This is a genomic window from Beggiatoa alba B18LD (assembly GCF_000245015.1).
Lineage (GTDB): Bacteria > Pseudomonadota > Gammaproteobacteria > Beggiatoales > Beggiatoaceae > Beggiatoa > Beggiatoa alba.
The window spans coordinates 3,488,355-3,719,040 of record NZ_JH600070.1 but is presented as its reverse complement, the minus strand read 5'-3'; the positions used below and the strand labels follow the sequence as shown (position 1 = coordinate 3,719,040).

201 protein-coding genes (2 of these 201 only partly in view) are annotated in these 230,686 nt (G+C 40.9%); 110 read left to right on the top strand and 91 right to left on the bottom strand.

Annotation, left to right across the window (positions count from 1 at the left end):
• Both BEGALDRAFT_RS18500 and BEGALDRAFT_RS15285 read right to left on the bottom strand, forming a co-directional pair.
• Window positions 1-509, bottom strand: partial view of a tetratricopeptide repeat protein gene (locus BEGALDRAFT_RS18500; RefSeq protein ID WP_002691529.1) — the 5' portion only. Its footprint begins 1,492 nt before the window's first position; only the first 509 of its 2,001 coding nucleotides appear in the window; it begins with the start codon at window positions 507-509; the stop codon falls past the left edge of the window.
• A gap of 282 nt (window positions 510-791) precedes the next feature.
• The gene (locus BEGALDRAFT_RS15285) at window positions 792-1,706 is read right to left on the bottom strand and encodes a selenium metabolism-associated LysR family transcriptional regulator (protein WP_002691528.1); all 915 of its coding nucleotides are present in this window, start codon (window positions 1,704-1,706) and stop codon (window positions 792-794) included.
• Between the two features lie 97 nt (window positions 1,707-1,803).
• Here BEGALDRAFT_RS15285 and lspA point away from each other — a divergent pair, with 97 nt between their 5' ends.
• Genes lspA through BEGALDRAFT_RS15270 form a run of 3 tightly spaced genes read left to right on the top strand, consistent with a single transcriptional unit; the run spans window position 1,804 to window position 4,929 of the window.
• On the top strand, window positions 1,804-2,325 hold the full coding sequence (lspA, locus tag BEGALDRAFT_RS15280; RefSeq protein WP_002691526.1) for a signal peptidase II: 522 nt from the start codon (window positions 1,804-1,806) through the stop codon (window positions 2,323-2,325).
• A gap of 10 nt (window positions 2,326-2,335) precedes the next feature.
• On the top strand, window positions 2,336-3,268 hold the full coding sequence (gspK, locus tag BEGALDRAFT_RS15275; RefSeq protein ID WP_002691524.1) for a type II secretion system minor pseudopilin GspK: 933 nt from the start codon (window positions 2,336-2,338) through the stop codon (window positions 3,266-3,268).
• 29 nt (window positions 3,269-3,297) lie between these two features.
• The gene (locus tag BEGALDRAFT_RS15270; protein WP_002691522.1) at window positions 3,298-4,929 is read left to right on the top strand and encodes an alpha-D-glucose phosphate-specific phosphoglucomutase; all 1,632 of its coding nucleotides are present in this window, start codon (window positions 3,298-3,300) and stop codon (window positions 4,927-4,929) included.
• 283 nt (window positions 4,930-5,212) lie between these two features.
• On the opposite strand, the gene BEGALDRAFT_RS15265 is transcribed toward BEGALDRAFT_RS15270, so the two are convergent.
• Complete coding sequence (locus tag BEGALDRAFT_RS15265) at window positions 5,213-9,100, bottom strand: DUF3683 domain-containing protein (protein ID WP_002691519.1); 3,888 nt, start codon at window positions 9,098-9,100, stop codon at window positions 5,213-5,215.
• Window positions 9,101-9,329: 229 nt separating this feature from the next.
• Here BEGALDRAFT_RS15265 and BEGALDRAFT_RS15260 point away from each other — a divergent pair, with 229 nt between their 5' ends.
• Window positions 9,330-9,542, top strand: coding sequence for a hypothetical protein (locus BEGALDRAFT_RS15260; protein WP_002691517.1), 213 nt, complete (start codon window positions 9,330-9,332; stop codon window positions 9,540-9,542).
• Window positions 9,543-9,562: 20 nt separating this feature from the next.
• The gene (locus BEGALDRAFT_RS15255) at window positions 9,563-9,907 is read left to right on the top strand and encodes a hypothetical protein (protein ID WP_002691515.1); all 345 of its coding nucleotides are present in this window, start codon (window positions 9,563-9,565) and stop codon (window positions 9,905-9,907) included.
• Between the two features lie 68 nt (window positions 9,908-9,975).
• Here the strand turns inward: BEGALDRAFT_RS15255 and BEGALDRAFT_RS15250 are convergent, their stop codons facing one another.
• From BEGALDRAFT_RS15250 to nifB, 10 genes are all read right to left on the bottom strand, one after another.
• Entirely contained in the window at window positions 9,976-10,845 is an 870-nt protein-coding gene (locus tag BEGALDRAFT_RS15250; protein WP_002691513.1) for an SIR2 family protein, read from the bottom strand.
• A gap of 67 nt (window positions 10,846-10,912) precedes the next feature.
• A complete protein-coding gene (locus BEGALDRAFT_RS15245) occupies window positions 10,913-11,509 on the bottom strand; it encodes a nitrogen fixation protein NifQ (RefSeq protein WP_002691511.1) in 597 nt (198 codons plus the stop codon).
• Window positions 11,510-11,587: 78 nt separating this feature from the next.
• Window positions 11,588-11,935 carry a 2Fe-2S iron-sulfur cluster-binding protein gene (locus tag BEGALDRAFT_RS15240; protein WP_002691509.1) on the bottom strand — a complete coding sequence of 116 codons (348 nt, stop codon included), beginning with the start codon at window positions 11,933-11,935 and terminating at the stop codon, window positions 11,588-11,590.
• Between the two features lie 33 nt (window positions 11,936-11,968).
• The gene (locus tag BEGALDRAFT_RS15235) at window positions 11,969-12,256 is read right to left on the bottom strand and encodes a 2Fe-2S iron-sulfur cluster-binding protein (protein ID WP_002691507.1); all 288 of its coding nucleotides are present in this window, start codon (window positions 12,254-12,256) and stop codon (window positions 11,969-11,971) included.
• Between the two features lie 66 nt (window positions 12,257-12,322).
• On the bottom strand, window positions 12,323-12,604 hold the full coding sequence (locus BEGALDRAFT_RS15230; RefSeq protein ID WP_002691505.1) for a 2Fe-2S iron-sulfur cluster-binding protein: 282 nt from the start codon (window positions 12,602-12,604) through the stop codon (window positions 12,323-12,325).
• Window positions 12,605-12,616: 12 nt separating this feature from the next.
• Window positions 12,617-13,912: an FprA family A-type flavoprotein gene (locus tag BEGALDRAFT_RS15225; RefSeq protein WP_002691503.1), complete on the bottom strand. Its 1,296-nt coding sequence runs from the start codon at window positions 13,910-13,912 to the stop codon at window positions 12,617-12,619.
• 100 nt (window positions 13,913-14,012) lie between these two features.
• Window positions 14,013-14,444 carry an ArsC/Spx/MgsR family protein gene (locus BEGALDRAFT_RS15220; RefSeq protein ID WP_002691501.1) on the bottom strand — a complete coding sequence of 144 codons (432 nt, stop codon included), beginning with the start codon at window positions 14,442-14,444 and terminating at the stop codon, window positions 14,013-14,015.
• A 5-nt stretch (window positions 14,445-14,449) separates the two neighbouring features.
• Entirely contained in the window at window positions 14,450-14,728 is a 279-nt protein-coding gene (locus BEGALDRAFT_RS15215; protein ID WP_002691498.1) for a 4Fe-4S binding protein, read from the bottom strand.
• 63 nt (window positions 14,729-14,791) lie between these two features.
• Complete coding sequence (locus tag BEGALDRAFT_RS15210) at window positions 14,792-15,295, bottom strand: NifB/NifX family molybdenum-iron cluster-binding protein (RefSeq protein WP_002691496.1); 504 nt, start codon at window positions 15,293-15,295, stop codon at window positions 14,792-14,794.
• 70 nt (window positions 15,296-15,365) lie between these two features.
• Window positions 15,366-16,874: a nitrogenase cofactor biosynthesis protein NifB gene (gene nifB / locus BEGALDRAFT_RS15205; RefSeq protein ID WP_002691494.1), complete on the bottom strand. Its 1,509-nt coding sequence runs from the start codon at window positions 16,872-16,874 to the stop codon at window positions 15,366-15,368.
• A 322-nt stretch (window positions 16,875-17,196) separates the two neighbouring features.
• Here nifB and BEGALDRAFT_RS15200 point away from each other — a divergent pair, with 322 nt between their 5' ends.
• The 6 genes from BEGALDRAFT_RS15200 to cas1 are packed head-to-tail and all read left to right on the top strand — an operon-like array spanning window position 17,197 to window position 20,141.
• A complete protein-coding gene (locus BEGALDRAFT_RS15200) occupies window positions 17,197-18,192 on the top strand; it encodes a hypothetical protein (RefSeq protein WP_002691493.1) in 996 nt (331 codons plus the stop codon).
• 25 nt (window positions 18,193-18,217) lie between these two features.
• A complete protein-coding gene (locus BEGALDRAFT_RS15195) occupies window positions 18,218-18,616 on the top strand; it encodes a reverse transcriptase family protein (protein WP_040294999.1) in 399 nt (132 codons plus the stop codon).
• On the top strand, window positions 18,617-18,871 hold the full coding sequence (locus BEGALDRAFT_RS15190; RefSeq protein WP_040294998.1) for a reverse transcriptase domain-containing protein: 255 nt from the start codon (window positions 18,617-18,619) through the stop codon (window positions 18,869-18,871).
• Complete coding sequence (locus tag BEGALDRAFT_RS19690; protein ID WP_157237609.1) at window positions 18,858-18,959, top strand: hypothetical protein; 102 nt, start codon at window positions 18,858-18,860, stop codon at window positions 18,957-18,959. Before BEGALDRAFT_RS15190 ends, BEGALDRAFT_RS19690 begins: the two co-directional genes overlap by 14 nt.
• A 30-nt stretch (window positions 18,960-18,989) precedes the next feature.
• A complete protein-coding gene (locus BEGALDRAFT_RS19265; RefSeq protein ID WP_157237608.1) occupies window positions 18,990-19,163 on the top strand; it encodes a hypothetical protein in 174 nt (57 codons plus the stop codon).
• Between the two features lie 27 nt (window positions 19,164-19,190).
• Window positions 19,191-20,141: a CRISPR-associated endonuclease Cas1 gene (gene cas1, locus BEGALDRAFT_RS18495; protein ID WP_002691489.1), complete on the top strand. Its 951-nt coding sequence runs from the start codon at window positions 19,191-19,193 to the stop codon at window positions 20,139-20,141.
• A 756-nt stretch (window positions 20,142-20,897) separates the two neighbouring features.
• Here the strand turns inward: cas1 and BEGALDRAFT_RS15180 are convergent.
• Window positions 20,898-22,952 carry a TIGR03986 family type III CRISPR-associated RAMP protein gene (locus BEGALDRAFT_RS15180; RefSeq protein WP_002691487.1) on the bottom strand — a complete coding sequence of 685 codons (2,055 nt, stop codon included), beginning with the start codon at window positions 22,950-22,952 and terminating at the stop codon, window positions 20,898-20,900.
• Between the two features lie 75 nt (window positions 22,953-23,027).
• On the opposite strand from BEGALDRAFT_RS15180, the gene BEGALDRAFT_RS15175 reads away from it, so the two are divergent.
• The 11 genes from BEGALDRAFT_RS15175 (at window position 23,028) to BEGALDRAFT_RS15125 (ending at window position 41,450) form a co-directional block, all read left to right on the top strand.
• The gene (locus BEGALDRAFT_RS15175; RefSeq protein WP_002691485.1) at window positions 23,028-25,511 is read left to right on the top strand and encodes a hypothetical protein; all 2,484 of its coding nucleotides are present in this window, start codon (window positions 23,028-23,030) and stop codon (window positions 25,509-25,511) included.
• Window positions 25,512-25,552: 41 nt separating this feature from the next.
• Window positions 25,553-26,983, top strand: coding sequence for a Cas10/Cmr2 second palm domain-containing protein (locus BEGALDRAFT_RS15170; protein ID WP_157237606.1), 1,431 nt, complete (start codon window positions 25,553-25,555; stop codon window positions 26,981-26,983).
• 63 nt (window positions 26,984-27,046) lie between these two features.
• The gene (locus tag BEGALDRAFT_RS15165) at window positions 27,047-28,816 is read left to right on the top strand and encodes an RAMP superfamily CRISPR-associated protein (protein WP_002691481.1); all 1,770 of its coding nucleotides are present in this window, start codon (window positions 27,047-27,049) and stop codon (window positions 28,814-28,816) included.
• Window positions 28,768-30,252: an RAMP superfamily CRISPR-associated protein gene (locus BEGALDRAFT_RS15160; RefSeq protein ID WP_157237605.1), complete on the top strand. Its 1,485-nt coding sequence runs from the start codon at window positions 28,768-28,770 to the stop codon at window positions 30,250-30,252. Before BEGALDRAFT_RS15165 ends, BEGALDRAFT_RS15160 begins: the two co-directional genes overlap by 49 nt.
• 383 nt (window positions 30,253-30,635) lie before the next feature.
• Window positions 30,636-31,184: a GspH/FimT family pseudopilin gene (locus BEGALDRAFT_RS15155; protein ID WP_002691477.1), complete on the top strand. Its 549-nt coding sequence runs from the start codon at window positions 30,636-30,638 to the stop codon at window positions 31,182-31,184.
• 4 nt (window positions 31,185-31,188) lie between these two features.
• On the top strand, window positions 31,189-31,674 hold the full coding sequence (gene pilV / locus BEGALDRAFT_RS15150; protein WP_002691475.1) for a type IV pilus modification protein PilV: 486 nt from the start codon (window positions 31,189-31,191) through the stop codon (window positions 31,672-31,674).
• The gene (locus BEGALDRAFT_RS15145; RefSeq protein WP_002691473.1) at window positions 31,656-32,801 is read left to right on the top strand and encodes a PilW family protein; all 1,146 of its coding nucleotides are present in this window, start codon (window positions 31,656-31,658) and stop codon (window positions 32,799-32,801) included. Before pilV ends, BEGALDRAFT_RS15145 begins: the two co-directional genes overlap by 19 nt.
• 13 nt (window positions 32,802-32,814) lie before the next feature.
• Window positions 32,815-33,456 (top strand): PilX N-terminal domain-containing pilus assembly protein, encoded by a 642-nt coding sequence (locus BEGALDRAFT_RS18490; RefSeq protein ID WP_002691472.1) that lies wholly within the window; start codon window positions 32,815-32,817, stop codon window positions 33,454-33,456.
• Between the two features lie 101 nt (window positions 33,457-33,557).
• Window positions 33,558-39,725 carry a LamG-like jellyroll fold domain-containing protein gene (locus BEGALDRAFT_RS15135; RefSeq protein WP_002691470.1) on the top strand — a complete coding sequence of 2,056 codons (6,168 nt, stop codon included), beginning with the start codon at window positions 33,558-33,560 and terminating at the stop codon, window positions 39,723-39,725.
• Window positions 39,726-39,808: 83 nt separating this feature from the next.
• Complete coding sequence (locus BEGALDRAFT_RS15130; RefSeq protein WP_002691468.1) at window positions 39,809-40,273, top strand: type IV pilin protein; 465 nt, start codon at window positions 39,809-39,811, stop codon at window positions 40,271-40,273.
• A 73-nt stretch (window positions 40,274-40,346) separates the two neighbouring features.
• Window positions 40,347-41,450 carry an anhydro-N-acetylmuramic acid kinase gene (locus BEGALDRAFT_RS15125; RefSeq protein ID WP_002691466.1) on the top strand — a complete coding sequence of 368 codons (1,104 nt, stop codon included), beginning with the start codon at window positions 40,347-40,349 and terminating at the stop codon, window positions 41,448-41,450.
• Window positions 41,451-41,743: 293 nt separating this feature from the next.
• Here BEGALDRAFT_RS15125 and BEGALDRAFT_RS15115 read toward each other — a convergent pair whose 3' ends face one another.
• From BEGALDRAFT_RS15115 to BEGALDRAFT_RS18480, 5 genes are all read right to left on the bottom strand, one after another.
• Window positions 41,744-42,238 (bottom strand): J domain-containing protein, encoded by a 495-nt coding sequence (locus BEGALDRAFT_RS15115; protein ID WP_002691464.1) that lies wholly within the window; start codon window positions 42,236-42,238, stop codon window positions 41,744-41,746.
• A gap of 68 nt (window positions 42,239-42,306) precedes the next feature.
• Complete coding sequence (locus BEGALDRAFT_RS18485) at window positions 42,307-46,359, bottom strand: glycosyltransferase (RefSeq protein ID WP_002691462.1); 4,053 nt, start codon at window positions 46,357-46,359, stop codon at window positions 42,307-42,309.
• Window positions 46,360-46,427: 68 nt separating this feature from the next.
• On the bottom strand, window positions 46,428-47,636 hold the full coding sequence (locus BEGALDRAFT_RS15105; RefSeq protein WP_002691460.1) for an ATP-binding response regulator: 1,209 nt from the start codon (window positions 47,634-47,636) through the stop codon (window positions 46,428-46,430).
• Between the two features lie 42 nt (window positions 47,637-47,678).
• Window positions 47,679-48,137: a dUTP diphosphatase gene (gene dut, locus BEGALDRAFT_RS15100; RefSeq protein WP_002691457.1), complete on the bottom strand. Its 459-nt coding sequence runs from the start codon at window positions 48,135-48,137 to the stop codon at window positions 47,679-47,681.
• Between the two features lie 57 nt (window positions 48,138-48,194).
• Window positions 48,195-48,986: a pathogenesis-related family 1 protein gene (locus BEGALDRAFT_RS18480; protein ID WP_002691455.1), complete on the bottom strand. Its 792-nt coding sequence runs from the start codon at window positions 48,984-48,986 to the stop codon at window positions 48,195-48,197.
• A 237-nt stretch (window positions 48,987-49,223) separates the two neighbouring features.
• Here BEGALDRAFT_RS18480 and BEGALDRAFT_RS15090 point away from each other — a divergent pair, with 237 nt between their 5' ends.
• A complete protein-coding gene (locus tag BEGALDRAFT_RS15090) occupies window positions 49,224-49,712 on the top strand; it encodes a MarR family winged helix-turn-helix transcriptional regulator (RefSeq protein ID WP_002691453.1) in 489 nt (162 codons plus the stop codon).
• A gap of 103 nt (window positions 49,713-49,815) precedes the next feature.
• Here the strand turns inward: BEGALDRAFT_RS15090 and BEGALDRAFT_RS15085 are convergent, their stop codons facing one another.
• Window positions 49,816-50,223, bottom strand: a complete 408-nt coding sequence (locus BEGALDRAFT_RS15085; protein WP_002691451.1) for a sulfur globule family protein — start codon at window positions 50,221-50,223, stop codon at window positions 49,816-49,818.
• A 316-nt stretch (window positions 50,224-50,539) separates the two neighbouring features.
• Between BEGALDRAFT_RS15085 and BEGALDRAFT_RS18475 the strand changes: the two genes are divergently transcribed.
• Window positions 50,540-50,872: a hypothetical protein gene (locus BEGALDRAFT_RS18475; RefSeq protein ID WP_002691449.1), complete on the top strand. Its 333-nt coding sequence runs from the start codon at window positions 50,540-50,542 to the stop codon at window positions 50,870-50,872.
• 556 nt (window positions 50,873-51,428) lie between these two features.
• Here BEGALDRAFT_RS18475 and ileS read toward each other — a convergent pair.
• A complete protein-coding gene (ileS, locus tag BEGALDRAFT_RS15075; protein WP_002691448.1) occupies window positions 51,429-54,260 on the bottom strand; it encodes an isoleucine--tRNA ligase in 2,832 nt (943 codons plus the stop codon).
• A 392-nt stretch (window positions 54,261-54,652) separates the two neighbouring features.
• Between ileS and BEGALDRAFT_RS15070 the strand changes: the two genes are divergently transcribed.
• Entirely contained in the window at window positions 54,653-55,270 is a 618-nt protein-coding gene (locus tag BEGALDRAFT_RS15070; protein WP_002691442.1) for a hypothetical protein, read from the top strand.
• A 258-nt stretch (window positions 55,271-55,528) separates the two neighbouring features.
• On the opposite strand, the gene BEGALDRAFT_RS15065 is transcribed toward BEGALDRAFT_RS15070, so the two are convergent.
• Entirely contained in the window at window positions 55,529-56,722 is a 1,194-nt protein-coding gene (locus BEGALDRAFT_RS15065; RefSeq protein WP_002691440.1) for a hypothetical protein, read from the bottom strand.
• A gap of 659 nt (window positions 56,723-57,381) precedes the next feature.
• Here BEGALDRAFT_RS15065 and soxA point away from each other — a divergent pair.
• Entirely contained in the window at window positions 57,382-58,620 is a 1,239-nt protein-coding gene (soxA, locus tag BEGALDRAFT_RS15060) for a sulfur oxidation c-type cytochrome SoxA (protein ID WP_002691438.1), read from the top strand.
• Between the two features lie 115 nt (window positions 58,621-58,735).
• Here soxA and BEGALDRAFT_RS15055 read toward each other — a convergent pair whose 3' ends face one another.
• The 4 genes from BEGALDRAFT_RS15055 to BEGALDRAFT_RS15040 form a co-directional block, all read right to left on the bottom strand.
• The gene (locus tag BEGALDRAFT_RS15055; RefSeq protein ID WP_002691436.1) at window positions 58,736-59,779 is read right to left on the bottom strand and encodes a hypothetical protein; all 1,044 of its coding nucleotides are present in this window, start codon (window positions 59,777-59,779) and stop codon (window positions 58,736-58,738) included.
• A 234-nt stretch (window positions 59,780-60,013) separates the two neighbouring features.
• A complete protein-coding gene (gene nifS / locus BEGALDRAFT_RS15050) occupies window positions 60,014-61,225 on the bottom strand; it encodes a cysteine desulfurase NifS (RefSeq protein ID WP_002691434.1) in 1,212 nt (403 codons plus the stop codon).
• 13 nt (window positions 61,226-61,238) lie between these two features.
• Entirely contained in the window at window positions 61,239-62,132 is an 894-nt protein-coding gene (gene nifU / locus BEGALDRAFT_RS15045) for a Fe-S cluster assembly protein NifU (RefSeq protein WP_002691432.1), read from the bottom strand.
• A gap of 181 nt (window positions 62,133-62,313) precedes the next feature.
• A complete protein-coding gene (locus BEGALDRAFT_RS15040) occupies window positions 62,314-62,646 on the bottom strand; it encodes a HesB/IscA family protein (RefSeq protein ID WP_002691429.1) in 333 nt (110 codons plus the stop codon).
• 270 nt (window positions 62,647-62,916) lie between these two features.
• Between BEGALDRAFT_RS15040 and BEGALDRAFT_RS15035 the strand changes: the two genes are divergently transcribed.
• The 4 genes from BEGALDRAFT_RS15035 (at window position 62,917) to BEGALDRAFT_RS15020 (ending at window position 65,147) form a co-directional block, all read left to right on the top strand.
• Window positions 62,917-63,183, top strand: a complete 267-nt coding sequence (locus tag BEGALDRAFT_RS15035; protein WP_002691426.1) for a nitrogen fixation protein NifZ — start codon at window positions 62,917-62,919, stop codon at window positions 63,181-63,183.
• A 16-nt stretch (window positions 63,184-63,199) separates the two neighbouring features.
• Complete coding sequence (locus BEGALDRAFT_RS15030; protein ID WP_002691424.1) at window positions 63,200-63,451, top strand: hypothetical protein; 252 nt, start codon at window positions 63,200-63,202, stop codon at window positions 63,449-63,451.
• Between the two features lie 89 nt (window positions 63,452-63,540).
• The gene (locus tag BEGALDRAFT_RS15025) at window positions 63,541-64,758 is read left to right on the top strand and encodes an MFS transporter (protein WP_002691422.1); all 1,218 of its coding nucleotides are present in this window, start codon (window positions 63,541-63,543) and stop codon (window positions 64,756-64,758) included.
• Window positions 64,749-65,147, top strand: a complete 399-nt coding sequence (locus tag BEGALDRAFT_RS15020) for a hemerythrin domain-containing protein (protein ID WP_002691420.1) — start codon at window positions 64,749-64,751, stop codon at window positions 65,145-65,147. Before BEGALDRAFT_RS15025 ends, BEGALDRAFT_RS15020 begins: the two co-directional genes overlap by 10 nt.
• Window positions 65,148-65,216: 69 nt before the next feature.
• Here the strand turns inward: BEGALDRAFT_RS15020 and BEGALDRAFT_RS15015 are convergent, their stop codons facing one another.
• From BEGALDRAFT_RS15015 to BEGALDRAFT_RS14950, 14 genes are all read right to left on the bottom strand, one after another.
• Window positions 65,217-65,855, bottom strand: coding sequence for a Uma2 family endonuclease (locus tag BEGALDRAFT_RS15015; RefSeq protein ID WP_002691418.1), 639 nt, complete (start codon window positions 65,853-65,855; stop codon window positions 65,217-65,219).
• Window positions 65,856-65,877: 22 nt separating this feature from the next.
• On the bottom strand, window positions 65,878-67,773 hold the full coding sequence (locus tag BEGALDRAFT_RS15010; RefSeq protein ID WP_002691416.1) for an ATP-binding cassette domain-containing protein: 1,896 nt from the start codon (window positions 67,771-67,773) through the stop codon (window positions 65,878-65,880).
• 85 nt (window positions 67,774-67,858) lie between these two features.
• Window positions 67,859-68,131 (bottom strand): HPr-rel-A system PqqD family peptide chaperone, encoded by a 273-nt coding sequence (locus BEGALDRAFT_RS15005; protein ID WP_002691414.1) that lies wholly within the window; start codon window positions 68,129-68,131, stop codon window positions 67,859-67,861.
• Window positions 68,079-69,197 carry a hypothetical protein gene (locus BEGALDRAFT_RS15000; RefSeq protein ID WP_002691413.1) on the bottom strand — a complete coding sequence of 373 codons (1,119 nt, stop codon included), beginning with the start codon at window positions 69,195-69,197 and terminating at the stop codon, window positions 68,079-68,081. Before BEGALDRAFT_RS15000 ends, BEGALDRAFT_RS15005 begins: the two co-directional genes overlap by 53 nt.
• A 28-nt stretch (window positions 69,198-69,225) precedes the next feature.
• Window positions 69,226-69,660 (bottom strand): arsenic resistance N-acetyltransferase ArsN2, encoded by a 435-nt coding sequence (arsN2, locus tag BEGALDRAFT_RS14995; RefSeq protein WP_002691411.1) that lies wholly within the window; start codon window positions 69,658-69,660, stop codon window positions 69,226-69,228.
• A 40-nt stretch (window positions 69,661-69,700) separates the two neighbouring features.
• Window positions 69,701-70,675, bottom strand: coding sequence for an NAD-dependent epimerase/dehydratase family protein (locus tag BEGALDRAFT_RS14990; protein WP_002691410.1), 975 nt, complete (start codon window positions 70,673-70,675; stop codon window positions 69,701-69,703).
• Window positions 70,676-70,679: 4 nt separating this feature from the next.
• Complete coding sequence (locus BEGALDRAFT_RS14985; protein ID WP_002691407.1) at window positions 70,680-71,870, bottom strand: glycosyltransferase family 4 protein; 1,191 nt, start codon at window positions 71,868-71,870, stop codon at window positions 70,680-70,682.
• Window positions 71,871-71,901: 31 nt separating this feature from the next.
• Window positions 71,902-72,573, bottom strand: coding sequence for a class I SAM-dependent methyltransferase (locus BEGALDRAFT_RS14980; protein ID WP_002691405.1), 672 nt, complete (start codon window positions 72,571-72,573; stop codon window positions 71,902-71,904).
• Between the two features lie 91 nt (window positions 72,574-72,664).
• Complete coding sequence (locus BEGALDRAFT_RS14975; RefSeq protein ID WP_232282004.1) at window positions 72,665-74,059, bottom strand: carbamoyltransferase family protein; 1,395 nt, start codon at window positions 74,057-74,059, stop codon at window positions 72,665-72,667.
• Window positions 74,060-74,077: 18 nt separating this feature from the next.
• Window positions 74,078-74,599 (bottom strand): transposase, encoded by a 522-nt coding sequence (locus tag BEGALDRAFT_RS14970; RefSeq protein WP_198284588.1) that lies wholly within the window; start codon window positions 74,597-74,599, stop codon window positions 74,078-74,080.
• A 20-nt stretch (window positions 74,600-74,619) separates the two neighbouring features.
• Complete coding sequence (locus BEGALDRAFT_RS14965) at window positions 74,620-74,949, bottom strand: transposase (RefSeq protein WP_040294833.1); 330 nt, start codon at window positions 74,947-74,949, stop codon at window positions 74,620-74,622.
• Between the two features lie 22 nt (window positions 74,950-74,971).
• A complete protein-coding gene (locus BEGALDRAFT_RS14960; protein ID WP_040294995.1) occupies window positions 74,972-75,352 on the bottom strand; it encodes a carbamoyltransferase N-terminal domain-containing protein in 381 nt (126 codons plus the stop codon).
• Window positions 75,353-75,356: 4 nt separating this feature from the next.
• A complete protein-coding gene (locus BEGALDRAFT_RS14955; protein WP_002691403.1) occupies window positions 75,357-76,265 on the bottom strand; it encodes a glycosyltransferase family 2 protein in 909 nt (302 codons plus the stop codon).
• 9 nt (window positions 76,266-76,274) lie between these two features.
• Window positions 76,275-76,688, bottom strand: coding sequence for a VanZ family protein (locus BEGALDRAFT_RS14950; RefSeq protein ID WP_002691401.1), 414 nt, complete (start codon window positions 76,686-76,688; stop codon window positions 76,275-76,277).
• A gap of 174 nt (window positions 76,689-76,862) precedes the next feature.
• Between BEGALDRAFT_RS14950 and BEGALDRAFT_RS14945 the strand changes: the two genes are divergently transcribed.
• The 3 genes from BEGALDRAFT_RS14945 (at window position 76,863) to BEGALDRAFT_RS14935 (ending at window position 82,920) form a co-directional block, all read left to right on the top strand.
• Window positions 76,863-78,047 carry a FecR family protein gene (locus BEGALDRAFT_RS14945; RefSeq protein WP_002691399.1) on the top strand — a complete coding sequence of 395 codons (1,185 nt, stop codon included), beginning with the start codon at window positions 76,863-76,865 and terminating at the stop codon, window positions 78,045-78,047.
• A 51-nt stretch (window positions 78,048-78,098) separates the two neighbouring features.
• On the top strand, window positions 78,099-79,322 hold the full coding sequence (locus tag BEGALDRAFT_RS14940; RefSeq protein WP_002691397.1) for a hypothetical protein: 1,224 nt from the start codon (window positions 78,099-78,101) through the stop codon (window positions 79,320-79,322).
• A 76-nt stretch (window positions 79,323-79,398) separates the two neighbouring features.
• Entirely contained in the window at window positions 79,399-82,920 is a 3,522-nt protein-coding gene (locus BEGALDRAFT_RS14935; protein ID WP_002691396.1) for a choice-of-anchor D domain-containing protein, read from the top strand.
• 361 nt (window positions 82,921-83,281) lie between these two features.
• Here the strand turns inward: BEGALDRAFT_RS14935 and nagZ are convergent, their stop codons facing one another.
• Window positions 83,282-84,343, bottom strand: a complete 1,062-nt coding sequence (nagZ, locus tag BEGALDRAFT_RS14930; protein WP_002691394.1) for a beta-N-acetylhexosaminidase — start codon at window positions 84,341-84,343, stop codon at window positions 83,282-83,284.
• 106 nt (window positions 84,344-84,449) lie between these two features.
• On the opposite strand from nagZ, the gene purU reads away from it, so the two are divergent.
• The 9 genes from purU to BEGALDRAFT_RS14885 all read left to right on the top strand — a co-directional run bounded on the left by purU (window position 84,450) and on the right by BEGALDRAFT_RS14885 (window position 93,316).
• On the top strand, window positions 84,450-85,286 hold the full coding sequence (gene purU, locus BEGALDRAFT_RS14925) for a formyltetrahydrofolate deformylase (RefSeq protein ID WP_002691393.1): 837 nt from the start codon (window positions 84,450-84,452) through the stop codon (window positions 85,284-85,286).
• A gap of 61 nt (window positions 85,287-85,347) precedes the next feature.
• Window positions 85,348-86,115, top strand: coding sequence for a (Fe-S)-binding protein (locus tag BEGALDRAFT_RS14920; RefSeq protein ID WP_002691390.1), 768 nt, complete (start codon window positions 85,348-85,350; stop codon window positions 86,113-86,115).
• Window positions 86,116-86,132: 17 nt separating this feature from the next.
• A complete protein-coding gene (locus tag BEGALDRAFT_RS14915) occupies window positions 86,133-87,815 on the top strand; it encodes a glycoside hydrolase family 57 protein (RefSeq protein WP_198284649.1) in 1,683 nt (560 codons plus the stop codon).
• Window positions 87,812-89,293: a 4-alpha-glucanotransferase gene (gene malQ, locus BEGALDRAFT_RS14910; RefSeq protein ID WP_002691386.1), complete on the top strand. Its 1,482-nt coding sequence runs from the start codon at window positions 87,812-87,814 to the stop codon at window positions 89,291-89,293. Before BEGALDRAFT_RS14915 ends, malQ begins: the two co-directional genes overlap by 4 nt.
• 145 nt (window positions 89,294-89,438) lie before the next feature.
• Window positions 89,439-89,834: a MerR family transcriptional regulator gene (locus tag BEGALDRAFT_RS14905; protein ID WP_002691384.1), complete on the top strand. Its 396-nt coding sequence runs from the start codon at window positions 89,439-89,441 to the stop codon at window positions 89,832-89,834.
• Window positions 89,835-89,848: 14 nt separating this feature from the next.
• On the top strand, window positions 89,849-90,157 hold the full coding sequence (gene ftsB, locus BEGALDRAFT_RS14900; protein WP_002691382.1) for a cell division protein FtsB: 309 nt from the start codon (window positions 89,849-89,851) through the stop codon (window positions 90,155-90,157).
• Complete coding sequence (gene ispD, locus BEGALDRAFT_RS14895; RefSeq protein ID WP_002691379.1) at window positions 90,147-90,845, top strand: 2-C-methyl-D-erythritol 4-phosphate cytidylyltransferase; 699 nt, start codon at window positions 90,147-90,149, stop codon at window positions 90,843-90,845. The genes ftsB and ispD overlap by 11 nt, the downstream gene beginning before the upstream one ends.
• A gap of 21 nt (window positions 90,846-90,866) precedes the next feature.
• Window positions 90,867-91,619: a metallophosphoesterase gene (locus BEGALDRAFT_RS14890; protein WP_002691377.1), complete on the top strand. Its 753-nt coding sequence runs from the start codon at window positions 90,867-90,869 to the stop codon at window positions 91,617-91,619.
• Window positions 91,620-91,684: 65 nt separating this feature from the next.
• Window positions 91,685-93,316, top strand: coding sequence for an electron transfer flavoprotein-ubiquinone oxidoreductase (locus BEGALDRAFT_RS14885; RefSeq protein ID WP_002691375.1), 1,632 nt, complete (start codon window positions 91,685-91,687; stop codon window positions 93,314-93,316).
• 109 nt (window positions 93,317-93,425) lie between these two features.
• Here the strand turns inward: BEGALDRAFT_RS14885 and BEGALDRAFT_RS14880 are convergent, their stop codons facing one another.
• Complete coding sequence (locus BEGALDRAFT_RS14880; protein WP_002691373.1) at window positions 93,426-94,016, bottom strand: sortase domain-containing protein; 591 nt, start codon at window positions 94,014-94,016, stop codon at window positions 93,426-93,428.
• A 96-nt stretch (window positions 94,017-94,112) separates the two neighbouring features.
• A complete protein-coding gene (locus BEGALDRAFT_RS19260; protein WP_002691371.1) occupies window positions 94,113-94,253 on the bottom strand; it encodes a hypothetical protein in 141 nt (46 codons plus the stop codon).
• 350 nt (window positions 94,254-94,603) lie between these two features.
• Between BEGALDRAFT_RS19260 and pdsR the strand changes: the two genes are divergently transcribed.
• From pdsR to BEGALDRAFT_RS14860, 4 genes are all read left to right on the top strand, one after another.
• Window positions 94,604-95,314, top strand: coding sequence for a proteobacterial dedicated sortase system response regulator (gene pdsR / locus BEGALDRAFT_RS14875; RefSeq protein WP_002691369.1), 711 nt, complete (start codon window positions 94,604-94,606; stop codon window positions 95,312-95,314).
• 400 nt (window positions 95,315-95,714) lie between these two features.
• Window positions 95,715-96,704, top strand: a complete 990-nt coding sequence (locus tag BEGALDRAFT_RS14870) for a TRAP transporter substrate-binding protein (protein ID WP_002691367.1) — start codon at window positions 95,715-95,717, stop codon at window positions 96,702-96,704.
• Window positions 96,705-96,813: 109 nt separating this feature from the next.
• The gene (locus BEGALDRAFT_RS14865) at window positions 96,814-97,401 is read left to right on the top strand and encodes a TRAP transporter small permease (protein ID WP_002691365.1); all 588 of its coding nucleotides are present in this window, start codon (window positions 96,814-96,816) and stop codon (window positions 97,399-97,401) included.
• 2 nt (window positions 97,402-97,403) lie between these two features.
• Entirely contained in the window at window positions 97,404-98,687 is a 1,284-nt protein-coding gene (locus BEGALDRAFT_RS14860) for a TRAP transporter large permease (protein WP_002691363.1), read from the top strand.
• Window positions 98,688-98,804: 117 nt separating this feature from the next.
• On the opposite strand, the gene BEGALDRAFT_RS18470 is transcribed toward BEGALDRAFT_RS14860, so the two are convergent.
• The 3 genes from BEGALDRAFT_RS18470 to BEGALDRAFT_RS14845 form a co-directional block, all read right to left on the bottom strand.
• A complete protein-coding gene (locus tag BEGALDRAFT_RS18470) occupies window positions 98,805-99,818 on the bottom strand; it encodes a hypothetical protein (protein WP_002691361.1) in 1,014 nt (337 codons plus the stop codon).
• Window positions 99,819-99,892: 74 nt separating this feature from the next.
• The gene (locus BEGALDRAFT_RS14850; protein ID WP_040294991.1) at window positions 99,893-100,483 is read right to left on the bottom strand and encodes an LON peptidase substrate-binding domain-containing protein; all 591 of its coding nucleotides are present in this window, start codon (window positions 100,481-100,483) and stop codon (window positions 99,893-99,895) included.
• Between the two features lie 122 nt (window positions 100,484-100,605).
• The gene (locus tag BEGALDRAFT_RS14845; protein WP_002691358.1) at window positions 100,606-101,238 is read right to left on the bottom strand and encodes a UbiX family flavin prenyltransferase; all 633 of its coding nucleotides are present in this window, start codon (window positions 101,236-101,238) and stop codon (window positions 100,606-100,608) included.
• 116 nt (window positions 101,239-101,354) lie between these two features.
• On the opposite strand from BEGALDRAFT_RS14845, the gene BEGALDRAFT_RS14840 reads away from it, so the two are divergent.
• Together BEGALDRAFT_RS14840 and aroE are read left to right on the top strand one after the other, a co-directional pair.
• Window positions 101,355-102,107 (top strand): hypothetical protein, encoded by a 753-nt coding sequence (locus tag BEGALDRAFT_RS14840; protein ID WP_002691357.1) that lies wholly within the window; start codon window positions 101,355-101,357, stop codon window positions 102,105-102,107.
• 98 nt (window positions 102,108-102,205) lie between these two features.
• Window positions 102,206-103,165 (top strand): shikimate dehydrogenase, encoded by a 960-nt coding sequence (aroE, locus tag BEGALDRAFT_RS14835; RefSeq protein WP_002691356.1) that lies wholly within the window; start codon window positions 102,206-102,208, stop codon window positions 103,163-103,165.
• A gap of 308 nt (window positions 103,166-103,473) precedes the next feature.
• On the opposite strand, the gene BEGALDRAFT_RS14830 is transcribed toward aroE, so the two are convergent.
• The 4 genes from BEGALDRAFT_RS14830 to BEGALDRAFT_RS14825 form a co-directional block, all read right to left on the bottom strand.
• A complete protein-coding gene (locus BEGALDRAFT_RS14830; RefSeq protein ID WP_002691354.1) occupies window positions 103,474-103,779 on the bottom strand; it encodes a helix-turn-helix domain-containing protein in 306 nt (101 codons plus the stop codon).
• Complete coding sequence (locus tag BEGALDRAFT_RS19255; protein WP_198284648.1) at window positions 103,772-103,909, bottom strand: type II toxin-antitoxin system RelE/ParE family toxin; 138 nt, start codon at window positions 103,907-103,909, stop codon at window positions 103,772-103,774. Before BEGALDRAFT_RS19255 ends, BEGALDRAFT_RS14830 begins: the two co-directional genes overlap by 8 nt.
• Complete coding sequence (locus tag BEGALDRAFT_RS19685; protein WP_408610395.1) at window positions 103,872-103,961, bottom strand: type II toxin-antitoxin system RelE/ParE family toxin; 90 nt, start codon at window positions 103,959-103,961, stop codon at window positions 103,872-103,874. The genes BEGALDRAFT_RS19255 and BEGALDRAFT_RS19685 overlap by 38 nt, the downstream gene beginning before the upstream one ends.
• Window positions 103,962-104,123: 162 nt before the next feature.
• Entirely contained in the window at window positions 104,124-105,506 is a 1,383-nt protein-coding gene (locus BEGALDRAFT_RS14825) for a glutamine synthetase family protein (RefSeq protein WP_002691353.1), read from the bottom strand.
• Window positions 105,507-105,845: 339 nt separating this feature from the next.
• Here BEGALDRAFT_RS14825 and BEGALDRAFT_RS14820 point away from each other — a divergent pair, with 339 nt between their 5' ends.
• From BEGALDRAFT_RS14820 to BEGALDRAFT_RS14810, 3 genes are read left to right on the top strand one after another with little or no spacing between them, the layout of a single operon-like run.
• Complete coding sequence (locus tag BEGALDRAFT_RS14820) at window positions 105,846-106,205, top strand: hypothetical protein (protein ID WP_002691351.1); 360 nt, start codon at window positions 105,846-105,848, stop codon at window positions 106,203-106,205.
• Between the two features lie 13 nt (window positions 106,206-106,218).
• A complete protein-coding gene (locus BEGALDRAFT_RS14815) occupies window positions 106,219-107,304 on the top strand; it encodes an AI-2E family transporter (protein ID WP_002691349.1) in 1,086 nt (361 codons plus the stop codon).
• Between the two features lie 31 nt (window positions 107,305-107,335).
• Window positions 107,336-108,106: an ABC transporter substrate-binding protein gene (locus BEGALDRAFT_RS14810; RefSeq protein ID WP_002691347.1), complete on the top strand. Its 771-nt coding sequence runs from the start codon at window positions 107,336-107,338 to the stop codon at window positions 108,104-108,106.
• A 413-nt stretch (window positions 108,107-108,519) separates the two neighbouring features.
• Here BEGALDRAFT_RS14810 and BEGALDRAFT_RS14805 read toward each other — a convergent pair whose 3' ends face one another.
• Entirely contained in the window at window positions 108,520-109,134 is a 615-nt protein-coding gene (locus BEGALDRAFT_RS14805) for a hypothetical protein (RefSeq protein ID WP_002691345.1), read from the bottom strand.
• 247 nt (window positions 109,135-109,381) lie between these two features.
• On the opposite strand from BEGALDRAFT_RS14805, the gene BEGALDRAFT_RS14800 reads away from it, so the two are divergent.
• Window positions 109,382-109,849 carry a hypothetical protein gene (locus BEGALDRAFT_RS14800; RefSeq protein WP_002691344.1) on the top strand — a complete coding sequence of 156 codons (468 nt, stop codon included), beginning with the start codon at window positions 109,382-109,384 and terminating at the stop codon, window positions 109,847-109,849.
• Window positions 109,850-109,925: 76 nt separating this feature from the next.
• Here the strand turns inward: BEGALDRAFT_RS14800 and BEGALDRAFT_RS14795 are convergent, their stop codons facing one another.
• From BEGALDRAFT_RS14795 to hemN, 4 genes are all read right to left on the bottom strand, one after another.
• Window positions 109,926-110,879, bottom strand: a complete 954-nt coding sequence (locus tag BEGALDRAFT_RS14795; protein WP_002691342.1) for a DnaJ C-terminal domain-containing protein — start codon at window positions 110,877-110,879, stop codon at window positions 109,926-109,928.
• Window positions 110,880-110,965: 86 nt separating this feature from the next.
• Window positions 110,966-111,409, bottom strand: coding sequence for an Hsp20/alpha crystallin family protein (locus BEGALDRAFT_RS14790; protein WP_002691340.1), 444 nt, complete (start codon window positions 111,407-111,409; stop codon window positions 110,966-110,968).
• A 239-nt stretch (window positions 111,410-111,648) separates the two neighbouring features.
• Complete coding sequence (locus tag BEGALDRAFT_RS14785) at window positions 111,649-112,335, bottom strand: HesA/MoeB/ThiF family protein (protein ID WP_002691338.1); 687 nt, start codon at window positions 112,333-112,335, stop codon at window positions 111,649-111,651.
• Window positions 112,336-113,715 (bottom strand): oxygen-independent coproporphyrinogen III oxidase, encoded by a 1,380-nt coding sequence (gene hemN, locus BEGALDRAFT_RS14780; protein WP_002691336.1) that lies wholly within the window; start codon window positions 113,713-113,715, stop codon window positions 112,336-112,338. It abuts the gene before it with no gap.
• A gap of 216 nt (window positions 113,716-113,931) precedes the next feature.
• Between hemN and waaA the strand changes: the two genes are divergently transcribed.
• The 5 genes from waaA (at window position 113,932) to BEGALDRAFT_RS14755 (ending at window position 118,949) form a co-directional block, all read left to right on the top strand.
• Window positions 113,932-115,212 (top strand): lipid IV(A) 3-deoxy-D-manno-octulosonic acid transferase, encoded by a 1,281-nt coding sequence (gene waaA / locus BEGALDRAFT_RS14775; protein WP_002691334.1) that lies wholly within the window; start codon window positions 113,932-113,934, stop codon window positions 115,210-115,212.
• A 358-nt stretch (window positions 115,213-115,570) separates the two neighbouring features.
• Window positions 115,571-116,749 carry an acetyl-CoA C-acetyltransferase gene (locus BEGALDRAFT_RS14770; RefSeq protein ID WP_002691332.1) on the top strand — a complete coding sequence of 393 codons (1,179 nt, stop codon included), beginning with the start codon at window positions 115,571-115,573 and terminating at the stop codon, window positions 116,747-116,749.
• Window positions 116,750-116,942: 193 nt separating this feature from the next.
• Entirely contained in the window at window positions 116,943-117,467 is a 525-nt protein-coding gene (gene phaR / locus BEGALDRAFT_RS14765; RefSeq protein WP_157237603.1) for a polyhydroxyalkanoate synthesis repressor PhaR, read from the top strand.
• 142 nt (window positions 117,468-117,609) lie between these two features.
• Window positions 117,610-118,356 carry an acetoacetyl-CoA reductase gene (gene phbB / locus BEGALDRAFT_RS14760; protein ID WP_002691328.1) on the top strand — a complete coding sequence of 249 codons (747 nt, stop codon included), beginning with the start codon at window positions 117,610-117,612 and terminating at the stop codon, window positions 118,354-118,356.
• A 233-nt stretch (window positions 118,357-118,589) separates the two neighbouring features.
• Complete coding sequence (locus BEGALDRAFT_RS14755; protein ID WP_002691325.1) at window positions 118,590-118,949, top strand: phasin family protein; 360 nt, start codon at window positions 118,590-118,592, stop codon at window positions 118,947-118,949.
• A gap of 300 nt (window positions 118,950-119,249) precedes the next feature.
• On the opposite strand, the gene BEGALDRAFT_RS14750 is transcribed toward BEGALDRAFT_RS14755, so the two are convergent.
• Together BEGALDRAFT_RS14750 and BEGALDRAFT_RS14745 are read right to left on the bottom strand one after the other, a co-directional pair.
• Window positions 119,250-119,759, bottom strand: a complete 510-nt coding sequence (locus BEGALDRAFT_RS14750) for a hypothetical protein (protein WP_002691323.1) — start codon at window positions 119,757-119,759, stop codon at window positions 119,250-119,252.
• Window positions 119,760-119,783: 24 nt separating this feature from the next.
• Window positions 119,784-120,485 (bottom strand): glycine zipper 2TM domain-containing protein, encoded by a 702-nt coding sequence (locus BEGALDRAFT_RS14745; protein WP_002691321.1) that lies wholly within the window; start codon window positions 120,483-120,485, stop codon window positions 119,784-119,786.
• A 368-nt stretch (window positions 120,486-120,853) separates the two neighbouring features.
• Between BEGALDRAFT_RS14745 and BEGALDRAFT_RS14740 the strand changes: the two genes are divergently transcribed.
• The 20 genes from BEGALDRAFT_RS14740 to BEGALDRAFT_RS14645 all read left to right on the top strand — a co-directional run bounded on the left by BEGALDRAFT_RS14740 (window position 120,854) and on the right by BEGALDRAFT_RS14645 (window position 148,824).
• The gene (locus BEGALDRAFT_RS14740) at window positions 120,854-121,774 is read left to right on the top strand and encodes an AEC family transporter (protein ID WP_002691320.1); all 921 of its coding nucleotides are present in this window, start codon (window positions 120,854-120,856) and stop codon (window positions 121,772-121,774) included.
• 327 nt (window positions 121,775-122,101) lie between these two features.
• On the top strand, window positions 122,102-123,586 hold the full coding sequence (trpE, locus tag BEGALDRAFT_RS14735) for an anthranilate synthase component I (RefSeq protein WP_002691318.1): 1,485 nt from the start codon (window positions 122,102-122,104) through the stop codon (window positions 123,584-123,586).
• Window positions 123,587-123,605: 19 nt separating this feature from the next.
• Window positions 123,606-124,190, top strand: a complete 585-nt coding sequence (locus BEGALDRAFT_RS14730; protein WP_002691317.1) for an aminodeoxychorismate/anthranilate synthase component II — start codon at window positions 123,606-123,608, stop codon at window positions 124,188-124,190.
• A 320-nt stretch (window positions 124,191-124,510) separates the two neighbouring features.
• Complete coding sequence (pilB, locus tag BEGALDRAFT_RS14725; protein WP_002691314.1) at window positions 124,511-126,238, top strand: type IV-A pilus assembly ATPase PilB; 1,728 nt, start codon at window positions 124,511-124,513, stop codon at window positions 126,236-126,238.
• A 6-nt stretch (window positions 126,239-126,244) separates the two neighbouring features.
• A complete protein-coding gene (locus BEGALDRAFT_RS14720; RefSeq protein WP_002691312.1) occupies window positions 126,245-127,504 on the top strand; it encodes a type II secretion system F family protein in 1,260 nt (419 codons plus the stop codon).
• A gap of 4 nt (window positions 127,505-127,508) precedes the next feature.
• On the top strand, window positions 127,509-128,411 hold the full coding sequence (locus BEGALDRAFT_RS14715) for a prepilin peptidase (RefSeq protein ID WP_002691310.1): 903 nt from the start codon (window positions 127,509-127,511) through the stop codon (window positions 128,409-128,411).
• Window positions 128,408-129,028 carry a dephospho-CoA kinase gene (gene coaE / locus BEGALDRAFT_RS14710; protein ID WP_040294989.1) on the top strand — a complete coding sequence of 207 codons (621 nt, stop codon included), beginning with the start codon at window positions 128,408-128,410 and terminating at the stop codon, window positions 129,026-129,028. The genes BEGALDRAFT_RS14715 and coaE overlap by 4 nt, the downstream gene beginning before the upstream one ends.
• A gap of 29 nt (window positions 129,029-129,057) precedes the next feature.
• Window positions 129,058-129,840 (top strand): cell division protein ZapD, encoded by a 783-nt coding sequence (gene zapD, locus BEGALDRAFT_RS14705; RefSeq protein ID WP_002691304.1) that lies wholly within the window; start codon window positions 129,058-129,060, stop codon window positions 129,838-129,840.
• A gap of 111 nt (window positions 129,841-129,951) precedes the next feature.
• Window positions 129,952-130,770 carry a response regulator gene (locus BEGALDRAFT_RS18465; protein WP_002691302.1) on the top strand — a complete coding sequence of 273 codons (819 nt, stop codon included), beginning with the start codon at window positions 129,952-129,954 and terminating at the stop codon, window positions 130,768-130,770.
• 150 nt (window positions 130,771-130,920) lie between these two features.
• Entirely contained in the window at window positions 130,921-131,286 is a 366-nt protein-coding gene (locus tag BEGALDRAFT_RS14695) for a response regulator (protein WP_002691300.1), read from the top strand.
• A gap of 320 nt (window positions 131,287-131,606) precedes the next feature.
• Window positions 131,607-132,722 (top strand): ABC transporter substrate-binding protein, encoded by a 1,116-nt coding sequence (locus BEGALDRAFT_RS14690; protein ID WP_002691299.1) that lies wholly within the window; start codon window positions 131,607-131,609, stop codon window positions 132,720-132,722.
• Between the two features lie 12 nt (window positions 132,723-132,734).
• Window positions 132,735-133,262: a chemotaxis protein CheW gene (locus BEGALDRAFT_RS14685; RefSeq protein ID WP_002691297.1), complete on the top strand. Its 528-nt coding sequence runs from the start codon at window positions 132,735-132,737 to the stop codon at window positions 133,260-133,262.
• Between the two features lie 78 nt (window positions 133,263-133,340).
• Window positions 133,341-135,893: a methyl-accepting chemotaxis protein gene (locus BEGALDRAFT_RS18460; RefSeq protein ID WP_002691295.1), complete on the top strand. Its 2,553-nt coding sequence runs from the start codon at window positions 133,341-133,343 to the stop codon at window positions 135,891-135,893.
• 138 nt (window positions 135,894-136,031) lie between these two features.
• The gene (locus BEGALDRAFT_RS14675; RefSeq protein WP_002691293.1) at window positions 136,032-144,752 is read left to right on the top strand and encodes a response regulator; all 8,721 of its coding nucleotides are present in this window, start codon (window positions 136,032-136,034) and stop codon (window positions 144,750-144,752) included.
• Entirely contained in the window at window positions 144,752-145,303 is a 552-nt protein-coding gene (locus BEGALDRAFT_RS14670; RefSeq protein ID WP_002691292.1) for a hypothetical protein, read from the top strand. The genes BEGALDRAFT_RS14675 and BEGALDRAFT_RS14670 overlap by 1 nt, the downstream gene beginning before the upstream one ends.
• Before the next feature lie 22 nt (window positions 145,304-145,325).
• Window positions 145,326-146,408, top strand: a complete 1,083-nt coding sequence (locus tag BEGALDRAFT_RS18455) for an AAA family ATPase (RefSeq protein ID WP_002691290.1) — start codon at window positions 145,326-145,328, stop codon at window positions 146,406-146,408.
• A gap of 39 nt (window positions 146,409-146,447) precedes the next feature.
• Window positions 146,448-147,170 carry a DUF3226 domain-containing protein gene (locus BEGALDRAFT_RS14660; protein ID WP_002691287.1) on the top strand — a complete coding sequence of 241 codons (723 nt, stop codon included), beginning with the start codon at window positions 146,448-146,450 and terminating at the stop codon, window positions 147,168-147,170.
• Window positions 147,171-147,216: 46 nt separating this feature from the next.
• Window positions 147,217-147,717: a chemotaxis protein CheW gene (locus BEGALDRAFT_RS14655; protein ID WP_002691285.1), complete on the top strand. Its 501-nt coding sequence runs from the start codon at window positions 147,217-147,219 to the stop codon at window positions 147,715-147,717.
• 124 nt (window positions 147,718-147,841) lie between these two features.
• Window positions 147,842-148,162: a (2Fe-2S) ferredoxin domain-containing protein gene (locus BEGALDRAFT_RS14650; RefSeq protein ID WP_002691283.1), complete on the top strand. Its 321-nt coding sequence runs from the start codon at window positions 147,842-147,844 to the stop codon at window positions 148,160-148,162.
• Window positions 148,159-148,824: an alpha/beta hydrolase gene (locus BEGALDRAFT_RS14645; RefSeq protein ID WP_002691279.1), complete on the top strand. Its 666-nt coding sequence runs from the start codon at window positions 148,159-148,161 to the stop codon at window positions 148,822-148,824. Before BEGALDRAFT_RS14650 ends, BEGALDRAFT_RS14645 begins: the two co-directional genes overlap by 4 nt.
• 283 nt (window positions 148,825-149,107) lie before the next feature.
• Here BEGALDRAFT_RS14645 and BEGALDRAFT_RS14640 read toward each other — a convergent pair whose 3' ends face one another.
• The 7 genes from BEGALDRAFT_RS14640 to BEGALDRAFT_RS14610 form a co-directional block, all read right to left on the bottom strand.
• Entirely contained in the window at window positions 149,108-150,142 is a 1,035-nt protein-coding gene (locus BEGALDRAFT_RS14640) for a CobW family GTP-binding protein (RefSeq protein ID WP_002691277.1), read from the bottom strand.
• 14 nt (window positions 150,143-150,156) lie between these two features.
• Complete coding sequence (urtE, locus tag BEGALDRAFT_RS14635; protein ID WP_002691276.1) at window positions 150,157-150,852, bottom strand: urea ABC transporter ATP-binding subunit UrtE; 696 nt, start codon at window positions 150,850-150,852, stop codon at window positions 150,157-150,159.
• Between the two features lie 89 nt (window positions 150,853-150,941).
• On the bottom strand, window positions 150,942-151,391 hold the full coding sequence (locus tag BEGALDRAFT_RS14630; protein ID WP_002691275.1) for a DsrE family protein: 450 nt from the start codon (window positions 151,389-151,391) through the stop codon (window positions 150,942-150,944).
• 347 nt (window positions 151,392-151,738) lie between these two features.
• Complete coding sequence (locus tag BEGALDRAFT_RS14625; RefSeq protein ID WP_002691273.1) at window positions 151,739-151,960, bottom strand: hypothetical protein; 222 nt, start codon at window positions 151,958-151,960, stop codon at window positions 151,739-151,741.
• A gap of 59 nt (window positions 151,961-152,019) precedes the next feature.
• Window positions 152,020-152,340: a tetratricopeptide repeat protein gene (locus tag BEGALDRAFT_RS14620; protein WP_002691271.1), complete on the bottom strand. Its 321-nt coding sequence runs from the start codon at window positions 152,338-152,340 to the stop codon at window positions 152,020-152,022.
• A gap of 3 nt (window positions 152,341-152,343) precedes the next feature.
• Window positions 152,344-152,832, bottom strand: coding sequence for a L,D-transpeptidase (locus tag BEGALDRAFT_RS14615; RefSeq protein ID WP_002691269.1), 489 nt, complete (start codon window positions 152,830-152,832; stop codon window positions 152,344-152,346).
• Window positions 152,833-152,835: 3 nt separating this feature from the next.
• Window positions 152,836-153,471 (bottom strand): histidine phosphatase family protein, encoded by a 636-nt coding sequence (locus BEGALDRAFT_RS14610; RefSeq protein ID WP_002691267.1) that lies wholly within the window; start codon window positions 153,469-153,471, stop codon window positions 152,836-152,838.
• Window positions 153,472-153,638: 167 nt separating this feature from the next.
• Here BEGALDRAFT_RS14610 and BEGALDRAFT_RS14605 point away from each other — a divergent pair, with 167 nt between their 5' ends.
• The 3 genes from BEGALDRAFT_RS14605 (at window position 153,639) to BEGALDRAFT_RS18450 (ending at window position 154,630) form a co-directional block, all read left to right on the top strand.
• Window positions 153,639-153,851: a hypothetical protein gene (locus BEGALDRAFT_RS14605; RefSeq protein ID WP_040294988.1), complete on the top strand. Its 213-nt coding sequence runs from the start codon at window positions 153,639-153,641 to the stop codon at window positions 153,849-153,851.
• Between the two features lie 78 nt (window positions 153,852-153,929).
• A complete protein-coding gene (locus BEGALDRAFT_RS19245; RefSeq protein ID WP_002691265.1) occupies window positions 153,930-154,097 on the top strand; it encodes a hypothetical protein in 168 nt (55 codons plus the stop codon).
• A gap of 161 nt (window positions 154,098-154,258) precedes the next feature.
• Window positions 154,259-154,630: a hypothetical protein gene (locus BEGALDRAFT_RS18450; protein ID WP_050978450.1), complete on the top strand. Its 372-nt coding sequence runs from the start codon at window positions 154,259-154,261 to the stop codon at window positions 154,628-154,630.
• Window positions 154,631-154,643: 13 nt separating this feature from the next.
• Here the strand turns inward: BEGALDRAFT_RS18450 and rep are convergent, their stop codons facing one another.
• Together rep and gshB are read right to left on the bottom strand one after the other, a co-directional pair.
• Window positions 154,644-156,683 carry a DNA helicase Rep gene (gene rep / locus BEGALDRAFT_RS14595; RefSeq protein WP_002691260.1) on the bottom strand — a complete coding sequence of 680 codons (2,040 nt, stop codon included), beginning with the start codon at window positions 156,681-156,683 and terminating at the stop codon, window positions 154,644-154,646.
• Window positions 156,684-156,862: 179 nt separating this feature from the next.
• The gene (gene gshB, locus BEGALDRAFT_RS14590) at window positions 156,863-157,813 is read right to left on the bottom strand and encodes a glutathione synthase (protein ID WP_002691258.1); all 951 of its coding nucleotides are present in this window, start codon (window positions 157,811-157,813) and stop codon (window positions 156,863-156,865) included.
• Between the two features lie 153 nt (window positions 157,814-157,966).
• On the opposite strand from gshB, the gene BEGALDRAFT_RS14585 reads away from it, so the two are divergent.
• The 3 genes from BEGALDRAFT_RS14585 (at window position 157,967) to rfbD (ending at window position 161,491) form a co-directional block, all read left to right on the top strand.
• A complete protein-coding gene (locus BEGALDRAFT_RS14585; RefSeq protein ID WP_002691256.1) occupies window positions 157,967-159,280 on the top strand; it encodes an aspartate aminotransferase family protein in 1,314 nt (437 codons plus the stop codon).
• A gap of 138 nt (window positions 159,281-159,418) precedes the next feature.
• Window positions 159,419-160,516 (top strand): AmmeMemoRadiSam system radical SAM enzyme, encoded by a 1,098-nt coding sequence (amrS, locus tag BEGALDRAFT_RS14580; RefSeq protein WP_002691254.1) that lies wholly within the window; start codon window positions 159,419-159,421, stop codon window positions 160,514-160,516.
• Between the two features lie 75 nt (window positions 160,517-160,591).
• Window positions 160,592-161,491 (top strand): dTDP-4-dehydrorhamnose reductase, encoded by a 900-nt coding sequence (gene rfbD / locus BEGALDRAFT_RS14575; protein ID WP_002691252.1) that lies wholly within the window; start codon window positions 160,592-160,594, stop codon window positions 161,489-161,491.
• Between the two features lie 68 nt (window positions 161,492-161,559).
• Here rfbD and BEGALDRAFT_RS14570 read toward each other — a convergent pair whose 3' ends face one another.
• Complete coding sequence (locus BEGALDRAFT_RS14570; protein ID WP_198284647.1) at window positions 161,560-162,423, bottom strand: DMT family transporter; 864 nt, start codon at window positions 162,421-162,423, stop codon at window positions 161,560-161,562.
• A 130-nt stretch (window positions 162,424-162,553) separates the two neighbouring features.
• On the opposite strand from BEGALDRAFT_RS14570, the gene pspB reads away from it, so the two are divergent.
• The 4 genes from pspB (at window position 162,554) to BEGALDRAFT_RS14550 (ending at window position 166,240) form a co-directional block, all read left to right on the top strand.
• The gene (gene pspB / locus BEGALDRAFT_RS14565; protein ID WP_002691248.1) at window positions 162,554-162,778 is read left to right on the top strand and encodes an envelope stress response membrane protein PspB; all 225 of its coding nucleotides are present in this window, start codon (window positions 162,554-162,556) and stop codon (window positions 162,776-162,778) included.
• Window positions 162,775-163,140, top strand: coding sequence for a PspC domain-containing protein (locus tag BEGALDRAFT_RS14560; protein WP_002691246.1), 366 nt, complete (start codon window positions 162,775-162,777; stop codon window positions 163,138-163,140). Before pspB ends, BEGALDRAFT_RS14560 begins: the two co-directional genes overlap by 4 nt.
• On the top strand, window positions 163,137-164,627 hold the full coding sequence (locus BEGALDRAFT_RS14555) for a M17 family metallopeptidase (protein ID WP_002691244.1): 1,491 nt from the start codon (window positions 163,137-163,139) through the stop codon (window positions 164,625-164,627). The genes BEGALDRAFT_RS14560 and BEGALDRAFT_RS14555 overlap by 4 nt, the downstream gene beginning before the upstream one ends.
• Window positions 164,628-164,782: 155 nt before the next feature.
• Entirely contained in the window at window positions 164,783-166,240 is a 1,458-nt protein-coding gene (locus tag BEGALDRAFT_RS14550; protein ID WP_040294987.1) for a serpin family protein, read from the top strand.
• Window positions 166,241-166,463: 223 nt separating this feature from the next.
• On the opposite strand, the gene BEGALDRAFT_RS14545 is transcribed toward BEGALDRAFT_RS14550, so the two are convergent.
• Window positions 166,464-167,306 (bottom strand): Npun_R2479 family HD domain-containing metalloprotein, encoded by an 843-nt coding sequence (locus tag BEGALDRAFT_RS14545; RefSeq protein ID WP_002691240.1) that lies wholly within the window; start codon window positions 167,304-167,306, stop codon window positions 166,464-166,466.
• 112 nt (window positions 167,307-167,418) lie between these two features.
• Window positions 167,419-168,273, bottom strand: a complete 855-nt coding sequence (locus tag BEGALDRAFT_RS14540; RefSeq protein ID WP_002691238.1) for a pentapeptide repeat-containing protein — start codon at window positions 168,271-168,273, stop codon at window positions 167,419-167,421.
• A 131-nt stretch (window positions 168,274-168,404) separates the two neighbouring features.
• Here BEGALDRAFT_RS14540 and cyaY point away from each other — a divergent pair, with 131 nt between their 5' ends.
• The 3 genes from cyaY to BEGALDRAFT_RS14525 are packed head-to-tail and all read left to right on the top strand — an operon-like array spanning window position 168,405 to window position 170,320.
• Complete coding sequence (gene cyaY / locus BEGALDRAFT_RS14535) at window positions 168,405-168,728, top strand: iron donor protein CyaY (RefSeq protein WP_002691237.1); 324 nt, start codon at window positions 168,405-168,407, stop codon at window positions 168,726-168,728.
• A gap of 1 nt (window position 168,729) precedes the next feature.
• Complete coding sequence (locus tag BEGALDRAFT_RS14530) at window positions 168,730-169,509, top strand: glycosyltransferase family 2 protein (RefSeq protein ID WP_002691236.1); 780 nt, start codon at window positions 168,730-168,732, stop codon at window positions 169,507-169,509.
• A complete protein-coding gene (locus BEGALDRAFT_RS14525) occupies window positions 169,469-170,320 on the top strand; it encodes a glycosyltransferase family 2 protein (RefSeq protein ID WP_002691235.1) in 852 nt (283 codons plus the stop codon). The genes BEGALDRAFT_RS14530 and BEGALDRAFT_RS14525 overlap by 41 nt, the downstream gene beginning before the upstream one ends.
• Here BEGALDRAFT_RS14525 and BEGALDRAFT_RS14520 read toward each other — a convergent pair.
• Entirely contained in the window at window positions 170,253-171,272 is a 1,020-nt protein-coding gene (locus BEGALDRAFT_RS14520; protein WP_002691234.1) for a hypothetical protein, read from the bottom strand. The genes BEGALDRAFT_RS14525 and BEGALDRAFT_RS14520 overlap by 68 nt on opposite strands.
• A gap of 297 nt (window positions 171,273-171,569) precedes the next feature.
• On the opposite strand from BEGALDRAFT_RS14520, the gene dapE reads away from it, so the two are divergent.
• Together dapE and yaeI are read left to right on the top strand one after the other, a co-directional pair.
• Window positions 171,570-172,697: a succinyl-diaminopimelate desuccinylase gene (gene dapE, locus BEGALDRAFT_RS14515; RefSeq protein WP_002691233.1), complete on the top strand. Its 1,128-nt coding sequence runs from the start codon at window positions 171,570-171,572 to the stop codon at window positions 172,695-172,697.
• 12 nt (window positions 172,698-172,709) lie between these two features.
• Window positions 172,710-173,555: a phosphodiesterase YaeI gene (gene yaeI, locus BEGALDRAFT_RS14510; protein WP_002691232.1), complete on the top strand. Its 846-nt coding sequence runs from the start codon at window positions 172,710-172,712 to the stop codon at window positions 173,553-173,555.
• 215 nt (window positions 173,556-173,770) lie between these two features.
• Here the strand turns inward: yaeI and BEGALDRAFT_RS14505 are convergent, their stop codons facing one another.
• Together BEGALDRAFT_RS14505 and BEGALDRAFT_RS14500 are read right to left on the bottom strand one after the other, a co-directional pair.
• A complete protein-coding gene (locus tag BEGALDRAFT_RS14505; protein WP_002691229.1) occupies window positions 173,771-176,449 on the bottom strand; it encodes a bifunctional acetate--CoA ligase family protein/GNAT family N-acetyltransferase in 2,679 nt (892 codons plus the stop codon).
• Between the two features lie 834 nt (window positions 176,450-177,283).
• Window positions 177,284-178,279 carry a PQQ-dependent catabolism-associated beta-propeller protein gene (locus BEGALDRAFT_RS14500; RefSeq protein WP_002691228.1) on the bottom strand — a complete coding sequence of 332 codons (996 nt, stop codon included), beginning with the start codon at window positions 178,277-178,279 and terminating at the stop codon, window positions 177,284-177,286.
• 382 nt (window positions 178,280-178,661) lie between these two features.
• Between BEGALDRAFT_RS14500 and BEGALDRAFT_RS18445 the strand changes: the two genes are divergently transcribed.
• The 3 genes from BEGALDRAFT_RS18445 to BEGALDRAFT_RS14485 all read left to right on the top strand — a co-directional run bounded on the left by BEGALDRAFT_RS18445 (window position 178,662) and on the right by BEGALDRAFT_RS14485 (window position 181,937).
• Entirely contained in the window at window positions 178,662-180,560 is a 1,899-nt protein-coding gene (locus BEGALDRAFT_RS18445; protein ID WP_081484191.1) for a CHASE domain-containing protein, read from the top strand.
• Between the two features lie 221 nt (window positions 180,561-180,781).
• Complete coding sequence (locus BEGALDRAFT_RS14490; protein ID WP_002691224.1) at window positions 180,782-181,336, top strand: DJ-1 family glyoxalase III; 555 nt, start codon at window positions 180,782-180,784, stop codon at window positions 181,334-181,336.
• A 1-nt stretch (window position 181,337) separates the two neighbouring features.
• Window positions 181,338-181,937 carry a class II aldolase/adducin family protein gene (locus BEGALDRAFT_RS14485; protein ID WP_002691223.1) on the top strand — a complete coding sequence of 200 codons (600 nt, stop codon included), beginning with the start codon at window positions 181,338-181,340 and terminating at the stop codon, window positions 181,935-181,937.
• A 66-nt stretch (window positions 181,938-182,003) separates the two neighbouring features.
• Here BEGALDRAFT_RS14485 and BEGALDRAFT_RS14480 read toward each other — a convergent pair whose 3' ends face one another.
• On the bottom strand, window positions 182,004-183,365 hold the full coding sequence (locus tag BEGALDRAFT_RS14480) for an adenosylmethionine--8-amino-7-oxononanoate transaminase (RefSeq protein ID WP_002691221.1): 1,362 nt from the start codon (window positions 183,363-183,365) through the stop codon (window positions 182,004-182,006).
• 496 nt (window positions 183,366-183,861) lie between these two features.
• On the opposite strand from BEGALDRAFT_RS14480, the gene BEGALDRAFT_RS14475 reads away from it, so the two are divergent.
• The 7 genes from BEGALDRAFT_RS14475 to BEGALDRAFT_RS18440 all read left to right on the top strand — a co-directional run bounded on the left by BEGALDRAFT_RS14475 (window position 183,862) and on the right by BEGALDRAFT_RS18440 (window position 193,615).
• Complete coding sequence (locus tag BEGALDRAFT_RS14475; RefSeq protein ID WP_002691219.1) at window positions 183,862-184,266, top strand: response regulator; 405 nt, start codon at window positions 183,862-183,864, stop codon at window positions 184,264-184,266.
• Window positions 184,267-184,307: 41 nt separating this feature from the next.
• On the top strand, window positions 184,308-184,670 hold the full coding sequence (locus BEGALDRAFT_RS14470; protein WP_002691215.1) for a response regulator: 363 nt from the start codon (window positions 184,308-184,310) through the stop codon (window positions 184,668-184,670).
• A gap of 139 nt (window positions 184,671-184,809) precedes the next feature.
• Window positions 184,810-185,358 carry a chemotaxis protein CheW gene (locus BEGALDRAFT_RS14465; RefSeq protein WP_002691213.1) on the top strand — a complete coding sequence of 183 codons (549 nt, stop codon included), beginning with the start codon at window positions 184,810-184,812 and terminating at the stop codon, window positions 185,356-185,358.
• 124 nt (window positions 185,359-185,482) lie between these two features.
• On the top strand, window positions 185,483-187,564 hold the full coding sequence (locus BEGALDRAFT_RS19570; protein ID WP_002691211.1) for a methyl-accepting chemotaxis protein: 2,082 nt from the start codon (window positions 185,483-185,485) through the stop codon (window positions 187,562-187,564).
• Between the two features lie 66 nt (window positions 187,565-187,630).
• Window positions 187,631-189,310 carry a hypothetical protein gene (locus tag BEGALDRAFT_RS14455; RefSeq protein WP_002691208.1) on the top strand — a complete coding sequence of 560 codons (1,680 nt, stop codon included), beginning with the start codon at window positions 187,631-187,633 and terminating at the stop codon, window positions 189,308-189,310.
• A gap of 86 nt (window positions 189,311-189,396) precedes the next feature.
• A complete protein-coding gene (locus BEGALDRAFT_RS14450; RefSeq protein WP_002691206.1) occupies window positions 189,397-193,107 on the top strand; it encodes a hybrid sensor histidine kinase/response regulator in 3,711 nt (1,236 codons plus the stop codon).
• Window positions 193,108-193,129: 22 nt separating this feature from the next.
• Window positions 193,130-193,615 (top strand): chemotaxis protein CheW, encoded by a 486-nt coding sequence (locus BEGALDRAFT_RS18440; protein WP_002691204.1) that lies wholly within the window; start codon window positions 193,130-193,132, stop codon window positions 193,613-193,615.
• A 15-nt stretch (window positions 193,616-193,630) separates the two neighbouring features.
• On the opposite strand, the gene BEGALDRAFT_RS14440 is transcribed toward BEGALDRAFT_RS18440, so the two are convergent.
• A complete protein-coding gene (locus BEGALDRAFT_RS14440; protein WP_002691202.1) occupies window positions 193,631-193,942 on the bottom strand; it encodes a hypothetical protein in 312 nt (103 codons plus the stop codon).
• Between the two features lie 57 nt (window positions 193,943-193,999).
• Here BEGALDRAFT_RS14440 and BEGALDRAFT_RS14435 point away from each other — a divergent pair, with 57 nt between their 5' ends.
• Complete coding sequence (locus BEGALDRAFT_RS14435) at window positions 194,000-194,572, top strand: nucleotidyltransferase family protein (RefSeq protein ID WP_002691200.1); 573 nt, start codon at window positions 194,000-194,002, stop codon at window positions 194,570-194,572.
• Here the strand turns inward: BEGALDRAFT_RS14435 and mutL are convergent.
• A complete protein-coding gene (gene mutL, locus BEGALDRAFT_RS14430) occupies window positions 194,558-196,390 on the bottom strand; it encodes a DNA mismatch repair endonuclease MutL (protein ID WP_002691198.1) in 1,833 nt (610 codons plus the stop codon). The two genes, BEGALDRAFT_RS14435 and mutL, sit on opposite strands and share 15 nt — an antisense overlap.
• 108 nt (window positions 196,391-196,498) lie before the next feature.
• Between mutL and mlaD the strand changes: the two genes are divergently transcribed.
• Window positions 196,499-196,981 carry an outer membrane lipid asymmetry maintenance protein MlaD gene (gene mlaD / locus BEGALDRAFT_RS14425; protein ID WP_002691196.1) on the top strand — a complete coding sequence of 161 codons (483 nt, stop codon included), beginning with the start codon at window positions 196,499-196,501 and terminating at the stop codon, window positions 196,979-196,981.
• A 35-nt stretch (window positions 196,982-197,016) separates the two neighbouring features.
• Entirely contained in the window at window positions 197,017-198,162 is a 1,146-nt protein-coding gene (locus BEGALDRAFT_RS14420) for a glycosyltransferase family 4 protein (protein WP_002691194.1), read from the top strand.
• A gap of 48 nt (window positions 198,163-198,210) precedes the next feature.
• On the opposite strand, the gene BEGALDRAFT_RS14415 is transcribed toward BEGALDRAFT_RS14420, so the two are convergent.
• From BEGALDRAFT_RS14415 to BEGALDRAFT_RS14405, 3 genes are all read right to left on the bottom strand, one after another.
• On the bottom strand, window positions 198,211-198,660 hold the full coding sequence (locus BEGALDRAFT_RS14415; protein WP_002691192.1) for a hypothetical protein: 450 nt from the start codon (window positions 198,658-198,660) through the stop codon (window positions 198,211-198,213).
• 198 nt (window positions 198,661-198,858) lie between these two features.
• Window positions 198,859-200,082, bottom strand: coding sequence for an OmpA family protein (locus BEGALDRAFT_RS14410; protein WP_081484190.1), 1,224 nt, complete (start codon window positions 200,080-200,082; stop codon window positions 198,859-198,861).
• 12 nt (window positions 200,083-200,094) lie between these two features.
• Window positions 200,095-201,591 (bottom strand): J domain-containing protein, encoded by a 1,497-nt coding sequence (locus tag BEGALDRAFT_RS14405; protein WP_002691188.1) that lies wholly within the window; start codon window positions 201,589-201,591, stop codon window positions 200,095-200,097.
• A 259-nt stretch (window positions 201,592-201,850) separates the two neighbouring features.
• On the opposite strand from BEGALDRAFT_RS14405, the gene BEGALDRAFT_RS14400 reads away from it, so the two are divergent.
• On the top strand, window positions 201,851-202,321 hold the full coding sequence (locus tag BEGALDRAFT_RS14400) for a prepilin-type N-terminal cleavage/methylation domain-containing protein (protein ID WP_002691187.1): 471 nt from the start codon (window positions 201,851-201,853) through the stop codon (window positions 202,319-202,321).
• A gap of 267 nt (window positions 202,322-202,588) precedes the next feature.
• Here the strand turns inward: BEGALDRAFT_RS14400 and argJ are convergent, their stop codons facing one another.
• Entirely contained in the window at window positions 202,589-203,809 is a 1,221-nt protein-coding gene (gene argJ, locus BEGALDRAFT_RS14395; protein ID WP_002691185.1) for a bifunctional glutamate N-acetyltransferase/amino-acid acetyltransferase ArgJ, read from the bottom strand.
• A 173-nt stretch (window positions 203,810-203,982) separates the two neighbouring features.
• Window positions 203,983-206,766 carry a preprotein translocase subunit SecA gene (gene secA / locus BEGALDRAFT_RS14390; RefSeq protein WP_002691184.1) on the bottom strand — a complete coding sequence of 928 codons (2,784 nt, stop codon included), beginning with the start codon at window positions 206,764-206,766 and terminating at the stop codon, window positions 203,983-203,985.
• 300 nt (window positions 206,767-207,066) lie between these two features.
• On the opposite strand from secA, the gene BEGALDRAFT_RS14385 reads away from it, so the two are divergent.
• The gene (locus BEGALDRAFT_RS14385) at window positions 207,067-207,525 is read left to right on the top strand and encodes a DciA family protein (RefSeq protein ID WP_002691183.1); all 459 of its coding nucleotides are present in this window, start codon (window positions 207,067-207,069) and stop codon (window positions 207,523-207,525) included.
• Here the strand turns inward: BEGALDRAFT_RS14385 and lpxC are convergent.
• The 8 genes from lpxC to murG all read right to left on the bottom strand — a co-directional run bounded on the left by lpxC (window position 207,507) and on the right by murG (window position 217,157).
• Entirely contained in the window at window positions 207,507-208,421 is a 915-nt protein-coding gene (gene lpxC, locus BEGALDRAFT_RS14380; protein WP_002691181.1) for a UDP-3-O-acyl-N-acetylglucosamine deacetylase, read from the bottom strand. The two genes, BEGALDRAFT_RS14385 and lpxC, sit on opposite strands and share 19 nt — an antisense overlap.
• A gap of 438 nt (window positions 208,422-208,859) precedes the next feature.
• Window positions 208,860-210,107 (bottom strand): cell division protein FtsZ, encoded by a 1,248-nt coding sequence (gene ftsZ / locus BEGALDRAFT_RS14375; protein WP_002691180.1) that lies wholly within the window; start codon window positions 210,105-210,107, stop codon window positions 208,860-208,862.
• A gap of 237 nt (window positions 210,108-210,344) precedes the next feature.
• The gene (ftsA, locus tag BEGALDRAFT_RS14370) at window positions 210,345-211,580 is read right to left on the bottom strand and encodes a cell division protein FtsA (protein ID WP_002691178.1); all 1,236 of its coding nucleotides are present in this window, start codon (window positions 211,578-211,580) and stop codon (window positions 210,345-210,347) included.
• Between the two features lie 13 nt (window positions 211,581-211,593).
• Window positions 211,594-212,556, bottom strand: coding sequence for a cell division protein FtsQ/DivIB (locus BEGALDRAFT_RS14365; protein WP_002691176.1), 963 nt, complete (start codon window positions 212,554-212,556; stop codon window positions 211,594-211,596).
• Window positions 212,553-213,473, bottom strand: coding sequence for a D-alanine--D-alanine ligase (locus tag BEGALDRAFT_RS14360; protein WP_002691175.1), 921 nt, complete (start codon window positions 213,471-213,473; stop codon window positions 212,553-212,555). The genes BEGALDRAFT_RS14365 and BEGALDRAFT_RS14360 overlap by 4 nt, the downstream gene beginning before the upstream one ends.
• Window positions 213,474-213,589: 116 nt before the next feature.
• Window positions 213,590-214,543 (bottom strand): UDP-N-acetylmuramate dehydrogenase, encoded by a 954-nt coding sequence (murB, locus tag BEGALDRAFT_RS14355; protein ID WP_002691173.1) that lies wholly within the window; start codon window positions 214,541-214,543, stop codon window positions 213,590-213,592.
• Between the two features lie 56 nt (window positions 214,544-214,599).
• Window positions 214,600-216,033: a UDP-N-acetylmuramate--L-alanine ligase gene (murC, locus tag BEGALDRAFT_RS14350; protein WP_002691170.1), complete on the bottom strand. Its 1,434-nt coding sequence runs from the start codon at window positions 216,031-216,033 to the stop codon at window positions 214,600-214,602.
• Window positions 216,030-217,157, bottom strand: coding sequence for an undecaprenyldiphospho-muramoylpentapeptide beta-N-acetylglucosaminyltransferase (gene murG, locus BEGALDRAFT_RS14345; protein ID WP_002691169.1), 1,128 nt, complete (start codon window positions 217,155-217,157; stop codon window positions 216,030-216,032). Before murG ends, murC begins: the two co-directional genes overlap by 4 nt.
• 1,274 nt (window positions 217,158-218,431) lie before the next feature.
• Here murG and BEGALDRAFT_RS14340 point away from each other — a divergent pair.
• Window positions 218,432-220,786 carry an Rne/Rng family ribonuclease gene (locus BEGALDRAFT_RS14340; protein ID WP_002691167.1) on the top strand — a complete coding sequence of 785 codons (2,355 nt, stop codon included), beginning with the start codon at window positions 218,432-218,434 and terminating at the stop codon, window positions 220,784-220,786.
• Window positions 220,787-221,020: 234 nt separating this feature from the next.
• Here BEGALDRAFT_RS14340 and BEGALDRAFT_RS14335 read toward each other — a convergent pair whose 3' ends face one another.
• A complete protein-coding gene (locus BEGALDRAFT_RS14335) occupies window positions 221,021-221,890 on the bottom strand; it encodes an IS982 family transposase (protein ID WP_002691165.1) in 870 nt (289 codons plus the stop codon).
• Between the two features lie 406 nt (window positions 221,891-222,296).
• On the opposite strand from BEGALDRAFT_RS14335, the gene BEGALDRAFT_RS14325 reads away from it, so the two are divergent.
• Both BEGALDRAFT_RS14325 and BEGALDRAFT_RS14320 read left to right on the top strand, forming a co-directional pair.
• Complete coding sequence (locus BEGALDRAFT_RS14325; protein ID WP_002691163.1) at window positions 222,297-223,526, top strand: tetratricopeptide repeat protein; 1,230 nt, start codon at window positions 222,297-222,299, stop codon at window positions 223,524-223,526.
• Window positions 223,527-223,545: 19 nt separating this feature from the next.
• Window positions 223,546-224,574, top strand: a complete 1,029-nt coding sequence (locus BEGALDRAFT_RS14320) for an SUMF1/EgtB/PvdO family nonheme iron enzyme (protein WP_002691161.1) — start codon at window positions 223,546-223,548, stop codon at window positions 224,572-224,574.
• Window positions 224,575-224,671: 97 nt separating this feature from the next.
• On the opposite strand, the gene rpoC is transcribed toward BEGALDRAFT_RS14320, so the two are convergent.
• Both rpoC and rpoB read right to left on the bottom strand, forming a co-directional pair.
• Window positions 224,672-228,907 carry a DNA-directed RNA polymerase subunit beta' gene (gene rpoC, locus BEGALDRAFT_RS14315; RefSeq protein ID WP_050978449.1) on the bottom strand — a complete coding sequence of 1,412 codons (4,236 nt, stop codon included), beginning with the start codon at window positions 228,905-228,907 and terminating at the stop codon, window positions 224,672-224,674.
• 114 nt (window positions 228,908-229,021) lie between these two features.
• A protein-coding gene (gene rpoB / locus BEGALDRAFT_RS14310; RefSeq protein WP_002691158.1) for a DNA-directed RNA polymerase subunit beta crosses the window boundary here: on the bottom strand, window positions 229,022-230,686 show its 3' portion. Its footprint extends 2,433 nt past the window's final position; the window shows 1,665 of its 4,098 coding nt (coding positions 2,434-4,098); its start codon lies beyond the right edge, outside the window; the stop codon is at window positions 229,022-229,024.

Sequence of the window (230,686 nt, the reverse complement as noted above, 5' to 3'; positions counted from 1 at the left end):
AACAATTCATCAGCCCAGACTAATCTTGTCTCTTTATTGTCTATTTCTCCGTTTGGTTCAAGCTCTAAAACTTCATCATCGACTAATTTTAATGCATCATCCCAGACTAAAGCTGTTTCTACGGAAGTATCAGAAACGTCTTGTAGGGAAGTAGATGATGACGTTGTAGAATCATCAATCAAGATTAATTCGTCTTCACTTACGGTCATTGTAGCCGTCGTTTCACAGATTAAATCGGCATCCCATCGTAAAATATCATTATCTTGTTCATTACTCACATTTTCTGCTGTTGGTGAATTGGGCAAATCCAGATGATTCACTTTAATCACGAGTGCTTCTGCGCTTGGAATTAATGCAGGATTCCAATCTAACACATGCACATCATCCGCTAACACGGGCGTTTGTATCGCTACATTCTCATCACCTATGACAGAATCATCCTTTTTATCCATAGGCTTATGCTGTTTGCTAAACTCTGCTTGGTGCAACGCATCCATTAATAAGCTCATGAATAAACTTTCCTCTTAAAAAAACGTATTACAGTAATAAGCTAGGGATTTTTAGGCGGGATACAAGCACATAGATAAATACTGACCCAATCTTGCAAAATCTGAATTTATTCAGAAAAACTTTGCATTATCGTAGTTTATGTTAAGCAGATAAAGAATAAAAATAAGCCAAATTCTGTATAAACATCACAAGTTTCATTAAAAATAACCACAGTTCGGCGAATTTTCCAAAATAAAACATAAACCTACTAGGTTTTAAAAACCTAGCAGGTCTGTTGGATTTTACGCCACACTTTGCAATGGGCGCGTACTACAGTAATGGCTCGCAAATTTTAAAAGTTCTTCCATTGCCCGAAAACGGAATTTTTGTTTTTGATGTACGAATGAAAATGGTCTTTCTAAACGGGGCATTAATTGCACTTGCTTTAAGGTTCTAAGCTGTAACTCTTTTTGAATTGCTGCCCGCGATAAAATAGAAATGCCCATGCCTGATGTTACTGCGCCCTTAATTGACTCAGAACTGCCTAATTCCATCACGACATTTAAATCATACAAAGACAACCCTGCACGGGTTAAATACTCCATCACAACTTCCCGCGTGCCCGACCCTTCTTCACGGAAAATAAATGGATAAGTCGCTAACTCTTGCGGTGTTACGGCTGTTTTTCGGGTTAAAGGATGATTCATCGGTACAATCGCCACTAATTCATCCATTCGACACAATTCCACCGCTAAACTTTTATTACCGACAGGGGCTTCTACCACGCCTAAATCAATCATATTGTCTTCAACCATGGAAACAATTTCTTCTGTATTTGAGACTTTTAAACGGATACCGACATCAGGATATTTATTTTTAAAATCGCCTAACAGCGCGGGTAACATATATTCGGCAATGGTTGTACTTGCACCGATTAATAAAAATCCGCTCATATTGCCTGTCATTTCCCGCACATCATTTTCCATCAGTGCATATTGCTCAAAGACTTTCTCAGCATGAAAAAATACCCGTTTTCCAACTTCGGTTAAGGCAATTCGATTGTGTGTGCGGTCAAATAAACGGGTATTAAAATGCTCTTCTAACTGCCGAACTTGGAAAGTAACCGCAGGTTGTGTCATGTGTAATGCTTCCGCTGCTTTGGTAAAACTCAATAAACGCGCAACGGTATAAAACACTTGTAAACGCCGATCAGCCATGAGAAATCTGCTCCATCACTAAAAATACTTTTCTATAGTCTATGATAAAATATCAAAAAAAAACTGTTAATATCGCAATATAAGGAACTTCTTAAGTATGGCATATTCCCCAATCGCAAACGCACCGCGTTATCGTGCGTTATGGTGGTTAAGTTTATCGCTCTTAGTCCTCATCATTGACCAACTCACCAAACTTTGGGCAAACAGTGCATTGGTTTACCACGAACCGTATCCCATTCTGCCTTTTTTAAACTTTACCCTTGTTTACAATACGGGGGCTGCTTTTAGTTTTCTGGCGGAAGCAGGAGGCTGGCAACGTTATTTTTTAACAGGACTCGCTATTGTTATCAGTCTCGTGATGATTATCTGGTTGAGCCGTTTATCTAGCCAACAAAAATGGTTAGCCGCAACGTTAGCTTTAATTCTGGGGGGGGCAATCGGTAATCTTATCGACCGCGTGCTGTACGGTTATGTTATCGACTTTATTGATGTTTATTATCAAACGTGGCATTTCCCCGCGTTTAACATAGCAGACAGTGCGATTACAGTGGGGGCTATCATGTTACTGATTGATGCGCTTTGGTTGAGCCATTCCCAACACGCGCCATACTCTTCTTAATATGTTCTAAATGCTCAAGTATCAACAACGCGGTGTCGCGCTGATTACAGCCATTCTTATCGTCGCACTGGCAACTGTGATTGCCGTCGCCATGACTGCCCGCCAACAATTGGATATTCGTCGCACCGCAAATCTACTCAACAACGACCAAGCCTATCTTTACGCACTCGGTGGCGAAACATGGGCGGGTCAAATCTTGCAACAAGACCGTAAAAACAGCCAATACGATGCATTAAGCGAGTTATGGGCAGTACAACTCCCGCCTTTCCCCATTGATGGCGGTACGTTACAAGGACAACTGAGCGATTTACAAGCAAAGTTTAATCTGAATAATTTGGTTGACAGTGAGGGAAAAGTCGTTCCTTTACAATTACAACGCTTTCAACGCCTACTGACTTATTTAGAAATCTCACCCGACCTTGCCCAAGCCGTCGTCGATTGGATAGACCCTGATAACGACCCCCAATTACCCAACGGTGCAGAAGAAACCACGTATTTAATCAATAAACCCGCTTACCGCGCCGCCAATACCAAAATGCGCAGCCCCACTGAATTACGTCTGGTTGCAGGCTTTAAAGCCGAGATTTATAACAAAATAATTCCCTATGTCACCGCATTGCCTGAAATCACAGAGATTAATGTCAACACCGCACCGTTAGCCGTTCTCATGACCTTAGCGGATGACTTAACCCCCGAACAAGTAGAAACCCTGATTAAAGGTCGTGAATCTATCCCATTTAAAAACTTACAAACATTTCTCGCACATGAAGCCCTAGCAGGTCTTAAAGTCGATAAAGAAGGCTTAGGCGTTTCTAGCCATTACTTTCGTTATCAAGCCGATGTTTTTATCGACCGCGCCCGTTCTCGATTAACCAGCTTATTACAACGCACGGATAGTGGCGTTATTACCCTAACCCGTAGCCAAGAACCCAGCACTTTTTAACCTCGCCCCTGATTCATCATCACATCACTATGCAAATAAAAACCGTATCAACCCAAGCCTATAGCGGACAAAAAGCAGGCACATCAGGCTTACGTAAAAAAGTCACTGTTTTCCAACAACCTCACTATTTAGAAAACTTCGTACAAGCCCTGTTTAACGTCTTAGGCGATGTACAAGGCAAAACCCTCGTGCTGGGTGGCGATGGTCGCTATTACAACACCATTGCCATTCAAACCATTGCTAAAATGGCGGCTGCCAATGGCTTTGCACGGATTTTATTAGGACAAAACGGACTCCTTTCCACCCCCGCCGCTTCAGCCGTGATTCGCAAATACCAAGCCTTTGGCGGAATAATTCTCTCTGCCAGCCACAACCCCGCAGGAAAAGATGGCGATTTCGGCATTAAATACAACGTCAGTAGCGGTAGTCCCGCCCCTGAAAAACTCACCGAAGCCGTTTATGCAGAAACTCAAACGATTAAAAATTATCGTATTTTAGACGTGCCCGATATTGCCCTAAACCAATTAGGCAATCAACAAATCGGCAGTTTAAGCGTAGAAGTTATTGACCCTGTTGAAGATTACGCTCAACTCATGGCAAATCTGTTCGACTTCGACAAAATTCGTCAACTCTTTCAATCAGGTTTTGCCATGCGTTTCGATGCCATGCACGCCATTACAGGCATTTACGCCCATCATCTGCTAGAACAAACACTCGGCGCACCCACTGGTACAGTCATGAATGGCACACCCTTAGAAGACTTCGGCGGTGGACATCCTGACCCAAACTTGACCTATGCCGAGGATTTAGTCAAACAACTCTACAGCGACAACGCCCCCCATTTTGGCGCAGCGTCTGATGGCGATGGCGACCGCAACATGATTTTAGGTCGACACTGCTTTGTCACCCCCTCTGATAGCCTTGCGATTCTCGTCGCCAATGCCCACCACGTCAAAGGCTACCAAAATGGCTTAACAGGCGTTGCCCGTTCCATGCCTACCAGCATGGCAGTTGACCGCGTCGCCCAAGCCCTCAATATTCCCTGCTATGAAACCCCGACGGGCTGGAAATTCTTTGGCAACCTATTAGATGCGAACAAAGCGACCTTATGCGGTGAGGAAAGTTTCGGCACAGGCTCCAATCATGTGCGCGAAAAAGACGGCTTATGGGCGGTTTTATTCTGGCTCAATATTCTTGCAGTTCGCCAACAATCCGTTGCAGAAATTTTGCACGAACACTGGCAACAATACGGGCGCAATGTTTACAGCCGTCATGATTATGAAGGCATAGACAGCCAAATTGCTAAACAGTTAATGACTGATTTACAATCAAAATTCCCCACTTTATTACAACAAACGTTTAAAGGCTATCAAATCGCTTTCTGCGACGACTTCAGCTATACCGACCCTGTTGACCACAGCATTAGCACAGGACAAGGCTTAAGAATAGGCTTTACCGACGGCTCACGCATTGTTTTCCGCCTTTCAGGGACAGGCACAGAAGGTGCGACTTTGCGCGTATATTTAGAATCCTACTGCACTGAACCAAGCCTACAAACTCAAGATGCACAAACGCTACTCGCCGATTTAATCCAAGTTGCTGACCAATTAGCAGGCATCAAAACACGCACAGGACGCGAACAGCCGACAGTGATTACTTAAAATTAACCTAACCTGAGTTCGGCGAGATTCTGTTAATAAAGATAAACATTTGTCTGAATCAGGATTTTCAGAATTAACAGGATTTAAACCCTAAAACCAAGAAATTAATGCGAATCACGCTTTTCAATCCTGCTAATCCTGATTCAGACAAGCTGTTGTCTTTTTTTAAAAAACTCGCAAAACTCAGGTTAAAACAATATGATTCACTCTTAGGGCATAAAAATTAATGTTTGATATTGAGATGGATAAGGAAAACATAATCTCACCCATCCAATAATATAAATTAAAGTACTACCCGTTCAATCCCGCCTTGTTTCACTTTTTCCAGAAAACGCCGTTGCCAGTCTGTGCCTAAATTTTTAGTCGCGAGTTCAACAACAATGTAATCGGTTTCAATGCCGACTTCGTCACGATAGCGGGATAGTCCTTGCACACATGCAGGGCAAGATGTCAACATTTTGACCGTGCCTTGTTCGTTTGTTTCTGAACCACTGAGTTTTTTAACGCCTTTCTGTAACTCTTCCTGCTTGCGGAAACGCACTTGCGTTGCAATGTCAGGACGCGCAACGGCAAATGTGCCCGCTTCACCACAACACCGCTCCGATAGTAGTACCGATTGCCCCATTAAGGTCGAGGCGACTTTGGTCGGGTTATAGGTTTTCATCGGCGAATGGCAAGGGTCATGGTACATATAGCGTGTTCCACTTACGCCATCTAAAGTAATGCCTTTTTCCATCAGATATTCATGAATATCTAATAAGCGACTGTTGGGGAAAATTTGCTCGAATTGGTATTTTAAAAGTTGATCCATGCAAGTCCCACAAGAGACAATGACCGTTTTAATATCCAAATAGTTCAGGTTATTAGCAACTCGATGGAATAAGACTTGATTGCCTGTGGTGATGTTTTGTCCTTTGGCTTCGTCGCCGTTGGCAATTTGCGGATAGCCACAGCATAGATAACCCGGTGGGAGGACAGTTTGTGTGCCAACTTCGTAGAGCATGGCGAGGGTTGCAAGACCGACTTGGCTAAATAGGCGTTCAGAACCGCAACCTGGGAAGTAAAACACGGCTTCGCTGTCGTCGGTGACTTTGGCGGGGTCGCGTAAAATTGGAATCGTGTTTCTATCTTCCAATTCTAATAAACCGCGCATTGTCTTAGTGGGTAAACTGGCGGGTAAGGGTTTTTTAACAAAGTTAATAATTTGGGCTTTTAAAGGCATTTTCCCTGTGGTGGCAGGTGGAATGGTCTTTTTACCCGCTAAACCGAGTTTTTTCGCAATTTGATAGCCTAAATTTTGTGCTTTAAAGCCCCAGCCGAGCATGGTTGTGCGTAGAAATTTGATAAAAAGCGGGTCAGTAGCGTTCAGGTAGCGCATGGCTGCCCATGTGCCTAAACTAACGCGCCGTTGTCCTTGTTTCTTTAAAATCGTACGCATTTTGATGGTAACATCGCCAAAGTCGATGTTGACAGGGCAGGGATTTTCGCATTTATGGCAAACGGTGCAGTGGTCAGCAACATCGTTCATTTCGTCAAAATGGCGTAAGGAAATCCCGCGCCGTGTTTGTTCTTCATATAAAAAGGCTTCAATAATTAAGCCTGTGGCAAGGATTTTATTGCGTGGTGAGTAGAGCAGATTAGCGCGGGGAACATGGGTATTGCAGACGGGTTTGCACTTGCCACAGCGTAAACAGTCTTTAATCATGACGTTTAATTCACCCAATTCGCTGGCTTCTAGTAATAAGGCTTCTTGTTCTAGTAGTCGTAAAGAAGGGGTGTAGGCGTTTTGCAATCCGCCGTTTGGGAGCAGTTTTCCACGATTAAAATGCCCTTTGGGGTCTATCTTTTCTTTATATTGAATAAAGGCTTGTTGATATTCAGGGCTTAAAAATTGTAGTTTGGTGATACCGATACCATGTTCGCCAGAAATTACCCCGCCGAGTTTTTCGGCGAATGCCATCACCCGCGCAACAATGCGGTCAGCTTCGTGTAGCATTTCGTAATCGTTGGAATTAACGGGGATGTTGGTGTGGACGTTGCCGTCCCCTGCGTGCATGTGGGTTGCGACAAATAGCCGTCCTGTGCGTTTTTTCCGATGAATTTCGCGGATTTTTTGTTGTACATCCGCCAAATTTAAGCCGATAAAAATGTCGTCTAGGGTTTTTTGTACGGTTAGACGGTAAGAAATGCGTAAATCTCGGCGTTGTAGCAGAGTAAAAATAGTTTCTGCGGGGTCTGCGTCGAGTTGGCTAAAAGGGTAGTTTTCTTTAAAGGTTAATAAACTCGCGTCCGCTAAAGTTTTTAAAGTCTGCGCGGACTGGTCTAAATTTGCCATTAGGTATGTCCATAATTGTTTAATTTTCTGGAGATACGCAATAGCCGCTGTTTTTTTCGTGGCTAAAATTTCGCCTGATTCTTGGCAATGTCCAAAATCGCCACTCTGTTTTGTGCTGAAACTGTTGGGTAATTCGTGTTCTAAGTAGTGCAGAATTTCATCGACAATTTGTAATTTATTTTGCGTGGATTGTTCGATATTAATCCGTTCAATTTCATCGTTGTACTCGGCTAAACGGTCAAGCGGAATCACAACGTCTTCATTGACTTTAAACGCATTTGTATGTGCGGCAATCGCGGCAGTGCGTGAGCGGTCTTTCCAAAATAGTTGCCGAGCTTCGGGGGTAATGGCAACAAAGCCCTCTGCTTCACGGGCATTGGCTAAACGGACGATATGTGAAGCGGCTTGTGCAATGGCATTTTCATCTTCTCCCGCAACATCAATGAGTAAGACCATTTTCGGCAGTTCTTGGCGTGGGGCTTTGGTGCTGTATTTCACAGCGCGAACATAGCGTTCGTCTAAATGCTCCATGCCTGCCAGTAACACATCAGGCACGCTGGCTAAATAGTCTTTTACTTCCACAATAGCGGGCACCGCTTTGCGTAAATCTGCGCCGAAAAATTCTAAGCAGACCGTGCGGGTAAAACTTGGCTGTTTGTGCAAAATGAATACGGCAGAAGTAATTAAGCCATCACAACCTTCTTTTTGGACACCTGGTAAACCGCCAAGGAATTTATTGGTTACGTCTTTGCCTAGCCCGCGTTTACGGATTTCATGAGCGGGAATCCGTAAAATGTTTGGTTCGCCTTTTTGCGTTTTACCATCTATTTCATAACGAGTTACACGGAATTCTGCAAAGGGAATTTCATGAATTTTGCCTAAATTGTGATTTAAGCGTTCAATTTCTATCCAATCTGCATCAGGCGTGACCATTTTCCATGAAACCAGATTATCGAGGGTTGTGCCCCATAAAACAGCTTTTTTTCCGCCTGCATTCATGGAGATATTGCCACCAATGGTCGAGGCTTCATGTGAGGTCGGGTCAACGGCAAAAATACATTTATGTTCGGCTGCACGGTCTGCAACACGCTTTGTCACAACTCCCGCCTCAACCCAAATGGTAGAAACAGGGTGGTTGACATTTGGTAACGTGCGTTGTGTGACATCGCTCATGGCATCTAACTTTTCCATGTTAATCACAGCACTTTCTTGGACTAAAGGCACAGCACCGCCCGTGTAGCCTGTACCGCCACCGCGAGGAATTAAGGTTAATCCTAATTCGATGCAAGCTTTTACTAAACCCGCTGTTTCTTTTTCAGTATCAGGGCATAACACGACAAACGGATATTCAACGCGCCAATCAGTCGCATCCGTTACGTGGGAAACACGGGCTAATCCGTCAAAACGAATATTATCTTTATGCGTGACTTGGCTTAAGCGACGGCGCACTTTACGGCGTAAGGCATGCTGACTGTCTAACCATGTATGAAATTGTTGCACGGTTTGCCGCGCACTTTTAATTAACTCATTGGCAAGTGGATTATTATCGGCACGGGTTTCGATTTGGTTTAAACGATGGGTTAAGGAGTGAATCAGAGATTCAAGCCGTTTATGGTTATCGAGTAAGTCATCTTGAATAAAGGGATTACGTTGGATAACCCAAATATCTCCCAGTACTTCCAGCAACATACGGGCGGAACGTCCTGTTTTCCGTTGTGTACGTAATTCGTTGAAAGTTTGCCAAGCGTTTTCGCCCATGAGACGGAGGAAAACTTCTCGGTCAGAAAAAGACGTGTAGTTGTAAGGGATTTCACGAATACGGGTTTGTGTCGTCATGAGTGTAACAACCGATGGTAATGAAAGTCTAAGGAGGTCGAAGTTTAGCAGAAAAAGGCAGGTAACGACATGAAAAACTTATATTTTTCAGGGGAATTATTTAATAAATGAATGTTTTAAGCGTGTTTTTATGCTGCATGATGGGGATAAAACAGGGAAAAGTGAATAGATAAGTTTAGTTTTGTGTTACATTGCTTATTTAAACGCTTATTGTTGGAATAAATAGATAATGTTTAAAGATGTGGCTGAGGCGTTAGCCGTTTTAAAAGAAGGGGGAAGTGATAATTATCGGTGGATTGCCGCGATTGATTATTTATTGAATGATGCCCCTGAAGAAAATCGTCAGCAAATGGCTGATAAGTTAGCAACCATGCCCGCAACACATCGTGATGCTATTGATGAGATGTTGAAGATTTTTAGACGGGTTAAGATATTAGCTTAACTTAAATGTTTAAATAGACTATGAAAACTGTAATTTGTTATAGACCAACAGGGGCGGAAGAATTTACGTTGATAAAAGCCTCGGGGTTTAAAAAATGGTCACCGCGTTTACCTGAACAACCTATTTTTTATCCTGTCACTAATGAACTTTATGCTGTTGAAATTGCAAAACAGTGGAATGTTCCTGCTTATGGAGTCGGATATGTCATGATGTTTAGGGTCAATCAGAATTTTATGAGTCGTTATAAAATTCATAAGGTTGGGGGCGCACACCATACAGAATGGTGGATTCCTGCGAAAGATTTGGAAATGCTTAATATGAATATTGTGGGATTGATTGAGGTAATTGGTGAGTATCACGCATAAAAAAACCCGATACTGCTCATACGATGAGTATCAGGTTTTTTATTCTGAATATCAGAATATTAATGATATTACACAGCAACACCTAACGCAGGATTTTTAATCGAAGGGGCTTCAATGCCGACTTCGGCTAATAAATCTTTAACTTCGGCATTAATCACTTCAATCCCCATTTTTTTACAGAAACGAATTTCTTTATCAGAGGGGTCGGGAATCACGGCCCAGCCTGCGGGTTGTGCTGCGTCATAAATCATGTCGGATAGTATCATCCGTTCTGTGTCGCGGGTTAGGGGCAAGCCTAGGAATAGGTATTGTTTGCCACGGCGATATTGTTTTGAGAAGGCAGGCATCCCAAAACCCCCCATTAATTCAGTAATGTAGTCGACATAGTCAGCATCAGAGGCGATAAAATCCGCTTGGGGGCGCGGTGTTCCTAAGGGTTTGAAAATAATAGGTAGGCTGGTGTCTGCCACTTCGACGGTGGTTTCTTGGTATGCTGTGCCGTCAAAGTGGTATAAACGAAAACGGTAGTCTGTACCGCCAACCCGTGCTAAACCCACAATGAGGAGATGAGCGCGGTTAGTGTAGGCATCTTGTAGGTGGGTGTCGCGGTTGGTGTCAATTAGGTAGGGTAGGTTTAAGCTGGCTAACCATGTGTGTAATGGTGCGGGTGTCCATTGGGTTTCGCCATAGAGTTTGGTTAAAAATTTGTTGACGAATGAACGCCCTTTTTTTAACTCTTGGTTCATGGCTGCACGGGGGAATTCGTACATTAATTTGGGGGCCATGGGTTGTCCGTTATTCATGGCAAGAATGAGGCTGTTGCTGTCGGCGGGAATAGGTTCGCCTGTTAATTTATTGGTAGAGCCAACAAGGGCATACGCGCCGAGATAGGGGATAATCGAGCCGTTTTGTAAGCCTGCGATAATGTCTTGAAACATGGATACGCTCCTAAAAATATTTATATTTGCTCATGAGTTTAAAGCTGTTGTGTCTCGTGAGCGGGGGTTATTCTTCACTACCGAAACAGTTTTGATAGTCGGCACAAACTTCACAGGAGGGGGCGCGACAAACATAAATCTCTTCTTGTAAACAGAGTTGTTTGTAGAAAAATTTTTTCCATTTCATGTCGCGGTTGTTTTTTGCCGCCAGTTTTGGAAAATTGTTGTTGATGAGTGCGGTTAAATCTTTGCGCGACCAGAGTCCTAAATCTTGCCAAAGGTGGTCATTGCCCATGCAGCCAGCAATGAGAATGTCAGCAAAGCATTGTTTATCTTGGGTTAGGTTGTCGCAGTGTGTGTAAAAAAGAGTACGGAGTTCATCAACTTCGGGTAATCGGGAGATGTCCACAGTGTGAGAGGGGAGATGACGCGCGGGAAGTTTGTAATTAGGAAAATATTGTTGTAACAGCTTATTCCATGCGTTGTCGTTTAATCCTAAACGGGTCGGCATGTTGCCTTGTCCAACAAGCCAGCTTGTAATCATGCAGGCAAGAATATGGGTATTTTCCGTATTCTTTTGCGCGTGTGCCATGAGTTGGCTGTAGTAAACATCACGGGAAGTGCTAGACGTTGTCAGCCTTGGGTGTATCACTTCGGTTTGCATGATGTATCCTCTCATTTTGTATTGCAATTCTCGTTTCTACCTCGGGACAATATTTGGTAGAAACGAGAGACAACGGGCTTAGTATTCGACGAGAATATCTTCATCCCGCACAATAAATTGGCAAGCTAATCGCCATTGTGGGGGAATATCAGAAACTTCCGCTTTTTCTATGTCTTCAGCCGTTAATTTACCGACTTGTTTTAAAACAACTTTTTCTTTATCTGTTAAGAAACTGCTCATGCGTCCTTTTTCGTCAAGGCTGCTAACTTTAATGACGCAAGTACCGCATTCGCCATCACCACAGTTGAATTCTATGGGAATCTTGTATTCACGGGCGATAGAAAGAATGGTTTCTGTGTGGCTACCTGCGACAGCGTAAACAGTTTTGTCCCGATAGTTGGGGTTGCTAAATGTAATATTAGCCATATTTCTTAACTCCTGACTTCTAAATCAACACTATTAAGCGGGTTTAACGGTGACAGAACCACCCAAAATCTGGGCTTGGCAGGCTAAACGGCTGTGTCTGCCTACGTTATTTTCACGCAGAATACGTTCTTCTAATACCGTTGGTTGAGATAAGTTTTCCCAGCCATCAATGACTACCATAAGACAGGTACCACAATCACCTTCACGGCAACCGTAAACTAAACCTGCACCAACTTTTTCAGATACTTCAATCACACGTGTACCTGCTGCAACAGTGACAGTTTTACCGATGTCTGCAAAGGTGAGTTCTGCTTTTGCCATAAAATCCTCTTTTTACAAGTGTTGTTAATAAAAATCCAACCTAACGTAATCTAATCCGATTACCCGTTAGGTTGGTGCTACTGTGACATCGCCTAAAATTTGCGCTTGGCAAGCCAAACGGAAATTTTTTCCAGCCATGTTTTCCTTCAAGACTTTATCTTCTAGCATGGAGGGTGCAGACAGGTTTTCCATGCCTTTTATGACGTGCATTAAACAGGTGCCACAATCACCTTCACGACAGCCGTACATAATGCCTGAGCCAACGCGCTCAGAGATGTCAATCACCCGCACGCCAGCGGGGACATTGACAGTAATTCCAATATCTTCAAAGGTTAATTTTGCTTTCATCGTACATACCCGTTAGAGTAAATCTGCCATATCAATTTCTTTTGGTTGGTATTTACCGACCATCACTTCTGCGATGTTTTGCCCCAGTTGGCGACAATATTCCAGTTCTTCTGTGGTTGGGCGGAGTTTAACCCGTAACCCTTTGATAGGCACACGGAGTTTTAGCCCTCTAATGCGGTCTTCTAGCATAGTCACCGCTTCTCCTGACCAACCGTAAGAACCAAACACTGCCCCAATTTTCCCTTGTAGGTTGATAACTGTTAGGGAAGAAAGTAAATCCCACATGGGTTTTGTGGCATCACCGTTGATAGTGGGTGAACCGAGTATGATGCCATCGGCTTCTTCAATCAGGTCAACAAAGGGTTCTACTTCGCCCCCTTCTAGGTCGAAAATAGAGACTCTCACCCCTTCTACCGCACTCGCACCACTATAAACCGCCTCTGCCATTTTAGCGGTATTGCCGTAGGAACTGATATAAAAAACTAGTAGGGTTTTATCTTTGGTGTCTTTTTGTAAGCGCGGATTAGCCAGTTCACGAAACCGTTTAACATAATTTTGCGGATTGTCGCGTAAGACTGGACCATGAGTGGGCGCGATAATTTTGAGGGGTAACGGTTCTATGAGGGCAAGTGCATTTAAAACATGCACTTTAAAGGGGCGCATGATGTGGGCGTAATAGTATTCGAAGGAAAATCGAAAATCGCCAACAAGGTCATTAAATAAGCGGGGGTCGCAAAAGTGACAGCCAAAGGCATCGCCTGAGAATAGAATTTGCTCTTCTTCTAGGTAGGTGCATTGAGTATCTGGCCAATGTAAATAAGGGGTATGTAAAAAACGCAGGGTTAAATCGCCTAAACTGGCGGTATGATTGGTATTAACGGGGGTAAAACAGAGTTCATCATCACCTTTTAACACGGCTTTGAGCATGGTTTGTGCTTTAAAAGAGATGTATAAACGGGCTTGTGGGGCACGTTTTAATAACTCAGGTAACGCGCCACTATGGTCTGGCTCTAAGTGATTTAAAACAATAACTTTAATTTCGTCATAGCGTGCAACGGATTCTAAACGGGCAAAAAATTCATCCGCATAGTTTTCTTTGACAGTATCAATGATGGCAACGCCTTCACTGCCTCGGATGAGGTAGGCGTTGTAAGTTGTACCATTTGCTGTTTTAAGAATAATATCAAAGGTTCTTAGCGTAGGGTCTAATGCCCCTATCCAAAAAACCCGCTCTGATAGCGGATAAGCGACACGGGTTTGCGCGACATTGACGCTACTATTGGGCAAAGTAGTTGCTAACACATTCATAATCTAAACTCATGTCGAGCGCGATTGGGCGCGACGCTGTCGCACCCAAGAGAGTTGGCAATTTAACAGGCTGAATAACAAGTAGAAAATAACGAATTACCTACCGTACTTCAGTATCTGCACAGGGATTATGCGTGTGTTGGCGGGGACAGGATTCTAGGTCTGTTCCAGTCTCTACAGGCGTTAATCCAATCCATTGGGCAACTGTTTCAGGGTCAAACCCAATACGTCGTTCTTCTCCCACTTGCATGAGCGGACGACGTAAGAGTAAGGGTTCTGCCAATATCAATTGCAATGCCTCTTCTGCACTCACCGTTTCAGGGTTGACTTCTCCCGATTTAACACGGGGTGCGGCACGATTGAACCAGTCGGGCACAGGATAAGGGCTTAGAAAAGCTAATAGCTTTTCAATCGTCCATGCCTCTGTCAACAAATTTTTAGCAATCACGGTATGCCCTGCGTCTGCTAACAGATTCTTTTGCCTTGTATTGTTGCCACAACCAGATTTTTCGTAAAAAACGACATCGACCATAGGATTTAGTGCGCCCGTAATTCAGCCATTGCCGCTTGCATTTTTTCAGGGGGAATGCCTGTCAATGAGCCTGCTGGATTACAGGGTACGCCTGCGCTGGTTAAAATTGCTCCTTCAATAGGACAGATGCTGGCACATTGCGGGTCGGTATAGTCACCATCGCATTCTGTGCATTTTTTTGCGTCGATAAGAAAGTGCGGTTTTGCTTCAAAAATTGCCTTGCTAGGACAGAGGGGTTCACAGGCCCAGCAATTGACGCATGAATCAATGATTTTTAGTGCCATGATTAGCGTTCCTTCTCAATAAGATATCTTAGTCAATAGTCAGTTTATGCAGACATATTTTGTTTAGAAAGCAAGAGAGGGCTTTTTACCCAATTTTCCTGTTGCTAACATGCTCTGATAAACGGCTCGTAAAGCGTCTTCAACGCGCTCTAAAGGATGTTTATTATTTGCTTGTATTTGAGCACTTTCTAAAGCATCGCGTGCTTTTTGACCGATTGCCGTACAGAGTACGACTTCACAGCCATCCAGTGCATTAACAACTTCATGAACAGCTTGTTCTTCATTGGGACAACTTTCACAGGGTTTAACACAACAACGCCCGACAAGTTTGACTTCATGACAAGTTGTTTCATAAATTAAAAAGGCTTGGCTTTGTTCAAATTGCTGATTAATCAGCTCGCCATGGCTTGCAACCGCCATTAAAACAGAACGATAAGGTTGTTTATTTCGCAAACAATAAAGTGGAATAAACTGTTCTCGTGTTGCCTTGCTGAGTTGTTCATAACAAGGTTGACAAGTTTCAGCGGCAAATGAACGTTCACAACGTTTAATTTCTTGGGTGTTCATTAGCATTACTCCGTTTACTGTTTTGCATTCAGCAGGATAAGCATTTACTTATACCTGCTGATTGTGACACTTAAGCAATGGCTTGGCGTTGAGTTTCAACTACGTCGTCTAACTTACCGTTGTTTATCATTTCTTGATAAACCGCTAATAAGGCTTCCTCAATGGGTTCCATTGCATGTTCGCCATTGGGTTGAATACCCGCAGTTTCCAACAGTGACCAAGGTTCATAACCAATCTTGGAGCATAGGACGACTTCGCAACCGTCTAAAGCACGGATAATTTTTTGCAAAGTGGTTTCTGCTTCACCACATGTAGAATCACCACTGCAATATAAATCCGTCTTTGCATGTCCGACCATTTTCACGCCATTTTCAGTCACTTCATAGCGTAAAAACTCTTTTGCATGTCCAAAATGCTGGTTAATTAAACCACCGCCTTGGGTTGCGACCGCCATAAGAACAGGACGATAAGTTTTGCGCGGTTTCGCACTTAAACCTTGCAATTGAATTAATTGCGGTTGATTTTGCTTCGCTTTCTTCTCAGCTAAATCCGCTTCAATTTTGGCATGAACTTCGGCACGCTTGACCATCGCCTCAGCATAATTAATTTCCATTTCTTCAATTTTATCAATGGTAAATTCTGAGCCACGGTCTTCGCCTAATAAACCAACTGCATCCGCACGACATTGACGGCAATGGCGCATCATATTCATGTCGCCTTCACATTGGTCTTGTAACTCTTTCAATTCTGAAGGTTCAGGGCCACGTTGTCCCATCACACCGTAGAATGTGCCATGTTCCGCTTCGGCAATTAAAGGCATGACGTTATGTAAAAACGCGCCTTTCGCTTTTACCACTTTGCTGACTTCCACTAAGTGCTTATCGTTCACACCAGGAATCATGACAGAATTTACTTTGACTAAAATGCCCCGAGCGGTGAGCATTTCTAAGCCTTTTTGTTGCTGTTCAATCAGGATTTGCGCGCCTTTAATCCCTTTAATCCGACGATTTTTCCAGAAAATCCACGGATAAATTTGTGCACCAATTTCAGGGTCAACACAGTTGATGGTGATAGTCACATGATCAATATTATGTTTAGCTAATTCATCAACTGATTCAGGTAAGGCTAACCCATTGGTAGAAACGCACAATTTAATATCAGGAGCTTGTTCTGATAAAGCACGGAATGTTGCAAAGGTTCTTTCAGGGTTTGCTAATGGGTCGCCTGGGCCTGCAATGCCTAAAACTGTCATTTGAGGAATCGTAGCGGCAACTGCTAGCGTCTTTTTAATCGCTTGGTCTGGGGTCAACAATTCGGAGACGACACCAGGGCGAGATTCGTTGGCACAATCGTATTTACGATTGCAGTAATGACATTGAATATTACAGGCTGGCGCGACGGCAACGTGCATACGTGCGTAGTAGTGATGCGCTTCCTCTGAATAGCAGGGGTGATTGTGAACTTTTTCGCGAATATGTTCGGGTAAATGACCTAATTGGTCATTGGTGCTTCCACAGGAACTGGAAGAACATCCGCCTTTTGCCACAGGCTCCTGCCCTAACACGGTTAATTCCATCATCGCACTATCCTCTATTTAACAGTTTTAGGCATGGTGTCTCATTTCGTATTGATGCTAAGGCAAACACCATGCCTAAATTTTAATTTTCTGATTTTACTGTTAATAAACTATTTGTGTCGTTGCTTTGTCGCAAACACGACAGCCATTTTTCCCTGATTTGTGATTAAGGCTACATGGCGAAAAACATTAGTTATTTTGTGGGAATAACTTATCATTGTTCATGATAAATAACCTAATTTTTTGGTATTTTTCTAGGTGCTTAAAATCTTATTGACTGCTAAGTCTATTTACTTAAATCAAAATCAAATATCTCTCTACAATCATGACACAAACCTATCATCCTTTATTATCCCCCCTAGAACTACCTGTTAAAACATTGACAATACAATGTATTACTGAATACCCGCTACAATGGATATCGCAAAAAAATGGCAGTACACCCAGCACTTCATTAGCGGGTAGCTTTGGGCGGGCGGTTTGGCAATTGTGTGTATTCGGAGAATCCGCTTGTGAACGCCAAACAGACGGTGAGCCTGTTTGCCAACAACCTGATAAATGTCTCGTTCACTGTTTATACAAACCGTATTCTGCAATCCATCGACGTGATTTTGCCCGCCCCGTTTTTTTGTATTCACCAACGTTAGAGCAACAGCAAGGGGAAGAGATTTCTGGTTTTACCTTAGAGGTGACTTTATGGGGACGGCAAGCAGTGAGTTCACAAACAGCTGTGCTACAAGTTATTAAAAATATGGGTATAACTGGCTTACGTTGTGAAGGGGTTTTAATCCCTTTTTCTATTATTTCAGTGACAGCAAGCCCTGTTCTTAGCATCGCAGAGCGTTTAACTGTTTGGCAGAGTATGAATCATTTGTTATTAGAGTTTATGACCCCTTTATTGTTAAGTTCTCGTGATGGACAGGCGGGTTATTTTAGAAAAACATATGATTTAAACAACGGCTTACCATTAAAATTACTTCTTGCTAATGTGGCTTATGAGTGGGTAGCGTGGGATATAGAAGACCGTCGTTTAACTTTAGATAAATCAGAACGTCATAGCTTAGCGTGTATTGCACGTAATGCTGCGCGTTTAAGTGCAGAAGGACTAACTGTGGCGCGTTTACAACTGACAGAAATAGATTTAGGTAGCCGTTTTTCACGACGGAATCAGCATGAATATGTAATACAGGGGTTTACAGGGATTGCTGATATTGAAGGAATATTACAACCTGCAATGCCTTGGTTATTAGCTTTATCTTTAGCAGGAGGTGGGCAAAAACGTGCGCTTGGTTTTGGGGTGGTGCGTGCTTGGGTACGATAACTTTTAAATTTAAAGAGGGTTATTAATGGGAAAATATCTTGAAAAAGCAATGTCTCCTGCTGTTTTAAATCATGTTTGGCGATATTTTAAAAATGAGCGGGGTTTATGGTGTCATGGTATTTCTGTTGAAGAAATGCAGTCGAATTTGATTAAACATGTTGGTTTGTTATCAGAAAAGGTTTTAGCAGGAAAGTATCAGCCTGAACGAATGAATTGTTTTGAAATTGATAAGGCAGATGGTAAAAAACGTTTAATTTGTAGTTCCGTTGTGCAGGATAGGTTAGTACAGCGTGCCATTTTGACCGTTATAGAGCCTTTAGGCGAGGCTATTTTTCATGAGTCTAGTTTTGGTTATCGTCCACAATGTACGGTTGATATGGCGGTTGCTAAAGTGCGCGAGTGGGTACAGAAAGATTTTGTTTGATTGGGTGATGCAGATATTCAGGGGTGCTTTGATAACATCCCTTATGAATCAGCCTTAAAACGATTACAAAAATTGTGTGATGACAATGAGTTAGTTAATACAATAAGAGCAGGTATTGAGAGTATGCCTGATAAGTTTCGTCCCAGTGGTAAAGGGCGCGGATTACCGCAAGGGATGGTATTGTCGCCTTTTTTGTGCAATTTGTATTTACATGAGTTAGATACGATTTTATGGTTGGTATTTGTTTTGTTATGACATTCGAGAAAATAGTCGGTTGCAAAAAATTCAACGAGTGACTGTAAAGAAAACCTATTATTTACAACGTTCTGTTTATTTATATTAGGGTGATGGGCGAGTATTAAAAAAGTTAATCATGCAGGTTAGTGATTTGATGCAGGATGATGATGATTTAAGAATTTATGTATTGGCAAGCCCCAGTGATATTTGGTTTTTAACGCATGATGCACCGCCTTTACCACAGATGCAGACACAGCAAGCCCCAAAACAGGCAGGTTTGTGGCAAAAGTTATTGAAGTGGTTTCGTTAAGTAAGGCGGAATATTGAGAGGGTTTATATGACTGCAATGACGTTATTAGTCGACCGTCGCGACGCTGAATTAAGTTTAAGCAGTAATCGACAAGTGGTTTGTTTACGTTATCCTGATGGGGATATTTTTCGAATTGGGATAAATGCGTTAAAACAAATTGTTGTACAAGGCGAAGTCAATTTGCCGACGAGTTTATTGCGGGCGTTACATACTGTCGGCGTTAGTGTTGTGTTATTACCTGCACATGGCGCAGGGGAAGGGATTTATTTATTTCCTCAATCTTCTCGTAATATTGATTTACGTCTCGCACAATATCGCGCATTTGCGGATGATTCGGCGCGTCTTGCTTTAGCTAAGTTGATGGTTGTGGAAAAAATAGAAGCCCAAATTCAATGGTTAGGGCATCATCAGATTGTGCATCAATTAGCCCCAATGGTGAGGCAAGTACAGCAAGCAAGTGATATTGCTGTTTTAATGGGGATTGAAGGTAGTGTTGCACAGATATATTTTGAAAAATGGCGGACTTTATGGGCTGATACATGGGGATTTAAAGCGCGTAATCGTCGCCCACCACGTGACCCTGTTAATACTTTATTATCATTAGGATATACTTTAGCGGGGCATAGTGTTGGGCAGTTAGTCGTGTCGCACGGGTTAGAGTTAGGGATTGGTTTTTTACATGTGCCTTATCGTGGTCGTCCTTCGTTGGCGTTAGACGTGTTGGAACGGGTGCGCCCTTTTGTGGATGAATGGTTATGGCAACAGGTTGAAGCAGGGTTATTAAGTCCAGCGGATTTTTTTGTTGGTAAAGAGGGGGCGTGTAGTTTGGAAAAGTCGGGGCGTAGTCGGTTTTATGGCGCGTGGTATGGAGAAGCGGAGGATTTTTTACAGCAACCGATGCGCGATAGTTTAGCCGTTTTATTGAATAAATTACGTCAATATCGAGTTATTCATCCAACTGCGGAAATAATGGAATGATAAAATAATCCTTTAAAATCATGAAGAGAGTTCTACTTTTCGAGTGTCGTAAAATGAGGTGTTTTTTTGAAAATCGCTATCCATATTTTATTGAATTTAAACATTATTTCTTTATGCAAAAAATATGCAAAAGAGTTCTACTTTTTCGAGCGATTTTTCGTGAAAATTTTGGCTTGCAAGCAGGTGAAAAGTATGCGATTATTTTAACCGTCGGGGTTACAGCTGATTCGCCAATGCAGGCGGTTGAAACACTTATTAAAATCATCTATAGCTTCAGAGAGCTGTTACAGCTGATTCGCCAATGCAGGCGGTTGAAACCTTGTAACGTTTTATTATACCGTTTGGTAGCGTGTTACAGCTGATTCGCCAATGCAGGCGGTTGAAACAGAACAAACAAAAAAGCCTCCGTATCAAAATACGGAGGCTTTTTTGTTTTATACCTATCTAACTGAACGATAATCCTATTCTAACCTGAGTTCGGCGAGTTTCTGTTAAAAAGACAACAGCTTGTCTGAATCAGAATTCACAGAATTTTCAGAATTAACAGAATTTAAAACCCTTAAACCAAAAAATTAAGGTGAATCATGCTTTTTAATTCTGCTAATTCTGATTCAGACAAGAAAAAACCTGCTAGGTTTTTAAAACCTAGCAGGTCTGTAGGAACATGCGAAAAAGTTTGAAGGACTGGCAGACCTTCCTTTCTTGTTTTTCATCGAGATTCACCAGACAAACCATTATTTTTTAAACTCGCAGAACTCAGGTTACTTTAAAGGTTGGTAACTTTTCGCCTGCTTTAATAAGACCTAATGCTTTACCCTTACCTTTCTTTATATTTTCACTAAACCATTCAAACGTTTCTAGTTCATCATCAGTTTGCTTTGTTGTTAAAGGCGGTTTAACCTCTACCTTTAAATTAGCAGGATTACCGACGGTATTTAATAACCCCAGTGTCGTCTCATCAATAAGCTCATTGTCTTTACGATAACTCTCAGGTGATTGTGTTTCTTGCTTTCGCAACGCATCAAACTCTGTGGGGTAATTTTTCTGCCATTTATCATCGGTGTCTGTTCCCTGAACCACATCATGATAACGATTACCAGAAAGAAAATCGTCCGCTGTGTAACGTTTTAAACGGTCAATTAAAAACACACCCATGATGTCAATTTTTACTGACCCCAATCCCAACGGCTTGCCCAATCCTAAACGGTGCTGAAACGCTTCAGACGGATATAAACTGCAAATTAATAAACTTAATTCTGTATCTGTTAAATTATCAAAATCAATATGAAAATAAAAACTTTGTCCTGCTTGCATCGGAGAGCAACGCATTTTTTGGTCTAAGCTCGCGTTTTTGTCTTTGATAGGGTCTTTGTGTTTTGTCTCCCAGTTTTTTTCCGTCGGCTTGTGATGCAAATACACTTTACGTCCATTAGGGCGATGTTCACCAACTTTCAACGCTGTTTTTTTAATAAAAGTTCGTTGTTCTTTGTCGCCATTCTGATGAAAATACATGGCAGGGCAAGGTGGTTTAGGACTACTGAGAATTTTTAATATAACTTCTTTTTCTGTTTTCACGGTTTCACCTTCAGCCACTTGCGCATCATAAAACCGCACCCGCGACGCTAATGCCCGCGCTTGTTTTTCACCTTCCCGCTTATTCCCCCCTTTTTCGATTGTTTCAATCGTACCTAAAATACATTCAGCGGGGGTTAAGCCGTCTCGGTTAGGATTAAAGGGGAGTAGATTTTTATTGATTTGCTCAAAAAACGCATGACTATCACCATCAATCAATTTACGCCAAATAGAGGAGTAACTAATTTCTTTAACAACGATTTCCCCCTTCTCGTTTTTAATATCAAAAAAAACGAGTTGTCCATCTTCGGGTTGCCACTTATCACTAACTTGTGTATATCCTTTTAGAACAAACGGCAAGTCTTCATCTTCTGCATTGCGTTCTTTAGCTAATGTGATGAAATTTTCAATGACTTCATCAGGTAAAGGAATTCTGTCTGGTCTGGTCTCGCCATCAGGATAAGGAATGAAAAATTCATGTCGTTTTGTCAACATATCTTTTTCTCGCCCATCAATTCCTAGAATTCGTAAAAATCCTTTTACGTAACCATTTGACGGTTCTTTTTTAATATCTACTACTTTATTACCCGCAACTTTGGCATAGTAAAACTTAACCTTATTTTTTCCATGAAAGGATTCTAATTCTGGGTCTTTAGCGAGAAAATCGCTTTTCCTCAAAGAACTATTACCAATAGGAGTATAACCACTTAATAAAATAGCTATTCTGGATAAGTCATTAAACTTTTTTTCGAGCAATACTGTTTTCCATAAACCATTTAAATTTGTTAGTACAGTCAGCGGTAAAATTTCCCATTTTTCTGAATTTTCTTTATTTTTACGTAACATCCCAATCGCAGATAACCCCTCACTAACCTCTTTCCGCACTGAATACTGCTTTTTTTCCAAAACACGCAAAGCAGACTGGCTCAAAGTTTCCATAATGCTACCAATCATCCCACGTAAACTATTGGCGGGAATTGCAATTTTTTCATTAAATTGATAGGGTTTAACCAGTGTTGTCCCATCTTCTCTTTTTTCATGTTGTCCACCAACAACCGTTGGCGTTTTTAAATGCACACGCGCCACAATACGTCCTGAACGTGTTCCTGTTTCCCATTTATCATGTCGAATATGCGTTTCACCGTCTTTAATTTCTGAATAATCAGTTGTTAGTGTGTCTTTATTATTCAATTTGCCTGTTGTAGGAATAAAGTTGTAAACGTGGTGAAATTCTGACATGATTAACTCCATAAAGGCATTTAAGATATTAATATCATAACAATGAATTATGCATTCTGACTATAGGAATTTTTTATGTTAGACCTAACTGCAATTACTCTATTGTGTCCTTGTAATGATTTAGAAAGTAAAACTATTTTAGAGATTGCAAAAGAAAAAGGGCTAAATTTCTATAAAATTGAAGGGAGCTGGGGTTTAACATTAGAAAATGCTCTTAAACAGATTGATTTAACCCAATTACGCCCACATGTCTTAATTGTTGAAATGCCTGATAAATCAGAAGGGCAAATTTATATTAAACAGTTAGAACAACTCGGTAAAACACTTCACATTATTGACCATCATTTATATGATGACCAAACTCAGCTCGTTTCTTCCCTCTCTTCCCTAGAGCAATTCGCTCAACTCATTGATTATAAACTAACAGAAGAACAGATTAAAATTGCGATTAATGACCGTGATTTTTTAATGGGTTTATCTCAAGCACAAGTGCCTTGGGGAGAGGCTTATTGTTTACGGCGTAAAGAATGGGAGTTACAAGATAAATCAAAACTGATGAGTGAAGCGTTTGAGTATCTTGAGAAAAATGTGCGTGATTTAGAAAATGTCCGTTTAGTGCTAGCTCCTGAAAAGTTTTCTAGCGTTATGTTAGAAGCTGCACAGTTTCCAACAGAAAAGAAATATAACGAATCACTGGAATATAAAAAAGTTATCTCTTTAAAAAATGTTATGGTGATTTATTGTGATGATAATAACCCTAAAAATATTTCTCAAATTGAATTTGCGGGTTCTGCTAAATATAAAAGCGCATTAGAACAATTACGTACTCAAGGAAAATGGGAAAAAGACTTTATCACTTGGCAAGGCGGTGGGGAATTAGGTTGTTTTTTTGGAGCAATACCTCGTCACAAGCTGGCTAATATTAATGAGTTAGTCTCTCAATTATTAGATATTTGCTTACATTATGGTCGCCCATTGCGTCATTATGGATGCACTTTTTATTTACCGTTGGATTTGTTTTCTGAGGAAGAACTAGAAGCAAATAAATTACTAAATTTATATGCTATAAAGCCAGAATATGTCGAATCTTATCAAATTGATATTGATAAGCCTGTTAGTTTAGAGGAAGCAAAAGAAGATGCACCAATTTCAAAAGAGCGTCAGGCTTATCTATATTTCTTACCACATATCAGAAACCTGATTTTTGATATTAAAAATGAACCGACAAAAGCCGAAGAGCCTATCAAACAAGATAGATTAAAACGTATCAATGATTTAAAACTAAAACTTATCTTGAATACAGAGAAAAGTAAAATTACTACTCAAGTTAAAGATGTCTCTTTATTCACTTATTTTAATGGTTTATATGTTCTTACTATATCTGTAGAATCAGATGAAAAGTTAGGTAGTAAGAGCAGTTTAGTGCAAGATAATGATTCATGGTGGCATGATTTGTTTTTTAGCAGTCCTGAAGAATTCAATAAAATAAAATCGTTACAGTTGCAAAATTGGCTACATTTTACAAATCAGGCACGTTTGATTTATGCCAGTTTTTATGAACAGGTGAAAGAGGGAAAACTCCCCAATTTAGAATTAACTTGGAAAGAAGGTGATGCAGAAAAATCCACATCATTTTTAACAAAAAATGAAGAAATATCTAAAACAACTAGCCAGTTATCTGGCATTATTATGCATTTATTAAAATATTTTTTTGCATCTACCTCCATTGAAAAACGTCTCATTTCTTTACCTTTACCTGATGACCGTATGTTTGTTTCTGTTGCGTATGGGCTGAGTGGCACACTGCCTAAAACTCAATTTGCAAAAGATGAAGTAAAACGCTTATTTAGCCTAGCTTTGTATGTTGACCATAAGAACTTAGTATTTTCTGATTGCCAAGAATATGCTTATGATTCTGAGTTTACAAAAAACCTTTTAAAACAACATACTTTATCCCGTTGGGAAGAAAATGGTACATATTCAGGCTGCTGTAGTTATGCTAACGCATATATGGGATTTGGTGGTTTTTTTAGCCATGTTATCGCGCCGTCACATGTGCCTTTTATCTACGGACGTATGTTATTAGTTTCTTTGTTTTATCAAATGACGTTACGCCATTATAACCGCCGAATCAGTCATGCAACAGAAGCCTTATCTACACAAAATAAAACTGAGAATTTTAGAGAGTTGCGCAAAAAATTCATTTTATTTACCAATAATTATTGGTTTCGAGAAGTTACTAATCAAACACAGGGAATAGAAGTTTTTGAATTACAAACTAAAAATTTGGGTTTAGAAAAAGAATATGCCTTGATTAAGGATGAAATGGAGCGGGCGGATGAGTATGCGGTTACTTTGCAAACAAAGAATTTCAATAAAGCTGCTTTTTGGTTTGCACTAGTGACTTTATTTGTCACGCTATTTACGGTTGATGGTAGCGATATATTCATCCTAAATTGGCTTAAAGCGTTCAAAGATACTTTGGGACTATCTTTATCATTTATTGCCGTTGTTTGGTTAGTTATTTGGTTAAAACGTGAGTTTGGTTCTAAAAAATGATAATTGATACGGGAAAAACCATGCCTACTTATTATTTACGGATGGAAGGTGTTAATTTAAGTGCTGTTCTTGATGATACTAATCAAATTAGTGTTATTCGTGGAGCAAGTTTTTTATTACGCGATGCGGCAAAAGAAGTTTCAAAACAATTTAATGATAAAAACATCATTTCTGTTGGGGCTTCTATTGGCTTATTTGCTTTCGAGGCAAATACACCAGAAAAAGCACAGGAAACTGCTGATAATGTTGTAAAGGCTCTTAATGAAAATGATAAATTTAAGCATTTTAATTTTGTTGTCGATATACAAGCTGAAACTAGCGAATTTATTCGAGATAAAGAGGCATTAATTGCACGTAATCGCTTTAGACAGATGCAACAATTTTCGTTAGTTATTCCTGAGAAAAATGATAAAGCAGATACTTTAGTTTGTGAGTTAACTAACTTAACTCCTGCAATTGTTGAAAAAGAGAGAATCGGAGAAGAAAAAAAAGCTGTTTCTAGCTCTGTGAGTGTACGTTTAAAGTATGGACGTGAGCAAAAGAAAGGTTTTTATAAAGATGAAACAGGGTTAAATTATGAGTTTACCGATGATTTGCATGAGTTATCAGAAAAAGATAATAGTTATGCAAAATTAGCGGATAAAATCGCTGTTTTATATTTAGATGGTAATAGTTTTAGTAAAATTCAAACAAATCATTGTAAAAATAAAGAATCTCAAGTTAAATTTGACCATGATGTTCAGGGTAAACGTAAGAACTTTCTAAAAAACTTGCTTGAGACCATTGTAAAAGACCCTCATTTTTTGAATTATAACAAAGTTCGTTTAGAAACCTTGTTATGGGGGGGCGACGAAATGTTATTTGTTGTCCCTGCATGGCGTGGTTTGCAGTTATTGATGGCTTTTTATGCGTTTAGCCAAGATTGGAAATTTGAAAATGAGCGATTAACCCACGCGGGTGGCTTAGTTTTTTGTCGAGCTAAAACGCCTATTCGGCGTATTCGTCAATTTGCGCAAGAGTTGGCGGATGAGGTTAAAAATAAGGACAAGGATGGTTCTTATAGAAAAGATAATTTTTTTGATTATATGGTATTAGAGTCCATTGATTATCCATCAGAATCCCCTTCTTCTTTGCGTAAGAAAATTCATCCTTCCTTATCTGCTTCCCACCTGCCTTTAAGACCTTTTACTAAAGAAGGTTTTGACAGTTTGGCTTACCTTGTGCACATTCCTAAGTCGCAAGCCTATCAAATTGTGCACGCTATCAATGGTGATAAAAGTAGGTTTGAGGAACAACGAAACCGCTTAACGACAGTATTAGGTGATGAAAAAGATGAGGATGGGAAAAAAATTAGTGACCAGATAGACCCATATCTTGATGAAGCCTTTCCTAATCAATCTAAAGAATGGCAATGGATACATTTAGTTGAGTTATGGGATTATATTTGTTATTCAGATACAAATAGTAAATAAAGCGTAAACAGCTTTTTTAGCTTTTATTTCCCTTCTAACTTTTCTCCCGCAAAAGCCGTTTTTATGGAACATTATCTATTTGAAGTGACATTGAATATTCATGCGCCTGTTTTGACACAAGCAACTGGTGGGCGAGCGCATGGGCTTGACACGATTACATTGCGTGACAATGAAGGTAAGCCTTGCTTATTGGGGTCGTCCGTGCGTGGAAATTTACGGCAAACATGGGAATTTTTTAATAGGATTTATCCACAAGCAAATATAGATATTAAAACGTGGTTAGGGGCTAAATCTGAATTTGATGAAGATACGGATGAAAATAGTAGTAATGAGCCACAACGGGCGAATTTGTTCTTTAGTTATTATTGGCAGGCGCAAACAGTAGAAAATTCAGAAAAATCAGTACGGCATCGTATTAAGATTAGTGAAGAAGGAACAGTAGAGGAAGGCGCATTACAAGTCATTGAAACGCCTTTTATAACAGGACAGGTAGTATCTTTTAAAGGTAATATTCGCGCATTTTTAAAAGACAAAGAAGAGAAAGAACGTTTATTACGTTGGTTAAATAAAGGATTGGCATATATTTCTGCAATCGGTGCAATGCGTGGTGTGGGATTTGGGCGAATTGAGTCAGTGGCAGTAAAAGAAATTCCTTTACCTGAACTTAAAAAGGCAAATATTCCAAAAAATGCCGTTTTTGGCATTGCTTTAAAATTTGACCGTCCTTTTTGTTTTGCAAAACATCATCATGGTAATAATCATTTTGCTGCGGAAACGGTTGTATCTGGTGCAGCTATTTTAGGCGCATTAATGCGACAATGTCATCAGCATGATGAGTTAAAGAAATCTATTAGTTTTATTAAAATTTCCCATGCTTTTGCTTGTGAAGAATCCAATGAAAAAGAAAAAAAGCGTTCAATGGCGATTCCGTATAGTTTTGTTGAGGCAGATAAAAAACTATATGACGTGAGTTTAAAAAAGACAGCGGGATTAATTAAAAACTGTGCGCCTGCCTTTTCTGTGGATTGGAAAGGGGAAACTTGGGGAAATGCCAGTAAATTGTGTGGTCAATTAGACCTTGAGCGGTCAGTCAATATACGCACGGCGATTGAAGAAGGGACTAATAGGGCAAAGGATGAGAGTCTATTTTCAATGGAAGTGATTCATCCACAGGATTATGTGTGGTTAGCAAATATTGATTGTGAAGCAATTCCTGAAGTTGAACGTAAAGCGGTATTGTCTGAGCTAGCTAACATTTTTTCTGTGGAGTTAGTGGGTTTAGGTAAGACTAAAGCAACAGCAACAGTTACTGTCTATCAAGAGCCATTTAAATTTTTAGTAGAAAATGAATTGCCTAAGCAGAATAATGCACAGTTTGTATTGATGTTACAAACACCTGCGTTGTTATTGCCAAATCCGTATGATATTCCTGCGACAAATGGCGGGGATGCATTACATCAGCAATATGCTAAAACATGGGAAAATTTGGCAAACGAGGCGGGGGCTTTCCGTTTATCTCATTTTTATGCTCGGCAAACCTTAGTCGGTGGCGGATATTTGCAAAAGCGATTTTGGTCGAAACATCCTTATAATCCTCAAGTATTAACTTGTGCGGGTAGCATATTTGTATTTGATATTGTGAATTTTGAGAAAACGCTGGAAATTTTAAAAAAATGGATTAAAACAGGATTACCACAACATTCAGAAACATTGGGCGGGTCAGCATGGAATGAGAATCCGTATATTGCGAATAATGGGTATGGGGAAATTGTGATTAATCCGCAGTGGCAAGGGCTTGGTGGTTTAGACAAGGATTGGGAGGAGTTAGCATGAGTTTCTGCCGTGTTTTGATTTCTGCTGAGTTAAAAACATTGAGTGCTTTGCATGTGGGGAGTGGGGTAGAAAAAGAGCAGGGTAAAGAAAGTTATAGTACATTGTATTTAGATTTTAATAAAAAACCGTATTTACCCGCATCAAGTTTGCGTGGGGTTTTGGCGAGTGCAGTACCGTATTTTTTTAAAAATGAAAATGAAAATAAAGTACGTCAATGTTTTTTTGGAAACAGTCATTTCGATGATTCTAAAGAAGAAGGGATTTTGCGTGTTTTTGATGCGACTTTAGAATCTTTACCAAGTTTTAAAGATAAGGTTAATACTTTAGAACAAGGTACGATTTTAAGAACATCAATTAGTATAAATCCTATTTTAGGCGTGGCGGAAGAACATCATTTATTCAGCTTGGAAATCGTGCCTGAGGGAGCTGTTTTTAAACTGGAAATGAGTCTGGAATCGCTTAATAAAGAAGTGACTGAAGAAAATATTAAGCAGTTTTGTGGTTTATTATTCGCTTGTTGGGATGGTAAGCAGTTTGCAACTGTTGGCGCGGGCAGAAGTAAAGGATTTGGATTAGTTAAGTTGGAAAATTTGAAGGTGCGTTATTTAACAACTGACGCATTAGCTCAGTGGTTAAAAGATGGTCAACCTCATGAATTAAATAAATCTTATAAAGATTGGCAGTATCCTACCGCTGAATTAGATATATTGAAAAAGCAAGGGTATATAGTTGAAATTACTTTAGTACCTAAAACTAAATTTTTGTTGAATGACCCTGCTTTTGTCATTAAAAAAGAAGAAAAAGAGGATGATGAGCCAGATTTAGCTTTTAGCCGTTTATCTGATGGGCGGGCTTTTATTCCTGCAACGGCTTTGCGAGGTTGGGTGCGTGGGCGAGTCAGAAAAATTTTATTGACGATAGGTGAAGAAAAAGTTGAAAACTGTTTAACGTCTTTGTTTGGTGATACAAATCATCGTGGTGTGTTATTTTTTAGTGATTTGATTTCTGAAGGAAATGATGTTTCAGAAAAGCAAATTTTTAACGCGGTTGATAGGTTTACGGGTGGAGTTGCTGATGGTGCGCTTTATACGGTTGAAGCGGTTCAGTGTAAGGGTTTAACTGGTTCTGTTGCGATTCATCATTTGAGTAAGCACGATTCGATTTCGAATGCTGAAAAAGGGCCTTTATTATTGGTTGCGCGGGATTCGTTAGAAGATGAATTTTCGATTTCGAATGCTGGAAAAGGGCTTTTATTATTGGTTGCGCGGGATTTGTTAGAAGGTGAATTAACGCTAGGTTGGGGAAAAAGTCGGGGCTTTGGTAATTTTGAAGTGGTATTTAAAATGAATGGTGAAGAAATTAAACATATTCATGAATTAGTAAGAATTTTTCAACGTAATGATATAGAACAATGGATTAACGCTATAAAACTGTAGTGGTTGTGAATTTTTTTATTTTAAAGACTACCAATTTTTTGATAAAGACCTTAATGTCTGTCTAAGACCTTAAGGTCTTTTGTTTTTTGATTACTAACTATATATTTTTATTGTTTTTAATCCATCCGCTTTAAATTAGAAGAATGTCACCACTAATCAGGATGTTTTCACCATTTGTCCACTGTATAGGTGACAGTTGTCTTGCTTTTCATTACATATATTCTTGAAGAAGTTAAAAAGAATTGGGAAGGTTAAATAACTAAACTATCGCGAGGCTCAATCATGACAACGATGAGATTGCTAGCCATTAATCAAGGGAAATTTGCCCTTTATCACTATGTTATCTCCCATTCACTTTTGTATATGTTAAAGGTTTAAATATTATGAAAACACAAACTGGTTTTACGCTTATTGAGTTAATGGTCACGATTATGGTTTTAGCTATTTTAATCGTCATTGCCGTACCAGAAATGCGTTATACCATCATGAATAACCGAATTACGACAAGAACAAATGAGTTTGTTAATACCCTTGCTTATGCGCGTAATTCTTATACTTCTTTCGGCTCAACTTGTACTGCAACCAGTGGTGTTTGTGTTCAAGTGACTGCTTTAAGTGGCGACTGGACAAAAGGATGGAAAGTTTGGACGGATACGGATGGTGATAAAAGTGAAGATGCGAGTAAAGGGGATATTATTCGCCAAGTAACTTTTGAAGATGATTCCATCACGATTACACCTGATAAAGCAGTAACAAATATTAGCTTTGTTGGACGCGGTGTTGTGAATGATGCGCCTGTCAATTTTGATGTTTGTATTAAAAATCATAAAACTAAGGACCCAGCTGGTCGTCGTTTACAGTTAGATGTTTTTGGACGGTTAAAATTGATTAATCGTGAATTGAAATGTGTTACAAACGGCAATGGTAAGTAAGACTATGAACACGCAACAATATAAATCTGCGGGCTTTACCTTAATAGAGATGTTGATCGCCTTGTTGGTGCTTTCTATTGGTTTATTAGGGGTTGCAGCCCTTCAAACAACAGGACAACGCTTTAATCACAGTGCTTATGTTCGTACTCAAGCAACTTTTTTAGCGTATGACTTGATGGATAGAATCCGTACGAATCCTGTACAAGCGGCTAATGGGGCTTATGGTATTGGCTTTTTTACCAGCATTAGTAATGCAAAGGATTGTGCAACACAGGTTTGTACACCTGCGGAGTTGAAAGATTATGATTTGTCTGAATGGGGCAAAGCTGTGGGGGTTATTGCGGTAACAGGTCAAATCGTTGCATTACCAAATCCTGAGGCTGGTGTGGCTTATGATGCCGTAACAAGAACTTATACAGTTACGTTGCGTTGGCAAGAGGAACGTAATAGTACAACAAAGGTTGAGCAACAATGGATAATGGTATTATGAACATGAAAAGCAAGCAAAAAGGCTTTAGCCTCATAGAAATTATGGTTGCTCTTACCATTAGTTTAATTTTATTGGCTGGGGTGTTAACCATTTTTGCAAGTAGTAAGCGGACTTACTCTTTACAGGCTGAGCTTTCAACGTTACAGGATAACGCTCGTTTTGTCATGGATGATATGACGTTTGGGTTACGTATGTCTGGGTATTATGGGTGTTCTACACGTTCACCAACGAACCTAAACACTGGAGCGCGTATCGAAGTAGAGAATAATGTTGCTATTAAAGATGCGACTGGTGTTAGTACTGTGAGTAAAAATACAGCAAGTAGTATTTCTAAATCTGATGCATTAACCATTCGTTATTATGGAAGTAATTTAACCTTAAATCCTGCTTCTCTAGATTTATTACAAACGACTAGTGCAGCATCTTTAGGAACGGTACGGGAAAATTTATTGGTAGAGCAGAATACTATTAACACGGCATTTGCAAATCCTAACGCAAATAGTTTTACGTTGGATGCCAGTAGTGTAAAGCCTGCGATAGATAGCACTATTGTCATTAGTGATTGTGGCGGTAGTTTGGCTTATAAGGTTGCAAGCGTTACGGGTAATACTGTTGCAGTAAAGGACTTGGACGGTTCAACGACAACATTCCGTAGAACTTATGCGTGGCCTATTGAGGTTTTTACAAATGTCACAGATTCAGTAAGGTATGAAGTGCGTGGTGTAGATAATAATGGGGATGGTGATGCAAATGACCCTGAGGATGGATACACGCTCTATAAGACTGATCCTAATTGTACGGTAGCCGCTAATTGCAACATGATTCCCTTTATTGAGGGTGTGCAAAATATGCAGGTGCGTTTGGGATTGGATACTACAGGGGATGGTGTTCCTAATCAGTATATTGAACCCACTGCAAATGTTGATGCTAATCGTATTATTGCTGTGAAAATAACTTTGTTGATGCGGACCGCTAATAAACGGTTTGATTTAGGGGATACAACAGAGGCTAAGTTTACGTTAGACCCTGCGGTGATTTATGAACCTAATGCAACAGCAAATCTGACTAATGAGATTGGCTACCGTCATCGCTTATTTACGAGTGTAATCCGCATTAGAAACAGTTAAGGGTGCAATTATCATGAAAACCATGGATTTATTTAGACATCCGACAACGCTATATGGAATACGATATAGAAAACAAGAGCAAGGTGCTGTTTTAATTGTGGCTTTGTTATTGTTAGTTGTCTTAACGATGTTAGGCGTTAGTGCGTTAAATTCGACAAAACTCCAAACACGTGAAGCAGCAAATACGGCTGAATATAATCGTGCATTCCAAGTGTCTGAGTTAGGAGTTGCATTACCAGAGCGCGAATATGGGGATGTGACCAATGTAGAAGGTTTGAAAATTATGGACAGAATTTCCTCGCCATTTGATACAGCCGCTGAGGTGGTGGACTTTCCTAGTAGTTCTTGCACAGATACAAAACCTGGCCCTTGTTGGCGAACAAAAGATGATCTGCAACGTGCTGCAACAACAGATAAGTATTCATTGGAGTTTGTCACTATTCGCGCACCAGGGACATTTACTAACTTAACGGGGTTAAGTAGTACGGAAAGTTTTAGAGTAGCTCACTTTATTAATGTGAGTCGAGGAGCGAGTAAGAGTCAATCAGGTTCTACAAAACCAGATATTACTGCGCCACGTGTTAATTTAAAGGGAGGGATGACACGACTTGTACCAGCAACGGATGGGTCATTAGCATTTGGTGATAATCCATAAAAAGACAATTACCCCCGTTTTTCTTATGTTGTAATTGGTGTTTATTAAAATAACTAACTTGAGTTTAAAAGCTTTAGTTGCACTTAAATAGGAAGACAGATATGAAACGCTTAAAATCTGTTATATCTGCGGTTCTGTTAAGCATTTGCTCAGGCTTTGTCAGTACAAGCTATGCAGATGATACAGAGCTCTACCTCAGACAGGCTTATACAGGCTCTACAGAAACGTATCCCAATATCCTGCTGATTTTAGATAGATCAGGTAGTATGAATTACTATGACTACAATGCTGATGGTTCGTTAGTTGATAATCCTGTTGGTTCTGGGAGCGCAATTAAACGGATTGATATGTTGAAAGAAGCTCTTTATCAATTATTGGCAGAGGTGACTAATGTCAACATTGGTTTAATGTCATTTACTTCAGGTGAAGGGCAAATTCCTGTTGTCTTTCCCATTACCAATGTTAATACCCCTGTTTCTGATGTAACAGGAGAAAATGCGGGGGTAGCGACATCAACGACTTATATTGGCGGGCCGAATGATGATGCTGAGGAGCGTGTCGGTACAGCAAGCGATACTGAAGCAGGTAAAATTTCTTTAAATGACCTTGTGTTAGATATTACTCGCTTTGCAAGTACAACGGCTGATGATGAGCCACCCGTTAGAAGTTATGTCGGGTGTTTTACTGAAGCGAGTCCAACATCTACAAGCAGTCGTGATTTAGCGCAATCAACTTTGTTACAAAATTCTGCTTTAACCCTAGATGTATGTGCGTTGCATTGTCAAAAGCAAGGCTATCGTTTTATGGGGGTACAAAACAGCCAATATTGTAGATGTGGTGATACTTATGGCTCTAAAGGTTTTTCAAGTCTATGTACCAGCAGTGCAGACCTTTGTGCGGGTGATAATACGCAAAACTGTGGTGATAATGGCGCTAATGCTATTTGGGACTTAAAAGCAACAGCTGTTTCTCCACATAATGTTAAGTTGAATGGGGGTTCTTCAGGGACAGCAACGGGTATTAGTGGTGATAGCACGATGACGGATAATGTCGCTGGTATCACTTTCGTTGATTCTTTAGGGGCTGTTGCAGTGCCTAGTTATCAAACAGGGAAAGTTAATAGTAGTGCGGTTTACTTTAATGGCACCGGTGGGCATATTCGTGTCAATGACGCTCATTCTTCTTTTTCCACAGACGACGCGCCTGATTTAGAACTGGGCAATACAGGAACTGTTGCATTTTGGTTTAAAGCGGATTCTGATGCTTTTACAAATGATGGCGTTACCTTTATCGCTAAAGGTGATACGACAGGTAGTACGAGTAGTACTTATAGAGCATTGTCTGTTTATTATGACAAAACTAATAAAAAGATTGTTACTGCTTTTGTGGGGAATTCCGTCACATTAAGTTCAGCGACTATCAGTAATCCAACAGGACAATGGCATCATGTTGCAGTCACATGGGATAAGACAGCTAAAGATATATATATTTATGTTGATGGTGCGGTATCTGCCAGCAACACAAATACTTCATATGCTTATCTTTCTAACATTAATGCAGGCTGGAACATTGGGGCTGCGGGGATTACCCAAGAAAGTAGCACACTCTTAAATCGTCCGTTTAAAGGGGTTATGGATGAAATTGTTCTAAGCCCAACAATGTGGAGTGCGTCTAAAGTAACTGCTGTTTATAACAGTGGTAATGGTTACAAGTTACCTGTCCCTAGTGTTACGACAACAACAGGAACAACGGTTGTATCAGGCTATGATCAAAAAATAGGCTTGCGTTTTGATAATGTCCGTGTTCCGCAAGGTGCGGTTATTACCAGTGCAAAACTGACCTTTACCACAGATGAAGCGTCATTTACACCGAATACCAGTGTCCGCGTCAAAGTTGAAAATGTCGATAATTCATCAGAAATTACGACAACCAAGAACAATATTTCATCTCGGTCTTACGCAACAACAACATACGATTGGAGTTTAACACAATGGACAATTCCAACGGTTGATCCTGATAATCCAGATGTACCATTGATTTCTAGTTATAGTACAGGGGATATCAAGACCTTAGTACAGCCAATTATTAATCGTTCAGGCTGGTGCGGTGGCAATGCCATGACCTTTATGATTGAGTCTATTTCAGGTAGCCCAATTCGTCGCGCCTTGTCTTATGACGATTCACCCAGTTATTCGCCACAACTCGAAATCAAGTTCGATGCCAGCAATACCACAGGTTGCGTGCAACAAACACTTTCTTATCGGATTACCAATAGCAATGATGATGCAGAAGAGCAATTGAAAACAGGCGGAAGTGCCGATGGTTCTGTATTCCTTACCAGCCCGATTTTAGAAATGACGACAACAGGGACAGGGAGTGACTTAACAGAGCGTTTGGTTGGTTTACGCTTCCCCAGTGTTGCTTTAACACGTGGACAAGCCATTAAAAAGGCAGAATTAATTTTCACTTCTGCGCCTGATACGAATGTTGCAGATAGCAATAATGCGAAATTAGAAATTGTGGGGGAAAAAGGGAGTGCTACTACGTTTAAGTCTGATGTTATTGGCGATTTAAGCAATCGGACTAAAACCAGTAATAAAGTAACACAAAACATTAGCACCACTTGGAATAAAGGGCAATCCTATACCATTGATGTGACTAATGTTGTAGAAGAAGCGATATTAGCAACCTCATGGCAAACGGGTAGCAATATGGCGTTCTTTATCTCTGGTTCTGGTTTAAGACAAGTGGCTTCTTATGATGGGGAACGTGTTGATCCCACGTTAGTAGCCCCACGTCTCAGAATTATTGTTGACCAAACAGGAACAAGTTTTTCTCCGCCTGTTCGTGATCGCTTAGTTGAATTGATTAAACAACATACGCCGAGTGGTGGCACACCTATTGTCCCAACACTTTATGAGTCATTTCAGTACTATATGGGTGGTAAAGTTGTTAATGGTCAATTGAATAATGGCACTTCAACCAGTCATGTTGCAGCAACCACGAAAAAAAGTAATGTCAATTACTATGTTGCCCCTAAATCTAATGTCTGCTCTCAAAACCATGTTGTTTTATTAACAGACGGCGCGGCAAATGGGAATGGGGCTGAAGCAGCTGTCAAAACCTTGACGAAAAAGAGTAGTTGTCAAGCTACCTTTGCACCGTTTAACAATCGTCAAAATATTACGTTGTCTAGTATGACCCAATACAGAACTAAATTCTCCTCTCATGAATTATGCGGGGTTGATATGGCTGAGTACATGAATAAGACAGACGTAGATCCTAATATTGATGGTTCTAATTTAACCTTACATACCATTGGGTTAAGTTTAAGAAACCCATTCTATAATAGATCCAATGGTGGCAATGGTGCATTTGGTATGTACACGGTTGGTGATTTAGGCAATGTCAACGTCGGTGGGTATTCACGCGGCTCTGACTATCAAAATTCTAATTGCAGTACCATATCATCTTACTATTGCAATAGTGGTGGTGCGGCTCTTGAAGCCTATTACTATCAAGAATGGACTGGCATGTCTCCACGTGACCAAGCAATGGAAACAGCCCGTAAACAAGCATGGGATAAACACTCTGAAGTTAAATTTGTTAAGAAAATGCAGTTTACCAATAATGGTGTTAAAGAAGACTTCCTCCGTGGAACAGCAAACCGCTGGGTAAAACAAGCAGACAATTCTTATAAGTGGCAGAGTACAGAAGTAAAATACTACTACATATTGTATGAAGACTTACGAGAATCTGCGCTGAGTGATATGGCGATTGCATACTTGTATGAACTTGCAAAACAAGGCGGGGGAGACTTCTACTATACACAAAGCGTGGAATCCTTACTGAATGCGTTCCGTACTATTGTGGCAGGTGCTGTCACTGAAAGTGCTACGTTTGCCGCGCCTAGTATTTCTGTCAGTTCATTTAACCGCTTATATCATCGTAATGAAGTTTACTTTGCATCCTTCAAACCACAACGGACACATCGTTGGGCAGGTAATGTGAAGAAATATCTCATTTGTGAAGATAGCTCTACAGGTTGTAGCCCAGGTGAATTACTGGATGCAAATGGTCAACGTGCTGCATGTGATTCAAATTATGAAACAGATGATAGTTCTGATGCAAATTGTATCCGTTATGAAGAATTTGCTCCTGGTAATATCAAGAGTACAGCAAGCAGTTTCTGGGGAAAGAACACTTGTACAAAAGGTAATTGCACAACAGGTGACGGTAACGTTGTGACTAAAGGCGGGGCTGGTGTCATGGTTCCCTCTTATTCCACACGGAATATAGGTACTTGTTTAGCAGATAGTTGCACAAGTATGGTTTCTATCACTGATTCCAGTGTTGTTAGTGCCTTAGCAACAGCGAATACCTTAGATAATGCATCAGCGAGTTTGTTAGCTGATTGGATTCGGGGTAAAGATGTCAAAGACGAAGATTCAAATACAGTCACTGATGAAAATCGTTGGGCATTTGCCGACCCGTTACATAGCAGTCCGACTTCTGTCACATTTGGAACAGCCTCTAAGTACTACACAAAATTATTTGTGGGTACAAACGATGGGCTTATCCATATGATTAATGCAGAGGATGGAAAGGAAGAATGGGCATTCTTACCAAAAGAATTATTTGGTATTCAAAATGCCTTAATGCTCAACAAAGAAAGCTTAAGCCGCATTTACGGGGTTGATAGCACTGCACAATTCTGGATTAATGACAATAATCAAAATGGTGTGATTGAAACAGCCAGTGGTGATTTTGTCAGAATGTACATTGGGATGCGTCGTGGTGGTAAAAATATCTACGCATTTGACTTAAGTTATGATGGTAATGGCACTGTGACACCTAAATTGATATGGACGATTAAAGGGGGTACAGGCGATTTCTCTGAATTAGCTTATACATGGTCAGCACCTAAAGTAACGGCGGTTAATTTCGGTGATAAAATCCTTGTGACCTTAATCTTTGGCGGTGGTTTTCCTGGTGATGTTGAGGGAGAAAGCAATTCAGGTGGTAATGCTATCTTCATCGTCAATGCCAAAACAGGCAAGTTAATTTGGAAAGGGGGTTCAACAATCGTTAACAAGCCTTATACCGGCTACTCAACAGCCAGCGGTCTTAATATTCCGAAGATGATTTATGGGATTCCCTCTGAAATTTCCTTCATGGATAGCACTGGCGATAATACGACAGACCGCTTATATGTTGGCGATTTAGGCGGACAAGTTTGGCGGTTGGATTTAAGCAGCTTTAAGGATACCGCTATCAAACAACCCATTGTCGGACTCTTAGCCATACTCAGCGATGTAACGGATGAGAAAAATGCCCGTAAATTCTTTTACGCGCCTGATGTTGCTCGTGTACCAACGCCTGATGAACGCTTTGCGGATGCCGCATTTGATGCTGTTACAATTGGCACAGGTAATCGTCCTAACCCCTTAGGGCGTTCAATCCAAGACCAATTCTATGTTTTACGTGATAACGCGACAACTTATGAAAGCTTCAGAGATGCCCGTGAATCTGATGGGACATTTAAAACATGTGCAAGCACACCCACCGCATCGGTTGCATCAGATAAAAAGTTCTGCACCATCACGCAAACTAATTTGTTTGATGTCACAACAGATGTGATTGGCACAAAATACACAGGTGATAATGAAACCGCGATTCAATCTGAATTGGATGCCTTACAAAATGGTAGAGGGTGGTTCATCAACTTTAACTATGACAATGGTGAAAAGACCTTAGCGTCACCTGTTGTGTTAGATAGTAAAGTATATTTCACGACCTACTCACCGCCCTTTGACCCTGAAGCAGAGCTGAAGAAAGGTAAAGTTATTATTTGTCACTACCCACCGGGTAATAATAGCAATGCCCACACCATCTCTATTGATGAATCTGCATGGTCAGCTCACCAAGCGCATGGTGACTCATTAGGCGCGTGCCCAAATTCAATTTGTGAATCCAGTGGTGATGGTACAAGCTTCTTGTACGCGGTCAGCTTATTTACCGCTGTCTCTGCATACGGAGATGAACGTTCTCGAGAAATTAAAGAAGGGATTACTTCTGATATTTCAGCCATGTTCTTATCCAATGGTGATATTCGTCTCATCTCTAACGACCCTGATACTGCCAATGAAGGCTTTAGTGCCAATGGAGCAGCTAATGATGCATTGGGTATTCCATTAGCGGTTCAACCTGTCAATGCAGGGTCAATTAATCAAATTACCCTAACCCCCACTTTCTGGCGACAAGAATAGTCGGGACATATCAGTTGTTAAGGGACTCTTTACATTAAATTAAAGAGTCCCATTAACACACTGAAGGTATTCAGGAGAATACGATGATACGCAGAAAAGAAAACGGGTTTTCAATGTTAGAATTAATGTCAGTTGTCGCTATTATTGCTATATTAGTGGCAATTGCAGTTCCTACTTATCAATCCTATGTAGAGAAAGCACGTCGGTCAGATGCGAAAGTATCCTTAAGTGAAGTGACACAATTGCAAGAAACTTATTACGCTGACCATAATGCATATGCAACAACCATGGAGCTATTAATGCCTAATAAAGATACAAAAGGCTTTGGTTCTAAAACAGGTAAATGTACTGTTGCAACTGGTGTTGCTTGCTCTAAAGAAGGCTACTATGAAATTCGGTTAACAACCGCAACCGCAACAAACTTTGTTGTTGAAGCAAAAGCCCCTACATCAGGGGTACAAGCAAAAGATACAAAATGTACTTCATTCACGCTTAATGCCACAGGAACAAAAGGCGCGACGGGAACAACAAGCGCAGATTGTTGGTAATAACTTAATTTCATTGCAAAAGATAAAGACACTGTTCGTTAAAACGGCAGTGTCTTTTTTTTGAGAGTTTTTTATGAGTGAACAATTATTTATTGGCATTATCTCAGGCACAAGTGTCGATGCCATTGATGTTGCTTTAGTCGACTTTTCAACGACACAACCCAACTTACAAGCGGTGCATAGTCATTCATGGGATAGTCAACTACGACAACAAATTTTACAAGTGAGCCAAATCAGCCAAGCCAACACACCATTAGCAGAGATAATTCAATTAGATGTTGCCATTGCACAGACTTTTTCGCACGCTGTTTTAACCTTACTCAACACTCAACAAATCGCCCGCCATCGTATTACCGCAATTGGCAGTCATGGGCAAACCATTTACCATCAACTGCATTGTAACCCGCCTTATACCTGCCAATTAGGCGACCCAAATATTATTGCTGAACAAACTAAAATCCCTGTTGTTGCTGATTTTCGCCGTCGTGATATTGCCGCAGGGGGACAAGGTGCGCCATTAGTCCCTGCTTTTCACCAAGCTATTTTTCAACATCCGACAGAATGTCGTATTGTGGTCAATATTGGCGGTATTGCTAATATCACCGTTTTACCTGCAAATCACAATATGCCCGTCATTGGCTTTGATACAGGAGCAGGCAACGCATTATTAGACGCATGGTCTTATCAACAACGTGGCATTGCTGTCGATACACAGGGCACATGGGGGCGACAAGGTAAGGTTTTACCTGATTTATTACAAACACTTTTATCTGATGCTTATTTAGCAAAAGCTCCCCCAAAAAGTACAGGACGAGACTATTTTAATTTAGCGTGGTTAGCGACTTATCTACAAGAAAAGAGGCAAAACCCTACAGATATTCAGGCAACGCTCACACAATTTACAGCGATTAGCATTGCACAAGCGGCTAGTCATTATCAGCCTGATAGGTTATTAGTCTGTGGTGGTGGGGTACACAATCAATATTTAATGGAATTATTACAAGCCCAAATGACTTGCCCTGTAGAATCAACAGAACAACATGGCATTGCGCCTGATTGGGTTGAGGCAATGTGTTTTGCATGGTTAGCAAAACAACGCTTAATGTTAGCAACAGGGAATTTACCCAGTGTTACAGGTGCACGTAGTGCGTGCATTTTGGGTGGGGTTTATTATTAACCTGAGTTTAGTGAGTTTTATAAAACAAAACAGAGACCTGCTAGGTTTTCAAAACCTAGCAGGTCTTTTTTTGTCTGAATCAGAATTCACAGAATTTTCAGAATTAGCAGAATTAAAAAACGTGATTCGCATTAATTTCTTGGTTTAAGGGAGGGTAAGGGGTTTAAATTCTGTTAATTCTGAAAATTCTGATTCAGACAAGCTGTTGTCTTTTTAAAAGAATCTCGCCGAACTCAGGTTAGATAGAATTAACACTGATATTTCATCAGTGTTAATTCAGTGTATTACAATGCTTAACGGGTGAAATAAAAAGCGGCACCTGCTAATGCAACCACAACGACAACCGCAATGATGATTAACGTGTTTTTACTGCTACCTTCTGAATTACCTGCGACTTTTTTCAAATTACCTAATTTACTTACCGCAACAAATTCCTCTTTAGATAACATTAACTCACTATAAGCAGTATAGTTCTTAGTTAATTCTTCTAAAGCACGGTTAATCAACAACTGTTTAGAACCTTCTTTCGTTGCTTGTAGCTTCTTATTCGCAGCTTGTTGCAACTGTTTTTCTTCCACAGGGAAATCTAAGCCTAACGTATTGTAACAACGTAATGCTTTCTCATAGTTTTTGCGACTTTCCTGAGCATTTAAAACCTGATAGATGCGTTTTACTGCCATTTTCTGCTTGTCATTGCTAGATTTTTGTAACGCAACACTGAGCATCAATTTCAGTTCATCTTCTGTTACGTCAGGGGTTACGCCAAGAATATCGTAGTAGCTTTTCATCACTTATTGATAACCTTAAGTTAAATCCAAGTTTTTAAGTATGATATAACTTCACAGTAACTACAAGATTAAAGTGGCTTTACTGTATCAAACAATGTTGTTAAATAACGTTTAATGGCAGTTTCGCCATAAGTATTTTCGATATAGTCTCGACCTTGTTGGGCTAATTTTTCCCACAATATTGAGTCGGTATATAAACGACAAACAGCGTCAGCAAAATGTTCAGGGTCATCCGCAATTAAGGCTGTTTCTTCATGCATTAAGCCCATACCTTCCGCGCCGATGCTAGTACTCACCACAGGCAGTCCTAAACTTAAGGCTTGTCCTAATTTTCCTTTCATGCCTGCCCCATAGCGCAGATAAGAAACAAAAACCCGTCGTTGTGCAAATTCAGGCTCGACTTTATCGACCCAGCCAATCACATCGATGTATTCATTCGCCAATGTACGCATCTTATCGCGTAGATGACTGCCTAAAATATAAAATTTAACATCTGGTAAGCGTTCACGAACTTTAGGCAAGACTTGTTCTATAAAGAAATAAACAGCATCTTCATTCGGTTGATGGTTATAGTTTCCGATGAATACTAAGCCATCACGTTCAGCATAGCTCGTTTCAGCTAAGGGCGCAGGTAGATGAATATTGGGCACGAGGGAATAAGCGAGATGGGGTAATTCTTGGCGTAAATGTAACCCATCGTCCTCTGTGACTGTAATCACGTAGTCAGCTAACAAGCAGTTAGATAATTCTTTACGTTTTAAAGCCAGCGCATAAGGTACTAAACTGGGGTCGTTTTCAATTTCCGCACGTCGCAATTCACGGACATAATGAATATCAACAGTATCGTATAAAATACAAGTCTTTGGACTTAATAAACGTACGAAAGGAATATAACGATGTCCAACATCCACTCGACAAATAATTGCATAGTCAAAATGACGATGGGCGAGGGCATCGGCAATGGTATAACCCCCATAAAATACTTCTACGCCATTCTGTTCTAAAGGATGGCGATATTTTGGATTACCATCTTGATTATCAGCAAAGAACGTTACGTGATAACCCATTGCAACCATCATCTTCAGCCAGCAAAACATTCGTAATGAGCCTGAATCTTCATCAAAGGTGGGCAACGTTGCATCAATGACAAGAATAGTCAGTTTTCCATGTGGGTTTACTAAGCTATCCAAACTGTGGGTAAAGGGTGCATGTTGTGTGGGTAATGTCTTTTGCCAACATTGATAAAACTGTGTGGCATCAGTGTTTAATAGATTTTCATCAGGTTTATCAATTGCCTGCTCAGTCGTATAACTGAATGTCGCTTGATAATAACTCCGTTGATGTTGCGCTTGAAGTTGCCAAATTAAATCTGTTAATTGGTACAGTTGGGTGTGATATGTACTTAATTGAGCAATGTCGAGCTTGGCTAAACAGCGCACACGGAGCGTGATTAATCCACTATTACCTGCTTGAATATCACGCCCAAAACGATGATAAGGATGATTAATGTTCTCACCAAGAGCGGCACAATGCACAATCCCATCTCGCAGTAAAACGGCATACGCTGCGCGAATCGTCTGATTCGTCAACTGTTCCACAGGCATGATGAGTGCAATATCTTCTTGTTTTAGAATCTCATGTGCTTGTGTTACAAGGCTGATATGGGGTAATGCGCTGACTGCAACACGCCATAAAATTTGTTCTGCATGACATTGCTGTGTTACCCATTGTAATTCTTCTACAAAAGTCTGTGATTTTAAGAGCGGAATAGCATGTGTTTGACAATATTGTTGAATTTCATAATTTGCTGTTCCTGATACCACAATTTGCCCTTGCGTGTTTGCGTGGCTTAAGGCTTGTCCGATGTGGGTAATCAGACTGTGTAAGGTAAGTAACGCCGTGCTAGGCACAAGCCCATGAATTAAAAAAATATGAGGCGCATGATGCTGTTGCAACGCGCTAGGCATAGGAAAGGTTAATAATTTTTCTTGTAACCATGCAGGTAAAACTTGTGGCGCAATATCAATAACGTTATCAGGTAGTTGTTGCCCCTGATTTAAGCGCGGTTGCTTGTGATGACACCACACAGCAATACAAGTGCTATCCGTTGCGTCAGGAGATTCCATTTCAATCTGATAGGTTTGATTCGCAGAATCAGCAATCGGCTCAAAACAAATGGGATAGTAACGATTATCAAAGGTTTCCATCGCTTCGATAAAAAGGTCACGAATGACTTCCCCTGTATCCAATAAACGAATTAAAACGCGGACGCGACTGGGATTGATACGCACGCAAGTTGCTAATAATACATCCAGACGGAAAAAATCATTCAGTGTGCAATGTGTGGTAAAGACTAAGGTTTTACCTTGTGTCAGGAAAAACGGCACGTTACCTAATTCGGCAACACCTTCCATAAAGTGCGGTTTTTCCACATTGCCTGCAATAGACATATAGGTCGGATAGACCGCCGATAAAGGACGTGGTGCAGGAATCGGCAATGATAGGGTTTGTTTTTCTACACCCGCTAAGGCTAAACGGGTGACAACTACCTGATTGCCATCTACATAATGCTTAAGATGCTGTTGTAACTGATGGGCTTGTAATTCGATTTGTTGTGCTAATCCCCGATAACGGCGCACAAAATGCCAGCGCGATGTCGTTAAATGATGAATTAATTCCGTCAGTTGTGTTTGTAAATGCTGATAGGTTTCATGAATACGGGGGAGATATTGCTGTTGCTCTGTTTCCCATGTGTTGAGTGTGTGTGCTTTATTGCGTATCCACTCGACCAAACGTTGATAATCTTCTAATAAATTGCCTGATGAACTGGCTAATGCATAAGCATTTGGCGCGTAGGCAAGGACTTTCTCCAGCATATTCCGCCCCATACCGACAGAAATTTGCTTACTGGTTTCATGTAACGCTTTTTGTAAGTGCTGAATCTGATGTTCACGTTGTTTATCAATCTGTTGTAAGCGGTTTTGTTCTGTAACCAGCTCCTCAACTTCTGCCTGTAACTGCGTAATTTTTTCTTGTGCTTGTTTTAATTGTGCTTGTTGCTGTTCTTGTTGCTGATAAAAATAGGTGGATTGCTGGTTAAAACGTTGTGTTTGTTCCGTGTGTAAATCTTGTAACTTGGTATATTCCGTTTCATAACGGGTTTGTAAAACGGCACTATGTTCACGATGTTCCAATAATTGGGTTTGATGCATTAACTGTTGATTTTGCAGTTGTGCCTGTAATTGTGACACTTGTTGCTGTTTTTCTTGTAATTGATACTGCAAGGTATGGGTCAACTGTTGCGCATCTTGCGCACTAGCACGCCGTTCTTGGCTAACTATCCAATAATCTGTTAATAGGGCTAGTTGCTGTTCTGCGGGCAATGCCAAGATATGTTTATTAATAATTTGCTGATAAGCTAATTTCCAGCGTGTTTTATCCATTTCGCGGGTAATTTGACTACTACCCCATACGGCATATTCTGTGGTAATCCGATTTAGATGATAAAACTTAGTTTGTGCAGACAGTCGGATCAATAAATCCCAATCTTCAAATGCCTCAAATGCCTCATCAAAGCCATTTTGTTCTAGCCATAAATCCCGCTCAATGAGCAGATTAATGAGCGGAATATAATTTTCATAACGTAAACGAGTCGCATCAAAGCCATCATTAAAGACTTTTAACGCACTTTCTTGTAGTAAAACCGTCTCGCCTAATAAATCACGTTGTACTAAACGACATCCTGAATATACGACAAGCGCGTCGAACTGCAACATCACTTGTTCTAACCGTTGTAAGTGGTCAGGCAGATAAATATCGTCGTCGTCTAAGAATCCAATAACATCCCCTTGTGCCGCTAATACACCAATATTACCCGCTTTCGCCCGCCCTTGACTGCTTGCATGATTGATTAAATGAATATTTAAATCAGGGAATTGCGTAACTACGTTGTCTAATGCAATTCCGCCATCGTTGACGATAACGACTTCATCAGGTTGGCGTTTTTGCTCGGTTAAACTGCGCAAGCTACGGGTTAATAAGTGAGGACGGTCTTTTGTACGGATGATAATAGAAACGCGTAAAGCAGTTATAGCAGTTCTACGACGACGGATTTTTAGCATAATATTTTTTTAATCAGTAACAAGAATCACGAGTAGTCAGCAATGACAGTTGAAAAGGCTAACTGGGTTTAGTCTATTAATTCTAATGGCACATCAAACCAAAAATTGCTGCCTTCGCCTAAGACGCTTTCTAAGCCGATGCGCCCCCCCATGTTTTCAACGAATAATTTTGCAAGGGCAAGCCCCATGCCCATTCCTTCATGAATACGGGTCGTTGAACTATCCGCTTGTGTGAATGGGTCAAACACATGTTGCTGTTTTTCCAGCATAATGCCGATACCCGTATCAACAACTTCGACATGTACCCATAAATCACGTTGTCCTCCCTCGACTTCTTCTAAGGGCTGCATTTTGACAAGCACACTCCCTTGACGGGTGAATTTAACGGAGTTATCCAATAATTTTGTCAAGGTCTCAAATAAATAATCGTGATTACCGCGTACAACTCTTTGTAATTTTGGCGAAATATCAACAATAATATCTAACTGTTTAACGTCTGCACGTTCAGATAAATCTCCTTGCAACACATGACGCAGTAATTCATCTAACCGAAATTCAGAAATAATTTGTCTAGGATCACCTTTAGATTGTTGTGAAAAGTTCAACATATCCGTAAGGATACCCATTAATTGCTTGCCTGCTTTACGCACGGCTTTAGCGCAATGTATTTGCTCTTCATCAAGTTCAGTATCTTCAATCAAGGTATCTGTCATGCCGAGAATCACATTCATCGGTGTCCGAAATTCATGGCTAATCTTATGTAAAAATTCGGATTTCATGACAGAGGCTTGTTGCGCTCTATCATAAGAAAGATGTAAGACTTCCAATAATGATTGAATTTTCTGAGTTTTATACAGAACTTCTCGTTCTAAATTCTTGCGTAAATGTGATAGTTCTAAATGCGTGCGAACTCGGGCAAGTAACTCATCTTCTTGAAAAGGTTTGCTGACATAATCCACCCCTCCCGTTAAAAAGGCGCGAACTTTATTTTCTGTATCATCTAATGCGGATAAAAACAACACAGGGACTTGTTCTAAACTGGGAATACGCTTAATCCGTTGGCAGGTTTCATATCCATCCCATCCACCAGGCATGATGACATCTAGCAGGATTAAATCAGGATTGTATTTAATGGCGGCTTCTAAACCAGCATCGCCATGATGGGCAATAATGACCTCAAAATTATGCTTGCGTAGAATTACATCTAAAATTTTTAAATTCAGCGAGCTATCATCAATAATGAGGATGAGAGGGCGATTAGAAGATTGATCTATCATAATCCACAGTCTGCTGTAAGGTGATGAAGGAGAAGAAAAGTATTAATGTCTGCCTGTGTGTCCAAAGCCACCTTCGCCCCGTTGACTACTTTGGCTGAAATTATCAACGATTTGTAATTGAACTTGAACAACGGGCACAAACACCAATTGGCACAAACGCTCTCCTGGTTGAATGGTGAAAGCCTGTTGACTACGATTCCAGACCGCAATTTGAATTTCACCTTGATAATCAGAATCACACAGACCAACCAAGTTTGCCAAGACAATACCGTATTTTGTGCCTAACCCTGAGCGAGGTAATAAGACAGCCGCGAGGTCTTTATCATGAATATTAATAGCAATTCCACTACTTATTAAGCGAGTTTCCCCCGCCTGCAAAGTAATAGGCTCTTCTAAACAAGCGCGTAAATCCATCCCCGCCGCGCCTTCAGTTGCATAAGTAGGCAGCGGAATTTGTTTGCCAAGTAAAGGACTGATGATTTTTGTTTCAATTTGTCGCATAACAGATTAAACAGATATGAAGTAAACAATCATTACAGTGCACGAGTAATGATTATGTTAATAAGGTTTTCTGCCCACATAATTTCCAGCGGGATTGTAATTACAGACCCAGACTTCTTGATTGCCACAACTGGCTTTGCCACACCCAACTTCTGTACTACTTTGCCAAACAATTTGCGTGTAATGTCCGCAAACTTTCCCCGTTGCACAACGATTCATTGCATAATCATAGTTGCCGACTTCACTTGCCCATAAAGCAACAACCCCCTCAGGCGTTAAACTCATTCCTGTGCCTGCGGCAATATTTTCACCATATTGGTGCTGGCTACTATGTTCTAAGGGGCAACCCTTAGTTTGCAGTTGATTTGCCCATGCTTGTGCGGTTGCAGCAACCGTCGTTGACCATCGTAATGCAGGCACATTCACCTTTTGTCGCCATTGATTATGGCTGGAAACAATCCCCTTAAATTCTGGGGGTTCATTAACATCTTCTGTGATGGGCATTGATTGTAAAACAGGTGTTGCTAAGGTAGGTTGTGTTATTGCAACGGTTGTTGCTGGTGGTGTTGTAATAACAGGCGGTTCAGAAACAGCGGGCAAAGTTGTAGTTGCTGAGCTAGGAACTGTTGCAGGCGTATTATTAGCCTCGGTCATTGCCGTCTGATTTTTTAAGGTATCGGCTAAAGCAGGATCAATTTGCCGTGTTGGTTCTGTAGCCGCTATCGATGACGGCGTGCCCGCTTGACGGGTAGTGCGTTGAATAGAGGATGAACGCTCATGAGAACTACAAGCACTCAATAAACTAAGGCTTATCAACAGTGATACGCTATAAAAAACAGGCTTTAGCATGATAAATTTTCACACTCCCTTAGACCTTCGGATAATTTCTTATAAAAATAGCTGATTAATACTCAAAAGCTGTTTAATGGATTAAAAAAACTCGTTTTAATCTTTTTAACTAAGATAACAAAACCACGTAATTTTCAGCATAATTCTTCTAATGACAACAAAATGATGTCATTTTGCCACAGAACACTGTGGATAAATAGCTAGACATCTGACTTCTATACTAGGCATGGTATCAATATGAGTACGCAAGATTTTCAGCGATTGGACTTAGAAAATTTATTTTCTTTTCAAATCACCCGTCTTTCAAATATTCTCGCACGGGGAGCCGCTCGCTACTACAACCATCACTTTAATATTGGCTTAACAGAATGGCGTGTTCTTGCAACAATAGCCCGCTATGCACCTATTTCAGCACAAGAAGTAAGCAAACACACAGGCGTTGATAAAGGTTGGGTCAGTCGAGCCGTGAATACCTTATTAAGCCGAGAATGGATTATTCGTGAACCAAATCCAATGGATGGACGTATTTTAAAATTAACGCTTACCCCCGCAGGGCAAGCAGTACATCAAGAAGGGATGCAGGCAGCAATGAAGCGACAAAAACGCTTATTGGCAGCGGTTTCTCTCTCAGAACAGCAACAACTCATGGATTTATTAATCCGTCTGCATCAACAAGCAGTTACGATGTTTGAACAACAAGAAGTATTAGATATTCAGGGGAAATAAGGGAAAATTGAGAAACCCTAAAAGCATAAAAGGAGTGATATTTTAAATATCACTCCTTTCATATCGCTACGCCTTCTAAATCAAAGATAAAGACTATCTTAAATTATTTGGCATCTGGCGCGGGGGCTGTTGGTGCAGTTGGAGGAATTGCAGGAACAGCACCATAAGGGGGGGCGTAACCATAAGGCGCGGCAGGCGCGTAACCATAAGGCGTAGCAGGTGCATAACCGCCGTAAGGATAGCCATAACCGCCACCATAAGGATAACCACCGTAACCACCATAAGGATAGTAGCCATAGTTACTATATTGACGACCATAACCACGACCACCACCGCCCATACTCATGTTGAAATCGCCCCAACCTGAACCATCGAAAGGACCCCAATCATTCCAACCTGAACCTGAACCAGGACCCCACCCAGGAGCACCCCACCATGCTTGTGCAGGTGCTGCGGCAACGCCAGCACCTAAAACAGCAGATAACGCTAACACTTTGGCAATTTTTAACATTAGATTTCTCCTTAGCTTCTATCTGTTTCAATTCATACGTAACACAAGCAACCATGACTATAACTTATACTACGTAGGAAATTATAGTAGGCACTTCTGTTGTTAGTCAGTAATAATATCGTGTTATAGCTCAATGCTAAAAATCATGTATTAGAAACATCTAATATACGAGGCAAACTATACACCCGTAGAAGTATATTAGCAATAACTAATAGTTAGTTTTTCTTATAGGGTATTTAATTTTTTTTATGGGTTATTTGCCATGCAGTTTATTAAGTTATTATGACGATATGACAAGGACAAAAAGGAGTAGCAAGTGCATAAATTGATTTGGGGATTTATTATTTTCTTTTTAGGTATGCACCACAACCTAACGATGGCAGAAACAGAAGATACCGTGATAGAACTGACAGGCAAAGTAATCAGTTTATCCATAGAAGGCGGATTTTTTGGGATAGAAGGCACACAAGGTGAAAAAATCCATCCGTTAAACTTACCCATACTTTTACAAAAAGAAGGGCTACCTGTCTGGCTAAAAGCACGTAAAGCAGATACAACTATTGGTATTCATCAATGGGGAACATATGTAAATTTAATAGAAATTAGCGTACTGCCCGAAAACTGTCTTGCAACAACGCCTACCCAATAGTTAAAAAAATAGAGAGTTGCTATCCATGCAACTCTCTGTTGACCATTTTCAACCGCCCAATTTTTACGAATGCTTTTCAGGGGAAATATAAACTAATGATTGATTGCATTGCTGAATTTAGACTAACCTGAGTTCGGCGAGTTTTATAAAATAAAATAGAGACCTGCTAGGGTTTCAAAACCTAGCAGGTCTGTCGGAACACGCGAAAAGGTTTGAAGGACTGGCAGAGATTATTCTCTTGTTTTTCATCGGGACTCACCAGACAAGCTTTTATCTTTTTAAAATAAACTCGCCGAACTCAGGTTAAACCAAGAAATTAATGCGAATCACGCTTTTTAATTCTGCTAATTCTGAAAATTCTGTGAATTCTGATTCAGACAAAAAAAGACCTGCTAGGTTTTTAAAACCTAGCAGGTATCTGTTTTATTTTATAAAATTTGCCGAACTCAGGTTATTATAAAGATTCAATCGCCAAAAAATAACCCCGCTTAACGAATATTAAGCAGGGTTATATAAAAAATATGAATGGCAGAAAAAATATTATGCCATCATAAAACTACGCATAAACCCGTTTTTCCCCTTCTCCAGCAACATTATCCACACAGCGACCGCATAACTCCTCATGTTCTGCATGAGTGCCGACATCTTCGCGGTAGTGCCAGCAACGGACGCATTTTTTATGTGTCGTAGGACGTGCAACAAGGGCAAAACCTTCACCTGCAACGGCATCAGCAGGTTTAGCACTGAGCGGATACACGGTTGCATAGGAAGTGATAAAGACAAAACGCAGTTCATCTTCAACCGCTGTGAGTTGTTGATATAAATCACCATCGCAATAAATATCGACTTCCGCTTCTAAAGACGCACCAATTTTGCCCGCAATCCGTAATTTTTCCAGTTCTTTACTCACAAAATCACGAACTGTGAAAATACTTTCCCATGCTTGTGCATTAACTTTGCTATTCATCGCTAAGGGAAATAAGCCTTTATACCATGTTTCTAATTGTACAGAAGCCCCATGTTGACCGGGAATATGTCGCCAAATTTCATCCGCAGTAAAACTTAATATTGGTGCAAGCCAACGGGTTAAGGCTTCGACAATGTGATAGAGCGCGGTTTGTGCCGAGCGTCTGCCAATACTGTCGGTTTGCATCGTATATTGACGGTCTTTGATAATGTCTAAGTAAATACCGCCCATGTCGATAGAGCAAAAATGATGAACACTTTGATATATCACATGAAAGTTATAGTCAGTATAAGCTTGGGTAACGGTTTGTTGTACTTGATAGGCACGGTCAACCGCCCAACGGTCTAAGGCAAGCATATTTTCAGGGCTGACAATGTCGGTTTCTGGATTAAAGCCGTCTAAATTTGCCAGTAAGAAACGTGCTGTATTACGTAAACGGCGATATGCATCGGCAATGCGTTTTAAAATTTCATCAGAAACCGTAATTTCTCCCCGATAATCTGTCGCAGCAACCCATAAGCGCAGAATGTCCGCGCCTAAACTTTTCATCACTTCTTGCGGTGCGACGACATTGCCTAGGGATTTAGACATTTTTCGCCCTTGCGCATCGACGGTGAAGCCGTGCGTCAATACGCCTTTATAAGGGGGCGCACCATCACGCATGGCGACAGAGGCAAGTATTGAGGAGTGAAACCAACCGCGATGTTGGTCTGAACCTTCTAAATAGAGGTCAGCGGGCATGGTGAGTTCGGAACGGGTTTCTAATACGGCATAGTGGGTCGTGCCTGAGTCGAACCATACGTCGAGCGTGTCGCTGACTTTGTCATAATTTGCGACATCCGCGCCTAATAGTTCAGTGGGTTCTAAGTCAAACCATGCATCTATTCCTGATTTTTCTACTAATAACGCAACTTTTTCCAATAGTTCGAGGGTTTGTGGGTGTAGTTCGCCTGTTTTTTTATGAATAAACAGGGTAATCGGTACGCCCCAATTGCGTTGTCGAGAGATACACCAGTCGGGACGATTGGCTATCATGCCTTCGATACGTTGTTGTCCCCAGTCTGGAGTAAACGCAACGGTTTTAATCGCGGCAAGGGTTTGGTCACGCAGAGATTTTTTATCCATGCTGATAAACCATTGCGGGGTTGCACGAAAAATAATAGGGGTTTTATGTCGCCAGCAATGTGGATAACTGTGAGTAATCCGTTGTTCATGCACTAATTTACCGCGTGCTTTTAAAATTTCAATGACATGCGGGTCAGCAGAATAGACGGATTCGCCAGCAAATAAGGGTGTATCAGGTAAAAATTTACCTGTACCATCAACAGGATTGTCGACAGATAAGTGATATTTTTGTCCGACAACATAGTCATCTTGACCATGACCTGGTGCGGTATGTACTGCGCCAGTGCCTGCTTCCGTAGTGACATGTGCGCCCAGAATAATGGGCACTTGGCGGTCATAGAAAGGATGTTGTAATAAAAGTCCTTCTAAGTCGCTACCTTGGCAGTAGGCAACAACGTGATATTGCTCAATGTTATAGCGCATCATAGTCGCGCTTAGGAGTTTTTCGGCAATAATCAGGCGTTCTTTGCCATATTGTCCTTCGCATTGAACAAGGGCGTATTCCAACTCTGGATTCAGTGCAACGGCTTGGTTAGCAGGTAATGTCCATGGGGTTGTTGTCCAGATAACGACGGAAATTGCACCCGTGCCGTTGTGTTCGGGAACATGGTGACAGCGGGAAAGTAGTGCCGTTTCATCTACAACGCTAAAGCGCACATCGATAGCCAATGATTTCTTTTCTTCATATTCGACTTCTGCTTCTGCAAGCGCAGAACCGCAGTCGACACACCAATGCACAGGTTTAAAGCCTTTATAAATGTGTCCTGCTTCAAGGATTTTGCCCAAAGCACGGATAATATTGGCTTCGGTTTTATAATCCATCGTTAAATAGGGATTTTCCCAGTCACCGATGACACCGAGGCGTTTAAAATCAGTACGTTGTTTATCGATTTGTTGTTTTGCATATTCACGGCATTTGGTGCGAAAATCACGCGCATCAACTTTATGCCCTGCTTTACCGAATTTTTTTTCTACTTGTAGCTCAATCGGTAAGCCGTGACAATCCCAACCAGGTATATAGGGCGCGTCGTAACCATCAAGCGTGCGGGCTTTGACGATAATATCTTTTAAAATTTTATTGACAGCATGACCAATATGAATATCACCGTTGGCATAGGGTGGTCCATCGTGCAGAACAAATTTAGGACGACCTGCGCTTGCTGTGCGGATGAGTTGATATAAATCAATTTTTTCCCAATGAACCAGCATTTCTGGTTCACGGTTTGGCAGATTTGCCTTCATGGAAAAATCGGTTTTCGGTAAATTCAATGTGTCTTTATAGTCTTTCGCTGTCATCTCGTCACAACCAATCGGGTGTTTATAGAAAAGTTTTCATTGTAGGGGATTTTTTTAATAACTCATACGATTTCTTTTGTCTTCGTGCGGGCAATGGCGACTGTTCGTTTTTAATACGCCAATAGATTTTAAAGATGATATTAATTGATGCGTTTTTATATTTACAAGCGAATGAATTATTTTATTTTTGTAAATTTGTTTAATAATCAAAAAAATATTTATTTTTCTATAGATTTTATTTTGTTATCGTGTATAATTTTTTGTAGCCGTTAATAATTACATGTTATAAATAACATATAAATTTATACATTATCATCAATTGCTGATGATAAATTAGTTTTTAGCGGTAGAGCGATAGATAGGAAAATTCTTTAACTTGACAAAGGTGAAATATGAAAACCACGAAACAGAAAAAAGCCGAACAACCTGTATTTGAAATTGCTTTGTTGGTGAATGATGAGAAAATTAGTTTAGATTATGAAGTATTGCAACGAATACTCAGCAATGTTGTTTATAACGCTGGTGCAGAGTGGCAACCCATTGTTGCTTTATTAGCCCACCATCCACATTACCAAGTTCGTCAAGAGCTTGCCAGTTTTTCTCTCTTAACCCAAGAGACATTTAACCACTTGATAAGTGATAAAAATAAATCGGTAGTTGAGGATTTATTGCGTAATGATTTATGTGAACAATTTCTCACGCAAGAACACATCAAGCAGATTATTCAGCGTAATGACACCTCATTGTTGATTGCACTGATTAACATCTTGCATAGACTTTGCGGTTCTGAAACGATTGATAATATTGAATGGTATGAGAAATTATTAACCCATAGCGACCCTGAAGTTCGTAAAGAACTGGCTTCATCAGACCGTCTAACGACTGAGCAGATTATGACGTTAACCGAAGACAAAGACCCTTTAGTTGCGAAAACAGCAAAGGAAACTTTGAGCAACATGGATTATGACGAGGATGATTATGACGAAGATGATGAGAGCGAGGATGATTAATTACCCTGAATCCTGATTCAGACAAGCTCTTGTCTTTTTAAAAGAATATCACCAAGCTCAGGTTAATTATAGTAAACGTACTATAAAACGATGCCGAGGACTGGCAGTCCTAAATTTAAATCACTTTATAATACGGTTACTATAATCTGAGTTGCCTGCTCGCCAAGTTCTGCTTGGTTTATATGTATAAAAAACAAAAGCCCCGTTAATACGCATTAACGGGGCTTTTCTATGACAACTTACTTAAACAACATCAAATTAATTTAAACGGTAAGTAATCCCGAATAAAACGGATTTTTCTGTATCATCGTTACCATTACCGTCGATATCGTCTTCAATATCCCGTAATTCAAGTGTTAAATCTGCACTTAAACGATTGGTGAGATAGTAACGGAGGGTAGATGCCAATGTATTAGAAATGATGTTATCAGGTGGGGTATCTGTGGGTTTTAAATAGTCTAATTCCCACTCATTTTCCCAGTCGATGGCATCAGTGATTTCGTAGGTCAGGCTTAAAATATTGCGGAATCTGTGTCCAACGTCACCCCCTAAGATGGTAGAGTATTCAGCACGTTCAATCAATTGCCATTGTAACCCAATGGGTAAGCCGTATTCGAAAATCACGTCTAAAGAGGGGTCGGAGTCGCTACCGTCATAGTTAGAGGCGATATAGCCCACACCACCACGAACAACCCAGCCATGTTCACGTTTATTAACTCGTTCGTCGAACAGAATTTCTTGAATGCGGATAACACCTAACGCACCCAGTGATTCAGTTTTTAATACGCCATCACGACGTAAAATGTCTTCCATCGCTTCAACCCAGTATTTTTTATACTCTTTCAGGCTGTATTTGCTGATGAATTCAGACTCACGGTCGATGACGCTGGCTAATTCCATGTAACCTTTGGTTGAAGGTTCTTTGCTTAATACTTGGTATTTAACGAGGTCTTCAACAACCCTGATGGCTTTTGCTAAGGGAGTCGCGTTGTAAATACGTCCATAACCCACGCCAACACCTAATTTAGCATAGGGGTCATCTGCTTCGTCTGCACCTAATAGACGACGATAGCCTAAGTCAGCAGAACCAAAGCCGAATAATAAACTATTATCGTTAAAGTATTTATCAGCAGTCGTGCTGGCAAAAAAGTCGTAACTTTTATCGGTGGATGCATCACTTTCACCGCCACGTTCAAAGTCGGTACGACCATCTACGGCAACATCCCACACAAAAGGCAGGGTGCTGTAGGTCATGTCGTAAGAACCAGAAAAGCTACCGTTGTAGCTGGTTTGGTCTTGATTACCGCTATTTAAGTTGAAGCTACCGCTTAAATAGGATTGTTGGTAAAAGCTGTCAGGGGTCACGTAATCCGTTAGCTCTATAGCAGAGGCAACAGAACTGCTCACTAGCAGTGCGACTGTTGTCATCTTAATGAATGTTTTTGTTTTCATGTAAATACTCTGTTACTCGTTAGTAAAAGGTAAATGTAGTTAGTGATTACATCATCAAAGATATTTAGTATCTTCAACCAACTATGTATCTTTTTTAATTTGTCTTTCAACCGCTAAAGTGTGCTGAAATTATGATGATTAACTAACGGTTTTTATAAGTATTTATAAAGAACTTGTTAGTTATAAGATACAAATGTGGTGTTATAGACACATGTGGCGATTATAACGTAGTTTTGTTGCTTTAGTATCTTTTTGGATTTATTGATACTTTAGTTAGTTAAAAAATAAGTAGTATTTTGTTAAAAAAATTTATTTTAAGGATAATTTTTTGTTATATAAAAAATAGAGATTTAATGAATCTTTTTTAAATTCAGGTATTAATTGGGTTATTTCTTGATTAACTTGTATTGATGCGTGAGAACCGTTAGTCGATGAGGAGTTCGATAGGTTAAGAATAAGTAATAATCCTTGTAGGCAAGTTAGGAAGGAGCGTTTTAAATGTGTGGGGTAGATTGTGCTGTTGTTGGGTGAATGTGGCAGTCAATTTCGAGGTTACTTACATAGATTTTTTTATATCCTTAGACAAAACTGGTCTATAGCTGTAGGGAGAAACGCTTATATAATCGTGCGTCTCGACAAGGCTACTCAGAGGAGGAAAAATGCGTTTTATTACATCATTTTATCTTGTTAGTGTTAGTGTATTACTTGGTTCTATTCCTGTTGTCTGGGCAGCAGAAATATCGTCGGCTGTGCCTTTAGAATTGAAAAAGCCTGCTTATGTATCGCCTTGGAAGCGGTATAAGGATTGGAGTAGCGATAATTGGAGTAACTTTAATTCGTTGGATAAAAATAGTTCTCCTAAAGTTGGAAAAATTAAGAAGATTGATAAATTAGCTGCTGGAGACGCTGAAAAAGGCAAAAAACTGGTTGCTGATCGTTCTCGTGGTGGCAGTTGTTATGCCTGTCATGTAATGCCTAACGCAAATTTAGCGGGAAATATCGCGCCTGATTTGTCAACGGTGGCAACATGGGGGCGGACGGATGAGCATTTGTTCAATTATATTTATGATCCGCGTGTTTATAATCCCGCTTCAGTAATGCCACCATGGGGTGCGCATCAAGTTTTTAGTGACGCAGAAATTATGGATATTGTGGCGTATTTGAAAACGTTGAATAAAGCAACGCAATTTACAGATGATAAAGAAAACCCGAAAACTCGCCCTGTGCCAGTGGAAACTAGGGCGAATTTAGATGCATTTGAAAATCCTGCCATGTTTGGTACTGAGTTAGGCGAGAAGTTGTTTAAACAAACAGGGGCGACAGGAAAATCTTGCGCAAGTTGTCATGAGCAGGCGGAGCAAGCTTTTAAAACATGGGCAGCGTCTATGCCGAAATATGAGCCCCGATTAAAGAAGGTTGTGGGCGTTGAGGAGTTTGTCACACGTCACGCAATGGCAACGACTGGTGAAAGTTATTTAGCGCAGTCAGAAGAAAATTTAGGGTTGGCAATTTATTTACGTTATTTGGCAAATGGGCAGCCTATTCAAATCAATGCAGGGGATAAAGCGACTAAAGCAGCTTTAAAACGGGGCGAGCAGTTGATGACACGGAAAATTGGGCAGTTGAATTTTGCTTGTAATGATTGCCATGTGTTTGGCGCAAATCATTGGGTGCGCGGGCAATATCTATCTGGGTTTGACGGAATGTTAGACCACTTCCCAACATACAGAACCAGTCGTGCAGAGATTTGGGATATTCGTAAACGCTTGCAATGGTGTGGGGTTGCCGTTAGAGCGAATGAATTGCCACCTGATGCGCCTGAGTATGGCGATATTGAGCTGTATTTAATGCAGTTAAGCAATGGTAAAAATTTATCAGTGCCTGGTATTCGTCATTAAATAAATCTTAGTTCGGCGAGTTTTCTAAAATAGAGCAAAGACCTGTTAGGTTTTCAAAACCTAACAGGTCTTTTTTTGTCTGAATCAGGATTTTCAGGATTTAAACCCCTCATTTTTATATGGCAGGAATGCTAGATTGAAGTTTAAGCCGTTGCAAAATACGGTTAAATAAGCGTGTTTTTTGCGGTGCTTTATGCCGTGCAGTTGTATGGAGCGTTTTATGGTTGACCTCAATGAGTCCTGCTAAAGCAACCGCGTTATAAAATCCGACAATAATTCCCCATTCTAAACAGGTTTTTTCTTCCACTTGTTTTAAGCTTAGTGCTTGACTGGCTAACAAGGCAGAAAGTTGAATGTGTACGGGTTCACACTCTAAGCGAGATAGATTAGGCCATGCTTTAAGACGTACAGGCGTTGTTGGGGAAATATCGCCCAGTAACTCAGTTTGTGAACCGTACAGCGTTGCATACCAAAGCACTTGTTCTAATGAAAGAATTTGTTTACCACTGGATAAAATTTGGAAATCTGCTTCTGTTAGCACTTGTGTTCGTACAGAATTATATTGATTAAAAACAATTTTATAAAGCAGTTCACGGCTACAAGAGGTTGCAATAATACCTTGTTTACCATCAATAAATAGCGGGGGATGTGGCGAGTAAAAAACTTGGATAATTTGCCCTTCCGTGCGTGCTTTTCGTAAAACTTGAAATAAACTGTCTGTCGTTACAACGGTTCGTTGGGGTTTTGGCGGGTTAGCAATTGTACTTGTACTTAATTGCAAACAGGGGGGCGCGACAATAGAACTTGGTGGGCTAGTAAATGTTTTATTAGCGGGTTGTTTTGAGGTTTCAACCAGCAAATCTTTTAGCGTTTGCACAAGCACGGGTTTTTTAAGCATTAAATGACGGTTGTCATTAATAATGTTATCAGACAATAAAATGAGTTGTCTTTTCCCTGCGGATTGGAATTGTTGATAAAAGGTTTTACCGATGGGTTTATCTAAATCAACCACGACAATCTGTCCATTGTTGTCTTCGGGTGATAATAAAGTGGCGTGAATTTGATGTTTTTTTAACAGGTTGACTGCAACATTCAACACTGATTGTTCAGTGTTATCTAAACCAACTGATGTAACTGTTAAATCCGTTTTTGTACTCATGATTTTTCAACCTGCAACAGAAAGGGTTAAAACGACTCGACAATATGACCCTTGCAATAATCCTTCCAGTCATCCTTAATGCAGAGGATTTGTATAACTTTTAAAGAACAAAGGGGAAGAGAAATGTATTCACAATTTCTCCTCCCCTTCATTGTAAGACTTACGACAACCTTGCGTTACTGGTCACAAACATTCTTTTATTTGTAAAAGAATTGTCTAAGTATGTAGGTTATCTTAAGCATAAACTGGTGCGAATGCCTTTTCTGGGTCTTTGACAGGTGCGTCACCAGACCAATAAGGCGATAATTTACGTAATTGGGCAACAATCGGCGGTACTGCGGCAATGACTTTTTCTACTTCTTCCATGGTGTTGTAACGGGAGAAGGAGAAGCGCACCGTGCCATGAGCAGCGGTGTAGGGAATGCCCATAGCACGCATCACGTGGGAAGGTTCTAATGAGCCTGATGTACATGCAGAACCACTAGAGGCGGCAATCCCCGCTTTGTTTAATAGCATCAGGATGGCTTCACCCTCGATATATTCAAAGGCAATATTTGCGGTATTGGGTAAACGGTCATCAGGATTACCCGTGACAAAGCAGTTAGGCACAACGGCTAAAATGCCTGCTTCTAAACGGTCACGCATGGCTTTGACTTCTTTGTTTTCAAAATCCATAGCTTCCATTGCCATTTCTGCGGCTTGACCCAATGCCACAATAGAGGCGGTGTTTTCTGTGCCTGCGCGGCGACCCCGTTCTTGATGTCCACCACGGAGTAAAGGACGGAAACGCACGCCACGACGCAAGTAGAGCACACCGACCCCTTTAGGTGCATGGAGTTTGTGACCTGAGAGGGACAGCATATCAATTTTGCTGTCTTTTAAATTCATGGGGATTTTACCAACCGCTTGCACCGCATCGGTATGAAATAATACCCCTTTTTCGTGAGCCATGGCTGCCATTTCTTCTACGGGGAAGAATGTACCCGTTTCATTGTTTGCCCACATGACGGAAACAATGGCAACTTTTTCGTCTAATAACTCTTTATATTCATCCATATCCAAGCGACCTTTTTCGTCAACATGGAGTTTATGAACTTTGTAGCCTTCTTTTGCCAGTTGTTCACACAGATTTAAAATAGCGGGGTGTTCAACAACGGTTGTAATGATTTCTTTCCGCTCAGGATAAACTTTTAGTGCGGATAAAATGGCGGTAGAGTCTGATTCTGTGCCACAAGAGGTGAATACAATTTCAGAATCGTGTTCTGCACCCAGCAAGGCTTGAACTTGTTGGCGAGCTTTTTTAATGGCTAAGCCAACTTTATTACCAAAGCTGTGCATAGAAGAAGGGTTGCCGAATTGTTCTGTAAAGAAGGGCAACATGGCTTCCACAACTTTAGGGTCGACCATCGTTGTCGCATTGTTATCTAAATAAATACCCGTTGTCATAACCCACCCCACTTTATTTTGCTAATTGAACGAGTTGTTCACGTACTTTTGCTGGTACAACTTTGACAAATTCGCCTAAATCTTCCATTAAACGCTGTTGAACACCTTGTAACGTTTGGGCTTCTAATTGGCAACCTGCACAAGCACCTATCATATTGACATAGATGGTATTGCCTTCAACATCAACTAATTCGATATCACCACGGTCGCGTTGAAGTTGTGGGCGAATAGATTCTAAAATCGTTTCAATACGACGAATTCGTTGCACGTTGGTTAATTTCTTCCCGCTGGCTGGTTCAGCCACTAAAGGACGTGCATTAAAATCAATGGATTCGCCTTTTTCAGCCCAAACTTGGGTAATGATTTCTTCAATTTTTTCATGGCAAGCGGAGCAACCACCACCCGCTTTGGTGTAGTTAGTCACGTCGGCAACACTACGTAATCCATTGGCGCGGACAGTTTCTTCAATCAACACGGCATCAATGGCAAAGCATTTGCAGACTAACGCGCCTTCTTCGTGGTCATCTTTCCATTCAATACCACGGTAGTTAGCAACAGCGGCTTGTAAGGCTTCGCGTCCCATGACGGAGCAGTGCATTTTTTCGGGTGGTAAGCCTTCTAAGAAATCAGCAATATCTTGGTTACTGACTTTTAAGGCTTCATCTAAGGTTTTACCTTTGATGATTTCGGTTAAAGCAGAGGAGGAGGCAATCGCAGAACCACAACCAAAGGTTTGGAAACCTGCGTCTAAAATCACTTCGGTTTCAGGGTCAACTTTTAAACTTAAACGTAACGCATCACCACAGGAGATGGAACCCACCTCGCCAATGGCGTTCGCTTCTGGAACTGCCCCAGCATTACGAGGATTAAAAAAATGTTCTTTGACTGTATCGGAATAGTCCCACATGGATAAATCTCCTGCTATCAAATCAAGTGCTTAATCAATAAACCAATCTTTTTATTAATATCATTGGCTTGGAAGAAAAACGGGCAATCTCTGAAATATGACTCACGCCTGCAACCGTTAAAAAGGGTCGAGAGTTGTTTTTTATATAAAAATAGGCAGTGTGAACTGCCTTGAGAAAATCTTAGTGACCTGCTGAGAAAGAGCTACCACAGGCGCAAGAAGAAGTTGCATTGGGATTTTCAAATTTGAAACCTGAACCTTCAATGCTATCAACGAAATCGATTTTTACACCCGCTAATAAAGGCACGCTGATGGGGTCAATTAAGACTTTTACGCCATTACCGCAATCCACAACGGTATCATCCGCGCCTGCATTTTCTTCTAAACGCAAACCATATTGAAACCCAGAGCAACCGCCCCCTGTAATCATCACGCGCAATCCAGCTACGCTGGTGTCAGCACCTTTAATAAAACGACCAATGGCTTGGACTGCGCTGTCTGTCAATGTAATCATGTGTTTTTCTCCGTTTGGCATATAGCTTGCGTTAAAATTGCTGTTCTTAGGTTAGCAAGTGGTGTGCCACTCAGAAAAACAAGTTTTTATTCATTGTTTTTACTTAAGTTTAAAGTGCTCATTTTAGGCTAAATCAATGTAGCAAAGCGTACTTGTCAGGTATTTTGTAGCAAACGCCACAAACCCTTAATAAAAATATGGTTTTTAATCGAATCAATCACAGGTATTGTATTTTCTCCCTCTCTCACTCTCAAAAAGGATGCCTCAGTTATGAGTTTAAATTACGTGCAAATGGGTGATATTGTTTATGCAGCCGTTGATATTTATAACGATGAAGAAGGCGGGATTCCTGTCTTAGAAGCGGGTGAATTAATTGCTTCAGCAGGGACACGGGGCGTTATTGTGAATATAGGGGAAACAGAAGAAGAACCTCCACAAAAAATCTTTTTGGTGCGTTTTGAATTACCAGATACCACATTAGGTGCACCAACAGGCTGTTTGCCCGAAGAGCTGACAACTGAAAAAATCACAGCTTAATGCGTGGGGGTGAATTATGTCTTTGACCGCAGATGATGTATTGCACACATTAAATCTTTTGTTAAAACCTGAAGGTATAGTGCTTGACCCGAAAAAATTGCATTATCAAATTGTTGGCGATTTATTCGAGGAGCATGATGCAGGGGACGAATTTGTCGGGCAGGTTTTACGACAGTATCAAATTAAGCCACAAGGTTGGCTTGAAGTTGATACAATACAAGAGCTTATTGATTTTATTGTGCAAGAAAAAAATACTACTCATACTTAACTATTTTACTCAAACTGTAGGGACATCATCGCCGTTGTGCCTACAGTCAACTTTAGAATTAGAAACCGTAGGTTTGTAATAAAATAGCAATGTCTCGGCAATTTCTACTCATGGTTTTGACAATCACCGCGATTCAATTTGTCAATATCATGGATTTTATGATAATCATGCCATTAGGTGCAGATTTAATACATGCTTTAGGCATCAAACCTGCGCATATGGGCATGATAGGCAGCGTTCATAAAGGGGCTGCGGCAATTTCCGCGCTATTTTGCATTTTTCTCCTCGATAGATTTTCTCGCCGTCAAGCCATGCTATACAGCTTTGCAGGCTTACTCACTGGCATCACGATAACTGCCTATGCGGAAGGCTTTCCCAGTTTATTAATAGGGCGTTTTCTCGCGGGATTTTTTAGCGCACCTGTTACTGCGCTTGCAATCGCCCTGATTGTTTACCACATTCCTAGCAACCAACGCCCACGTGCCTTGAGCCTTGTGATGGGTGCTTTTTCGCTTGTCACTATTATCGGCGTACCTGCCAGCTTAGAGCTTGCACAGTTAGGACATTGGCGATTGCCGTTTATCTTATTGCAAGGGCTAGGTATTGCTATTTTCTTGTTTGCCTATCGCTATTTACCAACACAACGCGATATTGCGCTGGTACATGTCAATGCTAGCCTTCTATTCAATCAATTTCGCCAAAAATCAGGGTTACTGTACTTAACTACTGCTTTAACCATGTTTACAGGCTTTCTTATCATTCCATATTTGTCAGTTTACCTACAATACAACTTAGCTTATCCTCGCGATTCAATTGGTCTGCTTTATTTTGTGGGTGGAATTGCGAGTTTTTTGGCGATGCAAGGCAGTGGCTACTTTATCAATCGTTTAGGCTTTGCGAGTTTTGCAATCACAGGCACAATTTTACTCTGTTTCGTGCTATATCAAGGTTTTGTGAAAACACCACCGACTGCTTTTGTCTTACCGTTATTTGTTGGTTTTATGGTTGCATTTGCCCTGCGTAATATTGCCGTAACAAATTGGCTCGCTCAACACAGCGCAACAACACGTTGCAGTGGATTTATTGCACTCAATGCGACTATTCAACACATTGCTAGTGCGTTAGGCAGTTTATGCTCAGGTTACTTACTTCATCTCTCCCCAACGGGTGAATTATTGGGGATGCCCTTAGTGGCAAGCCTTGCTATTTTGACAGCCAGCACTCTGCCTATTTTAGTTTGGCTGAATCGTTATGCTCAACGTCCTATACTCACCTACTTACCCACACAGGAAAGAACATGCCTTTAATGGATTGGTCAGACGCTTATCAATTAGGATTGCCGTTAATGGATGATACGCATCAAGAATTTGTCGCGCTTGTCAATAAAACCCACGATGCCAATAATGCGGATTTTAAAGTTTTATTTACTGAATTATTAACGCATACCCAAGCGCATTTTGATAAAGAAAATCAGCTGATGGTAGCAACAAAATTTCCCGCACTTGGTGAGCATCAAGCAGAACATCAACGAGTTATAAACGAATTAAAACAATTTAAACAACGGGTTGATAAAGGCATGATTAGTTTTGGGCGAGCCTATATCAAAGATAGATTGCCTGAATGGTTTGCATTACATACGAAAACGATGGATAGCGCGTTAGCGGTGCATTTGCAGAGAGTGAATTATTCTGCTTAATTGTCCACGAAAGGCACGAAAAACACGAACATTTTTCATCTTTTTTCGTGCTTTTCGTGGATCAAAGAGTCATAAAAAACCACGCACCCACGCCCGAAACGCCCGCATCACCTTATTCCGCCCTGCAACCTTAGTTTGCTGTAAATAATCAGGAATCGCTTGCACAACTGGAAATTGCGGAAAATGTAAACTCTGCTCAGTTTGCACATAATGTCCTTCTTGTAAAACATAAATATGCAACTCATGCCCATCGTATCGCCATAATTCAGGCACGGCTAAGGCTTCATACGTGCTTATCCATGTTTCGCTAGTAATATCAATTTCAATCGCTAAATCTGGCGGAGGGTCTATTTTTAAATCTAAACGGTCTTTACCACGAATTTGCGGTTCATGTTCAATATAAAAACATTGGTCAGGCTCAATCCCATATTTCATCGTCACACTTTTAAACGTGGTTGAACCGACACTATTAAAATCGTAGTTTTGTTCCTCTAGTAGAATTTTAACAAAATCACCGATTAACTCTTTGGCAGATTCATGTTGCAATAGGGGTGTCATGATTTCTAAAACACCTTGATGATAAGTAAGACGGCTTGCCCGATGTTCGCCTAATTCCTGCAAAATGGCTTCAAAACTTGCCCAGTCAATATTGTTTAATAAGACATGCTGCCCTGCGGGAATAATAAGTTGTTGTAAATCAAGTTGCATGATAAACCTCGACGAATTGTCGCTACTGCTCTAAAGCTTCCCAACGTGCATAAACAGCAGCTAATTCCGTTTCTAACTGCTGAACTTTTGCCGTTGTCGCATTAATTTCCGTGCTGGGTTTACGATAAAAAGCTGCATCGCTCATTACCAACTGTAACGCCTGTAATTCTTTCTCTAACTGTTCAACTTTTAACGGTAATTCGTCTAATTCCCGTTGCTCTTTATAACTGAGTTTCCGCCCTTTAGTCGGGGCTGATATACTGGTTTTAGCGGGTTCTGGGACTTTTTCTGCTTTTTTCGGGAGTTTTACACTTTCTATAGATGCAGGGCGTTGATAAAGCCAATCTTCATAACCACCTACATATTCCGCAATTTTGCCATTCCCTTCAAAAACTAATGTTGACGTGACAACGTTATCTAAAAAACGTCGATCATGGCTGACTAATAATAATGTGCCTGTATAGTCAGCCAATAACTCTTCCAATAATTCTAAAGATTCCACATCTAAATCATTCGTTGGCTCGTCTAATACTAAAACGTTCGCAGGTTTCGTAAATAAACGCGCTAATAATAGACGGTTACGTTCTCCCCCAGACAGTGATTTAACAGGTGAACGAGCACGAGCAGGCGGAAAGAGAAAGTCGGCTAAATAAGACATCACATGCTTACGTTGCCCATTGATTTCAATAAAATCTTGTCCTTCACTAACCACATCAAAAACACTTTGTTCAGGGTTTAATTGTGTACGGAGTTGGTCAAAATACAAGACGCTTAATTTAGTACCATGCTTAATACTGCCACTATCAGGCGTTAATTCACCCAATAAGGTTTTAAGCAAGGTCGTTTTTCCTGCCCCATTTGCGCCGATTAAGCCGATTCTGTCACCGCGAAAAATCACCGTTGAAAAATCTTTAATAATGCTTTTACCCGCATAATCTTTATTAATTCTATCGGCTTCAATAACAATCTTTCCAGAAGTATCGCCTTGGTCTAAATTCAGGCGAACTGTTCCCATTTTTTCCCGCCGTTGCTTACGCTCTTCGCGCAATTTTTTCAACGCACGCACGCGCCCCTCATTACGAGTACGACGGGCTTTAATCCCTTGACGAATCCAGACTTCCTCTTGCGCTAATACCTTGTCAAATTTAGCATTTTGCGTTGCTTCAGCCGCTAAATTCGCTTCTTTCAATTCTAAGTAAGCATCGTAACTAGCAGGATAACTGGTTAATTTACCTCTATCTAATTCAATAATTCGATTAGCAACCCGTTGCATAAAACGGCGGTCATGGCTGACAAACAATAAACCACCCTTGAAATTGATTAAAACCTCTTCCAACCAATCAATCGCTTCTATGTCTAAATGGTTCGTCGGTTCATCAAGTAATAGTAAATCAGGCTCTTGGATAAGAATTTGTGCTAAAGCAACACGACGCTTCCAACCACCAGATAATTCAAAAATTTTTTTATCGGCGGGTAATTCTAAACGAGATAAAACCGTTTCTACCTTTTGTTCTAATGACCACCCATCTTGTGCTTCTAATTGATGCTGAACTTTTTCTAATTGCGTGAGCAGTTCATCAGATACTTGATGAGTTAAGGCTTGGGTTAATGTGTGATAAGACTCCATTAATTCCCCAACTGCGCCCAATCCTTTGGCAACTGCATGGAAAATAGTATCTTGCTCATCAAATTCAGGTTCTTGCGTTAAATAAGCAATACGGCAATTATTTTGTCGCTCGACGCGCCCTTGGTCGGGTTTGATAGTCCCCCCAATAATTTTTAATAAAGTCGATTTTCCTTCACCATTCCGTCCGATTAAACAAATCTTTTCACCTGTATCGACTCGTAATTCGACATTATCCAATAAGGCAACATGCCCATAAGCAATGCTGACTTTATCTAAGCTGATTAATAACATAATAAATTTTCACTTTATAAAAACTATATAACAACTTATATATTAAAGTTGTTTAAAATTGAGGAGGATGGATTAAAAAATAAGCTTAGATAGCTGATTGAATAAGTCCATATTCAGTTAATTCAGCAATGGTTTTTTCTACTGTGATGAGAAGACTATCAGGCGTTTGACGGAACTGTGCTTGTAGTGTGTCGACAATATCCATTGTGCTATGTGCCCCATCACAAAGCGACCAAATTAACGAAGCCGTTGGATTTAACATATACACTTTGCCCGTGCGGGGGTCATGCAAAACAACTTCTTGGTCAATTTGTTGCGAAAGGACTGCTATTTGTTTCGGGTAGTTTGGGTAAGTCATGAATCAGTTTCACCATCTGTGCGAGTTGTCCGACTTGCAGTTGATAACAATCTATTTGCATTAAGTGCCTCGTCAACGGCGCAAGCAAATGAATAGGATGAGAATAATCGTTTTCTAATTCTAAAACAGCCGAGCGATGTCCGCCTAAAAAGGCGCGTAATAACTCCATTAATCCCGTGAGTTTGGTAGTTTTTTGTAAAATAGGCAATTGTTGATATTGGCGTTTGCTCACGCTTTGCTGTTCAACATTTAGAATTAAAGTTTCATGCTGATCACAAATGTCGTAAATGCGTTGTAAATGGGCTTCGTGAACATGTAACACTGGTAAAATGCTAGATTCTTTATAGGTAATCGCAACAATGCAGTTAGCCTCTTCTAATTCAGCTAATAAATGCTCGGGTAATTCTAGCAGGGTAACACGACATAAACGTTCTTGTTGCGTTGGCGGTGTTTGCAACACAATCAGATAAGTCGGTGGACAATTTTTGCCTAATAAATCATCAGTTAGTTGAATAGCTTGGCGGTTTTGGCTTTTAGAAACAATTTGATGAGGAGGATATTCCCATTGATTTTGTTGGAAAACGCTTTGTGTCCCTGTGCGTACCCATAAACAACGTGGGTACGGTGTTAATTCTCCCGTCGCCAGCGAAATCGCAACCATTTCATCTGATAATAATTTAAACCCTTGTTTAACAAGGGCTAAACTTAACGTGGTTTTTCCACAACCTGAGTCCGCAACAATAATATAACCTTGATTATTATAGGATAAAACAGCCGCATGGCAGAGAATATGGCTACGAATTTTCGCAAGTGTTTGGCGTAGAATCACGCCGTGCGCAATGGCAGGCAATAAACTGTTGTGTTTAACCGTGTATGTTTTTGTTGCAGTTATCAAACAAAGTTCTGGCTCTGCTTGAATCTGGTAAACCGTTATCGGTGTTTCTGTAGGCGCATCACATTGAAAATGTCGATACATTGCATCAAACAGTTGTAGTGTTGGTTGATGCGTCGTATGAAGTTGAATATATTGGTCAAAAAAACGGTAGGTTGGAAAAAACGCGGGCATAGGTCGGGAATAGGAAGATAACAGAGGATTACAAAGGTTTCCACATACAAACCGCTGTTGCGGGGCATAAACTGTGAAATTCTGCGGTTTGTTTTAAGACTTCAGGAAAATTTTCCCGTGTGATTAATTGATAATGACGTTTGCTGAAAAAAGCTACTGCGGTTGTTGTCAATAAATACAAGGCTTTTAGTTTTTGGTCTTTCGCATATAATTCTGCCATATCGACTAATTCGCTGGCTAAATCATTATTTCTGTGTGGAAATCTAACAGCAAGCGAGCGTAGTAGTCCAATATCACCCCATTCTTCTAAACCGATTGAAGCAATACAGGTTAGACCTTGTTTAACAACCCAAAAGCGTTGTAAATGAGCGGGGGTTAAATCTTCAAAGGGAAGATGGCAATCGATTAAAAGTCGTTGAATCCTAGATAAATCATCAGGTTCTGCAACACTAATAAATGCCATTCAATCCCTCACTTTTTATTGCAATGGTAACAACTCGTTATTATTTTTTCTTCAATGCATCAACTTGTGCTTGAATCCAAGGATAAGTTTTTGCTAACCCTGTTTTTAATGATTCTGTTGGTTTCCAGCCCAGTTTCTGCATAATCAGATGATTATCAGAATTTCGTCCCCGCACACCTAACGGACCTGGAATATGCTTTAAGTTTACCTGTTTTCCTGCAATTTCCATAATAATCTGTGCAAGCTGATTAATAGAAACCATTTCTTCAGAACCAATATTAACAGGTCCCGTCCAATCCGAACGCATTAAACGCAAAGTTCCTTCTAAACATTCATCAACATATAAAAATGAACGGGTTTGTTTGCCATCGCCCCAAATTTCTATTGTTCCACCGTCGGCAACTTCAGCCACTTTACGACACAGCGCAGCGGGGGCTTTTTCGCGTCCATCACGCCATGAACCTTCAGGGCCAAAAATATTATGGTAACGGGCGACCCGTACCGTTAAGCCATGATTGCGTTGATAAGTTAGATATAGCCGTTCACTGAATAATTTTTCCCAACCATATTCGCTATCAGGTGCGGCAGGGTAAGCGGATTCTTCAGAAGTCTTGGGGTCATCAGGATTAAGTTGATTATATTCAGGATAAATACATGCGGAAGAAGAGTAAAAAATCCGTTTAACATTACGTTTATAACACGCATCGAGCATATTTAAATTAATTAATGCTGAATTATGCATAATGTCGGCATCATTTTCCCCTGTAAAGACAAATCCTGCTCCGCCCATATCTGCGGCGAGTTGATAAACTTCATCAAAACCTCTATCAACCACTGCGCGACAATTCACGGGGTCACGTAAATCCGCGACTAGAAAATCATCGGCTTCTGTTGGTGCAAATTGGGGATATTTTAAATCAACCCCACGTACCCAAAAGCCCTCACGTTTTAAACGTTTGACTAAGTGACTGCCAATAAATCCACCAGCACCACAGACTAATGCGGTTTTTTGCATACTCTTACTCTCCTAATTGCTTGAAAATTTTTAAAAATTGTTCGCTGATTGCATCAATTGCAAAATGCTGTTGTGCATAGTGACGTGCATTGTTGCCCATGTTTTCTCGTTCTATGGGATTATCTAATAGGGCTTGCGCCTGTTGGATAAAACTTTGTTCATCGTTTGGATGAACGGTTTTACCACATTGCGACTGATTAACAATTTTCGCGCCTAAATTATTATCAGGAACAGCGACAAGTAGTGGTTTACCGATACAGACATAACTTAGAATTTTTGATGGGACGGAATAAATAGCCGCATCAGGCTCTAAAATCGCCATTAATACATCTGCGCTGGATAAAACAGCCGACATTTGTTCAAAGGGTTGAAAGGGGAGAATTTTTAGATTATTTAAGCTAGCCCCATGTGTTTTTAGCCAATCCGCGCCAATTCCTTGAGAAATCACAACGATAACAACATCAGGATGTGGTTGAAAATGTTGCGCCAGTGCTAGCAATAATTGTGGATTGTGTTTAAATCCCAGCATTCCCGCGTATAAAAACACGGTTTTATCCGCTAAGGCTTGCTCGATTGACCACGAATTACGTTTTGTCGTAGGAATTAATTCGTTAAGCGGTGCCCAGTTGGGAATAACATGCGCATTAGGATGTTGTCCCGCATAGTCAGCAAGTGCGGGCAGAAAATCTTCACTAATTACAATGACTGCATCGCTACGCTGTAGTAAGCGTTTTTCTAGCCACATGTAATATTTGCCAATTAACCCACCAACAACGGGCAGTTTTTGCTTTAAAATCTTGTAGGTTGCGAAACCATTTAAATCTTGTACCCAGAAAATAAAACGGCTATTGCTTTGTTTAACACACTGTTGCGCAATAGCTAGGGCTTCTAATGGCGTATTGGCAGATAAAACGATGGTTGGTTGTTCATTGCGGATTAATTGCGCTAATACGTGCCCATATTCTCGTTCTTGTTGCCAACGTTTAACAAAATTGTATTTTTGAATGGCTTGCGTGGTTTTTAATGGAACAATACGCAAGGTTTGTGGGTCATCGGCTTGTTGTTGCAAATTGCCTTTTGCGCCTTCAACGGTTGCGCAATAGGCGTGGATAATGGTATAGCCACGTTGTGCAAGAGCGCGACTGAGTTGTACTTGAAAGGGATGTCCTGCGTAATCGTGGATGAGAATTTTCATGGCGTTCTTTTTTTAATTATAAATATTATTTTTATAGCGGTTTCCGCGCTTCTACTGTCAAAGTATGCGGTGTTACAAAATCTGATTCGAATTCTTTAGCAAACACATTTTCACCAACCCCTAAATCTTGCAAGCTGGTGGTGCGTGTAGGCATACAAATTTGTATGTCAACAAAGCCTGCTTGTTTGATGAGTTCACATAAATAGGTTTCGTCAAAAGCGGTTAAATGTTCGCTACGACAAAAAATAAAGTTAATAAAACGCCCGCCTAAGCTCTCCCGTTTATCAGGATAATCGATAAACCATGTACTATCGCCTTCTACATATTTCCGACAAGCATTACCTAAGTGAGGAACGCCGACACGAATGCCACCGCCAGCACGAATTACGCGAAAAAGTTCGGCAAAATGTTGGGGAATATGGGGGTCGGGTAGGTGTTCTATCACATGGTTAGAAAATAAGACATCAACCGCATTGTCTTTAAAGGGGAGCGGGTCGCGTAAGTCTGCCCATACGTCTAATTTAGCACTGATTAGATTGGCATCTAAATTAAGCCAGCCCTCTAAATATTTTCCGCGCCCTGGCCCTAATTGGACTTTTAAGCCGTGTGAGGGGCAACGAAAGTGTTTATAAATTAACCCGTTTATTTTCATCGGGTAGCGGGCAAGTGTGTAATAGAGTTGGCGAAGTGTACGAGGAATCATGGGCTTTATTAGGCTGTCTGTTGTCGCTTTGCAAGTGTTATAGGGTATAAGGTCTCATATGATGAGTGTCATTCAGACCGATGATAATTGTTTATGCTTGGCGAGTGATTAGGTAGTGTCCTAACACGAGCACATCCATTTTTGTTCTTAAGAAACAATCAAGTGCCTCTTCAGGGCGACAAACAACGGGTTCATTTTCATTAAAAGATGTATTTAAAACAATAGGAACGCCTGTTTGTTGTTGAAACTGTTGAATCAGCTGATAGTAAAGTGGATTGGTTTGTTGTTCTACCGTTTGTAAACGCCCTGAACCATCTACATGGGTAACTGCAGGAATTTCTGCGCGTTTTTGTGGACGAATGCTGAAGACTTTCATCATAAAAGGCACATCGTCATCTGTTTCGAACCAGTCGAGCACTGACTCTCGCAGAATGGCAGGGGCAAAGGGGCGGAAGGATTCACGACGTTTAATTTTATGATTTAAAATGTCTTTCATATCATGGCGGCGCGGGTCGCCGAGAATAGAACGATTACCTAATGCACGCGGTCCCCATTCCATCCGCCCTTGAAACCAGCCGATGACTTTCCCTTCTGCAATGGCGGTTGCGGTTTTTTCGCAGAGTTGTTGTTCATCGGTCAAGTATTGAATATGACAATCAGCTGTTGAAAGTTCAACTTGTTTGGTATCCAATAATTTTTTGAAATCATTATCTGTAAATTCAGGTCCCCAGTAGGCATGATTCATGGTAAATACAGATGTTGGGGATTGATTTGCGGGCTGTTGTTGATGCCATGCGACGTAAGCTGCGCCAATTGCACCGCCCGCATCACCAGGGGCAGCTTGGGCGTACATTTTTTTGAAAGGGGTGTTTTGGTAAATTTTGCCATTCGCTACAGAGTTCATGGCACATCCGCCTGCTAGACAGAGTTTATCGCGTTGGTAACGAGTGTGTAGCGTTGTAAGTAGGTGAAATAAGGCTTCTTCGTAAATAGCTTGGGTGGAGCGGGCAAGGTCTTTATGCGCTTGTGTGAGTGGCTCGTTAGCTTGACGGGCTTTACCTAATAAGTCTTCTAAAGCAGGGGTATAAAGTATGCCCACTTTGGGAGAGCAGTTGAGCCATTCGTATTCGACTTTTTCGGTGGCATGTCGAAAATATGTCAAATCAAGTTTAAAACTGCCATCTGTTTGACATTTAACTAATTGTCTTAATTCTTTTAAATAACGTGGTTCACCATAAGGGGCTAAACCCATGACTTTGTATTCATCGCCATAGTTTGGGAAACCTAAATATTGGGTCATGGCTTGGTAAAACATGCCAAGTGAATGGGGAAAATAAACTTTTCCGTCAATATTTATCTTTGTCCCTTCTCCAATGCCCCACGCAGCACTGGCAAAGTCGCCGAAACCATCAACAGAGACTAAGACCGCATCTTGATAACTTGAGACGAAAAAGGAGGAGGCGAGATGAGAAAGATGGTGTTCTATAGAACCGATTTGAAATGTTTAAAAAGAAGCGATTCGTTTAATCATGAGTCTGATAAAACACAGTTTCAGTTTAGCATTAGCATTCTCAAGAGTCCGTTCAAAGTTCTTAACTAAGGACTTACATCGCTCAACCCAAGCATTAGAACGTTCTACTACCCATCTTGCTTTAACAGGTACAAAGCCTGTCTTACCTTGTGCTAACTTTTCTTGCTTATTGGGCTTGGGAGATAACTCAAACTGGATTTTACTCAGAATATCAGGATAAATTTTTTCTAACGCTTCCTGAATACGCACAGGATGATAGCCATTATCCAAGAGAATTGTCGTTTTAGGCATCTCTAAAGGTTTGTTCCTGAAGTAATCGATATTCTCCTTGAACAGCTCAATCAATCCTAGGTCATCATTGATATTGGCTTTTGTACAGCGTGTAAACAAGGGCAAGCCTAAACTATCAACGGCTAAGTGTCTTTTAATTCCATTGGTAGCTTTGTAAAAGCAGAAGCCTTTACTTTGACGACTCGCCAGACAAGTATTTTTCACCGCTTGGGAATCTACTATGATTAGGCTTGTATATTGAGCGTTTTTTTTGATTGCGTGCGGGCATTTTCATGTAAGCCTATCATCAGTTTATCGATAACTCCCGAAGCCCGCCATTGTTTATAATGCCAATAAACCGTTGAATAGGGAGGGAAGTCTTTAGGAAGGTCGCCCCAATGGCAGCCATTTTTGAGCTGATAAAGCATTGCATCAAATAGCAGGCGATAGCCCCATTTATGCGGACAGGTAAGCTTTTTTTTGGGCAATAACGCATTTAAGAGGGGTTCAACCACTGCCCATTCTGCATCTGTTAGGCTACTTGTGTAAGGACTCTTTTTGTTTTGTTTTTTCATCTTTTACATTTTATCTTAGACTTCAAATAGGTTCTATATAGTGAATCGGGGCATGAATATGATGTTTGGGAAAGGCTTGTTTTAAATCGCTTTCAATGCTTTGCCATTGTTTGGCGTTTTTTAAACGGTCAAGGATAAGGCTTAATTCTGGGCGTTTTTTAAGCGTGTAAAGCACTTTGCGCCAGAAATTCGCTTTCGGGTCACGATTAATAGCAATGTGTTCAACTTGTTCGAGGGTGATACCTGCGACTTGTAAGCAGTAGCGAATTGCTTCAGCGGGAAAGCCTGCCCAGTGTTTGATGCGTAAAAATCGTTCTTCTTCAGCAGCGGCGAGGAGTTGCCCTTCATGGAGTAAACAAGCAGATGCATCTCCATGATAAGCATTAATCCCTAAAACATACATAGTATTAACCTTTTTTAGTGGGTTGTTGAATTGTCGGCTGTAAATAAGCTTGATATTTTTTGGTAATCGGTGAGTCAGGGTCTTGTAATTCTTCTAGTTTTAAACTCACTTGATATTCATAAAACATTTGCAACACACTGTAGCGGAAGCCAATTTTTCCATCTAAAAAACCGAGTTTAATAAAGTACATCCAAATGAATTTAATGAGCGGTCTAAACGGTAAGTAACGGTACGCAATATTTTTTAAGAAGCGATTACGAGCGGGTCCTTTCGCAAATAAAGTGGGTTTGATTTGTTGTGCATCGCTTGTGCCGTAAAGCATGTTAAAGACTTCTACGGCTTCCATACTGGCGTAGGTATTTTGACGGTCAAAATAGCGGTCTATCCCTTTGTAATCATAGTTAATTAAAGGATGTTTTAAAAAGCCAGCTTTGCCATTTAATAACATGTGTTCATGAACAATACGTTGTTCGTAATGTCCATAGCCTACTTGGAGCAACCGTAACTGCCAATCAGGAAAACGCCCACCATGTTTGACCCACGTATTCCAAAAATAATTTTTACGGGCAATATAGTAACCTTTACAATCAGGTTGTTGCATAAATAGCTGGCGGATTTCTTCGCGTAATTCATCTGTAATTCGTTCATCCGCATCTACAATCAGTAACCATTTATGTTTAAACTGAATATTTGCCATTGCCCAATTTTTATGGGTGGAAAAATTATCAAATCGCCGTTGTACAATTTTCGCGCCTAAAGATTGCGCAAGTTGTAGCGTGTTATCATCACTATAAGAATCAAAAACAATAATTTCATCTGCCCATGAAACACTTTCAATACAGGCAACAATATTACGCTCTTCGTTTTTGGTGGGAATTAAAATAGAAAGTGGTACAGCATTTGATTCAGACATGCAAAAGTCCTATAAAACTGATGAGTTTAACAGTTGCCATCGACGAAAAAACGGCAGGGTAATACGGTAAAGTGTACAGCCTAATAATGCACCTAACGCATTAGCCATTGCATCATCCCAAGAGCCACTACGTGTCTGTGTTAATGTACTTTGTGCGATTTCTAATAGTCCGCCTAAGCCTGCAACAACAAATAATATGCTCAAAAAGCTCCCTGTTGAAAAGGCTACATTATAGGTCATTGATGTTAAAAACAGTAAATAGGCAAATAATGTATAAGCAAAAGCATGTTCTAGCTTATCCCATGACAAGCCTGTGATAATATCGTTAGCGGCTGGTTTTACCCATGGATTTAAACTCAGAAAAACCAGTACAAGCAGATAACAAAGCGTCACAGTTGAGCAAAAATAGCGATAGCTACGCATGAGTTTGGGTCGTAAATGGCAAGAGAATAGGTGAAAAGATACCTATTATTATGCGATATTTATATTAAAATAGACAAATTAGTCACATGTATAACTTATTTATCATACATGCTTTATTCCATCACTAACGGGTTATTAATCGTTAAAAAACCGTTTTTATTAGAGGCGTTATGTATGGCTACGATAAAAAATTTTTTCGTCGTTTTGCTAAGTTTGTATTGTTTGCAAACCAGCGTGATGGCAAGCACTACTGTTGGAAAAGTAGAGGCATTACGCGGGCAAGTCTCCTTAATCACTTCGGATACAAAGCAATTAAGCTTAAATGCAGGTTCAACGTTTAATGCAGGGGATACAATACGTACAGGTAACGATGGTATTGCCCGCTTAATGATGATTGATAAAGGAAAATTTGCAATTTATGAAAAAAGTGAATTAAAAATTCAAGGTTACAATTATCAAGCCACACAAGCGACTCAAGATAAAAGTGTTGTGCATTTGACGGAAGGAAGTTTTCGTTTTTTAACAGGATTAATGGGAAAACGTTCACCGAATCAAGTCACTTATGAAACAGAAATTGCAACTTTAGGAATTCGCGGAACGGAGTGTTTATTACGCTATAATGCTGAAAAACGCCGTTTAGATGTCATTGTTATTAAAGGGACTATTGTTGTTTGGTATAAAGGATACCCAAAAGACAAACCAAACTTAGTCTTAAATGAAAAAACGCATACATTTATTACTGAAAAAAATGGTGTGTTTGAAGCAGGATATGAGCCTTATCAAGCCCCTGTTACGGAAACGGGTTGGTATTCTTATGGCTCGATTGCAGAAGACATTGCCAATGGCTTAACGCCTGCTCAAGCAATTGAGAATGCATTAGAGAGAGAAGAATCTCCTGCTGCTATTGGTCAACAGTTAATTGATGCAGGCATTGATGCGGTGACTGCGGCAGAAAACCTTGTTGTTGCTTTGTTAAAACGTGGAACAGATAGCGAACGTGAAGCGATTAAACGCGATGTTATTAATGCGGTAATTGCCATCATTATTAATGACTTGGAATCAGCTGATGATGTTGCAGCAGCAGTTGCGCGGATTATTCCTTCATTTATGGCGTATGAATTAGCCTTAGCCATGGCGATTATCGCGCCAAAATCTGCAGTGCAAATTGTGCGCGAAATTACGTTAGTCTTCCCTCAAGTTGCGTTACCGATTGCATTATCTGTCATTCTCGCCTTAGAAAACGGCTTAACGTTAGATGAGAGCTTTAATTTAATTGCTTCCATTAAAGCGGCGGTGTTGCCTTTACTCACACCAATAACAACAGACAGAGTGGAAGAAACTGTCAGTCCTAATCAATAGTTTTCTACAAGTTCACTACTCTTTAGAAAATAATGAGTAGTGAACTCATCCATGTCCTACACGATGCGCAATAACACGGCTATTTTTTATCATTATTACTATACCTTTTTGCTAGCTTTCAGTTTTTTACTGGTAACTTATCGTAGTCCGTTATTACAAGGTGGCTTTATCTTATTGTTTGTTTTATTTGGTCTTTTATCTGTATGGGCAAAAAAAGGCTTAGTTATTTCTAGTCATTTTATCTTTGCTTGCCTATTCGTTGGTGCAATGACTTTTTTAACAGAAGTAATTTCTAATTTTGATAGAAATTATTATTTTATGTTACAAGAGTTAAAATTTTTACCGCTATTTTTATTGCCCAAATTTTTTGAGGCGTTATTAAACCGTTCTGTTTTAACACCATGGCAACGCAAAGAAATAATCGTGATGAGCTGCCAGTTTTTTATTTTATTGGTTTTGTTCATCAATATTATTTATGGTCCTGTATTAGGCGCGTTTAGAAATACAGGACCTTTTGAATATAGTATTTCATTATCTTATACCCTAGTTTTCTTATTTATTATTTTGTTTAATGAATTCTCTTTCTTTTGGAAAATATTAATTATTATCAATGTTTTTTTACTAGGAAGTACGATGGGGTTTGCCCTATTAGGTTTAGCATGGCTTTTAAAAGTCAGACGTTTATTTCTCGTTAAAGCACGATTATCTATTTTTTCTAAATTCTTTTTTGCAATTCCTGTACTCTTAATTGCTGTGTGGTATGTAACGGTGTTTCGAGAGCGTGCTGTTTTTGGCGAGAGTTTCTGGGGATTAGACCGCGTGCAGCTTGTTCAAGCAGCCATCGATTATGCCATTTCATATTTCACCTTAGCAGATTATTTATTTGGGTTTGGCATTGGGCGTTTATTGGATGGATTTGAACTCATCACTTCTGATGATTATCCTGTTGTGTATCACTGGATTATTAAAGATTTTACGGGTAGTGGCGAGGTTTTATACTCTTTTATTTTTCATAATGAATATATTAGATTGTTTTTTAATTTTGGTATTTTCGCGCCGTTTATTATCTTTGGACTGGTTTATAAAATGATTAATAATAAAATATTATTTTTAATAATTTTATTATCTAGCCTAACAAATTCAACAGTTTATTCTTATATTACTCTGTTTGTCATTGCTTTAGCTGCTTATGTCAGTCAATTAGATAAAACATTAGCAGGTTCATATCCGCAATCCGTTCCTAGACCATCCTCACAACAACCGTTATTTGTCTAATGGCATTTACATTTTTGAGAATCTATACTACGGATTATTCAATGTAATTAATAGATTCATTTGAGAGAAAATAATTATGTGCAAACAATATCGATTGCTCTATTACTGGTTGTTCTTGATTTGGTTTTGGAGTGGACAAGTGTTCGCTTCTCCAACGTGTGCCGTAGGTTCAAAAATTACCAGTGGTGACTTGGCAAAATCTGGTAATTTCACCATTCAAGATGATTTAGGAAAATATTTAAATTTAGGCACGAGTACGATTACAACGCCTTATGTGTTCTATTCTCCCCAAGCAGGCGTTAGTATTTCGCGCCAATTTACGGTGAGTAATATCAGTGTCTCTGCTGTTGCTGCGCCCTTTACGCCGACAAATGTCTCTGTTAGCACTTATCAAACACCTCATGCTTATTTTACTGCATCCCCAGACCCTTTAACTGTTGCACCCACACAACAAGGTGCGTTTGTTATTACTTGGGCACCTACAACCACCAGTAATGCATCGGGTAATATAGAATTTTGTGTTGATGACCCATTATATGGCGGTCGTTTTGTGATTCCTGTTGAAGGCGTGGTTGAAATTCCTGATTCTAAACCGCCAACCCCTACGATGAGCGTTTATGATGGCGCAACACAAATTACAGATGGACAAACAATCCCCGTTGATTTTGGAGTGACAACAGTAGGTACACCCATTCAAAAGACTTTTAAAATTACGAATGGAGGACCTGCTGTGCTGAATGTGGGGGCATTGAACTTACCTCAAGGATTTAGCCAAGTTGGCACTTCTCCAAGTAGCACTAATCCATTAACCATTTTACCTGGACAATCGGCTAATTTTACTGTTCGTTTTGATGCTTTAAATGCGGGCACTGTTACCACACAACTATTGTTGAGCAATGACGACCCCTCAAAAGACCCTTTTAATTTTGCCATTCGTGCCACTGCGAATATTTACCCCGAAATCGCGGTATTAGTGGATGGCGTTGATATCGCAAATAACAGTCCAACCCCTATTAATTTTGGGACTGTTGCCCTAAATAGTGTGACGAAGAAAACTATTGTTATTCGCAATTTAGGCTCTGTACACATGAATTTAAGCAATTTAGTATTGCCGACTGGTTTTACTGCAAGTACGGCTTTACCTTCCATTGTGTATGCAGGGACAGATAATTATTTCACCATTCAAATGAATACTGCTACAGGTGGTACATTAAGTGGTGCAGTAAACTTTACTAATAATGATCCTGATGAAAACCCATTCACCTTTAATGTAACTGGTACTGTCGATCCTTCATTACCCACTGATCCTGTAACACCGCCACCTACAGGCATTACACCAGAAATTAATGTGTTATTAGGCGCAGCCAATATTGCAGATGGAAGCACTACACCTGTAGATTTAGGAACAACAACAGTCGGTAGTAGCTATACCAAAACTTTCACTATTCAAAATTTGGGTAGTGTAGAAATGCGTTTAAGCAACCTTACTTTACCAGCTGGATTTAGCTTACAAGGAACTTTCCCTACAACCATTTATGCAGGTTTAGCTAATAACTTTACGGTCAGTATTGATACTTCTGCGGTTGGAACACTGACAGGCAATATTAGTTTTGAAAATAATGACGTTGATGAAAATCCATTTAACTTCCCTGTCACAGTTACGATTAATGATGTACCTGCCCCTGTTAATGCTCCAGAAATTACAGTGCTTTATGGTGCTAACAGTATTAGCAATGCAAGTGCAACAGTCATTAATTTAGGCTCTTCAACGCTGGGCAGTTCTTTTGTTAAAACCTTCACCCTTCAAAATACAGGCACTGCCACATTGAATGTCAGCAACCTAGTATTGCCGACAGGATTTACCTTAGAAGGTAGCTTCCCGACAAGTGTGGCTGTAGGTGCTTCCGCTGGATTTGGTGTAAAGATTAACACCAGTAGTATTGCAACCTATTCAGGAACAATTAGCTTTAATACCGATGATAGTGACGAGAATCCCTTTACCTTCTCCGTCAGTGCATCCGTGATTAGCAGCTCAACAGGCGGTGGTCCTTCAATCCCTGTTGCTTATCCAAAAGTCAGCTTATTTGAGGGTCAAACAGAACTCCCTTCTTTAGAAACAACCGTTGTAGATTTTGGCACTACCGAGTTAGGTCATACGATTACAAAGACCTTTACCTTAAAAAATAATGGTAGTGTCCCCTTAAATCTCAGTGGCTTAACGTTACCAACAGGATTTAGTTTAGTAGGGACTTTCCCAAGCAAAATTCTGGCAGGGCTTTCTGATACGTTTAATGTACGCTTAGACGCAACAACAGTGGCAAGCTCAACAGGCTCACTCAGTTTTATCACCAATGACCCGAACTATTTAAATTATCGGATTACCTTAAAGGCACAAGTAGATGACCCATTTATTAGTGTCACACAAGGAAGTACGACTATTAGTAATGGTACAACGACTGCCTTATTATTTGGCACAAATACCAAATTAACCTTTGTCGTACGCAATATTACCAATGCAACGGTGAATGTCAGCGACTTAACGTTACCAACGGGCTTTAGTTTAAGCGGACGGTTCTTAGCAACAACGACCAGCCTAGCAGCAGGTGGTGCAGATATTTTCACTATTCAAAAAGATAGCGAAACCGCAAGCGGGACATTAAGCTTTAAATTTAATCGTAGTGGTGGCACTAATAAAACTTTCAGTTTCCCTATTGCCGTTACGAGTAGTGGCGGTGAAGTTCCTACCTCTGCGGCTAAAATTCAGCTATTTGATGGTGCAAGTGAAATTTCTGATGGTCAAACCAGTGCCGTTAATTTTGGCATTGCTAATGTCGGGACACCTGTACGAAAGACATTTACCATCGTCAGCGCAGGCTATGCACAATTAAATCTGAGCAGTTTAACCTTACCAACAGGCTTTAGCTTAGTGAGTAACTTCCCTGCGGTTGTTTATGCGGGCTTGTCTAGTAGCTTTACTATTCAAATGGATGCGTTGATGACAGGCAGTTATCAAGGAACATTATCATTTACCACCAACGATACCAATAAAACAACCTTTAATTTCCCGCTGACTGGCTCGTCTGAGTTTTGCTATGCCTTTGCAAACATTTTATTGAATGGTGGATGCTTTACCTTACCTATCTTACAAACAGTTGGTATTGTAGAAAAAACTGCTAGCAATACCATTGACTCCGTGAAATTTGCGGCGGGTATTTCTGTCAATCAAGGCGCGTTTACACAATCAACGGTGATGAATGGTTTTGTTGGCAACGCGGTTGTTGTTGCAGGCAGTATTCAAGTCAATCCTGAACATGTTGGACAACAAGCCGATATGATTGTTGTTGGCGTTTATCGTCCTTTACCAAATTTAGGCGATGATTGGTACATGATGGATAACAACAATCCGCTGTTATGGGATAGTGATTTTTCAACCTTAACGGCACGACAAACAGGCGTTACCTTGCAAACTATTCAGTCTGTCATTCTATATCAAGGTGAATTCCTTGCTACGGGTGAGCTGTTTATCTTCTTTGGCTATCGCTTGAGTGATGGACAAATTATTTATGCAGCGGACAGTGTGCACGTGGATATTCAGTAACCCGCCTGTCAGGAGACTAAAACAGGATTTATCCTTGTTTTAGTCTTGAATGAATGAAAAAAGGAGCGATATATCGCTCCTTTTATTTATACGGCTGAATTGTGATTGTATAGTAAACGTACCACAAAGTGATTTAAATTTAGGACTGGCAGTCCTTCGCATCGTTTTATAGTGCGTTTGCTATATTTAACCTGAGTTCGGCGAGTTTCTTTTAAAAAAGACAAGCATTTGTCTGAATCAGGATTTTCAGGATTAACAGAATTTAAAACCCTCAAACCAAAAATTTAAGGTGAATGACGCTTTTTAATCCTGCTAATCCTGTTAATCCTGAAAATCCTGATTCAGACAAAAAAAGACCTATTTATGCTAATCGCTCACCCGTATCAACATTAATATCAAGCTGTTTTTCCAAATTTAAACAAACTGTTTTTGCTGTTTCCCATTGTGGCATCTGTTGTAATTGTTGCCGTGTCAATGGTTTTTGTCCGTGCATACGAATGAGGCGAGCTTGTGAAACAGGTGAATGATAAGGAGCTAATTGTTCTAAGACTTGAATCACGGCTTTTCTATCCTGACAAATTAGAATCATGTCACAGCCTGCTTGTAATGCGCGTTGTGTCCGTGTAACCACATCTCCCATCACGGTAGCCCCCGCCATACTGACATCATCACTAAATATAACTCCTTGAAATCCTAATTCTTGTCGTAAGATTCTTTGTAGCCAACGGGGCGAAAATCCTGTGGGAATTTCATCGATTTTGGGATAAATCACATGTGCAGGCATAATGCCCGCTAAATCATTTTTAATTAATCGGGCAAAGGGAATTAAATCGGTAAATTGAATATCGGTTAAATCGCGTGTATCGATAGGTACTTCATGGTGTGAATCAGCAACAACAGAACCATGACCTGGAAAATGTTTTGCTACCGCCGCCATACCTGCTTGACGCATTCCGCTTATCATCGCTTGGGCTAAAGTTGTGATAATGTCGGGGTCGTGATGCAACGCACGGTCACCAATCACTGTGCTAACACCTTTGCCTAAGTCGACAACGGGGGCGAAACTGAAATCAATCCCGACAGTGCGTAATTCACTCGCCATTAACCAGCCCATTTGTTCGGCGGCTTGTTTGGCTAAACGGGGTTGTTGGTCGTATAACTGTCCTAAACGTGCGCAAGCAGGCAAGCGAGTGAAGCCTTCACGGAAACGTTGCACCCGCCCGCCTTCATGGTCAACTGCAATTAATAATGGTGGGGTTCTCAATGCATGAATTTCCGCCGTTAACGCGCTAACTTGTTCAAGAGATTCATAATTGCGACTGAATAAAATGACTCCGCCGACTAAAGGATGTTGTAATAATTCGCGTTCTTCTGTTGTTAAATGCAGACCTTCAAGGTCTATCATTAAATGCCCAAGTGCCATAATGGATTCCAATGTAAGGGGAGATAAGCGCGTTGTGACACTAAACAGGGTATGATTAAGCAGGCTGTTTTTTTATTTTTCTTGTGTCATCACGCATCCATAAATCATGCAACATTATATTTTACTGTTAGATTGTCCAGACCAAAAAGGCTTGGTGTACAACATCACCCGTGTTCTTTATCAACATGATTTAAATATTGTTTCTAATAATGAATTTGTTGATTTAGAACGGCAACATTTTTTTATGCGCACGGAGGTTGAGGGCAATATTAACGAAACGAATTTGTTAGCAGATTTATATGCGGCGTTACCTAAACAGGTTAAATTAGTGCTAACGCAAGAGCATAAAAAAAAGATTGTGGTGTTAGCAACGAAGGAGTATCACTGTTTAGGCGATTTATTATTACGTAATCATTTTGATAATTTAAATGCGGAAATTCTAGCCGTTATTAGCAATCACAATAATTTAGCTGACCTCGTGACACAATTTAAAATTCCGTTTCATTATTTACCGCATGAAAACATTTTGCGTGATACCCATGAAAAACAGGTTTTAGACCTTATAAACCGTTATAACCCCGATTTTTTAGTATTGGCAAAATATATGCGGATATTATCCCCTTATTTTGTCAGTCATTTTCGGGAGCAGATGATTAATATTCATCATTCTTTTTTACCTGCTTTTATTGGCGCGAACCCTTATAAACAGGCATTTGAACGGGGCGTTAAAATCATTGGTGCAACCGCGCATTTTGTGACTAATAATTTAGATGAAGGTCCTATTATCGCACAAGCCACCATTCCTGTTGACCACACCCATAATGCCGCAAGCATGGCACAAGCAGGGCGTGATGTAGAAACCTTAGTATTAGCAAAAGCGTTAAAACTGGTATTTGAAGACCGTGTTTTTATTAGCCAGAATAAAACTGTTATTTTTGATTAACTGAATGAATAATCCGTTTTATTCATGATAACCAGAACAATTAATTGAAAGAAACCACCTTATGAATACAACCCAATCTCCTCGTGTGGCTTTATTTATCACCTGTTTGGTTGATTTATTTCGCCCTTCTGTTGGTTTTGCCGCATTAAAATTACTCACACAAGCAGGCTGTCAAGTGGATGTTCCTACTACGCAAACCTGTTGCGGACAACCTGCTTATAACAATGGTGATGTTGCAGATACAGAGGCTATTGCTAAAAATCTGATTACTGCCTGTCAATCTTATGATTATGTTGTCGCGCCTTCAGGTTCTTGCGCAGGGATGTTGCGTCATCATTATCTTGAGTTGTTCCAAAATGACCCTGAATGGCAAGAAAAAGCTCGCCAATTTGCCAGTAAATGTTATGAATTAATCAGCTTTTTAGTAGATGTCCGTGGTGTCACCAACGTTAATGCGAAATTTGCGCATTCTGTCACTTATCACGATTCTTGTTCAGGCTTGCGGGAGTTAAATGTTAAACAGCAACCCAGAACATTATTAAACTCTGTCAAAGGCTTAACCCTGACAGAAATGCCAGATTGTGAAGTCTGCTGTGGTTTTGGGGGAACTTTTTGCATTAAATACCCTGACATTTCAACGCGGATGGTTTCTGATAAAGTTGTCGATATTCAAAATACACAAGCAGAAACCTTATTAGCGGGTGATTTAGGCTGTTTACTCAATATGACAGGGCGATTAAGTCGTTTAAATGTGCCTGTACAAGCTTATCATGTCGCGGAGGTCTTAGCCGACATGACAGAGAATGTGCCCGCAATTGGAAAAAAATAAACTCAGAGACAGGGGGGATGATGTCGGACACACCGTTAAATATCGTTCTTTGTTGGCATTTGCATCAGCCATATTACTACAATCAGTTAACCCAACAATATCAACTACCGTGGACATATTTGCATGGGATAAAAGATTATGTGGACATGGCTGCCCATTTAGAAGCGAATCCCAGCGCGAAAGCGGTGATTAATTTCGCACCGACATTATTAGAACAATTAGATGATTATGCCATTAATATCAATGCATTCTTACAAGAAAATGCACCCTTGCATGACCCTTTATTAGTCGCATTAGCCTCACAAGCCCATCTGAAAAATAGTGAAACCCGTTTGCAATTAGTTGAGCAATGTTTACGGGCCAATCGTGAACGCTTAATCCAACGTTTTGCCCCTTATCAACAACTGGTTGGAATTGCAGAATGGGCGCGACAACATCCACCCGCGATTGATTATTTAAACGAACAATTCTGTCGTGATTTAGTCGTTTGGTATCACCTTGCATGGATGGGCGAAACTGTGCGCCGTCAACATACAGGCATACAAGCGCTTATCGAAAAAGAATGCAATTACACCTTAGAGGACTGCTTAAGTTTATTGATTATTATTCAACAACTTTTAGCAGGGATTATCCCCCGTTATCGCGCATTATTGGAAAAAGGACAAATTGAGCTGTCTTTTACCCCTTATGCTCACCCAATTTTACCGCTCCTCTTAGACCTGAATAGTGCACGTGAAGCATTGCCTGATAGTGCTTTGCCAAATTTAGCCCAATATCCTGATGGTGTAGAACGTGCGCGTTGGCATATCCAACAAGGTTTAGCCACGATAGAACACTATTTCGGACAACGACCCACAGGCTGCTGGGTTGCCGAAGGTGGCATTAGTGATGCTACCGTGCGCCTGCTAGATACAGAAAAAATGCCATGGGTGGCAAGCGGGGAAACCGTCTTGCACAACAGCTTATATCGAGCAGGTATGCAACCAAATAGCCTGTATAAGCCCTATCAATTACCCAATACACAAACCTGCTGTTTTTTTCGAGACGACCACTTATCCGACTTAATTGGCTTTCAATTTTCCCAATGGCACGCTGACGATGCCGTTGCACACCTTGTGCATCAACTAGAAACCATTGCCGATACCCAACCCCAAGCACAGACAGTGGCAATTATTTTAGACGGCGAAAATGCGTGGGAATATTACCCAGAAAATGGCTATTACTTTCTTTCCGCGTTATACCGCACCTTGGCAAAACATCCACGCTTACGTCTTAGCACCTTTCAAGAAGCCTGTTCAACACCCGCAGAACGCTTACCGCATCTAGTCGCAGGTAGTTGGGTCTATGGTACATTTTCCACGTGGATAGGCGATAAAGATAAAAATCGTGCATGGGATATGTTAGGCGATGCAAAACAAATGTTTGACCAACGAATCAAACAAATTCCTGTTAAACAACGAGCACTTGCAGAAAAACAACTGGCTATTTGCGAAGGGTCTGATTGGTTTTGGTGGTTTGGCGATTACAACCCCAGCGATGCAGTCCGCGATTTTGACCAACTCTATAGAACCCATCTCCATAATTTATATCACTATTTAAGTGTTCCTCCGCCTGCCTATTTACAACATGTCTTTAGTGTTGGCAGTGGCGCGCCTGCGATGGGTGGCACAATGCGCCCTGCGCAGGAGCAAAAAACATGAGATTTTCCCCCTTAAATACACGTCGAGCAGGCATTTTACTACATCCAACCTCTCTACCCTCTCACCTCGGCAATGGAGATATTGGAGAACATGCATACCGATTTATTGATTTTCTTGCAGAAACAGGGGTGAGCCTGTGGCAAATGTTACCGATAGGCGTAACACACGACGATTTATCCCCCTATCAATGCCAATCAGTTCATGCAGGAAATCCCTTATTAATTGATTTACAAGCCTTACAACAACGTTGGTTAGACAAGCTCCCCGCTTTCAGCGACTTTCCACACGCAAAAGCCTATCGTGAACACTGTTTACAACTGGCACATCAAGGCTTTCAACAACGAGCTACCCCTGCGGAAAAACAAACATTTCAAGAATTTTGTCATATCAATCAAACATGGCTAAAAGATTTTGCCCTTTTTCGTACCCTGCGCCATGTGCATCATGCCCGTGCATGGTGGGACTGGTTGCCCGCCCTGCGCAATCGTGACCCCTTAGCACTAGCGAAAGCAAGTCATGACTATGCGACACAGATAGATTATCACTGTTTTGAACAATTTATCTTTTTCCAACAATGGCAAGCACTGAAAATCTACGCAAATCAGAAAGGTGTGTATTTAATTGGAGATATTCCGATTTTTGTCGCGGAAGACAGTGCGGATGTGTGGGCGCAACGTCAAAACTTTCTACTAGACGAAACAGGACGACCGACAGTTGTCGCAGGCGTTCCCCCTGATTATTTTTCTGAAACAGGACAACGCTGGGGCAATCCCTTGTATAACTGGGCATTTATGGAAAAAGAAGGGTTTAGCTGGTGGTTAACTCGTTTAAAAACCTTGCATCATTTTTTTGATATTGCACGCATAGACCACTTTCGTGGTTTTGTCGCCTGTTGGGCGATTCCTGCAACGGAAGAAACTGCGGTTAAAGGCGAATGGCGCGACGTTTGCGGAAAAACTTTTTTTAAAACCGTCTTACCCGTTTGCCCCTTACCACTCATTGCCGAAGATTTAGGCGTTATTACCCCAGACGTTATAGAATTACGTGAAACCTTTCATTTCCCTGGTATGAAAATTCTACAATTTGCATTTGATAGCGATGCACACAATCCTTACTTGCCCCATTATCACGAAGCCAATTGTGTTGTTTATACAGGCACACACGATAACGATACAAGCGTTGGCTGGTTTCAACAATTACCACCAACGCAACAGAGTTTCTTAAGCCAATATTTGCACAAATCCGCAGAGATGCCATGGGATTTAATCACGATGGCGTTTGCTTCTGTGGCTAATACAGCAATTATTCCGCTACAGGATATTTTAGGGCTAGACAGTAGTCACCGTATGAATACGCCGAGCGTAACCAAAGGCAATTGGCAATGGCAATTTGAGTGGGAATGGTTAAACACGGAAATCCGTGAAAAATTAGCGCATTGGGTCAAGTTTTATGCACGTGAGGGAAAGATAAAGGATTAAACAATTAAACCTTAAACAAACTCAAAAAACGATGGTTCATTAACTGCAAATTAAAAACATTAGATAACTGAATACTTGCAGGTAATCCCGTTTTAAATTACCTTTACGTAAAGGCAAACTCTTTTTTTACCGACTAGATACATTCATGAGTACACAACATTTCTCTATCAGCCAGTTAGCGAATGAATTTAATGTGACGACGCGCACAATTCGTTTTTATGAAGCGGAAGGGTTGTTATTACCGCGTCGTCAGGGACAAACACGTGTTTATACAAATCGGGAGCGTGTCCGTTTAAAACTCATTTTGCGTGGCAAACGCTTAGGCTTAAGTTTGCGGGAAATCCGTGAAGTTTTACAAATTTATGATTTAGAAAAAGACGAAGTCAAGCAATTACATGCGTTTGTCGAGAAAATTCGCAATCGACGAGCCATTTTAGAACAGCAACAGCATGATATTGAAATCTTATTATCAGAATTAGATAAGGTGGAAAAGCAATGTTTAACCGCATTAGCCAATAATCCCCATTTAGCAGCAGAATGAGCAGAAAATAGCCTATGTGGGATGAACAATTAAAACAATTACAAGCACATGGTTTAAATATCGCACTTGCCATTGTGGTTATTTTATTACTGTGGGTGCAAGTACATTTATGGTTTGGTAAAGGCAGTTATCGTGAATATGCACAGTTACAAGAAAGAATTACCGCACAAAAACAAGAAAATGTGCAGTTAAAAATTCGCAATGAAAGTTTAGCCGCTGAAGTGAACGATTTAAAGAATGGTTCTGAAGCTATCGAAGAACGAGCACGGGCGGAGTTAGGCATGATTAAGCAGGGGGAGGTTTTTTTCCAAATTGTTAAATAATCGCTATTGGGTGGTCATTCCCGCCGCAGGTATCGGCACACGAATGGAAGCGGATTGCCCTAAACAATATTTATCCGTCCATGATAAAACGATTTTACAGCATACGTTAGAACGTTTTGATTTTCCTGAAATAGCTGGCATTGTGGTAGCATTGGCTAAACATGACCGCTATTGGCAACAGTTAGCGTTAGACTTGACCGTACCGATTTTTACCGCTGATGGCGGGCAAGAGCGTTATCACTCTGTTTTTAATGGGCTATTAACCTTAACAGGAAAAGCACACCCTGATGATTGGGTACTGGTTCATGATGCAGCACGCCCTTGTGTGCGACAAAGTGATGTACGACGCTTGATGCAACAGTTAGCAACGCATCCTGTTGGCGGATTATTGGGTATTCCTGTTCGTGATACCTTAAAACGGACGACAGGGGAAAACTTAGTGACTGATACGGTGAGTCGGGAAAATCTCTGGCACGCATTAACCCCGCAAATGTTCCGTTATGGCTTGTTATATCAGGCATTAGAAAAGGTGATTTTGAACCATGAGCCGATTACTGATGATGCACAAGCCATTGAGAAATTAGGACATACCCCAATTTTTATAGAAGGTCATGCGGATAATATTAAAATTACTCGTCCGCAAGATTTAGCCTTAGCCGCCTTGTATTTACAAGCAATTGCTGTGTAGTTAGTCAGTAGAGTAAAACGCATGATAGCAACTCAATCCCCTTCTGTTTTGCGAATTGCCCAAATTACCGATTTACATCTTGGCAGTGATAAGCATTTGTTGCATGGGGTCGATGTTTATCGGCAATTGTCGCAAGTGCTCACTATTTTAGAAAAAAAGCCCTTAGATTTGTTGGTATTATCGGGCGATTTAGCTTTAAACCATGGCGAGGCTGAGGCTTATCAGTGGTTACGAGATAGACTTGCGAATTTTCCCGCGCCTTATGTGGTGATGGCAGGTAATCATGATGTTGTGGCGACAATGGGAGAATATTTTGCGATTCAAGCGGATATTCAGGCAGGAGAATTATATTTTTCCCGTGTTATAAAAGGCTTGCCCTTATTGTTTTTAGATACTTCCTCTTATTATCTTCCCCCGCAACAGTTAGCATGGTTACGTGAGTTAGCGGTAACTCAACCAACTTTATTATTTATGCACCATCCGCCCATTTTTTGCGGTTGTACTTTTATGGACAATCGTTATTCATTAAAGAATAAGGCAGAAACATGGGCAGTTTTACAGCAAAAAACGGCTATTCAGCATATTTTCTGTGGGCATTATCATACAGATAAGGTCATCACGCAGGCAGGAAAACAGATTTATTTAACCCCATCAACGATGTTGCAAATAGCACCTGAACCTGTAGATTTTCAGATTGCTCACACGCGGGCGGGTTGGCGGGAAATTGTTTGGGATGGCGCACAATTAAAAACTTGGGTTAGTTTTTTAGATTAAACCTTAATTTATAAGCTATTTTATAATATTCATTTCCTCTTTTAGCGATACAAGGAGACCCCCTGATGGAACGCGATGTGATGGAGTACGATGTCGTTATCGTCGGTGCTGGTGCATCTGGTTTGTCTGCGGCAATTCGTTTAAAGCAGTTGAGCGCGGAAAAAAATCATGAGTTAACTGTTTGTGTGATTGAGAAAGGTTCAGAAGTTGGAGCGCATATTTTATCGGGGGCAGTGTTAGAGCCACATACATTAAATGAGTTAATCCCTGATTGGCGTGAGAAAAACGCGCCGTTAAATACGCCTGCAACGGATGACAGTTTTATCTTTTTAACCGAGCAGAAATCCTTTAAATTCCCAATAACGCCACCTCAAATGCACAACGAGGGAAATTATATTATTAGTTTAGGAAATTTCTGTCGTTGGTTAGCGCAAGAAGCGGAAAGTTTGGGCGTGGATATTATTCCTGGTTTTGCGGCGGCGCAGGTGTTATATCATGAAGATGGCAGTGTGAAAGGCGTGATAACAGGCGATATGGGGGTGAATAAAGAGGGAGAACCCACCAGCCATTTTGCCGCAGGCACTGAAATCCATGCCCAACAAACGATTTTTGCTGAAGGTTGTCGGGGGTCTTTAACGAAAATTTTGTTCGAACGCTTTAATTTACGTCAAGGCGTGGACCCGCAAACTTATGGGATAGGCATTAAAGAATTATGGGAAATTGAACCCGCCAAGCATAAAGCAGGGACGATTATGCACACCATTGGCTGGCCATTGGATTCCCAAACTTATGGTGGTTCTTTCCTTTATCATTTGGAAAATAATCAAGTTGCTGTCGGTTTTGTCGTTGGTTTGGATTATCAAAATCCTTACCTAAGCCCCTATGAAGAGTTTCAACGTTATAAAACTCATCCTGTAATTCGTTCCCTGTTTGAAGGCGGACGGCGGGTTGCTTATGGGGCGCGTGCCTTGAGTGAAGGTGGTTTTCAATCAATTCCCAAATTAACGTTTCAGGGCGGTTTATTGATTGGCGACACTGCGGGCTTTTTAAATGTGCCTAAAGTTAAGGGCACGCATACGGCAATGAAGTCAGGCATGATTGCGGCAGAAGCGGTTTTTACGCATTTACAAGCGGGCAAAGCGAGCGAGGAAGTCGCGGACTATCGCCAACGTTTAGAACAAAGCTGGCTATGGGATGAACTTTATACAGTACGGAATATTCGCCCGTCGTTTCAATGGGGTTTATGGGGTGGCTTGTTCTATTCTGCGCTGGATACCTACATATTGCGGGGGCGTGCGCCGTGGACATTGCATCATCATGAAGACCACAGTGCATTAAAGAAAGCGGGGGAATGTCGAAAAATTGAATATCCTAAACCTGATGGAAAAATCAGTTTTGACCGCTTGTCATCGGTGTTTATTTCTAACACCAATCATGAAGAAAATCAGCCTTGTCATTTACAGCTCAAAGACTTACGGGTTCCAATAGAAACCAATTTAGCCTTGTATGACGCGCCTGAGCAACGCTATTGTCCTGCGGGGGTTTATGAAATCATCGCAGAAGGCAATACGCCACGCTTACAAATCAATGCGCAAAACTGTGTACACTGTAAAACCTGTGATATTAAAGACCCCAGTCAAAATATTAACTGGACAGTGCCTGAAGGCGGTGGTGGTCCTAACTATCCGAATATGTAAGATTTTAAAAGAAAGATTAGAAAATCTAAATTCGGTAAGTTTTTCTTAAAAAAGACAAAAAAAGACCTGCTAGGCTTTGAAAACCTCGCAGGTCTTTGTCTTGAGAGGCTTAGAATGCGCTTGCGGTCATGCGCTTTTCAATTTCATCGGCAACCACAACATGACGTAAATTATCTTGTCCATTACTACATGCATAACAACTAATAATCGTTAAACGGCGGTGCATACTCGGCGCAAGAAAACGGGTATCGGTTTTATCTACAACGTAAATAGCAGAAACGCGATAACGCCATTGTCCATTTTGTGGGGCTTCTAAAACTAACTCATCGCTATTTTTTAACGCCTGCATGTAGCGTGCATAATTGCGATGATAAACACTGATGACGCTGTTACCTGCTTCACCGGGTAACACAGTGCTACTTAAATGTCCTAAAGCTAACGTATCATTGGACGCTTTTGCTAAGACAATTTGCTCGAAATTTAACTGAGGAATAGACAAACGAGCTAATGGCCACGTTTCAGCCCATGGCCAAGGTTTGACATAACGTCCGCTTGCTTGAGTACGCGCCCATGCGGTTTGCATTAATCCCTGTGTGAGCCATGCCTGTGGATAAGTCATGTACTGTTGGCTAACCTGCCATACACTAAACCCCACTAACAAACCAATAAGCGTACTACCCCATCCTAAATAGATTCTCATAGCACCACTGTGTTGTTAAAAACTCATGAATAACTTGCTTATGCCCGTATTTTTTTACGTTTTATTATTCTATTAACGCTTGATTCAACTCATTACTTAACCTGCCGCCGAAATAAGTAAGACAATACCCGCAAGCACGACTGCAGAGGCAAAACCCGCTAATAGGCTGGTTACAAAGAAATTTAATAAATCACTTAATGCCGCTGATTGTGTATTTTGTGTTTTTACACTGTCCATGAAACACTCCAAAAAATGAATTAAAAATAAGGGGTAATCAAAAAAAAGGATTTGTCAAACAACTATAAAGCAACAGTCCTGCCAGTCATACAGTCGATATTGATACACTACAGATGCCCTCCTTGATATTGCTTCTGTAGTCTGCGGTATTGTAGGTATTAAACCCTATTAATACGGCAAAGCTAAGGATAGCTTATGACAAAACACGGGCAAAATGTGGCAAAAAAATGGAATTCGGAAAGAAACATCCTATTGGCTGGCATCGCTTGCTATTATAAAGAAAACAAGTTTTCAGTTAAGATATCTCATGAACTTTCTAGCTCAATTGATTATAAATAAAGAGGTTTATAATGGGGCGGCGTATCGCTATCGTTGAAGATGAACCAGCCATTCGTGAAAATTATGCAGCCGTCTTGAGAAGACAAGGCTATGAAGTTAATACGTATTCAACGCGACGTGAAGCATTACAAGCTTTTCGGATGCGACTTCCTGAACTTGTTTTGCTCGATATTATGCTAGAAGACGAGGTGGAAGGCGGTTTTGATTTATGTCGAGAATTACGGGGATTGTCTCATTATTTACCTATCATTTTTCTGACAGCACGCGATAGCGAATTCGACATGGTGTCAGGTCTGCGACTCGGGGCGGATGATTATTTGACAAAAGATATCAGTATGCCTCATTTATTAGCACGGATTGCCGCACTATTTCGCCGTGTAGAAGCCCTTGCAACCCCGCCATCTGCTGAAAATGTTATAGAACGCGGTTCACTCCGCATAGACCCGCATCGTTTAACGGTTATGTGGCGTAATGTGCCTGTTGATTTAACCTTGACTGAATTCTGGATAGTCCATGCACTCGCACGTTTTCCTGGTTATGTACGCCAACGTGAACAACTGATGCAAGAGGCAAATGTTAATGTTGATGACAGTACCATTACCTCGCATATTAAACGGATACGTAAAAAATTTGCGGCGGTAGATAGCAAGTTTGTTGCGATAGAAACCGTTTATGGCATGGGCTATCGCTGGAATATTGATAATGAACTAATCACACGATAAGTTAATTAACTCTATTTATTGAAAATATAAAGGCGTGCAAGTTACAGTTTGCACGCCTTTATTAGTTTTTACACCTTGTTTATATATTAGTGTTTTCTAAATAACTCATATTTGTATAAGTATGGTAATAGAAAACCATATGATTGATAATTTTATTTTTAAGCAACTAATTCTTAATAAATTTAGCAAGCTATGCTTGCTATTTGACATAAATGTAGTTAGCCTTTTAAAAGGTTTTTTATTGCAGAACGTGCAAAAAAACCCTGTTTCCTTCTATTGTCTTTTAGGATGTACAGTTAAGCTATGTAAGGATACTAAAAGTAGCATTAGTTTTTGATTATAAAAAAGATAATAGAATATCATTTCTATATACCACCCACTATTGATTGCGGAGGAAAACATGCGTATTTTTATACACAGTCTAATCCTTTTTTGTTGTACCTTGTTGCTTAGTAATGTTCAAGCAGAACCCATTAAAATCAAATTTTCTCATGTCGTTGCGGAAACAACCCCAAAAGGGATTGGCGCGAATTTATTTAAAAAATTGGTGGAAGAGCGTTTAGCGGGAAAAGTGGTTGTAGAGATTTATCCAAACTCTCAACTATACGGCGATGAAAAAGAAATGGAGGCGTTGCTACTAGGAGATGTACAAATCCTTGCTCCTTCTTTAGCAAAGTTTGGTAAATACACCGATAAAATTCAATTGTTCGATTTACCTTTCTTATTTGATGATTTAGCTGCCGTTGACCGTTTCCAAGCCAGTGAAAAAGGTCTGGAATTATTACACGCTGTCGAGAAAAAGGGCTATTACGGTTTAGCCTTTTGGCATAACGGCATGAAGCAATTTTCTGCCAATAAACCCTTACGTGTTCCAGCCGATGCAAAAGGCTTAAAATTCCGTATTCAACAATCTAAAGTGTTGGAAGCACAATTTAAAGCACTAGGCGCAAGCCCTGAAAAATTAGCGTTTGCCGAAGTTTACAATGCGTTAGCAACAGGCATTGTTGATGGGGCAGAAAATCCTTGGGCAAATATCTATTCTAAAAAATTCCATGAAGTGCAAAAGTATTTTTCTGAAACCAATCACGGGGTTTTAGATTATATGGTGGTAACAAACACCGCTTTCTGGAAAAAATTACCTGATGATGTTCGCACTGAGTTAGAAAAAATTCTGGCAGAAGTCACTATCGAAGTGAATAAAATCGCTTTTGAACAAGAAATGACTGACCGTCAAAAGGTTATTGATTCAGGTAAAACTCAAGTAATACAACTCACCCCCGAAGAGTTAGCTCAATGGCGGACAGCCATGTTGCCTGTATGGAAGCAATTTGAGGATGCGATTGGTAAAGATTTAATCGATGCAGCATTAGCGGCAAATAAAAAACCGTAGTCAATTCTGTTGATTGATATTATCTTTTTTCATTTCACAAGCTTTTAAGTAGTAGATTTTATCTTCTCACTTAAAGGCTTGTTTGCTTTAGGTTTTAGGGGGTTCAATCATGTGGTTTTTATCTGCATTGTATAACCGTTTAGAAGAATGGTTTATTGCACTTTTATTAGCCAGTATGACATTGGTTACATTTGCAAATGTGGTTGCACGTTATGTTTTTAACAGTGGTTTTGTCTGGGCGTTGGAATTAACCACGAGTTTATTTGCATGGTTAGTCCTGTTTGGGATGTCTTACGGAGTGCGGGTTAATGCACATATTGGCATTGATGCGATTGTGAAATTATTTCCGCCCTTGGGTCAGCGTATTATCGGACTGCTCGCCATTCTGTGCTGCTTGATTTATTGCGGTATTTTAGGTGTCGGTGCTTGGAATTACCTAGATATTATGTACACCTTGGGCAATGAATCTGAGGATTTGCCAATACAACAATGGGTTATCTATCTTATTTTACCTTTAGGCTTTTTATTGCTATTCGCGCGGTTTTTACAAGTAGGGGTAAAGCTCTTAATTGGTTCACAGGTGCAGATGTTAGCGGATGAGGCAGCAGATGCGTTGAAGCAGTTTCAAGTGGATGATGCCGAGACAGTTATTAAGACAAAATCTGAAACCGATACGACTAAAGCGGATGGGCACTAAAAATGGCAACAGCATCACTTTTTATTTTACTGCTTTTATTCATGATTATTGGAATGCCGATTGCGGTCGCGTTGGGCTTATCCAGTGTATTAACCATTCTATTTTTTTCAACCGATTCGTTAGCCTCTTTAGCCTTAAAAGCTTTTGAAGCAACGCAACATTATTCTTTATTAGCGATTCCCTTCTTTATTTTATCATCGGCTTTTTTATCAACGGGGGGGGTTGCTAAACGCTTAATTCGTTTTGCGATTGCGTGCGTTGGTTCTATTCGGGGTGGGTTAGGGATTGCTTCTATTTTGGCATGTACTTTATTCGCGGCAGTGTCTGGCTCTTCACCTGCGACAGTGGTGGCGATTGGTTCTATTGTTATCAGTGCAATGGTTTCTACAGGATATCCGCAACGGATGGCGGCGGGCATGGTTTGTACGGCAGGTACATTGGGCATTTTAATTCCGCCTTCGTTGGTCATGATTGTTTATGCAGCGGTAACTGAGGTATCTGTCGGACGCTTGTTTATGGCAGGGGTTATTCCTGGGTTGTTATTAGCGTTGTTTCTGATTATCGGCGCGTATGTAATGGCAAGAAAACATAATTTGCCTAAGTTACCACGTGTTTCATTAAAAGAATTAGTCTCAGCAACCTTAGATGCGGGTTGGGGTTTACTGCTGATTGTGATTGTTATTGGCGGGATTTATGGCGGGGTATTTACGCCGACAGAAGCCGCTGCCGTTGCTGCGGTTTATGCCTTTATCATTGCGATTTTTGTATATTCTGATTTGCGGATGCGTGATGTACCCCATGTGTTAATTGATGCGGGTAAAATCACGATTATGTTGATGTTTATCATTATGAATGCGATGTTATTCTCGCATGTGTTGACTACCGAGCGTATTCCGCAAATGATTACAGAATCGATTGTCGGTTGGGGTTTATCGCCGTGGATGTTCTTGTTAGTTGTGAATATTATTCTGTTGATTGGGGGGAATTTTATGGAACCGACGGGTTTATTATTAATTACCGCGCCGATTTTATTCCCCATTTCGCAAACCTTGGGGATAGACCCAATTCATTTAGGCATTATCATGGTCGTGAATATGGAAATTGGGATGATTACGCCACCTGTGGGGCTTAATCTATTTGTAACGGCAGGCATTACGAAGATGACAATTCTTCAAGTTGTGCACGCTACTTTGCCTTGGTTAGTGATTTTATTATCTTTCTTAATGTTAGTTACTTATGTTCCTGCGATTTCTACATTTTTACCGAATTTATTATTCGGGGCTTAAACGAAGTGATTACTGTTAAGTGGTTTGCACTATAAAACAGTGTAGAGGACTGCCAGTCCTCAATTTAAATTGTGATTAAGCTGGCTTTTAAGCCAGCTTTTTTTATTATGTATTTTTTTAAGGATTTTGTGCGCAAGTAATGGCTGTAAAAAAGGATTGTTTGCCGTTCATTTTTAATAAAAGATTGCCCGTTTGCCAGAATAACATCACGTTTGATTCTCGCTGAATTTTATCTTTGGTAAAAATCGCAAGGGCTTTAATTTCAGGTGAGCGTGTTTGTTGCGCACCTTTTAAGCGGATATATTGCCCTGTCGCGGTGCTGTAAGTTCCTTCAACCACATCCCCAAAAAACTCTAATACAAGATATTCGTCACCATGAGCAAAGCACATTTTAGGTTTAGAAAGTGTGACGTTAAGTGTTAAACCTTCGTCAAAAATTTCTATCCATTCTTGGCGGGTTGTATAGTCAGGCTGTGTAATTTGTAATAAATAACGTCCAGATTTTAAAAGCATACCCTGTTGAAAAGACCGTTCTTGATTAATGAGTGTAATCGTGGCTTGACTGGGTTGGACATAGATATGTAATGGGTAACGAATAGGGGATTCTGCGGTATCTGGTGCTAAGGCAGGGCTGGTTAAATCGATGGTTAATTGTAGGTCTTGGTCATCAATCCGAATCCATTGTTGTTGTTCAGCATAACCTTTTTTAAAAACACGGAGTAAATATTGATTAGGGGGTAGCCACATACCCATGCTAAAAGGAATAGATTGCTGATTTACATCCATTAATTGAATTTCTGCATCACTTGGATTAACGCTGAGATTTAACGTGTAGTGATTATCAGGACGTTGTGAGGGTAAGAGTTGAATATTAAGGGTCGTCTGTTCTTTTAAATCAATCCATGTTTTATAAGATTGATAATCTTTGTGTGTAATCACTATTTCATAGCGACCAGCAACTAAAGCAATGCCTTGTTTAAACTTGGGTAATATATTACGTATGCTAATTTTTGCATCTGTTGGGGTCGTGTTTATATATAGTTTGTAATATTCGTCAGCAGTCGCAGCATTTAACAGAAAAAAGTAAGCTAAAAAACCAAGTCCGACGATGGTCAATAATTTGCGGGGCATTATTAAGACTCCAAAAACAACGGGTCATAGTTAATTTTTAGCTCCGCAAAAGCTATGCCATTTTTTAAATTTGTTTAAGAACGGACGTTTAGTGTTTTGAGCACATGCTCGATGGTGTCTAAACGTTGAATAGAATCGTTTAATTCTAATAAATATTGTTTTTGCGCATGAACCATCGGCAATAATTCTGCAAGGCGTTGTCCGACCCAGTTTGCACTTTCATAATGTGTCGGCATATTACAGTAGGGTTTGCCAACTTGTTCAATAAATTGTGCAAGTAACTCAGCTAAATATTGATATTCTTCTGGTATTTTAATGGCAGGTTCATCTAGTATCGGTTCGACATTAGCCTCAATTAATTGATTTGACTGCACACGATGGGAGAGTAAGCGGAAACGTTGCCCACCTTGTACATCTATGCCTAATAAGCCATCTTGACGTTGATCCCAATCGATAATTGTCGCTAACGTGCCTACTTCATGCGTTGTAGCCGCTGTGCCTACCTCGCTACCTTCACGAATTAGGCAGATACCAAATGGAGAGTTGCTTTTTAAACAATGGCTAACCATGTCTAAATAACGTACTTCAAAAATACGTAATGGTAAAACCCCCCCTGGAAATAAAACAGTGTGCAGGGGAAATAAGGGAATTGTTAAAGGACTCATCACCTTGCTATAACCTCTCAAGCTGTCAGATTTATGCCAAATCGTTCTAAAATGGATAGTTTATAGTTTATTGTAGGTTTGCATCATGATAGTGACATCGTTAATAAAGAGCATTTAACGTGTCATGCTTCATCTACATAAGCAGTTTCTCCCCAACGTCCTGATAGATGATGTTCTATGTCTAAATGGTCTAAAACGCGGGCAACAACGAAATCAATCAGTTCACTAATTTGAGTGGGCGAGTGATAAAAAGCGGGATTAGCTGGCAAAATTAAAGCCCCAGCTCGGGCTAAACGCAACATATTTTCTAATTGAATTATCGATAAAGGGGTTTCACGATGCACAAGGATTAACTTTCGTTGTTCTTTTAACGTGACATCTGCCGCCCGTTCAATCAGATTACGACTTAAACCATTGGCAATACCTGCAAGCGTGCCGTTGGTACAGGGGCAAATCACCATTGCCCGCCCTAACGCACTACCACTGGCAACAGGTGCTGTCCATTGCTGTTCGCTAAAAACCTGAATTTGTCCTGCTTGTGCGTGATAACGTTGACTTAATACCCGTTCAATATCACTGGCTCGTTTGGGAAGGGCTAAATCAACCTCCATTTTTAAAACAATATGTGCAGGTTGTGATAACAACAAATATATGTTTTGTTCAGCTTGCACTAAGATTTCTAATAAACGCAAACCATACAACGCGCCCGACGCGCCTGTCATAGCCAAGGTAATGGCTTTTTTTGAAGAACTCATGAATCGTATCTAATAAGAATCGGTTAAAATATGCTTGTGTGTATGTTTTAAAGCGAGCTAGCAACACGCGACAAAAGGACTAAAAACAACTATTTTTCCTGCTTTATGGAGTCATCATGACAGTCGAAAAAACAGCAGATTATGGCACGCCCTTGCATTTTTTGGCGTTTATGCTTGTGTTTGCCTACAGTGGTTATCATCTTGAACCGCTCATGGGGTTACGGGCAGTGATATTTATCACGATTTGGGCAGTAATTACCCTGTTATTAGTTGTTAATATTAAAAAACAAGGTTTATCATACGACCATCCAAAGGTATTTTTGATTTCTCTGTTGACACTCACCATTGTTGGCGCATTTATTAGCAGTGTTCTCAATACAGAATCGTTTATTCTGCTCCTATTTTGGTATGTAGTCACCTTGATTACACTGAACTGGTTAGCAAAAAATCCAAAAGCGGATAAGCGTTTATATTATTTAATCAGTCTCCAATTTATCGCATTTGGTATCGGCATGGCGAGTTTTTTACATTACAGTAATTTAAATCTAAAAACGATTTGTACGCCATTTATGATGGCTACCCATGCAGAACATCATGGCGATGCGAGTAACCCTGAAGCAATGATGAAACAGCATGAATCTGCTGAAAAAACTGAACATACCGTTGCTCCTGCTTCTGAGGCACATCACACCGCAAGCGCACACAGTGAATCTAGTTATGACCCTGCTAAAGTCATGAGCGCGTGGTTAAAAGCCTTTCAATATTTAATTGTATTAATATCTTTATGGGTGAGTTTACGCGCTTTCCGTTTAGGACGTTGCCAGCAACAGCCTGAGCCTGACGTGACTGCATCCGTTGTCACTGCATAAGCTAACCTATCAAATGGGGTAGGTGTGAGACGTTGACACCTACCTAAATAGATTATTTATTCCATTCTCTTGTTTCTTGCCATTCAATCAGGTTTTTTATGAATACTCCTTCATTAGATCATTATCTTGTGGTCGGCAATCCCATTGCACACAGTAAATCCCCGTTTATTCATGCCGAGTTTGCCAAACAAACCCAACAAGCAATATCTTATGAACCCTTATTAATTGAGACAAACAACGGTGCTTTTACACAAGCAATTCAAGCGTTTCAAGCACAGGGCGGAAAAGGGTTAAATGTCACCGTCCCTTTTAAACAAGAAGCATGGGCATTAGTTAAGCAACGGAGCACACGGGCAGAACGAGCAGGCGCAGTAAATACTATCGGTTTTGATAATCAGGGAAATAGCTGGGGCGATAATACGGATGGTATTGGGCTTGTGCGCGATTTAACAAAAAATCACGGCAAATCTTTAAATAACCAGCGTATTTTATTACTAGGTGCAGGTGGAGCTGTGCGAGGTGTACTAGAACCTATTTTGCAAGAAAAACCCGCTTGTTGCGTCATTGCTAATCGAACGGTAGAAAAGGCGCAAACTTTAGCGCGACTGTTCACCGATTTGGGCGATATTTCAGCGAGTAGTTATACTGACTTAGCAGGACAACAATTTGATATTATTATCAATGGAACATCTGCCAGCTTACAAGGTGAATTACCGCCCTTGCCTGATGACATTATCCCGCTTAAACGCGGATGGTGTTACGACATGATGTACAGCGCACAACGTACCCCTTTTATACAATGGGCCTTAGAACATGGGGCTATTTGTGCGCGAGATGGTTTAGGAATGTTAGTAGAACAGGCTGCTGAAGCCTTTTATTTATGGCGTGGTGTACGTCCAGAGACAGAACCCGTTATCGAATTATTAAAACAACGTTTACGCGATTCCCTCTCCGCAAGTCCACAAACCCTTCCGCCAGAATATTCAGGGATTGAAAACCGTCCAGAACCCACCCGTTTCGGCGATTGGGAAAAATCAGGACGGTGTATTGATTTTTAAATAAAGAAGTAATTTGAACCTGAGTTCGGCAAGTTTCTTTTAAAAAGACAACAGCTTGTCTGAATCAGGATTTTCAGAATTAACAGAATTAATAGAATTAAAAAGACAAGAAAATTAAAAGAATAAAAAATTATGTTTTTAATTGTTTTTAATTCTGAAAATTCTGAAAATTCTGTGAATTCTGATTCAGACAAAAAAAGACCTGCTAGGTTTTCAAAACCTAGCAGGTATCTGTTTTATTTTATAAATCTCGCCGAACTCGGGTTAATTTGATAAAACTGGAAAGCTTTCAGTACAACTTAAAAGGATTAGGCGAGAATATCTAATCCTTTCGTATCTACCAAATTTAGTAATTTTAAAGAAGAATTATTCGGCTTTTTCTTGCCTTGTTCCCATTTTTGCACGGCAGATTTACTGATATTTAAATAAGACGCAAATACACGTTGGCTTACTTTATGTCTTAAGCGAATCAACTTAATTTGTTCCGCTGTATATTCTTGTATAGTGGGCAAACATATCGCATCAAATTCGCGTAATGTAGTCTCTTGCATAACGCCGATAGCATGTAGGTCTTTAGCAATTTCGTGAACGGTTTCTAGGATAGATTTATTCATGATTTGTAACCTCTATTTCTATCAATGAGCCATTTTTAATCATCAAAGAAAGTGTTTTATCAGCATAACTCATGAGTTCTTTTGCTAAACGCTTAAAATAGTTCTTTATCACTAATATTGGCACGTTCATTTTTAGCAAAACCATAAATAAAGAAAGCTTTATCTTTTATTTTATAAGCAATTATAATAAACGTACCATAAAGTAATTTAAATTTAGGACTGCCAGTCCTTCATACCGTTTTATAGTGCGTTTACTATAGTTTTATTTTGAAAATTGATAAGAAGGCAAGAAAAAATATTGTTTTACTTTTTCTTGCCTCATCTTTATGACTATAAAGTCATTATTAAACATTCAATAATAAAAAATCCCTTTCCCACGAACTAATAACCGCTAAAAAGGTTTCATACTCTTTAAATTTAATCGCGCGATAGGCTTTAACAAAACGTTCGCCGAGTAATTCACATAAGGGTAAAGATTCGGGTTCGCTGAGAAAACGCAAGGCTTCTTCTAAATTGCGTGGGAGTTCATAGGGTAAGTCATACGCGCTCCCTTCTACCGCAGGACGAGGCTGTAGTTGTTGCATCATGCCTAAATAGCCACAAGCAAGAGAAGCCGCAAAAACAATATAAGGATTGGTATCAGCCCCCGCAACGCGATTTTCTACCCGTCGGGATTTAGGGTCGGAATAGGGAACACGTAGCCCAACCGTCCGATTGTCATAACCCCATTGCACATTAATCGGCGCAGAATTATAGCGGGCAATGCGTCGATAAGAATTGACATTCGGCGCGAGAAACGACATAGCATAGGGCAGATAGGTTTGTAAGCCTGCTATATGGGATAAAAATAAATCGGTCAGTTCAGGTTTATCATTACTGAATAAATTCACGCCCGTTTCTTTATCAATCAAACTTTGATGGATGTGCATCGCACTACCCGCTTCTTTTTCCATCGGTTTTGCCATGAAAGTCGCATAAATATCGTGGCGCATGGCGGCTTCACGGACGGTGCGTTTAAATAAAAAAACTTGGTCGGCTAATTCTAGCGGGTCACCATGTAAAAAATTAATTTCCATTTGTGCCGCGCCCGCTTCATGAATCAGCGTATCAATATTTAATTCTTGCGCTTCACAAAAATCATAGATTTCTTCAAATAAAGGGTCGAACTCATTCACCGCATCTATCCCATAGGCTTGTCTAGCGCGTTCGGGTCTGCCTGAACGTCCGATAGGCGGTTCTAAAGAGTAATCAGGGTCGATGTTTTTCTTGACGAGAAAAAATTCTAATTCGGGGGCAATAATTGGCTTCCAGCCCTGTTCGTCATAGTGTTTTAAGACGCGTCTTAAAACGGTGCGCGGGGCTAAATCAACCTCTCGTCCATCTCGATAAAAACAGTCATGAATAACTTGCGCAGTTGCTTCCGTTGCCCAAGGAACAAGACGGATAGTGCTTGGGTCAGGTTGTAAAACCATATCAATTTCAGCGGGGTCCACTGCACTTTCATCTTCGGGATAATCACCTGTAATTGTTTGAATAAAAATAATTTCGGGTAAACGCATCCCTTCTTCTTTACAAAATTTGCTGGCAGGAATGATTTTACCGCGTGCCACACCAGAAATATCAGGGACAAGGCACTCAACTTCGGTAATATGACGTTTTTCAAGCCAATCTTTTAAGTAGTCAAAACGCATAACATGAGGGGTGGTATGGTGGAAAAAAGTGGGCATAGGGGTCTTACTCTGTCATTCATGAAACGCTTAATATGCAAGCCTGCCATGATTAAACGATTAAACGGGATAGGGGGGCGATAGCTCATGCACCGTCGGGTGATATGTCCTACTAAAATAATAGCGGATTCTAAAATCAAGGCGGGTAATCGTGTTGAAAAATTAAGGCACATGTTAGCGTTGCCATATGAAAAAACGGGTTTTTATTTAAGATGAATCTTGGCACATTTACAGGGCAATTTATCACATCAGTGAGTAGGTTTTGTTATGTTAAAATAGGATTTAAAAACTTGTTCGCAGTTAGTTTATTACCCAGTTTATCAAAGTAGTTATGTTACTATGTCACACGCTGTTGCCCAACGTCTTAATGATATTTTGAAACAATTGCCAGAAACAGAGCAGAATACGTTACTGGCTTTCGCTGAATTTCTTCATGTTCGTAGCCGTGTAGAACGTCCTTTAACTGTACCGCAACCTGAAAAAATAGAACCGCCTGCACAAGGTGAGTCGGTTGTTGCTGCCATTAAGCGGTTATCTCGTAGTTACTATATGTTAGATAAAACCAAGATGTTAGGACAAACGGCTGAGTTAATGACGCAACATTTAATGTATGGGCGCACGGCTGAAGAAGTGATTCAGTCTATAGAAGCCTTGTTTGTGCAACATTATCAATCTTTTGTCGAACATTATAATAAGTAGATAGGATAACCCAATGGTTCAAGTGCTTAGTCGTTGGTTTCACCGCTATTTTTCTGACCCCCAAGCGGTTTTTTTAGCCATGTTATTAGTAGGCAGTGTCACCATCTTGATGACGATGGGCGGAATTCTTGCGCCATTGTTAGCCAGTATTGTGATTGCTTATTTATTAGAAGGTCTTGTGAGAAACTTGCAACAATGGCGGATTCCGCGCATCCCTGCGGTTATCATCGTCTATTCATGCTTTTTAGCGTTTTTAGTGTTCGTTTTAGTGATTCTCTTGCCCTTATTATCCAATCAGTTAACACAGTTATTTCAGGATTTACCCAATAAATTAACAAGATGGCAAGAATTATTGATGACATTGCCTGAGCGTTACCCTGGTTTTATTTCCAGTGAACAAGTTGATAGTTTATTAAATTCGATACGGGTTGGCTTGCGTAGCGTTGGGCAAATTGCCTTATCGTACTCTATCGCTTCTTTAGGCGTTATCATTATGCTGATGGTTTACTCCGTCTTAGTCCCTTTTTTGGTTTTTTTCTTGTTAAAAGATAAAGATATTATTATTGCATGGGTTTTAAGCTTTTTACCGCAAAATCGTCATGCAGCAAGCCAATTATGGAAAGAAATGGATGCACAAATAGGGAATTATGTACGCGGGAAAGTGTATGAAATCTTTATTGTTGGTATAGCCACTTATATTCCCTTTGCTATTTTAGAAATGAATTATGCATCGTTATTGTCTGTTTTAGTGGGTTTATCGGTGATTGTGCCATATATCGGTGCGGTGGTTGTAACCATTCCCGTTGTGGTGGTGGGGTATTTTCAATGGGGTTTAAACAGCGAGTTTATTTGGGCAATGTCTGCCTATACCGTGATTCAATTTATTGATGGTAATATTATTGTTCCCTTGTTATTTTCTGAAGCAGTGAATTTACACCCTGTTGCAATTATTGTCGCCGTGTTAGTTTTTGGCGGACTTTGGGGCTTTTGGGGCGTATTTTTTGCGATTCCATTAGCAACCTTAGTAAAAGCACTCTTAATTGCATGGCCTCGTATGCCAGACCGTGAGGATAAACGGCATACAGATTCTCTTTATTAAGATTTAATGGCTTGAATAAGGATAATAACTCATGAAAAAGACTTTACAACTAATTGTATTAGTGCTGTTTTTCTTAGGAATGCAAGCAAGCTATGCGGAAAAACTGCGTTTTGGTGTCGAGGGGGCATATCCTCCTTTCAGCCTTATCGATACACAGGGCGAGTTACAAGGATTTGATATCGATATTGCTAAGGCTTTATGCACTGCCATGCAAGTGGAATGTGTGTTAATTCAAAATGATTTTGATGGATTAATTCCTGCGTTATTAGCAAAAAAGTTTGATGCCATTATTGCTTCCGTTTCTATTACGGAAGAGCGAAAAAAATCGGTTGATTTTACAAACAAATATTACAATACCCCCGCGCGTTTTATCCGTAAAAAAGGGTCAGGCTTAGAAATTACTGCGGAAGGATTGAAAGGGAAATCGGTCGGTGTACAACGTGCGACCACACATGATAAATATTTAACCGATAATTATGAGAAAGTGGTTGATATTAAACGTTATGTGACTTTAGATGATGCCTATTTAGACTTAGAAGCGGGACGTATTGACTTACTGTTAGCCGATGCAGTGCCGTTAGCCGATGGTTTTTTAAACAAACCTGAAGGGAAAAATTACGAATTTGTGGGAGAACCCATCACCGATATAAAATGGTTTGGTGAGGGCATTGGCATTCCTGTTCGTAAAGGTGAGGATGCCTTACGTGAGCGGTTGAATAAAGCAATTGTGAGTATTCGGGCTGATGGGACTTATAAAGCCATTCAAGATAAATATTTTCAATTTGATGTTTATGGTGAATAAGCACAATTTTGGCTAATTTTTAAAGAAGGGCAATCTAATCATGATTGCCCTTTTTTTATGGACGTTACTTATTAACCTGAATTCTGCGAGTTTCTTTTAAAAAGACAACAGCTTGTCTGAATCAGGATTCACAGAATTTTCAGAATTAGCAGAATTAAAAAGCGTTATTCACCTTAAATTTTTGGTTTTAGGGTTTTAAATTCTGTTAATTCTGTTAATTCTGAAAATCCTGATTCAGACAATCTTTTAATCTTCTCTGGTGAGTTCTTTTCGCACGTTCCGACAGACCTGCTAGGTTTTGAAAACCTAGCAGGTCTCTGTTTTATTTTATAAAACTCGCAGAACTCAGGTTATTTTACAGACGAAAAAAAACCCACATATCAAATTGATGCCTATGTGGGTGAGTGTTGCTTCTAGTGTGCGTAAGGAGTGTGTTTTGTTCGGGCATAAAGCGCAGGTTCTATCGTGGGTTGTACCGTTTTAACAGGAAACCCATTGCTATAAAGCGCGAGTGTTGCACGAGCATGGGGACTGTTGGTGTCGTTCCAGAGTTCCATCGCTTCTAGGGGTTGTAAACTAGATTGTAAGTTGTGTACTTCGCGCGTTGCTTGTAAAACATCCATGAGAGCGACAAAGCGGGTGGAAATGGTTTGATACATTTGAGCACGCATATCCGCGAAAGAGCTGGCTAAGAGTTGATAAGCGGCTATGCCTAAATCAACATAATAGCTGATGCTGACTCGTCGTCGTTGTGCTCTACCAGGAAAAAGTCCTGAGTAAAGCAGACATTTATCACCAACATCCCTGAGTTGTTCTGTGCGTAACTTGCCCGTCATTTCTGCGGTTTGCAAGTATTCTAAAGCAAGCACACTATTTGCAATATCTGCTGCATTGAGATAGCGCATCAGTAAAAAAACCAGATAACTTTCTAGTTCTTCCCCAAGTCGGGCATGGCACATACTTTCGGCTTCATTGACTAATGCATGCCATTGGGCGGTGCTGGTTGGATGTATAACAAGCGTATCCATGATAAACCTCCTCGATAAACATCATAAAATGGCTTTCTAACACGCTTGTTTTTGGTCAAGCATTTTTTACGCCTGTTTTCTCATGTTTTTTATGACACGTGTGTAAAGTAAGGAATATGCGTAGAATAGATAATCAATAATTGGCAGGGCTTGCTATTTTTGGATAGCGGGATAATGTAAGTTGTTAGACAAGTGTGTTGTATTCCTACGTATTGCCACATGGACTAACAAACGAGTGGAGAGTGTTATGTTTGAAAACCGAACCCGACTCATTATTCAAGAAAAGTATCTTGAATTGGTCAGACAGGCTGTTGATGTGTTAAAAGCAATTCCAACGACACAATTACAAGACATTGGAAGTACTTACGACAACGTCTGGGAGGCTTTTACACAGGAAGTTCAACGTGAGGAAGATGCGATTTATTTTAGTGGGTTAATCACTGATGTCTGTCGGCAAATGGTACAAACCTTGTCTATTACGGAATTGCAATTGCTTTGGTTAATATCAGATGGTTGCTTTGATTGGGATGATGATGAAGAGTTTCCCGAAATTGAGCAAATGGTGACTGATGTAACCGATGAGTTAAGCTCTTGGGTTGAGCAGGAAGCGGAAGAACCTGAGTTAGAAGAGGATTTTTATGACGATGAGGAAGACGATGAGGATTTCGAAGTCGAGTATTATGAAGAAGACCATAGTCATAAACGCAAGCATTAAACCTGTTGAAGCTCAACAAGGTTAATGTTGAAAGACAACAGAAGCCATCCAAAGCCCTTGCTTTGGATGGTCGTCATTAAGTGCCTAATAGGTCTTTGCGCGGGTCAAAGGGGAAAGTATCTGCCATTGTTTTATAAAAGTGTCTTTCTTTTTCTGTAGTTGCGCGTGGGGTTACAATTTGTAATACCACGTATTGATCACCTGCGGGCTTGCCTGTTAATCCCCGACCGCGTAAACGGAGTTTTTGTCCTGATTGTGAATCGGCAGGAATTTTTAAATCGACTTGTCCGCCCAAAGTTGGCACGGCAATCGTCGCGCCGAGTGCAGCTTCCCACGGGGTAATGGGTAATGTGAGATAAATATCTTTCCCTTCTACTCGATAAAAATTGTGGGCTTGTAATTGAATTTCTAGGTATAAATCGCCATTTGCCCCACCGCCCATGCCTGCCGAGCCTTGCCCTGCTAAACGGATTTTTTGCCCTGTTGTCACGCCTGCGGGGATTTTGACGTTCAACGCGCGGTTTTTATACTGCGTGCGTCCGTGACTATCAGGCTCTGAAACTTGCACTTGTATTGAGCGCGTTGTGCCGTGATAGGCTTCTTCTAGGCTAATCGATAATTGTGTGTGTTGGTCTTCGCCCTGCATTCTGAAATGGCTTTGTTGCGTGCGTCCTTGTCGTCCACTGCGTTGTGCTTTAAAAATGCTTTCGAAAAAATCGCTAAAATCGACCCCGCCTGTTGCATTTCCGCTCCCAAAGCCACTGGAAAAATTAAAGTCCCAATCTGGTGGCGGATGAAATTCTTGCCCAGCTTTCCATTGCGCGCCTAATCGGTCATAAGCGGCTCGCTTTTCAGCATCTTGTAGAACTTCATAGGCTTCATTAATTTCTTTAATTTTTTGTTCGGCATCTTTTTCTTGGCTGACATCAGGGTGATATTTGCGCACCAGTCGACGATAGGCTTTTTTAATTTCTTCTGTCGTCGCGGAACGTTCAACGCCCAACGTTTGATAATAATCTTTATATTCCATGATTGATTCACCCCACTTTATGCCGTGGTCATAATAATAAAACCCCACAACACGACCGCGCTGTGGGGTTTTAAGTTTAACGGTGTTTAAACAATATTTACATTGATTTTACGCGGTTGTGCAATTTCCCGTTTTGGAATGGTGATTTCTAAAACGCCATGTTTGCCTGTCGCGCTGATTTTCTCTGCGTCTGCCGTATCTGGCAAGCCAAAACGTCGGTAGAAAGTGCCACGGACGCGCTCGACCCGTTTGTAATTTTTCCGCTCGTCTGTGGTTTCGCTAACACGTTCGCCTTTAATCGTTAATACGCCATTTTCCATCGTAATCTCGATGTCTTTCGGGTCAACCCCTGGAATGTCGGCGTGAATCAAGAAGGCTTTGTCTTCTTCTTTAATATCTACTGCAGGCACCCACGCGCTAGTTGCAACGGTGGTGTCTTCGTCATTGGGTAAAGAACGCCCATAAACTTGTTCGAGGTCTTTCATTAATTGGTTTAAACCGCCCCAAGGTTCATAACGTGCAATTTTCATGATAATTCTCCTGTTCGGATAAATAACGCTTAATATTTTGTTTGATATAAAGAATAAGGTCACTTAAATAAACTTCAAGAGAAAAAATGTAGATTTTTAGTTAATTTTTACCAGTTATTTTAATTTTTTGTTTTTATTTTATTTTTACTGATAATTAACTGGATTTCTTGCATGCTTTTATCATAACCCTTAAATCGGATGATTTATCACGCGATACTTGTGGCAATGATGCATTTGGTTTACTGCGCTTGGCATTGGCAACAAGTGGGGTCTTTGCTGAGTGTTAGCGTGCGCCATTGGCTATTAAAGGCGTTAAAAACATGTAGTTTTCCATGTTGTGTGATATGGGGATGATTGAGTAAATTTAAAACTGCGAGGGCTTGGAAACTGCCGATAACGCCTACCAGTGGGGCGATAATGCCTGTGGTGCTACAAGTCGGCGCATCTTCTGTGAGGGGACTTTCTTCATAAAGGCAGTGATAACAGGGGCTTTCTGGATAGCGGGGGTCAAATACGGCAACTTGCCCGCCCCATTGGATAGCCGCGCCGCTGATTAGGGGCTTTTTCAGGCGAAAACAGGCGGTATTTAAAGCAAAACGGGTGGGGAAGTTGTCGCTACAGTCGACAACTATGTCGGCAGTTTGTAGTAGGGGAATCAATTGCTCGACGGTTTGCGGGGCGTAGGGGTGGCAGGTGATATGCGTTTGTGGAGCGAGTTGTTGCAGACGAGTGCGGGCGGATTCTACTTTGTAGCGTCCAATCTGTGTCGTTTCATGAATGATTTGCCGTTGTAGATTGGTTAAATCGACGGTGTCTGCATCAACAAGTTGTAGTTGCCCAATTCCGCTACTGGCGAGATAGAGGGCAACGGGTGAGCCTAATCCACCTAAACCGATAATAATGACATTGGCATGGGCTAAGTCCATTTAGATGACTTTAGAAAATCGTTGTTCAGTGGCAAGACGTAGGTATTTATCAAAAGTCATGCAGATATTGCGAACGAGTAAACGCCCAGCGGGTAATACTTCTATTTTTTCAGCATTGTATTCAATGAGACCATCATTTTTTAAACTGGCTAAGGCTTGCCATTCTGGGGCAAAATAGGATTGAAAGTGAATATTAAAGGCTTGTTCTATAGTCGGAATATCGAGGCGGAAGTGGCACATGAGTTGGGTGATGATGTCGCGCCGTAGTTTATCATCGGCATCTAGGGCAACCCCGCGAAAAACCGCTAGTTGTCCTGCATCAATCAGGGCGTAGTATTCTTCTAAGGTTTTGACATTTTGGCTATAGCTATCGCCCACTTTGCCAATAGAGGTAATGCCTAAGCCAATTAAATCGCAATCAGCTTGGGTGGCGTAGCCTTGAAAGTTGCGGTATAGCGTGCCGTTACGTTGGGCAATAGCGAGTTCGTCATCAGGGCGGGCAAAGTGATCCATGCCAATATAAACATAGCCTGCTTCGGTTAAGTGGTTGATGGTGGTTTGTAAAATTGCCAATTTATCTGCTGGGCTGGGTAATTCTTCGGTATTAATCCGCCGTTGGGGTTTAAATAACGTCGGTAAGTGGGCGTAGTTAAAGACGGATAAGCGGTCAGGTTGTACCGCAATGATTTTGTCTAAGGTGCGGGAGAAGGTTTCGACGGTTTGATGGGGTAGCCCGTAAATTAGATCGATACTGATGGATTTAAAGCCTTCATGGCGGGCGGCATCGAGGACGGCAAACGTTTCTGCTTCAGTTTGTAGGCGATTAACCGCTTGTTGTACCGTTGGCTCAAAATCTTGTACGCCTAAACTCATGCGATTAAAACCCAGTTCGCGCAGCAGGGCGATAGTATCGTTTTTGGCTTCTCGGGGGTCAATTTCAATGGAATATTCGCCACTGTCATCGTCGAGTAGTTGAAAATATTGGCGGGTTGTTGCCATGAGAGTACGCATTTCTTCATGGCTTAAAAAGGTAGGCGTGCCACCGCCCCAATGGAGTTGGGTGACTTTTCTATCAGGATTAAATAGTTGGCTTTGTAATGCCAGTTCTTGATAGACGCGGGCAAGATAAGGCGCGGCGCGACTGCGGTCTTTAGTGACCACTTTATTACAGGCGCAGTAAAAGCAAACGGTATCACAGAAAGGGATGTGAAAATAAAGCGATAATGGCGTTTGTGGGTTTTGGCTACGTAGGGCTTCGGCGCGATAAGCGGCACTGTTAAAGCCTGTATGAAATTGGACAGCCGTCGGGTAGGAGGTATAGCGTGGGCCTGCTTTGTCGTAGCGTTTAATTAATTCTGCGTCAAAAATAAGTGGTTGCATCTTAAAAATCTCTGTTTATACACTTATGCTATTTTACAGCGTTTTACAAAGTTGATTCAGTTATTTTGTGCAACGATAGGCGATAATGGGTTAAAGTTTGGTTAAAATGGCGTTTTTAAGTTGCATTTCTTCGCTTAACAGGGGATTATCAATGTAAGCCATTTGCGAAAATGCGTTTTGTTACTCTCTAAATTTAATTAAAAAATAGTGTGTTCGATGCGTTACCATTTGTGGCGTTTTTTCTATACAAGCTTACTGTATTTATTGATTCCATTGCTAATTGTGCGTTTAATCTGGCGTGGTTTTTACGCACGGGCATATTGGCAACGTTGGGGGGAGCGGTTTGGTTTTTTTCCTGTTATGTCCCCACAAACGCCATTTATTTGGATTCATGCTGTTTCTTTCGGCGAGATGCAAGCCGCAATTCCCCTCATTCAGTTATTACGCACTGATTATCCAAATATACCGATTTTAGTAACAACCATGACACCGACAGGCTCACAACGGGTGCGTGCCGTCTTTGGTGATAGTGTGGCGCATGTTTATCTGCCTTATGATTTTCCTGACGCATGGCAACGCTTTTTTCAGCGTATTGGTAAACCACGTTTATTAATTTTGATGGAAACAGAGTTATGGGTGAATTTAATTGCTGCATGTGAGCAACGACATATCCCTGTTTTTTTAGCAAATGCGCGATTGTCTGCACGCTCTGCACGGGGTTATCAGCGTATTCGTGGCTTAATCAGTCCAACATTGCAAAAGCTCACTTTAATTGCCGCGCAAAATATGGAAGATGCTGAACGCTTTATGGTATTAGGGGTAAATCCTGAGCAAGTCCATGTAACTGGCAGTATTAAATTTGATTTACATTTACCTGAGCAATTGACGGAGCAAGCCAATTTATTGCGGGCTCAGTGGGGGGAAAATCGTCCTGTCTGGATTGCTGCTAGCACGCATTCAGGCGAAGAGGCGTTATTACTGCGCGTTTTTGCGCAAGTGCGTCAAGTGTTACCCACCGCATTATTAATTTTAGTGCCACGTCATCCTGAACGGTTTAACCAAGTCGCTCAATATTGCGAGCAACAAGGCTTTGTAATTTGTCGCCGTAGCCAAAAAAATCGGGGAGATTTAACAACGGATGTTTATTTCGGTGATACAATGGGAGAGTTATTACTTTTATACGCTTGTGCAGATATAAGCGTGGTCGGCGGGAGTTTTGTCCCTGTCGGAGGGCATAATCCGCTAGAACCTGCCGCATTAGGATTACCGATTATCACAGGCGAATATGTTTTTAATTTTTCTGATATTTATAAACAGCTGATAAAAATTGGTGTAGCGCAACAATTTAAACATGAGGCAGAGGTTGCTAACGCATTATGTGATTGGCTAACCAATCCTGCTCATTGCCAAGAAGTAGGCAGAAAAGCACGGGACTTTATCCATAAAAATCGTGGGGCTCTATTTAGACTCTATCATTTGATAACCCCGTGGTTATAAGAATAAAAACGGATATAAAACCACAAAAAGCATGTTGTTTTTATATCTTATTAAAACAGCTATACTTATTAGAATTTTTGTGATGATTTGAATAACGGTTATATTTTCAAATAATTCAATACATGATTGTTTTAACAATAGACACCAATATTTAATAATACTTTGTTATGTTTTTTCTTTCTGGTTAAAACGGTTTAGTTTTGCCTACCTCAATCAAAACCATGATGATTTTCTCTGTAGATAATCATCATAAATTTTGTGAAATCATGTAGTATCAATATCGTTAACATTATTTGTTATTGATATTTTTTAAAGTAGCCCTGTCTTACAACATAAGCAAACGTAGAGAACTCAAAATATGGAAAATGTTGTTATTGTAGATGCTGTCCGTACTGCGATTGGTAATTTCAACGGTTCAATTGCTGATGTTCCCGCCCCTAAATTAGGCGCGCTTGTCATTAAAGCCTTATTAGAGCGGACAGGTGTCAAACCCGAGCAAGTCAGTGAAGTGATTCTCGGACAAGTTTTAACTGGCGGACAAGGGCAAAACCCTGCCCGTCAAGCAGCGATTGCAGCAGGTTTACCCGTTGAAGTCCCTGCCATGACCATTAATATCGTATGCGGTAGTGGTTTACGTTCTGTACACTTAGCAGCGCAAGCAATCCGTTGTGGTGATGCTGAAATTGTCATTGCAGGCGGTCAAGAAAATATGAGCGCGTCCCCACATGTTTTACCCAAATCCCGTCAAGGGGTTAAAATGGGCGATTGGACATTAAGCGACACTATGATTGTGGATGGTCTTACCGACGCATTCCATAATTATCATATGGGTATTACTGCCGAAAATATTGCTGCTAAATTTGAAATCAGTCGCGATGAGCAAGACAGTTTTGCTGCAACTTCTCAACAACGCGCTGAAGCAGCTCAAAAAGCGGGACACTTCGATAGTCAAATTGTCCCTGTTGTCATGCCACAAAAGAAAGGCGACCCTGTCGTTTTCAAAGTTGACGAATTTCCCCGTCATGGTTCTACCAAAGAAAGTTTGGGTAAATTACGCCCTGCGTTTAAATCTGATGGGACTGTGACTGCTGCAAATGCCTCAGGTATCAATGATGGTGCTGCCGCTATTTTATTAATGAGTGAAAGCAAGGCAAAAGAGTTAGGCTTACCTATCATGGCGCGTGTGGTTGCTTATGCAACAGCAGGGGTTGACCCAGCCATCATGGGCACAGGTCCTATTCCTGCAACCCGTAAGTGTTTAGAGAAAGCAGGCTGGAAAGTTGCCGACTTAGATTTAGTCGAAGCCAATGAAGCCTTTGCTTCTCAAGCGATTTCTGTTAACCGTGATTTAGGTTGGGATTTATCCAAAGTCAATGTAAACGGGGGCGCAATTGCTTTAGGTCATCCGATTGGTGCATCAGGTGCGCGTGTATTAGTGTCTCTGTTACATGAGATGGTGCGTCGTGATGCACATAAAGGATTAGCAACTTTATGTATTGGTGGCGGTCAAGGGGTTGCTTTAGCAGTTGAACGCTAAGCCCTAAGCGTACAAGAAACAGTGGTATTTAATCAGTCTTGTAAATTCCACTGTTTTCTTTGTAAGACCACTGATTGAAGTACAATAGTTTTAGTGCTTTATGCAGGTTACTGGTTAATAAAAACACTGACGGTGCTTTTTTCGCGTGATTAAGTCATGTGTTTCACTAGAGAAGATGGCTATGCAGTTAAATATGACGAACACACCAGACAATAACTCCCCTCGCATCATAAAAAAGTATCCAAACCGTCGTTTATATGACACCGCGATTAGTAGTTATATTACGCTTGATGACGTAAAATCCCTTGTACGGGATAATGTTAAATTCTACATTCAAGATGCAAAAACGGGTGAAGACATTACACGGAGCATTTTGTTACAAATTATTTTAGAGCAAGAAGCCGCTGGTGAACCCATTTTCAGTAGTGAAGTATTAGCCCAACTCATCCGTTTTTATGGGGATACCTTACAAGGTATTTTGGCAAACTACTTTGAGCGCAGCTTAGGCTTATTTTCTAAACAACAAGAAGATGCTCGCGCAAAAATGTATAACCCCATTTCTTTTATGACGGATATTGCAGAGCAAAACATCACGTTATGGAAAGATATGCAAGAAAGTTTCTTTCGTGCAACCTTACCCACAAAATCAGTGGATAGCCTGAAAGATACAAAAAAGAATTCAGTTGTTGATGAAGATAAACCTGCTAAATCTTCATGATTTTTTCCCTTTATTGTATAACAATAGAGTTTTAGCTTTTGTTTTAACAATAAAGACCTGTAGTCACAATGATGTCATTACTATCAGCCCTCTCCTCACAATGGACTGATTTATTCAAAACAACATAGTTAACGGAGGTTTTATGACAAAACGAGTCGCTTTAGTTACAGGTGGTACAGGTGGTATTGGTACACAAATTTGTAGAACGTTATCTAAAGAAGGCTATATCGTTGTCGCTAACTGGTTAAAAGGTATTGACGATGGTCCAGCATGGGAAGCGAAACAAAAAGCAGAAGGATATGAGAATATTCTCATTGCCGAAGGGGATGTTTCTGATTATGACCAAGCTGTTGCCATGGTGAAAGAAGCAGTAGAAAAAGCGGGCGCACCCATTGATATTCTGGTCAATAATGCGGGTATTACTCGTGATAAAATGTTCCGTAAAATGGAAAAAACTCAGTGGGATGCCGTTATCAGTAGCAACCTGAACAGCGTTTTCAACGTCACTAAACAAGTTTTAGATGGCATGGTGGAACGTGGCTGGGGTCGTATTATCAATATTTCTTCTGTCAATGGTCAAAAAGGTCAAGCGGGTCAAGCAAACTATTCTGCTGCTAAAGCAGGGATGCATGGCTTCACGATGGCAATTGCGCAAGAAGTAGCAAGTAAAGGTGTTACCGTAAACACTATTTCTCCGGGTTATATCGGTACAGCGATGGTTATGGCAATTAAAGAAGAAATCCGTAACCAAATCGTTGCTCAAATTCCTGTTGGTCGTTTAGGCAAACCTGAAGAAATCGCTTGGATGGTGCAAGTATTAGCTGATGAAAGATCAGCGTTCATCACAGGTGCAAATATGTCCGTCAATGGCGGTTTATATATGAGTTAATGCTACTCTTTGTTAAGGGCTAGCTAATAATAAATTGTTTTATTTAAAGTTCATTCATTAATTTTTCTCGCGTTTAGCCCTTGACAGGCGTGTTGAGTTTCGTTATTGTGCAGTGCGTCATTATATTGTGATGCATTGCACAAAACATTTTAATGTCTTTAAAAATAAAAGCGAATCTTTAAAACACGCTTTTATAATTTTCTTAATAATTACTTTCGTTGGAGAACCCGCTGATGGATAATGAATTACTCAAGAAATGGACAGACATGAACAAAGTCGCAATGGATGCGATGAAAGAGTTAGGCGAAATCAACACAACCGCAATGACTCGTTTGACCCAACGTCAAATGGAAATGGTTAATTTATACATGGAAAGTGGTTCAAAACAACTGCAAGCCATGAGCGATGTGAAAAACGTTCAAGACTTAGTTAACGTTCAATCTCGCTTATTTGCAGAAATGAATGAAAAATTAATGGAAAATGCACGTCAAACCATTGAAATTCTGGTGGATGTGAAATCTGAGTTAGCTGGTTGGGCAGAAAAAGGCATGGATGTTGTCAATTCTAATCTGCCTAAGTCTGTTAAAAAATAATTTATACCTCTTAATGCTTAAGGGAAGGTAAAAGTAATTTTTATCTTCTCTTTTTTTATTTAACCTGAGTTCGGCAAGATTTATAAAACAGAGACCTGCTAGGTTTTCAAAACCTAGCAGGTCTTTTTTTGTCTGAATCAGAATTCACAGAATTTTCAGAATTAGCAGGATTAAAAAGCGTGATTCATCTGACTTTTTGGTTTAAGGGTTTCAAATTCTGTTAATTCTGAAAATCCTGATTCAGACAAGTTGTTGTCTTTTTTTAAAAGAAACTTGCACAACTCAGATTAAATTAATCCGTTATTTTAGTAGATATAAATCTTGTTTTAACTGGGTTACTTCTTGGCGCAGGCGTTGTTCTTCGCGTTCGTAGTTTTGTAAATCGTTTTCAGCCACTTGTTTAACCGTACTGGCTTGTTGTAACTTTTTCAGTTCTTTTTGCAAACGTTCAGTTTTTTGCGTGAGCTGTTGTTTTTGCTGGGTTACATTTTTATTTTTAGCGTCAATCACACGGACTTGTTGAGAGAGTTGCTTAATTTCATCATTCAGTTGTTTACTTTGCTGTTGGAGCGTAGAGAGACGAGCGGAAACGCTGGCTTTTTCTGTCGTTAAGCTTTGTTGTTCCGTTTGGCTTTGTTTTTGTAAATCCTTTAGCGCAGAGAGATTGTTTTCACGCTCTTCAATCCGACGATCATAGTTCCCTGATGTAATGCCATAAACGCCTCCAAAGAATCCACCTTCACTGGGGTCATCGCTGACCGCACAAGCATTTAAGCTGCTAATTATGAGGATGGTTACGATAATTCTCATCTTACGCTCCTGATGGTGTTTGAATTACACTGCAATTTCACTGCTTAAGGCTTGAAGTTGATTAGTCTGTTGTTCTAGCTGAGTTTTTTCTTGCTTCAACATACTAATACGTTGATTCCAAGTATTTAACTTAGATTGATCTGTTGTTGTCGCTTGAGACTTTGCATCGGTATAGAGGGATTGAGTCACTTCAAGTTCATTGTTAATCCCTTTCAGGGCTTGTTGTGATTCTTTGTAACGCGCATCTAACAGTGCTTTTTGTGCAGAAAGTTGTGTTTTTTTGCTGGCATCTTTTTCCGCTTGTTTTTGTAGCTTGCTAATTTGGCTACGATAAGCCGTAATTTCTACTTTTAAGCGGCTGTTGACTTGTTTTAACTCACGAGTGAGTTCTTCTGTCCGTTGACTTTCAGTTGCAATCAGCTCCTCTTGATTTTTATAGGCTTGTTTGCGTTTTGCCACTTCATCTGCGACAACATAGCCAATACCTGCACCCAGTGTAGAGCCGATTAAGGTACTATTGGTATTGTCCCCAATTAAGTTGCCTGCAAGTCCACCTAAGGTCGCGCCTAATGCAGTCCCTTCCACGCGGGTACGGGTTTGGTCGTCCATACCTGAGCTATTGGTATTACTATTACCCGTTAAAGCCCCCATGTAGTTCTCTATGCCTGCACATCCACCTAAGGCAAGTGTCATGCTCAGGGAAAGTATGAGTATTTTAGATTGCATGATTTGTCTTGAATCTCCTGTAATGCATTATTTAAGTTTGTTGTCTTGATTAACACGTAGATTTCAACTTGCAGAATTTGTTCCATTTTTTATTTTTTGTTTTAAAACATGTTATTGATTTGATACTTGCTATTTAGTATCGGTTTGTTTTTTAGTATAGACAGCAAAACGAACTTTAAAATCAGGGGGGAGACCTAGTTTTTTGTATAAATTAAGTGGCGGAAATAGCGTTGGGTTAGTTTTATAAACCAAGCAAAGAATTAAAGGCGGGGATATAGGATTAAGCTGTGTTTATTTTTTATCATTTTCAACAGTTTATCTATATAACATTTTAATTTTCATTGTTTTTATATGGTCATTTTTTCATCATGTTGACGGTTAGCTTGGCATTAGTGCCGATTTTTTTAATTATTCTTTTGGGATATTTGTTAATCCATATTCATTTTCCTGATGATGTTTTTTGGAAACCCATGGAAGAGGTGACTTATTATATTTTATTTCCTTGTTTAATTATCAATGAGTTATCTTCAGCGCAGTTGCAGGGATTAAATATTGTGCCGATGTTGGTGGCATTAATAGGAAGTATGTTGCTGGTTGGGTTGTTAACGTGGTTAATACGTGGGGTATTAGCGGTTGATGGACGGGGGTTTAGCTCTATTTTTCAGGGGAGTGTTCGTTTTAATTCTTATGTCGGTATTGCCGTTGCGGCAGCATTATTACAGGGAGCTGGTGTTCCTTTAGCGGCGTTAGCGATGGCTTGTATGATTCCTTTAGCGAATATTTTATGTGTTTCGATATTAGCGCATTACGCAACGCATGAGCCAACGCATTGGGGTGTAATTTTTAAAGCATTATTACGTAATCCATTAATTATAGGTTGTGTGATTGGTATTAGTTTGAATGTGTTGGATTGGCGATTACCCATTTTTTTGCAACAGACGTTTAGTATTTTAGGGAAGGCTTCTTTAGCATTAGGTTTATTAGCGGCTGGAGCAGGTTTGCGTTTTGGTGCGTTTAAAGCGCATTGGGAAAGTTTATTAGTTAGTGCTGGCTTGAAATTATTTATTTTTCCCTTATGTGTGTGGTCTTTCTGTTGGTTAATGCGTTTAGATCAAGCAACCAGTACGATTGCTGTTTTATATGGTACGTTACCAACGGCAACCTCTGCTTATATTTTGGCAAGGCAAATGGGGGGGGATGCAACATTGATGGCAAATATTATTACTTTTCAGACCATCATAGCGGCTGTAACCATGCCATTTATGTTGAGCTGGTTGGTGATTGGTTGAAGTGATGAATGAAAGTTTTGTGCGTGATGCCGATTTAATAAAGAAAAGATTCTCACTTTTTCACATTATGTGATTGGAAAAGTGTGCGCATTGTTCATCATCTAGGCGGAAAATTCATCATGGCTCTGTTAGAATTTACATATAACGTTTGTTAGGTAGTGTTTTTCCATTCGTTAAGCATTTTTTGTTAAAATAGTACGTTGCTGTATTAAGTTTAAAAAAATACTTAACATCATGACCTATCTATTTTTGTCCTTTCTTTTCCTTATCTGAAAATATTATGCCGTTGTATTCCCCTTTCATTTGACTTAATTAAATGGATTTAGCATGACCCCAGCGCAATATTCTGAACTCGTCCAAGCGGGTTATAACCGCATCCCCGTTCTACGTGAAGTATTAGCCGATTTAGATACGCCGTTAAGTGCCTATTTAAAATTAGCTAATGGGGCGTATTCTTACTTATTTGAATCTGTTCAAGGTAGTGAGAAGTGGGGACGCTATTCGTTTATCGGCTTACCAGCAAAGGTTGTCGTCCGCGTTTGGGGTAACGCGATTGAAGTGTGGCAATCTGGGCAAATTGTCGAGCGTTTACAAGTGAGTGATCCATTAGCATGGGTTGCAAACTTTAAGCAACGGTTTCGTGTTCCTGTTTTACCACATGTTTTGCCCTTTATGGGGGGCTTAGTGGGGTATTTTGGTTACGATACGATTCGTTATATCGAGCCGCGTTTAGCCCATGCGCAACAGTCTGACCCGTTACAAACGCCTGATATTTTATTGATGGTATCCGATGAGGTATTGGTTTTTGATAGTTTAAAAGGGAAATTATATTTAATTGTTCATGCAGATACGGATATACCAGATGCGTTAGCAAAAGCAGAGCAACGTTTAGATGCGTTAGTCAAGCAGTTGCGGGAAAACCGTCCGACATTGGTCGATAACACGCCGCCTTATACCGTGAACGAAAGTGATTTTGTAACAGGATTTGGTAAAGAAGCCTATAAAAACGCGGTTGAGCGGATTAAAGCCTATGCCTTAGATGGTGACATTATGCAGGTGGTTTTATCGCAACGCATGACAATTCCTTGTCCTGTGTCGCCGTTAAATGTTTACCGTTCACTTAGAAATCTTAACCCATCGCCTTATATGTTTTATTTGGATTTAGCAGATTTCCATGTTGTTGGCTCTTCTCCTGAAATTTTAGTGCGTTTGTCGCAAGGAGAAATTACGGTGCGTCCCATCGCAGGCACACGCCCACGTGGTGCTGATGAGGCGAGCGATAAAGCCCTTGAAACGGAGTTATTAGCTGATCCTAAAGAATGTGCTGAACACTTAATGTTGATTGATTTAGGGCGTAATGATGTAGGGCGAGTTGCTGAAATTGGTAGCGTTAAGCTCACGGATAAGATGATTGTAGAGCGTTATTCACATGTTATGCATATTGTGTCGAATGTGACGGGGCAAATTAAACCTGATTTAAGCGCAATTGATGTCTTACGTGCAGTATTCCCCGCTGGCACTTTAAGTGGCGCGCCTAAAGTTCGGGCAATGGAAATTATTGACGAGTTAGAACCGATTAAACGCTGTATTTATGGGGGGGCAGTCGGTTATCTCGCATGGCATGGTGATATGGATACAGCAATTGCTATCCGCACAGCTGTGATTAAAGATGGGGTCTTACATATTCAAGTGGGGGCAGGTATTGTGGCTGATTCTGTGCCAGAAAATGAATGGAATGAGACTTTGAATAAAGGACGTGCAATGTTTAAAGCCGTTGCCATGGCAGCCTCTGGCGTTTATCAGTTCAACTAAAAGGTTAAGGAGTTGTTATATGTTATTGATGATAGACAATTATGATTCCTTCACCTACAATCTGGTGCAATATTTTGGTGAATTGGGCGCAGATGTTCATGTGTATCGAAACGACCAAATCACCATTGAAGACATCACGAGATTAACGCCTCAACATATTGTTGTTTCACCAGGACCTTGTACGCCTAATGAAGCAGGGGTTTCTATTCCTGCCATTCAAGCATTTGCAGGCAAAGTGCCTATTTTAGGTGTTTGTCTTGGTCATCAAAGTATCGGGCAAGCATTTGGTGGGCATATTATTCGTGCAAAAACCATTATGCACGGTAAAACCTCATTAGTGCATCACAAGAATATTGGTGTTTTTCAAGGGTTGAAAACCCCTTATCAAGCAACTCGTTATCATTCATTAGTCATTGAAAAGGATAGCTTGCCAGATTGTTTAGAAGTTACCGCATGGACAGAAACCCCTGAGGGTCAAATTGACGAAATCATGGGTGTGCGTCATAAAACGCTAAAATCCTTAGAAGGGGTACAGTTTCACCCTGAATCTATATTGACTGAACAGGGTCATGCGTTGTTAAAAAACTTCTTAGAAATGCGTTAAGTTAGCAGTACGGTAGGTAATAATGCCAATAGTGTGAATACATTCACTGTATTCACACTATTTCTTAGACTGAGTGGATTTTCTAAATTTTCTGTTGCTTCACACGATAAACTATCGTTTTGTACAGCTTTACTAGCAAAAACAAGTAAGTTTTACGTACATAAAGCGACAAGGAAAGCAATGCGGTCACAAACAGTCTAACCTAAAGAGTATCAGTGTGATGCACTTGACTGGGTGTCCTTATCGTCTGCGAAATAAAAGTTGGCGTGTTGGGCTGATATAACTTAGTATTCTACAAAAGTAATCACAGGTTAAAGCCTATGTCAGTAACGAAATCTAAAGTCATTCTCACAGGGCTAGCCCGTAAGTTAGTTACCGAAAACTTGCTTACCGAGGCTGTAGCAGAACAGGCTTTTGAAGAAGCCCTCAAAACCCGCATTTCTTTTGCTAGCTATATTGTTGAAAAAAAGTTATTGGGCAGCAAGGAAGTTGCCCATGCTGCTTCTGAAGAACTAGGGGTTCCACTGGTTGATATCGAAAATGTCGAGTTAAATCCCGAAGTCATTAAGCTAATTGATGAAAAATTATTAAAAAAACATCGCACATTACCTATTTATAAACGCGGCAATCGTCTATTTGTCGCAATGTCTGATCCAACTAACTTTCCTGCATTAGACGAAATCAAATTCCAGACCAAGATGAATACAGAGGCCATCTTGGTAGAAGAAGACAAACTTATCAAGCTCATGGAAAAAGTGGCGGAACTTTTTGACACGAGCATGAAAGGCTTAGACGGAGAGTTTAACGATTTAGACCTAGAAGGCGAAGAAGGCGAAGGGGCTAATAAAGAAGAAGAAAAAAATGATGCTGAAGATGCTCCAATTGTAAAGTTTGTCAATAAAATGTTACTAGATGCGATTAAAATGGGCGCATCTGACTTGCATTTTGAACCTTATGAAAAATTCTATCGTGTTCGATTTCGGATTGATGGAATGTTGCGCACTATCTCTACCCCCCCGATTGGCTTAAACCGTAAATTAGCTGCTCGGATTAAAGTCATGTCACGCTTGGACGTATCTGAACGTCGCGTTCCTCAAGATGGTCGGATTAAGTTAAAAATTTCCGCAAATAAATCAATGGATTTCCGTATTAGTACCTGCCCAACCTTGTTTGGTGAAAAGGTCGTTATGCGGATTTTGGACTCTTCGGCGGCAAAATTAAATATTGATCAGCTGGGTTATGAGGCAGAGCAAAAAGAGCTATATTTACAGGCTCTTGCAAATCCATATGGCATGGTGTTGGTAACAGGTCCTACAGGGAGTGGTAAAACGGTATCACTTTATACAGGGGTAAATATTCTTAATAAAGAAGATGTTAATATCTCCACAGCGGAAGACCCTGTAGAAATTAACTTACCAGGGATTAACCAAGTTCAAGTCGATGAACGAACAGGAATGACGTTCTCAAAGGCATTAAAAGCCTTCTTACGTCAAGACCCTGATATTATTCTGGTTGGTGAGATTCGGGATTTAGAAACGGGCAGTATTGCAATTAAAGCTGCGTCCACGGGACACATGGTAATGTCAACCTTACACACCAATGATGCACCACAAACGTTGACACGGATGATCGATATGGGAATTGCCCCCTTTGCAATTGCAACTTCCGTCAATCTCGTGATGGCACAACGTCTGTGTCGTCGTTTATGTTCCTGCAAAGTAGAAATTGATATTCCTAAAAAAACACTGATAGAAGAAGGGTTTAAAGAACAAGATGTCAATGACCCTAATTTTAAAATTTATGGACCACGTCCAGATGGTTGTGAAAAATGTAATGGCTCTGGTTACAAAGGACGGGTAGGGATTTACCAAGTGATGCCCATCTCTGACGCAATGCGCCGTATGATTATGGAAGGCAAAAATGCAGTCGACTTAGCAGACCAAGCTCAACGAGAGGGTATCCCTGATTTACGTCAGTCAGGTCTTAAAAAGGTCAAAGATGGATTGACTTCTTTAGAAGAAATCAATCGTGTTGTCCTCAAGGAATAATATGCTATGGCAGAAAATGTTGCGAAAAAGACCACCGCAGGTGGAGCGAACCTTCCAAAAACAGAAATTTACATTTGGGATGGTACAGACAAACAAGGTAAAAAGCTGAAAGGGGAGTTAACCGGTAGTAGCGAAATTTTGGTAAAGGCGTTATTGCGTAAACAAGGAATTACGCCAACTCGTGTACGCAAAAAACCAAAACCACTTTTTGGTGATAGTAGTGGAAAACCCATTACAGCTTCAGATATTGCAGTTTTTGCACGGCAATTGACCACGATGATGAGTGCGGGAGTGCCATTAATTCAAGCATTTGATATTGTTGCGCAAGGGCAAGAAAACCCTCGTATGCAGAAAATGCTTCTTGATATTAAAGCGACTGTTGAATCAGGAGGAACGTTAGCAGATGGTTTGCGCCAACATCCTGATCAATTTGATGCGTTATTCTGTAACCTCGTAGAAGCAGGTGAACAAGCAGGGGCATTAGAATCCTTATTAGATAAAGTAGCAACCTATAAGGAAAAAACCGAAGGGATTAAAAAGAAAATTAAAAAGGCACTCACCTACCCTATCGCTGTTATTGTCGTTGCCTTTATTATTACCGCTATTTTGATGATTTTCGTAGTTCCCGTGTTTGCGGATTTATTTAAAGGGTTTGGTGCAGACTTACCCGCTTTAACTCAATTTGTCGTGGACTTATCCGAGAAATTTGTTAAATATTGGTACATTATCTTTGGAACTATTATTGGTGGTGTCATTGCCTTTAAACAAGCGAAGAAACGTATTCCTGCCTTTGACAGTTTTTTACAACGAATGTCATTAAAAATGCCAATCTTTGGTGACTTAATCGGTAAATCTGCCGTAGCACGTTTTGCCCGTACCATGGCAACTATGTTTGCTGCGGGTACGCCTTTGGTTGAAGCGATGGATTCTGTCGCAGGCGCAACAGGCAATATTGTTTATCAAGAAGCGGTGTTACAGATTAAAGACGATGTTTCAACAGGGATTGCACTGGCGACTAGTATGCGTAATCAGGGAAAAATTTGGCCCAATATGATGGTGCAAATGGTGCAGATTGGTGAAGAATCTGGGGCATTAGAAACGATGCTTGGTAAAGTGGCTGATTTCTATGAAGAGGAAGTTGATGCACTGGTTGATGCAATGAGTAGTTTGTTAGAACCCATGATTATGGCGTTCTTGGGGATTGTCATTGGGGGTTTAGTCGTGGCAATGTACTTACCAATCTTTAAAATGGGTTCTGTTGTTTAATCATATGGATATGTTTGAGTTTCTTGCGACCCATCAACTTGTTGCCATTATCTGTGTTGGTATTTTTGGGTTGATTGTTGGTAGTTTTCTTAATGTCGTGATTTACCGCTTGCCCATTATGATGGAGCGTGACTGGCGTAATCAGTGTGCGGAATTGCTACAACAACCATCCACAACTACAGATAATGAACCTATTTTTAACCTCGCCTATCCTGCATCGCGCTGTCCATCCTGTGGACACCATATTACCGCTTTAGAAAATATCCCCTTATTTAGTTATTTGTGGCAACGTGGAAAATGCACCGCTTGCCACACGACTATTTCTGCTCGTTATCCCACGATTGAGGCAATTAGCGCGCTCTTAGCCATGTTGACCGTTTGGCAAACATGGCATCTTATTGACTTTGGATTGCCATTGCTTGGTTTTGTCTTTTTAACATGGGCATTGTTGACACTGAGCATGATTGATATAGACCATCAATTACTCCCTGACGCGATTACTCTACCCATTCTCTGGTTGGGTATCCTACTTAATTTATTGGGTTTCTATCCTCAAGTTGGTCTATATAATAGTGTCATTGGTGCTATGGCGGGTTATTTAAGCCTATGGTCAGTTTATATGCTATTCAAACTGATAACGGGTAAAGAAGGCATGGGATTTGGCGATTTTAAACTCTTGGCAATGTTAGGCGCGTGGATGGGGTGGCAAGCTCTCCCTGTGATTATTCTTTTCTCCTCTTTAGTCGGAGCAGTAGTTGGCATTTCTTTGATTGTTATTCGTGGACAAGATAGAAATATTCCTATTCCCTTTGGTCCTTACCTTGCAGCGGCTGGCTGGATTTACCTGCTATGGGGGGATTTACTGGTACATTGGTATCAACACATGACGGGGATAGGTGTCACTTGACTAAGCCATTCATTATTGGTTTAACAGGTGGAATTGCCAGCGGAAAAACGACAGTTAGCAATCACTTTGCTACTTTGGGTGTGCCCATTATTGATGCAGATGTGATTGCGCATCAACTGACTCAAGCGGGACAACCCGCTGTTTTTATGATTGCTGAGGTCTTTGGGCAAACTATTTTAGACGCAGAAGGTCGTCTTGATCGACAACAGTTACGCCAATTTGTTTTTCAAGATAGCCAACAACGCAAACGCTTAGAATCCATCTTGCATCCATTAATTCGCAATGAAATGCACAAACAAGCAACGATGGTAACTGATGCTTACTGTATTTTTAGCATTCCCTTATTAGTCGAAACAAGACAAACTACACAGGTTAATCGAGTATTAGTGGTTGATTGTCCAACTACGTTACAATACCAACGATTAGCACTGCGTAATGGTTTTAATGCAACAGAAACAACCCAAATTTTGGCAGCACAAGCCAGTCGCTCCTCCCGCTTGGCATGTGCAAATGATGTGATTCATAACGACACTTCACCAAATGCGGTATATGAACAAGTTTTGCATTTTCACCATTATTACCAACAGTTAGCTTGTGAAACCTCCACGCAACCTTGACTTAAATTCTACTAAAAAGTTAATTCATAATGAGTTTCGCAAAAAAAAGAGTTACCTACGAACACCCGCTCAATGACCGCATCAAAAATATGTTGCGCTTAGAATACCTCTTTGGCGGCTTGAATTATCACATCAAAGGGCCTTCTGCTTGGGATAGCCGTACTGTAGTTGACTATATTGTCAAAATCTTAGATGTGATGGAGCGATTGAATTTACGAGAAGATTTAATTCAAGATTTGGAACATCATTTGGTTGGTTTAGAACGTTGGAAACATATTCCCAATGCTGATGCAGAACGGGTCAATCAGCTAATTTTACAAATACAACATTTACTGGATAGACTTGCTGCACTCAGTAGCCACCCAAACCAGATTGTCAGCCAATCCACATTAATAAACATTATTAGGCAACGAAGCAATATTGCTGGAGGTTTATGCCGTTTTGATGTACCTGCTTACCATTTTTGGCTACAAAAAAACCCAAAACAACGCTTACATGATGTCAATGAATGGTTAGCACTCATAGAACCCATTCGTGAAGCGATAGAGTTAAACCTTTACATGATCCGAAATAGTGCGCCAACCTCACAAGAAACGGCTATAACAGGTTATTTTCAGTCCAGTTTTGACAATCAAGCTAATAACTATCAATTAGTGCGTGTTAGCCTTCCCCCAGAACATCATTGTTTTGCTGAGATTACAGGGGGTAAACAAAGATTTACAATACGTTTCTTCGAGCAACCAGATATCAATGAAAAACCCATTCCAACAGAACAGGATGTCAACTTTGATCTCTGCTGTTGTATGATGTAACAAATTACAACTCAGTTGAACAGCATGTGTTGTCGCCTATATCCTCTTACGGATACACGCGAACTCACGCTATACTAAATAGACTGATAGATATTATAGGAAGCTATCACTATGGATAAAACGTTTAAGGTGGGTGTGTTTGGTTTAGCACCTAATGAAGTCAACACATTGGGTAGTATTTTTAAATTAGCCGCTGCACGTAGCCGTAAGTACGTTATGGTAGGCGCAGCAGAACGGGCAAGTGCAGAAATTCTACTGGTTGATGTGGATAGTGCTAATTCAATCAGTGAATGGAAAAGTTTCAGTGTTCATCACAATAACATCCCTATTGTTAAGGTGACTAAAGCTGCAGTACCTGAAACAAGCCCAGAAATTTACTTACGTCGCCCTTTAACCCTAAAACGGGTATTAGAAGTTTTAGATAAAGTAACCATCGATGTACATAAATTTGTCCCTGAATTAGTCGTTGGTGGCGATACCCCCTTAGATGAAGCAAGCAGTGCTGCTTTACAAGGTGCAGCGCATAGCGCACAACAAGCTGCACGTACAGGCATTAAGGCATTGGTGGTGGATGACAGTTTACCTGTACGTAAATCAATGGAAATCCAATTAGGTCTTTACGGAATGGAAATTGATTTTGCCGAAACAGGAGAAGAAGCCCTCGAATTTGCGAAACAAAAAGTATATGACATCATCTTTTTAGACTTGATGTTACCTGGGATTGACGGTTATAAAGTTTGTAAAGTCATTAAATCAGAAAAAATCTCCAAAAATACGCCTGTTGTGATGTTAACGGGGAAAGGTTCTCGATTTGATAAACTGCGCGGTACGATGGCAGGTGCAAGCGTTTATCTGACTAAACCTGTAGAACAGGCAAAGCTAAGGGAAGTGATTAAACAATTCTTACCCAATGCAGAAGCAGGGGGTTAATAGTCAAATAAAAAGCGTGATAGCAAATCGGCTAAACACGACACATAACAGTGCTATAAAACAATGATGTGAGAATCTAATAATGCTTATCCCATTCATGCGCAACATAATGGGACATCAGCTTTTAATTTAAGTGAGGAGTTATACAAAATGCCTATTCACAAAATTCTTGTTGTTGACGACTCAACCGTCGATCGCATGAATATTCAAAATATTGTTGCTGATGCTGGTTATCAAGTCATTGCAGCAGCCTCTGGACAGGAAGCCATTGAAAAGGCGAAATCCGAAAAACCTGATTTAATTTTTATGGATGTGGTCATGCAACAAATGGACGGTTATCAAGCCTGCCGTGAAATTACGCACGATGAATCCACCAAAGATATTCCCATTATTTTCGTAACTAGCAAAGGTCAAAAAGCAGACCGTATGTGGGCGGAAATGCAAGGCGGAAAATCTTTAGTACAAAAACCTTATACGCCAGACCAAATTATCGAGCAAATCAATAATTTTAAATAACCATTGGTTGGCTGAAAAAATACACAACGGGCAACAATCTGTTGTGTATTTTATTTTTAAAAATCAAAAAAATAAGCGTAACATATAAAGTTATACATTAGATTAACGGTATAACTTGTTATTTATGTTTTTTTTTACTATTCTAGCACTCACTCAAGCCAGAATTTTATATGTCAGGTTGACTGACTAGTCACCCAGTAATTTAAAGCAAGTGATTGTTTACCTAATCATGCTATTTGCGAGGGGATGCTACACTACTTCTAATCAGTCAGTTGACAACGATAACAACTCATTAACTGTGTATAGAGGAATGATGAACAATGCCATCTTATCAACTGATGCAAATTACTCGTACCCTTCTGATTTTCCTCCTTTTACTCCCTCTGGCAGCCTGTGATTTTATTAATAATCTAACAAATGCCGTTAAAACAAATACAGGGAGTGCAACGCCTGCCGTTGAGGAACAACCCATCGTTGAACTCAGTTTTGCAGCAGCTTCCTATACAGCATGGATGCCTTGGTATTTAGCAAAAGACGAAGATACTTACGCCACCTATCAAGATAAATATCGAGTAAATATTCAATTCGTGTCCAGCGATTACGCAGACACGATTAACCAATACATCAGTGGTACAGTTGATGCCGTTGCTATTACTAACATAGATGCTATCGCACAATTAGTTAAACAAGACGTAGAATCTGATGTCGTCCTCATCATGAGCGCGAGTAATGGTAATGATGCACTCCTACTTCCTGCAAACGCAAATACAAATATTCGCGGAAAAACCATTGGATTAGTTGAATACTCAGCCCGCCACTACTTACTTGACCGTTATCTTGTCAGATACCAAATTGATTTTAACGATATAAAACTGGCAAATATGGCAGAAACCAATTTACCAGATGCCTTACTTAATAACGAAGTTTATGGCATTGTCACCAGTAACCCCAACGTAGAACGCTTAGTTCGCGCACAACAAGCAGGGGTTCTCTTTGATAGCCGTCAAGTCTCCAATGAAATTCTTGACCTCATTGTTATCCGACGCGACAAACTGATTAAACATCCTGGTTTTGCTCAAGCATTATTAGCCATTTGGTTTACTACAATGGAACGTTTACAAGGGAATAGACGTGGTCCTACACTGGATAGACTTGCACAACTGGCAGGACTGACCCGTGAAGAATATGACCGACAAATGCAAACAGTGTTACTCAATGACACCCCCACTAAAGCGTTGTCATCCATGCGTGACCGCCGCTCCATGACAAAAGCAATGCGTCACATTCGTTACTTCATGCAACGTCATGGTCTCGTCAGCGACGACACAGAGTCTTATACCGATTGGGTATCCTTCCCTGGACGAACTCCCGCGCTTCTCCACTACAACGGTCAAGCCCTACAAGACTTCGTAGCTCCCCCTAAAGGTGATATCTAAACGAGGCATCACATGAAAACAACATGGTTATCCCCAAGTGAAGCATTAAATCGTCCCTTAACACGTCAAGCAGAAACAAGCCAAGTCGCAACAGGGCAATTAGAAATTATTCGTCGCTTAGGATTCCATGTTGGCAATATTGGGTTACTCATTGCACAAAATGCGACCAGCGAATTAATTGAAGTGAATTCTATTTGTCCAATTCCTAATACCGCAAGCTGGTTATTAGGCCTGATTAACTTACGGGGTAACTTAGTTCCCGTGTTTGATTTAAACCTACTTTTAGGGTTAGAAAATCGAATCAGTAAAAAGAATATGTTATTGATTTTAGGGAGAGGTGAAGCGGCAGGTGCTATCATTCTCGATAAGCTACCGCAACATGTCATCTTTATGAATAGTGATAGATTAGATAGCCTCCCCCCCCTGCCTGCCGTCTTGAAACCTTTCGCAACTCAAGGCTATGAAAAGAGTGGCGAAGTCTGGTTTAATTTTGATCATCAAGGTTTTTTTGAATCACTAGCGGGAAAGGTTGCCGCTTAACCACGCGCTCAAAAGGGTTACTATGCACTTAATACGAATCATGCTGGGTATATACCCGTCGTTACGGAGACTAACAACATGAAACTGAAGCTTAAGCAAAAGATGTTCCTTGGCTCAGCGTTCCTCGCGGTGGTATCTGTGGTGGTCACTGCATACTTTACGGGTGATATTGCCTCAAACTTAGGACAACAAGCCCTCACTGATGCGGCACAAGAAAAAATCAGCTCTATTCGAGATACCAAAAAATCTCAAGTGGAAGACTACTTTAACCTTGTGATTAACCAGATTCAGTCTTATGCAGGTTCTCGCACAACGATAGAGGCAATGCGCGGTTTTAAAGAAGCCTTCCCGCGCTTCCAACATGAAGCAGGTGTTCAAATAGAAGAAGGGCCTCCAGTCCCCCAGTCACAGCCATTACCTATTGCAGAATATCGTGAAGCAGTAAAGCACTACTACGAAAATGATTTCGCTCAAGAATACGGTACATTAAACGTCAATGAAGTACCGAATATGGACGAAATGCTTCAACAATTAAATGATAACAGTATTGCAATGCAATACTTCTACATTGCAAACAATTCAAACCCGCTAGGTACAAAAGAAGAATTATTCGCGGCAAAAGACGGCTCAACCTATACCCAACTACACCAGATTTACCATCCAGGTATTCGGGAATACATGAACCGTTTTATCTTTGATGATATTTTCTTAGTCGACTCAGATACAGGCTATATCGTTTACTCTGTTGTTAAAGGCGTTGATTTTGGATCATCTTTACTAGATGGCCCTTTCGCAAAAACAGGGATTGCTAACGTCTTTGAACAAGCCAATAAAGCAACAACACCTGACCAATTCGCGATTATTGACTTTGCTCAATATCTCCCCTCTTACGACGCACAAGCAGCCTTTATTGCCGCCCCTATTTTTGATGGCAACCTCAAAATTGGTGTTCTTGTCTTCCAGCTACCCATCGACAGCATTAACAACATCATGACCTATGACCGCGCTTGGCGGTTAGACGAATCAGGACGCTCAGGAGAAACCTTTATCGTCTCTGCTGACGGTACAATGCGTAACGACAGCCGCGCACTGGTGGAAGACAAAGAAGGCTACTTACAATCCGTAGAACAATATGGCACAAGTCGTGAAGCCATTGACAACATGGAATTAAAAGATACCTCCGTCGGTCTGCAAAAAGTGGACAATCCAGGGACTCGTGCTGCCTTCTCAGGGGTAACAGGGTTCGACATGTTTGACGACTACAAAGGCGACTTCGTGCTTTCCGCCTACGCGCCGATTAACGTACCTGGTTTACAATGGGCAATCTTCTCAAACCTCACAGAAACCGAATCACTTGAACGCTTGATTGCGCTTCGTGAAGAAATCTTAACAGGCTCTATACCTATCGCCGTCATCGCGTTGGTGTTTGGGGGGCTTGCAGGATTCTTAATTTTCGGTCGAATTGCAAAACCCATTGGCGTACTAGAACAAACCGTGTCTAAAGTTGCTGAAGGGGACTTCACCGCCCGCGCAGACATTCGCACAGGCGACGAACTAGAAACACTCGCAAATGCCTTTAACGGTCTGCTGGATGACCGCTTATCCGCACTCGCTAAAGCTGAGAAAGAAAACGAAATGCTCAACAACTCCATTATTGAGTTGTTAAAAGCCTCCTTCCAGCTCTCTCAAAGAGATCTAACCGTTCAAGTCCCTGTGACCGAAGACGTGACAGGCCCGCTCGCTGACGCTATCAACCAAATGGCAACCGAAACCAGTAAAGTGTTGCTCAACGTCCGTCGCATTACAGACGAAGTAGAAACAGCCTCCCAACAAGTGCGGGTGCAAGCAAGCAACGTCTCCAAAGTGGCAGAAGCCGAACGCGCAGTGGTGGACACCACCATGGCAGAACTTGCCGCCGCCGCCGAAGCCATGAACAAAATTGCAGAAGTCGCGCAATCATGTAACGAAATCGCAACCCAAGCAACACGCTCTACACAAACCGCGTTGGCAACCGTAACCAGCACCGTGGACGGGATGGCTGAAATTCGTGAAACCATCCATGAAACAGAAAAACGGATTAAACGTTTGGGTGAACGTTCGCAAGAAATTAGCTCCATCGTTGACATCATTAACAACATCGCAGAACGGACACACGTACTTGCGTTAAACGCATCCATGCAGGCAGCCGCCGCAGGGGAAGCAGGTCGCGGCTTCTCCGTCGTTGCGGACGAAGTGCAACGACTCGCTGAAAGCTCACGGAACGCAACCTCCCAAATCTCGGCGTTGGTGAAGAACATCCAGTTAGAAACCAACGATACAATTGCCACGATGGATAAAACCATTCAACAGGTGATTGAAGGGTCACGCCTTGCAGAACGGTCTGGGGAACAGATGAAAGAAACCCAGAATACAATCTCCAACCTTGTGCAAGTGGTCGAACAAATCGCTATGGCATCACGGCAACAAGCGCAAATTTCTAACGAATTGCGTGAACGCGCCCAAACCATTCAAATGAGTACACAAGAAACAGGTAAACAGTTGGAAGAACAGTTAATTCAAACTGACCGCTTGGTGGACTTCTCCAAACAATTGATTGAGTCCATTCGGGTGTTCAAATTACCAACCAGCTAAATCAATTCTGTCTGGGATAATTGCTTACCTATTATCCCAGACAACATTCTGTTGGATGTTTGAATCTTTCTCTTGTTCCCGCCTATCACTAATGACGCAAGGTGCTACGCCTACGCCACACTGTTCAGGTAGCCAGCCATGTCCGCCATACTTCAATCTGTATTAGACGATCTTCACGCTACAGTTGCTAACGATGCCTATCTTTTATATGAAGCACTTGCAACATTAGCAGATGGACGCTTAGATAATAATGCCGCTTCTATTAAGCAATGTATTGAGTATATTGAGCGTATTGAGCAGGTTGCAACACAAGCGCATCTTGCAGGATTACAACATATTTGTGAGTTGACCTGCCTACAATTGCAAGAATTACAAAGTGATGTATCACATCAGCAACAATTATGTGAAGTGATAGAACGCTGGCCGAGATTGGTTTCTAACTATCTTTATGCACCAACAAATGAAACTACACGGCAAAAGTTAATTACCTTATTACAAGATCAAGTATGGGCAATTCCCTTAGCTGAGGAACAAATTAGCCGTTTAAATACCTTATTGGCGCAAGATTTCAATGCGGATGAAGAAGCAAGCAATCAAGCAGTATTAACTGATGATTTATCTACAATTGCAACGATTGTTTCTACAGTATCGAGCAATGATATTCTTTCAACTGCTGAACCTAATGAAACTGATGATTCTGCGCTAACGGTTGAAGAAACTTCTCAAACTGTTACCAATCATGATTTAAGCCCTGAAATTATCGACGAATTTGACGAATCCGCTTTACTTGCCGATGAACTGCCTGAAACTGTAACGGAAGAAGTCGCAACTCCTGAAATTATCGACGAATTTGACGAATCTGCTTTACTTGCCGATGAACTGCCTGAAACCGTCACTGAAGAAGTCGCAACTCCCGAAATTATCGACGAATTTGACGAATTTGCTTTACTTGCCGATGAACTGCCTGAAACTGTAACGGAAGAAGTCGCAAGCCCTGAAATTATCGACGAATTTGACGAATCTGCTTTACTTGCCGATGAACTGCCTGAAACTGTAACGGAAGAAGTCGCAAGCCCTGAGATTATCGACGAATTTGACGAATCCGCTTTACTTGCCGATGAACTGCCTGAAACTGTCAGTGAAGAAGTCGCAACTCCTAAAATTATCGACGAATTTGACGAATCTGCTTTACTTGCCGATGAACTGCCTGAAACTGTAACGGAAGAAGTCGCAAGCCCTGAAATTATCGACGAATTTGACGAATCTGCTTTAATTGCTGATGAACTGCCTGAAACTGTCAGTGAAGAAATCGCAAGCCCTGAAATTATCGACGAATTTGATGAATCCGCTTTACTTGCCGATGAACTGCCTGAAACTGTAACGGAAGAAGTCGCAAGCCCTGAGATTATCGACGAATTTGACGAATCTGCTTTACTTGCCGATGAACTGCCTGAAACCGTAACGGAAGAAGTCGCAAGTCCTGAAATTATCGACGAATTTGACGAATCTGCTTTAATTGCTGATGAGTTGCCCAATGAAGATGGATTAGTTTTTTCTGATGAACCTATTCTAAGTGAAGAGGATATCGCTCAAGAAATATTGGCACAACAACAAGTTGAAAGTAGTCTTAACAATATATTCAGTGAAGAATCAGACGAAAATATAGAAGAAACACCGTTACCTGTTTTTGACGAAATATCATTAGCCGCTGAAGAAAATGCATTACGTCATGTAACGGATGATTTTATTGATGATTTACCAAATATTGAAGCACTTGCAGAAACAAATTTACCCGCAACGTTTACTGACGATGCAGCAGACACCCAAGATTTATCAAAAATTAATGAGTCAGAACTTTTAATTTCTGATGACATGGGTGATGAAGATTTTATGCCTGATACTGATGATATCAGCGCAGTCTCTGCAATGTCTCAGCCACAACAAACCCAAGTTGCAAATACAGCAGTTACTCATACATCACCAACAACTCAAGAGTTTTCACGCTCTTCCAAATTAGAAACAGCCGCAAATGAAGTCGTTGCCGTTACAGATGTTTTATCCGAAACTTTACGCAAATTCGTTACGGAAGAAGATGATAGTGATGGATTCCTAGAGGCAATAGAAGGTTATACGAATACTGTTCAAGCCTTATGGGAAAAAGCAGAAATTGATTCGCTCTCAGGACTGCAAGAAGTTTATACCTTTATTAATGATAGCTTTTTTGAGTTCAGCACGCTTCCACAAGCAGAGCGTTTAGCCTCTTATGAGCATTTATCTCATTGGACGGAATTCGTTTTAGAATATTTACGTACCCCTCAACAAGGCGCGCCGTTATTACTGGAATATTTGCAAGACACTCAATGGCCATCCCCAATGAGTAAGGCAACAGCAAATAATCTTTTAGGCAAACTTACCCGCGAGGGCATTGTACCTGCGATTGAAACCAGTTATGCCAAACGTGTTAGCCCAAGTAGCAATCTATTAGCGAGCATTAAGCCTGTTACGACCACAACACAAACAGTTGTTACTCCGCCTAAAGTTGAAACATCAGCCACGATTCCTACAAATGCAGTAGAAACAATAACCAGTAAATCGCCAGAAGAGCCAGAAGAAATTGAAATTGAAAAAATTTCTATCTCTGAAAAACTACCGCCTGCACGTTTATCAATTCCAGAAGAAGAGATACCGACCTTAGAAATTGAAATCGATAAACCTGACTGGGGGGGGGCATTTATTGATGATGATGTTTTACTCGCTTCTGAAATGAATGATGAGGAAGAAAATTTTGCCTTAGACAGCTCTGAGGAAGAAACAGCGTTACCACCACAATCTTTCGAACAAGACGACGTACCAAGCGAAACATCGACTGAAGATGGTTTGAATCTGTCTCATTTAGATGTCTTAGCTGATAACGAAGCAGTCATGACGGAAACAGTAGCGGATAGTCTTATGACAGATATTGATACTATCGTCATGGATGAGGCAGTAGAAACGTTGACAATGCCCGAAGATAACTCGCCTGATTTAGTTACTGAAAATGAAGCAAATTTCTTAGAAGATGCGTCGGTAGAAACAGCGCGGACTTTAGAAACAAACGAACATTTAGACGCGCTCTTGTTAGAAATTGAAGAAGTGCAAACGGATTTAGTTAGAGTCATTGCGAAGTTTGCACAATCAGATGATGAAAGTCCAGAATTATTGGAATCAATTGAAGAGCTTACAGACAATTTGCAAGCTATTTATGACGCGGCGAATTTAGCTAACTTAGAAGGCTTACAAACAACTTGCGGTATCCTCATCAATCACATTATGGAATTAGGTGAGCAAGCGCAAGCCAATCGGATTGCCAGCAAGTCATTATTAGATAGTTGCGCCCCGCATTTGTTAGCATACATGCAAGAGCCTGCAGAAAATGCCACAACGTTGGTGAAGTATTTACAACATCCTGTTTGGACAAATCCGATAGATGATGAACAAGCAGATATTCTGTTAGCACAACTCATGCAATTAGCAGGAACAGAACAACAATTCTCTGATGAACTCCCCGCAGAATCGGATTCTACAGAAACACGAGATGCTGGCACAATAGACACGTTAAGCGCGGAAACTATTACAGAAATAGAGAACGCATTAACAGATGAGTCCATGCTTTCGGACATTCCTGCTCAAACGACAACAGACAACTCGATACAACTAGCAGCTGCTGATGTCATTGAGTTATTAATCGCACAATTAACTGATGCTAACACGATTTTATTAGAAAACTTTATTGCTGTGACGGAAGCAGAAAATAATAGTGAAGCCCTGTTAAATGCGGTCAGTGAATACAGTGAGAGTGTTCAAAGTATTTGGGAAGCGACAGAACTTGCTCAACTAATGGGTTTACAAGAAGTTTGTACGTTTGTTAATGACAACATCATGGCATTGAGTAGTCAAGACCAAGAAAGTCGTTTAAGTGTGCAAGCTTTATTTACCGATTGGATTGGTTTAGCCATTGCGTATTTACAAGCTCCCAACACAGGGGCGATGCCTCTCGTCGAATTCTTGCAACAACCAACATGGGCGTATCCTTTAGATGATGAACGCGCTGCCGAGTTACATGCTCATCTATTAACTCCAGTGACAAGTACGCCAACAACACCGATAAATGATGATTCAGCATTGCTTGAAAATATTGAAGATGCTGAAACAGTCATGTTAGAAGAAGCCGAAAGCTTGCCCGATTTATCCACTTTTGATACTGAAGAAGTCATCGAAGAAAGTTCAGAGCTTCATGAACCATTAGTTACTGATAACGATGAGTTAATGAATGATGAATTATCTGATTTACCTGAACTAGACACAGAAGACTTAAGTACAGCAGAGACAGAACCTGTTACAGAAATTGTGATTGCCTCCCCTGACATTATCGAGTTACTCATCGGACAATTCACAGATACCGCAGAAACCTTACAAGCACCGTTACAAGCCCTAACCACAGAAGAAGATGGCAGTGAAGCCTTACTCATGGCGGTAGAAAACTACACTGAACAAGTGCAAGTGTTGTGGGATGCTGCCGATATGGCAAAACTGGAAGGGTTACAAACTGTTTGCACCTTTATCAATGACAATGTCATGGGCTTAAGTGCGCAAACATTAACAGAACGTCAAACTGCTGTCAGTGCATTTGAACATTGGATACCTGCGGTTATTGAATATTTACAAGCCCCTGCTGGCTATGCATCACAACTGGTTGAACAACTACAACAACCTGCATGGGTCACCCCCTTATCTGATGAACAAGCCCTAGAATTACTTGAAAAACTCACACAAACAAGTGCAGAAACAGAACTATCTAGTATTTCTAGTGAAATTAATGATGTTGCATCATTAGCAACCGAATTGCCCAATGTAGAAACAATTAGCGAAACCGCTGAAGCTGACATTCAATTAGCCGACCCTGATATTTTAGCGATACTCATTGGGCAATTACATGATACAAAATCCCAACTCACTGATATTGTGCAAACCATTGTTAATGCTGAAACAGGTAGCGAAGACTCACTGATGGCAGTTGGTAGCTACACTGAACAAGTACAAGCGGTTTGGGACGCAGCAGAAATGGCACAACTACAAGGGCTGCAAACAGTCTGCACCTTTGTCAACGACAATGCCATGCAATTAGGCATGGCAGAACCAGAAATTCGAGCCGCCGCGCAAAGCATACTGACGGACTGGATAGATGCCAGCATTGCCTATTTAGAAAATCCGCGTTTAGGCGTTGAGAGTTTATTAGAAATACTACAAAATTTTGCATGGGTGCAACCACTGGAAGAGGAACGCCTCACAGCGTTACGGCAACAACTCTTACCCAACAGTCATGCCAGCGCGACAACCGCTGACACGAAGCCTCTAGTGATTGCATCGCCTGACATAATAGAATTGCTCCAAAACCAAATACAAGATGTCATCGCGGGCTTGTCAACCGCTCTTGAGGAATGTGTCTCCATGGAAAACGATAACCCAGCCCTTTTAGAGGCAATAGAAAACTATACTAATCAAGTACAAGCCATTTGGGACGCAGCAGAAATGGCAGGCTTAAAAGGCTTACAAGAAGTCTGCACGTTCATCAATGACAACCTCATGGCATTTGGCACACAAGAACCTGCGGAAAAACTCGCCGTTAAGCCCTATTTCGAACAGTGGCCAATTGTCGTTTTAGAATACCTACACAACCCGCTAGTTGGTTCACAAAAACTGGTTGAACTGCTACAAGCCCCTGTTTGGTCTGTTCCTTTAGATGAAGAACGGGCAAGCACGTTACAACAACTCCTCACCCAGCCCTCAAGCTCTGAAGAACAAACCAGCGCGTATCAAGCAGAATTTGCAGATGTTGACAGCATCACCGACACCGAAGAAGCCGATAGCGAAGAAATAGACGAAGAAGAAAATGCAGAACTGAGCGAACTAGACACCTCAGGCGGTGAAGGTGGCGAAATCTCCTTAGGTAGTGCTGAAGTCTTAGAAATTCTCCAAAGTGAACTAGAATCAGCAAAAGAAGAACTAGCGGAAAATCTTGGAAAATACACCAGTTTAGCCAACGGTGCGGCAGGTTTTGACGAATCCGTTGAAAACTATGCCGACCAAGTCATGCGCCTTTATGCGGCTGCGGAAATGCTGGGTTTAGAAGGCTTGCAAGAAGTCTCCATGTTTATCGCGGAAAACGTCAAAGCACTCGGTGAAAAAGACTTAGGTGCGCGTCAAAAAGCGAAAAAACTACTCGAAAGTTGGTCAGATTTAGTTCTATCTTACCTACAATCACCTGCCGATAATGTCGTAAAACTGGTCAACCATTTCCGCGAACCGCAATGGGCAACCCCTCTAAACGACCAACAAGCCTACGCACTCCTGCAAAAACTCATGAAGGGCTCAACCACCGAGGAAAGCCCCGAAGAAGCCGCCGCTTACAATCGCCAAACCACAGCGAATCCTGAAGATATCTTACTGACTCCACCAGAAGATATTAATCGCGACTTATACGATGCCTATCTGCAAGAAGTCCCACAAAACGCAGCAGATTTTACCAAATGTATTCAAAACATTATTCAAGAGCCAACTATCCCCGAAATTGAACGGGCGCAACGGATTGCCCATACACTCAAAGGCTCATCGAATATCATTGGTATCAAAGGTATTGCCAATATCGCCCACCACTTGGAAGATATTTTAGAATACCTTGCACAAAACCAAGTTTCCCCACCTAAAGCCCTGACAGACACCATGACCGAAGCAGCCGACTGCTTAGAAATCATGGTCGACTCACTCACAGGACAAGATGACCCGCCTCCGCAAGCCCTACAAGTTTTACAAGACGTACTAGACTGGGCGAACAAGATAGACAAAGGCAACTTAGATGCCCCTGTCGCGCCTCGTAAAGCAGTACAAGCAACACCTACAACAGGGAGCGATAAAGAAGACAGCGGCGCAGAAAAAGCCGAACCGAAAAAAGCAGCAGGTGGTGCACCTGCTGATACGGGTAGCCCTGAACAAGTGCTCCGTGTGCCTACCAGTACCGTTGATAACTTAATGCGTCTCGTTGGCGAGTTGTCCATCTCCATTGGGCAAATTCATGAACGCTTACGCCACGTCTTGGGTAATACCCGTTTACTAACTGACCAAGGGATGGTTTTACAACGCAAGACCTTCGAACTAGAAAACATCGTCGACATTCGCGGGATTACAGGAGTTGAAAACCGCTACCATAAAACCGCCGAAGATGATGAAGAATTCGACCCCTTAGAGTTTGAAGAATACAACGAATTACACAGCGTTGCGCACAGCTTTATTGAATCCATCGCTGACGCGCGTGAACTGGGCATGTCTATCCGCAACGATTTGTCTGAGCTAGAAACCATGCTGATTCAGCATGAACGCTTAAACAAAGAATTCCAAGCCAACATCATGACGACCCGCATGGTGCCCGTCAGTACAATTATTTCCAAACTACAACGGAATATTCGCCAAACTTGTCGGATGACGGGTAAACAAGCTGAATTAGAAGTCATTGGAACTGACATCATGATAGACAGCGATGTCTTAAACAACCTCGCTGACCCACTCATGCACATTCTGCGAAACTCCGTTGACCACGGGATAGAATCCTCAGAAGACCGTAGCATTTTAGGTAAACCCGAATCAGGCACGATTGTGTTACGTTTCTACCGTGAAGGAAATAACATCGTTGTCAGTTGTAAAGACGATGGTCAAGGCTTGAACTACACCAATATCCGCTATACCGCGATACAACGAGGCTTAATCACTGAAACCCAAGAAATGAGCGAGCCAGAACTAGCACGTTTAATTCTGATGTCAGGCTTCTCTACCAAATCAGGTGTGACCCAAGTCTCAGGACGCGGTGTAGGAATGGACGTGGTTTATACCAACGTACGACAAATGAAAGGCACGCTTGACTTGCTATCCGAAACAGGCAAAGGCACAAACATTATTATTAAACTGCCAATGTCGCTCGTAACGTTACACGTCCTCGTTATCCGTATCGGTCAATACCACTACGGTATTCCAACCAATACCCTAGAACAAGCCCTAGCTCCTGAATCAGGTGAATTCCATCAAATTGGTAACGAAATCACCTTTAAAATGGGCAAAAAAGTCTTTGCTCTCAAAAATATGTCATCCTTACTAAATGTGCAAGGAGACCCATTTGCCCCTGAAGACTATCATACAAAACCCGTGTTATTAGTCCACGAAGAAACAGGCGTAACTGCCGTATTAGTCGATGAATTACTCGATACCCATGACCTCGTAATGAAAAACATGGGGAAATACGTCACCAAAGTACGCGGCGTTTCTGGCGCGGCCATTCTGGGCGATGGTAACTTAGTCCCACTCTTAGACGTACCCGAACTATTACGCTCCCCCATGCAAATGGCATTAAGCAACTACATGGGACAACAAGCTAGCGATGACGCTGGTAACGCACCCGCAGGCGTGCCGAAAATTCTGATTGTTGACGACTCACTCAGCGTCAGAAAATCCTTGTCGACCTTCGTAGAAGATGCAGGCTTTGAAGCACTACTTGCTAAAGATGGCGTAGAAGCGATTGAAGTCATGAACCAAACCCGCCCCAATGTCATGCTGGTTGACATGGAAATGCCACGGATGAACGGCTTAGAACTAACTGCCCACGTGCGTGCCAATCCTGCAACCCAAAAATTGCCAATTTTTATGATCACCTCACGAACCACAGAAAAACACCGCGAGCAAGCCCGCACGGCAGGCGTAACCGCGTATCTAACCAAACCTTATCAAGATACCGAATTATTAGACTGGATTGAAAAAGGCTTAGCGGGGCAAGTCTAGTGTCACGGGAAACAGCTTTTGATGCTTATACAGGAACATTAGGATACAACCCTAATTTATACGTCTTTGCGGTTATCGATGGCACACAGCTATTAATACCGCAAAAAGATGTAGAAACGGTAGAAATCATTGCCGACTTGCACCCCATCCGAACAGAACAAGGTTTTATTGGTCGTTTTGGCGGACATGGACAAGAATCTTATGTTCTCTGTATGAGCGAAGACTTGTCATTAATCAACGATGTACCCGAAGCACGCGAATATTTCTTTTTACTAAAACCACCCACCACGACAAAAACGGCAACACCTGCAAATATTGCAGAGAATGCTTTATTAGGAATGGTATGTGATGAAGTAGAAACGATTAACTTCAAACGCGAAAATCTTTACCCACAACCAATGCCCGATATAATGAAATTGCCTCAATCACCAATTAGTCAATTAGTTATTTATCGCAATAAATTGACGTATATCTGCAATGGCGATGCCTTATGGCAATATTTAACAGCACAGTCTGAACAATTTGCCGCCGAAAATGGAATGAAATGTTAAGAAATTCAGAAGCACTTTTATAATGATTGAATCCATTGAAATAAAAAACTTTAGATGTTTTGACTCATTTAAAATGTCAGGTTTTAAAACCATTAACTTAATTGGAGGTATTAATAATGCAGGTAAAACAGCGTTATTAGAAGCAATATTAATTGCTTCATTTCCTTTTCCAAGTCTATTTAATACCTTAAAACAATTCAGACCAACTTCAGAAAATGAAGTATGGGCTTATTTTTTCCACAATCGAGAAATAGATAAACCGATTAGTCTAAAACTAAGCAAGCATGACTCAAGCGACAGTTCGGATATTGAAGTGTCGTATAACTCTGGGTTTGACCTTAATAACATTATTGAAATTCAGGATAAAGAAGTATTGGATTTTTTATCCAAACAATTTTCAAACAAGTGTATGGCTGTAAAAGGCAATTTTTTTGGAGAAAAATTAAACTATATCTTTTCTAGTTTTGTTGAAGAGGAGGCTACTAGCAAAAAATCAGGAGTACGTACTGTTGGAATAACGCCGAAAAAAGAGATAGATACATACCCATTTTTACATACAAATTACCGTTTAAATAATAAAAGCCATGCTAAATTGTATAGTGATTTAAAACAGCAAAATAAAAATAAAACATACGATGAACTAATACAATTACTTGATAAACATATAATATCATCAGAAATTGATGCACCTAATGGCGAACCTGTTGTAAAACTTATTTTAGATAATGGTCAAGCACTCCCTATAAGCATGTTTGGTGATGCAATACGTAAAATAGCCGAGTTAAGTTTATTGGTTCTAAACAATGAAAACCGTATTATTTTTATTGATGAAATTGAAAACGGTATTCACTTTACGAAACATCAAGATATTTGGGAAAAATTATTTGAAATTTCAACCACTAATAAAATGCAGATTTTTGCTACGTCGCACAGTGCAGAAATGATTAAAGCGTTTAATCATGTTGCACTTAGTGCTTATAGTGAACATGCAAGTTATTTGGAAATGAGTATAAGTCCAAGAAGTCAACGTGTTATGGCTAATCATATGGATATGGAAACATTAGCCTATCAACTTGCGACTAAAAGCACTTATCGTGGAGAATAATTAACAATGTAGAGGGGGAAGTATAAAACTTTATTACTGGTGGAGGATAAAAATGATCAGTTTACTTTTGAAGCTTTGATTAAAGACTGGCAGTTAAATGATAATTTAGAGATTAAATCAACAGATGATATTGATTGGCAATCAACGCCTAAGGAAAGTAATCCTGAAAAACCGACCGCACTTATAAATGCTTTAAAAAACAGAATCAGTGAGTTTTCTAAAGGTAAGTATGATCGAGTTGGAATTATTAATGATATTGATCAATCTAAATCAGAAGATTTATTAGCAACTATTAATAATGCTTTAAAAATCGCTTATCCAAATGAATATAAAAAAATTAGCCAGCCAAATGAATTAGTCTCTTTTAGTTTTGAAAATACCAGCACTGAAGAAGTCTATGAAGTTAGTTTTGCTTGCTATTTCGTCCATCTGAATCAATGCGGTGAAATAGAAAACTTACTAAAAACAGCGAAAGAAAAAGATTCCGAACTTGCAGATTGTATTCATCAATGTTCTAAAGAATGTTTAGAACAGTTGAGAAAAGAAGACTTAAAATTAAAAGATAAAGATTTAGTTAAACTTTGGATAAACAACTATATTCGTTACGATACTTTACCTAAAAAAGATAGAAATGCTAAAAATACGACATGGGAAACGGTTATGAAAGAACGTCAACCAAAAGAGCAACTTTTTAATTTTAATCATGATGTATTTAAAGAGCTTAAAGCATTTTTAACCCTTATGGTAAAGAAAGAAAAGTAACAATAAGCACACTAACTCATTAAAAATTAATGATATATATAAAAACATGGCAGACACTCCAGCAAAAACCAGTCGGGCGTGGCTTTTAGATTTTGGCAGAGGCTTACAAGCTGCTGTCGGGTTGCATGAAATGTCGCAAGTTGTCCTGACTCCAACGGTGTTTGAAGTTCCTTACACTCCGCATTATTGTAGTGAGATATTATCGTGGCAGGATCAATTATTACCTGTCGTTGATGTGCCTAGCCTTTTAGAAGGGCAAAAAGTTTTTCGTTCACAACAAGATGTGATTGGCATTGCGGTTTATCAAAAAAGTTTAGTGAATATTGGCTATGCAGGTGTACATTTAGCCAATTTGCCAACTAGTCTTTTTGTGAGTGATGACCAAGCCTGTGCATTACCGCCACAATTACAATATTGGCAACCATTGGCGATTGCCTGTTTTAATTTAGATAATACCGTTGTACCAATTATCGATTTAGCACGTTTGTTTTCCCCCACGATAAGACAATCAACCTTTCCAAAAATTCCCTCTCACGCGACAGCATAATCCTTGCTATGATGATTAATCACAATTTTAAAGACAGGTTTGTATTCACGTCCTACTAATAATATGAATTTAATAAGCCTTTTAAAAAAGGCGAGCTATCTGATCTTAAAGGATGGAAATCATCATGAGCGATTCTTATTTCCAACATCACGTTTTTTTTTGTACCAACCAACGCGAAAACGGTCAAGCCTGTTGCCAAGACTATCAAGCCTCTGCCATGCGAGATTACATGAAGCAGAAAGTCAAAGCCTTAGGATTAGCGGGTAAAGGATGTGTACGCATCAATAATGCAGGCTGTTTAGACCGTTGTGACTTAGGTCCAGTCTTAGTGATTTATCCTGCTGGAGTTTGGTACACCTTTGTTGATAATAGTGATATTGATGAAATTATTAGCGAACATTTACAAAATGGGCGTATTGTTGAACGTTTGAGATTACCATTATGAGCCATTCTCCCCATCAGCATTGTAAACCTCAACAATTATTAATTCCCGCGCCTGCGGGGCAATTAGAAGTACAAATGAGTTGCCCAAAACATCCACATGACCCCAGCCATATGCCTTTTGTGGTTGTGTGTCATCCAAACCCCATACAAGGGGGAGCGATGACCAACAAAGTTGTGTATATGTTAGCGAGTACATTTAACTCGATGGGATTAGGCGTTGTCCGTTTTAACTTTCGTGGTGTCGGTAAAAGTACAGGTGTTTTTGACCATGGCGATGGTGAAACCGATGATTTGCGTACAGTTGTGCAATGGTTACGCACGGAATATGCGCCCACTGAATTATGGTTAGCAGGCTTTTCATTTGGCAGTTATGTTGCCTTACGCGCTCATGTGGAATTAGCGGCTAAACGCTTATTATTGGTCGCGCCCGCAGTGGGAAGATTTAATTTTGAAAATCTGAGTTTAAGCAATATTCCAACAATGATTATTCAAGGCGGACAAGATGAGGTGATTGTGCCTGATGATGTATTACGCTGGATGCGTCATCAACCTTATCAACCACATCTGCATTGGATGGACGAAGCTGATCATTTCTTTCATAGTCGTTTAAATGAATTGCGAGATGCCATTATTGACCATTGGGGACAAACTTTAACGGCTTAATTCTATTTTTAAGCTGAGTTTAGCGAGGTTTTTCAAAGAAAATAAGGCGTTTGAGCGTGTTATTTAACTTATAAAAACCTGAGTTCGGCGAGATTCTTTTAAAAAGACAACAGCTTGTCTGGTTAATCTTGATGAAAAACAAGAGAATAGTCTCTGCCAGTCCTTCAACCCTTTTCGTGTGTTCCGACAGACCTGCTAGGTTTTGAAAACCTAGCAGGTCTCTGTTTTATTTTATAAAACTCGCCGAACTCAGGTTATAAAACGTTGCTAAAATCGGCTTAATTTATACTACCAACCCTCTTAAAACGCCTTCAATTCCCATCCAATCTGGTTTTTTTCCCACTTGTGCAATCAGCTCTACTCGACTATCAGCTTGTTTAGGTAATAAACACATTTCTAATCCTGTGGTTGCACGATTAAATAACTGCCATTCATCGTCAGCAATGCGAAAAATGCCTTTTGCACGTTCTATTTCTGTAAAAGCAGGGTATTTAGTCAGTTGACTAAATAAAGTCGTCAATTTGTCTTCTGAAAAAGTCCAATCAGTGGGAAATATCCAACCACAAGCTAGGCGGTTAAAGCCTGAATTTTCATAACGGCGTACTTCATTCACAGGAGACAATTTTTCGGGAAATAGGGAAATGATGTGGCTAGTTGTGGCGGGGGTTTGGTGTTCGTGGTCGTGAGGGTTTAAGGTTATCTCGCGGTGGTGTGGTTGCATGAGCCATGCAAGGTCTAGTTTTGCGTGTGTGGTTTGGACAATTAGGCTTTTTGTAGGTTGTAAGGTTTGCGCGAATTGATAAAAGCGGGCGATTTCTTCTGCTGTGGCTAAGTCACATTTATTAATGACGAGAACATCAGAAAATTGAAGTTGATCCCAATAAACGGGCGAGCGGTCGAGTAGCGTTTCACTGAATTGGCGCGGGTCTATGAGACAGACAACGGCATGTACAGCAAGATAAGGTGCTAACCATTCATTTTGTAAAATTTTGAGAATGTTGGCAGGGTTGCCAATGCCTGTGGGTTCGATAAAAAGACGTTGGGGACGGATTTCTCGTATCAGCTGGGTTAATGCCGTTTGCATATTGACCCCAACCGTGCAACAAACACAGCCGCCCGTGACTTCGCGCACTGCAATGCCCCTGCTTTGAAGAATCGCGCCATCGATGCCAACTTCGCCGAATTCGTTGACGAGCACAGCCCATTTTTCGCCTGTGGTTTGGCTGGCGAGTAAATTAAGAATCGCTGTGGTTTTGCCCGCACCGAGAAAGCCTGTAATAAGGTGAGTAGGAATACGAGTGGCAGTTATCGCTGTCATATTAGGATTACTGATTAAACAGTAAGATAGGTTTGTATGAGCGTATCATTGAGCTCATCCATACTGCCCGTGCTAACACTTTTACCCTTATCTAAAAGGGTGAAATAATGCGCAATACGACGAGCAAAAGGGAGTTTTTGTTCTACGAGTAGAACCGTTAGCTTTTCAGTTTGATTAAGGTGTTGGATGATATCGCCAATTTCGCGGACGATATTCGGTTGTATGCCTTCAGTGGGTTCATCTAATATCAATAATTTAGGGTTAAGCGCAAGGGCGCGTCCGATGGCAAGTTGTTGTTGTTGTCCGCCTGAAAGGTCGCCACCGCGTCGTTTTAACATTTGTTTGAGGACGGGGAAGAGTTCAAATATTCTATCTGGGATAATACCTTGTGTTTCGGGACGGGTGAGTAATCCAACTTTTAAATTTTCTTCAACCGTGAGTTGTGGAAAAATTTCGCGTCCTTGAGGCACATAGCCAATGCCTGCAAGAGCGCGGGTTTCTGGCGATTTTTTACGGAATTCAGTCCCTTCAAAGAGAATTTCACCTGATTTAGCAGGTAGTAAGCCCATCATCGTTTTAAGCAATGTTGTTTTTCCCATGCCGTTACGCCCCATCAGGCAGGTACATGAACCTGTCGGAACGGTGAGGGAAACATCCCAAAGCGTGTGACTTTCGCCATAAAACTGGTTGAGGTTGCGGATATCTAACATGGTAGAACTCCTAAGATAAAGAATTGTTTTATTGCGGGGGGAATGGCTTTTTAAAAGCAGTGTTGTGGAAACACTGCTCTTTTAATTAATTAGGGTTTTAAATAGACATAGCCCATTTGTTCTAAACGGGCAATTTCTGCAACACCACTGGGGACAATATCCTCTTTTTGGACATCAAAAAGGTCAGTTTGATAATCCAATTTACGACCTTCTAGGGTTTTTTGACAAATTTTGAATTGTACATGATGAGTCGCTTTCAAGCCGAGTAAGCGATTTTGTAAATCTAGGTCTTTAACCGCATCTTGTACAATGGCGAGACCATCACCATGTAGAACAGCAATAATATCAACATTTTCAACGCCAACTGCATCAAGATGATTTTGGATGTTGCGTAAAGCTGCGGAATAGATTTTAGAATCAGCAACATTAAAGTGATATACTACTTTTTGTTTGCCATAACGCTCTGTTTCCGCTGCGTGAACAAAGGATAGCATGAGCGTTAAACTGATAAGCGTAAACCAAGTAAGTAAGGGGCGCATGGGTTTTACCTTTTTAACGTAAAGTTTGACAACTGGGACAAAATTTTTAATAAAAAACTTTACAAACCAGATCGTATTTTACTATATTATTGATATTTAAATAATATTTTTGGAATGGTTTTTGCATAAAATCAGATGTAAAAATGAAGGTTCAATTTAGGGTAACGGGAAACCTTCTGTTCTCAGCCAATAATAATCATTGAGAACATACTTCAATAATTAAAACTATATAACAATAAGGTTCAATTCAGGGTAACTATAACACTTTAAACAGCATTCCCACCCATTATGGATGGGAATTGCTTGTTTCTTTCTCTAAATCAATCCATTTTTTGTAATTTCACAAATCACTCTTTCACATATTGCCGCAAGATAGTTTCTGCGGTTTGCCTATCAGGGACTAAGGTTTTTTGCCCCATAAAGCTTGCAAGTGTTTCTTTGCTATCCGTGTTTTTCACAGTTAAAAACCAATTTTCTAATAAACTTTCCCGTTCCATTTGTACTTCAAAGCGTTGTCCATGTACGTTAAAGTGAAAATAGAAAACTTCACTCATAAATTTAAATGTCATATGGCTACCTTAAAAAATTTTAGTGTTGTTAGAAGATAAAGTGAGTTGTTAGGAAAAGTTTATAGTTTTTGTAAGCGTTTTAAAAACACTTGCATTTCTTTCATGGCTTGCCGATCCCCTTTTTGCTCCGCAATATTAATACCTGTCGTATAAGCTTGAATAGCCTCTGTAATTTGCTGATTCTCTGCTAAGGCTTTTCCATAACTTTTCCAAGCAGCAGAATAATGAGGGTCTAGTTTAACGGCTTGCGCATAATGTTGTAGCGCGATTTCTACTTGCTGTTTTTGTAGATAAGCATTTCCTAAACTCAGCCGTAATAAAGCATTATCCTGCCCTTTAGCAAGCAATGTCTCTAAGCCTGTAATCGCTTTATCATCCATTATTTAAGCCTCCACAAAAACCCGCGTACCCACATCAACTTGCTCAAATAATTGCATAATGTCGTCATTACGCATACGAATACAACCACAAGAATCTGCTATACCCATCGGTTTATCGTCTGGCGTGCCATGTAAATAAATAAAACGTCTTAAGGTATCCACCTGACCATAACGATTTTTATACGGTTCTAAACCACCCAGCCAAAGGATACGGCTTAAAATCCAATCTCGTTGTGGATACTGCGTGACAAGTTCGGGGCTATAAATTTCCCCTGTAAAACGTCGCCCGACAAAAACACTATTAACAGGACAACCCGCCCCCACTTTAGCCTTAATCACTAACCAACCGCGAGGCGTACAGCCACTATTGCGAACCTCGCCCGCGCCATTACGTGCGCTAGAAATCAAGGTAGAAAAACAACAATCTCCCGTTTCTGTCACATAGCGCAATGATTGCGTTGATAAATGAATATGAATATAGCGATTCGTCATTGCTTAAATATTATCGTCTAAAGACTGCAAATGTTGCAGATGATGGACATCCCCCCAACGCTCTAACATCCAATGATTCTCTTTATACATGAAAATGTTCACGCTGGTATTAACTACCTCAAAGCGACGTGGCGCACCAAATGGAATTCCTAACGCATAACGCAATAAATTACTCACCACTCCACCATGTGTTACGATTAAAATCCGTTGCCCTAAATGACGCACTGCCAACTCGTTAAAAATAGCAGCACAACGGTCATAAAACTGATGCGTACTTTCTCCATTAGGCACAATAAACTCAGGATTAGTCCGATATTGCTGTAACTCTTCAGGATATTTTACCTCTAATTCCCGCCAAGTTAAGCCTTGAAAAATTCCGAAATTACGCTCTTGCAACCCGCTATCGATAACGACTTCTAAGCCTTTGGGGTCAGCAATATATTTGGCGGTTTGATAAGCACGACTTAAATCACTACTGTAAATTGTTTGAAAAGGCAGTTTTAACAAATTAGCGGATAACGCATTAGCTTGAGCGATACCAATATCCGTGAGTCCGCTTTCTAACGTTCCCTGAATTCTGCCCGCGATATTCCAAAACGTTTCGCCATGTCGAATGACATATAGTTGAGTTGTTTGCATCGTTAAAATTATGTTCAGTTTTTTAAAAAGGAGTGGAATCTTACTAAAATAGCTACTTCATGTATTCATTTTCGCGCTAGTTTATGCACATTATAGTGAAACTGTGATCAAGGCGTTAAAAAGAATCGCTATTACTTGATAAAACAACCACGATGGTTAATCCAATTATGAAATATAGCATTGAAATTCAAAATCTTGTTGAACAAATGAACGAGATTTTTTGCCGTGATGGCGAACTTGCCCTTAATGCCTTCCGCCGTCGTTTAGATAAGTCAACACAAACCGCCGTTTTTATGTGTCTATATGAGTCGATGACACCTGAGCAACAAGAGATTATTTGGGCGGAGTTGCAGGAAATGGCGGGAGGGCAAAAAGAATAAAATAATTGTTTTATTATCTTTTGTTTTTCAACTAAACTTTAACTAACATATGGGAATCTTTCTTAAAAGGTGTTTTTTATGGCAACACAATCTTTTGATAAAACTTTCTTAGTGACTAAGAAAAAGACCATTCGGCGATTTAAAGCAAAACTAAAACAAAAAAATGAAATTCTTGTCAAAAAAATTGATATAAACAATGAAAGTAAACGAGGAGCTATACTATTAAAGAAATCATTATCCATTTAGCTGATTTAATAGACATACTTTCTGAGCAAGAACTTATTCAATTATTAGAAAAGTTTGCATGTCCGAAAAATAAAGACGTTGAAAGCTTTCTGCATAAAAAAGCCACTCAGTTTGAAAGGACTCATAATGCTAAGACATATCTCATTTTTAATGAAGAAAATATGTCAACAGGTATTTATGGTTATTTTTCTCTTTCCTTCAAAGAAATTATCATAACCCCAGACGTTTCAAAGACAAAAGTAAAATCATTAGATGGATTTTCTAAAAAAGCAGAAAGAATAAAAACTTATTTGATTGGACAATTAGGTAAAAACTTTAATATTCAAGATAATCCCCTCAACTTAACAAGAATATTAGAATGTATTTTTCCTATTTTTGAACAAGCTCAAACGTTAATAGGCGGACGGGTTATCTTGCTAGAATGTGAAGATATTCCCGCATTGGTTAATATCTATCAGCGAGAAAAGTTTGTATTTTTACAAAAACAAGAACTTATTCAATTATATCTGTTATTTGATGTTAAAAAGAATTAAAACATTCTTTATTTCACTTCTTCCCCAACATCGCCCGCATATGCGCCAAATGTGCTGTACCAACGGCTTTTTTTTCCGCTTCTGTTTTTGGAGTTGCTTGGCGTTGTGCGTGAGGATGTTTACTTAAAATTGGCATTCCTTCCCAAACCATATCTTCAGCAGGCAATTCACGTAAAAAACGACTGGGTTCGGTATCTATTATGCCACCGTGGCGGCGACGCTTTTGAGTCAGGGTTAAGACTAAACTTTTTTGAGCGCGGGTAATGCCAACGTAGGCTAAACGCCGTTCTTCTAAAATACCTGCTGTATCTTGGCTGTTTTGATGGGGTAATAAATTTTCTTCCATACCCACCATGAAAACATGGGGAAACTCTAAGCCTTTCGCAGCGTGTAAGGTCATTAACGCCACTGCATCAAGCGTATTTTCCTCATTTTGACGCTCTAACATATCCATCAACGTGATTTGTGCGACGATTTCAGGCAATTTCTTGTCTTGTTCGCCTAATTTCGCTAACCAGTTTAATAATTCCTCGACGTTTTCCATCCGACTATCAGCGGTTTTCGCATCACTGCAATTGTGGCGTAACCATTCTTTATAACCAATGAGTTTCACCAGTTCACGGGCGATGTCAGCGGGGGCTTCGTGTTGGGCGCGTTTGCCAATATCAATAACCCATTGGGTAAAATGGCGTAAATGAAATAAAGCACGGGAGTTTAATTGGCTGTCTAAGCCTAATTCAACGCTGGCTTTCATCAAGCTGATGTGGCGATGATTGGCATAAGTGCCTAGCTTTTCTAAGGTTGCTGTGCCAATTTCACGGCGGGGCGTGTTGGCAATGCGGACAAAAGCAGCATCGTCGTCGTGATTCACGAGTAGGCGTAAGTACGCCATGATGTCTTTAATTTCTGTGCGGGCAAAAAAGGACGTGCCACCGCTCAAGAAGTAGGGAATACGGTGTGAACGCAGGACTTCTTCAAATAAGCGTGATTGGTGATTGCCACGATATAAAATAGCATAGTCTTTAAATTCAGTGTGTTGTTGAAATTTGTGGCGAATCAGTTCGCTCACAACTCTTTCCGCTTCGTCGGTTTCATCGCGGGCGCAAACAACGCGAATCGCATCGCCTAGCCCTTTATCGCTCCACAGTTGTTTGGTTATCGTGTGTGGATTATTGGCAATTAATTGATTAGCTGCGCGTAAAATTCGATTACTAGAGCGATAATTTTGTTCTAATTTAATGACTTTTAAACGGGGATAATCTTTAGCGAGTAGTTGTAAATTTTCAGGTTGCGCACCTCGCCATGCGTAAATGGATTGGTCGTCATCACCGACGACGGTTAATGCAGCGCGTGCGCCTGTTAGCAGTCTAACCAGTTGATATTGACTTGTATTTGTGTCTTGATATTCGTCAACGAGTAAATAGCGGAGTTGGTTTTGCCATTGTTCGCGGATATCGGCATGTTGGGTAAAGAGTAAAACAGGCAAAGTAATTAAGTCATCAAAATCAACGGCGTTATAGGCTTTCAGTTGTTTTTGATATTGCGCATAAAGTTGTGCGATTTGTAAATGAATGTCGTTGCTGGCTTGGGCAAGGGCTTCTTCAGGCAGGATTAAGGCATTTTTCCAACGGCTGATAGTGTGTTGTGCATTTTCGATGAAATCTTTATCAGGTTTGCTGTCTGCGCCGAATAAATCCCGCAAAATGCCGACGCTGTCTTGTGCATCCATAATGCTCATATTCGCTTTATAGCCCAGTGCTTTATGCGATTTACGGACGATGTTTAGACCTAAGGTGTGAAAGGTGGAAACGGTTAAGCCACGGGCTTCTTTATTATTCAATAATTGACTGACGCGCTCTTTCATTTCCCGTGCGGCTTTATTGGTAAACGTGACCGCCGCGATATTTTTGGGACTCATGCCCGTTTCTTGAATTAAATAGGCAATTTTATGGGTAATCACGCGGGTTTTACCGCTACCTGCTCCCGCTAAAACCAGCAACGGACTGTCTATATAACGAATTGCTTCCCGCTGTTGCGCGTTTAAATCAGCCATTATCCCAACCTCAAAAACTCAATGATTCATCGATAAAGGGTTTATTTTAGCCTATACCACGCTTAACGATGACATTGTTCATCTGTATGCTGAATAAAAGTCATCAATTTCTTTTTTATAAAAAGACAAAAAAGACCTGCTAGGATTTTAAAGCCTAGCAAGTTGTTCTATTAGAGAATTTAATGGCAATGATTGGCAATAACATCCATTAATTGCCCTGCAATGTCTAAATGATACGCCTTATCGAGTTCTCGAATGCCTGTTGGACTGGTTACGTTAATTTCAGTTAAATAATCACCAATGACATCTAAGCCAACAAATAAAAAGCCTTTTTCCCGTAATTTCGCGCCAACTTGTTCACAAATCCAACGGTCACGTGCCGTTAAAGGTTGCGCAACGCCTGTCGCCCCCGCAGCGAGATTACCACGGCTTTCACCTTCGGCAGGAATACGGGCTAGCGCATAAGGAACAGGTTCACCATTAATTAATAAAATACGCTTATCTCCCTGTTTAATCTCAGGGATAAATCGTTGCGCCATACAATAGCGGGTTTCACGAGCGGTCAGGGTTTCAATAATGACGGATAAATTCATATCACCTTGAGCAACGCGAAAAATCGACATGCCGCCCATGCCATCCAAGGGTTTTAAAATAATTTCGCCATGTTCGGCTAAAAACTCGCGGATTTTCGCGCCACTGCGTGTCATTAAAGTAGGTGGGCAACAGTGCGGAAACCATGCGGTATAGGCTTTCTCGTTGGCATCGCGCAAACCTTGCGGTCGATTGACAATTAACGTTCCCCGCTGTTCTGCCTGTTCTAAAATGTAAGTTGCCACAATATATTCCAAATCAAATGGCGGGTCTTTACGCATTAAAACAACGGGTAAGCTGTGTAACGGTTTGATTTCTGCATCGCCTAAGGTAAACCAATCCGTTTTGTTATCAGTAACCTGTATAGGACGCATTCGCGCATAAGCCACGCCATCACGCAACCACAAATCGGGCATTTCCATATACCACAATGTCCAACCGCGCCGTTGTGCAGCCAGTAACATGGCAAAACTGCTGTCTTTATAAGTTTTAATACTGTTAATCGGGTCCATGACAATACCCAAATTGAATGCGGACATGGTGTAATTTCCTGTTCAGTAAACCTGAAAATAGGTTAAATTTCTAAAGATTTGTCGTGTGTTATCGGTGTTCTCACAAACACCCGCTACACTGTCTTGTAAGCAGATATTTATAGTTAGGGTTAAATAAGCTCATTCACAAGGAATAAAACCATGTCTCAAACAACTCCCTTAGAAAATCATTGGATGCCCTTTACACCCAATCGGGATTTTAAAGCGCGTCCGCGTTTAACCGTGAAAGCCGCTGGAATGTATTACTGGAGTGAAGCAGGCACACAACTATTGGATGCCTCAGCAGGTTTATTTTGCTGTGCCGCAGGACATTGTCGCCCCGAAATTACTGCCGCCATTCAACAACAGGCACAAACCTTAGATTATGTTCCACATTTTCAATCCGCTCATCCTCTATCTTTTACCCTTGCGGAAAAATTAGCAAAACTGTTACCCACAGGCTTAGATAGAATTTTCTTTACTAACTCAGGGTCGGAATCTATCGATACAGCCATCAAAATAGCGATTGCTTATTTTCAAGCCAAAGGACAAGGCGCACGTCAGCGTTTTATCAGTCGTGAGCGGGCATATCATGGGGTGAATATTGGCGGAACGGCTTTAGGGGGGATGACGAATAATCGTCGGATTTTTGGGGGGGTGGGTTTACCACAAGTCGCCCATTTACGTCATACATGGCTGGCAGAAAATAAATTTACCCTCGGACAACCTGAGCAGGGCAAAGAGTTAGCCGAAGATTTACAACGTTTTATCACGTTATACGGTGCGGAAAATATCGCCGCTTGTTTTGTCGAACCGATTGCAGGCTCTACAGGGGTCTTAGTCCCGCCGAAAGGTTACTTAGAACGCTTGCGCGAAATTTGCACGCAATACGGTATTCTCTTGATTTTTGACGAAGTGATTACAGGCTTTGGACGGACTGGTAAAGCCTTTGCTGCGGATAGTTTTGGCGTAACACCTGATATTATCACAATGGCGAAAGCCTTAACCAATGGGGCAGTACCGATGGGAGCGGTCGCAGTTAAACGGGATATTTACGATACAATTGTTAATCATGCCCCTGAAGGCGTAACAGAATTTTTTCATGGTTATACCTATTCGGGACATCCTTTAGCGTGTGCTGCAGCTCATGCCACGTTAGATATTTATCAACAAGAAAAGTTATTTGAACGGGCGAGCGAGTTATCTGCTTATTTTTTAGAAACTGTTTTTAACAGTCTGCACGATTTACCCATTATTACGGACATTCGCGGTTATGGTCTTTTAGCGGGGTTTGACCTTGCACCAACAGCACAGGCAGGAATGCGCGGGGCAATGTTACAAAAAGAATTATTCTGGTCAGGTATGCACTTAAAAACGACAGGCGATGCGGGCATTATTTCCCCTGCCTTAATTATTGAGAAAACACAAATTGACCAATTGTGTCAGTTATTACGCGATGTTTTAAAACGGTTTTAATATATACCGTTACTATACACATATCGGAATGTTTAGAGGTGTTATCGTCATTTAATAAATTTTCACCACATTTTTAACGCTAACATTCTGAATATGTCGTATTAATAAATATAAGAATTGATTGTGAGGAGTGTTTTTATGAATACAACCAATATTTCTAGCGTTGTCCCAACAAAATACTGGCAGTTGTTAGCGGATGGGCGTGTACAGTGTGATGTTTGCCCACGGGCTTGTAAGTTGAAGGCAGAGCAACAAGGTTTATGTTTTGTCCGTGCGAATCAAGATAATCAAATTGTATTAACAACTTATGGGCGTTCTAGTGGCTATTGTATAGACCCAATAGAAAAAAAACCGCTCAATCATTTTTTACCAGGTACAGCCATTTTATCGTTTGGAACGGCTGGCTGTAATTTAGCTTGTAAATTCTGTCAAAATTGGGATATTAGTAAATCTAAAGAGGTTGATATTCTTGCTGATTATGCTTCTCCTATCACTATTGCTCAAGTCGCTAAACAATTAGGGTGTAGCAGTGTCGCGTTTACGTACAATGACCCTGTGATTTTTATGGAATATGCGATAGATGTTGCACAAGCTTGTCATGTAGAAGGCTTAAAAACAGTTGCAGTCACAGCAGGTTATATGAATGACGCGCCACGCCGTGAGTTTTATCAATATATCGATGCGGCTAATGTGGATTTAAAAGCCTTTACTGAAAGTTTTTATTACAAAATTGCAGGCGGACATTTGCAACCTGTGCTTGATACGCTTTGTTATTTGAAACATGAAACTAAAGTTTGGTTTGAAATGACCAATTTATTAATTCCTGATGAAAATGATTCACCACAGGAAATCGAGGCAATGAGTCGATGGATTGTGGATAATTTGGGCGTAGATGTGCCTTTACACTTTACGGCGTTTCACCCTAGTTGGAAGATGTTGAATAAACCTCATACGCCCAGTAGTACGTTAAATATGGCGCGTGACATCGCAAAAGCGGCGGGCATTCGTTATGTTTATACAGGTAATGTACATGACCATATTGGCGGGAGTACTTACTGTCATCAATGTGGCGCGGAATTAATTGGGCGAGATTGGTTTGTATTGAGTTCGTGGGGTTTAAATGCCGATGGGCGTTGTGCCGCTTGTGGCACGCCTTGCGCGGGGGTATTTTTGGATAAAATGGGTAAATGGGGTGCAAAGCGTGTCCCTGTGCGTTTACATGAGTTTAATAAATAATCGCTTCTCATGTTTCTTAAAGTAAATACACTTTACAATGCATAGATTATTTATCCTTTCGCTTTGAGGTTCTTGATGTCAGACCGTCGCATTTTATTATTTGCTCCTGATGGGCAAGTGGGTTGGGAATTATTGCGTTGTGCGCAATCGTTAGGCGCAATAACGACGACAAAACGCACGCATGATAATGCGTTATTGCGTAGTGATTTAGCTGACCCCGATTCAATTTGTCGGGTTGTTGCGTCGGTAAAACCGCATATTATTTTAAATGCAGCCGCTTATACTGCCGTCGATAAAGCAGAATCAGAACCTGAATTAGCGAATAAAGTGAATCATCTTGCACCTGCAATTCTTGCCGAGCAGGCGAAAAAATTAAATTCTGTTTTAATTCATTATTCTACCGATTATGTATTTGATGGCAGTAGTCAATACCCTTATCGAGAAAAAGATAGCGTTAACCCCGTGAGCATTTATGGTAAAACCAAGTTGCAAGGGGAAGAGGCAATTAAAGCCATTGGTGGACAATATTTTATTTTCCGTACAGCATGGGTTTATGGAATGCGGGGCAAAAACTTTTTATTAACCATGCAACGCCTTGCACGGGAACGGGATTTATTGCGGGTTGTGGATGACCAACGGGGCGCACCGACTTGGAGTCGTTCTATTGCAGAAGCAACTACGCAAGTACTGGCTCAATTAATTTCCCCGCGTTTACAACTAAATGTTGCCGAGTTAGCGGGCATTTATCATATGACGTGTAACGGACAAACAACGTGGTATCGATTCGCTCAAGCAATTTTAGCCCACGCTGAAAAACAACCAATCATAGAACCCATTAGCACCAGCGAATATCCAACCCCTGCAAAACGCCCTGCTTATTCATCTTTATGCAATTCTAAACTGGCGGAAACGTTTGGCATTCGTTTGCCTGCATGGGAAACGGCTTTAGAATTATGTTTAAATTCAGATAAATAATTTTTAAACAGCGAATACCAGCGATTGAGGACTGGCAGTCTTTCAAGAACTGCCAGTCCTTTAAACTTTTATAACTTCCGTGCAAACACCGCTAAACCAATCCCGCCCAGAATTAAAAAACTCGCAATAATCAAGTGTAAACTTAAGATTTCCCCTAAGAAAATAACGCCCGCTAAAGCGGCAATAATCGGGACAGACAATTGCACCGTCGCTGCACGGGTGGCAGTTAATCCCGTTAACGCGGTGTACCAAATGGCGTAACCAACACCAGACGCTAAAGCTCCCGATAAAATCGCAAGGATGATGCCTTGTAGTGAATAATGCGCACTTTGCCACATCAATAGGCTAATGAGTAAAGCAAGCGGTAATGTACCAATAAAGTTTTTAGTTGTTGCGGTAATTGGATGATGTACCCCACGCCCGCGTAAGGAATAGCCCCCCCATGCAATTCCTGCCACTGCCATGAGTAATGAACCTGTCAGCGGTGGCGCGTTGAGTGATGGAAAAACTAAATACACTAAGCCTGTTAAGGCTAAAATTAATCCTACCCACTCAATCGGGTGTGGTCTTTCTCCTCGCCATAATGCCACACCTATCATGGTTGCTTGTACTGAACCAAATAAGATTAATGCCCCTGTACCTGTACTTAAATAACCATAAGCAAATGAAAATGTTATTGCGTATAGAAATAAGAATCCAGCCGCACGATAATCCATCGGCACGGATTGCCACGTGGATTTTTTAAACAGCAGGGTGATAACAACGAGGGTTATTGAGCCAGATAGTAGGCGAATCAGGGTAAAACTAGTGCCATCAATTAACGCTTTCCCTAACGCCATTCGACAAAAAAGAGAGTTAGCTGCAAAAGCGAATAGGGCTAATAAGGTGTAAAACAAGATTTTTTTGGCGTGTAAAGCGGGCGTTTCCATCATTTTCCTTTGGTTTTTTTATAAAAAAAAGTGGTGTCTGTTTATAGTAAAAATAGGATTCAAGACTATAAAGAAAGACAGTTTCATTGCAAAATAATAGAACTTCGTTTTTGTTACCACGTAGAGAGATAACATGAAAGAATTCTCAGATTTATTAGCTGTGTTGATTGTTTTTATTTTACCGTTATGGTTGATTTTGCATTATCGTTGGAAAAGTAAACAAAAAGGGACATTGTCCGAAGAAGACCAGCAACGGGTTTTAGCCTTGCAAAAAAAAGCAGAGGTTTTAGAAAATCGCATTTTGGTTTTAGAATCTATTTTAGATAATGCCCTTCCTGAATGGCGGAAACAAAAATGAGCTACAAAAGACTTTATAAAAATAAGGAAAATAAGTGGCTTTTAGGCGTTTGTGCGGGTATCGCGGATTATTGGGATATTGATGTTGTTTTTATCCGTCTTACGGTTTTCTTTACGCTCTTTTTCTTTTTTCCCGTTATTTTTTTCGGTTATCTCCTATTGGGGATATTTTTACCTGTTAAACCCGTCACGGTAATAAATGAGGAACAACAGCAATTTGTCACCCAATTACCCATTTTACTCACAGAATTAGACATTAAATTCACAGATATTGAACAACGAATGCGAAAAGTAGAGAACTATGTAACTTCAGATACCTTTGAGTTACAGCGTAAAATCTGGCGTTTACAGGATAAATCATGAAGATTAATAGTTATGCGCGTCTGCCAACACAATCAGATATCGATTCATTAAGCCATTGGGTCATGGTTTTACCCGCACATGTGTTGCAGACAGCATGGCCTGTTTTTCCTTATACGGACGTATTTAAACAGCGATATTTGCGTCGTCATCAACAGCAGGAAAGTCCTTTAACGATTGAATTACCGAATTTAAGCGCGAGTTTGGTCACATTGGGATTTTCGCAGGAAAAAAATAGCAGTTTTCAAAATTTAACCCTCGCACGCCAATTAGTTAAGCCTCATGTTATTTATCATCCGCAAGTCATTGGGGTTTGCATTGCAGGCTTTACAGACGTATTTGCGGCGCAGTTAGCAGAAAATATTGTTGCTGCGTTATTGGCAGCAGCGGCAGAAATGCCTTGTTTTAAAAGTCAGTCGAAAAGCAATGGGCAGACTTTTTTGCAAATTGAAGTCTATGGCGTTGCGGTGGATGACCAATTTGCACAAACCTATGCAGAGGCACGGGGTAATCAGTTAGCACGTTATTTATCGGCTTTACCTGCGAATAAGCTCACACCTTTATTGTATCGGCAACGGGTGGAGCGACTTGCAGAAGAGCATCAATGGGATGTGAAATTTTACGATTTAAACGCGCTACGGGTTAAACATGCGGGCGCGTTTCTCGCCGTGACGCAAGCAAGCGAGGCAAATGATGCGGGTATTTTATGCCTGCGTTATCGTCCTGCTACTTATCGTCAGAAAGTGGCGTTAGTGGGGAAAGGCATTTGCTTTGATACAGGTGGCTTGCATTTAAAAACACGTCCTGCCATGGCAAATATGCATTTAGACATGCAAGGCAGTGCAGTTGCGTTAGGTACATTGTTAGCGTTGAGCCAATTAAAAGTTGATTTTGCTGTTGATTGCTGGCTTGCATTGGCAGAAAACCATATTAGTGCGTTTGCGTATAAATCCAATGATGTGATTCAAGCAAGTAATGGGGTGACAATTGAAATCACGGATACCGATGCAGAAGGGCGTTTGCTCTTAGCGGATACTTTAGTCCTTGCTTGTGAGGAAAAACCTGATTTAATTATTGATTATGCGACATTAACTTATGGTTGCCTGCTTGCGTTAGGGACTCGTTATAGTGGTTTATTTTGTAATCGTGCACATTTACTACCTAGCTTAATCGCAGCGGGACAGATATCAGGTGAGCGGATGTGTGCGTTCCCGTGGGATGAGGATTATGATGAACGATTACATAGTGATATTGCAGATATCAAGCAGTGCCCTGAAAATAATGAGGATAATGAGGCAGACCATATTTATGCGACTCGTTTTTTAAGCCGTTTTGTTAATCCTGAGATTGCGTGGGTACATATTGATTTAGCCAGTCAATACCATGAAAACGGATTAGCCCATATTCCAACGGCAATAACAGGGTTTGGTGTACGCTATAGTATATATTTATTATTAAAACAGCAGGTTTTAACGCAATTAACCCTGTAAAAGTAAAATAGATTTTCTGCGTAGATGTCAGTTTCCTATTGGCTATCTTTCTGTTTAGTAGTATTTTGTGCGTTGATTTTCATTATATTTCATGCTGACTTTCAGCAATCACGTTTTGTGTAAGCAGTACTGACTAGATAACGACCATGAACGACATGAAACTAACAAGTTATAACGCGCTTTATATCAAAACGGAGACAGGGTTTATCGGTAAAATCCTTGAATGGCAGGAGATTATTGTACAATCAGAGAATTTAGATGATTGTCGTAATCAATTAAGTCAGATGTTGTATGACAATATCCTTGCCTTTCAACAGCAGAATAAACCAATCCCTCCCTCATATGGCAATGCCATTGTTTTAGACCAGATAAGCATCAAAAGTGAGACCGAAGACGAACCTGTCAACGGTGAAGAACCGACAGACATTCTCAACACGCTCCCTGAAACAACTGTTAATACTCCCCCGCAACCTCCCTGCCTTAAAGTTAATCGTTTTGCCGTCAACTTATATAAAGCCTTGCATACAGAGAATAATTTACTATTTTCGCCATTCAGTATTGCAACGATGTTAACCGTGCTTGCCCTTGGCGCACGTGGGACAACGCAAATGCAATTGATTCAGGCATTGCAAGCAGAGACGGTGGATGAAATTACAAACGAAATGTTGCAAGTGATGGAAGCATTAGAACGGTTAAATCATAATAAATTTATTAAGATTCAAACAGCTAATGCATTATGGGTCAAGGCTTCATTATTACTGGCACAATTTGAAGCAGTGACTAATCAATATGATGCAGTCATTGAGTTTATTGATATGAGCGATGAAAAAATTGCTTATGTCATTAATGCATGGTGTTCAGAAAAAACACAGGGAAAAATCCCGCAAATTGTAACCCCTGATTTATTAACAGAACAAACACGTCTGATTATTACAAACGCAATTTATTTTAAAGCTGATTGGTATAGCTATTTTGAAAATACAAGACCTGCAACGTTTTATGTCTCAGAACATGAAGAAGTTGAAGTCTTAATGATGGAAAAATTGGGAACGCGGGTATTTCATTTAGTTAGAAATGGCTTACAAATTCTTTGTTTAGATTATCGCTTTCCTAAAAAACATGATGTACCACCCATGTCTATGATGGTGTTATTACCTAATCAAGTCGATGGGATTATTGAATTAGAAGAGAAATTAACGCCTGAGTTATTACAACAATGGTTAGGATTATTGAACGAAAGTCAGGCAAAAGTCATGGATATTTATTTGCCGAGTTTTGCTTTAAATGCAGAATTCAATTTATTTGAGGCATTAACAACCTTAGGGATTAAAGACGCTTTTCAACAAGATATTGCGGATTTTTCAGGCATTGATGGCACACAAGATTTAGTGATTCAAACTTTTTTACACAAAACATTTACTGCGGTAAATGAAATGGGAATGGATGCCAGTGTTGCGACCGCCGTGAGCACTGCCCCCATACAAATAGATGTACAAGAAAATGAAGTATTTCGTGCAGACCATCCTTTTATATTTGTCATTGTCGAGAATTTCTCAGGCTCAATTCTATTAATGGGGCGCGTGTTGAATCCTGCACTGTCTGTTTCAACCTAAGATATAGTAAACGTACCATAAAGTGATTCAAATTTAGGACTGGCAGTCCTCAAAGGACTGCCAGTCCTTCGTGTCGTTTTATAGTACGGTTACTATAATGTTTAGAAAAATCAAAATAACCTGAATTTGCTGAGACTAAAAAAATCGAGACCTGCTAGGTTTTTAAAACCTAGCAGGTCTTTTTGTCTGAATCAGAATATTCAAAATCATCCCAAACGTTGAATTAACGCACATCAAACTCCGCATGCTCTGAAGAGAAAACATGCGAATATAAATTCGCAATCCATTGTTTTCCTTCTTGTGTTACTTTTAAATAACACAATCCATCATGAATATAACGGCTGACCATATTCCAATAAAATGCAGGATAGTTTGCGCGTAAATCATTGGGTGTATGGTAGTTTAATTTTTCATTAATGCCTGTTTCTTGAAATTCGTAAAACAACGCGGGTAATTTACGTAAATAATTCGGGTCAGCAAGTTGCCCAATTAAATCCGCTGCACGGACTAATCCAGGGTAAGAGCTGGTACTTTGATGGTCAGAATCATTCGGGACAGGGAAACGCGTTAATTCAATATTCGCGGCAATCACTTCAGCATCTATCACAGAATTTCCGCCAAAACGTTCACGAATAAATAATTTACCCCTGTCAACGTGATAGGGAGACATGGCGGCATCGGTTGAGCCTAAAGGTAATTGCACCGTTTCGCTGCGAATACCTGTTGTGTAATGACCATCTTTATCATCTCGACAAATACCACGTATATGTCCAATATCATGGCATAACAAGGAAATAATGAAGTTGAGCCAGTCACGATGCGATACGCCACCATCACGAATATGTTTACCGCGTAGAATTTCTTGCCCGACTAGCGTCACCATAATAGTGTGTTCCATATTATGGTAAAGCGCGTCACTATTGGCAAAATGCTCCAGTGCCATACGTCCTGCCCACGCAATAATAGAACCGTTACCTGATTCTAACGTGCCGTAATTACGGCGGTAAGCAACTTCTAGTTTTTCAACAAAAGCGTCAATAACAAGTTCTGTGGGATTAAACAACATGATTCAGCCCCTGCGTGCGTGGTCTGGATAGTAATGGTTATTATATTAGGATTAAAATGGCATTCGCCTATTCTGTTTTTATTGTTTTTTTTTAGTATGGGTTAATGTTTGGTTAGCGGATACAGCTCCATTGGGGATTTTCGGCGACAGTCACCGCAAAACACGCGCCTTGTAAGTTTGCACCTTGTAAACGGGCTTTTTGTAAATCACTTTCACTGCTAAATAACGCACCTTGTAAGTTGGCTTTGCGTAAGTTGGTATTGGTTAAATCCGCCTCACGTAAATCGGCTTTTTGTAAATCTGCGCCTTGCAAATCCGCCTCCCGTAAATTGGCGCGTCTTAAATCCGCTTCGGTTAAAAATGCCCCCCGTAAATCGGCTTGTTGCAAAATTGCCCAACTTAATTGGGTATTTTCTAAATTAACCTCGCTCATCTTCGCACGTGAAAAATTCGCGCCCCGTAAATCTGCGTTAGTTAATAAGGCATTGCGTAAATCTGCATCGGTGAATAAGGCTTGTTTCGCTTGAACACTTTCTAATTGAGCGTTTTTTAAATCCGCTTGATGTAAATTGGCTTTGGTTAAAATAGCGGTACTTAATTCCGCATCGCTTAAATCGACCTGCATTAATTGTGCAGATTGTAGTTGAGCTTGACTTAATTCAACCCGTCGTAAATCCGCTTTTTGTAAATTGGCTGAATGGAGGATTGCAAGGCTTAAATCTGCACCCCGCAAGTCTGCCCGTTGCAAATTGGCATAGCTCAAATTTGCTTGATGTAAGTTACTGCTCATTAACAGGGTTTCTTGTAAATTCGCATGGCTTAAGTTGACCTTTTGAAAGTCTTTTCCTTGCAAATCACAGCGAGCGCATTCATACCCATGTTGCAACCCTGTTTCTGCCGCGAATAGTATTTGATTACCTATCAGCATAATCAGCAGTGTTATATAGGAAAATAGGGTTTTCCACATAAATATTTTCCTCATCGGAATAGCGTGCAAAATGTTAAAATAAGGGTGAGCAATATTTATACCAGTCATTCAGAAAAATTTTGATTTATAACTCATTTATCTAAAAATAGGCTTTTGCAAGGGGTTCACAAATGACAGACTCAGAATATGCGCAATTAGCGGATAATACCTTGTTTGCAATAGAGGAAGCGGTTGAAAACTGTAGCGTTGATATTGATTATGAAAATAATGGCGGTATTTTAACCTTGACATTTGCCAATATGTCTAAAATCGTGATTAATCGTCAGCCACCTGTTCAACAATTGTGGGTTGCGTCTAAATTAGGTGGTTTTCACTTTAATTATGTTGCGGGTCAATGGGTCAGTGATGACAAGCAGGCAACAGAGCTATTTACAGTTTTAAGCCAATTATGCAGTGCGCAAGCCTGCGAACCTGTCACTTTGACATCGCCGTAATATGTTATCGGTCATTGTAATTACTAAAAATGCTGCCTTACATATTGATAGGTGTTTAACCTCTGTTTCTTGGGTGGATGAAATCATCATTGTTGATAGTGGAAGCACGGATGACACGCTGACACGCTGTGCACGTTATACCGATAAAATTTTTATTCATACCGATTGGCAAGGCTTTGGTGTGCAGAAAAATCGAGCATTGCAGTATGCTCAAAGTGATTGGGTCTTATCGCTAGATGCGGATGAAGTGGTAACGCCTGATTTACAAAAGGCGATTAAAACCGTAATGCAAGATTCAAGATATGAAGCATGGCAAATTCCGCGTTTATCGCGCTATTGTGGGCGTTGGATGCGTCATGGTGGCTGGTATCCTGATTATGTCACCCGTTTATTTCGGCGTGGAAGTGCACATTTTTCCGCTGATTTAGTCCACGAAAAATTATTAGTCACACAAGGGCATATCGGTCAATTAACAACCCCGTTATTGCATTATTCCTTTGAAAACTTGGAAGAAGTGTTGCAAAAAGTCAATGCTTATTCTAGCGCGAGTGCACAAATGCAATTTGCACGTGGTAAACAAGGCGGTTTAAGCAAAGCCATTTTGCATGGTTTATGGGCATTTATTCGTACTTATATCATCCGTTTAGGATTTTTAGATGGTCGGGAAGGCTTTATGCTCGCTGTATCTAATGCGGAAGGGACTTATTACCGCTATTTAAAACTTTTTTATTGTCAACATCATGCTAGCAATACAGCCCAGCCTCATCGTCACGACTTATAACCGCCCTGATGCGTTAAAACGGGTTTTACTTGCCCTCGCACAACAGCAAGCAATCGCTTTACAGACCTTAGAAATCATTGTTGCAGATGATGGCTCGCGGGTAGAAACTGCCTATTTAATTCAGCAATTACAAAAGACTTTACCCTATCGCTTAGTACATAGTTGGCAAACAGATGACGGTTTTCGTGCAGGGATGGCTCGCAATCGAGCCGTTGCAAAAGCGACGGGAAATTATTGTATTTTTTTAGATGGGGATTGCATTCCCCGCCCTGATTTCGTGGCGCAACATATTAAATTGGCGGAAGTAGGTTATTTTGTCGCAGGTAATCGAGTTTTGCTCAGTGAACGATTCACACAGGCAGTTTTGCAAGACAGAATGATAATTCCCCAGCATTTCTGGACATGGTGGCGGACTTACTGGCAAGGCGATATTAATCGACTTCTGCCTTTATATCCCTTACCGATGCCAACCTACTGGCGTAAAAGATATCTTGACCGTTGGCAAGGGGCAAAAACGTGTAATTTGGCAGTCTGGCGTACAGATTTTTTAGCTGTGAATGGCTTCGATGAACAATTTCAGGGCTGGGGACATGAAGACGCGGATTTAGTCGTGCGTTTAATTCGGGCTGGTATAAAGCGTAAAGATGGACGGTTTGCTGTCCCTGTGTTGCATTTATGGCATCCAGAACAAGATAGAAGCCAAGAACCCGCCAATATTGCGCGGTTACAAGCAATTTTAGCCACTAAGACGACGGTAGCGACGGTGGGGGTAAATCAGTATCTACCTTCTCCGCCTGTGTCGGAGACTTAACTATCTTATCCCCAAACTGTTGTTTTAACGCATCATTCGCGCTTACAAAGGGAATAATAGGACTTTCAATAATCGGTGAAGGTCGCCAACGTTTTTGTTTTAGTTTTAACCATTGATTTACAAAATAGCTTTTTACTGTCGAAAAAGTCGATTGAATCCCATCATAAAATTTTTTCCAGTAGCTAATCCCTGCTAATTCATTAAATTGCGATTCCCATTTTTTTACTCGCTCGTTAATGGTTAAATGTTTATCCTGACGCACAGATAATTTACGGGCAATATATTCCAGTAAAGCATAAGGTTGAGAATGGTTTTCAATCACTTGTAATAACGCCATCGTTTCAGGAACAGTTAAAACCAATTTTTGGCGTTTGACTAACTCGGTAATAATTTCTTGACGGGTCAAGGCTGGCAAAGTCATTTCTTGCAAATTTAGCCAAGATTGTCGATAAAACTCACCTTCTAAAAAAACATTGCTTAAATAATGCGGGCGATGTGTGACACAAATTAACATCATATTGGTGTGTTGGCGTAACGTGTTTAAATTATCAAAAAACTTCAATTTATATTTTTTATCTAGCGTTGGATTATTCAATAACTGGTCAAAATTCATTAATAAAATAACAAGATAATTATCTGTTTTTTCAAATAAACGGACAATATCCCATAATTCGACAGCGACTTGTTTATCACCCTTATAGCAGGGCTGAATTTGCTGCCAAAGATGCATAATCAGTCGGTCATAATTATCTTTATACACTGCCATATCGGCTAATAAAACCTGTGTATTGTCTAGGCGACATCGTTTGATATCCGCTAATAATCGCCCTTTTCCTAGCCCTGATTCACCCACTAAATTTAATGCAAGCCCATTTTTACCTTTACGGTGTAGCGTTGTGAGTAATTGTTCTGTGAATTGAGGGCGTAAACAATGGGCATAAGGTTCTGTCATAACAATAAGGTCGTGTCTATTCAATAGGAAAAATTAAAAAGCAGGAGTGCATAGCATAGCGTGTTTATAATGTAACATGCCGTTTTTTAATTAATGCGCGTCATTTTCCACTTAGCAAGAAAAATACCAGTAGGAATTTTATAACGAGAAAGTTCATGATGGATACGGGGATATCCCCCTAATGTTGCACATTAATAAGAAGCAGTCAGCGATAAAGACAAAATACATAGTATCGCTTAATTACGCTTTATATTGAATGAATTATATTTTCAGTAATGCACTGTAAAAGGAATAACCATGTCTGATACGTTAGACCTTGCTATCAATTTAATCAGCCGTCCCTCGGTCACACCAACCGATGCAGGATGTCAAGATGTGATGATAGCAAGATTACAAGCCCTAGATTTTACAATAGAACCCTTACGCTTTGGCGATGTCGATAATTTTTGGGCAAGACGTGGTAAAGCACAACCATTGCTAGTTTTTGCAGGACACACAGATGTTGTGCCTACAGGTTCGCTCAATGCGTGGCGTTTTCCGCCCTTTATTCCAACCATACACAATGGATTGTTATACGGACGGGGAGCTGCTGACATGAAAGGCGGATTAGCCGCGATGTTGACCGCGTGTGAACGCTTTGTGCAAAAAAATCAAAAACATAAAGGCTCTATTGGCTTTTTAATCACCAGCGACGAAGAAGGGCCTTCCGTTGATGGTACAGTGAAAGTGGTAGAACACCTGAAACAACGCGATGAGTTGATAGATTGGTGCATTATTGGTGAACCATCCAGTATTAAACAAGTCGGTGATATGGTTAAAAATGGTCGGCGTGGCTCGCTCAATGGCAAGTTAATTGTGAAAGGGGTACAAGGGCATGTCGCCTATCCACACTTGGCAAATAATCCTATTCATCACTTTTCGCAGGCTTTGCAGACACTTTGCTCAACAGAGTGGGACAATGGCAACGCCTTTTTTCCACCTACCACTTTTCAAATTTCCAATATTCATGCAGGTACAGGCGCAGAAAATGTCATTCCTGCGGAATTAGAAGTGATGTTTAATTTTCGTTATAGCACAGAAGTGACCGCCGATATATTAAAAGCGCGTGTGCAAGCTGTACTCGATCAATATGGCTTAAACTACGAAATAACATGGCGATTATCAGGCTTACCGTTTTTAACCGAACCTGCGGAACTCGTCAGTGCGACACAAAGCGCGATAGAAGAAGTCTGTGGCTATCCGACAGAATTATCAACATCGGGCGGGACATCAGACGGGCGTTTTATCGCTACGATGGGAACACAAGTTGTTGAACTTGGTGTTATTAATCAAACAATTCACAAAGTTGATGAATGTGTCAGTATTGCAGAATTAGACCGATTATCGGCTATTTATGAACGTATTTTAGAAAAATTATTGCGTTAGGGAGTATTTAACATGCTGTCACGCCGTCAATTTTTGCGGATGGGATTTTATAGCACGCTTGTTGGCGGTGTCAGCTACAGCTATTTTATTGAATCACAGTGGTTAAAAATCACTGAACAACTAATACCGTTAGAAATACCCTTAAAAAAACCGATTACGCTCTTACACTTATCAGACTTTCATGCCTCTCAAGTTGTTTCATTAGATTTTATTGAAACAGCTTGCCAATTAGCAACACAGATTGAAGCAGATTGTATTTGTTTAACAGGGGATTACGTATCCAGCACCCTTGAAACTCAGACCCTTGAGCGGTATCGACAAATTTTGCACCGTCTTAGTACACATGCGCCTACCTTTGCCTGTCTCGGAAACCATGACGGCGGAGAATGGGCAATTGAACATCATGGCTATGCAAATACAAGTATTATCCGTGAGTTATTGCAATCCGCCAATATTCAACTTTTACACAATCAACATGCACTGCTAAATCTGGCGCAACAACCGCTTAAATTAGTCGGTTTAGGTGATGTTTGGGCGGGAGAAGCTGACCCACAAACAGCTTTTGCACAGTTGCCGACTGTTTCAGCCCCTACGATTTTATTATCACATAATCCTGATACAAAAGATTTTTTAATGGATTATTCATGGGATTTAATGTTAAGTGGACATACACACGGTGGACAGTTTGTGATTCCCTTTTTAAACCGTGCCCCTTTTGCACCTGTGTTAGATAAATCTTATGTTGCAGGACTTTATTTGCTTGGTAAAAAACAGTTATATGTGACAACAGGAGTGGGAAATTTATACGGATTACGTTTTAACTGTCGTCCAGAAATTAGTGTATTGAGATTGACTTGAGTTCGGCGAGTTTTTGTTAAAAAGACAATAGTTTATCTGAATCAGGATTTTCAGAATTAACAGAATTTAAACCCCTTAAACCAAGAAATTAATACGAATCACGTTTTTTAATTCTGCTAATTCTGAAAATTCTGTGAATTCTGATTCAGACAAAAAAAGACCTGTTAGGTTTTGAAAACCTAGCAGGTCTTTTCTTAATGAAAACTCAGCTTTTTTTACAAATTACGGCTAACTAACGTTACAGTGCGGTCTTCTTCATCCAATATGCAAACAAAACCCAGTTTATGCATGAGTTTTAACATATTGTGATTATTACTCAAGACTTCCCCTTGAATGATTTTTAATCCTTTCATTCGTGCGGCATTCATTAAGGATGTCATTAATTTATGGGCAAAGCCGTGTCCTTGCCATTGGTCAGAAACGACTAAGGCAAATTCGCAGGTTTCACCATCAGGATTGGTAGAGTAACGCGCAACCCCTACTTGTAAATCACCCTCATCTCGTTGAATCACCGCAATCAGGGCTAATTCTCGGTCATAGTCAATTTGGGTGAAACGCACGACCATAATAGGCGTGAGTTCATGCAGATTTTGCATAAAGCGGAAGTATTTGGATTCTTCCGATAAATTTTTCACAAAATCTTTTTCCATGTCTGCATCTTCAGGACGAATCGGGCGGATGGTGACATCTGTCCCGTCGGGCAGTTCCCATTTTTCTACTAAATGCGTGGGATACGGATAAATTGCCATGTGGGCGTAGCGGTCTGCGCCTGCGGTGTAATAGTTGACAACAATACGGGCATCAACTGCAACTGCGCCATTTTCGTCGACAATCAAGGGATTAATATCCATTTCTTGTAACCATGGCAGTTCGCAAACCATTTCAGAAACGTGCAAGAGTACAGCTTCCACAGCTTCTACATTTGCCGCAGGCATTTTGCGGAAAGGTTCTAGCAGTTTGGCAACACGGGTTTTGCTAATCATGCTTTTAGCAAGATAGCGATTCAGTGGCGGTAGGCTGACAGCTTTATCCGCGATGACTTCGACCATCGTCCCGCCCATGCCTAAGCTGATGACAGGACCAAAAACGGGGTCGCGGAAGACACCGACATATAATTCACGCCCATGTACTTTGTCGCTCATTTTGCCAACGGTGACACCGTAAACGCGGGCATCTGGCGCAGATTCTTTGACGCTTTCCATAATTTCACGGAAGGCTTCACGGACTTCGGAGGCGTTTTGTAAGTTGAGTTTAACCCCGCCGACATCGCTTTTATGGGTAATATCGGGCGAGTTAATTTTTAAGGCGACAGGAAAGCCCATGGAAGCCGCTAATACTATGGCTTCGTTGACAGTGTGAGCGGTTGCAGTGTTGACGATAGGAATACGGAATGCGCCCAGCAGGGCTTTGGATTCCATTTCAGTGAGAATTTTGCGCCGTTCTGCTAACACGCTTTCAATAATCATCCGCGCGCCTTCAATGTCTGGGGCTTCAACATAGCCCATAGAGGCAGGCGTTTGTAGGAGTAGTTGTTGATTGCTGTGATAGGCAGATAGGTAATAAAAGGCTTCGACAGCGGCTTCAGGAGTGCGAAATTCAGGGATACGTGATTGTACAAATAAGCGACGACATTCCGCAATTTGTGTGCCTCCCATCCAGCAAGCAAGTATGGGTTTACTGGACTGTTCTGCAATTTGTACCATTGCTTGTGCGGCTTCTAAGGGATGGCTCATGGCTTGCGGGGTGAGGATGACTAACACCGCGTCGACATTGGGGTCTTTCAAGCAAATAGAGACTGCTTGTTGATAACGCTCTTGTCCTGCATCGCTGATGATATCAATAGGGTTTGCATGTGACCATGTTGCAGGTAAGGTTTTATTGAGTTCATCCAATGTGCTTTGGCTTAATTGTGCAAGGGGCACTCGTAAATCAGCCGCACGGTCAGTCGCCATCACACCGGGCCCCCCGCCGTTGGTAACGATAGCAAGGCGGTTGCCTTTAGCTTTGTAGCGGGAGGCAAGGGTTTTAGCTGCGGAGAAAAGTTGCCCAAAGTTGCTAACACGCACGACCCCAGCCCGTTGCAGGGCTGCATCAAAGGCTTCATCTTCACCGATTAACGCGCCACTGTGTGACATTGCGGCACGGGCTGTGGCTTGGTGTCGCCCGCTTTTGATGACTAATACGGGTTTAATCCGAGCAGCCGCACGAAGGGAGCTCATAAAACTGCGGGAGTGATGAATCCCTTCTACGTAGAGTAGGATACCTTGCGTTTTTGGGTCTGAAACGAGGAAGTCTAGGACTTCGCCAAAATCTAAATCGGCCGATGTGCCCATGGAAACAACAGTAGAGAATCCAACGTCGTTAGGCACTGCCCAGTCAAGCACTGCCGCACAGAGCGCGCCTGATTGTGACACAAGGGCAAGATTGCCTGATTTGGCTTTGCTTTTGAAAAAAGTCGCATTGAGATTAATTTCTGTCCGCATAAATCCAAGACAGTTAGGACCAATAAAATGAATCCCGTATTTTTTGGCTAAATCTACAACTTTCTTTTCTAATTTAGCCCCTTGTAGCCCTGTTTCGCTAAAGCCTGCGGAGATAATAACCGCCATTTTAACATCGTGTTCGCCGCAATCTTCAATAATGGAAGCAACAGCACTGGCAGGCGTGGTGATAATGGCAAGGTCGACAGGTTGTGCAAGGGTTTTTAAATTTTTATAACAGGGTTGTTCTAAAACTTTGTCAAATTGGGGATTAATTGGGTAGAGCTTGCCTTTATAGCCCCCTTCAAGCAGGTTTTTAAAAACCACTTGTCCCACAGAGTCTTCTGTATTATTCGCGCCAAAAACGGCGATAGATGTCGGGGAAAATAGGGTTTTTAGGTAGTGTTTGCTCATAGGTGTAATGGTCCATTTTTATGCCTACTTATTTGTTAGTTTAATTATAACAAAAAATATAGGTGAAATTTGTGCATTGCAACATTATGAGTTGCATGGAGTCTGTTTATTGTTGTAATGATTAATATTAATAAACAGCAGATTATTGTTTTATCAAAAAAGATAATACTGTGTTTTCTGAATTTATAACAGTTTAATCAGTTATAAGATAGCCTGAGTTCGATGGATTTATTTTTAAAAAAACAAGTATTTGTCTGAATCAGAATTCACAGAATTTTCAGAATTAGCAGAATTAAAAAGCGTGATTCGCATTAATTTCTTGGTTTAAGGGTTTTAAATCCTGTTACCGACAGACCTATAGCAAACATATTATAAAACGACATGAAGGACTGGCAGTCCTCACAGGACTGCCAGTCCTAGATTTAAATCACTTTATGGTACGGTTACTATACTAGGTTTTGAAAACCTAGTAACCTGAGTTAAGCAAATTTTATAAAATAAAACAGAGACCTGCTAGGTTTTCAAAACCTAGCAGGTCTATCGGAACACGCGAAAAGGGTTGAAGGACTGGCAGAAATTATTCTCTTGTTTTTCATCGGGATTCACCAGACAAGATTAAAACATTGTCTGAATCAGGATTTTCAGGATTAGCAGGATTTAAAACCCTCAAACCAAAAGGTCAGGTGAATCACGCTTTTTAATCCTACTAATCCTGAAAATCCTGAGAATCCTGATTCAGACAAGCTGTTGTCTTTTTAAAAGAAACTCGCTGAACTCAGGTTAAGTAATAAAAAACGAAGTGGTATAAAAATCGAAAACTATTCAACTACTTGGTTATTCATCAATTAAAACGCTATGGGGTACACGTCCAATAGGAATAGACTTTTCAACTTTAAGGGTTGCTGTATTAATGATAGACATGTCGTCGCTCATGCCATTGGTGACAAAAAGCAAGCTGTTGTCTTTATTCAATGTAGTTCCCCATGCACGATTACCAACAAGGACATAATCCTTAACAGTTTTTGTCTCTGTATCCACAACCGCAACATGGTTTGCACGTCCTAATGCAACGTAAAGCGTTTTATTATCTTTGCTTAAGACAAGACCGACAGGGGTAACTTCATCAGGACGGAAGCCTTTTGGAGTGAACTTAATTTCTCCACTGACCTTGCTGTCAGCTGTATCAATCATGCTGACACTGCCCCCAATTTCATTGGAGACAAACAGCGTTTTGCCATCAGTGGTGAGGGCGAAACGGCGAGGGCGAGTATTGACAACAATATTTTTCTTCACACTTGGAGAGGCTTTATCAGTTACATCGACAACGTGAACCATATTAGCGACTTCAGATGTCACATAAACAGTATTGCCATCGTGACTGACTAATACCCCTTCAGGCTCTTCACCAACTTCAACTTGTGAAACAATTTTGTGTGCGTTTAAATCATAAACACTTAATTCACCATCATCTTCATTAGAAACATAAAGATATTTACCATCAGGGCTAATATCAAAAATTTCTGGCTCTTCGCCAACATCTAAACTGTTGACAACAGACAGTTTGTTAACATCAATCACATCAACTCGATTACCGTCGCCACAAGCAACATAAATCAAGTCATGATTTGGACTGAATTGTAAATGTCGGGGTTGCTCACTCGTTTTAATCGTCATGCGTTTTTCATAGGTTTTACCATCCAAAACGACGACAGCATTATCATTTTCCACACTGACAAATATATTGCCTGTTGCTGCGCTAGAAGACAGGGCATATAGCATGAGTAAAGAAAAAGAACTCGCAAGAACAACAGGTTTTTTGAATAAGAACATTGTATGTCTCTCCTTCTTTGGATTACCAAATAAAAATGAAATGAACTTACATGTTATATCACTCGCTTCAGTTGCGAGTAATTTATATTATCACTACGAATTAAAAATAGTGAGTTGCTCCGCATGAGTTTGAGATTGTTTTAAGCAGTGACTAATCATGATAGGGTCGTTTTATATAAAATCTCGCCATAAACGCTGAGATGATGAAAAAAATTCTTGCTGATATAACAAGGCATTTTCGTATTTTTTGGCAAACTGGTCATTCAGGTGTCAACAAGCTAAAAAGTTGTTGTGTTAATATCCAACAAAAGCGTTAAGATATGTAGTGAAACACGTATAATTCTTATCAGTGGTCTATTTTTTGCACTGGTAATGTATTTTCATGAACTTGATGGAGAGCGATAACATGGGGAAACCAGCGAATGAAATGGAGTCCTATACAGGGGGAGAAGAGCATAAACATCGACATCATCACCCTAGTCACATCGACACCCGACCTATGTGGCAACGCTATTTGCCTATTATTTTAACGGTTACTATCGGCGTTACGTTATCAATTGTTTTATATTATTTAACCCTTGCTTGGGACCATCAAAGAGTTAAAGCTGATTTTAAGAAAGCTGCTGAAGATAGAACCTTTGCAATTCAACGTTCTCTTGTTTTTAATTTAGACTTATTACAAACGTTTGAAGCATTTTTCAAATCCAGAAATAATGCGATTGATCCGCAAACTTTTCACGCTTATAGCCAACCCTTTTTACAACGTTATGAATATATTAAAGCATTACAATGGGCACCATTAGTTAATGATGCTGAACGCAGTGCATTTGAAAGTACGGTTAAACAAAGTATTCCCGACTTTCAAATTAGCACTTTTAATGCGGATGGGAAAAAAACAGTCGCTTCTCAAAAACCTGTTTATTACCCATTGCAATATATTGAACCTTTAGAAGGGAATGAAGTTGCTCGCGGTATCGATTTAGCCGCAACAGATGCATTTAATGAAGTGCTCAACGCTGCACGAGATGACACAAAATCGCGTGCTATCTCTCATGCAACCCTCGCAGAAAATACGAATCTGATTGGCTTAACGGTTTTCCTCCCAATTTATCAAATGGATTCACCGTTAGACACGACAGAAGAACGCCGTGCTGCCTTAAAAGGATTTGTGATTGGTGTATTCGAAATTGGAAGCATCTTAGACGTTGCAATGACGTATTTAGACGAGCGTCCTATTGAAATTCGCGTGTATGACAAATCGTTACCTGCTGACCGCCAATTTCTCTATCTCTATTTAGGTCAATTAGATTCAGAACTCTTAGAAAGTGTTGATGCAAGTCAACTCACGAAGAAAAATGAGCCTGCATTAGAAGTGGTTAAAGAATTTAGCTTTGCAGGACGTAATCTTTCTGTGGAATGTACGCCATCTGTGGGCTATCACTTAACGACAGGCGGTGGTTGGCAAGCCTTAACGGTACTTGCACTGGGTTTATTAGTTACGTTATTAATGACTGGTTATTTCTACGCAGCCATGCGTCATGCTTATCATTTAGCAGAAGCAGCGGAAGAAGCCAATCAAGCTCAATCCCGTTTCTTGGCAAATATGAGCCATCAACTTCGTACCCCTTTAAATGCAATTACAGGTTACAGCGAGTTATTGCGTGAAGAGGCTGAGGAGCTAGAAGATAAATCGATTATTCAAGATATCGATAAAATCTACATATCTGCTAGATACTTACTGTCGCTCAGTGAAGGCATTTTAGACCTCTCTAAAATTAAAGCGGGTGAGATTGAACTTAACTGGTCAATTATGGAAGTTAAGCATTTATTAACGGATATTGTTGATATTGCAAGCCCACTTGTGAAGAAAAACAACAATACGCTCATCATCAATTGCCCAAATACAGTAGGGACAATGCAAACTGATGTAACACGTACCCATCAGATTTTATTCAATTTACTCAATAATGTCTCTGAAGCAACTGAAAATCAAACAGTGACTGTCAATGTGGCACGTGAGTATAAGGATAATAAAGAATGGATTCGTTTCGAAGTCAGCGGATATATGGGCGGTGGATTAACAGAAGAACAATGTCAACATCTCCGTTTACGTTTATCTAAAGCAGAAACCTCCGCATCAGAAATAGATTTAGGTATTCGGATGGGCTTAGTCATCAGTGCGCATTTGTGGCATCTCATGGGTGGCTATGTAGATGTGAAAAGTGAATTAGGACGGAGTGTGACATTTACACTCTACCTACCTGCAAAAGCAGCACTGTAACTACTCGTTTAGTTACATATATAGAAAAAGGGCGGATAATACCGCCCTTTTTTATTTCTGTATCAAAATTAACGAATTTATTAAACTTGCTGAGTTGTATAGCAAACGTATTATAAAACGATGCGAAGGACTGGCAGTCCTAGATTTAAATCACTTTATGGTACGGTTACTATAGTCAATAAAATAAATTTTCTACCATCGTTTTTTAGAGAGGTAATACAATGCCTACAGTTCTTGTTCCTCTTGCTCAAGGATGTGAAGAGTTAGAAGCAGTCACGATTATTGATTTATTACGTCGTGCAAGTATTACAGTCGTTACAGCAGGATTAGATGAGCAACCTGTTAAAGCAAGTCGTGGTGTTATGTTAATCCCCGATACAACACTGGATAAGGTATTAACTACCTCGTTTGACATGATAGTGTTACCAGGTGGATTAGCAGGTGCGGAAAATTTGAATCGTGATGCACGTATTCATCACTTATTAAAACAGTTATTTCAACAAGGACAATATGTTGCTGCTATCTGTGCAGCACCTACTGTTTTAGCCAATGCAGGGCTTTTAGACCATAAAAAAGCAACCTGTTATCCCAATAGTTTGAAACCTCAACAGTATCCAACTATTCAACTGATTGATGCGCCTGTTGTCATTGATGATAAAGTGATTACATCACGAGGACCTGGTACAGCAATGGATTTTGCTTTGCAACTGATTGAGCAATTAGTTGGTAAAACCATTCGTGAACAAGTAGAAACTGGTTTAGTGAGACCTCATTAAAATGAACCTACCTGAACAATTAGTCCAATATTATCGTTGGTTACGTCAACATGGCATTAATGATTCACATAGCGGTAATGCCTCAGTCCGAGATGGAGAAACTGTATGGGTTACGCCGACAGGTGCTTGTGCGGATACTTTACAAGTTTCTGACTTAATCAAGTGTCATTTACATGACGCTCCCCCAGCAGGTGCATCACTGGACGCGCCTTTGCATTTAGGAGTCTATAGACGTAATAGCAATGCAACAGCTGTTTTACATAGTCATGGTGCGCACACAGTGGGATTAACCATGAATGGAAAGGATTTTATTCCCGTTGACTTTGAAGGATTTTATTACTTTCCACGTGTCCCTGTTTTGACTATTCCTTTTGAACGTTATGTCAATGACTCACCCGATTTAGTTGCGGATGTTTTAACAGAATATCCCATTATGATTGTTAAAGGACACGGTGTTTATGCACAAGCGAAAAATTTAAACCTTGCTTATAAATGGACATGTTCTTTAGAGTTATCAGCAAAAACGTATTTTATCGCCCAACAAAGCGGTCGTTTAGCAGAAGGGGAGAAAAAAAAGAAAATTAAAAAGGTAAAAAAGTAAGCCTTTAATTTAGCTGGTGTATGAAAAATTACATACACCCTAACCATTGCAGGAAATATTGAATGGTTAGTCTTTTGTCGCTGCATCAATACTGCTATATGTCACAGAGGCTAACCATTCAATTTCTTCCTCTGTAATCACATAAGGTGGCATGAAATAAACAACTTCTCCTAAAGGGCGTAATAATGCACCTTGTTCTAATGCGTGACGATAAACTTTAATTCCCCGTCGTTCCTGCCAATCATACGCTTTACGTGTTGCCTTATGCTTACACAGTTCAATCGCCACTATCATGCCTTGTTGCCGTACTTCAAGCACATGCGGATGCTCACGCAAAATAGCAGTTGCTCGTTCCATTGCATTGATTAACCGCTGATTTTTTTCTAAAACATTATCCGTACGAAAAATATCTAATGTTGCGAGTGCTGCTTGGCAGGCTAAAGGATTGCCTGTGTAACTATGCGAATGTAAAAATGCACTGAGTTTATTGTAATCATCATAAAATGCTTGATAAATTTGCTCATGCGTCATGACAACAGATAAAGGCAAATACCCCCCTGTTAACCCTTTGGATAAACAGAGAAAATCGGGTGTAATTTGTGCCTGTTCACACGCAAATAGCGTTCCTGTACGCCCAAAACCAACCGCAATTTCGTCAGCAATTAAGTGAATGTGATACTGATTACAAATTGCACGTAAACGTGTCAAATAATGTGGGTGATGCATACGCATTCCGCCAGCACATTGCACCAAAGGCTCAATAATCACGGCGCATAATTCATCTGCATGTTGCGCAACAATTTTTTCTAATGCCTGCGCTTGACGTTCTGCATAGTCTGCATAAGATTCGCCCGCTTCAGCATAACAACCTGCTGGAGAAGGCGCGACAAGGGTTTGCATTAGCAAAGGGGCATAAGTTTGCTTGTATAAGGCAACATCGCCGACTGCTAATGCGCCCAAGGTTTCGCCATGATAAGCATCTTGTAAAATTAAAAATTTAGTTTTTCGAGTTTGCCCCTGATTTAACCAGAAATGAAAACTCATTTTTATAGCCACTTCTATCCCAGAAGAACCATTATCCGCATAAAAACAGCGGGTTAAGCCTTTTGGGGCTAAAGCAACTAATTGTTCAGATAAAGCAACAACAGGTTCATGAGTAAATCCTGCTAATAAAACATGCTCTAATTGTGAAAGTTGTTGTTGAATTGCATGGTTAATACGTGGATTTGCATGACCAAATAGATTCACCCACCAAGAACTAATTGCGTCCAAATATCGCTTACCTGCAAAATCTTCTAACCATATCCCCTGTCCTGATTTAATCGGAATTAAGGGTAAAATGCTTTCATGATCCTTCATTTGTGTACAAGGATGCCAGAGCACATTTAAATCCCGTTGCATAAAAGCTGTATTGGCTAAATTACTCATGATTATTTTTATATATCAACCGTATAAATAAAAAAATGTAAAAAGAGACTCATTTTTAATAATGAACTAGGATACAATAAAGTGTTTATAGTTGGTTTAGAGTACAAACTCTTCCATTCACTTGACGATAAACAACAAAGTGGGTAGATTTCCAACTGTTTACATGGGAATAACAACGTTAATGGCATCATGCTTTAACACAAAGAAATGTGATAAAAGTAAATGATTCATAAAATATTTCTTAACACTCATAACACTATGCTTTAAGTCTATCAACAAGACCATTGAAATTAGTGTTAAATTCCATATTTTATGATATGCTTTAAGTCGAGTAGAAAGTCGTTATTGCTGTATGCTTTCAGCTGAGTAGGTTCCCTATATAGTTTTTCCAGTTTACCCCCAATATAATCCATATTCGACTATATACCTTTAGTAGGGTATCAGGTAGAGTAAATGGGGATGTTGAATGTTCTCGTCTAGCATGGGCAAGTAACCAGTGAGCACTGAAAACGAATTCGAAGGTATCAAAGTTGTCGTGATTGACGACAGTAAGACAATTCGGCGTACCGCTGAGACATTATTAAAAAAAGCGGGTTGCGAGGTGTTTACCGCAACAGATGGTTTTGAATCTTTGTCGAAAGTAATGGAATGTCAACCTAATATCATCTTTGTAGATATTATGATGCCACGCCTTGATGGGTATCAAACCTGTGCTTTGATAAAGAACAATCCTGTCTTTAAAAAAATTCCGATAGTCATGTTATCCAGTAAAGATGGATTGTTTGAACGCGCACGCAGTCGGATTGTGGGTGCCGATCACTACATGACTAAGCCATTTACCCGTGAGGAACTACTCAGTACGATTAAATCGTATGTTGTAGATGCCAAAACACAAGCTTAAGACTTAATGGTTATTCGTGAAAGCTCAAGAGACTAAAAGGTATGGCACATATACTTATTGTGGATGATTCACCTACAGATGCCTACCTCGTCAAGAATATTCTGGAATCGCAGGGGTATCAAACATCAGAAGCCTCTAATGGCGAAGAAGGCATACAGAAAGCGAAAGAGATTAAGCCTAACTTAATCATCATGGATGTAGTCATGCCGGGTTTAAATGGTTTTCAAGCAACCCGTAAGATTACAAAAAGCGAAGACACAAAATCTATACCCGTTATTATTGTTTCTTCTAAAGATATGGAAAGTGACCGTGCATGGGGACTAATGCAGGGTGCAAAGGAATTCTTAGTAAAACCTGTTAAACAGGCGGAACTACTTGCAACCGTCAAAAAACTCATCGGTTAATTCCCTACAATTTCAGCATAACGAGTAGTTAAGTTTTATCTACTTCTTATTCTGTCCATGATACAAAAACCGTTTTAATCCACGCTGGCGACGCTAGCAAACAGAAAAACAATCGTTACCTGTGAGCAAGGTCTTTAGTATGCCAAATACGATGGCGCAAACCCCCTTTCAGTGGTTGCAGGAATTAGAAAGGCGAGCAAAGCAAAAAGCACGCGGCATACCACGCCAAGAAAAAGTGCAACAAATTTGGCGCGGTATTGCTTTTCGCGTGGGTAACACCCCCCTTGTTACTCCACTGAATGAAATTCGTGAAATTCTTCCTTACCCCACTTATTTAGCGAAAGTACCCGGTGCGAAAGCTTGGGTGAAAGGATTAGCAAATATTCGCGGGTTACTCTTACCTATTGTTGACTTACAGGCTTGTTTAGATGGTAAGGCGACACCCATAGAAAGCCGTACTCGTCTTGTCATTATCAATCAAGCCGGCATTTCCGCAGGCTTGGTGGTTGACGAAGTGCTGGGGATCAAGCATTTTCCTGAAGAAGCAAAAGATACAGATACACCCTGCAAAGATGCTTGGTTGACCCCCTTTGCCAAAGGTATGTTTATCGAAGAAGACAGTATCTGGACAATTTTTGACATGCACGCTCTCGCAGAAAGCGAAGTGTTTTTAAGGGCGTCTCTCTAAAAATGACAACAAACCAGTTTACAAAAAACTTCAAAAGTATTGGATATGCCATTATGCCTCGTAACTATCCTAACTGTACTCACTCCACACTCGTTTCCCTGTCCAGCGGAGGTAAAATCTAGCCATGAAATTCTCACTGAATACAATCGCTAATACGAATGCGTGGCTATTTGCCCTGATTGGTATTTTAATGCTGTCATTCGTTTTAATGGCAGCAACATTTACGCGCGTCGCTATCGATAATAAATACGACGAAGAATACTTAGGACATGTCACCCAATTGCGGCTACAAAGTCAGCAGTTGACACAAAATGCTGCCTTCGCTGCACGTGGGGATGATGTTGGCTTTGTCACTGTGGATAAAGTACGTACCGAGTTACAGCACCGTATCAAATTACTGACTGAAGGTAATGCTGAAACAGGAATGCCTGCAACCCCTGAAGAAGCAATTGCAACACTGGGTAACTTAACCAAGTTTTGGCAAGGGATTGATACCAATGTTTCCCAACTAATACTAACCCGCGACGCAGTGACTCGCCTGTATTCACAATCTAATGACTTAATTCAAGTAACAACGAATTTAGTCAGTGAAACAGAAGAAATGTTAAACGCAATGAGTGCTGCGGGTGCAACGCCTAATCAAATGTATCATGCGACACGGTTACTCATGTTGCTAGAACGTATTTCTAACAGTATTCGTGTTGCGTTTAGAGGGGATGCAGATGCAATCAATGCAGACTTACAGTTAGGGGACGATATCAGTAGCTTTAGTGATACGCTCTCCGCCTTATTAGAAGGAAATGAAGAGATTCAGGTCATGTCTGACCCCGTCGCTCGCAAAGCCATAGAAAATCTTTCAACATCCTTTACAACTAATATAGAAAAAATTGAAGATTTCCTAGATAACTCCGATAAATTATTTGATGCAAAAGATGCGCAACAAGCCATTATGGACGCAAGCCCTGCTTTCCTAAACAGCGTGGAACAACTGTCCTCTGACTATAATCGAGTTATCGAATCACGTTTTGTATCTCCTCGCTTAGGTATTGTTCTCGCAATCATTGTCTTTATTATGCTGCTCTTACTAGGAACATTGATTATCCTCAGCAATAAAGTCCGTGCATTAGAAACAAAAGAACGTTTAGAAGAAAGCCAACGCACCAACCAACGTAACCAAGAAGCTATTTTACGGTTACTCAGCGAGATTGCAGACCTTGCCGATGGTGACTTAACCGTCAATGCGACTGTGACTGAAGACTTTACAGGTGCTATTGCTGATGCGATTAACTACTCCATTGAAGCCCTGCGTGAATTAATCGTTAAAATTAACAAAACAGCGATGCAAGTTAACGCTGCAGCCCAAAGTACTCGCGGTGTTGCTGCCCAATTGATACAAGCCAGCGAACGCCAAGCTCAACAAATTGCTAAAGCAGGACAAGCCATTATTGGCATGGCAAACTCTGTGAAAAAAGTTTCTGCTAATGCCGTAGAATCTGCCGAAGTTGCAAAAAAATCCGTTGAAATTGCCAGCAAAGGGGCTAAAGCAGTACAAGACACAATTGCAGGCATGGACGCAATTCGTGAACAAATTCAAGAAACCTCAAAACGGATTAAACGTTTAGGGGAAAGCTCCCAAGAAATTGGTGAAATCGTTGGTTTAATTGATGATATCGCCGACCAAACTAACATCCTTGCACTCAATGCCGCAATTCAAGCAGCAATGGCGGGTGAAGCAGGACGTGGATTCGCTGTTGTTGCTGATGAAGTACAAAGACTCGCAGAACGTTCAGGGAATGCAACTAAACAGATTGATGCACTGGTTAAAACAATTCAAGGGGATACAAATGAAGCAGTTAGCTCCATGGAACAAAGTACCTCTGGCGTTGTTGCAGGGGCAAAAATTGCTGAACGTGCAGGTGAATCTCTAACAGAAATTGAAAAAGTCTCTGTACAACTTGCAAACCAAATCGAAAATATTTCGCAAACCTCTCGGACTCAAGCCGCTGTTGCGTCAAATATTTCTGGCACAATGACCATTATTCAAGAAATTACAACCCAAGCCTCACAAGGTACAAACGAAACAGCCGCTGCAATTGAACGGTTAGCAAAATTAGCTAACGAATTACGTAACTCTGTAGCAGGCTTCAAACTACCTGACGAAGCAATGCAAGAAATCATGGAAATGAGTGAACAGTTGAACCAGTAATCTGTGTTTTTAAGATGATTCATTGCTCACTATTCTCTCTCTATTCATAAATAACTGGTAACTGAAATGAGACATTCAGCCCTCACTTGGGTGAAAGTAACGATTGATGAGAGCCTGAAACAAACACGGCAGGCACTAGAACAATTCGTTGAAAACCCCAACGATAAAGCCCCATTACAACAATGTATTGTGTGGCTGCATGAAATTCGTGGGGTACTCAATATGTTAGAACTTCAGACTGCTGGATTATTAGTACAAGATTTAGAATTAACCATTAAAACGCTATTGATTGGAAAAATTGAGAATAGTGAAAAAACCTATGACATTTTAATGCGTGGGCTCGTTCAGTTACCAAACTACTTGGATCATTTGGCAATTATTCAACGCGACATGCCACTGGCATTATTACCATTACTGAATGAATTGCGTGCATTACGCCAACAACCTATTTTATCAGCTGTCACTTTATTTACGCCTGATGTCTCCGTTGCATTACCAGCTGTTGCAAATGCACCGAAACTACCTGATGACAAATTTAAACCCTATGTCAACCAAATGCGGGCAGCTTATCAAAAAGCATTGATGGCACTATTAAAAGCACCTCAACAACCTGCTGAGGCATTAAAATTGCTTTATGGTGTTATGCAAAAGATGCAGCAAATTACGGGCAATGCTCCGTTAAATAAAGTATGGTGGATCACTGAAGGGGTATTAGAAGCCTTATTACAAAAAGGGCTTGCACTCAATAACAACCTCATTACAGCTTTTAAGCAACTAGATGGTTTGTTAAAACAAATGGTTGATCATGGCAATGCTGCGTTACGTCTTACACCGCCTAAGCCTTTACTTGTGAATTTACTGTATTTTGCGGCACAAGCTCGTTCTGCGGGTAAACAGATTACTGCTGTAAAAACAACATTTAATCTTGCAGACTATTTACCGACAGAAAATGTGCTACAAGCAACACGTCTGATTTTCTCAGGACCTGACATAGAATTAATTAAAATAGTTGTTAAGCTCATTAGGGATGATTTTGCTCGTATAGAAGAAACATTAGATATTTTTAACCGTGCGGATAACCCCTCTGTTTCTGAGTTAACGCCACTTGTCAGTATGTTACGCGATATGGCTAATACCTTAGGGCTATTAGGGCTTATGGTACAGCGCAAGTCCATGTTAGCACAAGCAGCTATTATTCAAGAAATTTGTGAAGAACGCCGCCCTGCAAACTTGACAACAATGTTAGAAATTGCGAACGCATTGTTAAAAACAGATTCCGCATTAGATATCTTAGCAGTACAAGGTGTGCATGCACGCCAACGTTTACAACAAAGTCCAGATACTGAATTTGCAGAAACACCCCAATTTGGTATTGTCTTAAGTGTTGCAGTAAATGAAGCAAAAACAGATTTAAATCAAGTAATTCACCCTATTGTTACGTTCATAGATAATAAAACGCAGGATGAAGCGTTAATGGAAGTTCCTGAACGCTTGAAACAAGTTCAAGGATTCTTAGCACTGATGTCGCATGAACGTGCAGCGAAATTATTAGCGTATTGCAACAACTACATTGTCAAAACCTTTATCAAAGAAAGTATTGTTCCACCTGAAGAACAGTTAAAAGCATTAGCCGACGCGCTTTTAAGCATAGAACTCTATTTAGATACACTCGCGGGTAATCCAATGGACGCGAAGCATATTCTGGACATGACGCAACAACGCCTCAGTGTGCTGGTGAAACAATGAATTATCACAATAAGAGAGCATGACTAACTCTCTTATTGTGTACGGCACAGTGTATTTCTCCCATTGCTAACTGGTTACTGACTGACATGAAACTGATTGAAATTCCAGAACAAACGCCATCAACCGAAGTCGATGAAGAAATTCTTGAGATTTTTGTTGAAGAAGTGGGCGAAGTGCTTGGAGAGATTGAGACCAGCTTTGATGCGTGGCGTTCAGATCCCAGCGATACAGAATCCTTAAAAACGTTAAGACGTAATTTCCACACCTTAAAAGGGAGCGGGCGTTTAGTAGGTGCTACCATTATTGGCGAATTAGGATGGCGATTTGAAAATATGTTAAATCGCTTACTGGATAATACTTTTGCGCCTAACGAAAAGGTTTTTAACCTAATAGCCCAAGCACAAGCGGTGCTACCTGAACTTGTAGAGCAATTTAGCAATACAATGCCCCCCTCACATAAGACTTTAGTGCTTATTTCTCAAACAGAATATCTTACCCAAACAAAGGGTAAGGAATTAGGCGAGTTTGAAGCTGACACAAGTACTAAACCTTCTGCTATTAATGAAACCATCACTACAGATATTAAAGAATCCGTCAATATATTAGAAGGTTCTGCTGACGAATCATTAGCAACAGAAAATTTAGAAGAATTACCCGCTTTAGAAAGTGTTGATGACGAATTAGCAATGAGTGATGAACTTGCTGATTTGCCTACTGACGAACCATTAGCAACAGAAAGTTTAGAAGAATTACCCGCTTTAGAAAGTATCGATGATGAATTAGCAATGCGTGATGAACTTGCTGATTTGCCCGCTGATCTCTCCTTAGAGATGATGGGTGATATATCTCAACTAACGGAAGATGAAGAAGAACGACTTGCAGAACAAGCATTATTAGCTGATAGAGTTGCCCATCATACCGCGATTGAAATTGAAGAAGAGGATAAACATTTTCTAGAGCTAGAAGATACAGAAACAATAGACCCTATTCTCTTCAATATTTTTAAAAATGAAGCCATCACGCATTTAACAACACTAACGGACTCCCTAGCTTTTCATAGAGCTAATTTGAACGCGCCCATTGAACAGGATGTTATTCGCGCTTTTCATACCTTAAATGGTAGTTCACGTAGTGTTGATGTAACGAGTATTTCTGATATTGCAGCACCCATGGAAACTTATGCGCGTGCCTTAGCAGAACGAAAATTACCTTTATCCTTAGAAGGGTTAAAAATTTTCGAAGAGGCTAAACAACTCATTGAAATATTAGTTAATAATGATACTGTAGAACCAACACAGCAAAAAAATCTATTACAAAAAGCCCAAATTGCAATTAAAGCATTACCGCCTTTAGTCGCTTCAGAAACAAGTGTTGCCAACACGAACAACATCGGATTTGTACCTGAGACAACAGAAGCGACTGATGAATTTATGGCTATTTTCCTCGAAGAAGCTGAGGAAATACTAGAAAATACACAGAGTTTAATTGAGCGTTGGAAAACAGCTCCCAATAATTTGCAATTATTAAAAGAATTACAACGCGAACTGCACACCTTAAAGGGTGGAGCACGGATGGTTGGCATTGTTCCAATGGGCGATTTAAGCCATCATTTAGAGTCTGTATTAACGCGGATTGTTGAGGGAAATGCGCAATCTAACCCTAAATTACAAGAAATTGTACAAAACAGTGTAGATGAGTTAGCTGCAATGTTGGAAGCGGTTCGTTCTGGTGTCGCATTGGACATGCCTGTTGATTTAATTAGTCAAATTCAGGATGCAGTCGGCTCTGATGAAGAAGAGCACACTGTCGCAACAACGATACCAATGCCTCCACTAACCACGACAGCAACACCAACCGTCGAAACAAGCTCCACTCAAAAACCAGCTGATGCCCTCACAGCGGAAGAAGAAGAAAAAGCGGAGCGTGCTGAACGTGAATCAGAAATGACCGAAAACGGTGAAGATCGTATTCGGGTGCGTGTCACGTTAATCGATAAACTCACTAATTTAGCAGGTGAACTTTCCATTTCCCGTGCACATATGGAACAGCAACAGGGCGCGGTCAAGAATAACCTATCTGAAATGGAACAGACTGTTGCGCGGCTACGTGATCAGTTACGTCGTTTAGAAATTGAAACCGAAGCACAAATTATTTCCCATTATTCTGATGAAATGCAAGACGATGAAGAGTTCGATCCGTTAGAGTTAGATCGCTTCTCTGTTTTACAACAATTATCGCGTAGCTTAATGGAAACCATTAACGACTTGTTTAATATTCAAGATGCGTTAAAAATTCTTGCACGTCAAAGTGATGCGTTATTAATTCAACAAAGTCGTATTGGTGCTGAATTACAAGAAGGAATTTTGCGCACTCGCATGGTGCCATTTTCAAGAATTTCTCCAAGACTACAACGTATTGCCCGTTTAACCGCGCGTGAATTACGTAAACAAGTAGAGTTCCAGATTAAAGGGGAAAGTATCGAGTTTGAAAGAACTGTTTTAAATCGTGTTGTTGCCCCTTTAGAGCATATGTTACGTAACGCAATTGGACATGGTGTAGAAGAACCGCAAATTCGTCAACAGCTTGGCAAATCACCGAATGCAACAATTATTATCGATATATCCCGTGAAGGTGCTGAACTTATTGTTAAAGTATCTGATGATGGCGCAGGCTTAAATTTACCTGCTATCCGCAAAAAAGCGGAAGAACGTAAGATGATACAACAGGGTACAGTCATCAGCGATCAAGAGTTAATGCAGTTTATTTTAGAACCTTCTTTTAGTACTGCGACGAAAATCACTCAAGTCTCTGGACGCGGTGTTGGTATGGATGTAGTCAGTACAGAAATTAAACAACTGGGCGGCAGTTTACAAATCCATTCTAAAACAGGGGAAGGTACGCTTTTTGAGATTCGTTTACCCTTATCATTAACCATTACTCAAGCATTAATGGTACATGTTGGGGAAGAAACGATGGCAGTACCTTTAAACCATGTTGATGCCGTCATGCGTGCACCTCGTCAAGAAGTACTGCATAACGCCGATGAACTGCATTATTACAAGTATATGGATAATAATTACCGTGTTTTCCATTTAGGGGAATTGTTAGGCATTGGTAGAAATGCTTCAATTGACTCTAGCTTAGTGCCTATGTTACTGGTTCGTACAGGTGATCGTCGTATTGCGTTATTGGTTGATGGAATTGAAGGAAGTAAAGAAATCGTTGTGAAATCTGTCGGGATTCAGATTGGTACAATCCGCTGGATTGCAGGTGCAACAATTCTTGGTGATGGACGTGTTGTGCTCATTTTAGATATTCCAACAATTACACGTGCAGATACAACGCCACAATACGAGCAACAACAAAAAGTTGTAGAGCCTGTCATTGAAGAGAAACCTGTGACAGTGAAAACTATCATGGTGGTTGATGACTCTATCACGGTTCGTAAAGTGACCGCACGTTTATTAAAACGACAAGGAATGGAAGTATTAACCGCAAAAGATGGGGTGGATGCCATTGCACAATTGCAGGAACATACCCCTGATTTGATGTTGTTAGATGTGGAAATGCCCCGTATGGATGGTTATGAATTAGCCACACAAGTTCGGAATAATCCTACGTGGAAACATATCCCAATTATCATGATTACTTCACGCACAGGGACAAAACATCGTGATCGTGCGGAAAAAATTGGTATTAACCGTTATTTAGGCAAGCCGTTTAATGAAACGGAGTTATTGGATAATATCAATACTTTGTTAGCCGAATCGATGGCAACAGCCAATATTACGCATTGATAGGTAAACTGGAGAACAATATATGTCACTGAATGAAAATGTTGTACGCAGTTTACTCATACCTATTAGTAGTGGTAATTTTTTATTACCAAGCACATTAGTTGCTGAAGTAACGCCCTATACTAACCCAACCCCTGTTGCAGAAACGCAACCCGATTGGTTATTAGGAACTGTGTTATGGCGTGAGCAAAAAGTACCTGTTCTTTCCATTAATACGGCGTTGTCGTTACCCGCTATTGATTTATCTGAAAACTATCGTATTGTTGTACTGTATGGGCTAGAAGCGCCACAAATGTTGCCTTTCTATGCCTTTCTCGCAACAGATATTCCTCAAGCGTTGTCTATTAAACCTGAAAATTTATTAAATCCTTACGAAGAAAAACGTAAAGGTTTAGTCTATGGTATTCAACTTGCTGATAATGAACGCTTAGAAAGCGCGTGGTTACCAGATGTTGCCTATTTAGAAGGGTTGATTAAAAAATCTTTACCGCTATTACTAGCCCGTTAAAGTAGCCTGATTGCCTTACGGTTTACCTGAAAATGCATCAACATATTGGATTTTTAATTGGGGGAAACTGTCAACAAATTGCACAGTAAAATCAGGAAAGCTATCAACCCATTGCCATTGACCGCAATTATCAGGAAAACTTTGTACAACTTGTACCCGTAAATCAGGGAAAGATGTCACCACCTGAATTTTAATATCAGGAAAGCTATCAACCTTTTTAACCTTGCCATGCAAAGTAATCCCCGCATATTGACAAGTATTCTCTTCTGCCCAGCTCTGAAAAGATAATGCGAGTAACACACCGCTGGCAATGACTTGTTTTAACATCTCAATCTCCTCATTATAACTGCTTATTAACGGCTTTTATTCTCTCGCATCTTTACTATGCATATTACAGGTATTCTGTTAGCCGCTGGTCAAAGCCAACGCTTTGGTAGTCCCAAATTACGTCATATTCTGCCGCAACAACAACTGCCCTTGATATTAGCCAGTGCGCAAATATTGCAACCATGGGTTAAACAATTATTGGTTGTTGTACGTCCTGATGATATTGAATTACAAAGATTATTAACAATAGCAGGTTATACTTATGTCATTTGTGAAGCGTCAACGCTTGGCATGGGACACAGTTTAGCGTGTGGCGTACAAGCCAGTGCAACGGCTGATGCATGGTTAGTCGCCTTAGCTGACATGCCTTTTATTCAAGCACAAACAATCCAACGTTTAGTGACACATTTAGAAAATGGTGTTGCCTTAGTTGCCCCCTATTATCGTGGGAAACGTGGGCATCCTGTTGGGTTTGCTCATCAATTTTATACGCCACTCAGTCAATTAACAGGGGATAGCGGTGCGCGGGCAATTATTGAAGCCCATATAACAACACTGCTACCCTTACATGGTGATGATAAAGGCATTTTACAGGATATTGATACGATTGATGATTTACCGCCCGCGTAAAAATAAACTGTCTAATTCTTTTAAACTCAATTGTACCCATGTTGGGCGACCATGATTACATTGATTACTGCGTTCAGTGGCTTCCATATCACGTAATAATGCGTTCATTTCGCTTAAACTCAGTTGACGATTAGCACGTACTGAATGATGACATGCCATTGTGGCAAAAATCTCATGAATGTGCGTATCTAAAACCGCACTGCTACCAAAACGAATTAAATCACTGAGTAATGCTTGTACCAATAACGCAATATCCGCTTGTATCAAGAGTTGCGGTACTTGACGTACTAATAAACTTTCCCGTCCTGCACGTGTGATTTCAAAGCCTAAACGCAATAGGGTTTCATGAAAAGTATCCAATTGGTCTGCATCGGTTTCACTGATGAAAACGGTAACAGGGACTAATAAATATTGTGCTGTTAAACGGTGTGTTTCCCATGCAGTTTTCATGCGTTCATAAGTGATTCGCTCATGGGCTGCGTGCATATCCACTAACACAAGCCCCTGTGCATTCTCCGCAATAATAAAAATCCCATGTAACTGTGCTCTTGCATAGCCTAAAGGGGGAATTACTGACTCGGGAGGGGCTTGGGTCTCTGTTGTTGTTTGCAGTTTAGCTTGATGCAAAACCTGATAAAACTGTTGGCTTTCTTGTACAGTCAATTCGGGGGTAGGCGCAATTGCTAAGGCTGGCTGATACTGGGGAGAAGGGCGATTATCTAAATGTGGACGTGCAAATGTTGTTGCCGTATTGTCTAAATGGTCAGCAATATTCACGGAATTACTCGGGCGTGTTTGCCCTAAGGTTTGTTGCAAACTGCTGGCTAAAAAATGATGTATCCAACCTTGTTGCACAAAACGCACTTCATGTTTCGTTGGATGAACATTCACATCGACTTCATGTGGGGCTATTTCCAAATATAAAACGTAACAAGGGTGTCGTCCACTGTAAAGCACATCTTGATAAGCAGCGCGAATGGCATGACTCACCAATTTATCCCGCACAACCCGCCCATTTACAAAAAAATATTGCTGGTCAGCTTGTCCCCGTGCATAACTGGGCGGACTTATCCAGCCTGATAAACGAATCATCTGGTTTTCATATTGCACGGTTAAGGCGTTTTGCATGAATTCAGTCCCGCATAATTGCCCAATACGCAATAAACGGCTGGCTTCATCGGTCGTTTTTTTTAAGGTAAGTACCGTTTTAGCATGATGTTGCAGGGTAAAGCTGACGTTAAAGCGACTCAATGCAAGGCGTTTTACGACTTCTTGAATATGCCCAAATTCTGTTTTTTCAGCGCGTAGAAATTTACGACGAGCAGGCGTGTTATAAAACAATTCGCGCACTTCAACCGTTGTGCCGACAGGATGGGGAACGGGTTCTATTGTTGGTATTTGACTAAACGTATTGAGCAATAAACTATAGCCATGTTCTGCACTATAAAAACGAGAATGCATTGCAAATTGTGAGACTGACGCAATACTCGCAAGTGCTTCTCCACGAAACCCTAAACTATGCAATTGCTCTAAATCGGTTAAGGTTCTAATTTTATTGGTTGCATGACGACTCACTGCCAGTTCTAATTCAGTCGCACGAATCCCACACCCATTATCACGAATACGAATTAAACCAACGCCACCTTTTTCTATCTCTATATCAATATGGTCAGCCCCTGCATCCACACTGTTTTCTAATAACTCTTTAACCACAGACGCAGGTCGCTCAATCACCTCACCCGCAGCAATCTGATTAGCAACAGGTAACGGTAATAAGGCAATAGAAGGAATATCTGATAAGTCGGTCGTATTCATCATGATATAAAGTTAGCGAAGGCAAGCGGGTTTTTTGTGCAATGTTTTATAGCACTGATGAAAGTACAGTATAATGTCAATATGCAATTTTTTCGTATCTAGGAAACCGCTATGTATTCAAGAACATTAGAAATTTGGGTTGGCGTTTTTGTGATGTTAGGCTTTCTTGCCTTATTACTCTTAACCTTAAAAGTGAGTAACTTAGGCTCGTTATACAATGATGCGGGTTATTTAGTAACCGCAAAGTTCCAAAATATTGGCGGTTTAAAAGTCAAAGCCCCTGTAAAAGTCAGCGGTGTTACCATTGGGCGCGTGACAGACATCCGCTTTGATAATAACACATATAAAGCGATTGCTACGTTACGCATAGAACCCCAGTTCGACAAGTTACCCGCTGATACATCCGCCAGTATTTTCACCTCTGGTTTATTAGGCGAACAATATATTGGTTTAGAACCTGGTGGCGATGTTGAGTATTTACACAGTAATAGTGAAATTTACCTTACACAATCTGCAATGGTGTTAGAACAACTCATCGGGCAATTCTTATATCGAAGTGCTGCAAACGGCGTTGAAAATAGTGAGAAGAAATAACTTATTTATCAGAGAATTAATCGGATATAGCAACAATGCGTATTGCACATTTAGAAAGTAGTTTGCATTGGGGCGGGCAAGAATTACGCATTATCGAACAGATGTTATGGCTACGTGCGCATGGGCATCAAGTTTGGCTTATTGCACACAGTCGCTCTGCTATTTTGCACGAAGCGCGGCGTTACGGGCTATCCTGCTTACCCTTAGACATTCATAATGCATTTAGCCTACCGATATTATGGCAGCTATATCATTTTCTACATGTGCAACAGATTGAATTAATTGATACACACAGCTCTAAAGACAGTTATCAAGCCTGTTGGATTAAGTGGCTAACAGGCATTACTGTTGTACGCTCTCGTCATGTCACTAACCCAATTCGCCACAGTTTTGTACATCGTTTAATTTGGCAGTATGGTAATGACCGTGTGATAGTGACCGCACAGACAATTAAGGCGCAATTAGTCTCTTTTGGCTTAAAGTCTATCCATGCCATTGATGTTGCTATTGCAGGCGTGGATGAAACCCGTTTCTATCCGCAATTACGAGAAAAAAACCAAGCACTACGTGCAAGTTTAGGAATTTCCACAGACCATTGGATTATTGCCAATATCGGGATGATACGCGAAGACAAGGGACAACTCTTTTTTGTTCAAGCCTGTCAAGAAATTGCGCAACACTTTTCTAATGTCACTTTTTTACAAATTGGAGAAGCGACCGAAAACTCTCAAGCGTATAAACAACAAGTCTTAACAGCCGTTGCTCACTCTACGTATCAAACACATTTCCACTTTCTAGGATATCGCGTCAATATTGAAGATTATTTAAGCATTTGTGACGTTATTATCATTGCCTCTATCGCAACAGAAGCACAAACACGCCTTGTTTCTCAAGCATTTCTAACAAAAACAGCCGTTGTTGCGACCTCAACAGGGGGATTAGTAGAGATGATAGAACATGAAAAAACAGGCTTGTTATGTCCTGCACAATCAGCACATGCGCTTGCAGAAAATACCATGCGCTTGTTACGAGAACCCAGTTTGCGGGAACAACTCTGTCTAAATGCGTTACAACATGCCAATCAACATTGGACATTAACGCAAATGATGAACGGCATGTTAAACAGCTATCAACAAGCATTTATGAGTAATCATAAATTGCAACTCACACACGCAATTTAATCTTGCCACTCATAAAGGCATTAAGACAATAACAAATTGATAAATAAATTACTTTGTGTTGCTACCCGCCTGTTGCGTCGGGACTGGCTCGGTCATTGTTGCAGGTTGCGGTGTTTCAGTCGTTGACGTTGCAGTCGGATGACTGGGGGCTGTAACTTGATTGATAAAACAACGCTTTTCAGCCACCGTTTTGATATCTGCGAATTTTTTACGTAACGCTTTCGCTTCGGGGGGGTCACGAAAAATTGCTGCACGCTCGCCCCGTGCTTGCAATAAACGCGCTAAGGTATCCGCTTTTGTATATTCATCGTAAGACATCTTATTTGCGATTTCGTCTATAGTACAGGCACACTGATACATATTTTCATAACTTTCCCCGCCATGCAATGCCATGCATTCAAACACATAATTCACTTTATCAATGGTTGGATAATCATTTGCGTAAACATTGCCCATAGAAAAAAGCAATGGCACGATGGTTATTATACGGTAAGACATAAAAATGCTCTCTTGATGGTTTACTGTCATGAGTAGTTAAGTAACGCAAAACCGTCGGGGTGATGCAAATAGATTGTTCTACGTCGTACTACCTTATTTTTTATTAAAAGCGTCACTGAGTATAGGAGCGAGAGAAGCGAGTTGTAAAGCGACGCGGTATTGCTGGATAGTCCGTGAATACCGCATATTTTGGGAGGATTAGGGCGTTACTTTAAAGTCTTGGCAATTCACAATCGATAATTCAACCCGTCTATCAATTGCATCCTGCGCATCATCAGTGCCAGAGCCGACTAAATTTTCACTAAAGCCTTTACCAATGGCTTTTGATTGTGTGGCTAAACTGGGTAATTCTACCGCTAATAATTGACGCACATGTTCTGCCCGTTCTACAGAGAGCTTAAGATTATAGTCAGCTTTTCCTGTTTTACTGCTATGCCCAACAACCTGAAAACAATAACTATTTTTCTGTAAAAAACGGCTAATCATGCGCAACCATTCAGCATACTGTTGGCGTATGCTATTGTTATTAATAAATTCGATTGAATTCACTTCAAATAAAAATCGAATATTTAAACTATTGGTTTCTTGAATGCTTAACGCCAGTAATTTTGTAAATGCGGCTTCTTGATTGGCGACATTTTCTTTTTCTGTTTTGCGCGTTGTTTCATATAAGCCAAGATAAGTTTTCATGACTTGCCCATCACTACGTGCTGCCGCTTTCTGAAATAAATAATGCGCTTTAGTATAATTCGTATTTTCATAGGCGGTTTCTGCTTCTACCAACAACGCATTGGTATCTAAGCTGCTGTAATACTCATCATCTGCTGATTTACCCTCATGGGTTTCTGCTGTTTCGATTTGGCTTTGTACCCGTTTATCTTTAAAAAAAGTGGGGCTATTCCGATACAACGGCGTTCTGACGTAATTTAAATCAGCATCTGCAATCCAACTCATTGCGTGGGCAATAACAACACCTGTTTTTAAATCCACCAAACTTGCAGACAACTGATAATACTTATCTGTTGCGCTTTCTGTGCTCAACTGATAATCACGTAAATTAATCGTGCCGTTTAAAACATACTGCGCACGCCGTAATAAAGCAGGTGTGAGGCGGTCTAAAATATAGCTGGGATAATATTTTTTCCCTTCCGCAATCATGTCTTCTTCAATACTACGGCTTATCTCCAAAACATCACCACTATTTGCATCGACAAAAGGGTCAAGCACGATGATGAGCTGATTCCCTGCCTGCTGTTTTGCAAGTGTGCCTAATAATTGATGTGTTACTGCGGTCACGGCCGCTTCAAAACTGATTGGATAATCAACTACTTGCTGTGGTGGTTTTGGAAGGGTTTGACATCCTGCGAGAAAAAAACACAGGCTTAACAGACGAATATACGTCATAGAAGAAACTTGCATCATTCAGTCCTCGGTCTAATGACAATTTTCTTTAAAATAAACATCTTCATGAGGGGCTAGATTTAAGCCAACTGATAATTTACGAATCAATTCTGCACATTTATTGGCTGTTTCAGAAAATAAGACAGAGGCAGCTTGGATTTTATTTTCTAACTCAACCACTTTTAATCTTAACTCTTTCAAAATGGGCAGACGGGGATCAATCCGTTCTAGGCTTCTAATATAAGACTTTGCTTTATCAACACGTTGTTGTTCAAGCAAGCTATCAAAACGGGATAAAAAGCTGTTTTTTAAATTGTCAATGCCCTGCCGTGCAGCAAGATTGCGCGGATCCATTCGTAGCACTTCTCGATAACAATTCAATGCACTATCTTGACCATAGGTTAAACGTTGTTCATTGATGTGTGTACGACAAACAGCCAAGCGTTGTGTGATTGCTGTCATTGCAACAGGTGCAGTGACGAGATTATTAGCATCATTGGTAATGACTGAATCTGCTGTTTCTACTGTATTTATTGGTTCTGCAATGGGTTCTACAGGAACTGGTGTTGTTATTGCTGTTGTCTCTGTCGTAGGGTGTGCCTCTCGCTCTGTGGGAGGACTTGTCTCAGTAGGCAAAGGCGTTGCTAAATTCGCTAAAACAGGCGGAGTTGCAGGATTATCTTGTACAGGTAAAGAAGAATCAGGGGGGGATTTGGTATCTAATTGATTTGCCCCATTGACAGAACTTGTTAAAGTCGGTGCTGCCCCAACAATTTGCTGTAACTGCTGTTGCCGCTCTGCAATTAAGTTATCTTGCGGATATTTAACTTGTAATTTGGTCAATATCTGTAATGCTTGCTCAGGAGTCGTGACCGTATATTGCTTATCGTAATAATGCAATAAAGCCGCTTTAACCTGTGCATCAGCAAACACATTGATTTGCTGTTGCTGACTGAGCCGTTCTAAGGTATCTATCAGGTCTAAATTATTCGTATTTTCAATTAAAAAGAGTGCAAACTGATATTCTGATGAGCCTGTCGTTTTTTCGGCAGTTGATGATGAGGATAAGGCAGGCGATGCAGTCAATCCTGTTGATACCGTTGGAGATGCCCATAAATAATGTACTCCTGCACCCGCAATACCGCCAAATAACAACAGACCAATACCAATCATTAACCCTTTATAATCAAAAGAGTTATCATCATCATCTTGTGCATAGACACGCTGTTCTGCTGATTTCAATGCATAATCATTTTCTCGCGCCCGTCGCCATGCATAAAATTGGTTACGTAACCATGAGAAACTATAAGGTTTAATCACTTTACGAGTACGGTTGTACTCAATGCGTTGTATAGGGTCTTTTAAAGTATCATAAGCTTCTTGAATCGTCTGAAAACATTGTGCGGCATTTGCTTCTGGACTACGGTCTGGATGATATTTTTGTGCGAGCCGTCGATAAGCCCGTTTAATTTCTTCCTGATCTGCATCAGGGGTAATTTCTAAAATTTGGTAGTAATCGCGCATCGTCATAACTGAATGAACTCGAAGGCAGATAAGAAAAAATAAACAAGTTTTAAAATGTCATTAACACATTTATCTGATTTATACTGTGTGCCAGTTTATCAGATGGGCAAGATTTATGCTAAACATTGCGGATTAGCTATAGTTTTTAGTTAATCACTTATTAATTAATTATAAATTAAAGAAAACAAGTTGTTCAAAATTTACAAAAAACACTCGTTTCATGTAAACAAAATTTTTAGCTAATATCAAATATTATTAATAAGTTATGTTAAAACCCTCTCGTTTTACCAGTCAATATGGATTTACCTTATTTGAAATTCTATTAGTTATGGCAATTATTGCCCTTGCTGCAGCAATTGTAATTCCTCATTTAAATTCAGGTAAGTCAACCTTGTTTCAGGCTCAACTTCGTGAAGCGATTGCCGCTTTAAATTACGCACGACGTTCTGCAATTATTGAAGGGACTTCTAAGGTTGTGAAATTTTATGAAGGAAAAGAAACGGAAGATATAGATAAAACACCCAGTGTGAATAATTGGGTTAGTCGTGGTGCAACATTGCAGTGGGGCGGGGAGATTACCACAAAAGATAAATCCGTGTATGAAATTGTGTTTTATCCTGAAGGGGGAAGTAGTGGCGGAGAAATCATTTTAGAGTATGAAGGTATGAAGGCAAAAATCACGGTGAATCCTTTAACGGGTAAAATTGAATCTGATTTTTTTTCCGATAAGCCATAATGCTGACTCAATGGGCGTAATGCCACACATGACACTACGCGCAATTTTTTCGCTTATCTAACGCTAGTTCGGCGAGTGGCGAAAACCGTTTAGAATTTTTCAACTAAAAAATGTAGGGTGGAATAGCAAAGCGTATTCCACCATACGATTTATAATCTGTTTTTGCTCAATTTTTGCAGAATTTCAAGGTGGAATACGCTTCGCTATTCCACCCTACAACATTCAAGCTGTTGTCTTTTTAAAAGAAACTCGCCGTACTCGCGTTATCTAAGTCCGATATTCTGCATTAATTTTCACGTAATCATAAGAAAAATCACACGTCCAGACAGTTTCCTGTGCTTGCCCACGTCCTAATAACACGCGAATGGTAATATCGCTTTCTGCCATTACCGCTTGTCCACGCTCTTCAGTGTAATCATTCGCACGTCCACCTTGTTGGACAATGCAGACATCACCTAAATAAATCACAATATTTTCTAAAACTAATTGGGATAAGCCTGCACGTCCTACGGCGGCTAAAATTCGCCCCCAATTGGCATCACTGGCAAAAAACGCTGTTTTAACAAGGGGTGAATGTGCAATGGTATAAGCAACCGCTAAACATTCTTGGGCTGTTGCCCCTTGTTCAACTTGAATGCTAATAAATTTAGTCGCACCTTCGCCATCGCGGACAATCATTTGCGCTAATTGTTGGCAAACTTGTGTTAATAATTGCACAAAGTTGGGGAAATCGGCATGTTCTACACTCTCAATCCCTATTGCACTTTGCCCGCTTGCCACTAAGACACAAGCGTCATTTGTAGATGTATCCCCATCAATACTAATCCGATTAAAACTTTGATTAACCGCGATATCTAAGGCGGCTTGTAAAACAGTCGGCGGTATTTGTGCATCGGTTGCGATAAATGCCAACATGGTCGCCATATCAGGGCGAATCATCCCTGCGCCTTTGGCAATTCCTGTAATCGTCACCGTTTGACCTTGCAGCGTTGCTTGCACGGACGCACCTTTTGGCAAGGTGTCTGTGGTCATGATGGCATTAGCCGCTTGTTGCCAGCCTGTTTCTTGTAAGGTTTGTAATGCTAATGGTAACGCGGTACGGAATTTTTCCACAGGTAACGGTTGCCCTATCACGCCTGTAGAAAAGGGCAGTATGGTATTTGGTGTGGTATGAGTGAGTGTCGCTAAGGTTGTGCAAGTTGCTAATGCATCTTGTAGTCCTTGTTCACCTGTACCCGCATTGGCATTGCCCGCATTGATGAGTAAGTAACGCGGCATGGTTTGCTTTAGATGTTGGCGTGCAAGGGTAACGGGGGCTGCACAAAAGGCATTACGGGTAAAAACTGTCGCGCAAGTGCTGGTTGGCGCTAATTCTAATAAAGTGATGTCGTCACGGGTTGCAGTGGGTTTTATTTTTGCCAATGCAGTGCCTAGTTTAATGCCTTTGACAGGGTGTAAAACAGGAAAAGGAGGAAAATTGACAGCCATAATATCCGTGCCAGTGTGGGTGAAAGAAAGCCAAAAGTGGGATAGCTCATCTTTAGGTCTTTGCTGTATTAGTGTAAGAACAGCATGTGACAAGATGAGGTAGATGTGTACTACGGATGTGAACAAATAGACAAGGAGAGATGCAAACAAATGGTTTGCATCTCTCGCTCAGATTAATCTAATTTACCGTGACATTGTTTATATTTTTTGCCTGAACCACAAGGACATGGTTCATTACGCCCCACTTTGGGAACTTGGCGCACATAAGGGGTATGCGAGGCTTGCTCTTTGTTTTCGGTGGCTTCTTCAGCTGGGCTTGCAACTTCAGTAAGTTCATTTGTTAAGCCATCAACTTGTGCATGTTGGAATTGCATTGATGCCAATGCAGCCGCTTGTTTACGGCGTTCTTCTTCCACAGCATCCACTTCTGCTTGTGTGCGAATATGCACTTTAGAAACCATGCCAACTACTTCTTGTTTAAAGCGTTCCAAGAGTTTGGAAAACATTTCGAAGGCTTCGCGTTTATATTCCTGTTTAGGATTTTTTTGTGCGTAACCGCGTAAATGAATCCCTTGACGGAGATAATCCATTGCGGCTAAATGTTCTTTCCATTGAGAATCTAAGAGTTGTAACATCACTGCTTTTTCAAAATGGCGTAGAACTTCTGCACCAGCAAGCTGTTCTTTTTCTAAATACCGTGCTTCTAACTGGTCCGCAATTTTTTGGCGCAAACTGGCTTCATGTAATTCATGGTCTTCATCCAGCCATTGACGAATTGGTAATTGCGCACCAAAAGTTTCTTCTATGGCTTTTTCTAAGCCTTCAACATTCCACTGTTCATCCAAGCTTTGAGGCGGAATATAGGTGTCAATAATCTCGTTAAGTACGTCTAGGCGAATAGCGCGGATGGTATCGTAAACATTTTCGCTTTCCATCAGTTCATTACGTTGTTCGTAAACCACTTTCCGCTGGTCGTTTGCCACATCATCATATTCTAACAATTGTTTACGAATATCGAAGTTACGTCCTTCTACTTTTCGTTGCGCATTTTCAATGGCTTTACTCACCCATGGATGTTCGATAGCCTCACCAGCTTCCATGCCAAGCTTTTGCATCAGTCCTGTGATACGGTCAGAGGCAAAAATCCGCATTAAATTGTCTTCTAAAGATAAATAGAAGCGGCTAGAGCCATTATCCCCTTGTCGTCCTGAACGACCGCGTAATTGGTTATCGATACGGCGGGATTCATGGCGTTCTGTACCAATAATATGCAGACCACCACTGTCTAACACGGCTTGATGTTGGGTTTTCCATGCAGTTCGTAATTCAACTTCTTTCGCTTGTAATTCTTCTTCAGACAAGCCTTCTGCCCGTAATTTCTGGATTTCAATTTCAACGTTACCGCCGAGAATAATGTCCGTTCCGCGCCCTGCCATATTGGTTGCGATAGTTACTGCACCAACTCGCCCCGCTTGGGCAATAATATAGGCTTCTTGCTCGTGGTATTTCGCATTTAAAACTTGGTGTTGAATCCCTTCTTGCGTTAAAAATTGAGAAAGGGTTTCAGAACTTTCGATAGAAGCAGTCCCAACTAAGACGGGCTGTCCGCGTTTTTGACAGTCCTGAATATCAGTAAGAATGGCTTTGTATTTTTCTTGTTTGGTCAAATACACCAAGTCGCCCATGTCTTTCCGAACCATCGGACGATGGGTGGGAATAACGACAACCTCTAATCCATAGATTTGTTGAAACTCATAGGCTTCTGTGTCTGCTGTCCCTGTCATCCCTGAGAGTTTTTTGTATAAACGGAATAGGTTTTGGAACGTGATAGACGCTAATGTCTGGTTTTCGTTTTGAACAGGTACGCCTTCTTTGGCTTCTACCGCTTGATGTAAGCCTTCTGACCAACGCCGACCAGGCATCGTGCGCCCTGTAAATTCGTCCACAATGATGATTTGCCCATCTTTGACGATGTAATCAACATTACGTTGGAATAAGGTATGCGCGCGTAAGGCAGCATGGACATGGTGCATTTTGCTGATGTTAGCGGAGTCGTAAAGGCTTTCTCCTTCACTTAATAAGCCTTCACGCATCAATAATTCTTCAATATGTTGATGCCCTTCATCACTGATTAAAACTTGTTTGGCTTTTTCATCAACGTAGTAATCCCCTGGAATTTCTTCCTCATCATCTTTGTGCGGTTCACGGGCTTGAGGTTTTAGCTGGGGAACTATTCGATTAATATGTTGATATAACTCTGAATTATCGTCGGTTGGCCCTGAAATAATCAACGGGGTACGCGCTTCGTCAATTAAAATCGAGTCCACTTCGTCGACGATGGCATAATTTAATTTTCGTTGCATTCTGTCTGCAACGCTAAACGCCATATTGTCGCGTAAGTAATCAAAACCAAATTCGTTATTCGTGCCGTAAGTAATATCTGCGGTATAAGCTTCACGTTTTTCTTCAGGTGCCATATTTGGCACAATGACACCAACGCTCATGCCTAAAAAGCGATAAATTCGCCCCATCCATTCCGCGTCGCGCCGAGCCAAATAATCGTTAACCGTTACGATATGCACGCCTAAACCTGATAAGGCATTTAAATAGGCAGGCAAAGTCGCCATGAGGGTCTTACCTTCCCCTGTGCGCATTTCTGCGATTTTGCCGTGATGTAAGACCATCCCACCGATTAACTGCACATCAAAGTGGCGCATGTTAAGAACACGCTTACCCGTTTCACGAACGACGGCGAATGCTTCAGGCAGCAAATCATCTAAAGTCGCTCCCTTTGCTAATCGTTCCCGAAACTCCACGGTTTTGTGACGGAGTTCATCATCACTTAAGCGACTGATATCAGACTCGAGCGCGTTAATTTGCTCTACTGTCTTCATCATGCGTTTGACCAGCCGTTCATTACGGCTACCGAAGATTTTTTTTAGCAGGTTTCCTAACATGGGTTGTTAATATCTGTTAAATTGGGGCTGAAAAGCGGAAAAGTTTCATGTTGTTTATAAGCAAGCAACTAAAAAACCGTTTTAGATGTATCAGTTATGCAACATCCAACACATAAATCGCGTGTTTAATCTGCATAGTTTACCGTAATAGGCTTATTGCTGACAAAAAAAGCGCAATTATCCTTCTCTTTATTAAGAAATCAAGCAGTAGGGAGAGGCATGATTGATAAAAAGCAGTATGCTTAGCAGAAATCAGCTAGAATGATGCATATCAATATCACTTTTTCGCATTGATTAGTTATGAAAAGCGTTTCACAAATTTTGCAACAATCACATCATCTTGTGCATACACTGATTGAACGTTGTACTGCATTGCAACAAATAGATCGAGCGTTTAAGGCATATTTACCCTTAGCATTGCGTAGTCATTGCAGGGTGGTAAATGTTCGCGATCATCGCTTAATTATTTGGGCAGACAACGCACCCTATGCAACGCGGTTGCGCTATTTAAGTGATGAGATTTTACAGCGTGGATTGACTGATCCTTACTTACAAGGGCTACGAATTCAAAAGCTAGACATTAAAGTGCGCTCGGTCAATCGAGAGGTGATAACTCCCTCACCTGCCTCACTGATTAAACGCCGTCCCCATTTATCAACGGAAACGGCGATGCTTCTGCAAAATGTAGCCCATAGTTTAAAAGATCAAGGATTACGGACGGTTTTATTACGGTTAGCGCGTCATACAGATAAGGGTTGAAGGCAACCAACAGGCAAAGAACGCGCCTGCTCATCATCAAAAGTCACTAATTCCCAAGCTTTTTCATCGGCAAGCAATGTTCTAAGCAATAAATTATTTAATTCATGACCCGATTTATAGCCGCTAAATGCACCGATTAATCCATGCCCTAATAAGTAAATATCCCCTAAAACATCTAAAATTTTGTGACGGACAAATTCATCGTCGTAACGCAACCCATCTTCATTTAAAATTCGATAGTCATCAACCACAATCGCATTGTCTAAGCTGCCACCCAGTGCCAATTTATTTTCGCGCAACAATTCAATTTCGTGCATAAAACCAAAGGTACGGGCACGACTGATTTCTTTTACAAAAGAGGTTTTTGCAAAATCCATTTCGGCATATTGGCGTGTCCGCTTAAAGACGGGGTGATCAAATGCAATGCGAAAACTCACTTTAAAGCCGTCAAAAGGTTCAAACTTTGCCCATTTATCCCCTTGTTGAACCTGTACTTTGCGTTTAATCCGAATATAACGCTTGGCTGCGTTTTGTTCTTCAATACCCGCTGATTGGATTAAAAATACAAAAGGTCCTGCACTTCCGTCCATAATAGGTACTTCAGGCGCGCTGATGTCGACATATGCATTGTCAATACCTAAACCTGCAAATGCCGATAAGAGATGTTCAACAGTTGAAACTTTTGTAGTGCCATGAATGAGCGTTGTCGAGAGGCGGGTATCTCCAACACGTTCCGCATGTGCAACAATATCAACAGGCGGAGATATATCTGTACGTCGAAAAACAATACCCGTATTCGGCGCAGCAGGGCGTAGGGTAAGAAAGACCTTTTCACCTGTGTGCAAGCCAACCCCCGTGGCTCGAATCACATTCTTCAAGGTGCGTTGCTTTATCATTGTTTTTTATATCTCCACAAGAACACAAGTAGCCAATAACTAACCATCACGATAACTTTAACTACTTAATTATTTAAGGTAATTAACTAATTGCTTAAAATATGTAAATGATATTTTATTCACTATTAAGCCAGTATGAAATTTTTATACCAAACTGTAAAACAATACTGATTCATTGAAGTGAGATAAGGCGAATCGTACAAATAGAAAATAATTGAAATGCACCTTAGCATATTCATGTCAAAAACGGTATGCCTTTTTGTTGCATTGCAACAAAAACCTTAATTGACTGTCTGTCAATATATTACGCTTAGTCATAAATAAACGCTAGGCATTAAAAAAACAAGCAGGGACAAGTTGATGCCATTTGGCTTGTATCACTGTCCCTCTCGTTTTAATAAACATACTAAACAGTATTATGCCACCGAATCGGTTGACTTAGTCCGCTTGTCGACGTAAGAACGCGGGGATATCTAAATAGGTTTCGCTAGGATGGTTATTATCTGCATGTTCTAAACTTTTTTCGTGACCATCGACTTGTCGGCGAACGAGGGGAGACTTGTCATAGTCTTTGTAATCATCCATTTTGTTAGCAACACGTTCATTGGAGCGTTCGCGCTCGGCGGGAATACTCTTGCTATTAGTGAACGGTAAGGTTTTGACATTCGTGGCTGAGGTGCGAGTTTCGGCTTGAGCCTGACGATTTGCGGCAAAATGTACGCCGCTATTTTGTTGGCTTACCCCTGTCGCAATCACAGTTACACGTAATTCTTCTTTAATCTCTGGGTCTAAAACAGTACCGACAACAACGGTCGCATTTTCAGAGGCAAATTCTTCAATCACATCGCCCATTTCTTCAAATTCGCCGATGGTTAAGTCTAAACCTGCGGTCATATTGACGAGAATACCGCGTGCACCAGAAAGGTCGATATCTTCTAATAAGGGGCTGGAGATTGCTTCCATTGCAGCTTTGCGTGCCCGACCTTCACCTTTTGCTTTCCCTGTTCCCATCATTGCCATCCCCATTTCTTGCATAACGGTTTTTACGTCTGCAAAGTCAACGTTGATTAAACCAGGACGGGTAATGAGTTCAGAAATCCCTTGAACCGCACTATAAAGAACATTATTTGCTGCCTTAAACGCTTCTAATAAGCTGGCATCTTTGCCTAAAACGCTTAAGAGTTTTTCATTGGGAATGACAATTAAGGAGTCGACATGTTGGGCTAAATCTTTTAAACCTTGTTCCGCAATGGAAGACCGTTTTTTACCTTCGAAAGGGAAGGGGCGAGTCACAACGGCAACGGTTAATACCCCTAACTCTTTAGCAACTTGTGCAACAACAGGAGCAGCCCCTGTACCTGTACCGCCCCCCATCCCCGCAGTAATGAAAACCATGTCAGTACCTTCTAGCACTGCCATGATGCGTTCCCTATCTTCTAACGCGGATTGTTGACCTACTTCAGGATTTGCACCTGCACCTAAACCTTTAGTGACATCTGTGCCTAATTGTAAAACCGTGCGGGCGGAGGAGTTACGTAGGGCTTGCGCGTCTGTATTGGCGCAAATAAATTCAACCCCTTCGATGTTGCCTGAGAGCATATGTTCAACAGCATTGCCACCACCACCACCAACGCCGATGACTTTAATCACAGCGTTTTGGCTAAAAGTATCCATTAATTCAAACACAATAAAAACCTCCTATGCGCAAGCGCATGGTCATAATAACTGTTTAGAATCTTTTTAATCTAATCCGAATTATAGCTTTATAGCAAGATATTCTGTGCGGGTGGCAGATTTTTTTCTTATGTGTGCTATCGCAGAAATTATGCCATTCCGCCTTACTTAAGGGTATCTTGCTTGTTTTATACAAAAATTGATGATGAATACCAAAGCTCTATTATATTGCTAGCTGTTTGATATTTTTTAGAAATTACCTTGAAACCAGTTTTTCATCCGCGTGAACATGGTTTTAAATCCTCCCTGATTGTGGGTGATATCCGATAAGCGTTCATGACGATGATGATGTCCGAAAAGTAACAATCCGACACCTGTTGCGTGCATGGGATTACGCACGACATCCACCAGCCCTGAAACATAACGCGGATAACCAATCCGAACAGGCATATGGAAAACTTCTTCGGCTAATTCAACCACGCCATCCATTTTGGCACTACCGCCTGTAATGACTAAACCAGCTGCAATTAAATCTTCATAACCACTACGCCGTAAAACCGACTGAACAAGGGTAAATAATTCTTCATAACGGGGTTCTACCACATCGGCGAGGGTTTGGCGGGCTAAATAGCGCGGGGGACGTGCGCCAACGCTGGGAACTTCAATCATTTCATCGGCGTTGGCAAGATTGGCTAAGGCACAAGCATATTTAATTTTAATTTCTTCGGCGTATTGAGTGGGCGTGCGCATGGCAACAGCAATATCATTGGTTACTTGGTCGCCTGCAATGGGAATCACTGCGGTGTAACGGATAGCCCCTTCGATAAAAATGGCAATATCGGTTGTACCGCCACCAACATCGACAAGACAAACGCCTAAATCTTTTTCATCTTCTGTCAATACGGCTTCACTAGAAGCCAGTTGTTGCAAGATGATGTCATCTACTTCTAAACCACATAAACGGACGCAGCGGACGATATTTTGTGCGGCACTGACCGCGCCAGAGACTAAATGCACTTTTGCTTCTAAACGCACCCCAGACATACCAATCGGTTCACGGACACCTTCTTGATTATCAATGACAAATTCTTGTGGGAGAACATGAATAATTTTTTGGTCGGCAGGAATTGCAACGGCTCTAGCAGCATCTAAAACCCGATCAATATCGTCTTGTGTGACTTCTTTATCACGAATAGCCACAATCCCATGAGAATTCATACTGCGAATGTGACTGCCTGAAATTCCTGTAAAAACGGAATGAATTTCACAGCCTGACATCAATTCTGCTTCTTCAACGGCGCGCTGAATAGAATGCACCGTAGATTCAATATTGACGACGACTCCTTTTTTTAATCCCCGTGAAGGATGTTGTCCAATGCCGATAATTTCCACTTCATTACTTTCTGGGGAAACCTCTCCAACAATGGCAACTACTTTAGAAGTGCCAATATCTAAACCTACGATTAAGTTTTTATCTTTTGCCATTTTATTCCTCGCTCTACTGAGCCAAGCGTACTGCAACGCCGTTGGTATAACGTAAATCTGCAATGAGTTTCACGTTTTTACTGATTGCTGGTTGACAAGTTGTTGGGGGTTTCTTGCTTTTTTTGGAGGCTGAACCTGTTGAACAAAGTGGAAACTGGGTCGTTAATTTATCGTAAATTGCTAAAAAATGCTGTAAACGAGACATATTACCGCCCCGCCCTAGCAATAATTTGATGCCATTATTAAGGATAATATACCACGCATAACGTTGGTTACAGCCAAATGCCTTAATCTCTAGGTTTTTAGCTTGTAGCTGGGCATTTGCCATACGATAGAGTTCAACCGCTTCTTGCGTATTATCTGCAGCACTTTGTAATTGAGGTAGATTCAACGGTTGTTCTGGAACATCAAATACAAGTCCCTTGTCACTGACTAAACGGACATAACCTTTTGCGGTAGGGTTTTCTACATTATCAACATCTTGCCAATAACCAACAGCTTGATGCTCTTCTATTTTAATCAATAAGGTATCCATCCATTGCGGTTCAATCTGTACGGTAGCTATCCATGCAATCTGCATTAATGCTGTTTGAATAGCAGATTCATTGACTTGCCAGAGTCCACCTGTCACATAGGGCGCGACCGCTTCACGGATGCTCTGTGTACTAACGCGCTGATTACCTTCAATCGTGACCGTGCGAATAGGCATATTGTGCGGATTTTGTAACCAAAACACGCTCCCCAACAGAATACCTATGATAAAGAGAATAAATAAAATATTTTTCCAATAGTTCAGCAAATAAGGGCTAACAATATCAATTCCTTGAATGACAAGGTTGCCCCCTTGTTGTAAATAATCAAGGAGCGGTTGCAAACTGGGAATAGTGATAGTCGTCGCTGTGCGTCGGGCTTGTTTATGCCGTTTAGTCACTGAGCGTTCTGTGCGCCTACCGCGTACAGACAAAGTTTTTTTCATGTGCTTGCTAAGATTTGTAACACTAAATGCTCAAAGTCGATGCCAACAGCATTGGCAGCCATAGGAACAAGACTATGATCTGTCATACCTGGTACAGTATTTACTTCTAATAACCATGCTTTCCCTGTTGCATCACACATTAAATCAACCCGTCCCCACCCCGTCGCGCCGATAATTTGAAAGGCTTGCAAGGCTAATTGTTGCAGAGCTTGCTCTTGGTCGGGGGCAAGTCCTGAGGGGCAAATATAACGGGTTTGTGTGTTATCACTATATTTTGCTTCGTAATCATAAAATACGCGGGGTGTTTCTAAGCGTATCAGTGGTAATGCTTGGTTTTGTACAATGCTGGCTGTATATTCTACACCACTAATGTATTTTTCAGCGATAACCACTTGATCAAATTGCCGTGCTAATTGCCACGCTTGTTGCATTTCCACAACAGACGTTACCTTACTCATTCCCACGCTAGAGCCTTCGCTTGCAGGCTTTACCATTAAAGGAAAGCCTAAGCGTTCAGCAACCGCAGATAAATCTGTTTTTTCTGTGAGTAACACATAAGGCGGGGTTGGTAAATCAGCACCTTGCCATACTAACTTAGTGCGATATTTATCCATTGCGAGGGCAGAGCCTAAAACACCACTGCCTGTATAGGGAATTCCCAAACGGTCTAAAAAGCCTTGTATTGTGCCATCCTCCCCACCGCGTCCATGTAGGGCAATAAACACACGATCAATAATCGTTTCGGTTAATTTTTCTAATAAATTACCTGTTCCTGTATCAATGCCAATTGCATCAATTCCCTGATTTAATAAAGCATTTAAAATGGCTCGTCCGCTTTTTAAGGACACTTCACGTTCTGCGGATGTCCCCCCCATTAAAACCGCAACTTTGCCCCACTGTGCTGTATTCACATTCATTGTGTTTTTAAGACTCAGTAAATTGAATGAATTTTATGTTATATCCGCTGATTGAATCACAAAGTTACAGCTATTTTTGCAATAACAATCAGATGATTTTAAACGAATTTATAGCTCTATGATGAGGGTGTTTCACTCATAAAAGGCTTAGTCGTGGCATATTCTCCAACAATACGCACTTCAGGAATTAAACGCACACCGCTTTGCTGTTCCACCGAAAGAATAATTTGTTCAATCAATGCCTCAACATCTGCCGCAGTTGCTGCTTTTTGATTAATAATAAAATTAGCGTGTTTTTCTGACACATAAGCCCCACCAACGCCACGCCCTTTCCAGCCTGCTTTTTCAATTAAACGCGCTGCATAATCATTCGCAGGATTGCGAAATACAGAGCCACAGCTTGGCAACCCCATCGGTTGACTTTCCCCACGTTGACGGAGTAAGGCTTTGATTTTTTCCTGCCCTTCTTCAATCGTTGATGGCAATAATTTTAAAACAGCGGCAACAAACCATTCATTGTCGGGCCCTTTGACATGACGATAACGCACTTCATAATCAGTGACAGAACGGCGTTGATGTTGACCCTGTCGATTCATGGTTTCGACACCTTGCACAATTGCCCATGTTTCACTACCCCACGCGCCCGCATTCATGGCTAATGCCCCGCCCATCGTGCCAGGAATACCCGCTAAAAACTCAGCCCCTGTTAATCCTGCATTAACCGCAAAACGGGCAACTTTGGCACAACTGACTCCCGCTTCTACACGCAAGGTATATTCATCTAAAAAAATCATGTCATCCAACAAGCCCGCTGTTAGGATAACCATCCCCCGCACGCCCCCATCACGAACCAGTAAATTACTGCCTAACCCCATCCACATCATGGGCATATTGTCAGGAATTTGCGGAATCAGTTGCGCAAGGTCTTCTAAATCCGTTGGTTCATAAAACCATTCTGCGGGACCACCAATGCGCCATGAGGTATGTTTAGAAAGCGGTTCGTTATGGCGTAATGTTCCCCGTCCGTTAAACGGCACAAAATTGGGATTATGCCCAATAATCACTGTCATACTTGATTCACCACGATTGCAAGAGAAAAATATAAACCATGTGTGTTTTCAATCAATTATTCACTGACCATGAGGGGTATCACAGAAAGCTGGGCAGGTAAGCTGGCAGAAATCGCACCAATATTGCCCGCGCCTAATGTTAATAAAATATCTTGGTCTTGTAAGAGGGTAGGCAATAACTTGACCAACTCATCAGCATGGCTGAGAAAAATAGGGGTAAGTTTGCCAGTTTGCTGTAGTGCGTGGCATAAGGCTTGCCCATCTGCTCCTTCAATTCTTGCTTCGCCAGCCGCATAAACATCTAATAACAGTAAGACATCAACCCCCGCTAAGACATTGACAAACTCTTGAAATAAATCACGAGTGCGGGTATAGCGATGCGGTTGAAAAACAACGACTAAGCGTCTTTCTGACCAGCCTGCACGAATTGCTTGAAAGACTGCCTCGATTTCACGCGGATGATGTCCATAATCATCAATCAACATGATATCGCCTTGCGTCGTTTGTAAATGTTGCGTTTGGAAACGTCGCCCAATACCACTAAATTGTTTTAAACCGCGTTGAATTGCGCTATCACTCACCCCTGCCTCATGCGCAATCGCAATTGCGGCAAGCGCATTTCGCACATTGTGCGTGCCAGCTAGATTCAACGTCACATCCATCCAATAACTGTTATCCCGCCAGACTTGAAAATGAGTTTTATCACGGACTTGTTGAATTTGCACCGCGCGAATCTCTGCTGTTTCAGCCGTACCATAAGTCAATAAAGGCTTAGTGAGCTGGGGCAACAGTTGATTAATGACAGGGTCGTCGATGCAGACAACGGCAAGTCCATAAAATGGCAGTTGTTGCAAAAATTTAACAAAAGTTTGTTGCAATTCGCCAAAATCATGACCATACGTTTCTAAATGGTCAGCATCGATATTAGTCACAACCGCCATAATTGGCTTGAGATATAAAAAAGACGCATCACTTTCATCAGCTTCCGCGACTAAGTATTCACCCGCGCCTAAATTCGCGTGTCGTCCTGCACTGTTTAACTTACCGCCAATGACAAAAGTCGGATCTAAATTTCCCTCAGCCAATAAGCTCGTGATTAAACTGGTTGTCGTGGTTTTGCCGTGTGTGCCCGCAATCGCAATGCCTTGACGAAAACGCATGAGTTCGCCCAACATTTCCGCGCGTGGAATCACGGGAATATGTTGCTCGCGCGCGGCGACAACCTCAGGATTATCCGCTTTCACCGCGCTAGAAATCACCACGACATCACAACCAAAGATATTACTGGCATCATGTCCACAATACACTTTAATGCCTAAACTGCTTAAATGACGTGTTGTCGTACTTTTATGTAAATCAGACCCTGACACAGCATAGCCGATGTGATGCATCACCTCTGCAATGCCACACATGCCAGCCCCTCCAATCCCAACAAAATGAATGCGTCGTCCACGTTTCGGTAAATTGACAGGATGGTGGGTCATTTTCATACAGAATCCTTATGTCTTACGTTGGAAATCGTGGGCAACGCCCATTGTAAAATTAACTGAGAAATATCATCGACCGCACTAGGACGGGCTAATTGTCGCGCTTTAGCGGACATTTCTATTAAACGGGTTGGATTATTAATCAAAGATTGTACTAAATCGGTTAATTCAGACACATTAAGTACACTTTGTGGAACTAAAATCGCAGCATTTTGATTGGTTAGAAAACGTGCATTAGCAGTTTGATGGTCGTCAACTGCATGAGGATAGGGAATTAAAATACTGGCTTTGCCTGCCTGCGCTAACTCACACACGGTTAAAGCCCCAGCGCGACAAATGACTAAATCAGCCCACTGGTAAGCGGCTGACATATTTGTGATAAACGGGTCAACAATTGCATCAAATTTAGCCGTTGCATAAGCATTGCGCGTGGCTTCAAAATGCGCTTCCCCTGTTTGATGCCATACATTAATTTCACCCGAAAGCGACAATAAAGCCTGAGGCACAATTTCATTTAAGGCTTTCGCGCCCAAACTGCCACCAACGACTAAAATACGCACAGGCGACAAAACAGGCGGTGCGAATTCCTGCTCTATCTTTGCTAACTCTAAAATAGAGGCTCGCAACGGATTCCCCGTTGTCACTGCACGCACAGGAGCAGGAAACGTATAAGGAAATGCCTCCATTACGCAAGAAGCAATTCGCACCAATAACCGATTTGTCAGCCCTGCAATGGCATTTTGCTCATGGATTAAAACAGGAATACGCAATAACCACGCAGCAACCGCCGCAGGTCCTGTCACAAATCCCCCCATACCAACCACAGCAACAGGACGATGTTGGCGCATGATACGTAACGATTGCCATAAAGCCTTTGTCAACTGAAACGGCGCAGTTAATAAACGGGTAAGCCCTTTGCCCCGCAAACCACTGACATCGATATAATCGATATCAATGCCTGCTTGCGGCACGATTCTCGCCTCTAAGCCCTTACGTGTTCCAATCCAACGCACAGAAACCTGCTGTTCACGTAATTTCTCTGCAATCGCTAATGCAGGGAAAACATGCCCGCCTGTTCCGCCTGCCACCAATAAAATAGGGTTTATGCCCGTTTCACTTGTTTTCACAACCGATAAATACCTTTCATCAATTTGCTAATTTATGCATCACTCATCAACCACCAATGTGATCTGAATATTATGCCATGACTTAACCGATAAAACGTATTTTACCATACCCCACTACCAAGCAAGGGACGATAACAGACTGAAGCCACGCACAAGATATTGACATGAACGACTGACGACCTAAACACGCTCACTTAAACAGGAATAAAAATTTTATAATCATCTAAAATAAAAAGAAAATAATCAGACCCATCACATGAATAAACCCCAAAAAACCTTGGTTTAAATACCTTCTATTAAAACAATCTCTGATTTTTAAAAAACATCCCTTTCACCCCTTTCCAATACTTTATAAACACACCACAAAAGAAAAAGGACATAAACTAAAATCCTATAACGTGAATCTCTTGTTTTAATACTAAAAAAAAGCCAACAACTCCTAACAATTAATGCTCGGAAAAAAAGGGTTTATCTCAGACAAATCCCCCACAACTCTCCCCTGATTACTCATTACTTATGCCTTAAAAAAAGAGAATTTCACATTATCCTAAACAAATTATTTTTTTACTATTCACTTGACGATTATCAAGTTTATTTCATAGCCAAGAAAATTTTATAAAAATAAAGAGAATAACCTGTTTGATGGACATGCCTAACACTGTTATATTTAGCATGTTGTTTCAGATATTTTACAAGCGCGAACTGACTGCCGTTTGAACCTAATCAATCTGTTTTATCACTAAGTGCCAAAAGACGCTGAACAACAGAGAGTGCAACAAGACGGCATCCGCTTCACCTAAAAACAAATTGTGAAACGGACAAGTAACGTGAGTAGTGCGAATTTCACGCTGTTAACAACCCAATTAAAACGAATCAACAGCGACAAGAGAACCCATTACCACTTAATTGCCAAAAGCATGGAACAAGGTGGGTAAAATGATGGTCATCAAAAAGTTAATGTGTCAACTAACCCAAACACGTTACACCGAAAACCGAAATATTTTAACTATCGCTGTTATTCCCTTCTAATCCTGTGGGTCTAACGTACACCGCTTACGCTCACCCGCTCACGTTACACACAATACAACGCACTCACCACGCCATCCAGCAGGACACTGGATTGGTAACTACTTAATAATCCATAGTATTACGCTCCCGCCTTCCGTGAAGAAGGCTTGCTCGCACACTGAGAGGGAAACACATCCCCAGACACTCAATGATGCTGACTCGCACACCGAAGGGGTTGAGCGTTGTTACTTTTTAGGGACACAACCGTGAAGAGAATATTAATCAACGCAACCCAGCCAGAAGAGTTGCGTGTAGCAATGGTCGATGGACAGCGGTTATACAACTTCGACATCGAAACCGCCGCACGCAAACAAACCAAATCCAATATTTATAAAGGTCGTATCACTCGCATAGAACCCAGCTTAGAAGCCGCCTTTGTTGACTACGGCGCAGACAGACACGGGTTTTTACCCCTCAAAGACATTTCCCGCAGTTACTTCCAAATTCCTGTTACTTACGCCCCCCTGCCTGAAGACACCCTAGACGGCGACGAATATAACGACGACGACATTCAAACCATCGCCCCTCAACCCATCCCTGTACGTGGCAATATCAAAGAATTGCTAAAAGAAGGGCAAGAACTCATCGTTCAAGTTGACAAAGAAGAACGGGGCAACAAAGGCGCGGCACTCACCACATTTATCAGCCTTGCAGGTCGCTACGTCGTCTTAATGCCCAATAACCCCCGAGCGGGTGGCGTTTCTCGACGCATAGAAGGCGATGACCGCAGCGAAGCCCGCGAAGTACTCAGCACATTAGACATACCCGACGGCATGGGCGTAATTTTACGCACCGCAGGCATGGGCAAAACCGCCGAAGAACTCAAATGGGACTTAGAATATCTACTCGGTCTATGGCACGCCATAGAAGAATCCTCCCGCGACCGTAGCGCGCCGTTCCTCATCTACCAAGAAAGCAACGTCATTATTCGTGCCATTCGTGACTACTTCCGCGAAGACATTAACGAAATTCTCGTTGATGACGAAGAAATTTACGCAGAAGCCATGGACTTCATGCGTCAAGTCATGCCCCAATACCTGACCAAGGTCAAACTCTACAACGACAACGTACCCCTATTTACCCGCTACCAAATTGAAAGCCAAATCGAATCCGCGTTTCAACGCGAAGTTCGCCTGCCTTCAGGGGGAGCTATCGTTTTAGACCATACCGAAGCCCTACTTTCCATCGATATCAACTCCTCCAAAGCCACAAAAGGCGGCGATATTGAAGAAACCGCATTAAATACCAATCTGGAAGCCGTTGAAGAAATTGCGCGACAATTACGCCTCCGCGACTTAGGCGGACTCATCGTTATCGACTTCATCGACATGATGAGCCATAAAAACCAACGCGAAGTTGAAAGCCGTCTCAAAGAAGCCTTAAAAATGGACAGAGCGCGGGTACAAGTCGGACGTATTTCCCGCTTTGGACTGTTAGAAATGTCCCGCCAACGTCTGCGCCCCTCGCTTGGCGAATCCAGCCACATCATGTGCCCGCGTTGTAACGGACAAGGCAAAATCCGCAGTGTCGAATCGCTCTCACTGGCTATCTTACGCCTGATAGAAGAAGAAGCGATGAAAGAACGGACAGTAAAAGTCGTCGCCCAAGTACCCGTAGATGTTGCGACTTACCTACTCAACGAAAAACGCAAGACCATCCAAGAAATTGAAGAACGGCAAAAAATCGAAGTAGCACTAATTCCGAATCCCCATCTCGAAACGCCTAAATATGAAGTACAACGTCTCCGTCAAGATGATAAAGCCGTAAACAGCGATAAACCCAGCTACCAAACAGTGGTTGAACCAACGGAAGATAAAGCCGTTATTGAACACTACAGCCACTTACCCAAACAACAACAAACAGGGATTGAAGAACCTGCCGTAAAGAGCTTGGCTTATACACAACCGCCTGTACAACCGCTACATCATCACACCCCTGAAGAATCCCAAAATCACGGCATTCTGAAACGGATGTGGGGTTTATTATTTGGCAATGAAACAACTTCGACTAAACCCGAACCTGTAGCTATTGTTCAACAAATTAACGCCGTCCCCCCCATTGCCCCCCGTTCAAATCGCAATACACCACGGAATAACAACGCGAACCGTAACACACGGAAAAATAACACAGGACGCGACACAAACAACGGACGTAGTGCAAATAACCGCACAAATAACCAAACAACACAACAATTAGTAGAATCTATTACCGAAAAAATGCCTTCACTGGCAGAAAATGGTGATAATGCAACTGCGAAGAAAGAACGTTCCTCAATGCGTCGTAGCCGTCGCGGTGGCAGACGTAAACGCACTGAAAATACAGGTAATGGCGAAGCGATGGAAGGACAAAACCGTTATGATAACGCGGAACAAAACCAAACCATCACGACCAATGAGACGAGCACAATAGAACACACACCCGCACCTGTTTCCGCACCGATTGCGCCACCCGTGCAGCAACAACCTGTCTATGTGCCAGAACCGTCTTACCATCCTGTTGTTTACGACCCCCCTGTTCAACATGTTCCACAACAAGATGAAGGACAGAAACGCGAAGATTAGCCCTTGAGTTTATAGAAAAAGACCTGCTAGGTTTGTAAAACTTAGCAGGTCTTTTTTTGTCTGAATCAGAATTTTCAGAATTAGCAGAATTAAAAAACGTGATTCGTATTAACCTGAGTTCGGCGATTTTCTTTTAAAAAGACAACAGCTTGTCTGAATCAGGATTTTCAGAATTAACAGAATTTAAACCCCTTAAACCAAGAAATTAATAACGCGAGTACGGCGAAAAAGGACTTAAATAAAAAGAGGTTGAGAAGGATTTAGCAAATTAAAGCCATCATCAAGTTTAGGATTAATGCGAGACATCAAAGAAGGCTTATGGAGCTTCCAAGTGTAAGCAATAAGCCCCGCAATGACATTGACCATAAACCCCAAGACACTGCGATGGCGCGTATGTTCAATCTGAGTGAATGATTTAAGCTGACCGATAACGGTTTCTATCAAGGAGCGTTTTTTTAGCATTATCGTATCAAATTCACTGAGCGACTCTTTTTTCATGTTTTTACGGACACCTGTGATTAATTCAATGCCTTGCGTTTTCAAAGTTGCCTTTAATGCCTTAGAAATATAGCCCTTGTCACCATATAACTTACCTTGAATAAATTGCGTCATCGCCCTTAAGCCCTTGCGGTCATCAAAATTCGCAGCGGTGAGAAAAAAGGAGATTAATTCCCCTGTATCATCAATGACTAAATGCAATTTAAAGCCAAAATACCACCCAATAGAGTTCTTCCCCCGTTGTGCAAGGTTTGCAAAGGTTTTATGGTGTGAAATTCGCCGATTGTGACAAACCTTTAACGGGGTTGAGTCAATGAAGGCAATCCCGCGAGAGTTTACCCGCCGACTGTGCAAGTAGGCACTGACCCGTTTCGGAAACGCCCTCCCGAGTACCTGCGGAACATAGTGGGTATAAAATCCTTTGAAATGACGTTGATTAGATTGATGAAACAACACGAGTAAGGTCATCACTTCCGACGGGGACATTGTCCCATCTCGCTGACTTTTCTTGGGATTTCCTTCTTCTAACAACATTTGTTCCCATAAGGGTATAAACCATTTACAAAAGTCATCGATTGAGCAGAACAGGATTGTTATCATATCCATGGTTGTACCTTTGGAAAGTGGGGGTGGACGTTTAGTGATGTTCCATTATTCCTACTTTTCCTTTAGGTACAACTTTTTATTTCTTCCATTCCGCTTTTATTCCGCTTTTATCATTAATCCTCTGTTTTATATCTATTATCTCGCCGTACTCGCGTTATTAGCTAAAGCATTCATTGGGTTGCCATGTGCGATAAATAAAGCGGGTAAACGATTAGCCATGATTTTTTTCCCTCAATGATAAATATTGTTTCAATTATTATATTGCTAATTAGTACAAATCAAATATGAAATTTAAAAAATTTTACTGTTTTGATTTAAATAAAAATTTTCTGTTTAGTGTAAAATAACGATAGCAACTTGATTGTTGTTGCGATAAGGAAAGTATTCATTCATGTAGAGGTGACTTATGTCTCGTTTTTTTTATCGTAGTCTTTTACTTTACGGGTTGCTTTGTACTCCCTTGGTAATAACACAAGTATTTGCAAACGCTTGCCAAGTGACGGATAAAGCAAAAATGATTCGTTTATTACAAGCGGTCGGAGAAACTGGCAGTGCGGAATTATGTGCATTTTGGCTTGCTGTTGAACAAGCCCAACAAACAAATAGTTATGAGGCGTGGAAAACTGTCGCCGTGAGTCATCAGGAACTAGATGCACAAACGGGATTTATCAGTTATTTAAAAACGTGGCAACAGGCAACTAATCAAAATAAGGCAGAAACCTATCAGGACTTCATGCGGATTAAACCCGATTCACAGTTTAATTTAAACGCCGTTCATGCCATTTATTTGTTGGCGCAAAAGGAAGATACGATTAAAGCATATCGTAATTTTATGACTGATTTTCCTAATACACCGCAAGCGATTGAGGCGTTATTACGTATTCATGAATTAGCCTATGCAAAAGCACAACAGAAGGATAAAGCTGAATATTATGATTTATTCGTTTTAATGTTTCCTGATGCCATGCAAGTGCCACAAGCAATTGAGGCGGCGGTTGTTGCGGAAAAAAAAGCCATTTTAAATAAGTTAGGCGATAAAAAATGCACATTAGAGGACTCTGACCCACTGTGTGACCGTCTAGCAAATTTGTTATTTTCAAAAATGTTAAAAGAGGAACAACCCATACATGTGCGTAATCGAGAGTTCATGTTATTAAAAGATGATTTATTTTTACATACATCTGCCAGTAGTAATGCACAAGCACATCAAGTTGTTGTTCAATTGCTCAATGGTATTAAACAGCAACTTGATGAAAACAATAAAAAAATTGACGATATGAAACAAGTAGTTACTGATGTCATCGTTGCAGAACATCAACAATTAGTGGGATTAATTCAACAACAAGGACAGGAGCTTAAAGTGGTTTTAAAAACCCATCATGATTTTATGGCACAACAATTTGTACAAGTGAATCAGCAGTTAAACAATGTTAATAACAATATCAATTCACTAAGAAATGAGGCTATTGTTGAAAGTATTATTAAAACTATTCCTATTCCGTATATCAATGAATTTGTGAACCCTATTGCAAAAATTATAGGCGTTACACAGCATAATATGGTCGATATTGTAGAAGCAGGGGTAAAAGCAGGTATTACTGAGGTCGCAAATATAGCAATTGAATTATTGGGTTAAATAGCAAGGAGCACCTATTATGAAATGGCTTTCTATGAGTTTACTTTTTCTACCACTACTCACTTTTGCAGAACAAACAGGTTTTTTAGTGATAAAAACTGACCCTGAAATCGCTGATATTTTCGTAGATGGTGAGTTTAAAGCAAATTCGTCAAAAGTTATCGTTGAAGTTCCTGCAGGTTCACATGACATCAAAGTGACACAGGGAAATAGAACAACAGTACTGAAAAACATTAAAATTAGTGCAGGCACAACTGTTATTAAGGAATTGAAATTAAATGCACCTGTTATTGTTAACGATTTAGCTGATAGTAAAGTATTTCGAGATGTTTTAGCAGAAAATGGTAGCCCCTGTGACTTTTGTCCCGAAATGGTTTGGATACCAGCGGGTACATTTAAAATGGGCAGTAATACCAATAAGTGGAATGAGGACTGGGATCAGAAGCCTGCACATGACGTTAACATACGAGACCTTTTAGCTATTGGCATCTACGAAATTACCTTTGAACAATATGATTATTTTGCCAATGCAACAGGGCGACAAACCCCTTCTGATAATAATTGGGGACGTTATAAGCATCCTGTTATTAATGTGAGTTGGGATGATGCAACTGCCTATGCTGCATGGTTAAGTCAAGTAACAGGGTATCAATACCGCTTACCCACAGAAGCAGAATGGGAATATGTTGCCCGTGCGGGAACAATGACTAATTTTTGGTGGGGAAATGATCTTCTTGGTAAGGCTAATTGTTATGGAAATAATAATAAAACATTACCGATTGGTTCATTCAATGCAAATAAATTTGGACTGTACGACACAGTAGGAAATGTATGGGAGTGGACATGTTCGGAATATGATAAAAGAGCATATGAAACAAACTCCAGCACTGCTCATCTAAAATGTAGCCAACAATCAGGTAGTAAAGTATTACGTGGCGGTTCATGGAACAGCAATAAAAATGGCTGTCGTGTTACGTATCGATTAAATAAAGACTCTACCAATAAAGATAATATGACAGGCTTCCGTGTCGTCCGTTTAGCGGATTGAGCCAACAACTCGCATTTAATAAATTCAGGATTTAAAAAAAGCCCCGTTAGCGTTCAACACTAACAGGGCTTTTCACTATCAGATGCTTTTAAAAATACTAAGTTTCTGATGTCTTTTCTGTACTAATTGTGGTTGCTTCTGGCGCAATAGTACTACTTCCCCCTAAGACTTTACGCCGTTGAGAACGACGCTCATCATGATAGGCTAACCCTGTACCCGCAGGGATTAAACGACCGACAATCACGTTTTCTTTTAAGCCTCGTAAATCATCGTATTTACCACTGACAGATGCTTCGGTTAAAACGCGGGTAGTTTCTTGGAAGGAGGCAGCAGATATAAAGGACTCTGTGGCTAAAGAGGCTTTTGTAATCCCTAATAACATCGGTTCCCATGTGGCTGTGGCTTTGTCATCGCCTTCAGCACGAACGCGCTCATTCTCTTCATGCAATTTTGCCCGTTCGACTTGTTCACCTTTGAGTAAACGGCTATCACCTGGGTCAACAATCGTAACTTTACGGAGCATTTGACGCACAATCACTTCAATGTGTTTGTCGTTAATCTTCACGCCTTGTAAGCGGTAAACTTCTTGCACTTCGTTGACTATGTAACGGGCCAATTCAGCCACGCCGAGCAGACGTAAAATGTCATGTGGATTGGGTGCGCCATCAACTAAGGTTTCGCCTTTTTCTACATGTTCCCCTTCGAACACATTGACATGTCGCCACTTTGGAATGGGAATTTCATATTGTTGCCCATCTTTAGAGGTGATGATTAAGCGTTGTTTAGTCTTGGTGTCTTTCCCGAAACTGACTGTACCGCTGTATTCCGCCAAAACGGATGGCTCTTTAGGAATACGGGCTTCAAATAGGTCAGCAACGCGAGGTAAACCCCCTGTAATATCACGAGTTTTAGAAGATTCTTGTGGTAAGCGGGCGATAACGTCACCAATGCTCACACTTTGTTCATTCTCTACGGTAATAATAGCGCGGGGCGGTAAAAAGTAGGTTGCTGGGATTTGAGTCCCGATGATATTTAAATCTTGTCCTGTTTCGTCGACCAATTTCACCATTGGACGCATGTCTTTTGCGTGAGAAGGACGTTGTTTCGGGTCAGTCACCACAATGCTGGTTAAGCCTGTGTATTCGTCAGTTTGACGGTTTACCGTTACCCCTTCAATCACGTCAGTGAAGCTAATTCGACCTTCCACTTCGGTAATAATCGGATGGGTATGCGGGTCCCAACTGGCAACAAGTTGCCCTGCTTCAACGGGGTCGCCATCACGGATGGTGAAGACTGCGCCGTAAGGCACTTTGTAGCGTTCGCGTTCACGACCATTATCATCTTGAATGGCTAATTCGCCAGAACGAGAAACGGCAACAACTCGCGCCACACCTTCCGCGTTCTTTTGTTCCACTGTTTTGATGTTATGGAGTTTAGCAATCCCTTTGGCTTTAACTTCAATATTGTTGATAGCAACGGCTCGAGAGGCTGCTCCCCCGATATGGAAGGTACGCATGGTGAGCTGTGTACCAGGTTCACCGATGGATTGTGCCGCAATAACGCCGACTGCTTCGCCCATATTGACAATGTGCCCACGTCCTAAGTCACGACCATAGCAGTTTGCACAAATGCCGTAACGAGATTCGCAGGTAATTGCCGAGCGGACTTTAACGCGGTCTATCCCTAAGGTTTCTAATTTTTCAACCCAGCTTTCATCTAAGAGTGTGCCACGTTTAACAGCCGCTTCTTCTTGGTCTGGGATAAAAATATCTTCGGCAACAATCCGTCCTAACACGCGCTCGCGGAGGGGTTCAACTACGTCACCGCCTTCAATTAACGGGGTCATTTCTAGCCCGTTGTGGGTGCCGCAGTCTTTTTCTAAAATCACTAAGTCTTGGGCAACGTCAACCAAACGACGGGTTAAGTAACCTGAGTTTGCGGTTTTTAATGCAGTGTCGGCGAGACCTTTCCGCGCCCCGTGGGTAGAGATGAAGTATTGTAAAACGTCTAAGCCTTCACGGAAGTTTGCCGTAATCGGGGTTTCAATGATAGAGCCATCAGGTTTTGCCATTAAGCCCCGCATCCCTGCTAATTGCCGAATCTGTGCCGCAGAACCCCGCGCTCCTGAGTCTGCCATCATGTAAATGGAGTTAAAGGAGCGTTGCAGTTTGATTTTATCGTTTTCATCCATGACGATTTTGCCGTCTAAATCTTTCACGGCTTCGTCAGCAAGTTTGCTCATCATGGCTTTAGCGAGTTTATCGTTGGTACGTGACCAGATATCGATAACTTTGTTGTAGCGTTCGCCGTCCGTAATCAGCCCTGAAGCGTACTGATTTTGAATTTCAGTTACTTCTTTTTCTGCACTGGTGATAATGGTTGGTTTTTCATCAGGAATGACCATGTCTTTAATCCCGATGGAAATCCCTGCACGGGTTGCAAAGGAAAACCCTGTGTACATTAAGCGGTCAGCAAAGACGACTGTGTCTTTAAGACCAACACGGCGATAGCTGGTGTTAATCAGTTTGGAAATTGCTTTTTTGCTTAAGTCGCAGTCAACTACGGAGAAAGGCAGACCTTCGGGCAGAATTTCGGAGAGTAATGCCCGTCCAACGGTGGTTTTACGTAAAGCGATATTGGATTGTTTTTCGCCTTTTTCATTAAAGACGGTTTCTTTAATCCGTACTTCAATACCTGCTTGTAAGGCTACAACACGATTTTCATAAGCGCGATGTACTTCATTAACATCCGCGAATTTCATGCCTTCGCCTTTGGCGTTTTCGCGTTTACGGGTCATGTAGTACAACCCTAACACCACGTCTTGTGAAGGGACGATAATCGGCTCGCCGTTCGCAGGAGATAAGACGTTATTAGAAGACATCATTAATGCACGGGCTTCTAATTGTGCCTCGATGGATAAAGGCACGTGGACTGCCATTTGGTCGCCGTCAAAGTCGGCGTTAAAGGCGGTACATACCAACGGATGCAATTGAATGGCTTTCCCTTCAATCAGCACAGGCTCAAAGGCTTGAATGCCTAGACGGTGCAAGGTTGGTGCGCGGTTGAGTAACACGGGATGTTCACGAATGACTTCTTCTAAAACGTCCCAGACTTCAGGGCCTTCACGCTCGACCATTTTTTTGGCGGCTTTAATCGTGGTTGCTAAACCACGCAGTTCTAATTTACCGAAAACGAAAGGCTTGAAGAGTTCCAACGCCATTTTTTTCGGCAACCCACATTGATGCAGGCGTAGGGTAGGTCCTACCACGATAACGGAACGACCAGAGTAGTCGACACGTTTGCCGAGTAAGTTTTGACGAAAACGCCCTTGCTTGCCTTTAATCATGTCAGCAAGGGATTTTAACGGCAGTTTATTTGTGCCTGTAATCGCCCGTCCGCGCCGTCCGTTGTCTAACAGTGCGTCGACTGCTTCTTGTAACATGCGTTTTTCATTGCGCACGATAATGTCAGGCGCGTTTAAGTCGAGCAGACGTTTTAAACGGTTGTTACGGTTAATAACCCGACGGTATAAGTCGTTTAAGTCAGACGTAGCAAAGCGTCCGCCGTCGAGTGGTACGAGTGGACGTAATTCAGGCGGTAACACGGGTAAAACTTTTAATACCATCCATTCAGGACGGTTGCCTGAGTGTAGGAAGGATTCAATCAGTTTTAAGCGTTTGTTGAGCTTTTTGATTTTAGTATCAGAATTGGTGCTGTTGATTTCTTCGCGTAAGCGGTTGACTTCTCCCGCTAAATCTAGGGTGCGAAGTAATTCATAAATTGCTTCTGCGCCCATACGTGCGTCGAATTCGTCGCCATGTTCTTCTAAGGCATCTAAATATTGTTCTTCTGTCAGTAATTGACCGCGTTCTAAGGAGGTTAAACCCGGTTCAATAACGACGTAGGCTTCAAAATAGAGAATACGTTCAATGTCGCGCAGAGTTAAGTCTAAAATCAAGCCCATGCGGGATGGTAAGGATTTTAAATACCAAATATGGGCGACAGGGCTGGCTAGTTCGATGTGTCCCATGCGTTCACGTCGAACTTTGGCTTGCGTGACTTCTACGCCACATTTTTCGCAAACCACACCGCGATGTTTTAAGCGTTTGTATTTACCACATAAGCATTCGTAGTCTTTGACAGGCCCGAAGATTTTTGCGCAAAACAATCCATCCCGCTCAGGTTTAAATGTGCGGTAGTTGATGGTTTCTGGTTTTTTGACTTCCCCATAAGACCAAGAGCGAATTTTCTCGGGGGAGGCTAGACCGATACAAATACGGTCAAATTCTTCTATATGCCCTTGGCTGTTCAACAAATTCATTAAATCTTTCAAGGTCGTTCTCCGCTTGTAGAATTCTGGAGGTGGGCGGGTTTGGTTGCAAAAAAATGATTAATCAGTGTTTGCAACCTGAAACCGCCACGGATTCATAAACGTACCGTCGGTAAACTAATTGTTTTGTTCTAACTCCATATCAATTCCCAATGAGCGAATTTCCTTCACTAAGACGTTAAAAGACTCTGGCATGCCTGCTTCCATACGGTGGTCACCATCAACGATGTTTTTGTACATTTTTGTCCGTCCATTCACGTCGTCTGATTTGACGGTGAGCATTTCTTGCAAGGTGTAAGCCGCGCCATAGGCTTCTAATGCCCACACTTCCATTTCCCCGAAGCGTTGTCCCCCGAATTGGGCTTTACCGCCTAAGGGTTGTTGGGTGACGAGACTGTAAGGTCCTGTAGAACGGGCGTGCATCTTGTCATCGACTAAGTGGTTCAATTTCAGCATGTACATGTAGCCAACAGTGACTTCACGCTCAAAGGCTTCGCCTGTCCGTCCGTCATATAACACGGTTTGCCCTGTTGTCGGTAAATCCGCTAGTTCTAGCATCGCTTGAATTTCGTCTTCGCTCGCACCGTCAAAAACTGGAGTCGCGGTGGGGACACCTTTACGCAGATTTTTAGCTAATTCAATGATTTCATCATCGGTAAAGCTGTTGATATCTTCGGATTTTCCGCCTGTCGTGTTATAGACTTTACGGAGGAATTCACGAATTTCTGCCACGGAGGCGCGTTGGTGAGCTTTCAACATATTGTCGATGCGTTCACCAATGCCTTTTGCTGCCCAGCCTAAGTGGGTTTCTAAGACTTGTCCGATGTTCATCCGAGAAGGCACGCCCAGCGGGTTCAAGACGATGTCAACAGGACGACCATCTTTGCGATAGGGCATGTCTTCAACGGGGACAATCATGGAAACAACCCCTTTGTTTCCGTGACGACCTGCCATCTTGTCACCTGGTTGGACGCGACGTTTAACCGCAAGATAGACTTTGACCATTTTTAACACACCAGGGGCGAGGTCATCGCCTGCTGCGAGTTTTTTGCGTTTTTCTTCAAACGCTTCATCGGCACGTTTCCGTTCTTGTTCCAGAATGTCTTTAGACAATTCTAGTTGTTCTTGAACGGCAGGTTCTTGCAGGTTAATTTCGAACCATTGTTCACGGTTTAAACCTGCAAGATACTCTTTACTAATGGGCTTTTGAGAGTCTAAGCCTTTCGGGCCACTGATGGCTTTATGTCCAATCAGGATTTTTTCTAAGCGTTGATAAGTGTCATCTTCTAAAATACGGAATTTATCGCGTAAGTCTTTGCGAACTTTTTCTAATTCCGCTTGGTCGATTTGTTTGGCGCGTTCGTCTTTTTCCACGCTGTCGCGGGTGAAGACTTGCACGTCGATAACGGTGCCGTAAGTGCCAGAAGAAACCCGTAATGAAGTATCTTTTACGTCGGAGGCTTTTTCACCGAAAATGGCGCGTAATAATTTTTCTTCAGGGGTTAATTGAGTTTCCCCTTTAGGGGTTACTTTACCAACGAGAATATCACCTGGACGAACTTCAGCCCCAATATAAACAATCCCTGATTGGTCAAGTTTATTCAGTGCGGCTTCGCTGACATTGGGAATATCGGCTGTGATTTCTTCCGCACCCAGTTTGGTATCCCGTGCCATACAACTCAATTCGACGATGTGAATTGAGGTGAAGCGGTCTTCTTCTACGACTCGTTCAGAAATTAAAATTGAGTCTTCGAAGTTGTAACCATTCCACGGCATGAACGC

What these genes read in the sequence shown, in the direction of transcription:
- BEGALDRAFT_RS14950 (WP_002691401.1), bottom strand. Translation starts at nt 76,688, where the DNA reads ATGCGTAGCTATCGCTATTTTTGCTCAACTGTGACGCTTTGTTATCTG.
- BEGALDRAFT_RS19255 (WP_198284648.1), bottom strand. Translation starts at nt 103,909, where the DNA reads ATGAACGTGCCAATATTAGTGATAAAGAACTATTTTAAGCGTTTAGCA.
- BEGALDRAFT_RS14880 (WP_002691373.1), bottom strand. Translation starts at nt 94,016, where the DNA reads ATGAGAATCTATTTAGGATGGGGTAGTACGCTTATTGGTTTGTTAGTG.
- BEGALDRAFT_RS15090 (WP_002691453.1), top strand. Translation starts at nt 49,224, where the DNA reads ATGAGTACGCAAGATTTTCAGCGATTGGACTTAGAAAATTTATTTTCT.
- BEGALDRAFT_RS14480 (WP_002691221.1), bottom strand. Translation starts at nt 183,365, where the DNA reads ATGAGTAATTTAGCCAATACAGCTTTTATGCAACGGGATTTAAATGTG.
- BEGALDRAFT_RS14325 (WP_002691163.1), top strand. Translation starts at nt 222,297, where the DNA reads ATGTCTCGTTTTTTTTATCGTAGTCTTTTACTTTACGGGTTGCTTTGT.
- BEGALDRAFT_RS14540 (WP_002691238.1), bottom strand. Translation starts at nt 168,273, where the DNA reads ATGTGGAAAACCCTATTTTCCTATATAACACTGCTGATTATGCTGATA.
- BEGALDRAFT_RS14770 (WP_002691332.1), top strand. Translation starts at nt 115,571, where the DNA reads ATGGAAAATGTTGTTATTGTAGATGCTGTCCGTACTGCGATTGGTAAT.
- BEGALDRAFT_RS14505 (WP_002691229.1), bottom strand. Translation starts at nt 176,449, where the DNA reads ATGAGCAAACACTACCTAAAAACCCTATTTTCCCCGACATCTATCGCC.
- BEGALDRAFT_RS14435 (WP_002691200.1), top strand. Translation starts at nt 194,000, where the DNA reads ATGCATATTACAGGTATTCTGTTAGCCGCTGGTCAAAGCCAACGCTTT.
- soxA (WP_002691438.1), top strand. Translation starts at nt 57,382, where the DNA reads ATGCGTTTTATTACATCATTTTATCTTGTTAGTGTTAGTGTATTACTT.
- BEGALDRAFT_RS14455 (WP_002691208.1), top strand. Translation starts at nt 187,631, where the DNA reads ATGAGACATTCAGCCCTCACTTGGGTGAAAGTAACGATTGATGAGAGC.
- aroE (WP_002691356.1), top strand. Translation starts at nt 102,206, where the DNA reads ATGAATACTCCTTCATTAGATCATTATCTTGTGGTCGGCAATCCCATT.
- BEGALDRAFT_RS14980 (WP_002691405.1), bottom strand. Translation starts at nt 72,573, where the DNA reads ATGATTCCTCGTACACTTCGCCAACTCTATTACACACTTGCCCGCTAC.
- BEGALDRAFT_RS15145 (WP_002691473.1), top strand. Translation starts at nt 31,656, where the DNA reads ATGGATAATGGTATTATGAACATGAAAAGCAAGCAAAAAGGCTTTAGC.
- BEGALDRAFT_RS14625 (WP_002691273.1), bottom strand. Translation starts at nt 151,960, where the DNA reads ATGACATTTAAATTTATGAGTGAAGTTTTCTATTTTCACTTTAACGTA.
- BEGALDRAFT_RS15220 (WP_002691501.1), bottom strand. Translation starts at nt 14,444, where the DNA reads ATGGTCGATGTCGTTTTTTACGAAAAATCTGGTTGTGGCAACAATACA.
- BEGALDRAFT_RS14750 (WP_002691323.1), bottom strand. Translation starts at nt 119,759, where the DNA reads ATGAGAATTATCGTAACCATCCTCATAATTAGCAGCTTAAATGCTTGT.
- BEGALDRAFT_RS18470 (WP_002691361.1), bottom strand. Translation starts at nt 99,818, where the DNA reads ATGCCCCGCAAATTATTGACCATCGTCGGACTTGGTTTTTTAGCTTAC.
- BEGALDRAFT_RS15210 (WP_002691496.1), bottom strand. Translation starts at nt 15,295, where the DNA reads ATGAACACCCAAGAAATTAAACGTTGTGAACGTTCATTTGCCGCTGAA.
- BEGALDRAFT_RS14800 (WP_002691344.1), top strand. Translation starts at nt 109,382, where the DNA reads ATGTTTGAAAACCGAACCCGACTCATTATTCAAGAAAAGTATCTTGAA.
- BEGALDRAFT_RS14940 (WP_002691397.1), top strand. Translation starts at nt 78,099, where the DNA reads ATGTCCTACACGATGCGCAATAACACGGCTATTTTTTATCATTATTAC.
- BEGALDRAFT_RS18455 (WP_002691290.1), top strand. Translation starts at nt 145,326, where the DNA reads ATGATTGAATCCATTGAAATAAAAAACTTTAGATGTTTTGACTCATTT.
- BEGALDRAFT_RS18480 (WP_002691455.1), bottom strand. Translation starts at nt 48,986, where the DNA reads ATGCTAAAGCCTGTTTTTTATAGCGTATCACTGTTGATAAGCCTTAGT.
- BEGALDRAFT_RS15215 (WP_002691498.1), bottom strand. Translation starts at nt 14,728, where the DNA reads ATGGCACTAAAAATCATTGATTCATGCGTCAATTGCTGGGCCTGTGAA.
- BEGALDRAFT_RS14810 (WP_002691347.1), top strand. Translation starts at nt 107,336, where the DNA reads ATGAAAAAGACTTTACAACTAATTGTATTAGTGCTGTTTTTCTTAGGA.
- BEGALDRAFT_RS14820 (WP_002691351.1), top strand. Translation starts at nt 105,846, where the DNA reads ATGTCACACGCTGTTGCCCAACGTCTTAATGATATTTTGAAACAATTG.
- BEGALDRAFT_RS15180 (WP_002691487.1), bottom strand. Translation starts at nt 22,952, where the DNA reads ATGTCAGAATTTCACCACGTTTACAACTTTATTCCTACAACAGGCAAA.
- BEGALDRAFT_RS15200 (WP_002691493.1), top strand. Translation starts at nt 17,197, where the DNA reads ATGACACAAACCTATCATCCTTTATTATCCCCCCTAGAACTACCTGTT.
- BEGALDRAFT_RS15040 (WP_002691429.1), bottom strand. Translation starts at nt 62,646, where the DNA reads ATGATTACATTGACAGACAGCGCAGTCCAAGCCATTGGTCGTTTTATT.
- BEGALDRAFT_RS15235 (WP_002691507.1), bottom strand. Translation starts at nt 12,256, where the DNA reads ATGGCAAAAGCAGAACTCACCTTTGCAGACATCGGTAAAACTGTCACT.
- pdsR (WP_002691369.1), top strand. Translation starts at nt 94,604, where the DNA reads ATGGGGCGGCGTATCGCTATCGTTGAAGATGAACCAGCCATTCGTGAA.
- BEGALDRAFT_RS14520 (WP_002691234.1), bottom strand. Translation starts at nt 171,272, where the DNA reads ATGACAGAACCTTATGCCCATTGTTTACGCCCTCAATTCACAGAACAA.
- BEGALDRAFT_RS14420 (WP_002691194.1), top strand. Translation starts at nt 197,017, where the DNA reads ATGCGTATTGCACATTTAGAAAGTAGTTTGCATTGGGGCGGGCAAGAA.
- BEGALDRAFT_RS14715 (WP_002691310.1), top strand. Translation starts at nt 127,509, where the DNA reads ATGGATATGTTTGAGTTTCTTGCGACCCATCAACTTGTTGCCATTATC.
- BEGALDRAFT_RS14740 (WP_002691320.1), top strand. Translation starts at nt 120,854, where the DNA reads ATGTTGACGGTTAGCTTGGCATTAGTGCCGATTTTTTTAATTATTCTT.
- lspA (WP_002691526.1), top strand. Translation starts at nt 1,804, where the DNA reads ATGGCATATTCCCCAATCGCAAACGCACCGCGTTATCGTGCGTTATGG.
- trpE (WP_002691318.1), top strand. Translation starts at nt 122,102, where the DNA reads ATGACCCCAGCGCAATATTCTGAACTCGTCCAAGCGGGTTATAACCGC.
- waaA (WP_002691334.1), top strand. Translation starts at nt 113,932, where the DNA reads ATGCGTTACCATTTGTGGCGTTTTTTCTATACAAGCTTACTGTATTTA.
- BEGALDRAFT_RS14905 (WP_002691384.1), top strand. Translation starts at nt 89,439, where the DNA reads ATGAGTACACAACATTTCTCTATCAGCCAGTTAGCGAATGAATTTAAT.
- BEGALDRAFT_RS14955 (WP_002691403.1), bottom strand. Translation starts at nt 76,265, where the DNA reads ATGTCTGAATCAAATGCTGTACCACTTTCTATTTTAATTCCCACCAAA.
- murB (WP_002691173.1), bottom strand. Translation starts at nt 214,543, where the DNA reads ATGACAGTGATTATTGGGCATAATCCCAATTTTGTGCCGTTTAACGGA.
- BEGALDRAFT_RS14465 (WP_002691213.1), top strand. Translation starts at nt 184,810, where the DNA reads ATGCCAAATACGATGGCGCAAACCCCCTTTCAGTGGTTGCAGGAATTA.
- BEGALDRAFT_RS14560 (WP_002691246.1), top strand. Translation starts at nt 162,775, where the DNA reads ATGAGCTACAAAAGACTTTATAAAAATAAGGAAAATAAGTGGCTTTTA.
- BEGALDRAFT_RS19260 (WP_002691371.1), bottom strand. Translation starts at nt 94,253, where the DNA reads ATGGACAGTGTAAAAACACAAAATACACAATCAGCGGCATTAAGTGAT.
- BEGALDRAFT_RS14385 (WP_002691183.1), top strand. Translation starts at nt 207,067, where the DNA reads ATGAAAAGCGTTTCACAAATTTTGCAACAATCACATCATCTTGTGCAT.
- BEGALDRAFT_RS15010 (WP_002691416.1), bottom strand. Translation starts at nt 67,773, where the DNA reads ATGTTATTAATCAGCTTAGATAAAGTCAGCATTGCTTATGGGCATGTT.
- BEGALDRAFT_RS14550 (WP_040294987.1), top strand. Translation starts at nt 164,783, where the DNA reads ATGAAACTAACAAGTTATAACGCGCTTTATATCAAAACGGAGACAGGG.
- BEGALDRAFT_RS14935 (WP_002691396.1), top strand. Translation starts at nt 79,399, where the DNA reads ATGTGCAAACAATATCGATTGCTCTATTACTGGTTGTTCTTGATTTGG.
- purU (WP_002691393.1), top strand. Translation starts at nt 84,450, where the DNA reads ATGCAACATTATATTTTACTGTTAGATTGTCCAGACCAAAAAGGCTTG.
- BEGALDRAFT_RS14360 (WP_002691175.1), bottom strand. Translation starts at nt 213,473, where the DNA reads ATGAATGTGAATACAGCACAGTGGGGCAAAGTTGCGGTTTTAATGGGG.
- BEGALDRAFT_RS14720 (WP_002691312.1), top strand. Translation starts at nt 126,245, where the DNA reads ATGGCAGAAAATGTTGCGAAAAAGACCACCGCAGGTGGAGCGAACCTT.
- BEGALDRAFT_RS14640 (WP_002691277.1), bottom strand. Translation starts at nt 150,142, where the DNA reads ATGACAGCGATAACTGCCACTCGTATTCCTACTCACCTTATTACAGGC.
- BEGALDRAFT_RS14965 (WP_040294833.1), bottom strand. Translation starts at nt 74,949, where the DNA reads ATGAAAAAACAAAACAAAAAGAGTCCTTACACAAGTAGCCTAACAGAT.
- BEGALDRAFT_RS14850 (WP_040294991.1), bottom strand. Translation starts at nt 100,483, where the DNA reads ATGAGTCCTTTAACAATTCCCTTATTTCCCCTGCACACTGTTTTATTT.
- BEGALDRAFT_RS14785 (WP_002691338.1), bottom strand. Translation starts at nt 112,335, where the DNA reads ATGGACTTAGCCCATGCCAATGTCATTATTATCGGTTTAGGTGGATTA.
- lpxC (WP_002691181.1), bottom strand. Translation starts at nt 208,421, where the DNA reads ATGATAAAGCAACGCACCTTGAAGAATGTGATTCGAGCCACGGGGGTT.
- BEGALDRAFT_RS15065 (WP_002691440.1), bottom strand. Translation starts at nt 56,722, where the DNA reads ATGAAAACAAAAACATTCATTAAGATGACAACAGTCGCACTGCTAGTG.
- nifS (WP_002691434.1), bottom strand. Translation starts at nt 61,225, where the DNA reads ATGACAACGGGTATTTATTTAGATAACAATGCGACAACGATGGTCGAC.
- BEGALDRAFT_RS14450 (WP_002691206.1), top strand. Translation starts at nt 189,397, where the DNA reads ATGAAACTGATTGAAATTCCAGAACAAACGCCATCAACCGAAGTCGAT.
- BEGALDRAFT_RS14915 (WP_198284649.1), top strand. Translation starts at nt 86,133, where the DNA reads ATGATGTCGGACACACCGTTAAATATCGTTCTTTGTTGGCATTTGCAT.
- BEGALDRAFT_RS15175 (WP_002691485.1), top strand. Translation starts at nt 23,028, where the DNA reads ATGTTAGACCTAACTGCAATTACTCTATTGTGTCCTTGTAATGATTTA.
- BEGALDRAFT_RS19265 (WP_157237608.1), top strand. Translation starts at nt 18,990, where the DNA reads ATGCAGGTTAGTGATTTGATGCAGGATGATGATGATTTAAGAATTTAT.
- BEGALDRAFT_RS14320 (WP_002691161.1), top strand. Translation starts at nt 223,546, where the DNA reads ATGAAATGGCTTTCTATGAGTTTACTTTTTCTACCACTACTCACTTTT.
- BEGALDRAFT_RS15245 (WP_002691511.1), bottom strand. Translation starts at nt 11,509, where the DNA reads ATGCAAACCGAAGTGATACACCCAAGGCTGACAACGTCTAGCACTTCC.
- mlaD (WP_002691196.1), top strand. Translation starts at nt 196,499, where the DNA reads ATGTATTCAAGAACATTAGAAATTTGGGTTGGCGTTTTTGTGATGTTA.
- BEGALDRAFT_RS15035 (WP_002691426.1), top strand. Translation starts at nt 62,917, where the DNA reads ATGAGTTTAAATTACGTGCAAATGGGTGATATTGTTTATGCAGCCGTT.
- arsN2 (WP_002691411.1), bottom strand. Translation starts at nt 69,660, where the DNA reads ATGGCATTTATTAGTGTTGCAGAACCTGATGATTTATCTAGGATTCAA.
- BEGALDRAFT_RS18460 (WP_002691295.1), top strand. Translation starts at nt 133,341, where the DNA reads ATGAAACTGAAGCTTAAGCAAAAGATGTTCCTTGGCTCAGCGTTCCTC.
- BEGALDRAFT_RS15105 (WP_002691460.1), bottom strand. Translation starts at nt 47,636, where the DNA reads ATGATAGATCAATCTTCTAATCGCCCTCTCATCCTCATTATTGATGAT.
- BEGALDRAFT_RS14570 (WP_198284647.1), bottom strand. Translation starts at nt 162,423, where the DNA reads ATGATGGAAACGCCCGCTTTACACGCCAAAAAAATCTTGTTTTACACC.
- rfbD (WP_002691252.1), top strand. Translation starts at nt 160,592, where the DNA reads ATGTCAGACCGTCGCATTTTATTATTTGCTCCTGATGGGCAAGTGGGT.
- BEGALDRAFT_RS14815 (WP_002691349.1), top strand. Translation starts at nt 106,219, where the DNA reads ATGGTTCAAGTGCTTAGTCGTTGGTTTCACCGCTATTTTTCTGACCCC.
- BEGALDRAFT_RS19245 (WP_002691265.1), top strand. Translation starts at nt 153,930, where the DNA reads ATGGCAACACAATCTTTTGATAAAACTTTCTTAGTGACTAAGAAAAAG.
- urtE (WP_002691276.1), bottom strand. Translation starts at nt 150,852, where the DNA reads ATGTTAGATATCCGCAACCTCAACCAGTTTTATGGCGAAAGTCACACG.
- BEGALDRAFT_RS14825 (WP_002691353.1), bottom strand. Translation starts at nt 105,506, where the DNA reads ATGCCCACTTTTTTCCACCATACCACCCCTCATGTTATGCGTTTTGAC.
- BEGALDRAFT_RS14860 (WP_002691363.1), top strand. Translation starts at nt 97,404, where the DNA reads ATGGCAACAGCATCACTTTTTATTTTACTGCTTTTATTCATGATTATT.
- BEGALDRAFT_RS18485 (WP_002691462.1), bottom strand. Translation starts at nt 46,359, where the DNA reads ATGCTAAAAATCCGTCGTCGTAGAACTGCTATAACTGCTTTACGCGTT.
- BEGALDRAFT_RS14500 (WP_002691228.1), bottom strand. Translation starts at nt 178,279, where the DNA reads ATGTTCTTATTCAAAAAACCTGTTGTTCTTGCGAGTTCTTTTTCTTTA.
- BEGALDRAFT_RS14805 (WP_002691345.1), bottom strand. Translation starts at nt 109,134, where the DNA reads ATGGATACGCTTGTTATACATCCAACCAGCACCGCCCAATGGCATGCA.
- BEGALDRAFT_RS14690 (WP_002691299.1), top strand. Translation starts at nt 131,607, where the DNA reads ATGCCATCTTATCAACTGATGCAAATTACTCGTACCCTTCTGATTTTC.
- BEGALDRAFT_RS14605 (WP_040294988.1), top strand. Translation starts at nt 153,639, where the DNA reads ATGAAATATAGCATTGAAATTCAAAATCTTGTTGAACAAATGAACGAG.
- BEGALDRAFT_RS14985 (WP_002691407.1), bottom strand. Translation starts at nt 71,870, where the DNA reads ATGAAAATTCTCATCCACGATTACGCAGGACATCCCTTTCAAGTACAA.
- BEGALDRAFT_RS15155 (WP_002691477.1), top strand. Translation starts at nt 30,636, where the DNA reads ATGAAAACACAAACTGGTTTTACGCTTATTGAGTTAATGGTCACGATT.
- hemN (WP_002691336.1), bottom strand. Translation starts at nt 113,715, where the DNA reads ATGCAACCACTTATTTTTGACGCAGAATTAATTAAACGCTACGACAAA.
- BEGALDRAFT_RS15125 (WP_002691466.1), top strand. Translation starts at nt 40,347, where the DNA reads ATGAGTGAACAATTATTTATTGGCATTATCTCAGGCACAAGTGTCGAT.
- BEGALDRAFT_RS18490 (WP_002691472.1), top strand. Translation starts at nt 32,815, where the DNA reads ATGAAAACCATGGATTTATTTAGACATCCGACAACGCTATATGGAATA.
- BEGALDRAFT_RS14365 (WP_002691176.1), bottom strand. Translation starts at nt 212,556, where the DNA reads ATGAAAAAAACTTTGTCTGTACGCGGTAGGCGCACAGAACGCTCAGTG.
- BEGALDRAFT_RS14490 (WP_002691224.1), top strand. Translation starts at nt 180,782, where the DNA reads ATGCCTACAGTTCTTGTTCCTCTTGCTCAAGGATGTGAAGAGTTAGAA.
- BEGALDRAFT_RS15165 (WP_002691481.1), top strand. Translation starts at nt 27,047, where the DNA reads ATGGAACATTATCTATTTGAAGTGACATTGAATATTCATGCGCCTGTT.
- BEGALDRAFT_RS14525 (WP_002691235.1), top strand. Translation starts at nt 169,469, where the DNA reads ATGCTAGCAATACAGCCCAGCCTCATCGTCACGACTTATAACCGCCCT.
- BEGALDRAFT_RS15265 (WP_002691519.1), bottom strand. Translation starts at nt 9,100, where the DNA reads ATGACGACACAAACCCGTATTCGTGAAATCCCTTACAACTACACGTCT.
- BEGALDRAFT_RS15170 (WP_157237606.1), top strand. Translation starts at nt 25,553, where the DNA reads ATGGAAGGTGTTAATTTAAGTGCTGTTCTTGATGATACTAATCAAATT.
- BEGALDRAFT_RS14990 (WP_002691410.1), bottom strand. Translation starts at nt 70,675, where the DNA reads ATGCAAAAAACCGCATTAGTCTGTGGTGCTGGTGGATTTATTGGCAGT.
- pilV (WP_002691475.1), top strand. Translation starts at nt 31,189, where the DNA reads ATGAACACGCAACAATATAAATCTGCGGGCTTTACCTTAATAGAGATG.
- BEGALDRAFT_RS15085 (WP_002691451.1), bottom strand. Translation starts at nt 50,223, where the DNA reads ATGTTAAAAATTGCCAAAGTGTTAGCGTTATCTGCTGTTTTAGGTGCT.
- BEGALDRAFT_RS15230 (WP_002691505.1), bottom strand. Translation starts at nt 12,604, where the DNA reads ATGAAAGCAAAATTAACCTTTGAAGATATTGGAATTACTGTCAATGTC.
- cas1 (WP_002691489.1), top strand. Translation starts at nt 19,191, where the DNA reads ATGACTGCAATGACGTTATTAGTCGACCGTCGCGACGCTGAATTAAGT.
- BEGALDRAFT_RS15135 (WP_002691470.1), top strand. Translation starts at nt 33,558, where the DNA reads ATGAAACGCTTAAAATCTGTTATATCTGCGGTTCTGTTAAGCATTTGC.
- BEGALDRAFT_RS15025 (WP_002691422.1), top strand. Translation starts at nt 63,541, where the DNA reads ATGTCTCGGCAATTTCTACTCATGGTTTTGACAATCACCGCGATTCAA.
- BEGALDRAFT_RS14615 (WP_002691269.1), bottom strand. Translation starts at nt 152,832, where the DNA reads ATGACGAATCGCTATATTCATATTCATTTATCAACGCAATCATTGCGC.
- murC (WP_002691170.1), bottom strand. Translation starts at nt 216,033, where the DNA reads ATGAAAATGACCCACCATCCTGTCAATTTACCGAAACGTGGACGACGC.
- cyaY (WP_002691237.1), top strand. Translation starts at nt 168,405, where the DNA reads ATGACAGACTCAGAATATGCGCAATTAGCGGATAATACCTTGTTTGCA.
- amrS (WP_002691254.1), top strand. Translation starts at nt 159,419, where the DNA reads ATGAATACAACCAATATTTCTAGCGTTGTCCCAACAAAATACTGGCAG.
- BEGALDRAFT_RS14795 (WP_002691342.1), bottom strand. Translation starts at nt 110,879, where the DNA reads ATGGAATATAAAGATTATTATCAAACGTTGGGCGTTGAACGTTCCGCG.
- BEGALDRAFT_RS15000 (WP_002691413.1), bottom strand. Translation starts at nt 69,197, where the DNA reads ATGCCCGCGTTTTTTCCAACCTACCGTTTTTTTGACCAATATATTCAA.
- BEGALDRAFT_RS15255 (WP_002691515.1), top strand. Translation starts at nt 9,563, where the DNA reads ATGAAAACTGTAATTTGTTATAGACCAACAGGGGCGGAAGAATTTACG.
- dapE (WP_002691233.1), top strand. Translation starts at nt 171,570, where the DNA reads ATGTCTGATACGTTAGACCTTGCTATCAATTTAATCAGCCGTCCCTCG.
- BEGALDRAFT_RS14530 (WP_002691236.1), top strand. Translation starts at nt 168,730, where the DNA reads ATGTTATCGGTCATTGTAATTACTAAAAATGCTGCCTTACATATTGAT.
- yaeI (WP_002691232.1), top strand. Translation starts at nt 172,710, where the DNA reads ATGCTGTCACGCCGTCAATTTTTGCGGATGGGATTTTATAGCACGCTT.
- zapD (WP_002691304.1), top strand. Translation starts at nt 129,058, where the DNA reads ATGAGTTTCGCAAAAAAAAGAGTTACCTACGAACACCCGCTCAATGAC.
- BEGALDRAFT_RS14960 (WP_040294995.1), bottom strand. Translation starts at nt 75,352, where the DNA reads ATGTATGTTTTAGGGATTAATGCTTATCATGGAGATGCATCTGCTTGT.
- BEGALDRAFT_RS14675 (WP_002691293.1), top strand. Translation starts at nt 136,032, where the DNA reads ATGTCCGCCATACTTCAATCTGTATTAGACGATCTTCACGCTACAGTT.
- rep (WP_002691260.1), bottom strand. Translation starts at nt 156,683, where the DNA reads ATGGCTGATTTAAACGCGCAACAGCGGGAAGCAATTCGTTATATAGAC.
- BEGALDRAFT_RS14885 (WP_002691375.1), top strand. Translation starts at nt 91,685, where the DNA reads ATGGAACGCGATGTGATGGAGTACGATGTCGTTATCGTCGGTGCTGGT.
- BEGALDRAFT_RS18450 (WP_050978450.1), top strand. Translation starts at nt 154,259, where the DNA reads ATGTCAACAGGTATTTATGGTTATTTTTCTCTTTCCTTCAAAGAAATT.
- argJ (WP_002691185.1), bottom strand. Translation starts at nt 203,809, where the DNA reads ATGGCTGTCAATTTTCCTCCTTTTCCTGTTTTACACCCTGTCAAAGGC.
- nifB (WP_002691494.1), bottom strand. Translation starts at nt 16,874, where the DNA reads ATGATGGAATTAACCGTGTTAGGGCAGGAGCCTGTGGCAAAAGGCGGA.
- BEGALDRAFT_RS15020 (WP_002691420.1), top strand. Translation starts at nt 64,749, where the DNA reads ATGCCTTTAATGGATTGGTCAGACGCTTATCAATTAGGATTGCCGTTA.
- BEGALDRAFT_RS15250 (WP_002691513.1), bottom strand. Translation starts at nt 10,845, where the DNA reads ATGTTTCAAGACATTATCGCAGGCTTACAAAACGGCTCGATTATCCCC.
- phbB (WP_002691328.1), top strand. Translation starts at nt 117,610, where the DNA reads ATGACAAAACGAGTCGCTTTAGTTACAGGTGGTACAGGTGGTATTGGT.
- BEGALDRAFT_RS14745 (WP_002691321.1), bottom strand. Translation starts at nt 120,485, where the DNA reads ATGCAATCTAAAATACTCATACTTTCCCTGAGCATGACACTTGCCTTA.
- BEGALDRAFT_RS18440 (WP_002691204.1), top strand. Translation starts at nt 193,130, where the DNA reads ATGTCACTGAATGAAAATGTTGTACGCAGTTTACTCATACCTATTAGT.
- BEGALDRAFT_RS14610 (WP_002691267.1), bottom strand. Translation starts at nt 153,471, where the DNA reads ATGCAAACAACTCAACTATATGTCATTCGACATGGCGAAACGTTTTGG.
- BEGALDRAFT_RS15015 (WP_002691418.1), bottom strand. Translation starts at nt 65,855, where the DNA reads ATGCAACTTGATTTACAACAACTTATTATTCCCGCAGGGCAGCATGTC.
- BEGALDRAFT_RS14630 (WP_002691275.1), bottom strand. Translation starts at nt 151,391, where the DNA reads ATGCGCCCCTTACTTACTTGGTTTACGCTTATCAGTTTAACGCTCATG.
- BEGALDRAFT_RS14415 (WP_002691192.1), bottom strand. Translation starts at nt 198,660, where the DNA reads ATGTCTTACCGTATAATAACCATCGTGCCATTGCTTTTTTCTATGGGC.
- BEGALDRAFT_RS15260 (WP_002691517.1), top strand. Translation starts at nt 9,330, where the DNA reads ATGTTTAAAGATGTGGCTGAGGCGTTAGCCGTTTTAAAAGAAGGGGGA.
- BEGALDRAFT_RS14555 (WP_002691244.1), top strand. Translation starts at nt 163,137, where the DNA reads ATGAAGATTAATAGTTATGCGCGTCTGCCAACACAATCAGATATCGAT.
- BEGALDRAFT_RS14865 (WP_002691365.1), top strand. Translation starts at nt 96,814, where the DNA reads ATGTGGTTTTTATCTGCATTGTATAACCGTTTAGAAGAATGGTTTATT.
- BEGALDRAFT_RS14645 (WP_002691279.1), top strand. Translation starts at nt 148,159, where the DNA reads ATGAGCCATTCTCCCCATCAGCATTGTAAACCTCAACAATTATTAATT.
- BEGALDRAFT_RS14790 (WP_002691340.1), bottom strand. Translation starts at nt 111,409, where the DNA reads ATGAAAATTGCACGTTATGAACCTTGGGGCGGTTTAAACCAATTAATG.
- dut (WP_002691457.1), bottom strand. Translation starts at nt 48,137, where the DNA reads ATGCGACAAATTGAAACAAAAATCATCAGTCCTTTACTTGGCAAACAA.
- BEGALDRAFT_RS15070 (WP_002691442.1), top strand. Translation starts at nt 54,653, where the DNA reads ATGAAAACCACGAAACAGAAAAAAGCCGAACAACCTGTATTTGAAATT.
- phaR (WP_157237603.1), top strand. Translation starts at nt 116,943, where the DNA reads ATGACGAACACACCAGACAATAACTCCCCTCGCATCATAAAAAAGTAT.
- BEGALDRAFT_RS15195 (WP_040294999.1), top strand. Translation starts at nt 18,218, where the DNA reads ATGGGAAAATATCTTGAAAAAGCAATGTCTCCTGCTGTTTTAAATCAT.
- pilB (WP_002691314.1), top strand. Translation starts at nt 124,511, where the DNA reads ATGTCAGTAACGAAATCTAAAGTCATTCTCACAGGGCTAGCCCGTAAG.
- BEGALDRAFT_RS19570 (WP_002691211.1), top strand. Translation starts at nt 185,483, where the DNA reads ATGAAATTCTCACTGAATACAATCGCTAATACGAATGCGTGGCTATTT.
- BEGALDRAFT_RS15115 (WP_002691464.1), bottom strand. Translation starts at nt 42,238, where the DNA reads ATGAAAAGCTACTACGATATTCTTGGCGTAACCCCTGACGTAACAGAA.
- secA (WP_002691184.1), bottom strand. Translation starts at nt 206,766, where the DNA reads ATGTTAGGAAACCTGCTAAAAAAAATCTTCGGTAGCCGTAATGAACGG.
- BEGALDRAFT_RS18445 (WP_081484191.1), top strand. Translation starts at nt 178,662, where the DNA reads ATGAACTTGATGGAGAGCGATAACATGGGGAAACCAGCGAATGAAATG.
- BEGALDRAFT_RS14400 (WP_002691187.1), top strand. Translation starts at nt 201,851, where the DNA reads ATGTTAAAACCCTCTCGTTTTACCAGTCAATATGGATTTACCTTATTT.
- BEGALDRAFT_RS14335 (WP_002691165.1), bottom strand. Translation starts at nt 221,890, where the DNA reads ATGGATATGATAACAATCCTGTTCTGCTCAATCGATGACTTTTGTAAA.
- ileS (WP_002691448.1), bottom strand. Translation starts at nt 54,260, where the DNA reads ATGACAGCGAAAGACTATAAAGACACATTGAATTTACCGAAAACCGAT.
- BEGALDRAFT_RS14585 (WP_002691256.1), top strand. Translation starts at nt 157,967, where the DNA reads ATGTCTCAAACAACTCCCTTAGAAAATCATTGGATGCCCTTTACACCC.
- BEGALDRAFT_RS14485 (WP_002691223.1), top strand. Translation starts at nt 181,338, where the DNA reads ATGAACCTACCTGAACAATTAGTCCAATATTATCGTTGGTTACGTCAA.
- BEGALDRAFT_RS14845 (WP_002691358.1), bottom strand. Translation starts at nt 101,238, where the DNA reads ATGAGTTCTTCAAAAAAAGCCATTACCTTGGCTATGACAGGCGCGTCG.
- BEGALDRAFT_RS15225 (WP_002691503.1), bottom strand. Translation starts at nt 13,912, where the DNA reads ATGAATGTGTTAGCAACTACTTTGCCCAATAGTAGCGTCAATGTCGCG.
- BEGALDRAFT_RS15285 (WP_002691528.1), bottom strand. Translation starts at nt 1,706, where the DNA reads ATGGCTGATCGGCGTTTACAAGTGTTTTATACCGTTGCGCGTTTATTG.
- BEGALDRAFT_RS14840 (WP_002691357.1), top strand. Translation starts at nt 101,355, where the DNA reads ATGACAGTCGAAAAAACAGCAGATTATGGCACGCCCTTGCATTTTTTG.
- BEGALDRAFT_RS15030 (WP_002691424.1), top strand. Translation starts at nt 63,200, where the DNA reads ATGTCTTTGACCGCAGATGATGTATTGCACACATTAAATCTTTTGTTA.
- pspB (WP_002691248.1), top strand. Translation starts at nt 162,554, where the DNA reads ATGAAAGAATTCTCAGATTTATTAGCTGTGTTGATTGTTTTTATTTTA.
- BEGALDRAFT_RS15270 (WP_002691522.1), top strand. Translation starts at nt 3,298, where the DNA reads ATGCAAATAAAAACCGTATCAACCCAAGCCTATAGCGGACAAAAAGCA.
- BEGALDRAFT_RS14405 (WP_002691188.1), bottom strand. Translation starts at nt 201,591, where the DNA reads ATGACGATGCGCGATTACTACCAAATTTTAGAAATTACCCCTGATGCA.
- BEGALDRAFT_RS14830 (WP_002691354.1), bottom strand. Translation starts at nt 103,779, where the DNA reads ATGAATAAATCTATCCTAGAAACCGTTCACGAAATTGCTAAAGACCTA.
- BEGALDRAFT_RS14870 (WP_002691367.1), top strand. Translation starts at nt 95,715, where the DNA reads ATGCGTATTTTTATACACAGTCTAATCCTTTTTTGTTGTACCTTGTTG.
- BEGALDRAFT_RS14410 (WP_081484190.1), bottom strand. Translation starts at nt 200,082, where the DNA reads ATGATGCAAGTTTCTTCTATGACGTATATTCGTCTGTTAAGCCTGTGT.
- BEGALDRAFT_RS14620 (WP_002691271.1), bottom strand. Translation starts at nt 152,340, where the DNA reads ATGGATGATAAAGCGATTACAGGCTTAGAGACATTGCTTGCTAAAGGG.
- malQ (WP_002691386.1), top strand. Translation starts at nt 87,812, where the DNA reads ATGAGATTTTCCCCCTTAAATACACGTCGAGCAGGCATTTTACTACAT.
- gshB (WP_002691258.1), bottom strand. Translation starts at nt 157,813, where the DNA reads ATGTCCGCATTCAATTTGGGTATTGTCATGGACCCGATTAACAGTATT.
- BEGALDRAFT_RS14650 (WP_002691283.1), top strand. Translation starts at nt 147,842, where the DNA reads ATGAGCGATTCTTATTTCCAACATCACGTTTTTTTTTGTACCAACCAA.
- BEGALDRAFT_RS14470 (WP_002691215.1), top strand. Translation starts at nt 184,308, where the DNA reads ATGGCACATATACTTATTGTGGATGATTCACCTACAGATGCCTACCTC.
- BEGALDRAFT_RS15055 (WP_002691436.1), bottom strand. Translation starts at nt 59,779, where the DNA reads ATGAGTACAAAAACGGATTTAACAGTTACATCAGTTGGTTTAGATAAC.
- BEGALDRAFT_RS14545 (WP_002691240.1), bottom strand. Translation starts at nt 167,306, where the DNA reads ATGTTGTTTAATCCCACAGAACTTGTTATTGACGCTTTTGTTGAAAAA.
- BEGALDRAFT_RS18465 (WP_002691302.1), top strand. Translation starts at nt 129,952, where the DNA reads ATGGATAAAACGTTTAAGGTGGGTGTGTTTGGTTTAGCACCTAATGAA.
- gspK (WP_002691524.1), top strand. Translation starts at nt 2,336, where the DNA reads ATGCTCAAGTATCAACAACGCGGTGTCGCGCTGATTACAGCCATTCTT.
- BEGALDRAFT_RS14655 (WP_002691285.1), top strand. Translation starts at nt 147,217, where the DNA reads ATGGCAGACACTCCAGCAAAAACCAGTCGGGCGTGGCTTTTAGATTTT.
- BEGALDRAFT_RS14730 (WP_002691317.1), top strand. Translation starts at nt 123,606, where the DNA reads ATGTTATTGATGATAGACAATTATGATTCCTTCACCTACAATCTGGTG.
- BEGALDRAFT_RS15005 (WP_002691414.1), bottom strand. Translation starts at nt 68,131, where the DNA reads ATGACTTACCCAAACTACCCGAAACAAATAGCAGTCCTTTCGCAACAA.
- ftsB (WP_002691382.1), top strand. Translation starts at nt 89,849, where the DNA reads ATGTGGGATGAACAATTAAAACAATTACAAGCACATGGTTTAAATATC.
- BEGALDRAFT_RS15130 (WP_002691468.1), top strand. Translation starts at nt 39,809, where the DNA reads ATGATACGCAGAAAAGAAAACGGGTTTTCAATGTTAGAATTAATGTCA.
- ftsA (WP_002691178.1), bottom strand. Translation starts at nt 211,580, where the DNA reads ATGGCAAAAGATAAAAACTTAATCGTAGGTTTAGATATTGGCACTTCT.
- BEGALDRAFT_RS14440 (WP_002691202.1), bottom strand. Translation starts at nt 193,942, where the DNA reads ATGTTAAAACAAGTCATTGCCAGCGGTGTGTTACTCGCATTATCTTTT.
- BEGALDRAFT_RS14890 (WP_002691377.1), top strand. Translation starts at nt 90,867, where the DNA reads ATGATAGCAACTCAATCCCCTTCTGTTTTGCGAATTGCCCAAATTACC.
- mutL (WP_002691198.1), bottom strand. Translation starts at nt 196,390, where the DNA reads ATGATGAATACGACCGACTTATCAGATATTCCTTCTATTGCCTTATTA.
- BEGALDRAFT_RS14755 (WP_002691325.1), top strand. Translation starts at nt 118,590, where the DNA reads ATGGATAATGAATTACTCAAGAAATGGACAGACATGAACAAAGTCGCA.
- BEGALDRAFT_RS14945 (WP_002691399.1), top strand. Translation starts at nt 76,863, where the DNA reads ATGGCTACGATAAAAAATTTTTTCGTCGTTTTGCTAAGTTTGTATTGT.
- nagZ (WP_002691394.1), bottom strand. Translation starts at nt 84,343, where the DNA reads ATGGCACTTGGGCATTTAATGATAGACCTTGAAGGTCTGCATTTAACA.
- BEGALDRAFT_RS14920 (WP_002691390.1), top strand. Translation starts at nt 85,348, where the DNA reads ATGAATACAACCCAATCTCCTCGTGTGGCTTTATTTATCACCTGTTTG.
- BEGALDRAFT_RS15240 (WP_002691509.1), bottom strand. Translation starts at nt 11,935, where the DNA reads ATGGCTAATATTACATTTAGCAACCCCAACTATCGGGACAAAACTGTT.
- BEGALDRAFT_RS14685 (WP_002691297.1), top strand. Translation starts at nt 132,735, where the DNA reads ATGAAAACAACATGGTTATCCCCAAGTGAAGCATTAAATCGTCCCTTA.
- BEGALDRAFT_RS14695 (WP_002691300.1), top strand. Translation starts at nt 130,921, where the DNA reads ATGCCTATTCACAAAATTCTTGTTGTTGACGACTCAACCGTCGATCGC.
- nifU (WP_002691432.1), bottom strand. Translation starts at nt 62,132, where the DNA reads ATGTGGGACTATTCCGATACAGTCAAAGAACATTTTTTTAATCCTCGT.